The following is a 230,686-nucleotide window of genomic DNA, read 5'->3' on the forward strand; positions in this document are numbered from 1 at the left end:
AGGAGGGCAAATTGCCGTCGGTTTTGTTGTCTTTCTCATTCTCGTGGTCGTACAGTTCATTGTTATCACCAAGGGATCTGAGCGGGTTGCTGAGGTAGGCGCACGGTTTACGTTGGATGCGATGCCGGGTAAACAAATGAGTATTGATGCTGATCTGAATGCAGGTTTGATCAATGAGCAGCAAGCCCGTGAACGACGCAGTAAAATCGAACGGGAAGCAGATTTTTACGGAGCGATGGATGGTGCGAGTAAATTCGTTAAAGGTGATGCCATTGCTAGTATTATCATTTTGATCATTAACTTGGTCGGTGGCTTTATTATCGGTATGGCCGTTCAGGGAAAAGGATTTCAAGAGGCGCTGTCGACTTATTCTGTCCTCACCATCGGTGACGGACTGGTCAGCCAGATTCCCGCACTGCTCATATCCACGGCGTCAGGCTTGATTGTTACGCGGGCTACGTCGGATGGCAACTTGGCGGAGGATTTAACTGGACAGCTCTTTTCTTATCCAAAACTGATCTACATTGTGGCAGCCACAATTGCATTATTGGGACTTTTCACACCTATTCATATCATTACAACTCTTCCACTGGCGATACTGCTGTTTTTCGCGGCTCGAAGAATGCAGGGCAATATGGAGCGCAAGCAGATAGCCGATGAACAGCTGGAAGAGGAGCAACAAATTGAAGAAGTCCGTAGTCCGGAAAGTGTCATTAATCTGCTTCAAGTAGATCCAATTGAATTTGAATTTGGATACGGGTTAATTCCGCTGGCGGATACACAGCAGGGCGGGGATTTATTGGATCGGATTATTATGATCCGTCGTCAATGTGCTTTGGAGCTGGGTTTGGTTGTGCCGGTCATTCGTATTCGGGACAACATTCAGCTCAAGCCTAACGAGTATGTAATTAAAATTAAAGGTAATACCGTGGGCGGCGGAGAGCTTCTGTTAAATCATTACCTGGCTATGAGTCCAGGATACGACGATGATTCTATTACAGGAATCGAAACGACGGAACCAGCCTTCGGATTGCCTGCGCTCTGGATTGATGAGAACACCAAGGATGTTGCGGAACTATCGGGTTATACCGTAGTTGATCCACCTTCAGTTGTAGCTACTCATCTTACGGAGACAATCAAGAAACATGCTCATGAGTTGCTTGGCAGACAGGAAACACGGTCGCTGGTCGACAATCTCAAAGAGAATTATCCAGTGCTGGTGGACGACCTTATTCCTTCTGTGCTTGCGATTGGGGATGTACAAAAAGTGCTGGCCAAGCTGTTGAAAGAAAAAATCTCCATTCGCGATATGGTGACTATTTTCGAAACATTAGCTGACTACGGCACTTATACAAAAGATCCCGACGTGCTGACTGAATATGTCCGTCAGGCGTTGTCCCGCCAGATTACGCAGCAATTTGCCCAACAAGGGGAGACGTTACGCGTTATTACAGTGGGACCAGGATTGGAGAAGAAAATTGCTGAAAGCGTGCAACAGTCGGAGCAAGGTAGCTACTTGGCTCTTGATCCAGTGTCTACGCAAACGGTGTATCAAAGAATGATGGAGCAAATCAACCGCCTTATTCAATCTGGACAGCAGCCTATTGTGTTAACGTCACCGACAATTCGTATGTATTTGCGGCAAGTGATGGAGCGGACGATGCAGGATGTCCCGGTGCTGTCGTACAGTGAGCTGGAGCCGAACGTTGAAATTCAAAGTGTCGGGGTGGTGAACTTATGAGAGTGAAACGATATGTAGTGGATACCATGCCAGAAGCTATGCTGCAAATCAGGGGTGACTTAGGAACAGACGCCGTCATTTTAAGTACAAAGGAAATGAAGGTCGGCGGTTTCATGGGAATGTTCAGTAAAAAGAAAATCGAAGTGGTTGCTGCGGTAGAGGAGAAGCAACCTCAAAAGCCACGACGGTTTGGAACCTCTTCACAAGAACTTGCCCAGGCAGCTTCACCTCTAATGAACGCTCCTGAACAGCCAGAAAAATCATTTATGCCTGTGGTTCCCAGACAAGCTGCTCCAGAAGCTTATCGTCGGGTAACGCAGATGACGGGTGGTTCCAAAGAAGAACAAGCTGAATTAACGATTAATGAAGAACAAGCTGCTTCAGCAACTGAGCATTTGTCATCTAGGTCTGCAAATAATCTGGAGACTATATCTCAAGCACTTGATCATGAAGCATTGCTTTCGAACATGAAATCATCCAGTGAACTGTTTAAACAGCCCATTGAAGTAAGTGCTCCAGATAAGAGCGGAGTAGAGGAAAATCAGGCTCTGCTTAATGAATTGCGGGAAATGAAAGCCATGATGACTCGGTTTTCCCGAAATTCTTCATTGGAAAGTACTTGGCCGGAGCCGTTGCAAGAGATTTGTGAGCGTGTACTGGAGCAGGAAGTGGAACGTGATTTACTGGAGTATTGGCTCGAACAGGTATATGTGCGTCGGAGTGAGCACCCTTTTGCGCCTGAAACTTTTGATTGGGAACAAGCCTTTCGTGAGGAAGTGGCCAGTTTTATTCAGACAAGACTGGACAAAGGGATCTCTAAAGATACCAAAATTGTGTATGTGGCAGGTCCTACCGGAGTAGGGAAAACGACAACCATTGCCAAGTTAGCAGCAGAGCAGTTGTTTAAGCATCATCGCAAAGTTGGATTTATTACTTCTGACACGTACCGGATTTCAGCCGTCGAGCAACTGCGTACATATGCTACGATTTTGAATGTACCGCTTGAAGTTGTGCAATCTCCTGGTGACGTCCATAGAGCCATTCAACGTCTGGAACATTGTGACCTGATCCTCATGGATACCGCAGGACGAAATTATCGTAATGAATTACTTGTTTCGGAACTGCAAAGTCTGCTTTCGCCTATTAATGAAAGTGAGACGTATCTGGTACTCAGTCTGACATCCAAAAGTAAAGATATGCTCAATATAACTGGACATTTCAGTAAGTTTGGTCTTGGTAAGGTTGTATTTACTAAGATGGACGAGACAGGTAGCTGTGGTGGGATGTTTAACCTTTTACATCATTTTCCGATGCAGCTGGCCTATATTACCAATGGACAAAATGTTCCTGACGACCTGCTTCATCCCGATGCAGAAATGGTGACAAGCATGCTGCTTGGACCCAAAGCATCAACAGGAGTTAACGGAGATTCCATATGAGTGACCAAGCCCAATCACTTAGACAAATGGCTTCTTCCTTGGATAAATATCGATTGCCCCCACGTAATCGTCAAGCGAAAATTATAACGATCACCAGTGGTAAAGGCGGGGTGGGCAAATCCAATTTTACGCTGAACTTTGCTCTGGCTCTGCAAACCTTTGGTCGAAAGGTACTTGTGTTTGATGCTGATATAGGTATGGCCAATATTGATGTATTAATGGGAGCCAATTCACAATACAATCTTCTTCACCTGCTAAAACGAGAGAAATCAATTGATGAAATTATTCAAACGGGTGTAGGTGGTTTGCCTTATATTGCTGGAGGATCGGGCTTGAGCGAATTGTTTACGTTATCGGATAACGATCTGAATTATTTTGCCGAAGAAGTAGAGAAAATGGCGGCAGATATGGATTACATTCTATTTGATACAGGTGCAGGTTTATCCAAAGAAAACCTTAAATTCATCACTTCAGCTGACGAATGCCTGGTCGTAACCACACCGGAACCGACGTCCTTAACAGATGCGTATGCGCTAATTAAAGTCGTCAGCGGGTTACAAAAGGATACGGTATTCAAAATTATAGTCAATCGTGCCGATAACGATAATGAGGCCCGTCAAGTTGCCGATAAGATCGCACTGGTTGCGAAACGCTTTTTGGAGATCGAAATCCCGTTGCTTGGACATATCAGTGATGATACTCATGTCATGCAAGCAGTCAAAAGGCAAGTACCTTTTATGGTTGCTTTTCCGGGATGTGCGGCTTCAAGAGATGTATTGAATCTGGCACACCGTTTTGCAGCAATGCCACAGATTCCGCAATCAGGTGCATTGAGTGGAATTAAAGGGTTTATGCAAAAATGGTTGCGGCGTTCTGTACATTGATTTTGATGAGAGGAAACAGAGGTGTTTAACATGTGTGCTTACCAGGTGCTGGTTGTAGATGATTCGGCCTTTATGCGCAAAATTATTACAGATTTAATTGTAAGGGATGAGTCGTTCAACATCGTAGGTACAGCCGCCAATGGCAAAGAGGCTGTAGAGAAAGTGAAGGAATTGCAGCCCGATTTGGTCACCATGGATGTCGAGATGCCTGAAATGAATGGTCTTGAAGCATTGCCATTGATTATGGCAGCCCATCCGCTACCTGTTATTATGCTGTCAGGCATTAATGAACAAGGTATGAAGGAGACCATCATGGCTCTGGAGGCAGGAGCTTTCGATTTTATAAGAAAGCCTTCCATTGCTCATGCGCAAGATATTGAGCAAGTGAGCAAGGCGCTGCTGGAACAGATGCACACTGCTATGCAAGCAGTGCGGAGCCGCCTGGAACGCAAGGAAGCTAATGAGCGCAAAGCTGCATTGGAACAAGCGGAGAAAACGCCACAGGAAAAGCCTCCAGGACAGGCTGTGACTGAGAAACGAACAGGCAGTCAAGCTTCGACAGACAAGCCTCCTGTTGTTCCGCTTGCTCCTTCACCTGCTGTATCAGCTCAGCCGAAGCGTGATGCGGGCAAGTCCGTCCCGGCAACAGCCAAGCAGGAAACTAAACGACAACAGTCTGGAACATCTGTTACAGCGGGGCGCATAGAACAGCCAGGTGCTCAGCCAAGCAAGTCAGTCCAAGCACCTACTGTTCAGAAGAAGGAAGACTTGTCCAAGGGGATGGGACGAACACCAGGGCAACTAAACAGTTCTAATACGGCCGCTGGCAAATCGCTGCATGGTAAGGATAAAGCAGGGCTGGTTAAGCCGGAGCCCCGTAAGACGGTGATTTCATCAGCTACGCCTACTCCTGCGGCTGCTACGCCTCCAGTAACGGCACCTACAGTTCCTGCCACATCTAAGGGATTTTCTCTTAAAAAAGGTGTGCACACGTCCAGCTTTCGCAAACTGGTGGCGGTGGGATGTTCTACGGGCGGCCCGCGGGCGCTTAAGACGCTGTTGGAACGCATTCCTGGTGATTTTCCTGCTCCAATCGTTATCGTTCAGCATATGCCGCCAAACTTCACTCGTTCGCTGGCACAACGCTTAAACACGTTAAGTCCACTCCGAGTTGTGGAGGCTGAGCAGGGAATGACGCTGGAGACTGGAACGGCCTACATTGCCCCAGGGGGATATCAACTAAGAATTGTGCCAGGAGCCGGTGGTAAATACACTGTGTCACTGAAGATGGAGGAAGCTCGCAATGGTCACCGTCCTTCCGTAGATACGATGTTTGAATCGTTGCTCTCGTTAACCTCGTTGGAGCGGCATCTAGTATTGCTCACTGGAATGGGGAGCGACGGGGCCAAAATGATGAAAAAGCTTTATGATGCTGGGGTACAATCCACATTTGCTGAAAATGAGGAAACTTGTGTAGTGTACGGAATGCCCCGCTCAGCAGTAGAGTTAAAATGTGTGCGTCACCTTCTGCCAATGCAGGAGATCGCCCCCAAGCTTGTACAAGTTGTGAAATAATCGGAGTGTAACTCATGGAGGAGGTGTCTCACAATGGACATGAACCAATATTTAAACATGTTTATTGATGAGTCGAATGATCATCTGCAATCTCTTAACGAAAAAATGCTTCAACTGGAAAGCAATCCAACCGATCTAGGCATCGTTCAGGTGATTTTCCGTTCTGCCCATACCCTCAAGGGAATGGCTGCTACGATGGGGTTTGAAGACCTAGCATCGCTCACTCACCAAATGGAAAACGTTCTTGATCTGGTACGTAACAACAAGCTGGCGATGCATGAATTTATATTCGATACCTTATTTAAAGGATTGGATGCTTTGGAGTCCATGGTGCAGCACATTACAGAGGGAGGCGACGGAAAAGCGGATGTCTCCTCTATTGTATCTTCACTACAATCCATCGTGAGCGGGGATTTCCAAAAGTCTGGCGCAAATGCTGCCACTGAGGAGTCTCCATCTAAAAAAGTGGACAAAAACGATAGTGCTGGGCTTGTCTTGGATCAGTTCCAGTATTCTGTACTGGAGCAATCTATTTCTGAAGGACATCGTGTTCACTATATACAGGTAACAATCAGCTCAGAGAGCCAGTTGAAGGCGGCACGTGCTTTTATGGTGTTCAATACGCTGGAAAACTCTGGTGAAATCGTCAAGGCCTATCCGTCGGTACAGGATATTGAGCAGGAGAAATTCGAGCAAAGCTTCTCGTTATATTACATAACGCAGAAAGAAGTTGGGGAGCTGGAAAAGGAAATCGCGGGTATCTCTGAAATTGAGACTGTCTCAGTGGTACAACTAGATCAGGAATCGCTTAAACAAATGAGCGAAGTTACTGCTGGACTGGCTGAGACTGCTGCAGTACAGGAAGCTCCTGTTGCCGTGCAACCACCTGCTCCTTCCCAGCCGCAGTCTCCAGCTGCGGCCTCTGTGGCTAAGCCAGCTGCAGGTAAGGCGCCAGCAGCTAAGGCAGCTGCGCCTACGCATAACCGTACGATTCGTGTAGATATTGAACGTCTGGATGTACTTATGAACTTATTTAGCGAGTTGCTTATTGACCGTGTGCGGTTAGAGCAGTTGGCAAGTGAAGCTTCCAATCCAGCACTGACAGAAACCGTAGAGCACATGAGTCGTGTGAGCAGCGATTTGCAAAACGTCGTTCTTAAATTGCGGATGGTACCAGTAGATACTGTTTTCAATCGTTTTCCGCGTATGGTGCGCGATCTGGCCAAATCGCTGGATAAAAAACTTGATTTGGTTATTACTGGAGCAGAGACTGAAATGGACCGCACTGTTATCGACGAAATTGGCGATCCTCTGGTGCATTTGCTTCGTAACTCCGTGGATCATGGCATTGAGTCGGTAGCCGATCGGATAGCAGCTGGTAAACCTGAGACAGGAACGGTTAACTTGCGTGCTTTCCATAGCGGAAATAACGTATTCATCGAGATTGAAGATGACGGAAATGGTATTAATCGCGATAAGGTACTAAACAGTGCTATTTCTAAAGGGATTTTGACGGCAGAGCAGGCAGCGGTCATGACCGACGAGGAAGCCTATCAGGTATTGTTTGCTCCGGGCTTTAGCACAGCTGCAGTCATTTCAGACGTATCAGGACGCGGTGTCGGTTTGGACGTTGTTAAATCCAAAATCACCGCTTTGGGTGGCAATGTTACGGTTCACTCTACACTGGGCCAAGGCACTAATTTCTCTGTGCAATTGCCGCTGACCCTATCCATTATTGCAGCCATGATGATACAGATCGGTTCTGAAAAATATGCGATTCCATTGTCCTCCATTGTGGAAACTGCGATCGTCAAACGGACACAAATTCGTTCTGTACATGGCAATAAAATGATTGCTTTCCGCGATTCTCATATCCCGCTCATCTCCTTGAGTCAGCTGTTTGAGGTACCGGACTTCAATGAAGATGAAGAAGAAGAGACAGAGGTCGTGGTCATCCGCAAGGGAGACCGTCTGGCAGCTCTTTCCGTACAGGACTTTTTGGGGCAAAGTGAAATTGTCCTTAAAAATCTGGGCAAATACCTTCCAAACATCCAAGGAATTTCAGGCGCCACGATTCTGGGTGACGGTCAGGTTGCTTTGATCATTGACCCGAATGTTTTCATTAAATAATGTCTTCATCAGAAATGAAAGAAATGTGAAGTTGCTGACATCAATAAGGAGGGTTTTTAGACATGGGAGAAGAAATTAAAGTTATCGTATTTAAGCTTGGTGAAGAGGAATACGGTGTTGAAGTAGAAAAAGTCCAATCTATTGAACGCATGGTGCCGATTACACGGGTTCCAAGAACCTACGATTTTGTTAAAGGCGTATTCAACATGAGAGGCGTAGTCATTCCGGTTATTGATCTTCGTGGCCGATTTGGATTGCCTGAAGCTGAATATACCGATCAAACTCGCATCATTATCGTTGCAGTGGGTGAAATGCAAGTCGGCTTTATCGTTGACTCAGCGAATGACGTTATTGACCTGAATACTGACAATATCGAGACACCACCGGAAGTGATTGGCGGAGTTAAGGCTAAATACCTTCGCGGAGTTGCTAAAATTGGTGAAGAGCGCTTGTTGATTATGCTGAACTTGTCCGAAGTCCTGAATCGTAGCGAGATGAACCAACTGGAAGGCTTAGAGGATTAACATATGGAAAATCTCGGAAATCTTGAAGACTTCAAGTTGGATGTGTTGAAAGAAGTCGGCAACATTGGCTCGGGGAACGCTGCTACAGCGCTCTCCCGGCTTCTCAATAAACCGGTCGATATGGGTGTCCCCAAAGTACAAATGCTGCCCTTTGAGGAAATTGCCGAGAAAGTCGGCGGCTATGAGCAACTTGTTGTTGCAATATTTTTTAGGGTAGAAGGGGAAGCCCCCGGGAATCTATTCTTCATATTGCAGCCTCAGGCGGCAAAAAGCTTACTTTCCCGTTTGGCGAATATTCCTTCAGATGACGAGGACAGTTTTAACGAAATGGAGCACTCAGCCCTGTCGGAGATCGGAAACATTTTAGCGGGCTCATACCTGTCTTCGCTGGCAGACTTTACGCGTTTATCTATGTATCCAACAGTCCCTGCGCTGGCGTTGGACATGGCAGGAGCAATTCTCAGCTATGGACTGCTGCAGTTTGGGCAGATGGGGGATGCTGCATTATTGATTGACACATCGTTTCTGGAAGGGCAGAATCAGATAGAGGGTCAATTTTTCCTGATTCCTGATCCAGAATCGTTCGGGAAAATCTTTAGGTCGTTAGGAGTCCCGATGAACGATGATTGAGGATAAAAGCATCATTAAAGTCGGTATGGCTGACTTAAATGTTACCAGTAACCCGAACTCGATTCGCACGACAGGACTTGGCTCCTGCGTCGGATTGACTCTCTACGATCCTCATTTGAAATTGGCAGGTATGGCACATGTGATGCTACCATCCTCGGATATTGCACGTGAAGGGCAACTGAATATTGCTAAATACGCCGATACGGCGCTGCCCGAGTTATTTGAGCGGATGCTGAAATTGGGTGCTGAACGACGCAGGCTGATTGCCAAAATGGCAGGGGGAGCGCAGATGTTCGCCTTTGCTGGTAGTGGAGACACCATGCGGATTGGTCCACGTAATGTAGAATCATGCAAGGAAATGCTCGTAGATCTCGGCATTCCTTTGATTGCGGAGGACACAGGTGGCAATTATGGACGAACGATTGAGTTGGACTCTGAAACTGGCGTTTTGAATATTCGAAGCGTACAAAAAGGTGTAAAGGAATTATAAACATGTTATTTGGCAGCTTACGCATTAATCTTTGGTCTGGAGTAGTCGGATTTATTCTGACTTTTGTGTTGTCCGTTGGCAGCAATCTGCTGACCACGAGCTTAATTCGTGGCTTGATCGCCTTCGTTTTTTGGTTCCTACTTGCATTTGTGCTGCGCTGGACACTAGGTGTTGTGGCGCGGCCAGATCTGGGGAATGCCCAAAGCCGGGCAAGCTCTCAGGTAGATGGCGTAGGGGGGAACCTGGACCTGACGACACCAGACGAAAATGAAGACCTGAATGAATTGCTGAAACCGAAACCAGAGCAGACGGACGAGGGGAATAATGGTTTCGCACCTTTAAACCCACCTAAGCTGGTTTCCAACAAGGACCCTGAAGAATTGGCCAAGGCCGTTCGTCACCTGACAGACAAATAAGGAGGGTGAAGCCGATGAACGAGCGAAAAGCCGCTCATTTAAACCATTCCGAACTATGGGAACAATGGAAAGAACACGGTGACAAGGAAGCAAAAAAACAGTTAATTGAAAAGTATCTCCATATTGTGGAATATGTGTCAGGCCGTCTTGCAGTAGGCTTGCCTAAAAATGTATCCAAGGATGATCTGGCGAGTAATGGCGTTATGGGTTTGATTGACGCTTTAGAGAAATTTGACTATGAGCGTGGTTTGCAGTTTGAGACCTATGCTTCTTGGCGTGTTCGTGGAGCGATTTTGGATGGTCTTCGTCAAGGGGATTGGGTTCCTCGTTCAGTTAGGGAAAAAGCGAAAAAAATCGAGGATGCCTACCAGCATTTGGAACAAAGATATCTACGCACGGTAAGCGACGAAGAGATGAGTCATTATTTGGACGTTTCTGAGAAAGAGTTTCAAAATATGATCCAGGAGGTCGCCGTTATGTCGATTGTCTCACTGGAGGACCCGATCCGCGAAGAGGAATCGGAAACACGGCTTTCCCTTTTGGTGGACGAGAAGGCGAAAAATCCGGATCATAAGGTCAATGAATTTACACTTCGTGATGCCCTTGCACAAGGCATTGATAAATTGACTGAAAAAGAACGTATCGTTGTTTCTTTATTGTATTACGAGGATTTGTCACTCAGTGAAATCGCTGAGGTCATGTCGCTATCTCCATCGCGAATTTCACAGTTGCATTCCAAAGCAATATTACGTCTGAGAGCGACATTGGACAAACAACGGGATTTGCTAATGCGTAAAGATTAACGTACGGGAGGTTACAGTAACAGTTAGACGGAAGGAGCACCCTTGTGGAGAAGCAATATGCTTTGGACCAGTTTTTAAAAGTGGTTGTCTCACCTGACAAACAAACCGCCTACTTGGAGTTTGCCAAACGTGAAGAAGGCTTTGCCTGTTCTGTGGAAGAATTAGAGCGTTTTCTAAGCAACCAAAAAATATCCTACGGTTTAATGACCGATGCAATTCGTGTATTTGCGGCAAGTCCGGAAGATCATTTCTTCGGAAAATTACTGATTGCTCAGGGAAAGCAGCCGATCCATGGCACAGACGGAAAAATTAATCTGGCTGATATTGTGACTGGCGAAGATGCACATAAGCCGCTTGAAACCGTGGATGGACGGGTGGATTATAAAGAATTAACTCGTTTAAGAAATGTAAAACGTGGTCAACTGATTGCCGAACGGGTTGATCCTGTGCCGGGTGTACCGGGGATTGCTGTAACCGGAGAGGAAATTCCTTTTCTTCCAGGTAAAGAGGCGCGTTTTAAAGTCGGAAAAAATGTAGTGATCCATCCAGAAGGTGTTGCGATGTATGCGGCTATTGACGGACTGGTGACTACGACTGAAAAGGGCAAACTTAATGTATTCCCTGTATATGAAGTGAACGGGGACGTCGATTATAGTGTCGGTAACATTGATTTTGTTGGAACCGTCGTCATTCGTGGGAATGTCTTGACTGGTTTTCGTGTTCGGGCGGCTGGCGACATTCGTGTCATCGGTGGTGTGGAAGGCGCTGAAATTGAGGCGGAAGGTTCAGTGGAAATCAGTGGCGGTATTATCGGATACCATAAGGGGTTCGTGAAAGCTGCACAAAATGTCAAATGCTCATTCATACAAGATGGTAACGTGATTGCCGGAGGCGATATACTTGTATCCCAGAGCATCATGCATTCCCAGATTAAAGCGAGTGTAAATGTACTCTGTGAGGGGACCAAAGGGCTTATCGTAGGTGGCAGTGTACAAGCTGGTAAAAAGGTAGTGGCTCGTACCATCGGTAATACGATGTCCACAGCTACTGTTATCGAAGTTGGTGTGCTTCCCGAACTGCGCGATGAACTGACAGAACTCCGCGCACGTTTGAAGCAGCAGACAGACAGTCAGGATAAAACGAATAAGGCTCTTACCATATTGGATCAGCTTGCCGCCGCCGGACAGCTTGCACCTGAAAGAATGGCTATGCGAATCAAGCTGACATCTACTAAAAAGTCTAATGAACAGGAGCTTTTGGAAACCAAGTCCAGAATGCTTGAAATTGAACGAACATTAGAGGATACAAGCCGCGCACGGGTAGAAGTGAAAAATGTAATTTACGGTGGCTCTAAAATAGTTATCGGCAGATATACAAAATTCATTAAAGATTCAGTGGAAAGAATGGCGTTTTATTATCACGAAGGAGACATCAGCATGTCCTCCTACGTGTAATTCGGCACACTGAAAAACAACATTCAACATTGTATTCCTTGGAAGACAGAACGGATGCCCAATCGGAAAGGGTGTGGTCCAATGAGCTTGAAGGCTGTTGAATTGCAAATTGCCGTACCTCGCACCAGCGAAGCAGGAAAATACCAAAGTGAGTCCCAGCAGCGGCCGATGAATGATCAAGCATTGCTTGGACAAAAGGCCGCGTTGGAGACGGAAAACATGCGTCAGCGAAGCAGTGCCGTAGACCAGTCTGCGGAAACATTCGTCGGTGAGCGGCAAACAGGAGGGCAGAGCAGAGATTCTTCCCAGCAGAGCCGCTCTCGCTCAGATGAGTCTGAGCTACCTAAGGAGCATCCGGCAGAGCATCCGTTCAAGGGACACCATATTGATTTTTCGCTCTGATCCGACAGGTGGAGAAGCGTTATTAAAGGAGACGATGGGCAGTGGATCAACCATGGATTTATATTGTTCTGCTGGGCGCCGCAGCTGTTGTCTACGCCTGGCTTCTGCCTAAGCGTCAGCCAAGCCGGGGAACAGAAGAGGCCGTCGTCCAAAAGGTCGAGGCCACATTGGAGCAATATATGGCCGATATTGAAAACGATAATGACGAGTTGATTGAGCTCGTTTCGGGTATGAAGCAAGAGCATACAGTTAAACAGGCGGCATTACAGGAGCAATTAGCTGAGCTTCGGAGCCGTATCGTGGAGCTTGAGCGTCAGGCTATGTTTGCGACTGTCTCTATGCAAACCGAGCCTGTATCTAAGGAAATACAACATACAGCTACTTCTCATCAGGCAGCGGTTGCATACGGTCAATTTCAAAGTCCGCAACCTGGAATGTCTGTGCAGGAAGGCTACTTTGGTTCAGAAGCTCCCCTCATAACTATGGAGGAGCAGACGGTATTACAAGACCCTGAAACTGAGCAGGAAGCAGAGTCCATCCGTGATCGTTATCAAGAGTTGTTTGCGCTGCATGAGCAAGGCAAGTCGGTGGACTATATAGCCAAGCAATCAGGCATTCAACGGGGTGAAGTACAGCTCATATTGCAACTCGCGGAGCGGGAGGATGTAACGTGATCAAAAACCGTTCATTTATGCTAGGCATGGGTACTGGTCTGATAACGGGGGCATTGCTGTTGCAACTGGCAATGATCGGTCAGGGACAATCGCAGCAATCTTCAATAGACCCGAAAGACATGACGCGAGAGCAGTTAGAAAAGGCAGCAGCCGAATTAAGTCTTCAGATTAATGACAGTTCTGATCCGAAAATGACAGAAGAGGAATGGCGTAATAAGGTGATTAAGGAAGGCAACAAAAATCCGGTTGCACCCCAAAAGGCTAAACCAGCTCAAACGCCTTCAACACCAAAGGCACCTGCAAACAGCACATCCTCGGCTACGTCTAAACCTTCGACTAGCACATCGGTTCCACAAAGTCCGAATAAGCCGCAAACTCAAAGAGCTGGCACTACAACGACTCCCAATATCCCCAAGCAGCCTGCCACCCCACAAGTGCAGTATAGCATTGCATCGGGAAGCAATTTGAGAAGTGTGGCATCAGGATTGCAACGGGCAGGGGTCGTATCTGATGCTAGTGCATTTGAGGCAGCAGCTAAGGCTCAAAAAATCAATACCAAAATTCGTACTGGTACCTATCAGTTTGCTAAGGGTGAGGATTTCAGTTCTATCATTACTAAAATTACGAAAAAGCCGTCCAACTGACCAGACTGGGAAGTGGGCGGCTTTTATTCTTGCTGACAAGTTCGATGAGAGGCGTAAAACGTCACATCTTGCGTTGTTCCAACTATTGTCGAAAAGTTGGTTGCAACGATGCAAGTGTTATGGTATATTAATTGACGGTGTTAAAAACGCACGTCGGTTAATTTTATAAAGGGTGCTTTCTAATGGAAAGTCTTTATGAAAAATGATGTCGGCGGAGGACACACAAAAAACCAAACTTAGGAGGTGCGTGAAGATGGCAGTAATCTCCATGAAACAGCTTTTGGAAGCTGGGGTTCACTTTGGTCACCAAACACGTCGCTGGAACCCGAAAATGGATCGTTATATCTTCACTGAAAGAAACGGTATTTACATCATTGACTTGCAAAAGACAGTGAAAAAGGTTGAGGAAGCTTACAACTTCGTAAAAAGCATTGCAGCTGAGAATGGTACAATTCTGTTCGTAGGCACGAAGAAACAAGCACAAGATTCCGTTAAAGAAGAAGCAGCACGCGCTGGTCAATTCTACATTAACCAACGTTGGTTGGGTGGTACGCTGACTAACTTCCAAACGATTCAAAAACGTATTGACCGTTTGAAACAACTGGAAGCTTGGGAAGAAGATGGTACATTCGCAGTTCTTCCTAAAAAAGAAGTTATCATTCTTCGCAAAGAAAAAGATCGTCTTGAAAAATTCTTGGGCGGTATCAAAAACATGAAGGGCCTTCCAAGTGCTCTGTTCATCATTGATCCACGTAAAGAACGTATCGCGGTTGCTGAAGCTCGCAAATTGGGTATCCCAATCGTAGGTATCGTTGATACAAACTGCGATCCAGACGAAATCGACTATGTTATCCCAGGTAATGACGACGCAATCCGCGCTGTTAAATTGCTGACAGGTAAAATGGCTGATGCAGTTATGGAAGCAAACCAAGGCGAAGAAACTACAGCATAATATTTCCATTAGGAAATACCTATATGAATTAAATGAAAAGGGTGGTTGGCAGGTGTATAACCTCTCACTACCCTTTTTTTAAGGAATAAAGCACGGTATACCACTGAAAATCAAATTTGGAGGGAAATAATATGGCAGTTAATGCTAGCGCAGTAAAAGAGCTTCGTGAAAAAACAGGCGCAGGAATGCTAGATTGTAAAAAAGCGCTTGAAGAAGCAAACGGTGATTTGACAAAAGCGGTTGAAGTTCTGCGCGAAAAAGGACTTGCAGCTGCAGCCAACAAAGCAGGTCGTATTGCTACTGAAGGTGTTGTTGAATCCTACATTCATGCTGGCGGCCGTATCGGCGTACTGGTAGAAGTAAACTGCGAAACAGACTTCGTAGCTAAAACAGACCAGTTCAGAGATTTTGTACGCGACATTGCAATGCATATCGCTGCATCGAACCCTCGTTATGTCCGTCGTGAAGAAGTGCCACAGGAAGAAATCGAAAAAGAAAAAGAAATCCTGAAAGCACAAGCTCTGAACGAAGGTAAACCAGAGAAAATCGTTGAGAAAATGGTTGAAGGCCGCATTGGTAAGTTCTATGAAGAGTTCTGTTTGCTGGAGCAATCTTTCATCAAAGATCCGGACAAAACAATCTCCACGCTTATCAACGAAAAAATCAGTACAATTGGCGAAAACATCTCCCTGCGTCGCTTTGTTCGTTTTGAACTGGGTGAAGGTTTGGAGAAAAAAGAAGACAACTTCTACGAAGAAGTTATGTCTCAAGTGAAACAATAATTACCAACGAACGGTAATTGCATATGAAAAAAACGGAAATGGAACACATCAGTGTTCCTTTTCTTGCAACAGGACACCTATCCTGTTACATAAAGTATAAATGATATTGGAGGGTGATCATTTGGAAAAACCTGTGTTTAAGCGTGTTGTCCTGAAAGTTAGTGGTGAATCGCTGTCAGGCCCTAACGGTTACGGTATTGATGCGGATACGATTGCGTCCATTGCTGAACAAGTCAAAGATGTGGTGGAACTGGGAGTAGAAGTTGCTATCGTGTGTGGTGGCGGTAACATCTGGCGTGGTATTGCTGGAAGTGCCAACGGAATTGACCGGGCCACGGCAGATTACATGGGTATGCTGGCAACAGTGATGAACTCACTGGCCTTACAGGATGCTTTGGAACAGATTGAAGTACCTACGCGTGTACAAACATCCATTGCGATGCAACAGATTGCAGAACCATACATCCGCCGTAGAGCTATCCGTCATTTGGAAAAAGGTCGGGTTGTAATTTTTGCAGCAGGTACAGGTAATCCGTTCTTCTCGACTGATACTACAGCTGCACTGCGTGCCGCTGAGATTGAAGCGGAAGTGATTCTGATGGCTAAAAATAAAGTGGATGGCGTATATTCTGCTGATCCGTTTAAAGATAGCACAGCTGAGAAATATGAGCAGCTTACGTATTTGGATGTGCTCAACAAAAATCTCGGTGTCATGGATTCTACTGCTTCCTCGTTGTGCATGGATAACAATATTCCGTTGATTGTCTTTGCTATTACAGAGCAAGGTAACATTAAACGTGTCGTGCTGGGTGAAAAAATTGGTACGATCGTCAAAGGGAGTGTAAATTAATGCCACAATCTGTGAAAAAGAGTGCTGAGGAGCGCATGCAAAAAGCAATCCAAGCATTGCAACGTGATCTTGCATCTTTGCGTGCAGGACGGGCGACACCAGCTTTACTGGACCGTGTGCAGGTAGAGTATTATGGTGCAATGACTCCAGTCAACCAGCTGGCGAATGTCAATACACCTGACAGCCGGACCTTGATGATTCAGCCTTGGGACAAATCTTCCTTGGCCGATATCGAGCGCGCTATACAAAAATCCGATTTAGGTTTGACACCTTCGAATGATGGCAACACCATTCGTCTGAGCATTCCTGCTTTGACGGAGGAGCGCAGAACTGACTTGGTGAAGTTGACGAAAAAGAACGGTGAAGAAGCGAAGGTCGCTATTCGTAACATTCGTCGTGATGCAAATGATGACATCAAAAAAATGGAGAAAAGTGATATTTCCGAGGACGAATCTCGTAAATATCAGGAAGATATCCAGAAAACAACTGATAAATTTATTGCTGAAGTGGATAAAGTTTTAGCTGCAAAAGAAAAAGAAATTATGGAAGTTTAAAAGATTGGCAGCCCCTCCCTTACGGTGGGGTTTGTCTCTTTTCAAGCCTGAGGCACATTTTCAGAGAATGCTGGAGGAACTGGAATGATCAAACGGGTTCGGTCTTGGTGGAACGGGGAACAAAAACAGCAAACACCGGCCATTTCAAAAGACAATATTCCGCAGCATGTTGCTGTCATCATGGATGGGAACGGCAGATGGGCCAAACGGATTGGAATGCCGCGGATTGTAGGGCACCAAAATGGAATGAAGGCAGTGAAACGCACAGCAATTGCGGCGGATGAACTGGGTATTAAGTATTTGACTTTGTTTGCATTTTCAACTGAAAATTGGACGCGTCCAAAGGACGAAGTTGATTTTCTAATGCGCTTACCGCAGGAATTTCTGGCTATTGAGCTGGATGAGCTGATTGAAAAAAATGTGCAGGTGCGTATGATGGGAAACAAGGAACATTTACCTTCCCATACCGTTGAGGCGCTGACTGAAGCGACTCGACGAACTGAAAATAATACCGGACTTGTTCTTAATTTTGCATTGAATTATGGAAGTCGGTTGGAAATCACAGAATGCATGCAAACATTGGGCCGTCAAATTGCGGATGGGAAGCTTAAAACAGAAGATATAACATCTGAGCTGATCGGTAATACGTTGCTTTCTAGTGGTATGCCAGACCCTGATTTACTGATTCGAACAAGCGGTGAGCTTAGACTTAGTAATTTTATGCTCTGGCAGCTTGCCTACAGTGAGTTGTGGTTTACTGATATTTATTGGCCTGAGTTTAAGAAAGAACACTTATACGAAGCAGTGATCGAATATCAGCAAAGAACACGGCGGTATGGCGGACTGAAGTAAATGGAGGATGAAAGCCGTTGAGACAGAGATTAATTACCGGTATTCTGGCAGGCATATTCTTTTTGGCGATGGTCCTGTGGGGCGGCTTGGCCTACCATTTGCTTATATTGGCGATGGCCCTAATCGGATTTTATGAGTTCGCACGAATGACGCAGGTATCTCCTTTTGGAGGTACAGCAATACTTGGATACGTAAGCATATTTGCTTTTGTATTTCCATATGAACCTTTTGGTTTGCACTCACCCTTACCCATTGCCAGTATGCTTTGGCTGGTAATGATAGCTTTTATGATCATCACGGTAGGAACGAAAAATAAAATCCCGATTCAAACGGTAGCTATACTATTCCTTGGTACCGTTTATATAGGGTTTGGATTTTCGTATATAGCGGAATCACGTCATATGGAACATGGACTGTTATGGACTTTTTTATTGTTGGCTTGTATTTGGGCAAGTGATGCAGGGGCATATTTTGTAGGCAAAATGGCAGGGAAGACGAAACTATGGCCTGCGATTAGTCCAAACAAAACGGTCGAAGGATCCATTGGCGGCATTGTTTTAGCGTTGGTTATAGCTCTAGTATTCGCTGGATTGTCAGGTGGACTGCTGCCATGGGGCAAAGCCATCGGCATCGGTTTGTCATGTGCAGTTGTGGGACAACTGGGCGATTTGGTACAATCTGCATACAAACGAGTGTACGGCATTAAAGATTCCGGTAATCTGCTGCCAGGGCACGGTGGTATACTAGACCGCTGCGACAGCTGGATTGTCGTTTTTCCATTTGTACATATGCTGATGCTGCTTCCATGAGTCTGTTGATTACAGTTTATGCTCAGGCTTAATCTCTATGTTGCTCACTCTGCGTTATTAGAAGGATGGAACCAGTAGCATAGCTGCCTGAATAACAAACAATGAGCTCCTGGCTAAAAGTGATTTTCAGGATAGGAAGGTGCATCATGAAAAGAATTACGGTACTTGGTTCAACCGGATCTATTGGAACTCAAACGCTGGATGTAGTGTCCATGCACCCGGATCAGTTTACTGTTGAGGCTTTAGCAGGTGGTTCTAATATAAAGTTACTTGCTGAGCAGGCGCATCTCTATAAACCCAAAAAGGTGTCTGTAGGTACTCGGCAGTTGGCAGATGAAATTCGTCCTTTACTGCCTTCTGGAATGGAACTGTATTGGGGAAATGAAGGACTCGTTGAGCTTGCTGCGAACACAGAGGCGGATATGGTTGTGACGGCTGTAATGGGCAGTGTCGGATTGCACTCCACGCTGGCCGCGATTGAGGCTGGAAAACAGATCGGTTTGGCCAATAAGGAAACACTGGTTACTGCTGGTCATCTGGTCACAGCGCGGGCTCGGGCGAAAGGAGTGCCGTTGCTGCCGATTGACAGTGAGCATTCAGCTATTTTCCAATGCTTGAATGGTGAGCGTATGAAAGATGTGGCACATATTACCCTCACAGCATCAGGGGGTTCTTTTCGAGATTTGACAAGAGAACAGTTGCGTGAAGTTACCGTGGAAGATGCACTCAAGCATCCCAATTGGTCAATGGGGGCCAAAATTACGATTGATTCAGCAACGATGGTAAACAAGGGGCTGGAAGTCATTGAGGCGCATTGGCTATTCGGACTTGATTATGAGCAGATTCATGTGTTGCTTCATCCGGAAAGCATTATTCATTCCTATGTTGAGTTTCAGGATACAAGCATTGTTGCTCAACTTGGGAATCCGGACATGAGAGTACCCATTCAATATGCGTTGACTTACCCTGAGCGTATGAAGTCCCCGGCGAAGCCGTTGTCACTGGCTGAAGTGGGTAGACTCCATTTTAAGGAAATGGATTATAATCGTTTTCCTTGTTTAAGGCTTGCCTTCGAATGTGGTAAAATGGGTGGTACAGCACCGACCGCATTTAATGCAGCTAATGAGATTGCTGTTGCCCGTTTCCTGCGTGGAGAAATTTCTTTTCTGCATATTGAAGCTATTATTGAACGTGTGCTGGAGCGGCATGTCAATGTGGCTAATCCTGATCTTTCTGCGATTGAAGCCTGTGACGGAGAGACTCGTAGCATAGCTGCGGGGTTGTAGGCTAATGTTGGGTTAGAAATGAAATGTGATTCTCTTGTGCGGGATTGGAGAATAATGATAATCTAGGAAGACAAACTCGATCTCATTGAAAGGGGAACGGAAACGATTGGAAACGATTCAAATAGTGTTGATGACGGTGCTCATGTTTTTCGTCATAGTGACGGTGCATGAATGGGGGCATTATTATTTTGCCAAGCGCGCCGGGATTCTGGTACGTGAGTTTGCGATCGGTTTCGGTCCGAAACTGTTTTCTTATAAAAGAAACGAGACGCGATTTACGCTGCGTTTGTTGCCGTTTGGTGGCTTTGCCCGCATGGCGGGAGAGGATCCGGAGATCAATGAAATTGAGACCGGACAAACGATTGCTGTACGCGTAACGGATGACGTCGTTAAAACCATCTATCTAGATCAACTGGATAATCGCAAGAATGTGGTACGCGGCGAAGTGTTGGATATTGATCTGGAACAGTCGTTAACTTTAAAATTGGATGTAGATGGCGAAGATCAGCAATACACAGTACACCCGCAAGCGATGATGGTAACCAAAGGACAATCCATTCAGATTGCACCAAAGGATCGGCAGTATGGGAGTAAAACAGTAGGACAGCGTGCGATGGCTATTTTTGCTGGACCACTGATGAATTTTATACTTGCCTTTATTCTGTTTGGTCTTCATATTCAGATGGTCGGCATACAAGTGGACAACCCGACCTATGTCCAAATTAGTGAAATTACAGCAGGTATGCCCGCTGCTGAAGCTGATTTGCATAAGGGAGATATCATCGAATCGGTGAATGGAATAGCCATTGGTGCAAATGTTGAAAACATGATCAAACTGATTGCGGATTCTCAAGACAAGCCGATGAAGTGGACGGTTCGCCGTGATAATAAGACCTTTGATCTTACTATTACACCTCGTGCAATGGAAGGACAAAAGGGTGGCAAGGTGGGCATTGTGCCTGAACTTCCAAAACGCCAAGCAGGTGTGGGTGAAACGTTCAAATTTGCCGGACAATCCATGGTCAGAACGACCGATATTATTTTCCAAGGATTTAGCCAGCTCATTCAACGTTTTTCTATCAACGACCTGGGAGGCCCGGTACGTACTTTTGAAGTGACGGGGCAAATTGCCAAGCAGGGGATTGAGCAGTTGACGTATTGGACTGCTATAATGAGTCTTTATCTGGGGATATTTAATTTATTGCCTATTCCGGCGCTGGATGGAAGCAGACTTGTTTTCCTTGGTGTGGAGGCGGTAAGAGGACGTCCCGTTGATCCGAGCAGGGAAGGAATGGTCCATTTCGTTGGTTTTGCTATGCTATTCCTGCTTATGATTGCGGTCACGTATAACGATATTTTACGCTTAATTAATGGTTAATTAGAGACGGACTTATATAAAAACGGTCTGTATGGGAGGACATGCATTTCTATGTCGAATGATAAACAGTTTGTCGAGGAAATTACGCCGCAGAGCGAAGATTTTTCCCGATGGTATATTGATGTTATTAAAAAAGCAGAACTGATGGATTATTCCCCTGTTCGCGGATGTATTGTATTCCGACCCGATGGTTTTGAAATTTGGGAGCATATCAAGGAAGCCATGGACGTGCGTTTCAGAGAAACAGGCCACCGTAATGCCTATTTCCCAATGTTCATTCCCGAAAGCTTTTTTCAAAAGGAAAAAGAGCATGTTGAAGGGTTTAATCCTGAACTACCTTGGGTAACCGAGGCTGGTGGAGAAAAGCTGGAAGAGCGTCTTGCAATACGTCCGACTTCGGAAACCATGATAGGCCATATGTACTCCAAATGGATTCAATCCTATCGTGATCTGCCGGTGCTTATTAACCAATGGGCTAACGTAGTGCGTTGGGAAAAACGCACGCTGCCTTTCTTGCGCACAAGTGAATTTTTGTGGCAAGAAGGTCACACGGCCCATGAAACAGAAGAAGAAGCACGTGAAGAAACGATGAAAATGCTGGAAGTATACCGTGAGGTTATTGAGGAAGTTCTAGCTATTCCGGTTATTACTGGACAGAAAACACCTTCTGAAAAGTTTGCAGGTGCGAAGGATACATTTTCACTAGAAGCGATGATGAAGGATGGACGGGCGGTACAAGCTGGGACTTCCCACTACATGGGGACTAATTTTGCCGTTGCATTTGACATTAAATATTTGAGTCGTGAAAACAATCTGGAATTCGCGCATACGACTTCATGGGGAACAAGTACACGTTTGATCGGCGCACTGATTATGGTCCATGGAGATGACCGTGGTCTGGCATTGCCTCCTAAAGTTGCGCCTACGCAGGTTATTATGGTTCCAATTGGGCCACCTAAGAAGCGTGATGCCGTTATCGCTCGTGCAGATGAACTATTTGCTGAGTTGAAACAAGCGGGAGTGCGTGTTAAAATGGACGACCGCAGTGATGTAAGCCCAGGCTGGAAATTTAATGAATATGAAATGCGCGGTGTGCCGGTTCGTATGGAAATCGGGCCTCGTGATATGGAAAACGGCGTCTGTGTGCTCGTATCCCGTATCAGCGGTGAGAAAAAAATCGTGCAGCAGGATAATCTGGTTGAGGAAGTACACGCGATGCTCGCACAGGTACAGCAGGAGATGTTTGATCGTGCGAAAAATTTCATGGAAGAAAATTTCTATTCTGTCGATACGTTGGACGAAATGAAGACTCTCATGGAGGAAAAACGCGGTTTTACTTTGGCAGGTTGGTGCGGATCTGAAGAATGTGAAGACAAAGTTAAAGAAGTGACAGGTGCTACAAGCCGTAATATACCGTTTAAAACAACCGAGCAAAAGTCCACATGTTTGTGCTGTGGCAAACCTGCCAAGCATACAGTAGTGTTCGCACGGGCGTACTAATATAGAAGTAGGGCAATACCACTATACTCACTTCATTCTCTTCGCCGACAGGGTAGCTGTTACCGGACAATGTTCCGAAGGATCTATGTCGTTGTGAGGAGGATTAAAGAGGGTTACGAAAAGCTTTTGCGGTCGGAGATGTTTTTGACGCAGAAGCTTTTCATGTTTTCAGAATGGTAGATTTGAAATTGGGGGGAGAGCCATGGGCGGAGCTGAAGAAAAGAGAAAGCGGCTGGAACTGCTGATGAAGCAGGTTGTGATGCCGACGGGAGTGGTTGAACCTTATTTTTTGGACGGTTGGATTGATCAAGTGGAGATTAGCCGTACCAATAAGGATTGGAATATCACTATTGCCAAGGAGACACTGGTCCCCGCTCAGGTGTATCGTACGTTCTGTATTCAAGTACAGGAAAAAATGAGTCACATCGCAAAAATTACGTTCCGTTTTCAGTATAGTGAGCAGATTCAGCCGGGTGATATCATTAGTGAATACTGGAAACTTTTTCTAGAGTGGGTACATCGTGAGATTCCTTCTGTTAACGGTTGGTTGAATCGGGCTGTGCATGAGTGGGAAGACGGTCTATTATTGCTAACGATGAGCGACAGTATGTCATTGGAACTGGCGCGTAAAAAGCAGATAGATCAAGCTATCATCAAATTTTACAATAAATATTTCGGGCTCTCTATGCGCATTAAAGTCCAGGTGGGTGAAAGTAACCAGGAGGCACTACAGCAATTCCAAGAGAAGAAGATGCAGGAAGAACGCGAAGTTATTCAGCAGATGATGGAAAGTATGGAATCCGAAATGCCGTCTTTGGACGAAGAAGAAGGAGACGTACGGCTTCAATTTGGTTATGACATCAAAGAACCGGCTGTTCCGATGCAAGATATTCAGGACGAAGAAAAGAAAGTCACCTTACAAGGGACAATCTTCGGTTTGGATAGTAAAGAATTGCGCAATGGCAGTACGTTGTTTACGTATTATTTGACCGACTTTAGTGATTCCCTGCAAATGAAAATGTTTGCTAAAACTAAAGAAGATCTGAAGATCCTCAGTTTGTTGGCTAACGGGAAATGGGTCAAAGTGCGGGGGCGAGTTGAATATGATCGTTTTATGCAAATTCCCGAGCTGGTTATGATTCCTTCCGATCTAGTTGAAGTACAGGCTCCACCCACACGTAAGGATAAGGCAGAGGAAAAACGGGTTGAGTTCCATCTACACACAAAGATGAGTGCAATGGATGCTGTCGCCTCGATTGATCAATACGTCAAAACAGCCGCCAAATGGGGGCACAAAGCGATTGCGGTCACCGATCACGGTGGTGTGCAATGCTATCCTGACGCAGCAAAAGCAGCAAAGAAAAACGGAATTAAAATGATCTACGGTATTGAGGCTAACGTGGTTAATGATGCCGTTGAGGTTGTAATGCAGGCACAACCATTAAATTTGAAAACAGCGACTTATGTCGTTTTTGATATTGAAACCACCGGTTTATCGGTTACACAGAATAAAATTATTGAGATTGCGGCTGTAAAAATGCATGATGGCAAAGAAGTTGATCGTTATGCTACCTTTGTCAATCCGCATGAGCGTATACCCTACAATATCCAACAACTGACCAACATTAACGATGAAATGGTCAAGGATGCGCCGGATGTAGAACCTGTTATGAAGGAGTTTGTAGCTTTTGCTGGCGATGCTGTATTGGTTGCCCATAATGCGCGATTTGATGTCGGCTTTATCCAGGCCACCCTTCGAAATATGGGCTTGCCTGAAATGACCAATCCGGTACTGGATACGCTCGAACTGGCTCGTTTACTGTTTCCAACGATGAAAAACCACCGTCTGAATACGCTGACGACCAAATATAAAGTGGCGCTCGAAAGCCATCACCGGGCCATTGACGATACAGTCGCACTGACTGAAGTGCTGAATGGCTTGCTGAATGATGCGGAACAAATTAAGGGTTTAAAAATGCTCGATCGTCTGAATGATTATGTGGGTAAGGATTTATCGACCGTTCGTCCTTTTCACTGCTGTATTTATGCCCTCAACCCGATTGGTAAAAAAAATCTGTACAAGCTGGTTTCGATGTCTCATACCGAATATTTCAAGCGTGTGCCTTGTATTCCTAAATCAAAATTGTCAGAAATGAGAGACGGGTTGCTTATTATTTCTGGCTGCGAAAAAGGAGAGTTCTTCGAGGCTGTGTTGAACAAGTCCGAGGAAGAGGCCGAGGAAATTGCACAGTTTTATGATGTGTTGGAGATTCAGCCTTTGACAATGTATATGCATCTAGTGGAAAAGCAATTGGTAAGTGGGCCTGATGCTCTGAAAACGGCGATACGCAAAGTATGCGAAATTGGTCGGCGACTTGATAAGCCCGTAATTGCCACAGGTAATGTTCACTATTTGGAAACTCGCGATAAGCTGTACCGTGATATTACGATACACGGCATTACGGGATTTAGCCCGCTAAAAGATATTCGTAAGCCAGATGCGCATTTACGCACCACAGACGAAATGCTGGCAGAATTCGAGTTTTTGGGCGAGGAGAAAGCCTATGAAGTCGTTGTGAAGAATACCATTGAGCTGGCGGATCGGTTTGAGGAGCTGGAGTTGTTCCCTGACAAGCTGTTTACACCTTTGCTGGATGGGGCGGACGAGGAAATCCGCAACACTTGCTACGAGACGGCTAAATCCATCTATGGTGAGGAATTGCCCGAGGTGGTTGTAGCCCGCCTTGAAAAAGAACTGGAGCCGATTATTAAATACGGTTTCTCTGCCAATTATCTCATTTCCGAGCGTCTGGTTAAAAAGTCTAATAAGGATGGATATCTGGTAGGTTCACGGGGTTCTGTTGGATCTTCTGTGGTCGCTACCTTTCTCGGAATTTCCGAGGTTAATCCACTGCCTGCACATTATATTTGTGGTAATCCTGAATGCAGACATAGCGAATGGATTTTGGACGGTAGTGTGCCGAGTGGATTTGACTTGCCAGACAAAAACTGTCCGAACTGTGGTGGCAAATTGAAGGGTGAGGGACAGGATATTCCGTTTGAAACGTTTCTTGGGTTTAAGGGAGATAAAGTTCCCGATATTGACTTGAACTTCTCTGGCGAATATCAGCCTGTCGCACATAACTATACGAAAGTACTGTTTGGTGAGAAAAGTGTATTCCGTGCTGGAACCATAGGTACAGTTGCCGAAAAAACTGCCTTTGGCTTTGCAAAGAAATATGAAGAGGCGCATCATAAAAAATGGCGTGGGGCTGAGCTGAACAGGCTGGCTTCGGGCTGTACAGGGGTCAAACGTAGTACAGGGCAACATCCAGGCGGAATTGTCGTTGTTCCCGATTATATTGAGGTCGAGGATATTACGCCGGTACAGTATCCCGCCGATGATACAAGCTCGGAATGGAAAACAACGCATTTTGATTATCACGCTTTTGATGCGAATTTACTCAAACTCGATATTCTGGGTCATGATGATCCGACTATGATGAGAATGCTTCAGGATTTGACCGGTGTCGATCCTACGACCATTCCAATGAATGATCCTAAAGTGATGAGCATGTTCAACTCCACGGAGGCGCTCGGTGTAACCCCCCAGCAAATCCGCACGCCTGTAGCAACCTATGGTGTACCAGAGATGGGGACGAAGTTTGTACGCCAAATGCTAGTAGAGTCGCAGCCAAGTTCTTTTGCTGATTTACTGCAAATATCCGGACTGTCTCACGGCACGGGCGTATGGCTGGGGAATGCACAGGAACTGATTAAGAATAATACCTGCAACATCAAGACTGTAATTGGTTGCCGTGACGATATTATGCTGTTTCTGATTTACAAGGCAGGGATGGACGCAGGTCTGGCCTTTAAAATTACGGAGAGCGTACGTAAAGGTAAGGGGCTTAGTGCTGAATGGATTGAGGAAATGAAAAAATGCAAAGTGCCACAGTGGTACATTGATTCTTGTCTGAAAATCCAGTACATGTTTCCGAAGGCGCATGCTGCAGCCTATGTTATTTCAGCAGTGCGCACAGCGTACTTTAAGCTGTATCATCCGATTGAATATTATGCGACTTACTTTTCAGTACGTGCAGCTGATTTTGATATTGAGCTGTGCTGTCAGGGATATGATGCAATCGCGCGGAAGATTGTCGAAATCGAGCAGCTTGGCTTTCAGGCACCGCCCAAAGAAAAAGGGATGCTTCCGATCCTAGAAATGGCTCTGGAAATGACGGCTCGCGGGTTTAGTTTTAAATCCATTGATTTGTACCGTTCCGAAGCTACACGCTTCAAGGTCGATGGAGATTCACTCATTCCGCCATTCGGAGCTCTTCAGGGAATTGGAGACAATGCAGCACGTAACATCGCAGCCTCCCGTGAACAGGGTGAATTTTTGTCTGTCGAGGATTTTCAACAAAAATCGAAGGCAAGTAAAACCATTGTCGAAATGCTATCCCAGTTGGGATGCTTTCGAGGTTTGCCAGAGAGTAATCAGCTGTCTCTGTTTTAATCCGAACTACAGTAGTCAAGCTCTGGCACTTGTCACATAACTATGGTTATGTTATAATTTTTTTGGTAATCATGGAGATAAAACCGTTGCTAAAAGAGTGGGGAAACCCACTCTTTACTGTTTGATATACAGTTACAACGTGAAAAGGTTATTTTTGGGCACGAAACCGGTACGCCGGTTTATTTGCAGTGAGCCCGAAATGAACATTACATCAAATGAAAATGAAAATGCCGGTGATGGAGAAGCATTGTCCATGGTAATAGGGCGTCTTTTTTTCACCACAGGAAAGTTCACTTTTGGAGGTTATAATCTTTGAGCACACCAAAGATCAAATCAGTAGTAGAAGAAATGGCCCAACCTTACCTCGATGAGCATGGTTTTGAACTGGTCGATGTCGAGTATGTCAAAGAGGGCAGCAATTGGTTTCTTCGCGTTTTTGTGGACAAAGACGGAGGAATTGATCTGGACGACTGCAGTATGATCAGTGAATATCTGGGTCAAAAGTTGGATGAAAATGACCCTGTTTCTACAGCATATTTTCTGGAAGTGTCTTCACCAGGCGCCGAAAGACCGCTAAAAAAAGCGGAGGACGTTACTAAAGCGGTAGGCAAAAACGTATTCGTTACTACATACGAGCCGATCAACGGCCTGAAGGAATTCGAAGGTCGTTTGCTTTCTTTTGAAGATGGGGAACTCACCGTTCAAAGCGGACAAAAGAAGCATGTTATACCTTATGACAAGGTAGCTGGTGCAAGGCTCGCGATCATATTTTAATTCAGATTTGACTGTTGCTGTTTGACATGTACTACATGTTTTTTGCCTCGTGTGCCGACCAGTACGCAGGTGCATCATTTGAAAGGGGGAGCAGTAATCCATGAGTATGGATTTTATTGAAGCAATGAACGAGTTGGAAAGAGAAAAGGGGATCAGCAAGGATGTGCTGTTTGAGGCCATTGAAGCAGCCTTGATTTCCAGTTACAAACGGAATTTCAACACCGCACAAAACGTGCGTGTTGATATGAACCGCAACTCGGGAGTCATTAAGGTATATGCCCGCAAGCTGATCGTTGAGGAGGTATTGGATCCTCGCACCGAGATTTCGTTGCCTGCGGCCCGTGAGATTAACCCGCATTTTCAGTTGGAAGATATTGCTGAAATTGAAGTCACACCACGTGATTTTGGACGGATTGCTGCACAAACTGCGAAGCAGGTCGTGACCCAGCGTATCCGCGAAGCGGAACGGGGACTGATCTACAACAAGTTTGTGGACAAGGAAGAGGATATTGTAACAGGAACTGTACAGCGCCAAGACCCACGTAATATTTATATTGATCTTGGTAAGGTGGAAGCGGTTCTCCCGTTAGGTGAATTGATGCCTAATGAGAAATTTAGCCATCTGGATCGAATTAAGGCTTATATCACTAAGGTAGAAAACACAACCAAAGGACCGCAAATTATGCTGTCCCGATCACATCCGGGTCTGCTTAAGCGTTTGTTCGAACTCGAAGTGCCTGAAATTTTTGATGGTGTTGTAGAGATTCGTTCCGTAGCGCGTGAAGCAGGCTTCCGTTCTAAAATCGCGGTTCATTCCCGTAACGCCGAGGTTGATCCGGTCGGCTCTTGTGTGGGTCCTAGAGGTACACGTGTACAGACCATTGTAAATGAGCTGCGTGGCGAAAAAATTGACATTGTACGTTATTCGGATAATGTTGATGAATACGTGGCTAATGCGCTGAGTCCATCCAAGGTGCTCGAAGTGCAAGTATTTGAAGAAGAGAAAATGGCGCGTGTTATTGTGCCTGATTATCAGCTTTCTCTTGCTATTGGTATCAAAGGGCAAAATGCTCGCCTTGCTGCTAAGCTTACGGGCTGGAAAATTGATATTAAGAGTGAAACACAGGCGGAGGAAGAACTCGGCAGACCGAGAACATCCACCGATGAAATGCATCAGGATTCCGTTTCTGTAGATTAAGCGGAGTGTAGGGGGGTTAATGCATGAAACAGAGAAAGATACCTTTGCGCAAATGTGTGGCCTGTCATGAAATGATGCCAAAGAAGCAGTTGATCCGTGTCGTCAAAACCCCTGAAGACGAAGTGTTGATTGACTTGACTGGCAAAAAGTCGGGACGCGGCGCTTACTTGTGCGGCAAAGCCGCCTGCTTCAAGCTGGCTCAAAAGAGCAAGGCACTGGATCGAGCATTGAAGCACTCGGTTCATCCTGATATTTATGAGCAGCTAAGTCGTGATTTTGCTGCCGTCGAGGAAGAATTCCTGGCGGCACAAGGCAGCGTGCAGGATGAATAAGGCGCTGTCTGGATTGGGTCTTGCCATGAGAGCTGGCAAGCTGCTAACAGGTGATGAGATCGTTTTTAAAGCGATCAGGTCTTCAGAAGCCAAGCTGGTCATTCTTGCGAAAGATGCTTCAATGAATACTCAAAAGAAATTCCGCGACAAATGCGGGACGTACAAAATCCCCTTATTGATAGGATTTGACCGGGAAAGCTTGGGAAGCAGTATCGGCAAACCTGAACGGGTTGTGCTGGCTGTGACGGATCAAGGATTCGCGAAATTGATCAAGAAACATGCGGGGATAATGTCGGAGGTGGAGTATATTGAGTAAACAAGAAAGCAAAGACAAAGTGCGGGTATACGAATATGCCAAATCGTTGAACATGAGCAGCAAAGAAATTATCACCATTCTTAAACGGCTGGATATTCCCGTGAACAACCATATGAGCGTCATGGAACATGATGCCGTAGGTAAAGTGGAAAGTTTTTTTAAGAATATTAAATCCAATGCTGCGGCCAAGCAAGGCGGAGCAGGTACGGCGCAAGTAAGCTCGAATCAGGCCGGTTCAAGCCAGAATAGTAATCATTCAACTGAGCAAACCAAAAATCAACAGGAAAAGCAGGTAAGTATGAATAGGACAAACAACAACCAAAACAGTAACCGAAGTAGCGCTCCAAAAGCGCAAAGCAGTCAGCAGGGCGGTCAAAACCGCAGTCAACAAAGTACTAGCAGACCCACTGGTCAGCAAAGTACACAGAACCGCAGTAATGGTCAACAACAGGGAGGACAACAGCGTCCCGGCGGTAACACAGGTTCGCGTCCTCAAGGTAACCAAAGCACTAACTCACGCCCTCAGGGAAGTAGTCAGGGTGGTACGGCTGTAAGAACATCATCCTCCACAGGTAGCAACAATGCGAACCGTAGTGGTGGCAACCGTACAGGTAGTAACTCCAGCAACGGTGGTAACCGTTCCGGTCAAGGACGTTTTGACGATAACCGTCAAGGCGGCGGACGCGGTGGTAACGGTGGTCGTGGAGGCAATAATCGCGGCGGCAGCAATCGTGGCGGGAAATTTAACAATCGTGGTAAAGGTCAACAACAGGAGCGTCGCGAGAAAATCGACAACACGCCTAAGAAAATTATTGTGCGTGGTGAGATGACCGTAGGCGAAACAGCCAAGCTTCTTCATAAGGATGCGTCAGAAGTCATCAAAAAGCTGATTGTGCTCGGAACAATGGCGACCATCAACCAGGAACTGGATATGGATACCATCCTCTTGCTTGCCGGAGACTTTGGTGTCGAGGTAGAAGTGAAAATTCCTGTCGAAGAAGATCGTTTTGAAACCGTGGAAGAAAATGATGATCCTGCGGATCTCAAAACACGTCCACCGGTTGTAACGATTATGGGTCACGTCGATCACGGTAAAACAACTTTGCTGGATGCCATTCGCTCAACTAATGTAACCGGTGGCGAAGCTGGCGGTATTACACAGCATATTGGTGCATACCAAGTTGAAATTAACAGCAAAAAAATCACTTTCCTGGATACACCGGGTCACGAAGCCTTTACTGCTATGCGTGCACGTGGTGCCCAAGTGACAGATATGACGATTATCGTGGTTGCAGCTGACGACGGTGTTATGCCACAGACGGTCGAAGCTATTAACCATGCGAAGGCGGCAGGTCTGCCCATTATCGTAGCTGTGAACAAGATCGACAAACCGGATGCCAACCCGGATAAAGTGAAGCAAGAACTCACTGAATATGAATTGGTACCTGAAGAGTGGGGCGGCGATACAATTTTCGTCAACGTTTCCGCGAAACAAAGAATGGGTCTGGAAGACCTGCTCGAGATGATTCTGCTCGTAGCTGAAGTGAATGAGTACAAAGCGAACCCGAACAAACGGGCACGTGGTACCATCATCGAGGCAGAACTGGATAAAGGTCGCGGTTCTGTAGCCCGTATCCTCGTTCAGAACGGTACACTGAAAGTCGGCGATGCTTTCGTAGCGGGTAACTGCTTCGGACGTGTGCGTGCCATGGTCAACGATAAAGGTCGTCGTCTTAAGGAAGCAGGTCCTTCCACTCCAGTTGAAATTACTGGTTTGACAGAAGTTCCACTTGCTGGCGATCCATTCATGGTGTTTGAGGATGAGCGCAAAGCTCGTGCTATTGCTGATAGACGTGCGATCACGCAACGCCAATCTGATCTGGGCAGTAATACCCGTGTAACACTGGATGACCTGTTCCAACACATCAAGGATGGCGAAATGAAGGATCTGAACGTCATTATTAAAGGTGACGTACAAGGTTCCGTCGAAGCGTTGAAAGGTTCCTTGAACAAGATTGAAGTCGAAGGTGTGCGCGTTAAAATTCTTCACAGTGGTGCAGGAGCAATCACCGAATCCGATATTATTTTGGCAGCAGCTTCCAATGCTATTGTCATTGGTTTTAATGTTCGTCCGGATAACCAGGCGAAATCTACAGCGGAAGCTGAAAAAGTGGATATTCGTCTACACCGTGTCATTTACAATGTCATTGAAGAAATAGAGCAAGCCATGAAGGGCATGCTGGATCCTGAATATAAAGAAAATGTGATTGGGCATGCTGAAGTACGTAACGTATTCAAAGTTACTAAAGTCGGTACGATCGCTGGTTGTATGGTGACATCCGGTAAAATTACCCGTTCAGCAGAAGCACGCCTGATTCGTGATGGCATCGTCATTTTTGAAGGTAAAATCGACTCACTGAAACGCTTTAAGGACGACGCAAAAGAAGTTGCCCAAGGTTACGAATGCGGTATTACCCTTGATGGCTATAATGATGTTAAGGAACTCGACATTATTGAAGCGTTCGTCATGGAAACAGTGGAGCGCTAACGGCAGAGAGGTGAGCATCCATGGCTAAAATACGTACAGGTCGGGTTGGCGAGCAGATCAAGAAGGAGCTAAGCCAACTCATACAAACTGAATTAAAAGACCCCCGCATCGGTTTTATCACGGTAACGGGTGTCGATCTTACAAATGATTTGTCCCAAGCGAAAATATACTTGAGCGTGCTCGGGGATGAAGAACAAAAAAATTCTTCCCTGAAGGCATTGGACAAAGCGAACGGTTATCTTCGTTCTGAACTCGGCAAACGGATACGGCTGCGCCATATTCCTGAGTTGATTTTCAAAATTGACGAATCTATTGCTTACGGCAGTCGAATTGAAAAACTGCTGAGTGATATCGACAAGGATGAAAAATAAAACTTTTAGTTTGTCTGAAGAAACCATGAACTGAATGTAAAGGAGAAGGCAATGCATACCTATGAACAGGCGCTTCAACAAGCGAAGGAATTTATTCTGGAGCATGATGATTACCTGATCGTATCGCATGTACAGCCGGACGGAGACGCAGTCAGCTCCACCGTAACGGTGGGCTGGCTTCTCTCATGTCTGGGGAAGAAATTTACCATGCTAAATGAGGGACCTATTCCCAAGCGTATGGATTTTTTATGGCATGCCGATGAGATTATGGATATGAGCCAGCAACCGCCAGAACGGAAATACAACCGGATCATTTGTGTAGATTGTGCGGATTACCGTCGTGTTGGTTTGACAGAGCAGTTTTTTACGGAAGATGCCATTATCCTGAATATTGATCATCATCCAACGAATGATGCGTATGGTACAGTTAATGTGATTAAATCGGATGCTGCGGCAACAGCAGAAATTCTTTTTGACCTACTGAAAGAGTTCGCAGTGACTTGGGATGTCGAAATAGCTACGGCTTTATATACAGGGTTGCTAACGGATACAGGAGGTTTCCGTTACTCCAACACTTCACCGAAAGTGATGTCTACTGTGTCACAGCTACTTGCTTACGGTGTAGATGGTCCATCTTTATCCGAGAAATTGCTGGAGGAAATGACTTTTCCACAAATGAAGATGCTGACAAAAGCATTGCAGACGCTCACGATGTCGGAGGATGGAAAAGTTGCTTGGGTCGTAGTATCACCTGACGACATGACGGAATGTGGCGCTGTAAATGAGGACTTGGAAGGCATTGTGAATTATCCAAGAAATATTCGTGGAGTTGAGGTAGGTATTTTCTTTAAGGTTATTAATGATCAAGCGGTCAAGGCCAGCTTGAGGTCGGCAGGGAATGTTGATGTAGCTGCGCTGGCTCAATCATTTGGAGGCGGTGGACATGTACGTGCAGCTGGCTGCCGGCTAGAGGGTAAGCTGGGAGATATCATTGAGACAGTTGTAGGGCGGGTGAAGTCTGAGCTATGAACCCGATAAAGAAGGAACAGGCAACTTGGGAAGGCGTTCTACCTGTCTATAAACCTGCTGGATTTACCTCTCATGATGTGGTGGCCAAGGCTCGCCGTTTATTAGGTATGAAGCGAATCGGACACACTGGAACGCTTGATCCGCAAGTAACTGGTGTTTTGCCTTTGTGTCTGGGACGTGCCACCCGTGTGGTGGAATACATGCAAGAGCGGCCCAAAGAATATCGGGCTACACTGCGATTAGGAATTGCCACGGATACCGAAGACCTAACTGGGAAAATCACGGAAGAGAGTGAACGTCCAGTAGAGGTGACGGAAGTGGAAGTCAAAGCGGTTTTGAAACGTTTTGTTGGTACGATTTCCCAAGTGCCTCCAATGTTCTCCGCGCTAAAAGTGGATGGCAAACGTCTATATGAACTGGCTCGAGAAGGCAAAACCGTGGAACGCAAAAGTCGTGAAGTGAGCATTTACGAGTTGGAAATGACGGGATTCGCGGAGACGGGGGCGTATGTGGATATTTCTTTTCGTGCCTTATGCTCCAAAGGTACTTATATCCGTACACTATGTGTTGATATTGGCCGTGAATTAGGATATCCTTCAACGATGGTTAAGCTGGAGCGAACCATGTCTGCGGGAATTCCTGCGGAACGTTGTCTGACTTTCGAAGAGATAGAGCGTTTCGTAGCGGATGGTAGTCTTGGAGAGCGACTTATTACAACGGATCAGGCGATTGACTATATGCCTGAGCATATAGTGGCTGAAGCCAAGGTAACTGCGGCTCTGCAAGGCCAACGTCTGTCGCTGAATATGATTTCACCACCTGTGACGGACAACCAGCCCTTCCGTTTGTATAAAGAGGATAAAACGTTTTTAGGCATATATGGTCGGGATGAATCAGACGCGATCGCTCCCATTAAAGTTTTTTTACCTTGAATTGTGCTATAATTTTGACGAAGTTAGTCAAATGATGTGAAATGCAGGTGAATTAATAATGATTACCGTATCGTTATCTTATCCATTGAGTGATGAGCTTTTGCAGCAATGGGGACGTCCACAGGTCACGGCGATCGGTCAGTTTGATGGTCTTCATCTGGGACACGCAAGCGTGATACGTAAGGCCGTTGCGCTGGCTCGTGAACAGCAAGTGCCGGTATCTGTCATGACATTTCATCCTCACCCAAAGGAAGTCATGAAAAAAGGCGATTATGAAGGTTATTTAACACCGCTTGCGGACAAGCAGACTATTCTGGCTGATATGGGTGTGGACGTACTTTATATTTTGAGTTTTAACGAAGAATTTTCTAAGGTCAGCCCTGAGGCGTTTATAAGCGATGTGCTGCTTCCGTTGCAAATTCGAACAGCGGTAGTAGGCTTTGATTTTCGGTTTGGCCACCGGGGAGCCGGGCATGAGGATACCCTCCGTAAGCTGGGAGGAGAGCTAATGTCTGTACACACCGTATCACCGTTCGAACTGGATGGGGACAAGGTGAGCAGTTCTGGCATTCGCCGTGCTTTACAGAACGGGGATATAGCACATGCCTCTCGCTGGTTGGGACGTCCTTATCGTATCCAAGGTACTGTAATGGATGGAGAGAAGCGCGGACGTACGATCGGTTTTCCGACTGCTAATCTCAAACTGGATGATACCTACGTGATTCCGATCAAGGGTGTATACGCTGTACGGGCGCTTGTAGGCGATCGTTGGATAAATGGTGTAATGAATGTAGGGGTTAAGCCTACTTTTCATGAAGGTGTGCTGAATCCGTCGTTTGAGGTACACCTATTTGATTTTAATCAGCAAATTTATGGGAATTCTGTGCTTGTGGAGCTTCACCATTACATCCGCCCTGAACGCAAATTCTCTTCGGTAGATGAGCTGATCAGCCAAATTGGCAATGACGCACAAACGGCTAAAAAGCTGTTAGGCTAATTTATTTACATAAGACAGGCGCTGTGTTATACTGACTTATGTTGTGTAAACAACGATGAACCTTAGCTTGGTTGTCCGCTTTCACCGGCGGCTACGAGGCTAATGGCGATTATAATGAAGGAGGTGAACAGGATGGCATTGACTCAAGAGCGTAAACAGCAATTGATCGAGGAGTACAAAACTCATGAATCCGATACAGGATCACCAGAGGTACAAATCGCTATCCTTACTGAAAACATCGTCAACTTGCAAAGTCACTTTCGTTCGCACAAGAAAGACCATCACTCCCGCCGCGGGTTGTTGAAAATGGTCGGTCAGCGTCGTAAACTTTTGGCTTACCTGAAGAAGACTGATGTTAAACGTTACAGTGCGTTGATCGAGCGTCTCGGACTGCGTCGTTAATTTTCAGACATGTAATGAGAAAAGAAGCCTGGTTGTTCACCGCTTGTCCCTGCTAAGGCGACGGCGGACAGCAGCCGGGTTCTTTTTTGAAATGAGGAATCTTTTTTTGAATTACATATCCTGATTTGTCTGCTAGCTTCTTATGAATAAGCCCTGCGCAGGAAATACTGGATATGTATAGAACTTTTACAATGAAATGAAATGGAGGGATACCATGGAGCAACGCGTAGAAATGCAGCTCGGCGGAAGAAAGCTGGTGCTGGAAACAGGACGTCTTGCGAAACAAGCCAATGCGGCAGTTAAAGTGAGCTACGGAGAAACAGTTGTGCTTTGTACCGTGACCGCTTCCCGTGAACCGAAAGATTTGGACTTTTTTCCCCTGACCGTAAACTATGAGGAAAGATTGTATGCTGTAGGGAAAATTCCTGGCGGATTTATTAAACGTGAAGGACGTCCGAGTCAAAAAGCAATTTTGTCCAGCCGTTTGACAGACCGTCCAATTCGCCCATTGTTCCCGGAAGGTTTCCGGAATGATGTACAGGTGTTGAACCTGGTTATGAGTGTCGATCAGGATTGCGAACCTGAAATTGCAGCAATGATCGGAACCTCGGCAGCACTTAGCATTTCGGATGTACCTTTTAATGGGCCAATCGGTGGAGTCGCTGTAGGACGTGTAGACGGGCAATTTGTGATTAACCCGGATATTTCACAGCAGAATGCAAGCGATCTGTACCTGGTTGTAGCCGGAACGAAAGATGCCATCATGATGGTAGAAGCCGAGGGCAATGAGATTCCAGAGGAAGTTATGCTGGAAGCTATTATGTTCGGTCATGATGAGATTAAGAACATTGTGGCAGTCATTGAACAATTGGTGCAAGTAGCAGGTAAAGAAAAAATGCAGGTTAAACTGCATGCTGTTGATGAAAAAGTGAACAGTGAAGTACGTGCTTATGCAGCTGAACGTTTAATGGAAGCTGTTAAAATTGCAGAAAAACACGCCCGTCAAGAGGCGATTGATGCAGTCAACGAAGAGACAGTTGCCCATTTTGAATCACAATACATAGAGACACCTGAGCTTTTGAGCGACGTGAGCGAAGTTCTCTATGATATCGTCAAGGAAGAAGTACGTCGTCTGATCACGCATGATAAAGTGCGTCCTGATGGTCGTAAGCTTGACGAAATTCGTCCGATTGAAAGCGACACTAGCATTTTGCCGCGTACTCATGGTTCGGGCTTATTTACACGCGGTCAAACGCAAGCACTTAGCATTTGTACACTTGGTGCATTGGGTGATGTACAAATTTTGGACGGTATTGATCTGGAAGAAACAAAACGCTTCATGCATCATTACAATTTCCCGCCATTCAGCGTAGGTGAGGCTCGTCCTTTGCGTGCGCCAGGCCGTCGTGAAATCGGACATGGTGCTCTTGGTGAACGTGCACTTTCCAAAGTAATTCCTTCCGAAACTGAATTTCCATACACCATCCGTTTGGTTTCCGAGGTACTGGAATCAAATGGTTCGACTTCACAAGCTAGTATTTGTGCAAGTACACTGGCTATGATGGATGCAGGTGTACCGATTAAAGCTCCGGTTGCAGGTGTAGCGATGGGATTGATCAAGGATGGAGACCATGTTTCCGTATTGACTGATATCCAAGGGATGGAAGACCACCTGGGCGATATGGACTTTAAAGTTGCTGGTACCGCGGAAGGCGTAACTGCCATTCAAATGGATATTAAAATTAACGGTATTGACCGCCAGATTTTACAGGATGCGCTCAAGCAAGCTAAAGAAGGACGCTTGTTCATTCTTAGCAAAATGATGGAAGCGATCCAGAAGCCACGTGAGCAGTTGTCTCAGTATGCTCCAAAAATTATGACGATGCACATTAACCCGGACAAAATCCGTGATGTTATTGGAGCTGGTGGTAAAATCATCAACAAAATCATCGAAGAAACCGGCGTGAAAATCGATATTGAACAAGATGGTCGTGTGTTCATCGCTTCCACAAATCAAGAGATGAATGAAAAAGCACGTTCCATTATTGAGGGTATCGTAAAGGAAGTCGTGGTCGGTGAGATTTACATCGGTACAGTAAAACGGATTGAGAAATTCGGTGCATTTGTTGAAATTTTACCGGGCAAAGATGGTCTGGTTCATATTTCTCAACTGTCTACTGAACGTGTAGCCAAGGTTGAAGATGTAATTGCTATTGGGGATACAATTACGGTGAAAGTAACCGAAATTGATCAACAAGGTCGTGTCAATCTGTCCCGTAAGGCTGTTCTGACTGCAGAAGCACCTGCAAAATCCTAGGTACCTGCATGTTGCAGACTAGAAAGGCAGGAGTAGCTTTTCGTATTAACAGTACAAGGGATTTGAATAGCATTGTTTAAGCTTTTGGAAAGAGGCAGAGCTACGTTTCTGGCTCTTTTTTCATACATATGCACAAGCTGCGCCAAAGTAGGCTTCTAGAGGCTACTGCGTCATAGTTCTTGTCCTCCCCGCATACAATGTGGACAAACGGGCGGGAGGATGAAGGAATCATGAGTAGGGCAAAAAGAGCAGTGTGGGTGGTAGCCAGTTTAGCCATCACACTGGTAATCGGACAGTTTAGCGGGGTTCGTGACTTCGCTAATCAATTACGCAATGGAGACGCTACAGGAGTTGGGGAGCCTAAAGCTGAAACAACGATGGCGATGGCGGCTTTACCCGATAATGCGCTTATGCAGCGACTAAGAACAGAAGCAGCCCGTCAGCGGCGGGAACCAGTTGATGCCAAGATCGACAGGGTATGGAAGGGTATTCCAGGCTATAACGGACTGGAGGTGGATTTGGATGCTACCTATCGCAAAGCGATTGCATCTCCGGATCGACCCATTCAATATGTATATCGGCAATTGGCACCTAAAATACATTTAAATCAGCTTGGTAATGTTCCAATTTACAGGGGGAATCCCGAAAAGCCGATGGTATCCTTCATGATCAATGTAGCATGGGGGAATGAATTTATCCTGCCGATACTGAACACGCTGGATCAGGAAAAGGTCAAGGCTACATTTTTTCTTGATGGAAGTTGGCTGAAAAAAAATCCAGAACTCGCCAAGGAGATTCAAAAAAGAGGGCATGAGCTTTCGAATCATGCTTACTCTCATCCGAATATGAGCCGTCTGAGTCGGGCCAGAGCCACACTAGAAATTGAAAAGACACAAGAGCTTCTTCAAGAAACTTTGGGCGTCAAAAATAACTGGTTTGCCCCTCCATCGGGCGATTTTAATCAGCAAACGGTGGATATAGCAGCAGAACGTGGGCTCAAAACAGTGTTGTGGACATTGGACACTGTAGATTGGAAACATCCGTCACCAGAATCGGTGATTAACAAAATCAGTAGTAAAGTTGAATCAGGCACACTGATATTGATGCACCCAACAGACTCCTCAGCGGCTGCTCTCAAAGGCATGATCCATGCCATTCGTAGTAAGGGACTTGTGCTCGGAACTGTCAGTCAGACACTTTCCCCTGATCGACAGCTACCTGCTCCGGTTGAGTGAACGTCTTTTTTCTGTTAGGATTGAACATTATGGCTAAGTATGCAATTCAGTTTAGGAGGGCCAATCGTGGAAAGAATTCAACTCAAAAACGGCCTAAGAGTGGTCATTGAAAAAATTCCAACCGTGCGTTCTGTTTCTTTCGGTATCTGGGTTAAAACCGGCTCCCGAAATGAAACGCCGGACAATAGCGGTATTTCTCATTTTATCGAACACATGCTTTTCAAAGGAACAGAGCGTTTTAACGCTAAGGAAATCGCTGAGCAATTCGATGCCATCGGAGGAAATGTTAATGCTTTCACTTCGAAGGAATATACATGCTATTATGCCAAGGTGTTGGATGAGCATCTACCGATCGCAGTTGACGTGCTGTCTGATATGTTTTTTAATTCCAAACTAGATCAGGAAGAATTGGCAAAAGAGAAGAATGTGATTTTGGAGGAAATCTCCATGTACGAGGATACACCGGATGATATGGTTCATGATCTTGTATCTCGCGCGGCCTATGGTGAACATCCACTGGCTTATCCGATTCTCGGAACCGAAGATCACCTGCTTGCTATGGATAGCTCACATCTCAGCCATTATATGAGGGAGCATTATACAATCGACAATACAGTTATCAGTGTGGCTGGTAATGTTGATGATCGCTTGGTAGAATTGTTGGAGCGACATTTTGGACATTTTGATAATCATGGAACCGTTTCGCCGCTGACAGTACCTGCGTTTAACGGTGAGCTGTTGTATCATGAGAAAGCAACGGAGCAAAATCATATTTGTTTATCCCTGCCTGGATTTGCAACGGGTGACGAACTCCAGTATGCTATGGTTTTGCTGAATAACGCGATCGGCGGCGGCATGAGTTCACGTTTGTTTCAAGAAATTCGGGAAAAGCGTGGACTGGCTTATTCGGTCTATTCCTATCATAGCTCCCATGCGGACAGTGGTATGTTCACGATCTATGCAGGTACGGCTCCTAAGCAAACAAAGGACGTGCTGGATTTGACGCTGGAGCTTTTACGAGATGTGGCTGTCAACGGTTTGGACGCTAATGAGCTTCGTAAAGGTAAGGAGCAATTAAAAGGAAGTTTGATTTTAAGCCTTGAAAGTACAGGTAGCCGGATGAATCGGCTTGGAAAAAATGAATTGATGCTTGGTCAGCATTATACGCTGGATCAAATGATCGAGCATATCGAGCAAGTGACGGCAAATGATGTGAATAAAGTGCTGGATCGGATGTTCTCGGAGCCGTTTGCCCTGTCGATGGTGGGAGCGAGTGATTCAGCGGTAAAGGATATGAGGAGGGACTATTTTGTTAACTTACGTGGAAATTAACAGACTCGCGGGCAATGAAGATATTGAGCTGCCCCGCAAAATGTCAGAGCTTGCATCAGGGTTTGACTTGTATGCAGCAGTACAGGAAAATCTGGTACTGGAACCCGGCAAACGTTGCCTCGTTCCAACTGGATTTGCAATAGCTATGCCAGCGGGATTGGAGGCACAGATCCGTCCGCGAAGTGGACTGGCTCTTAAGCATGGTATTACATGTCTCAATACACCGGGAACGATTGATGCGGATTATCGTGGGGAGATTAAGGTACTTCTTATTAATTTGGGCGAGGAATCGTTCACGATTACGCGCAATGAGCGAATTGCACAAATGGTATTTCAGGTTGTACCTGAGGTAGAGCTGAAACAAGTAGACCATTTATCTGAAACAGTGCGTGGTGCTGGAGGCTTTGGCCATACAGGACGCTGAGGTTATGGTTGGTTTGCGATATACGAATGTCTATTTTGTAAAATCTTCAAATTTCTTGCTTAAGAGTAAGCATGCAAATAAAGGTCGCCTCATAAAGGGGCGGCTTTTTTTTGTGTTTTTTCACCCCTCTCCGGGCACTCGCATAGACTAAAAGCATATCGTGTCTCGGAAAGGAGTGATCCGGATGCTAACAGGAATACGCGTCGTTGTTTTGGGTGGCGATGCGAGGCAGCTTGAGGTAATCCGCAAATGTGTGGACATGGATGCTACCGTCAGTGTGGTCGGTTTTGACAAGCTTGAAGTACCACTCAAAGGAGTGACACTAGAACCAATGTCTGTCAAGCTGCTGGAATCGTCAGACGCACTGATTTTGCCGGTGGTGGGATGCGATGAGGAAGGCAACGTAAATGCACTTTTTGGAGCACAGAAGCTCCAGTTTCTGAATGAGCATGCTGCTGCTCTTCCACCGCATTGTGTTGTATATACAGGGATGGCGCGGACGTACTTAAAAGAAATTTGTACCAGACATGAGTTAAAGCTGGTAGAGCTGCTGGAGAGAGATGATGTGGCCATATACAACTCTATACCTACGGCCGAAGGCGCACTGATGATGGCCATTCAGCATACCGATTTTACGATTCACGGTGCAGATTGTATGGTTCTAGGCATGGGACGGACTGGATTTACCATGGCAAGGGCACTACAGGGGTTGGGAGCCAGAGTGAAGGTTGGAGTACGGCGGGCAGAGGATGCAGCGAGAGCCGTGGAAATGGGTTGGAAGCCTTTTATGACAAGGGATTTAGCGCAAGAGACAAAGGGAGTTGACTTGATTTTTAATACGATACCCTCTATGATTATCACAGCGCAAATCCTGTCTAAATTGCCATTGAGCACCGTGATTATAGATCTTGCTTCCGCCCCGGGCGGATGTGATTTCCGTTATGCGGAAAAGCGTGGAATCAAGGCTATGCTTGCCCCTGGTCTTCCCGGTATTGTTGCTCCCAAAACTGCTGGTGCCATTATAGCGAATACGCTGGTGCAGTTGTTAATGGAAGATAATCCTGATCGGGGGGATGCACAATGAGTTGGCAAGGGAAAACAGTAGGTTATGCAATTACAGGCTCACATTGCACATTTGAAGAGGTAATGCCTGTTATACAGCGCTTTGTTGATGAGGGTGCGAAGGTCATTCCTATTATATCCAATACAGTACTAACAACGGATACTCGCTTTGGTACTTCGCAAAGTTGGCAAAAACAGTTGAAAGATATAACAGGGAATGATATCATTTCTACAATTGTGGAGGCTGAGCCACTGGGTCCCTCCCAAATACTCGATGTGCTGGTGATTGCACCTTTGACGGGGAATTCAATGAGTAAGTTAGCGAATGCGATGACAGACAGTCCGGTTTTGATGGCTGCCAAGGCGCAATTGCGCAACGGTCGTCCACTTCTTTTAGCCATATCTACTAATGATGGACTGGGTCTAAATGCTGCCAATATCGCCAAATTACTCGTAGCCAAAAATATCTTTTTTGTGCCGTTCGGACAGGACAATCCAGTTAAAAAGCCGAACTCGCTTGTAGCTAACATGGAGTTGATCCCCGAGGCTGCTTATGAAGCATTGCAAGGTAAACAGCTTCAGCCGATGATTGTGGAACGCAAGACCCCATGAAGTACTATAGTTAACTGCTGAGCATCCCTCGCCTAGAAGATGATTCGATATTGTATCGAGTCTAATTTCTTGTTGGCGGTGGATGCTTTCAGAATAAAAAATGGTTTTTTAGTCGAGAAGGGGAGATACACCAGATGAGCAATAGAAAGTTTAATGTAGCTGTCGTTGGAGCAACAGGCGCTGTAGGAGAACAGATCGTAAATCTGCTGGAAAAACGGGATTTTCCTGTGGACAAAATCAAATTTCTTTCTTCGCCTCGTTCTGCCGGCACGTTAATTAGCTTTAAAGGTCAGCAAATTCCAGTAGAGATTGCTACCCCCGACAGCTTTGAAGGAATCGACATTGCTTTGTTTAGTGCAGGTGGAGACGTAAGTAAGGAATTGGCGCCGCATGCTGTTCGTCATGGGGCGGTTTGCATTGACAACACCAATGCATTCCGAATGGATCCGACAGCTCCTCTTGTAGTGCCTGAGGTGAATAGCGACAAAATTGCCGAGCATCAAGGAATTATTGCGAACCCGAACTGCTCCACCATTCAGATGGTAGCTGCTTTGAAACCATTATATGATCAGTATGGCATTTCTCGTATCATAGTATCCACATACCAGGCCGTTTCCGGGGCTGGAAGCCGAGCTATTGATGAATTGAATCGTCAAAGCGCAGCGATTCTTAACGGTGATGAAGTTCAGCCTGATCTGTTGCCAGTAGGCTCGTTGCCAGTAAAGCATCAGATTGCTTTCAATGCTATCCCGCAAATCGATAAATTCCAGGACAATGGTTATACACTGGAAGAAATGAAAATGGTACGTGAAACGAAAAAAATACTGGGTGACGAATCTGTGGACGTAACAGCAACGTGTGTACGTATTCCTGTTGTATACGGTCACTCGGAATCTGTATATGTAGAACTTAAAAAAGATTATGATTTAGAAGAAATCCGCAATCTGCTGGCTTCGGCACCGGGAGTAACGCTAGTGGACGATCCTGCTGCTCAGCTTTATCCACTGGCATCCGAAGCTGCTGGAAAACCTGACGTATTTGTGGGGCGTGTACGCCGTGATTTGGGCAATAGCCGTGGATTGAATTTGTGGGTTGTATCCGATAATCTGCTCAAAGGAGCGGCATGGAACGCGGTGCAAATCGCGGAAATTATTGCTGCAAACGCGGAGTAACGTTCCGATATGGGGGAAGAATAATGGGTATTTTGGTGCAAAAATTTGGGGGAACCTCGCTGTCCACACCTGAAGCACGTCAACTTGTGCTGGCACATGTGAAGCGGGAGCTGGAGCAAAATCTTCAATTGGTTGTTGTTGTGTCGGCCATGGGGAGAAAAGGAGAGCCTTATGCCACCGACACGCTGCTGGATTGGGCGGCGTCTAACGGCGACAGTCTTCCGAAGCGCGAGCGGGATTTACTGCTGTGCTGTGGTGAAATCATTTCTGCTGCTACATTATGCAGCCTGATGGAGAAGGAAGGTATTCCTGCTACGGTGCTAACTGGGGCACAGGCGGGCTTTATTACGGATGATCAATACGGCAATGCTCGTATTTTGGATATAAAGCCAGACCGTGTTGTTGAAGAGTTGAACCAAGGCAGAGTTGTCATTGTGACAGGTTTTCAGGGACAAACAGCAGACGGTGATATGACCACCTTGGGTCGGGGCGGCAGCGATACGTCAGCTACTGCTCTGGGTGCTGCTCTACATGCGGATATGGTCGATATTTATACGGATGTGAATGGTATATTAACCGCCGATCCGCGCATTGTGGAAAATGCAAAGCCACTTACACATGTTAGCTATACGGAGATTTGCAATATGGCTCATCAGGGAGCAAAGGTTATCCATCCTCGTGCTGTTGAAATCGCCATGCAGGCTAATATCCCGGTCCGTGTTCGCTCTACCTTCTCTGAAGGAGAAGGTACGTTAGTTACCCACCCGGAAGGCTTTAAAGACGTGCAGGCAGACATCGTAGACCGTTTCGTGACCGGTATTGCGTATGTCGGCAATGTCACTCAGATTAATGTTGAATTAAAGCCGGGTTTGGAGCACTTGCAATTACAAGTATTCAAATCTATGGCTGAACATGGAATCAGCGTTGACTTTATTAACGTAACTCCATCGGGGGCAGTTTATACTGTGTTCGATCATGATGGAAGCAAAGCGGTTGAAGTATTGAACGGTTTGGGTCTAGAACCTAAGATACTGGCCGGGTGTGCTAAAGTTTCTGTCATAGGCGGTGGTATCAACGGGGTACCGGGCATTATGGCGACGATTGTGGAGGCATTGGCAGAATCAGACGTACAGATCCTTCAATCCGCAGATTCCAACACGACGATCTGGGTACTTGTTAAAAAAGAAGATATGGTGCAGGCTGTACGCGCATTGCATAATAAATTTGAACTCCATCAATAGGTGCATTGTCCGTGCTCGGACTTGCAAAAAGGAGGCAGCATGGTGAACTTCGGCAGATTGATTACCGCAATGGTGACACCTTTTGATCAGCAAGGAGAGATTGACTGGACTGCATTGTCCTCGTTGATTGATTACTTAATAGAAGAACAGCACTCAGAGTCACTTGTTGTATCTGGAACAACAGGGGAGTCTCCTACCCTGAGCGATGATGAAAAAATCAAGTTGTTTGCATTTGTTGTAGAAAAAGCAGCTGGACGATGTAAAATTATTGCCGGGACTGGAAGCAACAATACGCGTCACTCTATTCATCTAACCCGTGCCGCGGAGCAGGCAGGAGCAGATGGTGTTCTACTGGTAGTACCATATTATAATAAACCGAATCAGGAAGGGATGTATCAGCATTTCGAAAGTATTGCAAACTCCACATCCCTTCCAGCTATACTGTATAATGTTCCAAGCCGTACTGGAGCGAGTCTAACAGCTGAAACAACGCTGCGTCTTGCACAAATTCCGAACATTGTGGGAACCAAAGAATGTGCATCACTTGCGCAGGTCACACAGATTGCAGCGGCAGCGCCAGAAGGTTTTCTGGTTTATTCCGGGGATGATGCTTCTGGGTTGCCTGCTATGGCTGTAGGTGCTTATGGTATTATCAGCGTAGCGAGTCATGTGGTAGGTGCTGAAATGAAGCAGATGATCGATTCACTTGTAGGAGGACACTCGCAGGAGGCAGCCAAGTTGCATCAGCAGTTGTTCCCGATTTTCAAGGGTTTGTTTGGCTGTCCTCATCCTCTGCCTAATCCGGTGGCAGTAAAATATGCATTGGAATTACGGGGGATTAAGGTAGGTTCGGTTCGGTTGCCACTCATTCCTCCAACTGAGGATGAAGCGGAATTTATTAAGAAATTATTTACCCGCTAAAGAGAAATAGGAATGTAAGCTGTTAATTAATACTAAGGAGTATCCTTGTTAAGGGCAGTCGGTAGGTACAAAACCGATAGGGTTTATTGTCTGACAAGGTTCTCCAGCGTGAAGGGCGTTCTTATAGGACGTCCTTTTTGCTGTGCTTTTAACTATGCATGTAGATAAAATGACAGATACTAATGGTTTCAGACGGCAATGGGAAACCTAGCGTAACGAACAGGATGACTTGTTTTTTCTTATTTTAATCATGTATAATGGGGTCAAGTGACTGGGTGCGGTATTTTTTTGAAAATTAAATAAACAAATCAAGGTACGACGTCCAACTACCATAGGAGGTTTAGATTCATTTGTCTAAAAAAACAAACAACGATAAATTGATGATTTTCGCTTTGGGCGGCGTCGGTGAAATCGGGAAAAATATGTATGTCGTTCAATACGGCAATGACATTGTCGTGGTGGATTCCGGTCTGAAATTCCCGGAAGAGGACATGCTGGGCATTGATATCGTTATTCCTGATATTTCCTACCTTACAGAGAACCGCGACAAAGTAAGAGGCATTGTGCTGACTCATGGTCACGAGGACCATATCGGCGGTTTGCCTTACGTGTTGAAACATTTGAATGTACCAGTATATGGTACCAAATTGACGCTGGGATTGGTGGAAAACAAGCTGAAGGAAGCGAATCTGCTTGGTGAAACCAAACGTATTTTGATCAATGCTGATTCCGAAATCAAGCTGGGTTCCACACTAAAAGCAACTTTCTTCAGAACCAACCATAGTATTCCGGATTCTGTAGGTGTATGTATTGATACTCCTGAAGGCGCTGTTGTTCATACAGGTGACTTCAAATTTGACCATACTCCGGTGAACGGACAATATGCAGATTTGCAGCGTATGGCTGAAATTGGCACACGTGGTGTACTGGCTCTTTTGTCAGACAGTACAAATGCCGAGAAACCGGGCTTTACACCTTCGGAAAAGAGCGTTGGTATTGTCCTGGAAGACATTTTCCGCAAGTCGAGACAGCGTGTGGTCGTAGCCACTTTTGCTTCTAACGTACATCGTATTCAGCAGGTAATTAATGCTGCTGAAGCAACGGGACGTAAAGTAACAGTTATTGGTCGAAGCATGGTTAATGTCGTAGGTATTGCTTCGGACTTGGGCTATTTGGAAATTCCAGATGGAATGCTGATTGAGCCTGAAGAAGTTGGCAAAATGTCAGCGGATCGTGTAGTTATTCTCTGCACAGGCAGTCAGGGTGAACCGATGTCCGCTTTGACAAGAATGGCTCGTTCCACACATCGAAAGGTTGACATTCTTCCAGGGGATTCAGTCATCATCGCAGCTACTCCGGTACCGGGTAATGAAAAATACGTTGGACGTACAATAGATGAACTGTTCCGTCTAGGTGCCAATGTATATTACAGCGCAGCTAATCCAGGTATCCACGTTTCTGGACACGGAAGCCAGGAAGAACTCAAGCTGATGCTGAATCTGATGAAACCAAAGTTCTTCTTGCCAATTCATGGTGAGTTCAGAATGCAACGTCGTCACGCTCTTCTTGCTGAAGGCGTAGGTATAGAGCCTGAAAATATCTTCATCACGGATATCGGTGAAGTCATTGAAATTCAGAATGGCGGAGCACGCAGAGCTGGTAAAGTTACAGCAGGCAACGTACTGATCGATGGACTAGGCGTAGGGGATGTAGGAAATATCGTATTGCGCGACCGCAAATTGCTGTCACAGGACGGTATTTTGGTGGTGGTTGTCACGCTGAGCAAGCAAGACGGAACGATTAAATCAGGCCCAGATATCATTTCCCGCGGTTTCGTATATGTCCGTGAATCGGAAGGTCTACTGGATGAAGCAAATCGTATTGTCTCAAGTACACTGCATAAGCTCATGAGTGAAAATGTAAATGAATGGGCTTCCCTCAAGACAAATGTCAAGGATGCACTAGGTCGCTTCTTGTATGAGCAAACTCGTCGCAGACCGATGATCCTGCCAATTATAATGGAAGTGTGATTCAATTGAAATTTGTTCAAAAACCTGAATTAAAAACTTAAGTCACAGGCACACAGTCGCCTCTCTTCCCGCAGGAAATATTGGACGGTTTCCGCGGGAGGAGAGGCTTTTTTGATTTTGCGGGACAAGGAAAAGCATGGGGTCGGGTATAAATTATTCCATTTCCATCCCATACTATAGGGTGAATACGGGTCATATAGATGCGTAAAGCGAAAGGAAGATCACCCATATGGAACAATACAGCAATCTAACATCTGGCAACGAGGAAACGGAAGCTCCAGATCAACCAGAAATTGGGCAAAGACCCGCTTTACCTGCTATGGAGGCTTTGCAGCAACTGGGTCAAACCTCCATGCCTGGAGGCGAGTCCAATATTTTTTGCATGACGATTATCGGTCAGATTGAAGGGCATCTCATTTTACCGCCTCAAAACAAAACGACAAAATATGAGCACATTATTCCCCAGTTGGTAGCGGCAGAACAAAATCCTCGTATCGAAGGATTAATGATTTTGCTGAATACAGTTGGTGGTGATGTAGAGGCAGGACTGGCTATTGCTGAAATGATCGCATCGATGAGTAAACCAACGGTGACTATTGTCATAGGTGGGGGGCATAGCATCGGTGTGCCCATTGCTGTGTCTTCCACTTATTCCTACATTGCGGAGAGTGCGACGATGACCATTCATCCCATTCGTATGAACGGTCTGGTCATTGGAGTACCACAAACTTTTGAATACATGGAAAAAATGCAGGAACGTGTTGTACGCTTCGTCGTTTCTCATTCTCGTATTACAGAAGAGCAGTTTAAGGAACTGATGTTTAAAACCGGTGAGTTAAACCGCGATATTGGTACAGCGGTTGGGGGAGCGGATGCAGTGAAGTATGGATTGATGGACGCGGTTGGAGGCATCGGAGAGGCTTTAAAACAGCTGAACACCATTATTGAAACGCGGCGTCAGCAAAACGGGATCGCTGGGATTCAACAGCAGGCTCCGTATGCTCCTTTTTCTCCCAGTCCCACAGGAACTCCTACAGAGACACTGTCAGGGGAGCAAAGCAGGGAGCTACCTCAATGACACTATATACTGTGATGCCAATGGAAATGGTATGGCAAGGGATGTGGAAAGAGGCTGAGGAGCTTGCAGAGGTTCGGGTAGACGGTCTACTTATGCAGGTACAGCCGCTTGAAAGTCGTCGGGGGATCATTGTACGGTTGTTGGACTGTCCGCTGGAAGCCTACCTGAATCCGCGTTATGGACCAGGTCAAGTTATCGAGTGGTCGTAGAAGGTGTCGAATAGTATAGAAATAGGTCATTTACTGCTGAAAAAGAACATATGTGCGGATACCGGGTGACGTGGTATAATATTCTTCTGGGGGGTGACCTTGTATGTCCAGAAGAAGAAAAAGAAAAAAGAAAGCCGCATTTGGCGGAGTTCTAAAATTTGAAATTTACGGCATTGTGCTGATTACATTAGCGGTCATTGCGTTGTCGGGTGAAGCGGCAGTTGGTCGGTCGCTATCCAAGATGTTTGGGCTCGTACTGGGGAAATTCTATTTTGTTATCCCTCTCATTGGCATTTATTATGGTCTGATGGTGATGATTCACCGCAAGTGGCCGAACCAGTGGAACTCGCGTAAAACGGGTTTGCTCCTGTTGGTATTTGCCTTTACACTTATGAGTTCTATTTCATCTATGGAGCAGCGTTTGGGGCCGATCAACGCGCTTCAGCCGGGCGGAGTGATGACCCAGATACATATAGATATGCGTGAGCAGTTGCTGTCGCCTGACCAGCAGGGCCATACCTCAATGCTGAACAAGGATATCAGCGGGGGGTACGTAGGCGCATTGCAGCTTACTGTTCTGTTGTGGCTGTTTGGTCTCACAGGAGCTAAACTGATCATGATTGTTATGTTCGTCATTTGTTTCATGCTGATGACCCAACTGTCCTATGTGGATTTGGTACGGATTGTAAAGACCAAGCTGCTGACAGTCGGGGGAAGCGTGCGTAAAAAATGGACTGGTAAAGCTACTCCGCTTTCGGCATCTAGCAAAGGTAGTGGAAATAGAAAAATCAAGTCTGAGCCGATTCCTGCCTATGAGGAAGACATGGATGATGACTTTGACGAAATGCAGCCTCCTGCACGCAAACAACCGATTTTCTTTCAGTTGTTTGGTCTCAAAAATTCAGATAAAGCGGACAAGGAGAAGCATTCCGTCGATACGGATGAGGATGATCATGGTCTTCCATATGAAGCTGAGGACGCGCAGGCCCAGTGGATAAACGATAACCAGAGTGAAGAGCTGTCTGACGTAGTCGAACACGCTGAGGGGGAAGCTGCAACTCCGGTAAAAAGGTCGCCCATTATTAGGGATTTCTTTGAACAAGTAAAGCATGAGGAAAGAAGACCGGAAGCTGAATTTGGAGAGTCCCTGACAGGGGCAGAGCAGACAACTTCCATTATTGATGAATCCCTGGATGATGACTTTGTGGATGCCCATGCGAATACGGATATGGATGATTCGACAACGATCCAGGGGACATTAGAAGGTGCTCAGGGACAAGCTCAGACGATTGCAACTGGGGTTGCAGGCGAAGAGGCTGAAGGTACCCATACAGCTATTCCGGCTCCGCCGCCGCCTAAACCGTACAAGCTCCCATCGTTTCGTTTGCTTGCTAAACCACAAAACGTAGGCAAAGGTATGGGACAAAAGGATTACATGCAAACGGCACGCAAGCTGGAAGCAACGCTGGAAAGCTTCGGTGTGCGGGCGAAGGTGCTGGAGGTTGTACGTGGCCCTGCCGTAACGCGTTATGAAATTCAGCCGGACATTGGAGTAAAGGTCAGCCGCATTGTGAGTCTGACGGATGACATTGCGCTTGCGCTTGCTGCCAAAGATATCCGTATGGAGGCTCCGATTCCTGGCAAATCTGCTATCGGAATTGAGGTTCCGAATAATGAAGTTTCCATTGTCACGATGCGTGAGGTAATGGAGACAACCGTTTTCCAGGAGTCAACTTCCAATTTATCCATTGCATTCGGACGTGATATTGCAGGACAGACGATTGTTGGTAATTTGGCCAAGATGCCCCATCTGCTTGTAGCTGGGGCAACAGGTTCGGGTAAATCAGTGTGTATCAATGGGATCATCACGAGTATTTTGTACAAAGCAAAGCCGGATGAGGTCAAATTTTTGATGGTCGATCCTAAAATGGTGGAGTTGAACGTGTACAACGGAATCCCGCATTTGTTGGCTCCGGTCGTGACTGATCCAAAGCGTGCCTCACTTGCATTGAAGAAAATTGTAGTTGAAATGGAAAAAAGATATGAGTTATTTTCCAAATCAGGAACCCGTAATATTGAGGGCTATAATAATCTGATGAAAGATAACCCGGATGCATTTCTGCCTTACATCGTCGTTATTGTGGACGAGTTGGCAGATTTAATGATGGTAGCTGCGGGAGATGTGGAGGATGCGATTGCACGACTTGCCCAAATGGCACGTGCAGCAGGCATCCACCTTATCATTGCAACCCAGAGACCTTCGGTTGACGTAATTACCGGGGTGATTAAAGCCAATATTCCTTCACGTATTGCCTTCGGCGTTTCCTCGCAGGTAGACTCCCGTACCATATTGGACATGGGCGGAGCCGAGAAGCTACTCGGACGTGGTGATATGCTGTTCATGCCAATGGGGGCTTCTAAACCTGTCCGCGTTCAGGGAGCGTTCATGAGCGATCAAGAAGTCGAAAATATTGTTAACTATGTACGTGAACAGGGTGAAGCGCAGTATGATGAAACGCTTGTGCCGGAGGTGGAAGAGGTATCGGCTGATGCAGATGAAATGCTGGATGAGCTGTACGATCAGGCTGTCAACATCATTTTAGAGGCTAAACAAGCTTCCGTTTCGCTTCTTCAGCGCCGTATGCGGATCGGTTATACACGTGCTGCTCGATTGATTGACTCCATGGAAGCTCGCGGAGTCATCGGCCCTTACGAGGGCAGCAAGCCCCGTGAGGTCCTTATCTCAATGGAGCAATATCAGCAAAATAAAGTTAGTTCCTAAGCATTATCTCTATTCAGCACTACATTAAAACGCTGTTTGTTCGCATGGTGGTTGTTCTAATATGACAACTCCAAGTGAACAAACAGCGTTTTTTGTGATGTTTTTTTGAGGTGTGGCGACTACCTGCTGAAAGAAGATTAAAAGGGTGAATAGCTTTAAGCGGAGCTTGTCATAATAAACGTAGCCATCCTGTTAATCCCACAAAAGAAAGGTAGAGCGCAGCATATGAAAAAGACAATGGTCTGGATTTGCACGGGTATCCTCGCAGCCTCGGCTATTACGTACACAGGACTTTTTAAAAATGACTCTGCACAGCAGCAAGCAGAGCCGCTGAGCACACAGCAGAAAGTACAAGCAGCGCAACCTTCCCAGCCGACATTCAGCTCGGGAGCGGTTGATTTTGGATCTTACGGTCAGGATGTATATGAGTTGCAATCACGTTTGAAGTTGCTGGGCTTTTTTGGCGGGAAAGTGGACAGCCATTTTGGCAGCAGTACACTAAAAGCTGTCAAGGGTTTTCAAAAGGAATTTGGCATCCGTCCCGATGGAGTGGTCGGAGCAAAGACGAAATTAAAGCTGGTGAATGCTACTCCTAACTGGAAGCCAACGGAAACTCCTATGCATCGTAACAATCAAGGTTCCGCTCAGGGACAGACAGCGGACAATAACGATAAAGCGGATCAAAATGATGAAACGATGGGATCGGCCAACACCATGGGACTATCTGAAAATGATCTCAAAATTATGGCCAACGCGGTCTACGGTGAATCCCGCGGCGAGCCATTTGAAGGACAAGTTGCCGTCGCGGCTGTTATTTTGAACAGGGTTAAGTCACCGAGCTTTCCCAACTCACCATCTGGAGTGATCTTTCAGCCAGGAGCTTTCACAGCTGTAGCAGACGGCCAAATCTGGCTCACACCGAATGAGACTGCACAAAAGGCGGTACGCCAAGCACTGAACGGCTGGGACCCAAGTGGAGGATGTCTTTATTATTTTAACCCAAAAACAGCCACCTCCAAATGGATTTGGTCCCGTCCGCAGGTGAAAACCATTGGGGAGCATATTTTCTGCATGTAAAACGCCGAAGCAGCCGGGAGCTTGTCTCCGGTTGCTTCTTGGCTTTTGCATGGTTAGAATAAAGATTGGTACACTTTACCTCTTTACAGGAGGATGATTTACAGCAGCTAATGCTAATCAAAGGCTAGACGCAAATTGACGTCACAAAGGAGTTTTGGACTTGAACAAAACAGGTTTCGAGCGTGGCACACGCAGACAACTGAGGATTCATGTACTGCCGACCAAGCGCTTTAAGACGTTTGCCATATCGTTGTATGTAGGTACTCCGCTACGTGAGGAAACCGTTACCCGAGTGGGGCTGGTACCTTTCGTTCTGCGACGGGGTACAGAATCGTATCCGCAGACTACACAATTCAGAGAACAGTTAGAACAATTGTATGGCGCGGGTTTCGGATTCGATGTATACAAACGTGGAGATTATCAGATCGTGCAATTTCGCATGGATACGATTAATGACAGCTTTGTAAACAGTCCGGATAGTTTGCTGGATCGTTCGTTTGCTTTTCTCGGAGAAGTGCTGACGAAGCCTGCATTGGAAAATGGTGCATTTCAAACGGGATACGTCCAGCAGGAACGAGAAAATGTGCGTAAAAAGCTGGAATCTATAGTTAACGATAAAATACGTTATGCTGGTGAGCGCTGTATGGAGGAAATGTGCAAAGATGAGCCTTATCGTCTGCACCCTCTTGGTCAACGATCCGATCTGGACAGCATAGATGCACAGAGTTTGTATCAGGCTTATGGAGAATGGCTGAATCATGCCAGCATGGATTTATACGTTGTGGGAGATACGACGCTGGAAGAAGTTGAGAAGTTTGTTGATCGCTATTTTCAATTGAACCGTTCAGCGGAAGCAGGGTATGTTCCAGAACAGCCCAAATCGGTAGAGCGTGAGGTTCAAACCGTTGTAGAGCGTCTTGATGTGAACCAGGGCAAGCTCAACATGGGGTTGCGCACCCCTATTACGTATGGAGACGATCGCTATGCTTCCGCTCTGATGTACAATGGCATTTTGGGTGGGTATCCGCATTCAAAGCTGTTCGTTAATGTAAGGGAAAAGGAAAGTTTGGCGTATTACGCTTCATCGCGGTATGACGGGCATAAAGGGATTGGTACGATTCAATCTGGTATCGAAATTCCTAATTATGAAAAAGCGGTTACTATTATCCGCAAGCAACTGGAAGATACGCAAAATGGAGCGATTACCGAGCTGGAAATGACCCAAACGCAGGCGATGATTCGCAACTTGCTAAAGGAGATGCAGGATTCCGCTTTTGAAATGATCGCCTATGATTTTAACAGACAGCTTTCTGGTAAAGAGCGGACGGTAGATGAGCTGCTGAGTCAGGTGGAGGCAGTCAAGGTGCAGGATGTTCAGGATGCCGCCCGGACGTTCCGACTGGACACTATTTATTTCTTGAGAGACCAGAAGGGGGAATAGCGGTGGAGCATATACCATATGAGCATTTGCAGGAAACGTTGTACTATGAAGTAATGGATAACGGTTTACACGTTTATGTGTTGCCCAAACCGGGTTTTCAGAAAACGTACGCTACATTTGCGACTAAATACGGCTCGGTTGATAATCATTTCCGCGTAGAAGGTCAACAGCCCGTAAAGGTGCCGGATGGCATAGCCCATTTTTTGGAGCATAAAATGTTTGAAGAGCCTGAAGGCGATATTTTTGCTACCTTTTCCTCTAATGGGGCATCGGCGAACGCATTTACGAGCTTTGATCAAACAGTATATCTGTTTTCGGCAACCGAGCGTATTCAAGAAAATTTGACCACGCTGGTCAATTTTGTGCAGCATCCTTACTTTACAGATGAAAATGTAGAGAAGGAAAAAGGCATTATCGGCCAGGAAATCAATATGTATGAAGATAATCCCGATTGGCGGAGTTACTTTGGTCTGATCGAGGCGTTGTACAAGGTCCATCCGGTGCATATTGATATCGCAGGTACTGTTCAATCCATCAGTACGATTACAAAGGAAACGCTGTACAGTTGCTATGAAGCTTTCTACCATCCAAGCAATATGATTCTTTTTGTAGTGGGCGGAGTGGATCCAGCTGAAGTAATAGAACTGGTACGTAACAATCAGGCTAAAAAGGACTATAAGCCGCAGGGAGAGATCGAGCGGATTTTCGACGATGAACCCACTACAGTTGCAGAACCACGTCGTGAGGTAAAGCTGGCCGTTTCTCTGCCAAAGCTACTGTTTGGATTTAAGGAGGCTGAAGTAGGCCTAACGGGTGAAGAATTGCTCCGTCATGATCTGGAAACCAAGCTGATGCTAGATCTCCTGTTTGGCTCCAGTACACAATTGTATCAAAAGCTCTACGATGAGGATCTGATTTCGGACAGTTTTGGTCATGAGTACAATAGCACGCAGCAATATGCATTCTCTGCAATCGGTGGGGATACCAAAGACCCGGATCGGCTGTTGGCGAGAATACGTGAAGAGGTGGAGTCCATCCAGAAGCAGGGCTTTGCAGCAGAACATTTTGAACGGGCACGCAAAAAGAAAATCGGTGGTTATCTGCGTACACTCAATTCACCAGAAAATATTGCGCATGAATTTACAAGACATCGCTTCCGGGGCAGCGATTTTTTCCAACTGCTTCCGATTTATGAAAGTATCACGCTTGAGGATGTAAATCGCCGTCTGAAAGACCATATCCAGTGGGATCAACTCGCAATATCACTAGTGGTGAGTCCGTAATGTCCAGGGAGAGGGAAACGATGACCACCGAGGGCGGAGAACTAAAAGCGATTGGCGATACAACCGTGCTGATTACAGGGGCAAGTGGCGGAATTGGTGCGGCTATTGCTGAGCGTTTTGCAGCTGTAGGGATGAATGTGGTCATTCACTACATGAAGTCCCATGAAAAAGCAAATGAAGTTGCCCGTCGTTGCATGGCTTATTCAGGCAAGGTAATGACCGTGTCAGCGGATCTGCGGAGCAAGGAGCAGATCGAACGCATGCGTGAAAAGCTGGATAATCACGGGATGAAGCCGGATATTCTTGTGAACAATGCCGGACTATCTCATTATGGGCTGTTAACAGATGTTTCGGAAGAGGAATGGGACGAAGTGATGGCTGTCAATGTTAAGGGAACCTTTTTGTGCACGCAGGTTTTTATGCCACATATGATTTCCCAACGCTATGGCCGCATTGTGAATGTTTCATCCGTGTGGGGGATATGTGGTGCTTCGTGCGAGGTGTTGTATTCCACCACCAAGGGAGGCATTAACGCTTTCACTAAAGCGCTGGCTCAAGAGGTAGCACCTTCCGGGGTGACAGTGAATGCTGTAGCTCCAGGTGCAGTGGATACGTCGATGCTGGATCATTTGGATGAAGGCGAAATTACCAGTTTGGAAGAAGAAATTCCTGCTGGACGATTGGCTCGACCTGATGAAATATCGTCCCTAGTTTATTTTCTTGCGCTTCCTGAGTCAGGTTATATTAATGGCCAGGTCATAAGTCCTAACGGAGGATGGGTGACTTAAGGGAAATAGCGCTTGGAGGAATCCACCAGTATAGTAAGCGTCTGAGAAGAGCATATTACAACTGTTGATTTTAAATCTGAATCATCTAAGGAGGATTTAAGTATGTCAACAGTTGTTCAGAATTTTGATGTTTGGAAAAAGTTCCTCGGTCAGCGTGTAGAGCAAGCGGAGAAGCTGGGAATCAGCCAAGATACCATTTCTGAGCTTGCTTATGAAATTGGTGATTTTCTGGATGAGAAGGTCGATCCAGCCAACCACTCCAACCGCGCACTGAAAGAACTGTGGGGAGTTGCCGATGAGGACGAGCGTCACACCATCGCCCGGCTAATGGTTAAATTGGCCAAGAGCAACGCATAAGTAGGAACCAACATGAAAAGCTCCCTTTTGGGGGCTTTTCTGTAATGGTTACAGAGCTGTTCTTGTAATTCCATTGTAATTTATATATCATAAACGTGATTGAGGCTTACAACACAATGCAGCCTATCAAATTTCAATAATTGGTTTTGTCGAAAGATGTTATTTTATGATACAATAATGCTTTGATTTGGAGTTGTTGACGGTTTGAATGTGAATGAGGTGCTAACGTGACGGAAGAAACGAAACAGTGGTACATGGAGTACAAGATACATAAAAATCGACCCGGACTGCTGGGAGACATTGCTTCCATGCTTGGTATTCTGGGGGTTAATATACTGACGATCAACGGTGTTGAAGGCGAAAGACGGGGGATGTTGCTTGAAACGGACGATGACGAGAAGATACGCATTCTCGGAGACACGTTAAAAAAAGCGAGCAACATTACAGTCACGGCCTTACGTGCTCCGAGACTGGTTGATATATTGGCAGTAAGACACGGCCGTTACATCGATCGGGATTCGGATGATCGTAAAACATTTCGCTTTACACGCGATGAGCTTGGGTTGCTGGTCGATTTTTTGGGTGAAGTATTAAAGAGGGACGGCAATCAGGTGATCGGTCTTCGCGGGATGCCGCGTGTGGGCAAAACGGAATCCATTATTGCCAGTAGTGTATGCGCAATGAAGCGTTGGACTTTTGTGTCTTCAACGTTACTACGACAGACGGTGCGCAGTCAGCTCTCTGAAGAAGAAATGAACCCGAACAATGTGTTTATTATTGATGGTATTGTGAGTACAATTCGGTCAAATGAAAGACATTATCATCTGCTTCAGGAAATCATGAGTATGCCAAGTACTAAAGTGATTGAGCATCCTGATGTATTTGTACGTGAATCAGGATACAGCTTTGACGATTTCAATATCATTATTGAGCTTCGCAATAATCCGGCTGAGGAAATTATTTATGATACCTTTACAGCCAGTTATACAGAAGATCTTTAAATAAGCGTAATTACACAAGGAGATGATGACATGTCAGAACTGGGTCAGCAATTAAAGGAGGCCCGGCTGCAAAAAGGATTGAGCCTTGACGATGTTCAGGAAATGACGAAGATACGCAAACGTTATCTGGAAGCCATTGAGACGGGCGATTACAAAGTGCTGCCGGGAAGCTTTTATGTCAGAGCTTTTATTAAAACATACGCTGAAACGGTCGGGTTGAACCCCGATGAGATTCTGGAAGGGCATCAAAGCAATGTGCCTGAACCTGAGCCGGAAGCAGTCATGGAGCCTGTTACACAGAAACGCTCCAGCCGTCCCGCCACGATTGGTAATCTTAAATGGTTGCCTACAGCGTTAATGTGGCTTTTTCTAGTTCTCATTGTTGGGGTTATTTATGCTTATTGGGTGAGCAACAACCATTCAACTCCAAAAACAGCAGAAAACACAACGCCGATTACAACACCAAGTACAACACCAAGCACCACACCAAGCACGTCTACTCCTGATACCACTACGACACAGCCGAACAATGGTCAAACGACGGCTCCAAATGGTGCTGGTGGGCAGACTCCTGATGCGGGGCAAACCGGCCAAACTCAGCCAGGTGGTACGGGGAGTACGGGTGCTACTACTCCAGATACTGGACAGCAGCCGGATACGACTACGCCACAACAAGGTGTAACTGTGGCACAGGACGGCAAGCAAGGCAAGACGACGATTTTTAAAGTTTCCAGTTCAACGGGAGCCGCGGTCAAGGTTGATATTAAAGCGACGGGCGAAAGCTGGCTTGAAGTGTACAAGGGAGAAAATTCCCGTGGAGAAAAGCTGAGTTATGGTATGACTAAAAGTGGAGATGCCATGTCATTCGATATTGGTCCAGAAGGTTTATATATCAAATCAGGACGGTCTTCTGCCACAGATATTTCCGTAGCAGGTCAACCGATAACAGATAATAAATCGACTACTCGTGTACTGATCCAGCAAGGAGAAGCTTCTTCGACCGGAACGAGTGCAGGGGTGACGGGTTCACCTGCAGATTCTACGACAGGTAGCAGTACGGATTCAGCACAAAGTAGTACAGATTCTACAACTACTGATGGTGAATAAACGCCTTGGTGCGAGGAAATACTAATGACTGTAATTCCTGGAAAGGCAGTCATTTCATTTTCCGCAAAGTGAGGTGTATACGTTATGACCGTCAGCTGGATTGTGACTGGGCTCGGTATAATTGTCAGTTTACTGGGCTATTATCTGACACCGAATGCATGGGGCTATGGCATACTGGGCTTTGGTCTTGCTCACATTGTGCTTGGACTTTTGGATATGTTCCGAACTCCAACACGAAGCCATAATTAGATATTTTGACCGTAAATGAAATAAAGGCGTTTTTGTCAGGAAAACTGGCAAGAACGCCTTTTTAGTCAACGGATTATTGGATTTTTGTAAATGACTAGCCTATAATTAGATATTGAACTTTGTTGTGGAAAGGAAAGTGAAACGATGGCTTCAGAAAATTCATTTGATATCGTCTCCAAAATGGATATGCAGGAGTTAACAAATGCGGTTCATCAGACGGAGCGTGAAATTGAAACTCGATTTGATTTCAAGGATAGCAAAAGTAGCCTTAAGCTTGAGAAAGAAGCTCTTACGATTGCATCGGAAGACGAATACAAGCTGAATGCGGTGATTGATATTTTGCAATCTAAAATGGCCAAACGAGGTCTGTCCCTTAAAAATGTGGAGTATGGCAAATTGGAACCCGCCTCTTTAGGTTCAGTGCGTCAGCGTCTTTCGCTTAAGCAGGGAATTGATCAGGATAATGCCAAGAAAATTAACATTCTTATTCGGGACTCCAAGCTAAAAGTTAAAAGTCAGATTCAAGGTGATCAAATCCGAGTGACCGGAAAAAACAGGGATGATTTACAGGCGATCATTCAATTGCTGCGTAAAGCTGATTTGCCATTGGAGCTTCAATTTACAAACATGAAATAAAGCCGTTTTCCCTCATACATTTTGTAGGAAAAAACGTTGCTTGATGTGCGGCAGGTTATTTTGACATGCGTTTTGTGCCATATTATACTTGTAACGAAAATGCAGACAATTCAGGTGTATAGCGCTCGTCGATAGCGATTTACATAGGATTGAATTTAATCCGAAAACTGCCATTTGTAATCAAGTACGATAATCAGGGGAGAGTGTGTTGTGAATTTACCCAACAGAATTACAATAACGCGGATTTGCCTTATTCCGGTGATGATGCTGGCTTTGCTGGTGGACTTTGATTTTTATCCGCCGCCGATTGAGATCGGAGCTTTCAAGCTGCCGTATAATCAGCTGATTGCGGCTATCATTTTCCTTGTAGCAGCCAGCACGGATGGTCTTGACGGATATTTGGCACGTAAAAATAATATGGTCACCAATTTGGGCAAGCTGTTGGACCCCCTTGCTGATAAGCTTTTGGTAACCGCCATTTTGGTTTCCTTGGTAGAAATGGGAAAAATCGATTCGTGGATTGTCGTTGTGATTGTTAGCCGTGAGTTTGCGGTTACGGGTCTGCGTCAGATTGCCTTACTGGATGGTTCTGTGGTTGCTGCAAGTAATTGGGGCAAATTGAAGACGATCATCCAGATCGTTGCTATTGTAGCGTTGCTCATTAATAATTTCCCGTTTGTTTTTCTTGGTATCCCGTTTGATTTAATAGCGATATGGGCAGCGGTGTTGATCACCATTTATTCGGGTATTGATTATTTTGTGAAAAATATCCACTTGCTGAGCTCCTCCAAAGTTTAACAGGATAAATTTTATGGAAACAGCAATAGGGACTAAACTTATTGCTGTTTCTTTACATAATTCCCATAATATTCGCAGTACAGGAGGAAGAATTGATGAAAGCTGAAATAATTGCAGTAGGTACAGAGTTATTGCTCGGACAAATAGTGAATACAAATGCTCAATATTTGTCACAAGAGTTGGCTACAATCGGAATCGATGTATATTTTCAGACTGTAGTTGGCGATAACATAGATCGGCTTCAGGAAGCGATAAGAATTGCTCAGAAGCGTGCGGATATTATTTTGTTTTCCGGTGGTCTGGGACCGACTCAGGATGATTTGACGAAAGATGCGATAGCGTCTGTATTGGGGCGAAAATTGCACATAGATCGTCTTGCAATGGACAAGCTAGATCAGTTTTTCCGTAACCGTGGGGTAGAAATGACCGAGAATAACCGCCGGCAGGCGCTTTCTATTGAAGGCGCTACTCCGCTTGAAAATGAGACAGGGCTAGCTGTGGGCGACGCAATTGCACAGGACGGTAAATTTTATGTAGTTTTGCCTGGACCGCCTAAGGAACTCAAACCCATGTTTGCAAACCAAGCGAAACCTTGGTTGCTTCAGCAGGCATTGAGCGGTGAGGAAATGCCAATTTATTCAAAAATGCTAAAATTTGCAGGGATCGGTGAGTCAGCTCTTGAAACCCATTTGTTAGATCTGATCCAATCCCAGACAGACCCCACGATTGCTCCTTATGCCAAGGAAGGGGAAGTCACGATCCGTATATCCACCAAGGCGGCCAGCGAAAGTGAAGCACTAATTAAGCTGACGGCTACGGAAGTAGAAATTCAGCAGCGTCTTTCGGAATATATGTATGCAAGTGAAGATGTTACGCTGGAGAAGGTTATCGTAGATCTAATGGCCAAACGCGGGCTCACTGTGAGTGCGGCAGAAAGCTGTACAGGTGGAATGCTGATGGAACACATCACTTCTATACCTGGCAGTGCTGTTATGTTTCAAGGTGGCATCGTGTGCTATTCCAATGAAATGAAGATGAAATTACTCAACGTGCCTTATGATTATTTGGAAGGGGATCAAGCGCCAGGTGCAGTGAGTAAGGAAGTAGCCCTTGTGCTTGCAGAGCAGGCGAGAATGATCATGGACAGCGATTTTGGACTTTCAGTTACTGGTGTTGCCGGGCCTGGGTATTCCGAACGGAAGCCAGTCGGTTTGGTGTATATTGGCATTGCTGAACGCGACAAGGAAACGGAAGTACATGAACTGAGACTGAGTGGTAACCGTGAAACAATCCGACTGCGATCAGTCAAAGCAATCCTGTACAGATTGTGGCGCAGGCTGGTAGAGAACGAGAAACTCTCTTAAACATCTATGTACAGTGTGGGTCGTAGAGTTGTTTTAGATAGATATTCATGATATAATCATCTTATCGGAAGAACCGTTGCAAAGCCTTTTGCCAGCGGTTCTTTTTTTGTTTTAAGAGACAGGTGTAATTGTAGAAGAGAGCTGTGTGAACAAAAAAACGAATGTATGTTCGAAAAAATGCTTGGCAAGCGTGTCAAAACAAGGTATTATTAAAGTACAAACAATGAAGGATGTGAGTTTATTGTCAGATCGTCGTGCTGCGCTGGATATGGCGCTCCGTCAAATAGAAAAGCAATTTGGTAAAGGTTCCATTATGAAGTTGGGTGAGTCTACCCACATGCAAGTGGAAACGATCCCCAGTGGTTCGATTGCTTTGGATATTGCGTTAGGAACGGGCGGCTTTCCAAGAGGCCGGGTTATTGAAATATACGGACCGGAATCATCCGGTAAAACGACAGTAGCTCTTCACGCTATCGCAGAGGTGCAAAAAACAGGCGGACAAGCCGCCTTTATCGACGCCGAGCATGCGCTTGATCCGTCGTATGCAAGCAAGCTGGGTGTCAATATTGATGAGTTGTTACTATCGCAACCAGATACAGGAGAGCAGGCGCTTGAGATTGCCGAAGCTCTTGTACGTAGTGGAGCAGTAGACATTGTAGTTGTTGACTCCGTAGCGGCACTTGTGCCCAAGGCAGAGATTGAAGGCGAAATGGGAGATTCCCACGTTGGTCTTCAAGCACGTTTGATGTCTCAGGCATTGCGTAAGCTTTCTGGAGCCATTAATAAGTCGAAAACCATTGCTATTTTTATTAACCAGCTACGTGAAAAAGTAGGTGTTATGTTCGGTAACCCTGAAACAACACCAGGTGGACGTGCCTTGAAGTTTTACTCTACGGTACGTTTGGATGTTCGTCGTATTGAAAGTTTGAAAATGGGTAACGACATTGTGGGTAACCGCACACGTATTAAAGTCGTGAAGAACAAAGTTGCCCCTCCTTTCCGTCAGGCTGAGGTAGATATTATGTACGGTGAGGGCATTTCCAAAGAAGGTAGCCTGATCGATATCGGTACGGAGCATGACATTGTCGACAAGAGCGGAGCCTGGTATTCCTACGAAGGTGAGCGCCTTGGTCAGGGACGTGAGAATGCTAAGCAATTTTTGAAGGAAAATCCGAATATTGCTAGTACGATCGAACAAAAAATTCGGGTGGCCAGCAATCTGATTACGACGGTTGCTCCGCCTACAGAAGAAGAGTTGGCACAGCAAGCGAAGGAAGAACAGGAATTGTTGGAGCTTGAATAAAGCTCGGTGAATCCTGGTTTGTGAACTGGGGCCAGGGTTATGGCACCGTCCGTTTGAATAGCATGATTCTGATGCCCTGCACAGTTGTGCAGGGCATTTTTGCATCAACTAGAGTCTGCTTTGTCAGTGGAATCTAACTTTTGCGTAGCAGGTGTTCAAAGGCTGCTTTCGTGAATTTCAAAGTGAGGGAAATATATTGCAGTTGGACGATGAAGATGAATACACTTCGGAAGCAAATAAGCAACAAGGGATTTCTCTTTTTCCGGATCATGAGGAATTGATGATTACTAGGGTAGAGCAGGGACAGGGACGCAAACATGGAAGGTATATCATACATTTTGGTCCTTATTCACTGTCTGTATTAGAAGATGTAATGATCAAGTACAATATGTTCAAAGGAACGTCATTTGATAAAAAAGAACTGGAAGATATCGTTCTGGCAGATGAAAAGCAACAGGCTTATGTACTTGCGCTTCGCTATTTGGGGCGAAAGCCTCGCACACGTCAGGAAATTGCCCAGCGTTTAGCGCAAAAAGAACTGGATCAGTCTGTTATTGACGAAGTAATGGTCCGACTCCATAGGGAACAACTCGTAGATGATGATTTATACGCCCGTCAATGGGCAAGGCAGCGCATAACAAGCCAACGTAAGGGGAAGATGTGGGTTAGGCAAGAACTTCGTCAGAAGGGCATCTCTAAAGCCTCTATTGGCGAAGCGTTAGGTGAGATCACCGATAATGAGGAGTGGGAGAGCGCTTTGACGGTCGGACGTAAGAAATGGAATCAGGTACGTGGTGATATAATGGAGAAAAAAAGGAAAACATACCCTTTTCTCATGAGACGCGGATATTCGGGGGATATGACACGCCGTGTAGTCAATCATCTCACTGCGACCGAGCATGACGCTGCTTCAGATGACGAGGAATTGTTGCAGTGGGAGGAATAGTTGCCAAACGGCTGCTGAACCTTTGGCTAGTATGAACGGATAGGATGAGCTAGTTATTACATGGAAAGCTGCATGGTAGTCTACTAATGTTTGCATTCCCTTGACAATGCCATTTGTCAAATAATAAAATATATATGAAACGATACTTGTGGAACGCCCTTTTTCCTTCCAAAAAAGCGGAATCCACGGTGAGTTCTCATCGCCAAATAACAAGTGATGCCGCTATGCCAGGCGGAATTGTACATGTGAAAGCATGTGCATATGAAATGAAACGACCTTGTGTCGTTGTCTTAGTTTGACGATCAAAGTAAATGTGACAATTGCAAAAAGTCCCAAGGAATGCCTTGGAGGAACCAACGGGGAGGTGAACAGTATGATGACTGCGATCTGGTTCGTTCTCGTTGCTGTAGCCGCGTTATTCTTTGGGTTCGGGATTGGTTATTTTATTCGCAAATCTATTGCAGAAGCTAAGATCTCCAGTGCGGAAGAAGCTGCCGCGCAAATCGTGGAGAACGCGAAAAAAGAGGCAGAAGCGCTGAAGAAGGAAACGGTATTGGAAGCGAAAGATGAAATCCACCGCATCCGTGCCGAAGCTGAAAAAGAAACTCGTGAACGTCGCAATGAAATTCAACGACAGGAACGAAGATTGCTGCAAAAAGAAGAATCGCTGGATAAAAAATTGGAATCGCTGGAACGCAAAGAAGAACAAGTGGCCAACAAAGAGAAACGAATCGATGAAACCCAGCAGCAAATTGATTTGATTTACAAGAGTCAGGTAACTGAGTTGGAACGTATTTCCAATCTGACGATGGAGGATGCAAGAAGTATTATTCTGACCAACGTAGAGCAGGAAGTTCGTCATGAAACAGCTCAGATGATTAAAGAAATTGAACAGCAGGCCAAAGAAGAAGCGGACAAAAAGTCTCGTGAAATCATCACACTGGCCATCCAACGCTGTGCGGCAGATCATGTAGCAGAAACGACGGTTTCTGTTGTCACATTGCCGAACGAAGAAATGAAAGGCCGGATCATCGGGCGCGAAGGCCGTAATATCCGTGCACTTGAAACCCTTACAGGAATTGACCTCATTATTGATGATACGCCGGAAGCTGTTATTTTGTCTGGATTTGATCCGATTCGTAGAGAGATTGCGCGTACTGCGCTTGAAAAGCTCGTAGCGGACGGACGGATACATCCGGCTCGTATTGAAGAGATGGTGGAAAAATCCCGTAAAGAGGTGGACGAACGAATCCGTGAGTATGGTGAACAGGCCACCTTTGAGGTGGGCGTGCATAGCTTGCATCCAGATTTGATCAAGATCTTGGGACGTCTCAAGTTCCGTACAAGTTACGGACAGAACGTATTGAAGCACTCGATGGAAGTTGCATACTTGACAGGTCTGATGGCCGGGGAACTGGGCGAAGACGTTGTACTGGCAAGACGGGCAGGATTGCTGCATGACATCGGGAAGGCGCTGGATCATGAAGTGGAAGGTTCGCACGTTGAAATTGGCGTGGAGCTGGCGAAGAAGTACAAGGAACACCCGGTCGTCATCAACAGCATTGCCTCACATCACGGCGACTGCGAAGCGACTTCAGTGATCGCCATGCTGGTTGGGGCGGCAGATGCCCTGTCAGCAGCAAGACCGGGAGCGCGGCGTGAAACGCTAGAGACGTACATCCGTCGTCTTGAGAAGCTGGAACGCATCTCCGAATCTTTTGAAGGCGTTGAAAAATCATACGCGATTCAAGCCGGACGCGAAGTTCGTGTCATGGTACAGCCAGAGAAAATTGATGATGCGGAAGCATTCCGACTGGCCCGCGATATTACGAAAACGATTGAGAATGAACTGGACTATCCGGGACATATCAAGGTTACCGTCATACGCGAGACCCGTGCGGTAGAATACGCAAAATAAAAGCATTTCAATGAAAAGTGGCCGCTGCTTGTAGGGCCACTTTTCATTATGTAAGGCAGACTAGGGAGGGCTTTCTATCAACGTATTATTTATTGGAGACATCGTCGGCAGTGTAGGCAGAAAGGCACTGAGGGAGAATCTCCCTTCGCTAAAATCAAAATACAACCCGCATGTTATTATTGTGAACGGAGAAAATGCGGCTTCGGGAAGAGGAATTACCCCAGCCATCGCCAGAGAGTTTTTTGATTGGGGCGTTCATGGGATTACGATGGGAAATCATACTTGGGACAATAAGGAAATATTTGATTTTATAGATGATGAGCCGCGGATCATCCGCCCGGCTAACTTTCCACCAGGAACACCAGGCCGGGGTCATACCGTTGTAAAAGGTGGAGGTAAGGAGCTGGCTATTGTTAATCTGCAAGGTAGAACTTTTTTGCCAGCTATTGACGATCCATTCCGTGCAGCAGATGAAATTGTCGATGAGCTGCGCAAAAAACATAAACATATCCTAGTTGATTTCCACGCCGAAGCAACCTCGGAAAAAATCGCTATGGGTTGGCATTTGGATGGACGTGCTTCAATCGTGGTAGGTACGCACACACATGTACAGAGCAATGACGATACGATTTTGCCACAAGGAACTGCGTATCAGACAGATGCGGGAATGGTAGGTCCTTATGAGGGAGTGCTTGGGATGCAGAAAGAGGCTGTGTTACAGAAATTCCAGACCCAGCTTCCAGTACGTTTTCAAGTGGACATGGGCAAATGGCATTTTCATGCCATCAGCGTAGAGCTGAATGATAACGATGGAAAAGCCCGCAAAATTCAGAAAATCAGACTCAAAGAAGATGAATGGCGGATGGATTAACCTTTTTGTGAGCTACTTAAGGAAAGAATAAGGAAAACTGTCACCAAAAAGCAGGAATTTTTTGCTGACCCTCGAATAACATCTAATAGTGGAATCAAACCATCATCATTCCCAGGGGAGGTACTTACTATGGATGTATTAAAAGTATCAGCAAAATCCAATCCCAATTCAGTTGCAGGCGCACTCGCAGGAGTACTGCGTGAACGCGGAAATGCAGAATTACAGGCGATTGGAGCGGGTGCACTAAACCAAGCCATTAAAGCGGTAGCCATTGCCCGGGGATTTGTCGCACCAAGCGGAGTGGATTTGATTTGTATTCCTGCTTTTACAGACATTGTTATTGATGGAGAAGATCGGACTGCGATCAAATTGATTGTAGAGCCAAGATAATAAATGTAAGTTGCCTGAGCCTGTTTACGATTTGTAAACGGGCTTTTTTGCTTTGTGAGTCTGTTACTATGATTTTTAAAATAAATTTGTGATGCTTCAATCTCTAAATGGAGGTAAGATGCATGAATGATAAGCTAAAAGTGAATTGGCCAGTTGTTGACTTTCATTGTGATGTGTTATGTAAAATGCAGCTCGATGCGCAGATCGATTTCAGTCATCCATCGCTTGATGTCACAAAAGAACGTTTGCTAGAAGGTAACGTGCGGTTGCAAACATTTGCTATATATATTTCTCAGGTATTGGGCACGCCAAGATTTGAGCATGTGATTCGTCAAATTGAGCTGTTCAGGCAGCATGTTACCTCTATCTCAGGTGGGTTGAGACCATTGCTGTGGAAGGAAGACTTGGTAATGTGTAAAAATACGTCCGCAGTGCATCAGGAGGAGCAAGTAAAGCAGGCAGGAAAAGAGAAGCGCATGGAAAAGATAACGTATGTGGATGGTAATGGGACGGATCATACATGGGCACCTTGGGCTTTGCTCTCACTGGAGGGGGTAGATGCGCTGGAAGGGAACCCGTTTTATGCAGAATTGTGCTATGCCATGGGAATACGATTGATTGGACTGACATGGAATTATGCGAACTGGGCAGCTGACGGCATTATGGAACATAGAGGTGGCGGGCTGAGTAGCAAGGGGCGCGATTTGGTCAATCGCTGTAATGACCTGGGACTGCTGCTAGATGTATCGCATTTGTCCGTACAGGGCTTCTGGGAGGTGCTAGAGGAGGCCACTCTACCGCCCATTGCTTCGCATTCGAATGCCTTTGCGAAGTGTGCTCACCCCCGTAATCTACGGGATGAACAGATTCGTGCACTGATCGCTCGTAACGGACGGATTGGTTTGACCTTCGTCACAATGTTTCTCAAAGAGCAGGGCATGGTAACTGCTGAGGATCTGCTACCACACATTGAGCATATTTGTTCATTAGGCGGCGAAAGGCATTTGATGTTTGGCTCTGATTTTGACGGTATCGAGCACCATGTGCAAGGGCTGGAGCACTCGGGGAAATATCCGATTTTTGCAGAACTGCTGCTGAAGCATTACCCTGAGGAGCTGGTCAAGGGATGGCTGGGAGGACATGCGCTGGAATACTTGCAAACGAATCTGCCTTCCAAAATTTCTTCTTAAATAGCTATTTATAGAGGGAATTTTTAGCTGCGAACACTCTTGACAAAGCGAGAAGGATTACGAAATAATTGGAGCATCTTAGAATTGCATGGTGCTAAAATAACATTTGCAGAAATACGGCAGACGTTGGAGCGAGACTGACGGGTCACCATGCTGCACCGCCATATCAGAGGGGGCTCCATTACATAATGTTGATAAAAAAGGTTACCTGGCTTGAGCTCTTTTATGACTTGTTGTTCGTAGCTGCTGTCTCCAAGGCCACTCATGTTTTGCTACATGTTGAGCATGGTAGTATCTCATGGGAACATATGGAAAAGTTTATTATGATTTTTATCCCAATATGGTGGGCTTGGGTGGGGCAAACGGTCTACAACAATCGTTTTGGGCAAGACAGTATAACACATCGAATTTTTATGATCCTGCAATTGTTTTTCGTGTTGATCATGACCGCCAGCCTGAATATAGATTTTGATGCGTATTATGTATCTTTTTTTGTTGGCTATATTGGGTTAAGAGGTTTGACTGTCGTTCAATATTTACTTTCGGCACCCAAAGAAACGGCTCATAAACAGGAAACAGCTCGTTTTTTCGGAATTTATTTTTGGATTGGAATAGTTATCTCTAGTTTCTCCCTCTTCTTTGATTCTTGGGTTCGATATTTGATTTTATATACAGGTATAGCTATTGATATCCTCGTTCCTTTGATTGGCCGTAAAAAGTTGGTGATCACACCTATCCATACGGAGCATCTTTTAGAACGCTTTGCACAGTTCACCTTAATTTTGCTTGGCGAATCTGTGATAAGTATGCTTTCTGTTTTACAATCCGATCATTTTACGGTTTCTTCTATTGTATTTGCTGCTTTGGCTTTTGTATTAGTCATTGCAATCTGGTGGCAATATTTTGAGAATATGGAGAAGCGCGTAGATAAATCAAAACAATCAGCAGGACAGACTATTATTTATGGTCATTTGTTTATTTATCTTTCCCTTAGCATGCTAGCTGCTTCGATTCAGCTCTTGTTTTTGGGACAAGTAGACTATATCTTTGTGCTTTGCTTTACCTTTGCTTCTGTTTTTATTTACTTTTTGTCGGTTTTGCTGGTATTTCATCAGTACAGATTAAGTCATCTGAAACCTCGTCTCAGAGTCATTTTTTTCTTAACTGGAATACTCTGTGTCCTGTTTATTCTTAATATATTTGTTGTCGTTCCCCCTCATCTCATCGTAGCTGAAATCATGCTTTTCTTTCTCTTGTTCGCTAAAACGACGGTTTGATCCGATTTCTATGGACGATATTTAACGCCGATTAGGGCGAAAAAGGGAACTTTATACGCTCTCCTTTTCTTTCTTGGTAAAATAGGAGTATAATAGCATAGATGTGTAAAGTATTGTATAGAGAAAAAGGAGTGACCACACGATGAGTAAAATCGTACCTGTCGGCGTTTCAGCCCGTCATATTCACCTGACTCAAGAGCATATTGAAATTTTGTTCGGAGCAGGCTATCAATTAACTGAATTTAAACCTTTGTCCCAAACAGGACAATTTGCCGCAAATGAAACGGTAGCTGTAATTGGTTCTAAGGGTCAATTTGATAAGGTTCGCATTTTGGGACCTGCTCGTCCCGCATCCCAATTGGAAATCTCTCGCACTGATTCCTTTGCTATTGGTGTAAAAGCACCTGTACGCGAATCTGGTAGCATTGATGGTACACCAGGAATCACGGTAAAAGGACCCGCTGGTGAAGTGGAACTGCAAGAAGGCGTGATTGTAGCAGCCCGCCATATTCATTTCCATACATCTGATGCAGCTAAATGGGACATTAAGGACAAGCAGTTGCTGAAAGTACGTGTCGGCGGCGAACGTGGCCTTGTATTTGAAAATGTTCTTGCACGTGTGTCCGATTCTTTTGCTTTGGATATGCACATTGATACAGATGAAGCGAACGGAGCCGGTGTGAAAAACGGTGACAACGCTGAAATCGTAGACTAATATACACGTATTTAAATGCCGGAAGGCTTAAAGAGTCCGATTCTTGCAAAAGAATCGGGCTTTTTACATACTATATAATTCACAAATACTTCACTAATGTACAAAAAGAACATGAGTTCACATTGCACTCAATGGTATCTGCGGCTGATCTATGGCGATGGCCTATAAATCATGCTATAATTTAGTGTAATGCCTTTTTTAAAGGTTTTTTAGAACTAAAATAAATTTACCAAGCCTAAAGATACAGTAAAATCACAAATTAGCTCGTGAAATAGATGGTGTAAGGAGTGACTAAGGAATGGAAAAGAAAACAAAAGATTACTCCAAATATTTTGATTTCTCGGATGCGAAGATTATTTCTGAAGATGAGCATAGCAAAAAGATCCGTATTCGCGGACGTGAAATCAACATTATGGCGGAGCCGAACCATAGAAAAGAAAAGCAACGCGGTAAAGAGGATGTACAGGTATTATATGATAACGCAGTCCCGGATGAGCTAAAGCATATCGGTGAGGGAAAGCATTATATCGTATACACATTCGGTTGCCAAATGAACGAGCATGATTCCGAAACCATAAAAGGCTTGCTGGAGCAAATGGGCTACCAGGCAACCGAGGATCGGAAGGAAGCAGACATCATTTTACTGAACACTTGTGCTATCCGTGAAAATGCGGAGGATAAAGTGTTTGGCGAGCTGGGTCACCTCAAGCATCTCAAAACAGAAAAGCCAGGACTGCTGCTCGGCGTGTGTGGCTGCATGTCACAAGAAGAGAATGTCGTTAACCGGATTATGCAAAAACACGGTTTTGTCGATATGATTTTTGGTACCCACAATATTCATCGTCTGCCTCAGCTCGTCAAGGAAGCACTCTTTAGCAAAGAAATGGTGGTCGAAGTGTGGTCTAAGGAAGGCGACATTATCGAAAACCTGCCGAAGAAGCGCGAGGGTATGCGGGCTTGGGTGAACATTATGTACGGTTGTGATAAATTTTGCACCTATTGCATTGTTCCCTTTACACGTGGTAAGGAAAGAAGCCGCCGTCCAGAGGATGTTATCGCTGAAGTACGGGATTTGGCACGTCAAGGCTTTAAAGAAATCACCTTACTGGGGCAAAATGTTAACGCTTATGGCAAGGATTTGAAAGATTTGAATTACAGATTCGGGGATCTGATGGATGATATGCGCAAAATTAATATCCCGCGTGTACGTTTTACGACATCACATCCACGTGATTTTGATGACCATTTGGTTGAAGTGCTTGGTAAGGGTGGCAATTTGGTGGAGCATATCCATCTGCCTGTTCAATCCGGTAATACGGATATATTGAAGAAAATGAACCGAAAATATACCCGTGAGCGTGTTCTGGAACTGGCTGCGAAGATTAAAACAGCTGTTCCGCATGTTTCTCTGACAACAGATATCATCGTAGGTTTCCCGGGCGAAACAGACGAGCAGTTTGAAGATACTCTATCTTTGGTGCGCGAGGTCGGCTATGACTTTGCCTACACATTTATTTATTCACCACGTGAAGGTACGCCAGCTGCTTCGATGGAAGATAATGTGCCTATGTCGGTTAAAAAAGAGCGTCTCCGGCGTCTGAACATTGCTGTGAACCAAAACAGCCTTCGCTTTAATAGTCGATTGCGTGGCGAAGTGGTTGAAGTGCTGGTGGAAGGCGAGAGCAAAAATGACAGCAAAGTGCTTGCCGGTCGGACCCGTTCCAATAAGCTTGTACATTTTGAGGGTTCTAAGGACCTGATTGGTTCCTTTGTTCAAGTGAAAATTACGGAACCTATGACCTTTTACATCAAAGGTGATCTGGTTGAAACGGCTGTAGCAGTTAACGGATAAAAGAATATTCTAGCGGGTTGCATGCGGTCTGAGTAAAGGGCTGTGTGCAAGCCGTCTAAGTGAGAAAAGGAGCGATGGACAATGACAGAGGAGCGGTTGCAACAAACAGAACTTCAATCGGCGGCGCGCCAGCATGATCATTTGGTCAATCGCGAAATGATATTGGCAAAAGCCAAAGAATTGGCAGGTATTTTGGGTAGCAGTGAGGAAGTACAGGTATTCCGAAAAGCAGAAGAAAAGATTCAGGATCATGGGCGCATCCAGCAACTGATTGCAACGATGAAAAAGAAGCAAAAGGAAATTGTAGCATTTGAATCCTTGAAGAATCAAAAAATGATTGCCAAAATAGAGGCCGAACTTCAGGAGCTACAGGAAGAGCTTGACGGTATTCCAATTGTAACGGAGTTTCAGCAGAGTCAGGTGGAAATTAATGAGCTACTGCAAATGGTGATTATGGCGATCCGTGATACCGTTGCTGAGAAGGTAAACGTAGAAGAGGGAAAAAGCACTTCCTCGTCGAATTGCAGTGATTAGAATGAAATCTATGGTGTGGAGGCGTAGCTTCCACGCCTTTTTTTCGAAAGCATTTTGCCAACGTATATGGTTATAGGACTTCAAGAGAAATGGGACAACATAGAAGGGATGGAAGCAAGGGAATGGATAAGTTGGGTAAGATGCTAGAGGGAGAGAATAATACTTTTTGGGAGTATTTAGGGTGTGAACTGATTGCAGCTGATGCAAACGAGGTACAGATCGCTTTGGAGGCCAAACAAGAGCATACCAATGTGATGGGTATTGTCCATGGGGGTGTACTTACTTCATTGATGGATCAGGCGATGGGGATGGTCAGTATGGCTTCACGAAATATGGATCCATGTGTAACGACGAACCTGAATGTTCATTTCTTGTCACCCATGAGGCAAGGACGACTGGAGGTTAGGGCGCGAATTCTTCATCAAGGAGGTCGCACGATAACCACTGAGGCGGAAGTAAGAGATAGTGAAGGCACACTCGGTTCTACATCTACAGCAACCTTCCGAGTATTACGTACACAAGCAAGTGATTCAGGCAAGGCCTGACACTTGACAAAAAAATTTAGTATGTCATAATGAATTTATCAAAACGATATAATATGGTGATGCCAATGGATAGCAATCGTATAAACGAAGAGGCGCAAAAGGCGTCGTACAACATTAAGAAATACCGTACCCCGGATGGAGCTCCGGCGGATATCGTTATGTTTACCTTAACGAAGCGGGAGCGTAAGACGGTAACAAAGACATTGCCGATTCGTGAGCTGAAAGTGATGCTCATCAAGCGCCGCAGTTGGCCTTTTGCAGGACGCTGGGCGTTGCCTGGAGGGTTTTGTCAGGAAGATGAATCCATGTATGGAGCTGCCAAGCGGGAGCTGTTAGAGGAAACGGGTGTGGACGGCGGGCATCTGGAGTATTTGGGTGTATATAGTGGACCGGGACGTGATCCGCGCGGGTGGATCATATCGCATGCGTTTTTTGCGCTGGTAGAAGAATGGATGTTGGAACAGCGTCAGGCGGCCGATGATGCTTCCGAGGTCGGGCTATTCACCATCCGCGAAGCGTTGGAGGAATTGGAGCTGGCATTCGATCACCGGGATATCATTGTAGATGCTTATCGCAAAATTCAGTTGCAGATGCTTCAGACGACGATAGCCAAGCAGTTTTTACCGCTACATTTTACACTGGGTGAATTATATCAGGTGATTCAGAGTGTCGTACCGGATTTCGAAGAGCCAAACTTTATTCGCAAAATAACATCGACTCGTAGCAGGCAGGGAATACTGGAAGAGGTGCGTGATGAGAATGGCAAACCGCTCAGTTCCAACCAGTATTCACAAAGACCGGCACAGTTGTACCGTTTTAGTGACAGAGTACCGCGTTTATCTATCTACACGTAACGCCTAATGTAATAGGTTACGCATAGAACGTACAATATCACTTTGAGGATAAGGAGCTGACCGTACGATGCAGGCACTAATTGTTATTGATTACACGAAAGATTTTGTGGACGGTAGTTTGCCTGTAGGACAACCTGCGATTGAGTTGGATGAACGGATCGCAGCAATTACGCAGGCATATGTGGATCAAGGGGACTTTGTTGTCATGGCTGTGGATTTGCATGAGGAGAACGACCTTTATCATCCGGAGAGCAAGCTGTTTCCTCCACATAATATACGTGGAACCAACGGACGACATTTGTATGGCAAGCTACGTAGCCTATATGAGCAACAAAGTGATCTTATCTACTGGTTGGATAAAACACGGTACAGTGCTTTTGCGGGCACAGATCTGGAGCTCAGGCTGCGTGAACGTGGTGTTCTGGAAGTTCATCTAATTGGTGTGTGTACAGATATATGTGTGCTGCATACGGCTGTAGATGCTTATAACAAAGGTTTTGCTATTACTGTATACAAGGACGCTGTGGCGAGCTTTAATCAAGCTGGACAGGATTGGGCTTTGGGTCATTTTGAGGGAAGTCTTGGAGCTTCGGTACGGTCGGCTGAGGATACGGTTTTACGTCAGAAGAAGTAAAATAACTTAACGATTGTGCACCAATGTCCGATAACAAAATGGAGCCGGATATTGCTGAATCTGGGCAGATGAGGCGGTACGCTGCCACAAACCTGGGGACAGTCAGAGAGGATGATTACGATGCAGTCAACGAGCCTCGCATTACATACAGATAAATATCAGATTAATATGATGTACGCCCATTGGGTGAACGGAAGTCATCAGCGTAAAGCTGTGTTCGAGGCGTATTTCCGTAAACTCCCTTTTGGTAATGGATACGCCGTGTTCGCTGGTCTGGAACGCATTGTGAATTATATTGCAAATTTGCGGTTTACAGAAGAGGACATTCGCTACCTGTCTGAACAGGAGGAGAATTACGATCCCATGTTCATGGAGGCGCTGCGCCAGTTTAAGTTTGGTGGAACAGTCCATTCGATGAAAGAAGGGGCACTTGTTTTTCCAAACGAGCCTCTGGTACGTGTCGAAGGAACGATTATGGAAACGCAGCTTGTCGAGACGGCATTACTGAATTTTATGAACTATCAGACACTCATTGCGACAAAGGCATCGCGCATCAAGCAGGTGGCAAGTGACGATACACTGCTCGAATTTGGAACACGGCGTGCGCAGGAAGCAGATGCGGCGATTTGGGGAGCACGAGCAGCTTATGTGGCAGGTTTTGACGCGACTTCTAATATGCTGGCAGGCGAGCACTTTGGAATCCCGACGAAGGGAACACATGCCCATTCATGGGTGCAGACCTTTATGACGGAGCAGGAGGCGTTTGACGTGTATGCGAAGGTTTTACCAGACCAGGTTACACTGTTGGTAGACACCTTTGACACGCTGGAAAGTGGTGTTCCTCATGCGATTCGGACAGCAAAAATGCTGGAGAGTCAGGGCAAGCGTATGAATGCAATCCGTCTGGATAGCGGTGACTTGGCTTATCTATCCATTCAGGCGCGGGAAATGCTCGATGCTGAAGGCTTAGATTACGTACAAATCGTAGCTTCCAATGATTTGGACGAAAATACGATTTTTAACCTGAAAGCCCAAGGGGCACGTATTGATGTATGGGGTGTAGGAACACAGCTTATTACGGCTTCAGATCAACCTTCGCTTGGCGGGGTGTACAAGCTGGTTGAGCGTGAAGTTGATGGCGAAATGTTGCCGACGATTAAGATCTCGGGTAACCCAGAAAAAGTATCCACACCAGGCAAGAAGGATGTATATCGCATTGTGGATAAGAAAAAAGGGAGAGCTGTGGCCGATTATATTTCTTTCCCGGATGAAGAGCGTCCGCGTAATGGTAAGCGCCTGAAGCTGTTTAATCCTTTGCATCCGTATATGAAGAAGTATGTAGAAAATTATGAAGCCGTACCAATGCTTGAGCCTATTTTTATAAATGGACAGAAGGTATATGAGCTTCCTGAGCTGGATGAAATTCGTGCCTACCATACTTCACAGTTGAAACTGTTTTGGCCAGAATATTTGCGGAAGCTGAACCCTGAAATTTATCGTGTAAATCTGAGCGAGAAGGTATGGGAGCTGAAGCAAAAGCTGATCGATAGCTATATGCAGCCCGAAGTTGAAGAAAAAGAATAGTTGGAAGAGGCACCTCATGAATATATGGGGTGCCTTTTTGTGTCGCGGCATGTAGGAAATAGGAGCTTATTTATAAATTTCTCTCATCACATGTCGTAGCTCAGGGACAATAATGCGTTCCATTGCCAAACGAACGGCTCCGCGTGAGCCAGGCATAGAAAATACAGCTGTCTGGCCCACAGTGCCAGCTACAGCCCGGCTTAAGATAGCTGCTGAACCAATGTCCTCAGCAAAGCTTAAATAACGGAAGATTTCTCCAAAGCCAGGTAGTTCCTTATCCAGTAGAGAGGAGACGGCTTCATATGTAGTATCACGTGGAGAAATACCGGTACCGCCTGTCAAAAGTACAGCCTCGATTTCATCATGTGCCGCTGCTTCGGATACTAACTGCTGAATACCTTCGTAGTCATCTTTGACGATGACATATCGAACAACCTTATATCCATTGGTTTCTAGTAGATCCATGAGCAGTCGTCCCCCAGTATCTGTTTCCACGGTGCGGGTGTCCGAGACAGTCACGACCATGCAATTAACCTGTTGCGGGGATTCCTGTCGATGCTCCTCTACAGAAGACATATTCATTGAAATGCTCACTCCTTGATCGGTGGTTAGACATACACTTTTTACAATAGAGCAATGACTGAGTGTATGCAAGTCAGAAACAGGGGCTAAAAATCCATGTGATTAATATCCTTGCACTTGCACACTGGAATATAGTACACTTCCTTACATAAGTCGGGATTACTTTGTTTTTATTTTATTGAAAGCGCGCACATCAAATGATTAATCTCAAGGGTCAGCGGGTAATAGTACAGCAGGGTCAACAACTGGGAGGTAATGTAATATGAATCATTCATACCAACAATGCGTGGATGCTTGCCTGGAATGTATGAACGCTTGCAATGTATGTTACGTAGCGAGTTTGAAGGAATATGATTTAGCTATGCTGCGTGAATGTATTCGAGTGAGTAGGGAATGTGCAGAAATATGCGGATTTGCTGCTCAAATGCTGCAGCGTGGAACGGATTTTGCCGAGCAAATCTGTGAGCTGTGCGCCAAGGCCTGTGAGGTATGTGCTGCTGAATGCAGCAAGCATTCCCATGATCATTGCAAACATTGTGCAGAAGCCTGCCGTCGTTGCGTTCAGGCGTGCCGCCAATTGGTGGCAGTGTAATTACATATATGGAACTAGTGCCTGAAGAGGAAATAATAGGTTGCTTTCTACTGAATAGGTTTGTATAATGATTGGAATTAACGTCATGGAACGGGAGAGTAGCAGCGGAGCCGTATCATTACAGCGAGCCGGAAGAGGTGTAAGCCGGTATGAGGTCCGATGTGAAGCGCACCCGGGAGACGGTTGATCCAACGAGCAGAACTTCTAGTAGATCAGCCCGGCAGACACCGTTATTAGTCATTGGAGTGAAATCGCGATTTGTGTAAGTTAGCTGTAACTACACAACCGATTTACGAAGAGTGGTACCGCGGGGATATTAAAGTTCTCGTCTCTTGAATTATTTCAAGAGGCGGGGGCTTTTTTTGTTAGATTCTATAAAAAGAGGAGAGAGATCATGTTGATGAGGATTTCTGCTCAAGCGATATTGGCCCATACGGGCTTGGAGGAGAAAGAAATTGTATCTTTATTTGAGGTGCCTCCGCAGCCCGAATGGGGAGATGTGGCGTTTCCCTGTTTTGTGCTGGCCAAAAAGTTTCGAAAGTCTCCACAGCACATTGCACTGGAATTGGCGGAGCTAGTGAATCATGAAGAAGGTTTAACTGCTTCAGCATCGGGTGCCTATGTAAATATAACATTGGATCGATCTGTTCATATTCCACTTATGCTTGCTGAATTGAGCAAGGCCGATTTCCTCAGGCCCAATATCGGGCACGGACAGCGGGTAGTTATTGATATGTCCTCGCCCAATATTGCCAAACCGTTTGGTATCGGTCATCTTCGCTCTACTGTTATCGGTGCTGCCTTGTATCGTATTCTTGGTGAAACCGGATATGTTCCAGTTAGTGTGAATCATCTTGGGGATTGGGGAACACAGTTTGGCAAGCAAATTGCGGCCTATAAAAGATGGGGAAATGAGGAGCAGCTACAACATGATCCGATTGGTGAATCGCTGAAGCTATATGTTCGTTTTCATCAGGAGGCCGAGCATGATCCGACTTTGGAGGATGAAGGCCGCGAGTGGTTCCGACGTTTGGAGCATGGGGATGCTGAGGCTCAACAACTATGGGAGTTTTTTGTTGAAGTTAGTCTGGGTGAATTTGATCGTATGTACCAGCGTCTGAACATTACATTTGACCATGTGCTGGGAGAAAGTTTTTACAATGATAAGATGCAGGCAGTTGTTGCTCAATTAAGAGCAAAAGGATTGCTGGAGGAAAGTGATGGCGCGCTCGTGGTTCGTCTGGAAGATGAAGAACTGCCTCCGTGTCTTATTCTAAAAAAGGATGGGACTACCATTTATCCGACACGTGATCTGGCAACAGCGATTTATCGTCATGAAGTGATGAAGGCTGATCGGTTGCTGTACGTCGTTGGTGGAGAACAGAAGTTGCATTTCCAGCAGGTGTTTGCGGTGCTGAAGCATGCAGGGGAGGCTTGGGCGGAGCAATGTGAGCATGTGCCGTTTGGATTAATGCGGTTTGCGGGTAAGAAAATGTCCACAAGACGCGGAAAAGTTGTCAAACTGGAGGAGGTGCTGGATGAAGCTATAGCGCGTGCTCAAGCCATCATTACTCAGAAGAACCCCGATTTGCAGGAACAACAGGCAGTAGCTGAGGACGTTGGTATCGGGGCGATTATTTTTGGTGATTTAAAAAACAACCGGCTGAATGAAGTGGATTTTTCGTTGGAGGAGGCGCTGACCTTTGAAGGCGAGACCGGGCCTTATGTGCAGTATACTCATGCGCGCATACGCAGCCTTCTGGAGAAAGCTCACGCTCGCGCCGATGTTGATAATACCAATTCTAGCGACAACGCCCTTGTCCAAGATAACCATTCTCGTGATTTGAATGACGTATCGGATGGAATGTTGGGTGACACAGGTTGGGCGCTGCTTAAGCAGTTGGATCGCTATCACGGACAACTGATACGTGCGGTTCGCCAACTGGAGCCTTCGGTAATTGCGAGATTTGCATTGGATACGGCCCAGGCGTTTAACCGTTTTTACGCCAAGGAAAGGATTGTCGATGGTGGACAGTGGCGTATTCAGTTGGCAGAACAAACTGCCGATATTCTGGCATGCGCGCTGCAACTTCTTGGTCTGAAAGCACCGAATCGGATGTAAGCAAAGCGAACAAAGGGGAACGAGTTTTTGCTGGCGGGATGACTGCTACCCAGACCTGGCTCTTCCAAAGGAATACTGTAAAAGATTAATCGGTTACAGGCACTTTTGGGTATGTATAAAGATTGTGAGCAGAAAAGAGTTAGACGGGTACACTAAACGCAGGTATTCCACTGTTTTGCAACCAATTTGTGCATATTTGAAACATTTGATGCTTTTATTGCGTCGGTAAGTGTAGAAGCAAAGTAAACATGGAGGTGTATCTCATGAAAAAGAACAAAAGCGTGACAGCTACCCTGCTTGTCATCTGCTCATTGGCAGTAGCTACGTCGGCTTCTGCTTTTCGTGATATAAAGGGAGCTGAACAGGAGAAGATCGTAAACTCACTTCAGGACAAAGGAATTATTCAAGGAATAACCAAGGATAAATTTGCACCGGATCAAACGCTCACGTATGCACAAGGAGTACACTTGGTTGTTCGTGCGATGGATCTTCAGGTAATGCCTGATTTCACAACGGGTTCCTTTGCAAACATTCCGGCTTCCGCATGGTATGCCCAGTCCTATCGGATTGCAGCCCAACACCAAATCCCTTTGTCACCAGATATTGATCCAAGCACCCGTATGACAAGAGAACAATTTGCGAATATTCTGTATAAAGCAGTGAGTGCAACGGGTGAATATCCAACTGTCCGTATGTTAATTAATGTAGCGGATGGCAAAAAACTAGACCAGGAATCAAACGCAGCCGTTCAATTCCTGCTATTGACCAAAATTGCAAAATTGGACGAACAGAGCAACTTTAACCCGGATCGTAAAGTAACGCGGATGGAGGCAGCAGAAATGGTCTATAACGCATCCGAATTTGTACAAAGTCATAAAACGGTTGAAGCTACTCCTGAAAATCCGGCTGAGCCTGTAGATCCGGTTCAACAAAATAACATTAGTATGAGTATAGAGAAGGCAAATGACCAGCAAAAAAAAGTGACAATCACCCGTCTGCAGGCACCTAATCCAGGTTACGGCATTGAAGTGGATCACATCGACTACGTAGATGATACGAATGCAGTAATTTACTACAAGCTGACTAGTCCAAAGCCAGGGGAAATGAATATTCAGGTCATTACGGATACCCACACAAGCACATTGGTAGACAGCAAGTATAAGGTTACGCTTAAAGCAGTAGATGGAACAGTGCTTCCGCCCACAGGAACAGGCACGTCTGTAGCTAAATAAAATTACGAGCCCTATGTTATAGATATAAATAAAACCAGCGAGCCTCCAATTTGTAGGGGAGACTTGCTGGTTTTTTTCATACCAAATGTTAATCGTTAGCCCTAAGCAATAGGACCTTCAAGCTTTAAATGCTGACTTTGCCTGCAAGCAGGTCATCTTGCGCAGAAGGCGTAGCAGAGGATGAAGCCGAATCTGTTGCAACTGTTCCCGACTGGAGCTGATACATTTGGAAGTAACGACCACCTTGGGCCATAAGTTCGTCATGGCTACCCCGTTCAACAATTTCACCCCGATGCAGCACCAAAATTTGGTCCGCACTGCGAATGGTGGACAAACGGTGAGCAATGATGAAGGTCGTACGTCCCTTCTTGAGTACCTCAAGAGCGGATTGGATGAGCGCTTCCGTTTCGGTGTCAATATTGGCAGTAGCTTCATCCAGAATTAAAATTGCGGGATCAAAGGCTAGTGCACGAGCGAAGGAAATAAGCTGGCGTTGCCCGGCTGATAAGGTGCTACCTTTTTCAATAACGGGCTCATCGAATCCTTGCGGCAAATGGGCCAGCAATTTGTCGGCTCCAACGTCATGCAGCGCTTTATTCACCTGTTCTCTCGTGATTCGGCTGTCTTCGAGACTGACATTAGAGGCTACCGTACCTGTAAACAAATATGGATCTTGAAGAACAATACCCATATGATGGCGAAGCCATTGCTTAGGGATGTCTTTGACAGATGTTCCGTCAATGGTGATCGTTCCTTTTTGCGGATCATAGAACCGGAATAGCAGGTTAATAATCGAACTTTTGCCTGATCCGGTATGTCCGACAAGGGCAACTGTTTGCCCGGGCTGTGCAGTAAAGGATATATGTTTAAGTACATCATCCTTTTTGTAGGCAAAGGAAACGTCGTTAAACTCTACCTGGCCTTTGTAGCGCGGCATCGTGCCGTCCGTCACCGGCTCTCCAGTTTCGTCCATCAACTCAAATACGCGTCCTGAGGATACGATGGAAGTATCCAGTACGGCGAGTTGGTTGACCATACCCGTCATAGGTTGGAACAGTCGACCCAGCACATCGACGAAGGCATACAATACGCCTAGTGAAACAGCACTACCTGTAGTTCCGAGCGCCTCAGATCCGAAATACCACAACACGACGGCAAAGGCGAGATTTCTTAACACGTTGACTAAATTGTGCGAAGTGAAGGCGTTCAAATTCAGCATTTTATTCTGATGCTTCATATAGTCATCATTCAGTTCTTCAAACTCTTGCTGCGTTTGTTTCTGGTGCCGGAACACGCGAATAATGGACATCCCTTGAATCGATTCATTGATAATCGCATTAATTTCACTGAGTCTGGACCGAATGATTGTATTATAGCGGGTGGCGACCTTGCGATACAATATAATCCACAAGATCAATAACGGTACAATAAACAGAGAGATAAGACCCAGTCTGAAGTCTAGCAAAAAGAGTGCAACATATACTCCTGCCATCGTTACAATCCCTGAAGTGAAATTTGAGAGCACAGCCACAAACAAATCTTTGACTGCCTCAGTGTCATTCGTAACACGGGATACGACTTTGCCTGCGGGCAAGTTATCAAAAAAGTAAACTGGCAACCGCTGGATGTGAGCGTAGAGATCAAGCCGAAGCTTTTGAATGACCTTGTTCGCCGAGGATTGCAGCCAGTATGTTTTACCGAATTCAGCAAAAATGGAAATAACCAGGAAGAAGCAATACCAGCCAATCAGCTGAAAGATACCGGGCATTTCCGGTTTGTAAAAGCTATACAGTTCATCAGCTGTCAGAGCCTTAGCTTCATAGCGAAAGGTGTCGGAGCCGCGTGTCACAGTCAGCGTTCCGTTCGTAAAGGAGCGGTTACCGTCAGCCACTTGAACCGAGCCATCGATAAATACGAAAGATTTCCCAACTTGTAAAATCCTCGCTTCGCGACCTTTAGTCTCCCCGGACTCAAAGCGATCTTCACGCTTAAAGTGGGTTCCAGCATAGCTTACAGTGCCGTCCACACTAGTTGTTTCATAAAATGGTTTTTCAATAGCGAGCATATGGTCGTCAATCATCGTTTTGGCGATGAAGGGACCAGCGAGCTCGGCGGCTACTCCGATAGCCAAAGCGATGAGAGCGGCAATAAAGCCTGCTTTGCTCGTCAGCGCGTACTGGAATAGCCTTTTGCCGATATTAGGTTTCATTAGGATACCTCCCCTGAGGTCAGATCAGATTCCACTTGTTGCCGTTCATACTGTTGTCGGTACCATCCGTCAGCCTGAAGCAGCTCGCTGTGGGTCCCTTCCTCAATAATGCGTCCTTGCTCCAGCACGACGATCCGGTCTGCATGTTCTACAGCAGAGAGGCGGTGGGTGGAGATCAAGGTTGTTTTACCCGAGCGCTTACGTCGGATATTGTCAATAATCCTTGCTTCCGTCCGGGCATCTACTGCAGATAGTGCATCGTCGAGCAATAGAATATCCGGATCACCGATAAAGGCGCGTGCCAGCGAAACACGCTGCTTCTGGCCGCCGGACAGGGCGATACCTTTTTCTCCGACCAGTGTATCCAGCCCATCAGACAAGGTACCTAAATCCTGGTCGAAGGCAGCTGTACGGATAGCTTCCATAATGTCGTCATCATCTGCACGAGGTTTCCCGAACTGAATGTTCTCGCGCACCGATTTAGAAAACAAAATTTGCTCTTGCGGCACGTAGCCGATCCAGCTGTGTAGTTGTTCTACTGCAATGTCCTCCAAACATATGCCGGAGATTAAAATATCACCGCTACCCGTCGGATATTCATGCAGTAGCTGTTTGAGCAGAGTGGATTTCCCGCTGCCGGTTCTACCAACGACGCCTAGCGTTTCTCCGCGTTTGAGCTCCAGACTCACATGTGACAGATTGTCAATAGTAGAAGTAGGGTAACGGAAGGTAACGTCTTTCATCCTGATGGATTCGAGGCGGTCCACTGGAACAGGTTGAGCTGCATCCTGAACGTCTGGCTGGACATCGAGAGTTTCATTGACCCGGTCCAGGGAAGCGCTACCGCGCTGCATAATGTTAATCAGCTCTCCAATGGCAAACATCGGCCAAATCATCATTCCTAGATACATATTAAAGGAGACCAATTCGCCTAGCGTGATATCGTTATGAAATACCAGATAAATACCATAACCGAGTCCAATGACATAGCTAAGTCCTACACATAAACGAATCGTTGGTTCAAAGAGAGCATCCATCCGAGCGACAGCCAGATTTTTACGAAATACATCGTCGGTAATATCAGCGAAACGCTTTTCGTCCATTCGCTCTTGCACATAGGCGCGAATGACTCGGATGCCTGCTACGGATTCCAACACCTGATCGTTCATATCACCAAATGCATCTTGTGCCAGTGTGTAACGCTCGTGAACGGCTTTACCGTAAATGCTCATAGCCAGTGCAATAAAAGGTAGGGGCAGGATAGCTGCCAGTGTCAACTTCCAACTGATTAGGGTACCCATGGCAACTAATACAACGCTCAGATAGACCGTAGAGTCTGTCAGTGTCAGCATGCCGAAGCCCGCTGTACTTGCTACGGAGCGAAGGTCGTTCGTAGCACGAGCCATCAGATCACCAGTACGATTACGTTCAAAAAATGGAGGGGTCATCCGCAGTAGATGATTCATAAAGCGTGTGCGCAGTAAGCGCTCCACCAGATTGGCACCACCAAACAGCTTGTGCATCCATATGTACGTAATGTAGTAGATGACGGCTAGAATGCCTATGATGTACAAAATATAACGCCAAAGTGAGGACCAGGAAATCGAACCGCGCACAATCTCATCAATGGCACTACCTAGTAGCCGAGGTGGAGCAAGCTCCAGCACACCAACGGCTATCAGCAAAAACAATCCAATGGAGTATCGGCTTCGTTCTCTTTTAAAAAACCAGCTTAAATTTTTAAGTACCGAAAACAAGAGGAATCCCATCCTTTCATGACAAGTTCTTTCGAGAGTTGTGTACCATTTTGAAGAAACAACAGCGACTTGCTACCACAAATATGATCCGGCAACAGGCGCAAAAAAGGCATACCGTCCGCAGACGATATGCCCTAAATCTCAATATCATATGGCGCGCAGGTATTTTCAGCACACTCACCACTGAAAAACTGCTCAAACGCAGGCAGCCACTCGTATTAAACCATACAACGTGAATGGCCCAATTCTGAAGGATGCGACAGGGGAGATGCTCCGGTATGAAGTTGTTGTGTTTGTAGATGTGGGTAAAATGCAATAGGAAATTTTAGCACCGGTAACACTCCTTTCTTCCTCAAAATGGGTTCATTCTAACATGAGTAATCGTTCAAATTGGTAATAAATTTCAAAATGGATCTCGTATGGTTGAATCTTAACACCCTTTTTTGCGAATTGTCAAACCTTTTTCAAAAAAATGTATATGACTTGTCCAAGAATCTCGCTAGGTTGGGACGGTTGGTGGTCATTCTAAAAGATGCTATGATATAGTTGGCAGACGTCATTGTACAAGGAGATGAGCATAACGTATGAGCATACAGGTAACTGAACCTGCGGCACAGTGGTACATTAAGGAGCTTAGTTTGAATCGTGGAGATTCGATCCGTTTTTTTGTTCGCTATAGCTCTGGCGGCGGGTTGCATCCAGGCTTTTCTCTGGGAATTGCCGTAGAGCCTCCGCAGCACCCCGTATTACAGCATGAAGCGGCTGGCATTACGTTTTATATGGAGGACCAGGATTACTGGTATCTGAAGGGCCATCATCTGGAAGTTAAGTATTTGGAGGAACATGATGACATTATTTACACCTATGTTGAGGATGGACAAGCTTAGCGCTCTACTGTCAATCATAGCGTGCAAATAGTTGTTCTTGGACAAGAAAAGCGGTGGAGTATCGTGTTACAGGAGATGAACCTGTACATGATGCTCCGCCGCTTTTTTGTGGTTAAGGCGGGTATGTCGTATGTTAAGGGTTGTTAAGTATCGGGCCATCGAGTGCAAAATCAAAATCATCAATGTCGTACACATGTACAGGTACGGAAGCTTCGATAATGCGGTGGATCCAGTCCAATTGATCCGTCAGAATAGGTAATGATTCACGTTGAGCTGTCAACACTAGTTCAGTCTCAATTGGATCAAAATATTCTCCGTAATGCGCAGTATCAACAGCATTAATGATAATGAGTGATGTATTGGCATCGAATAGAATAGGCAAGCTCTTGGCCCAAGGCATCTGAAGGGCACGCCGAATTTTTTTCTGATTCAACGGTTCCTCAAAATAACTGATCAACTCGCTTACCTTCCGCTTCACATGTTGATCGTCCATAGGATTATCCATGAGCGGCTCTGTGCTATCCTGGAATTCGTATAGCTCTAGCAGTGATGTGTAAGGCACTATATATTCCACAGGGGCGGGAGATGTAAGTAGTTGGCCGTATATAGCCACCATTACAGCTTCCGTTACAAATTGTCGAGACATCGGTCAAGCCTCCTGCATTTACCAAATTATGCGATATGAGTATACCACAAAGCGGGACTGAATTCAGCCCGACATGCAGATTGCTATCATTTATTCCTATATTTGTTGTACGAATTTAGCTGCGGCCGATTAACAAGGAAAGCAATCCGGCAGCAATCAGAGGTCCAACAGGAACTCCTTTAAAGAAGGCAACGCCAATGACGGTCCCGATCAGTAAACCTGTCACAATAATGGGCTGTCCAGACATCAAAGTTACTCCGCGGCCGCCAAGATAGGCTACCAGAATTCCGATACCAATCGCGAGCAGTGATTTCCAGTGCAGGAAAGACTCCATCACCTGATTGATACTGATTTTACCGCTGGCTAGCGGGGTCATGACCCCAATCGTCAAAATAATAATTCCGATCGTAAGGCCATACCTTTCAAGCCAGGGGAAAGCAGAATGAAAGCTGGTTACCCGCAGCAGCAGTAATACAACCATGGCAATAGTCACGGTAGAGTTGCCACTAACAATCCCAAGACCAGCCAATACCAGTAAGATAAGTGAGCTGTAATCCATACAGATGTTCTCCTTCGTTTATTTAGCTTTGGATATGTTCGGCGATTTGTCGCCCGTGCCAGCGGCCTGTTTCAATAAACACCTCATTGGCATTGCTGCCTGAAGCGATGACCCCGGCGACATATATACCTGGGATGTTCGTTTCCATCGTGGCAGGATTAAATTCTGGTTTGTCCAGATCCTCAGCCATGTGGACGCCAACAGACTCCAGTAGTTTTCGTTCCGGGTGAAATCCAGTCAGTGCCAGTACAAAATCATTTTCGAGCCGGAATGCTTCAGTGTCCAGCGGAGTGACTACGACATGGTCTGGATGAATTTCGGTAATACGTGCGCCTAAGTGCAGCGTGATCTTCCCTTTTTGTACCATACTCTCAAACAGTGGACGAACCCACGGCTTGATGTATTGGGACAACTCGCTTCGACGATATACCATATCAATCGTAGCTCCGACCCGCACCAATTCCATTGCAGCATCTACCGCAGAGTTACTGCCACCGATGACTGCGACCCGGGTTCCTGTATAGGGATGGGCTTCGCTGAAATAGTGCGTGACTTTATCCAATTGTTCCCCGGGAATGCCCAAATAGTTCGGATGATCAAAATATCCTGTAGCCACAACGACATAGCGTGACGAATACGTGTTGGTTATTTCCCCTTTGCTCAGGGTATGTACGGTAAATGTACCGTCATCCTGGCGATGAATGGACTGGGCCTCCTCATAATGCTGAATGTTCAAGTTATAATGAGTGGCTACCTTACGATAGTACGCCAGTGCTTCATGACGAAAAGGTTTATCATTAGGGGTGCTGAATGGAACATCACCGATTTCCAGTAGTTCGGCGGTGCTAAAAAACTGCATGTTGGTCGGATACAGAAAAATGGAGTGAACGATGTTTCTTTTTTCAATAATGACAGTTTGCAAACCTCTGCGGCTGCATTCGATTGCAGCGGATAGTCCGCAGGGTCCGCCACCGATAATGATTACGTCGTACATTTGGATGAACCTCCAGTTGTATTGGTTTATTACGCCAGTTTTGTAGGGTTAACATTATTTTGACGATTAAAAACGGATCTGAGTATTGAAGCAAATAGCTCAGTATGTGAGAAGTTTTCAAATAATAATCCTACCGCAATGCGAACACAATATCCAGCCGTTTTCAGAAAGTGATGATGGAAGGTGAAGATTGACAGCTACTTTTAGTAAACATATAATTAGATATATATCTATTTTATGTGATTGAATTCGCTTGCATAGCAAGTATGTACTAGTGAAAAGAGGTGCAATAACGATGCAACTGGATAAAATGGTCAATTATCATAAAGCACTCGCTGATCCAACGCGTATGCGAATATTACTTCTTTTGTCCCGTGGGGAGATGCATGGTCAAGCTTTGGCGAAAAAGCTGAATTTGTCCCAGCCGACTGTTACACATCATGCTTCCAAACTCCGTGAGGCTGGGCTGATTAAGGAACGACGTGATAAAAACATGGTGTATTTTACACTGAATCCAGAGCTGATCCGGCAGCATGCCGAGGCGACGGTGCGATTTATTTTCGAAAAAGGAGAGGGGGAGGAAGAGATGTCAGAGTTGAATGAAACGCTGGAGGCGTCGGTCTTACGCAATTTTTTTTCCAAGGACGGCAAGTTGCGCCAAATCCCTGCGCAGTATAAGAAAAAATTAATCGTACTTCAGATGCTGGCAGAAAAGCTGGAGCCAGGCCGCATGTATCCTGAACGTGAATTAAACGAGTGGATCAAGCAATACCATGAGGATTTTGCAACGATTCGGCGTGAGCTGATTATGCATCAGTTTATGTACAGGGAACGGGAAATGTACGAATTGAACCCGCGTGAGATGTGGACGCGCTGGGATCAAGTACACTAAACGAAACTTGACAAAGATTTCAAAAAAGTTTCGTGGGCAGCCTTGACAGACAATTGATGGACTTGTATGATAAAGGAAATTTTAGGAGGAGGCGATGTTATATGCGTACGAACATGAATGGATGGCTTCAGCAGCAGAATGACTTGTCTCCCGCACGGACGATGCACGGTTAAAGACTGTATAGATCTATAGTCTTGGCTTAGCAGTTGGTTGGCAGTAGAACCAACGAAATCCGCAGGGAGTGATTCCCTGCGGATTTTTTATGGTTAGGCATCTTGTTATCCAGTTGCTGGTTCTGGGGAGTGGTCTGTGAAGACTGCTTGCTTAAGTGAACGAACGGATCACATCGGCCTGAATCGTATACCCTCCGCAGGGAAACCCCTGCGGATTTTTTGCGTTGTTTGCATGCGGGGAGAAAAATGTATACCGATCGATCGAATAACACTACGATCAAAAAAATAATAATGATTTCAGGAGGAAAACAATGAGTATACATGAATACGGTTGGTCTGATTACTGGAACGGTTTTTGGGACCAATGGAAGCAAAGTTTTGAGGAACGCGTAGGAAATACACAGATACGTCCTGCCCGCTTGATTGCCGATTATGGACAAAAGGTGAAGCTTATCACAATGGATGGAGAACGCTGGGGAGCGGCTTCAGGTAAGCTACGACATGCTATTGTCGATCCGGCGGAAATGCCTGCCGTAGGGGACTGGCTAGCAATCACTACGCCAGATGAAGTGTCGGATGCAGTCATCCATGCCGTCTTGCCACGGAAAAGTCGAATATCTAGACAGGCCGCGGGCTTTGAGACGAAGGAGCAGCTGATCGCTACCAATGTGGATACGTTGTTCCTTGTTAATGCGTTGAATCATGATTTTAATATGCGCAGACTGGAACGGTATTTAATTATGGCTTGGAACAGCGGGGTAAACCCAGTTGTCGTTTTGAGTAAGAGTGATCTTTGTGAAGATGTCGAACAACGGGTTGCTGAAGCGGAGGGAGTTGCCCCTGGTGTACCTGTTATCGTTATTTCTGCTTTGCAGAACGAAGGCAGAGAGCAACTGGAGGCGTTTCTTCAACCTGGCTGTACAGTTGCTTTGACAGGCTCTTCCGGTAGTGGAAAATCCACGATAGTAAACTGGCTCTCTGGGTCTGAAGTTCAACTGACACAGGATGTGAGGGAGGAAGACAGCCGGGGCAGGCACACAACCACTCACCGACAGCTTTTTCCCATCGCAAAGCAAGCCGTTTTGCTGGATACACCTGGTATGCGCGAGTTAAATCTGTGGGATGATTCCATGGGGTTCGCTCATACCTTTTCGGATATTATGGAAACGGCGCAGCAATGCCGTTTTGCAGATTGCAAGCATAAGGGCGAAGCTGGATGTGCAGTGGAGGAAGCTATAGAGAGAGGGGAATTGTCGGAATCCAGAGTGAACAATTATCGCAAAATGCAGCGGGAACTGGAATATCAGGCGCGTAAGGAGGCAGACCGGCGCAGGAAAGATAGCCGTTCAAGCACAACCCCGGGTCGTAGGGATCAGCGAAGCGGCTGGCGACGTGATGTGGAGTGGTAAGCCGAACTGCAGTGAAGCATCAAATGTAAAAATATAAGAAAATCTATGTTGTAGTCGGCATATGGTATAAAGGGGTGAATATATGCCGAACTACAGCATTGTGGTGGATTTATCGGATCGTCGTTTATATTTGAAAGATGGAGATCAGATTGTTCTTAGTTATCCAGTCGGTATTGGCAAGCTGGCTACACAGACACCGCATGGGCAATTTACGATTATTAACAAACAGCCCAATCCCGGCGGCCCTTTCGGAGCGTTCTGGATGGGGCTGTCCAAGCCGCATTATGGCATTCACGGCACCAATGAGCCATGGTCCATTGGCAAGATGGTGTCACATGGCTGCATTCGAATGCAGAATAAGGATGTGCTTGAGCTTCAGGAAAAGGTAAGTATAGGCACGCCAGTCACGATACAGCCGTAGCGGCTAGACGATACTAGATTCTGTATCTACTCAGACGTGGATACCGCGTCATAGGCTGTATCTGTGAAGTATATTTCATGGCGAACGGCCGTAACTTTAAGTTAGATGCTGCGTTTAGTTACGATTTGGGTTGGATAGGGATACGGGCTTCAATCTGTTTGGAGCCCTCTTTGTCGTCTGCGGATTTGACTAACGGTCCCGAAAGACGTTCTCCTTGTGTACCGTATGCCTGTTTGGCGTTGGTCCACATATCTTCGTTTGGTTCGAAACTTATGACTATGGTGTAGCGGTTGGCAAGGCTCGGCTTTTTGACCCTCATGCTGAAGGAGCCGTCAGGCATAACTTTGGTTTGATCATCGTAGCCAAACTGCCATCGTCCCGGAAAATCAATCGTGAGTTTGACGTCCGACCCTTCCAGCAAATTGCTGCGCGCATATACATGATAATAGTTACCTTCTTGCTTCACATCAGGCTTAATCCACACTTGAGGACTACCGTAGTCCTTAGGTTTGTTCCAGACGGGCTTAACTAAAGGGGTATTGCGTTCTTGTTCAGGATCAAATTCAGCCCCAATCCGAACTTCATGCAGAAGCTGTTTGTTTTCTTCGTATTGATATACATAAGGACCTTCCAACTTGTTGCCACCGCTGCCATACAGATTTCGTATTTCATTGTCTTGGTCATCCGGACGGAACAGAACAGTCAGATCCATACTGCCCTGTATTCCAGGGCGTTGCACTCGGAGTACAAAACTTCCGTCCTTTTGAATAGTGGTCTCATCCGTGTACCCAGTTAACAGGGAGTTTTTGACCGCAAGATTCCCTTTGATCCGTGCTCCGGCTGGGAGGTTGGAATGTCCTGTAACTTTCACGGTATTTTTATCAATGCTAACGCCACCTGATATTTCGACATAGCTGCTGCCTTGCTGATGAACAGGTGTATGATTGGCAGCTCTTTCATCAAGGGATGATGCGCCTTGGTTGGGATTACCCGTTACGGTGTAGGCACGTGCTTCAGCTTCATGTTGGGCCATACTCCGGGTTGAAGCTTTTTCCCTGCTGCATGCAGCCAGCATCGTTAGGATTAAGAATGCACATAAAAGGTTCCAGCCTATTTTGGTAATCATGTGTTTACTCATGGTTTCTGCTCGCTCCTTGTCCATAGCTTCCAGGCTTAACGTGATAAAATTTTCGAAACTTTATGTATTTACCCTAATTAAAGGGTATGTAATCCCGCCTGCTTTATCCTATAAGGAACGTACCTGTTTAAACAACGTACAGAATGGTTAAAAATGGATAGCCTGATCATCCCCTTGAAAAGCAGGGGCAGCTTGCTGTAAAGGAGCCTGAGTCATATGTCCATTGACCGTTTTATCTTAAAAAAGCTGGACAACTGCCGGGAAGAGCATACACGCGCTAATTTACTAGAACTGTTTAGAATACGGATTGAGAAGGCGCAGAATAAGGAACGAGGCGGTAAAAAAGGTTATCGCAGAATACTTTAAATAGAGTCTGATCAAATGCATAAGCTGCGGTAAGTCACATGTATCATGTTTCAAAGCTGCTGATATGGAGAGGGTGCTGAAATGCCCCTCTCTTTTTTGTGTCTAATATGGACAAAAAAAAGTCCCTCTTAATAGAGGGACAATGCCAATGAATCATTTTCACTAACGCTATGCAGGATGGCTTCACAACCGACAATCTCTATACTGATCAAAGAGTTAAGACATTTTTGAAGGGCACGCTTGCCGCTGGAGATTTTATTCTCCAAAGTGTTACTTAGAAGTTTTAAAGTTTTTTGTACCGGTTGCTTATTTTCTTGATTGAAGTATACGGGAATACGTTTGTTTTGAAATGTAATTAATGTTCTCACAAAAATCACCTCGCCTGAGTTATTTCATGGCTTTATTGTAGTGCCCGTTTCTTAAAATTACCTTAAAAACACCTTATAAAAACATAAAGGTCTGAAAAATTTACAAAGTGTTCACAACAATCTAGGGAACAATCGAATTTAGTTCTAACTAATCGACAAAATGACGTATATAGCCGTATTAGAAATGATTAAATACATATTATTGATACCAATGACTCTACTAATGTGAGAGAATATGACTAAAGTCGCTGTTTTATTTTTAGAGTGGGTATTTTGTAACAAATTGACAGTCTAATAGTCGGATGCTACAGTTACGATAGCCATATTTCCGTTGAAATAGGCTTTTTGCGTGAACTTTGCTATATATTAAGGATCGGGAGGGATGACAGATGATCCTGACCGTGCTTTCAGGACGACAGGAAACAGAGTGGTTTGACATCGAGGTAGCTGATGAATACTCGGTGGAACATTTAAAGCTGATGCTGGGTGTGCGCATTTTCGGCGAGCCTCCGGCGGAAGGCATGCAATATATTATGGAAGCAAAGTTCCCAGAAGGGCTTTGGTTCAGGGTGGGGGATAACCAGCTACTCACAGGATCAGGCTTACGGGAAGGCTGTACTGTGCGTATTCAGCGCGCTTTTTCGACAACTCAGGACGAAGCGCCTGTGTATGGAAGGCGTTCTCTGTTTCAAAGTGAAAAAAATGGGTAAATACACACATGAAATTATATGAAACCTTGGTAAAATGAAATAGTAAGCGAAAAGGGGGACTTTTGTCTTGAATGCATTATACCAGCGATCCCCGAGATTAAGGCCGGCGCTCCGAGAGGAGAAGCTGGAGATTTTACGGCCTCCGGCTGAGCCGAGCAAGCCGTCTTTTTCTATTATATCTATACTTATTCCGTTAATGATGACGTTGGTGACTATAGGCTTTTACGTATATATGAGCAAAACAGGCAAGATGGGTAACAGTAACTATTTGATGTTCCAGATGGTCACCGTGGTCATGATGCTTACATCTTATACGATTCCTTTTTTCGTCTATTTAAATAATAAGAAGGAATACAAGCGTAAGCTGGAGGAACGGGACCGGATGTACCGAGAACAACTCCAAAAGCATCGTGAAGAACTTGAAATGAAACGCGAGGAGCAAATTCGCACACTATATGAAATTCACGGTGACCCGCAAATATGCACTCAAATCGTCAAAAACCGCAACAGTTCACTTTGGGAACGATCACCGGAGGATGAGGACTTTTTGCAGGTGCGTATTGGGACTGGACAAGTTCCCTTTCATATTAAATTGCAAATTCCACGCCCAGACGGTTATGACCGAGATCCTTTGTTGGGAGCTGCGGATGAACTGGAAGAGGAATTTCGTCTGGTAGACGCTGCTTCCATTGCATTACCGCTGTTTCAATCCAAAGTGGTTGGATTGGTCGGCGACCGGGAGCATACCCTTGCTGCGTTAAGAGTCATTTTGGCACAGGTGACGGTTCGTCACTCGCCAGATGAAGTGAAAATTGCTTCCTTCTATGACGAGCGAGAGGAAAGTGAATGGACTTGGATGCGCTGGCTCCCACATGTGTGGGATGATGACCGCATCCAGAGAATGATGTCAGACCGCAGTAGCAGTGCACATCAATTAGCTGATTTTCTGTTTGCCAGACTGAACCGTCGTAAAAATAATCGCAATGATCGCCAGGGCAAAGGAATGGAAGTCCCGTGTTATATCGTTGTTTTATCTGACACCCAGCTGATTGAGGAAGAACCGTTGCTGCCGTTGTTACTGGAGGACGGTCGAGCCATTGATGCGTGTACGATTGTGCTGGCTTCTCGTAAAGAGGCTTTGCCGATGCAGTGTCAGCTGATTGTGGAGGCTTCCAAAGAGCAGGGCGTATATGCCCGCAAATCAGAATCGGCGGAGGTTGAACAGCAAAGTTTTAAACCGGATCGTTTGTCAAAAGAGGAAGCCGATGCATTGGCGAGGTACATGGCTCCTATTCGCTTGAAGCGTTCCTCTGCTTCTGACATTCCCGCTGTGCTACCTCTGTTTGATATGATGAGCGTAGCGAGTGTGGAAGAACTGGACGTGGCAGATCGGTGGCGACGTAACCGCCATCCCGATACCTTACCTGTGCCGATGGGCGTGCGAGCAGGCGGTAAGAGGATTATGATTAACCTGCATGATAAGATAGAGCGTCAAGGACATGGTCCCCATGGCTTGATCGCCGGTACAACGGGTTCAGGGAAGAGTGAGGTTATCCAGTCCATCGTAGCCTCGCTTGCTGCCGAGTTTCATCCACATGATCTTGCTTTTATGCTGATCGATTACAAGGGTGGAGGCATGTCCAACACGTTCGTTAACTTGCCGCATGTTGTGGGTACGATCACGAACTTGGACAATAATTTGATTGAACGTGCCAAAATATCTCTTAAAGCAGAACTGGTTCGTCGACAGAAGATATTGAACGATGCAGGCAATTTACAGCATATTGATGAATATTACAGACTACTCCGGCAGCGGCAGGAACAACCGCTGCCTCATCTGGTTATTATTATTGATGAATTTGCACAATTAAAGCGAGATCAGCCAGAGTTTATGGACGAGTTAATCAGTATTGCCGCGATTGGGCGGACACTAGGTGTCCATTTGATTTTGGCGACGCAAAAGCCCGCAGGTGTCGTAGATGATAAGATCTGGAGTAACTCCAGGTTCCGCATCTGCTTACGGGTGCAAAGCGAAGGTGATAGCCGTGACATGTTGAAAATACCGAATGCCGCGTGGATTACGAAGCCGGGACGAGGATATTTCCAGGTCGGTAGCGACGAGGTGTTTGAAGAGATGCAGTTTGCTTGGAGCGGTGCGCCGTATATAGGCAACAGCGATATTTCTTCTGCACTACCTGTACATGAAGTGAGACTGAACGGGAAACGTGAAGCGCTACTGACGGGCGGCGAACGGGCAAGCTCAGGCTTAAAAGGAGAAGAAGCCCCTAAACAGCTTCAAGTATTTATTGATTATATTGCGAATGAGGCTGCTAAGGCAGGGATCGAACGACTTCAGGGACCGTGGCTTCCACCGCTGCCTGAATTGCTGGATTTAACAAATCTGCCGGTATGCACCGAAATAGATAGTACATCATCACCTTTGGAGCTGAAGGCTCTTATTGGTCTGGTGGATGATTTGCCGAATCAGCGGCAGGAGCCAATTTATGCATCGCTGGATCATGGTCATTGGGCTGTGTATGGCATGCCGGGTATGGGAAAAACGACCTTTTTGCATACATTGCTGATGTCCACGGCTCAGCGTTTTGCAGCGAATCATTGGAACGGGTATATCATTGATATGGGTCGAACGATGCGCGACTTTGGGGAACTTCCCCAAATCGGGGCTGTTATGATGGCTGAGGAGGATGACCGGATCAAGCGATTGTTCCGTTATCTGTTCAAGATGGTAGCCGTACGCAAGGAAATGCTTTCCGAGGCTGGTGTCAAAACAATAAGCTCTTATCGACGTTCTGCTGTTGAGGATATTCCGCAAATTGTCGTAGTTATTGATGGATATCTTAATTTCCGTAATGCTTATCCAGATGAAAATGAACTGCTGGAATCTCTTTTGCGAGAAGGAGGCAGTCTAGGTATTACGTTTATCATTACAGCGAACCGGATTACCGATGTGTTTGAGAAATTCCGCAGTAACATACCGAATGCTGTTTCTTTTGAAATGTCCGACCCGAGTGACTATTACTATGCGGTAGGACGACCAGCCAAAACGCCAGGACCGTTAATTCCAGGCCGCGCTCTGGTTAAAGGGCATGTTCCTCCGCTGGAGTTCCAGACGGCATTGCCTTCACCAGGAGAAGATGAGGCGGAGCGATCAGCACGGTTACGCCGCAATATTGCTGGCATTGTGCAGGAATGGAAAGGCAAGCACGCACCAGCCATCCTCCCATTACCTGAGCGGATTCCATTGTCGGAACTGCTTCAGCAGTGGGATCAGACGAGTGGACCTTCGGGTGCACTTCCTTATGAAGTACCTGTAGGTCTACAGAGTGACGATCTTGAGCCTTTTCTCCTGAATCTGAAAGAAGGGCCCAATTTTATAGTGGGTAGTCCAATGGAGGGTGGAAAAACCTCTTTTCTAATGAGCTGGATTATATCGCTTGCTTATTACACATCACCCGATCAATTGGAAGTCTATACGATCGATACACGCTATGGAGGCGGAGGACTATCTAGATTACGGCATCTTCCTCATGTTAAGGCTGCTGCCGAAAGCGAGGAAGAAATGGGACCTCTGGTACAGAAAGTGTATGATATCGTTCAACAGCGGAACAAGGAGGGGAATGATCCCGAATTGCTCCTGGTCATTGATGATGCGGATATGTTAAGTAAGCAACTGAACGATTTTATGATAAAGGATCAGCTCTCCGCCATTGTACGGTTGGGACGTGATCGCAATGTGCATGTCGTGCTATCGGGTGTGCCATCTGATTTCCCTACCTTTGGTGTGGACTGGTTTAATGATGTCAAGGCAAGCCAAAGCGGTATGCTATTTGGAACACTAGATTCGAATGATCTATCGTTCTTTCGTATCCCTTATTCGGAGGCGAACGCCGCTGCTGGTGGCCTAAAAGTCCTGCCACCTGGGCAGGGATACTACGTACGGCGCAAATTTACCAGGATAAAAGCGGCAATTCCCTTCTCAGAGCAAGTGAGCTGTGAGGATTGGATAACGAAAATTCGTGACCGATGGCATGTTGTAGTTTGAAGGGAGGTGGCTCATAATGTTAACGTTTCAAGCTTCCAAGCAGAAGTTAATAACCCTCAAGGCGAAGGAACTGTTTTTTCTGGCAGGCGTATTGGGTTCTGACAGACTGCTTGGGGTGGAAGATCCGTTTAAGGGCTATCTAGCAGAGGAGTTGGCGGAAGAGTGGGAGCAGGTAAAAGCTACTCTTTTGGAAAAGGGGTATCTAAAGCGGGTAGATAAGGGCAAAGAGCTAGCAATGCCTCCTACCGTTTTTTCAAGAGTCGCTATCGCGGGATTATCCAACAGGGCTTGCCGTATACGCTATGCGCGGGGAGGTAAGCGGTTTGAAGGCTATCTCCATTGCACGAACGAGCGTGTAGTGGAACTCGTGAAATCCGCTGATGAACCCGATGAGTATCGACTGTACGATCTGGGTAATGTGGAAAAGGCTTGCGAGACATTGATTGATAAAATGGGTTGGGTAGATCGACTTGTGCCTGAATCCCCCGCACTTATGTTCTCCAAGCAGGCATTTAATAAAATTTATGAGCAATCGGCAGGAGAAAGTGTGTCTCTGATCAGCAGTAAACTGACCGAGGCTAGCGGAGATGCAGAGGGGGCTGCAAGACTGGCTCAGTCTTTGAGTTCTCGTGTAGCCGAAGGAGAACTGCAATTGCTGGTATGGAATGGCAGGGAGTGGGAATCACAACGGGCAGCCTTTGTCCTGTGTCCTGCAATGAACTGGATATTTCGGATGAGCTCAAGTGGTAACGGAGACTGGCTGATTGCAGCTATGGCTTCAAGGGATCAGTTTGTGGATTTATTATTAAATTGGTTGAAACAGTCGGCAGTGAATGAAGAAGTGACAGAAGAAGGGTGATGGATATGCGCATTCGAGTTGAACCGGATGTGCTTCGGGGGCTTAGCGGGCAGCTACAGCATGCGGCGGAGCAAATTCAACAGTTAACAGCAGGTTTGGAGCAGGCGTTACAATCGCTGGATTGGGATGTATCTGCACGCGAGGCGATCTTGAATCATTGGATGCAGGCCAAGCGGATGTCAGAACAGATTCATGCTTACCTCCATACATCAGGTACACAACTGAACCGAAAGGCAGAGCAGTTTCAGTCTGTTGACCACAACTATCAAACGATTCTGTCATTTGCCAGCCAACCATTGGGACGACCCGTCACAATGCTCGATTGGTCGAATCAGCAATCACCGTCTATTCTGCCTGGGCAAGCTTCGGAAACAGGCAGTCTGATTTCAAACCCGCAGTCTGTCGTACATGCCATTGCTGGTGTACAGTCTTCGGATGTAGAAACGTTGCATCAGGATATTCTGATGCAGGCGTCTTCTAGCAGTCCGCAGGATTGGTATTTTACTGATCCGTCTACAACAAGAGATCAGCCTGTCGCTTAGTTGGGATCGCGTTCCGGGACAATCTGGATCGACTGCAAAATTTACTTGATTCGTTTCGCAATTCCCGACTTTATGGGACTTATTAGGTGGTTGTTTTGTTAATATTATACTGTTAGGTGCTGTTTTATAGTTAAAAAGTGGGATTGTTACAATTAGGTCCTTTGCCTTTTGTAGGGAATTAAATAGCCATAGTACAATTTGAACTAGATAAAACAAAAACATTTTTATCATCAAGGAGGACGCAAAAAATGGCAGGACGCATTTTAATTACCCCAGAACAGGTTGATCAGGTGGCTAACCAATTTAAACAAAGTGGTGAGCAAAGCCAACAGATCGTTTCCAGTTTGACACAGTCCATCTCAGGTATGGAAGGTCAATGGGAAGGTATGACTAAACAACGCTTCTTCCAAGAGTTTCAGGAAGCTAGCAAACAAATGCAAGCTTTTGTAACGACTTTGAACAGCATCAGCCAAGAATTGACAGCTATCGCTAACAAATTCCGTACGGTTGACCAAACGAAATAAGTTGCCTTGCCTGATAGGCATTAACTTGTCATATACCACTCTATAAGAAGCAATATGTGAGCCATTCCTCACGGTTTGGCACAGGATGTTCAGGAAAAACCGGGCGATCTTCGGATACCCGGTTTTCTTGCCATCCATAGATGTATATAATAAGGTGAGGAAAACTAGCATACTGAATGATGTAAGGAGAGGGATGTTTCATGTCTTTTCAACCGAATCCGGGAGACGAATTGATCATAAACGGCACAGCTTATGTGGTTGGACGACATCCCGCTGCACCCGGTTTAGCCTATGCTCAAGCAGGGCGGCAGGGAATTGTATACCAACTGAATGCCAAAAACGGAGCACCGCATGAGGCAAAAGCCCTTAAAGTGTTTTTTCCGAAGTTCCGCATCCCGGCTATGGTTTATCAATCTGAGCATATGGAAGCATACGGGGATATTCCCGGTTTGCAGGTATGCAAGCGTGATGTGCTCACTCCAGAAAGAAACGGAAGTCTGATCGCCGAGCAGCCTGATTTGCTGTATGCGGTGCTGATGCCATGGGTTCACGGTATGACATGGTTCGATTGTCTCACAGATCAGCGTCAGCTTGAGGCTTCCGATAGTCTGGCTTTAGCCAGAGCATTGGCAGGGATCGGTTCAGCTATGGAGCAAAAAGGATTGGCGCACTGTGATTTATCGGCGCCGAATGTGATGCTTCCGTTTTTTTCTGAAGTGGAACTGCCTCAAGGCACGTCAGCTGTGGAATTGGTGGACGTGGAACAAATGTATAGTACTAAAATGGATCGTCCAGACGCTCTATTGGCAGGTTCGCCAGGGTATGCCGCACATCGTACCGTCCACAGCGGTTTATGGAGTGCGTATGCAGACCGTTTTGCAGGGGCAATTATTATAGGAGAAATGCTAGGCTGGTCTGACCGTGTTGTAGTCGACAAAGCGTGGGGCGAAAGTTATTTTGATCAGCATGAAATGCAGACGCCTTGCGAACGTTATTTTATTTTACGAAAATCACTTGAATCCCGCTGGGGCAGCAAGGTGGTAGAATTGTTCAGCCGCGCCTGGGATAGTCAGGATTTAAGCAGTTGCCCTACTTTTGGCGAATGGTTGGTTGTACTTAATGCAGTTACTGAGCAGGAAATTCCAGTTGAGGCTATAGAACCGGAGCCTGCTGCGACAGAAACAATAGAATCGGCAGCGGTGAGTGGCCTTTCCAGTGAAGCTGCATCTTCTTTGTCAGCACCTGCACCGCTCAAGGCTGAACAGGCTGCCCTGCTAAATCAGGCTGCCCTGGAGCAGGGAGAGCGTGGGGTAACGGACAAGCTGTTCCGACAGGCACGTGATTTGGAGCAGCAGAACAAACCTGCTGCAGCGCTGGAAGTATACCGGTCGTTGTATCATTTTGTAGAAGACGGCAGTCCTCTGCATGTGGAGGTGTCGGCTGCGATCACAGGGCTAGAGGAGCAGTTGAATCCCAAGACGCCGGAGCAACCTGAAAAATCAAAAGCCTGGTATCGCTCCAAAGCGTTTATCGTGACAACTGCGGCCGCAGTCGTTCTGTTGGCAGCTGGAATCCCAGCCGTGAATATTCTTGCAGATCAGTCCAGTCAGCGACAAATCGAGGCAGCCAAGCAGGAAGAGGCAGCGAAGGCTGCAAAGGCGGCCGAGGAAAAGCTGGCAGCCGAGCAGGAAGCCGCTCAAAAATTGCTGACGGAGAAACAACGCCAGGAAGCGGAACAGCAGGCCAAACAGCAGGTACTTGCCGCTCAAAAGCAACAGGAAGAGCAGAAGAGACAGCAAGCCCTTATCGATCAACAGGTTAAATATGAAGCTTATCTCGCCCAAAAGGAACAAAATAAGCAGGCGGCTGCCAAGTTGGCGAAGCAAAAAGCGTATGATCAACAGGCAAAGTATGAAAAATACTTGGCTTTGAAAAAGGAGCAGGAAACCCGTGCCGCCCAGGAAGAGGCAGCTCGTAAGGCAGCAGCCGAGGCGGAACAAAAGCAAAAAGAGTCTATGCATGCACGAAACAAGGAGAACGTTCTTCAGCTTATTTCCCTGTACAACAAGGCATATGCCTCTCAGGAAGGTGGAAGCGCTGCGAAGGCAAAGAGCTTTGCGAAGCGTTTTAGAACACTATATGATAGTAATCCTTCTTATTATCGTTCGGTAGGCGAAGTGGGATATCGGGCTTCCTCGATCTATAATTTTTTAGGCGATACGAATTTTAGACTGCCTAAAATTTAATATTTCATATGTTTATATATGGGCGGAATGATAGCTACAAAACAGATGAAGATAGAAGGTAACTGAGGGGAGCATGTACAAACCATGAATTATACAATACAGGCTTCACAACGCACTCCCGCCCTGATCATTTACCTGATTGACATCAGCGCGTCGATGAACATGCTGATGGAGGGGCGGCGGCGTATTGACGTTGTATATGAAGCTATATCGTTGGCGATCCGGCAGATGGTTTTCCGTTCAACCAAAGGAAATCGGCTGACAGCACGCTATCGGATTGCGATTTTAGCTTATAGTGACGACGTGTATGACCTGCTGAATGGTGTCAAGGGAATTGATGAAATCGCGGCCATTGGTTCGTTGCCCGATTTGACACCCAAACGATTTTCAGATTCAGCAAAAGCCTTCCTGCAAGCTGAGCGTATTTTGCAGGCAGAATTACCAGGGATGCAGGACTGTCCTGCACCTTTGGTCTGTCATATGACAGATGGGGTTTCCACAGGCGATGATCCGGAACCGATTGCGAAGCGTATTATGAGCATGAGTGTACCGGACGGTAATGTACTGGTGGAAAATATATTTTTATCCGACAGGTTGCTGGAAACGCCTATTCAGGACCCCCGTCGCTGGAAAGGTCTGACGCATAATACGCCTTTGCAGGATGAACATGCTGTGAAATTGCGTGATATGTCTTCTGTACTGCCTGAAAGCTATCGAGAAATGCTGTTTGAGGCAGATTATCAGTTAGGTGAAGGAGCCATTATGATGCTGCCCGGAACCTGTGCGGAACTGGTGTCCATTGGGTTCCAAATGTCGGCTGCAACGCCTGTACGGTAAGGAGGTAAAAGCATGAATCCACTGCTGTCCCTGCTCCCCGCGAGCAAAAAAAAGGGAATGAATGCAAGGCTGACTCAGCAATTTGCTTACATAAGCTCTCAGACAGGCGATCAGCCTTTATCATCTCATCACAGTCGTTTTATGTGTCGTTATGGCTATGGAAGATCTGCCGAATCTGCCAGTATGGGGGAAAGCGGACAGGATTTCGCCGCAGTACGTATTCATAAATCCGTCTGTTGTTTTGTCTTGTGTGATGGTGTCGGGCTCAGTTACCGAGGAGATTTTGCAGCCCGCTATCTGGGTTCCTCTTTACTGGATTGGATGGAACGGGGACAAGATCTGTCTGTTGATCAATTAAGAGTGTACCTTGAACGTTTGGCAGGTACAGCGGCAGAGGAACTGGATCGGCAGCCTTTGGATCATGAATCAGGCTTAATGCGCTCGGTATTGGAAGATAAACGTCGTCAGGGAAGCCAGTCCATGTATATTTGCGGTAAAATCGAACTGCCGAAGCGTGGTAGCCGTGGCCGTCTCCGACTTGCCTGGCAAGGGGATTCACGTTTGCGACTATGGAACGGTGCCGAGGAAATTAGCGAGCTGTTCGATCATACTTTTTCTACAGCGGAGCGCTGGTCAACAAGTCGTGGGCCGATTGGTGGGAAGCCTCATTGGTACGAAAGAAGTATACCCGCAGATATGCCGATGAGATTACAGGTGTATACGGACGGTTTATCCGATTTGGACCCCATTCGCGAGCCTGTCCCTGATGAGCAGATACAGGTATTGCTGGACGCATCCCATACCGGGGGACTTGATGATGATGCTGCATTTATTGAGCTTCAGTGGTAAATGAATAAGCAAAAGGACGTATGCATCCATATCCATGGTTGTATAACGTCCTTTTTTTGATGAATACATAGAAAAATACGATTCGTTAAGATATTTATAGAATGTAACGAGGAGGAGAAGGAAATACGCGCTAATGCGCGTAATATTCGTCCTTTTCTCAAATATCGCAAAGGAATAGCAAAAAATGCGCAAAAATGGTGATTATAAAGTATATCCTTTTGGGTAATCTTGTGATTATACAGATTACTGAAAGGGAGCGATACATATGAGCTACACATATGCAGGAGGCGCACGCTTTGAAGGCAAAACGGCTCTGATCACGGGGGCTGGTTCTGGCATTGGCAAGGCAACGGCCATTCAAATGGCTAGAGAAGGAGCGAATGTCGCTCTTTTTGACGTAAGTAATGAGCGTATTTTGGAGACAGAAAGAGAAATTAATGCTATACGTGAAGGGTCGGCGCGGGCATTTGACGTGGACATTGCCGATCCGGTGCGTGTGGAAAAAGCAGTTCTGGAAGCGGTTGAATTATTTGGCGGTCTGCATATCATTTTTGCTAATGCCGGGATTAACGGGGTCGTCGGACCGATCGAGGATCTGAGCATTGAGGATTGGCGGCAAACATTGTCCACGAATCTGGATGGTACCTTCCTGACGGTGAAGTATACAATACCACATTTGAAAAAGAACGGTGGCGGCAGCATTATTATTACCAGCTCCATTAATGGAAATCAGCGCTTTACCAGCTTTGGAATGTCAGCCTACAGCACATCGAAGGCGGGTCAAACCGGTTTTGCTAAAATGGCTGCGCTGGAGCTGGCTAAGTTCCGTATTCGTGTCAATGTCATCTATCCTGGGGCCATTTCGACCAATATTGATGAAACCACGGAGAAATCGGAAGGGTTAAAGCAAATTACCATCCCCGTCAAGTTTCCCGAAGGAGGGCAACCGTTGGCAGATGGACCGGGTCAACCCGAGCAGGTAGCTGATTTGGTAACATTTTTGGCCTCAGATCATTCGCGTCACATTACTGGTGCACAAATTGTAATTGATGGGGCAGAGTCGTTATTGTTTTAGAAAATAGAGCATGCTCTGGGACGGAGAAATGTTTTGTGGTATCCTGAGTGTATTGTCTTGGTTACGGTGCGAATGTGAAGCTCACATAAAAAACCCGGGTCCTTCGCACCTCGAAATTTGTCGAAATGGATTCGGATTAGCTTTCTTCGTTAGAAGTCAATAGTCGATTCAAGCTTTTTTAGCATCGTTTTTTTCGAAAATGCATGGAATTGATATCATTAGGGTATGAATTCCTTCATTTTCGCTGTCGCACTCCATATGAGTGCGTGGATTGAAATCGACCATTCAGCGGTAGTCGCTCATGTATCCGGTCGGGTCGCGCTCTATATGAGTGCGTGGATTGAAATATGATGAATGGAGGACGTCCTCAAGAAAGAAATAGGCGCACTCCATGTGACAATTGACGATGCGGCAGGATTCACGGTCAGTCGTTACGGCATATGGTTTTGTTTGACTGGTATGCTTTGCATAGTTCTCAGGGCTTCAGCCGCAGAAGGAAGAAAATAAAATCGAAGTGAAACGATCTTTGTGATATGTACAATGCTCGCAATGGGCGCGATGAGAGGCAATGATGCGGGGGAATGAGGCAAGAATATGAGGGCGTACAGGGGATAAAATGCGGAAGAACCACCGAAGGATGAAAAATCCAGTGCGGTGGTTCTTTTTTTTCACTCGTCTTGTATGCCATCATTATAGGGGGAGGCGATGAAGAATGTTCCAGGATTTCAAGCTCGTAAGTGACCGCCCGGTCTCGATACAAGTAAAAGAATACGTCAATCGTTTAATTATAAAAGGGGCGCTTCAGGCGGATCAGAAGCTGCCTTCCACACGAGAAATGAGCGTTCTGCTTAAGGTGAGCCGCAATACAGTCATTGCAGCCTATGAAGGCTTGGAGGATGACGGATTTACGTATGCGATTCCCGGAAAGGGGAGTTATGTGGCCGCCATGGTGGGCCAGTCGGCCGTAGATAACGGAGGATCTGACGGTTCTGCCACCTGGGAGGTCGACTGGAAGGCAAGAATGAACGAGTATGCTGTATCGGCTGTTGATCTGGATATGATGAAGCAGGGCATTCGTGCCCAAAAGGGAACTATCTCGTTCACAAGCATCGCTCCGGATGAGCAGCTGTTTGATCTGGGGGATGTAAGGCGAGCTTTTATGGATCGGATGGCAATCGAAGGGCAGGTGCTGCTCAACTACGGCTATGCCAAGGGCTACAAGCCGCTGATTGATTACCTGATGCATTATATGGAGAACAAAGGCGTCGATATAATTGGCAAGGATATGCTGATTACAGGCGGGTTTACAGAAGGCTTTGACATTGTGCTGTCGGCTTTACGCCCTTCTGCACGCCGTGGAGCGGCAATTTGTGAAAATCCGACCCATCACACAGCGATCAAAAATTTGAAGTTGCAAGGATTTGAGATTACCGGCATTCCGATGAAGTGTGACGGTATTGATGTAGAGCGGCTAGAGGAGGTATTACAGACCAATAGCTTCGATTTGGCCTATTTGACTCCTTCCTATCATAATCCGACAGGCATCGTCATGTCGCCAGCAAAGCGTAGCGCTGTTATGAAATTAATGATGCGCTATCAGATTCCGGTGATCGAGGATGGATTCAATGAGGAGCTACGCTACTCGGGAGCGCATGTTGCGCCCTTAATAGCGACAGCAGGCCAAGGGAACGGAGTAATCTATATTGGCAGCTTTTCCAAGGTGCTGTTCCCTGGCTTGCGTGTAGGCTGGGTGCTTGGAGACCGAGCACTGATTGACACTCTGGAAAGCATTAAGCGTGCGCGCACCATTCATACCTCAACAATCGATCAATCGATTTTATACCAATATATGCTTAACGGAAATTTCGATAAACATGTAAAAAAAGCACGTACAGAGTATAAGCGCAAATATGAGCTGACAAAGGCATGCTGTGAAGCACATCTTCCTGAGGCGCATGTGTCAGGTGACGGGGGCTTGCATTTGTTCCTTACCTTCCCGACAGGCGTAAATACACGCCAGCTGCTAGAAGCTTGCACAGAACAGGGCGTCATTTTCACACCGGGAGACAAGTTTTTTATTCAAGAAGGCGAAGGGACGAATACATTGCGGCTTGGGTTTTCACGAGTAACAGATGAAAATATCGAACGGGGTATTCAAATAATCGGTCAACAGACGCGTAACTTTCTTAAGGCATAAGGATTAAGAAAAGAGCTATAGAGACGGAATATTGTTCTGAAGAAGCACTAGCGATCGGATGAACATCCGTAGCCACATAAAGATTTTGAAGAAAAATGAGGTGTCATGATGAAAATTGGCGTTATTATGGGCGGTATTTCCTCTGAGCGTGAGATTTCTCTGCAGACAGGTCAAGAGATGATCAATCATTTGGATCGCAGCCGTTATGAAGTGGTTCCAATGGTGATCGAGCAGCGAGCGGATTTAATCGCGCAGGTCCAGCAGACAGGCATTGATATCGCGCTGTTGGCACTGCATGGTCAGTATGGCGAGGACGGCACGGTGCAGGGAGCGCTGGAGACGCTGGGCATTCCCTACACAGGCAGCGGTGTCCTGGCAAGCAGCTTATGCATGAATAAGCAGTTGTCCAAGATGCTGTTGAAGGCAGCGGGTGTGCATACGCCTTCAGGCCTTTACTGGCAGGGGATGGACGATTATGATCCGCAGGTGGTGGAGCGTTTGGGCTACCCGGTTATTGTGAAGCCGAATACGGGGGGATCCAGCATCGGCATCCAGCTTGTACAAAATGAGAAGGAACTGCTGTCGGCTGTTCAGGGGGCTTGCAGCTTGGATCAAGCGATCTTGATTGAGTCCTATTATGAAGGGACGGAGATTACCTGCTCCATCGTAGATGGCGAGGTATTACCAATTATTAGCATTAGCTCCGCTCGTTCGAAGTGGTTCGACTACAAAGCAAAATATGAGGTCGGCGGTGCTGAGGAGAAGGTGGTCGAGCTTCCCACCGTTATTGAACAGCGTGTGCGCGAGGCGGCACTGGCCAGCTACCGGCTGCTGCAATGTAAGGTCTATGCAAGGGTCGATATGATTTTGTGTCAGGATAGACCTTACGTGCTGGAAGTGAACACATTACCGGGAATGACCGCCAACAGCCTGCTTCCGAAGAGTGCGGCAGCTGCGGGTATAACCTTTACACAGCTACTGGACCATATTATTGCCAGCTCGCTCCATGAGCGGAAACAGGAATGGGGGATGGCGTAATATGTTTAGTGAAAAGGGGACAGGGCGGTTTGTATCCTCGCGTGTACGGGATATTCGGCCATCGGGAATTCGCGCTTTTTTTGATCTGAATGCAGCAGGCGGAGGTACAATCGCCCTTGGGGTCGGAGAGCCTGATTTCGTTACACCGGAAAAGGTACGTGAAGCTTGCATTCAGGCATTGCGTGAAGGACAGACGAAATATACTTCGAATGCCGGCTTGATGGAGCTGCGGGAGGAGATCTCGGCTTATTTTTCCAGCAGCTTCGCGCTTTCCTATGACCCTGAGCAGGAAATGATTGTGACGGTGGGGAGCAGTGAAGCCGTCGACCTGGCGCTGCGAGCAGTGATCGATCCGGGTGACGAGGTGCTGATTCCAGCACCAAGCTATATTGCCTATGAACCCATTACCCATCTGCATGGCGGTAAAATTGTAGAGGTGGCGGCTACGGCAGAGGAGCAATTCAAGCTGACCCCGCAAGCGCTGCAAGCGGCAATTACACCTCATTCAAAGGTTTTAATGATCAATTATCCCTGTAATCCGACTGGAACAGTTATGACGGAGCAGGATTGGCTGCCGATGACAGAGCTCATTATCAAACATAATCTGGTCGTCATTTCGGATGAAGTGTATGCCGAACTGACTTACGGGAGAAAGCATGTCAGTATCGCCTCTTTGCCGGGCATGAAGGAGCGTACGATTGTCATCAGTGGTTTTTCCAAAGCATTTGCGATGACAGGCTGGCGGGTAGGCTATGCGTGCGGTCCGCATGAGCTGATTGCCGGCATGCTGAAAATCCACCAGTACACAGCCATGTGTGCGCCCACCATTGCACAGATTGCCGCGCTGGAATCATTGCGCCATGGCTTGGCTGCCAAGGATGAGATGATGGCGAGCTACAATGAACGTCGCAAGCTGTTTGTGGCCGGCTTGAATGCAATCGGGCTTGCTTGTCATGAGCCTGAGGGGGCTTTCTATGCCTTCCCTTCAATTACTTCTACTGGCATGTCATCTGAGCAGTTTGCACTTCGTATGCTGAAGGAAGCGAAGGTGGCGGTCGTACCGGGACATGTATTCGGATCAGGCGGAGAGGGCTTTATTCGCTGCTCATATGCAGCCTCGCTCGTCGATTTGGAGAAGGCGCTGGAACGGATGGGAAGGATTATGCAGGTAATGCAGCCGGTATGATGAACAGGGTTAATAACTCAACTTTTGCCGAACGTTTTCATAAAATATTTTACAAATACCTTTATGATTTTTGAAAACATAAAGGTATTTTTCTGATCAATGTAGTGGATATTTCCGGATGTATTTACCCAAAGCCAGAACGTTCAGCTTTGGTGTTAACTGGTGGGACCCTGCTTTTAAATGAGCTATCGATGAATTAAATATATTCGAATGTGCGCTTACTCCTTCACAGGTGGCAGAACTGGCAGAGGTGAAATAAGTCCAGGCAGGTATTTGTTGCTAAGCCAAAAAGCGAGTCTGTCCAGGTGCGAATGTGAAGCTCACATGAATTCTCCGAGAGATTCGCACCTCAGATTTTGTCGAATTATATCGAATGTGAACAAGTTTTAAACGATAGCAAGAGGATGAGGTAATATTAGATGCGTTTTTGCCAAAATAACGCTAGAATGTTACTTAAATAGGGGGCATTTAACCCATTTTCGCTGTCGCACTCTATATGAGTGCGTGGATTGAAATTGACTGGTGTTCCAGTAGAAGCTTAATACTTAGGGGTCGCACTCTATATGAGTGCGTGGATTGCGAATTTGTTGGCTGCTAAAAGGTTTGGTTTAGAACAGTCGTGGTTCAGTACAGTCAGCATTTTCATTTTACAAACGAAGATTTGCACGAGGAGGATTATATGAATAAAAATGATGATCGTCATGATAACACCCCAGAATAAAGAAGGCAGTCGAAAATATAGACGTACTCTTGATAAACTTTCTAATACATAAATAATCAGTCAAGTAAAAACACCGTTGGGAACGGAGAAAGCAATCACTATTTATCAAGTTTGTCCCTAATTGACAATGGAGTAGGTTGGGTTATTTTTATGAACGTAAGGAATTTGAAATTCACAAATCTAATATTTAATAGTAAAGCTGATCCTTTCTAGAATCAGCTTTACTGTTTACCCATTCCACTCTACAAGTAAAAGTACTTTTTTACTTGTGAGTCTTTAGCGTTCTGCCCTTAAAGAGAATATACGACAGTTCATGTTTGATAATTTTATTATTCTCTATTGTTTTCACATAATCTATGTCATCTTCGCGAGTTACAATTTCATCCTTATCTATACTGGGTCTTTTACGATTTCTATTTTCCCCGGCCGTGCTATTGTCAGAAAAAATAAAAGTGGTATTTAAATCTTCAATGCCCTCACTAATCTTTTTCCCTGTCATATTCTTAGCTGTAATGGCCAGATGAATTTTTTCTCCCATGGTCAATTTGTACGATAACAACTGGAATGCATTTTCATTATCCACTTGTTCTCTAAAATGATCCAAATCTTCTACATTCTCCATCATAGGTGTCTTCATTAATTCTTTCTCAGAGAGGGAATACAGTTTATTTTGCTTATCCCATTCCTGGTGTATATCTAAGTACTTAGTAAGTATCCCTAAAGGCACAAACATCGCATTTTTATAAAGTACAGGCACGGTATCCATCACGGACGTGTTCGAGTCGGTAACAATCTCAGTGGAGTTCATTTTAAACTCAACCTTGTGTGTTCCAAACTTAATTGTAGCCGTATTAGAAGTCGGGTTAAACGTAGTCTGTCCTCCCAACAAATCATTAATGGATCTCAAAGGCACCATATAGCGATTGTTCTGATCAATATAAGGTGCTTTGGGGGCTGTGAACAAGACATAGTAATTGTTAATCTTCAAAAATGGAGTGTTTGGAGCTATACTCTGAGCTGACATTTTTCCTGTATTGGGTTGAGAAAAGCAAAAAAACAATGCACCTATAAGCATAATTCTGAACAACATCTTTCCCACAAAATTTCCTCCTTAAAAGAGAGGGGTGAAGCAGCCCCTCTCTTAAAAATTCAGTCTAAAAATATACTGTCTGTTTCCTCTCCTCCATGTACGTAATCCACTTCAACTTTACTCCGTGGCATAGAACAATAATCATAGGTTTGACTGTTACGCCAAGGGATATTATCTTCTGAATTTGAACCGATATAGGATGTGGCCCAACGAACTCTTCTAATGTAAGATCCGTCATTATAGTCTTGTCGATCTTGTATCTGCCCTATACTTGTCGTTCTTTTGATAAGGTTACCGTTGCCAGTAGCAGTCCAATCTGGGGCCGGCTCGACATAGCTCCTACTTATCTTTTCACCGTCTGCATAACCTGTTACAGTCAAGGCAATGTTACCGTCAGAAGGAACATAAAATTTCATTTGTACTTCCTGATCGGGTTCAAAACGTGGCTTAAAAGTATACGGGTTCTTCACACCTTCAATAAGCATAAAAGGAGCCCAGTCATTATATTTTGTACTATGCTGCAATCCAACATCAACCGCCATATTGGTGTTACTCCAACCACCCATATAGATAAATCCTGTGCTTCCACTATAACCACTATTATTATCACGTATCTCTCTAGCACTTGGTAAATGAACTCGTGTACTAGCCCATGCAAACCCTATATGTGACCATACCGAACGATACGGCCCGTTTCTCAGGTCTCGACATTCAGGGAAGCTCGCGGAGTTAGTGCTAAAATCCATTGGTGTTAATGAGTGATTTCCCATACACGCTGGTTTAGGCTGTAACACGGGTAAAGTATATAGCTGCCCCGTTGAATCTTTATACCTATTATTTTTATACGTAGTATCAGTTACGGATGTGAGGGATGAATTCGAATTCTTATACGTAACCTGACTCACTGGTTCCAGTGAGATAACTTCCTGCCTTAAACTTTCCTTGTTTACCAGCACTTTGCCCGTTTCATCTATGTATGTAACGTTTTCTCTGTCTTCGGGGTCCAGCTAGTTGATGATATCGCTCAAAAAAGCATTGTCTGATTTAGTCATCGATGGATTGGTTAACTGTTCATTTTGGAGTGATTCTGCACCTACTGAACAAGTTAGCGATAACGAAAGCATGCCTACAACCACACACGTACACAAACTCTTAACCTTCAAAATCCATTCATCTCCCTCAAATTTTTGTTGTTACAATTACATAAAAAATCACTATCCTCCTTTTTTTGGTATTTTTAGCACGAATCTATTATGTACAAAACGATACATTAAATCAAGATCATATAATTTACCATATTTCCAATAAACATGGTTAAATATTTAAAATGGAAACCAATCAAAAGCAAGCATGAGGTAGATTCTGACCGTTGCTGACTTATAACTCTCAAAACTCTATTTCTTAACTTTAACCTCTAAGTAAGTAGAAGTAATGGACCTAGACGCGGACGTATGATGTACATTCAATTTCGTATGATGATGATATAAACAGGGAGTATTGAGGTATTTATATGAAAACTGGATTATATTATCATCCAGGCAGAATTAAATCTGACCAATGTCCTGTCATCATGAACGCATCGCATCACAGAGAAGTGAGGAGCTGGAGATTTTACGCTGTTTTGAGGGGAGGGAGGCGGATCAGTACAATTCCGTTTGGGATGAACTGATTTTGCAGCAAAAAAATGATTTTTACTTCCATGGACGCCATAAGTGCCCGCCGTTAGATCATGTGAATGCTTTGTTATCTTTTGCCTATACACTGCCGCCCAACGATATGAAATCAGCACTGGAAGTCGTCGGCTTGGATGCTAATGTAGGTTTTCTGCATAGAGATCATCCGGGATGAACCTCCTTGACACTGGATATGATGAAAGAGTTTCGAGGCGTATGCCGACTGTTTTGTCCTGTTTTTGATTAACAAGAAAATGACTAGATAAAGGATTTTACAAAAAAAAAAAAAGAAAATGGGCTGTCATGATGAAACGATAATACAAGGAAAATCGTAATGAAGGCATGGTACAATGAAACAGGATAGGATTATGTATCATATTTGAATGTATTTTGATTTGACCCAATTTCGACGTTTAAAGTATGAACTAGAAGAATTAATAGATAAAAGAGAAGATAGCCTGCATTTCTACAATTTGGGTGATAGCTATAAAAAGAAGAAGAGCATATAGGGGCTAAAGAAGCTTCCGATATGGAAAGCTCACTGATTTTGTACGGTGCGAATGTGAAGCTCACATAAAAACCCCTGGTCCTTCGCACCTCGAAATTTGTCGAAAAGCATTAAGGATGCTATCTATGAGAAAAAGTCAATAGTCGATACAAGCCTTTTTGGCATCATTTTTTGCGACAATGTGTGGAATTGATATCATTAGGGTATGAATTACTACATTTTCGCTGTCGCACTCTGTATGGAGTGCGTGGATTGAAATACCAAATAATATGTTTTGTACATATGCCAGCCAAGTCGCACTCTGTATGGAGTGCGTGGATTGAAATTCTCGTTGTTGGGGTAGGCCACATCTTTACCTGAGTCGCACTCTGTATGGAGTGCGTGGATTGAAATAAGTGGGAACCTGGTCATGATCGAAGGTGATGAAGTCGCACGTCGCACTCTGTATGGAGTGCGCGGATTGAAATTGCTGCGCCTTTTTAAGAGCACTTGTAGCAATCGTAGTCGCACTCTGTATAGAGTGCGTGGATTGAAATAGAAATCATCGAATCTAACCCAGTTCCACCTTTTGGTCGCACTCTGTATGGAGTGTGTGGATTGAAATTAAAACGCTATGCAGCGATTTTGTTGAGCTACGCAATAGGTATAGGGTTATTTTACGCTTTGGGATATCAGATGAGCGCTATGGGAATCTATGCAATTTTGACAGGAATTGTGATTGGAGAAATAATCAACTTCGCATTATCAAAGCGAGAGAAATGATCTATGTATCCCTTGATTGCATCAACATCAGGGGATTTTTCATGTAATTAAAAGGTCCAACAGAGTTTTTGCATGGGACCTCTATATCATTTACTGGTGAGAATGCACATGGGGAAATGAATCCGTCATGTCAACATTGTGAAACCTTTTACTTGGGACCATTCAATGATTTCAGGATGTCGCTTGTCCAATATGTCTCAATATGTGTGAGTTATGCTGAATTTTCGTTATAAACATTAGTTGCATAATATATTGACAGATGGTTAATTATGGAGAAGAATAGAGGGTGATTTTTAAAATAATGGAATTTTTATGTGAAGGGTGGTTATGACTTGAAGCATACACCTACGATTTCAGCGGAGTTTGAGGATTATCTAAAACAAAATGATATGACGTTGAGTCAATTTGCCGAATATTCAGGGGTTCATCAAAGAACGCTTAGTAATTGGATTACTCAGCATCGTCCTGTTTCCGTACAGCAGCTAGACCGAATCACTGTGGCTATGGATTTGCCAGAAGGCTATTTTTACGATCTATACATAGAAAATTACATCATTGACCTTTCCCCGAATTTTAGGCGAATCGAGCCATTATTGTATCGTTGTGCGGAGCTGGACAAGCTGGATGCAATCCGTCGAATGGTTGGACATATCATGGATAATCCGCTGTATGCGACTAGGCTATTTGATGTTGCAGAAGCATTATTTGAACAGGGACGACATGCTGCTGCGCTGCCTCTCTATGAGAATGTCGCAGAAGTGGAGAAATATCAGTATTCTGAACGCTTGGCCACCTGCCAATATCGTATATTCTCGATTCAAGTTGGAGACGACCAAAGCCGTAATCTCAAGGCAGCAACGCTATTTGAATCCTTCGTGGAACGTCTAGATGAAATAGACCAACTTGATGCGCTAAAAGATTTGGCGAATGTGTTTCGTTCTTTGCGCTTATGGGACAGGCTTGATGTGACCGCTCGAAAAATGAGAGTTAGAGCGGAAATTCAATATACATTAGAGCATCAGCAGAAAAAACGAAAGCCTGCGGAACTTGAAAAGAGGCTGAGCCGTCCATTGTTTGTGTACATCACCTATTCTGATTTACTGTGTGCCAGTGTATATGAGGCCAAAGGCGATTATGAGCAGGCATTACAATATACATACGCCTACACTAATTTAGATTGGGTCAAAGAGACTGACGAGGATACTCTGCATTGGATTAAACAGTTTCAAGATTGGGCAGAAGGTAATATCTACACCTATAAGCTATTATCTGGAGATATAAGTGTACTAAACAATTATGTTGAATATATTGCTGCTTCGCCAGATGCTTCTGAAAAAGAAATGGTTACAAAGCTGTTGAATATTATGATGGCGGCTAACCGATTTCAAGTTGATGTGGATGAAATACTTAAGCAGTTCGAAACGGAGATAGATTCGATCACCCAACAGCAACCATCTGCTGATATGTACACTCATCAAGTGGTTCCAGAACAATCAATCCGTTTTAAATATGAACTGGCTAAATACTACTTAAATAAAGGTAATTACTCATATGGATTTAAATACTTACTAGACGTTTTATCTAAATCATTAGTCATTAACAAAGAAGCCTTCTTCATTAGCTGTATAAGATTATTTGAGCAGTTCAAACAATTTGCAGACTTTAGGATGTGTACGAAGTATGAAAGTTTAGTTAGAGAAGGGCGAAAAGAAAGATTATTTTATTATTAATAGTTATTAATCATTTCTCAGTGTTGATTCCAAGTTGAATAAAATAAAATATATATGGAAAACGAAGAAGGTAGAATGTTGCTGTGCAAGTAAAGCGGTCGCTTTTGCCACGAATTTTAACCCTCCTCTGACTTTTTTAAGGAAATACGGGGGCGGTGACGATGGGAAGCAACATCCGACTGCGTAGTGAAACAATAGTTGAATTTTAAGTTCAGCTTGTAGGAGTCTGTTGCATTTTTTTAAATAAACATAAAACTCCAAAAAGTGCCTCTGGAATGCTGCAGAAGCACTTTTTTTGTCGAGCAAATTTTCAAAAAATCCAAAAGTTTACGTTTTGTATTAGGATACGACACAGAAGGGGGAATCATGCTGATGAATCCAGGTGTGACTTTACTTCGTGTCGAACGGGCCAGAAAAAGACTGTACCAAGTCCAGAAGAAATACGGATTTTTAACGCATCCCAAAGTGATTGAACAATCCATGAAACTGGATGAACTATTGAATCAATACCAAATATACAAAATGAAATCTTAACAAATGAGTTCATGACATGTTGCTAAAGGAAGAGCGTGAAATCCAATCTCCAAACCCCAATCATAATCCTAAATCCTAAATCCCATACTATGAAGAGGTGGTAACGTTGTTGAAAAAACGCAATGCAGTAACCCCTTTTGGCTGGAAAATCAAAGAAAAGCTAGTCGAGAGGCAAATGGATCAGAGAACATTTTGTGATACCTATCATATTCCTGCTAGCCGCTTGTCTAATCTCATTCATGGAACACGTAAGGCCAAAAAATATAGAGTACAAGTATGTCAACTGCTTGGGATCGAAGAATAACCCCCTCTCTCCTTTATGGAAACAGGGCATCCTAATGATATGTAAGCTACAGTGGCAAAGGACTCCAGGTTTCTTTAATATAGATTGTACATAGGAAGCTTAAAACAAGGAGTGATGGGGATGTTCTCCAGAATGGCAGAGCAGAAGATTGCTGAGGCGATGGCCAAAGGTGAGTTTGATCATTTACCGGGAGAGGGCAAGCCACTGGTGATCGAGGATTTGTCACATGTTCCAGAGGAGCTGCGGATGTCGTACAAGCTGTTGAAGAATGCAGGCATTTTACCGGAAGAGCTTCAGTTACAAAAGGAATGTGTCCAGCTACGTGATTTGCTTCACGCTTGTCATGAGGCAGGAGAGCAACAACGGATCAGTCGCAGGCTGACTGAAAAATCACTACGTCTCCGTATGCTGCTGGAGGAAAGAGGGCTAAATACGTCGTCTGTATTTTATGAATATGAGTCCGCTATGCGTAAGCGACTGAAGGAATAGAAGCGAGCGGAGCAAAGGGCGGAATGCCCTTGCCCGTACACTTTGATTTCCGCGCTTTACCTCATTACCGTTGCAGTGCAGATAATCTCATGAGGCATTGTTTCGTCAGGATGACGGGTTCTTTGGGCAGTTTGTCCAAATGAAAGTCATCGATTAAATCCATAGCCTTCACAGGCTCAGGTGAATCCAGCAGCCCGGAAAAATAGGCGAGCCAGCCAATGACTGCTTCCGGTGTGATACCTTGTCGGCGCATAGCTCGGAGTGCTACGCCACCATGTCGTTTGGCCAGCCTTCGCCCATCAGGGCCCAGGACAAGGGGAACGTGTGCGAAACGTGGCGACTGCAACCCCAAAGCTTGGTACAGCAATAGCTGACGGGGAGTCGAATCGAGAAGATCATACCCACGTAGTACGTCGGTCATATACATATCTGCATCATCGACAACGACAGCCAGCTGATAGGAAAACATGCCGTCCGCCCGTTTGACGATAAAATCGCCGCCCTCTGCCGCACCGAAGGTCACATGGCCTGCTACCTGATCATGAAACGAAATAACGGCATCTGGATTTTGCGGTACTTTAAAGCGAAGTGAAGGGAGTTTATGTTGTGCTTTGGCTACGACATCTTGAGAGCTAAGGTTACGACATGCACCTGAATATGCGGGTCCTTCACCAGACAGTCCATGTGGAGCATGGGCGGCAGCCACAATGTCGGCCCGACTACAAAAACAAGGATACAGCAAATCTTGCTCCTGTAGTATCTCCAATGCAGATTGGAAGCGTTCCAGCCGCTGGCTTTGAGTGTAGGGACCGTAGGGACCGCCTACGTCGGGTCCTTCGTCCCATTCCAGCCCGATCCAGCGCAAATCTTCCATAATCCCTTGCGCCAACTGGCTGCGAGCTCGCGTCATATCGATATCTTCCATGCGCAAAATATAGGTTCCACCCAGGGAACGAACGTGCAGCCAGGATAATAAGGCGGTACGAGCGTTTCCTAAGTGTATCCATCCCGATGGTGTTGGGGCAAATCGCCCTCTGATGGGTTGGGCCTGTAATTCCATACGAAAGTGACCTCGATTCTATATTCCGTCCTTCAGCAATCCATATCAACCATATTATAAAACGAACTTGCCGCGAGTGCATCTCGACAGGGTATAGGAGCTAACACAGAAAACTTACATAGCTGCGATGGCCAGACGGGAAATTTAAATATCTGTATAATAGATTTAGAAGAATTATGCACGACAGATCAAAGAGAAGTCCCAGAGTGCAGCTTAACATTTTTTATTCAATATTCAATAATTACAGGTAATGAAAAATTCACAATAATAAAGGAATTAAAACTTAGATTCTACGCATCAAGCGTATCATTGGAGAGATTTCATTGACAGATAAACAACTGCCTATTATGCAAGTGATCCCCGAGCTTAAACATACACTGCAATCCCATTCGGCGGCGGTACTGATTGCACAGCCGGGAGCGGGGAAAACGACGGTAACACCGCTGGAGCTGCTGCATGAGCCGTGGCTGGCAGGGCAAAAGATGATTATGCTGGAGCCGAGGCGTTTGGCAGCACGTGCAGCAGCAGCGCAAATGGCGAAAGCGCTGGGAGAGCCCACCGGGAAGACCGTGGGTTATCGAGTTCGTATGGATACAAAAGTAGGACCAAACACGCGGATTGAAGTGGTTACGGAGGGCGTACTGACCCGGATGCTGCAACATGATCAGGCATTGGAGGGAGTCGGGCTGATTATGTTTGATGAGTTTCATGAACGCAGCCTGCATGCAGACTTGGGATTGGCACTTGCCCTGCAAAGCCAGGCGCTGTTGCGACCGGATTTGAAGATATTGATCATGTCTGCCACCCTGGAGGCAGAGCCTGTATGCAGACTATTAGGGGATGCGCCATTGCTGGAATGTCCAGGCACCGTATTTCCAGTAGAAACCTTTCATATGTCCAAACCTTCATCAATCTCATTAGAGTCTTTTACGGCTGAGACGGTAGATAAGGCGCTTGATGTTCATGAAGGCGATCTGTTGGTGTTTTTACCAGGGGCTAGAGAAATTCATAGAACGGAACGAGAATTGGCTTCAAAGCATTTACCAGCACACGTCAAGGTAATTCCGCTGTACGGCAGCATGAAGCTGGAGCAGCAGGATGAGGCAATACGTTCATCGGCTTTGGGCAGTCGAAAAGTGGTATTGGCCACATCGATTGCCGAGTCCAGTTTGACCATCGCCGGGATTACGGTGGTGATCGATAGCGGACTGTCGCGGGAATCGGTGTTTTCCGCGCGAACCGGTATGAGCCGTTTGACCACCGTCAAGGTGTCCAAGGCCTCCGCCGACCAGCGGCGCGGACGGGCGGGCCGTCTCCAGCCGGGCGTATGCTACCGGCTGTGGAGCGCACAGGAGCATGCCGCGCTCCCCGATGCCAGTCGCCCGGAAATCGCCGCGGCGGATCTGGCCCCGCTCGCGCTGGAGCTGGCGGCCTGGGGCGTGCGCGAGCCCGCCGAGCTGGCCTGGCTGGATGCCCCGCCTGAGGCCGCGTACCGCCAGGCCACAGGTCTGCTGCACCAGCTCGGCTGCCTGGATGAAGCAGCCGACGGCACTACAGGCGGCATCACCGTGCATGGGCGCGAGGTGTCCGCCCTAGGCACGCACCCGCGCCTTGGGCACATGCTGTTGCGCGCAGCCGCCCTTGGCCTGGCCCCGACTGCCAGCCGTCTGGCTGCGCTGCTGCAAGAGCGGGACCCGTTCCGCGCACATGGCGGAACGGATTTGCGCCCGCGGCTGGATGCCCTGCGCGAGGCGGCCCATGCCCGCAGTACGCACAGCCTGCTGCGGGCAGCAGACGATACGGTGATTCGCCGTATCGTGCAGGAGAGCCGGCAGCTGCTAGCCACGCTGCCGACAGCAGCCGCAGCGCAGGACGAGCCTGATGGCTCCGCGGCTTGCGGGCTGCTGTTGGCCTTTGCGTATCCGGATCGGATCGCGCAGGGCCGGGGGGATGGCCGCTTTTTGCTTAGCGGCGGTCGGGGGGCGCGACTCCGACAAGTGGAGTGGATGTCGCGTTCGTCCTATCTCGTCGCCGCCGAAGTGGACGACGAGGGAGCAGATGGCGCCATTCAGTTGGCGGCACCGGTTGAACTGCAAGAGCTGATTCAGCATTGCAGCGAATTGCTGCTAGAACAAGCCAACGTATACTGGGATAGCTCCGCCTCAGCAGCGAGAGCCCGCAAGGTACTGCGGCTGGGCTCACTCGTCTTAAAGGAAACGTCCTATGAGCGACCTCCGGCAGAGGAAGTAGCTGCCGCCTTGATGCAGGGTGTCCGTGAACGAGGTCTGAAGCTACTGTCATGGAATCGGCAAACCCTCCAGTTGCAGGCTCGTTTGATTTTTATGCACTTCTCGGCGCCTGAGGACTGGCCGGACTGCACGGAATCGGCATTGCTGGATTCATTGGAATCGTGGCTGTTGCCTTTTGCTCTAGGAGCCAAAAATGTATCCGATTTGCAACGGCTGGACAGTGCTGCATTGCTGCTTGGCAGGCTGGATTGGGAACAGCGGCAGCAGCTTGATCAGGAAGCGCCGACGCATATCCGCGTACCCAGCGGTTCCCGCATTCCTGTCGATTATTCGAATCCTGAGGCACCAGCGCTGGCCGTACGACTACAAGAGTTGTTCGGTATGAGGGATACGCCTCTTATTGGACGCGGACGCGTACCCATTGTATTGCATTTACTGTCACCTGCCCAGCGACCTGTCCAAGTGACTTCCGACTTGTCCAGCTTCTGGAGCGAGGCTTACTTTGAAGTCAAAAAGGACCTGAAGGGCAGATATCCCAAGCATTATTGGCCGGATGATCCACTGGAAGCTGTGGCGACCAACAGAGCAAAGCCAAAGCGTTAAATAGAAGCTGTTTTATGCTAATCGATTTTTTGAATTTTCGTAAAATCGTTTAAACGTCATAATGGCGGGGTAATGAAAGACGAACCACTCAACACCAAAATATTGGGAGGTAACTATTATGGCTAATAACTTAAACGATTATAATGAAAAGAAAATTGTTGGTGTTTTTGATACAGAGCAGGAAGCATCTCGTGCGATAGGACAATTGCAGAGCAAAGGAATCCCAAGCAGTGAAATTTCTGTGATCACCCGTGACCGTGACGAGCTAAGGACGATTAGTGAAGAGACAGGCACCAAAGCACCGGAGGGTGTAGCGACAGGGGCGGCTACCGGCGGTATTGTAGGCGGCGTTGCTGGCTTGCTGGCAGGCATCGGGGCCTTGGCTATTCCGGGTATCGGACCGATCCTTGCTGCTGGACCTATCGCGGCTACTCTTACCGGAGCAGCTGTCGGAGCGGGAGCAGGTGGCTTGGTCGGTGGACTGGTCGGGCTAGGCATTCCAGAAGATGATGCACGTCAATACGAGACATACGTCGATCAGGGCAAGATTTTAGTGCTGGTGGATTCTGCTGACCATCACAGGGATGTTTATGATATTTTCCGCACCAACCGTTCGCTGAATGCGGATCGTTACAGAACGTATGATGATACGGTGGCGGATACGCGGACAGATGCGTACACAGATACTAGAAGGAACCTGTAAACAACTAACGGCTAGTTGAGAACGTGATTTAACAGGCTTTCCTATCTCCTTTGTATATAGGTTGTTTCTACAGCAGCAGTCTCCCCGAGAGGGAAGACTGCTGCTTTTACATGTTAGTGAAACATAGAATAAACCTGAGATAAATGATGCTTTGCTTGTTGTTGGCTCGTTTATCCTTCTATATATTTTTACAGAATTGTCGTTATAATAGATTTGAGGATTTTGAAAAATCATGGATTTATAAATTGCTAGATGTAACAGGAGAGTGACATGAGTCAAAAAGAGAGAATTTCCGAAGTCGCTTTGCTAAGAGGGTTGGCTTTTGCCGCCGTTGTTCTTCAGCATTCCGTCGCACATTATGCGGTTGCGCAGGGGGCGCGCATCCAGGACGGGGTTTTGATGACACTTTTACTGCTGTGTTCCAAATTTGCAGTTCCGGTGTTTGTGTTTATCACGGGCATGGTGCTATTTTACAATTATGATGGGGTCTTAAAGTACGGAACGTTTTTACGTAAAAGATTCATGGACATCATTGTTCCGTATATCATATGGTCTCTTTTATACGAATTGGGAAATCAGCTTGCCCAAAGTGGTGGATATATTCACCCGCTGGATTTTTTCCAGAAGCTATTGAACGGGAAAAGCAGCTATCATCTATGGTACATCGTTATGATTATCCAATGTTATGTGTTATTTCCCGTGTTTCGTTATGCGGTCCGTCATTTGTCTGCGCTACTGCCGTCAAAATGGCGACCAGCTGCATTGGCTGGATTCGGCGTGCTATATATTTTGCTCATGTTCGCCGTTGGACCCGTATACCAAGCGATGGATAAGCTCCAGCTTCCGGTCATTACCTCTTGGTTTACCCTGTACGCTGACCGGAATGTGATCTACTTTTTCTTTTATTTTGTGTTAGGAGCGGCAGCCGGGATGAACGTCAAGCGTTGGAATGCTTGGGTAACCAAAGCACAGATGATATACTGGCCGTTGTTTATCGTGATTACAGGCTACTTACTGTACGAGATGATCGGTCAGTTCCAGACGCCGCGAGGTACAGTTCTTTCCTTTAACTATTTGTCTTTGCTGCGTCCGGTCATGGCTGTATATTGCGTCGCGTCTATTTTTGTAGCTTATCGGGTAGCGACGTGGATTGCTCATAAGGGGGGACGTGCGGCGAGTATGCTGACGGCCATCGGAACGTTGTCCTATGGAGCGTATCTCATGCATGCCTTTATGCTGCGTGTGACCTATTATTTTGACGAGACGTTTTTTGCAGACTGGAGCCACGTTCTTCGTACGCTGGCTTCGTTCGTTCTCTGTATGATCTTTTCCGTTGCCGGAACATGGCTACTTGCACGCTTGCCTCTGGGCAAATGGATCGTGGGGCTTCGGGTTCGTCCTCGCCCGACTGGAGGTCCGCCAGCCTTACAAAAGCAAGCCTGATTTGATAACCCAATCATATATGTTCACAAGAGTATCCCAAAGCCAAGAAATAAGGCAATGGGATACTTTTCTATCTACATTTGTTTAATAGTATGCATACTGATAGACTGGATGTTCCTTTACCAGTAAGGTGAAGGAACATCCATATGGGAGGGTCGCAAAATGAGTGGTCCAGATACAAGAAGCGTTTTTCCGATGAAAAATATTAGAAGTCTGTGTTTTTTGAACAATGTAGTGGTTAATCCATATATCGAAATCGGGGATTATACCTACTATGACGATGATGATAACCCTTTGGATTTTGAGAAAAATGTCCTTTATCATTTTGATTTTATAGGGGACAAATTAAAGATTGGTAAGTTTTGTGCGATTGCAGCCAAAGCCAAATTTATTATGAATGGTGCTAATCATAATACAAATGCATTTACGACTTTTCCTTTTGGAGCGTTTGGCGGAGATTGGGAAGTTGGTTTACCCAATTTAAGTGGGGGCTACAAAGGGGACACTGTGGTTGGAAATGATGTTTGGATTGGTTACAACGCTACCATTATGCCCGGAGTTCAAATTGGTGATGGTGCGATCATTGCGTCAAACGCCGTGGTGACTAAAGATGTTCGGCCATATTCCATTGTAGGAGGAAATCCCGCGAAGTTAATTCGTTATCGGTTTGATGAGGAAACTATAGCTATGCTACAAACCCTGAAATGGTGGGACTGGGACATCCAAAAAATAACAGAATATATTCCTGTTTTGACAAGTAACGATACGGAGGCCTTAAAACAATTAATCCAGTCTTCGTAATCTGTAACTCTATTTTTTTAGCTTTAGTTATATTATTTCAACATATGAAAAATTCATAATAGCAAAAACAATAAAATCATTTCTCAGCGCTTCGCACACTACTCTATATCGCCTCATTCTATATCTCTCGCCATCTTAAAACAGGTCACAAGAGATGAAGGGTTCTCATACGCTCTCATATCATCAAAGGAAATAGTGTATGGACGCAGAGTGGTTTATAATGGAAGATAAGGTGCACGAATAAGGTGTGGAGGAGGCTGTGAAATGGCGTTTATGATATCCCAGCGGGCTTTTATCAAAATTTATCTGATCACAATGGTGGAGAGGCATCGCGGTTATGGATATCAGATGCTCGAATCGATGAAAGATGAGTTTAGTGGCTTTGGGTATGTTCCGCCTCAGAGCGAGGTTTACCGGGCGCTGCATGAGCTGGTACAGGAAGGTGTTTTTTACCGTACCAAGCGATTGAAAGGAACAGACCCGCGCGTGGATTTTCAGGAGATTGTACTCTATCACTTTACAGATGATGGGGAGGAGAAAGCCCGATTGTACAAGAAGCAGGTCAAAGCCGATTTGGACCGTTGCTTAGGTATGCTGCATAAAGCGGAACAAGACAACTATTCCTAACCACGAAAGGATGAGAACGATGGGTAGAAAGCTGAAATGGGGAATTTTAGGCACTGCGGAGATCGCCCAAATCGCTGTAATTCCGGCAATTCAGCAATCCGAACGCGGAGAAGTGCTTGGGATTGCTAGTCGTAATGCGGATAAAGCCGCTGAGGCCGCCCGGGAGTTCGATATTCCGAAAAGTTATGGAAGCTATGATGACCTGTTGGCTGATCCCGAAATCGGAGCGGTGTACATTCCGTTGCCGAACCATCTGCATGAAGAGTGGACCATTCGGGCAGCGGAGGCTGGGAAGCACGTTTTGTGTGAAAAACCATCTTCTCTTAGCTCGGCCGGGACAAGCCGCATGATTGAAGCATGTCAACGTGCAGGAGTGATCTTTGCAGAGGCTTTTATGTATCGCTATCATCCCAAACATCGAAGAATTAAGGAAATTATCAATAGTGGGGAAATTGGTGACATTCGCGGCATCCATTGCACGTTTACGTTTAACAATACCGATCAGGCAGATAATGTGCGCTTTAATAAAAACATGGGCGGCGGCTCGCTATATGATGTAGGCGTCTATCCGATATCAGCCGCTCGTATGTATTTGGATCGGGAACCGGAGGCAGTGACGGTACATGCCTTATTTTCCCCGGAGCATGACAACGTCGATATGATGGCTTCCGGTTTGCTGGAATTTCCGGGTGGAGTCAACCTTACTTTCGATTGTGGCATGTGGGCAGCTAATCGTTCCAACATGGAAATTCTCGGTAGCAAGGGTACGATTGCGATGCCCAAAATGTTCGGTTGGGAAAGAACGTCTGTTGTACCGCAAATTTTCGTCCACGTCGGTTCGGTCACGCGTGAGGAACGTCTGAAAGGTTTTAATTCCTTTGAACTGCAAGCGGATGCTTTTGCTAAAGCGGTGCTTGACGGTGTCCCGTTGCCGTATGAGCCAGAAGATGCGGTGAGCAATATGAAGGTAATCGATGCTTGTATTGAGTCAGCTCGCAGTCGGAAACGGATAGAAATTGGATAACGGGATCACTGTATTCCCGTAAAGACATAAAAAGCAGCCTGTCCAAAGGACAAGCTGCTTTTTTAGATGAACGAATACATAAGCATATAGCATTACATATTTTCATCATAATCAGTGACATCACGCTTGGCGGCAGTTGCAGGCGAGTTCGATGTACCGTATTTCTCCACGGCGTCCCATGCGCCCGCATCGTCAAATCGTCCTGCATTCCGTTGGCGAACCTCACCTGCACCCTTGGGCGGCGGAGTCATGACCTGTTCCTCTACAGGACGGTCATTCGATAATTCTCGAGTTGGCGTGTGCTCGACTGTATAGGCTGTATATGGAATGGCTTGCAACCGTTCAAAAGGAATTTCTTCCCCGCTCGCCACACATATTCCGTACGTCCCATCCTTCATCCGTTGAAGTGCTGCATTGACTTGCTCCAGCTCGTCTTGCAGCGAATCATTAATCGCCAGATCACGGGACCGTTCAAAGGTTTCTGTCCCTATATCAGCGGGGTGGTTATCATAGGACGAGAGCTCACCTGTGGAATCTGTCAGTGTTTCTCCCAATTGAGCGTTTTCCTGACCGTTTTGTTCAAAATGCTTTTCTAAATCCTTTTTCTGCTCCAGCAACATATGTTTCAGCTCTGCAAGCTGCGAATCGTTCAAATGGTTCATGATCATCTCTCCCCTTCGTGGTCTGTATAAGTGACACGTATGCTCTTTTATACCCGTTCATAGGGCCGGGCAATCAGCAGAGACTTTTATTCCCAGCCTAGAATGTGATATAAAAAGAATAGTGTGTTAAGGAGGGAATAACCGATGGATGAACATATGAAGCGTCGTCTGGATAAACAAAAGCAGTTGTTTAAACAACTGGGCATTCAGCTGGACGCGCTCTCCATTCATGAGAAACAGTTTAAGAATAAAATGCGCGGCTATGATCCGGACGAGGTGGATGCCTTTCTGGATGAAGTGATCAAGGATTATGAACGCTTTTATGCGAATATAGCCGACCTGATGGACAAGTGGCAGGAGCAGCAGGCAACCATACGTGATTTGAAAAATGCACCCAAGCCTGCGGCCGACCTTAATGGACTGGACCGTCGTCAACTGGAGGATATCGTTAAGCAGTTGGAATATAGTGTACGCCAATTAAAAGTGCGAGTACGTCCTGAAAATGACTATTTTCCGGAGTAAGGTGCAGTAAGCACTGTGTTGGTGCCTCTATTGTGGTATGATGGAAACAAGCATTTTTCCAAACATTTAATGAGGCACACACATAAAGGTGGTTAACATGAGTACCCATTTTTCCGTTAGTATCCATTGTCTGCTTCTTCTGGCTGAAGGGGCACCGGAGCGAATGACATCGTCACTTATTGCTTCCAGCATCAATACAAACCCGGTAGTTGTGAGAAGGATTATGAGCCGACTCAAACAAGCGGGTTTGGTGGATTCGTCGCCTGGAGCACGCGGCTTTCGTCTAAGCATGTCCAGTTCAAACATCAATCTGAAAATGATCTATGAGGCGACCAAGGATGAAGGTCCGTTGTTCGCCATCCATACCGACAGCAATCATAATTGTGAGGTAGGCAGGAACATAGACGCATTATTGGATGGTTTATATACCGTGGCAGAGCAGAAAATACAGGCGTTTTTCGAGACCGTTACGCTGCGAGATCTGGAGCAGGCACTTCAGCAGCGCGTGGGGCAACAAAGTTCATCCGTGTAAAGACGCTGGTAAGGAGAATTTATATGAAAATCATCGTACTTTCAGACACTCATATGCCGCATAGAAGCAAAACGTTGCCTAGTCGGCTTGTACAGGAGTTAAAAGGAAGTGACCTCATTCTCCATGCCGGAGACTGGACGGATTGGTTCGTATATGAATGTCTAGCTGAATTTGCGCCTGTGCAAGGCATTGCCGGAAACAATGATGGAATGGACATCGTGGAGCGTTTAGGCTATCAGCGAATCGTTGAAGTTGAAGGCAAGCGGATCGGTATGGTTCACGGTCACGGCTGGCGAGGAACGACAGAAAATATCGCATTGAATACGTTTAAGGGAGAAACGCTGGATTGCCTGATTTATGGACATTCGCATATTCCGGTGGTCAAAACGATTGACGGTCAGCTTGTCCTTAATCCGGGGTCTCCGACGGACAAACGCGGCGAAGACGAATATTCATTTATCGTGCTGACGATTGAAGCTGGTCAGATGGAAGCACAGCTTGTTCTTTATCCAGATAAACATTGATTTAAAACCAACAACTGTTGATTAAAGGGGAAGCTATGGCCATTTTTGAATTAGAACCAATGAAGCATCATGTGTTGATCTGCAATGGAGGCACATGTATGCGACATGAGGGTGAAGAAGTTACACAGGCAATTCGGGATGAAATTCGTAAACAAAATGCAGAAGCATATATTCACACGACCAGAACTCGCTGTAATGGGCGTTGTCATGATGCTGCGGTTGTGATCGTATATCCTCAAGGGGACTGGTATGGTCAAATGACCCCCGACTCGGGGACTCAACTGGTGCAGAAGCTCGTAACGGGAGAGAAGCTGGAACCTCATCTTTTTCATGAGTGTACAGGTAAATCCAGCTCGGAATAATCCAATCAACCATTTATAAGAACATGAGTAGAGAAAATCTTTGCGGAGATTTTCTCTTTTTTGCGTTTAATCCTCGATGTGAAAGGTAAAAGTATACTGTGAACACCAATCCGATAGGGAGGGAAGTAAAATGGCCCCATTTGAAGATAACCTGCACGATCAGAATGAGCAGAAAGGACAGACGGGGAAAGGAACAACGGAGTCTAAACATCAGGAACAGTCGATCAATCGAGATCATGCAGAGCAGTATCCGACAGAGCAGGAAAGCTTGTTTGACCGTTTTGAGATTGAGTAGACGGTAGACGCCATTCCCGTAGAGGATTTGAAGATGGAAAGGCAGGAGGAGAGAGACAAGGATGCAACCAAGCACACCTCTTCCAGTGAGAAAAAATATAATGGTGGCGTATAATCATCAACTAACTGGTAATATTTAAAAAGAAATCTCTTGACTTTAAGATATATGTAATGTATATTAAGTTACGAAAAGTAATTAATTTTTCTCAGGAGGTAACAAAATGGCTAAAGACTTCTTCACAGCTCTGAAAGACAGACGCTCCTATTATGGTATTAGCAAAGAACAGGTCATTTCTGACCAACGGATTCAAGAGATTGTAGAGGAAGCTGTTAAGTATACACCTACCTCTTTCAACTCCCAAACTTCACGTGCTGTAGTGTTGCTCGGAGAGCATCATGATAAACTGTGGAATATTACAGAAGATATTTTGCGTGAGGTTGTAGGCAATGAGGAGCAATTCAAGTCTACTGCCGAGAAAATGAACGGTTTCCGCAGCGGATACGGAACAGTCTTGTTCTTTGAAGACAATAACGTGGTAGCTGGTCTGCAGCAACAATTTGAAGCCTATGCGGACAATTTCCCAATCTGGTCCAACCAATCTAATGGTATGTTGCAATTGGTAGTATGGACGGCTCTGGAGCAAGAAGGACTGGGGGCATCCCTTCAGCATTACAACCCATTGATTGATGAAAAAGTGAAAAACGAATGGAACATTCCTGAGCATTGGAAACTGATTGCTGAAATGCCATTTGGTAAACCGACATTCCAACCAGGTGAAAAAGAATTCCAGCCTGTTGAAGAACGAGTAAAAACATTTAAATAATTATAATTTTCACGATAAAATGACGATTCAGGCTCGACTTGGTAAAGCACTGTGGGTATCCACAGTGCTTTTTGTCATTCCATTTTTAAGGCATATAAGCTTTGATATGTACGGACACAGGGGTTAATTCATCCGTTAGTGGGTGATATTATGTTTAAAATTGGATGAGAAGTTTACATTGGTGTTATTGCGGTTTTATGCAGATGTCTAGGATAACGCGCATTCAAAGGAGGAAAAGTGATGAACTATGATTGCATTATTGTTGGTGGGGGAATTGCCGGATTGCAAGCAGCGATTCAATTGGGGAGATACAGCAGTCATCGAGTTCTAGTGATAGATTCGGGCTATGGTCGATCTACGCTGTGCCACCAGTATCATAATATTTTGGGCTTTCCTGACGGAATTTCTGGTGAAGAGCTGCGACGGCTTGGACGTAGTGAAGCCACGAAACTAGGTACTGAATTTGTTGAAGGGAAGGCGGCAAAAGCCGCCAAAAGAGATGAGCTTTTTGACATTCAAGTGGATGCAGGATCCGTCTATTCGTCAAAAACGCTGCTGTTGGCGACAGGGCTAACGGACCGTTTTCCAAAGCTGGATGGGTTACAAGCCTGCTTGGGCAACAGTGTATATGTGTGCCCGGATTGTGACGGTTATGAGGTTCAGGATCGCAGCACGGTCGTTATGGGGGCAGGCAAAGCAGGAGCTTCCATGGCTCTGACTTTATCAGCGCGCACCGATCAACTTGTTTATGTCAATCATGAGCGTTCAGAGGTGCCGGACGAGCTGATCGTAAAGCTGCGGGAAAAAGGGATTGGCTATAAGGAAGCAGCCATTTCAGAGATTATAACCGGAGAATGGGGCTGTTTTGAAGGAGTGCGGCTGGCTGATGGACATGTGGTTCGAGCAGAGCGGGGCTTTTTAGCCTTTGGCAGCAATCACGTTCATTCAGAGCTGGCGGAGCAACTGGGTGTACATCTGCTGCATAATAAGCATATTGAGACTCATCCTCGCAGCAAAATGACAAATGTGGAAAATGTATGGGTAGCCGGGGACTTAGGAGCTCATGCCGAGCAAGCGACTGTGGCGATGGGAGAAGGAGCTATGTCAGCGATTTGGATACACAAGGTATTAACTGGTATGAAAACAAAAGAACCGCAGCTCTGAGAGCTGCGGTTTAGAACGATGGGTGTGTACTCGTTGGGAGTTGAAGTTCGAAGCGTTTTAATTGATCGCTCATGCCGTACTTACGTAAAATTTCCGTCTGTTTGTTGCCGATAAGATCAAAATGCGGATAGGGCTGACGCTGATGAATATATTGGGGGTTCAATCCGTTATGGTTGCACCATAAGCGCAGCTTGTCCAAATCAGAACATCCCACCTTGGTGACGGTTGTAATGCCTGGAAAGCGATCATCCAGCCAGTAATGTGTCAGGAAAGCAATTTCACCACGACTGACCTCTCTTTTCCAGGCCATAAGCTCCTGCCGGGTAATGCCAAATGCCATCGTTCTCATCCTTCCTTGGCTCATTCTGAAATCATGAGCTGTTGCGCGGTTGTTCCATTATTTTCGTACTATAGTTTGTATTATGATCCACATGGGGTAACACAATAACAGGAGACCCTGTGTGACGACCTCCTGTTAGCGGTTAAAGCCATCTCTCGGCCCAGCTCTCCACACCATTTAATGCATCACCTAGCTCTTTACCCTTGCGTGTCAGCGAATACTCGGTACGCACAGGCCGCTCTGTGATGACATTGCGAAGGATCAGGCCGGAAAGCTCTAGTTCCTTGATGCGTTCGTTCAGCATGCGTTTACTAAGATCAGGTATGGAGACGTGAATTTCACTAAATCGTTTGGGATGTTCCATCAAAGTATGAATGATGAGAGCGGTCCATTTTTTGCTGATGATCTGAAAGGACTGTTCCACCTTACCGCACAAAAGCTTAGGCTGCCTGTCGTCGCTCATCTGAATCCCCTCAATTTCATTGTTGTTTTAAACAGTATACTAAAAGTAACTCTGTATACCAATAGTAACTATAACGCTTTGTATCAACTGTGACATATTTAACAGTTTTTTCTCTTTCCTTTCGTCAATCATACCACAGAAAACGTTATCATTACAGGATATATCGAATGTTCACGATTTCGCTAAAATTTGATTGACTTGCCCCTTATTTTGGGTGTATTATGGGTTACGTTAATTCCTCAGGTAACTTTTAATAACCTCATCTTTATAATGGGAAGAAGGAATATTTCATGGATTCAATGACATTTGTCTTATTTGGAGCGACAGGGGATTTGGCGAAACGCAAAATTTACCCTGCCTTGTATAATTTGTTTGTAGAAGGTAAAATTCCGGCTTCCTTTTCTGTAATTGGGATGGGGCGTCGTGAAGTGGCGGACGAGCAATTTCAAAGTAATGTAGAGCAATCCATTAAGGATTTTTCCAGACACGTGAATGAAGACCGTGCACAGATGGATCAGTTCTTAAGTGCTTTCCGTTACAGCGCATTGAACGTCAACCACCCGGAAGATTATAAAAAGCTGCTGCAGCTTGCTGAGCAACGTGAAAATGACTTGGGAATTCCGGGGAACCGCATGTTTTACTTATCGGTGGCACCGGAATTTTTTGATGTGATTGCCCTCAATATTCGGGAGAGTGGTTTAGCTGAAACAAAGGGTTGGAAACGGCTCATTATCGAAAAACCATTTGGACATGATCTGGAATCAGCACGTGAGCTGAATGATCGCCTGAGCAGAACATTTGCTGAGGATGAGATTTATCGTATTGACCATTACTTAGGTAAGCCCATGGTACAAAACCTGGAAGCCTTAAAATTTGCTAATCCATTGCTTCAAGGGATATGGAACAATCAATACATCGCCAATGTGCAAATTACCGCATCCGAGACTGTAGGGGTGGAGGAGCGAGCAGGATACTATGATCATTCTGGCGCTATTCGTGATATGGTACAAAATCACATGCTACAGGTGTTGATGATGACGGCTATGAACAAGCCGGGACATGTCACGGCTGACCAGGTGCGTGATGAAAAAAGCAAGGTGATGGACGCGCTTCGTGCACTTGATCCTTCCGATATTGCTTCCAACGTGGTTAGAGGCCAATATACCAACGGTGAGATCAACGGAAAAGCAGTTCCTTCCTATAATGAAGAGCCGGACATCGGTCCTGATTCACAAAATGATACTTTCATTTCAGCTCGCCTATGGATTGACAACGAACAATGGTCGGGTGTACCTTTCTATATTCGTACTGGCAAACGCATGAAAGAAAAATCTACTCGTATCGTTGTGGAATTCAAAAAGGACAGCACAGATCCTTATGCCGCTCAAGGGCAACCCACTGACCCGAACTTGCTGATCATCCATGTTAACCCGGATGAAAAGGTAACGCTGCGTCTGAATAGCAGAGACCCGTTAAACGCTGGTCAACTGGAAACGGTTCTGATGAATTATCATTCCGAGGCCAAGGATGTACCAGAAGCCTATGAGCGCCTCATCTTTGATGCGTTGCGCGGCGATTCCACCTTTTTTGCTCATTGGAACGAAGTTGAGCTTTCATGGGTGTGGGTTCAACCTGTACTGGAAGCTTTTGCTCGTGGTGAGGTTCCACTTCATACGTATGCAGCAGGCTCTTACGGTCCAGAAGCTTCAGATCAATTGTTGGAAGAGCAAGGCTTTACATGGTGGCTGGACGAAAAGTCCGAAAGCACTGAAAAAGCAGTCGTTCGTTCTTAACATCAATAAGAAAGTATATACAAAATATGTTTGCTACGGCAGGAGGCCTTTACAATGCAAGTAGGATTAATTGGTTTGGGAAAAATGGGCTTAAATCTCGGGAAAAATTTGATCGATCATAAGCATGAACTTGTGGCTTACGACGTCAATGCAGCCGCCATCCAAGAAATGAAGGATTATGGAGCTACAGGTGCTTCCACATTGGAAGAGCTTGTACAGGCAACTCAATCCCCTAGAGTATTGTGGATTATGGTTCCTCACCAAATTGTGGATTCTGTGCTGGATCAGCTTCAACCGATGTTGTCCAAAGGAGACATCATTATTGAAGGTGGTAATTCTCATTACAAAGAGTCTATTGCTCGCCATGCCCGTCTTCAAGAATATGGTATCAGCTTCATGGATGCTGGAACCTCAGGCGGGATGGAAGGCGCACGCAATGGCGCTTGTTACATGATCGGTGGCGATCCGGAAGCTTGGGCGGTTGTTGAGCCTATTTTCCGCGACACAGCAGTGGAAAACGGATATCTGTATGCAGGTAAATCCGGAAGCGGACATTTTCTGAAAATGGTTCATAACGGTGTGGAATACGGCATGATGGCTTCCATTGGTGAAGGATTTGAAGTGCTGGAAAAAAGCAGCTTTGACTTTGATTATGAACAAGTAGCGCGTGTGTGGAACAACGGTTCTGTTATTCGCTCTTGGTTGATGGGCTTGACTGAACGGGCATTCTCCAAAGATGCAAACCTGGACGAAATCCGTGGGGTTATGCACTCTTCTGGTGAAGGAAAATGGACGGTTGAGGAAGCGCTGGACATTCAGGCTGCAACTCCAGTCATTGCTTTGTCCCTGCTGATGCGCTACCGTTCTCTTGATGCGGACACGTTCAACGGGAAAGTGGTTGCTGCGCTGCGCAATGAATTTGGCGGTCACGCGGTAGAAAAGAAGTAATAACGATATAAGCTAGTATCTATCCCCGTAGCTTCACAACTGCGGGGATATTGCTATATGTTTTGTCGTTTATTGGATGTTTGCAAAACCTGCATATGCATATTTTTCCTTGTATATCCGCACAATAGGTGAAAAAGGCGGAAGGATGAATAGCATATGTGCAAAAGGTTTTCGTTATCGGCTGATTTGGATGAGGTAAGGGATCATTTTGGTATACAACGGGTGATGTATTATTACAAAACGCGTTATAACATGAGTCCCACCCAGCATGTTCCAATTGTGCTGCATCAGGATGGAGAACGGGTACTTGATGAATTTCGCTGGGGATTTATTCCCTACTGGGGCAAGGATTGTGTCAATGCAGACTTGAATACGGTTCGGGTAAATCCGAGTTATCGCAAGATGGCGGAAACCCGACGTTGTATTATTCCATGCAATGGATTTTATTATTGGCGCAAATTGGGTAAACGCATGTGTGCTGTACGGGTGGTACTGCCGGAACAGAAGATGTTTGCGGTCGCGGGACTATATGAAGTATGGCAGGATAGTCGTAAGGAGTCTTTACGCACCTGTACGATGATGACAGTTCATGCCAATACGGATATACGTGAATTCGATACCCGTATGCCAGCTATTTTGGAAGCTGATCATATAGATTCATGGCTGGACCCGTCTGTCCAGAACATAGATGAGCTGTTGCCTCTACTGCGCACGTATGAGCAAGGCGACATGAGCATCTATCCAGTGACCCCACTGGTGGCCAATGATGAACATGATAACCGTGAATGTATTCAGGAAATGGATTTGCAGTGGTCCTGGATTAAACCTTAAACGTATGGAGATTTTCATCCATTATTGATCATAAGCTTCCCGCCACCTGCATAGGTATGTATTGGGGAACAAGCGTCATGATCCGGGGAGAGGGGAAACGGCCGAAGGAGTATCTCATGTGGGATGGAGGCGATTGGAATGAGTAACGATACACTCATCCAGCTGCTAGTGCTCATGGTGACGATCATCGGTCTGGTCCAAAACCGGTAAGTGGCAGGTTCCAGAAGGCGGGAGAATTGCCGTAGGCAATCTTCCGTTTTTTTCTGTGTTAAAAAGCTCGCAGATTAAGGAAGCTTACGGTACAATAGATGCTAGGCTACAGGTGACAAGACACCTGAATATACGTCTGCATACGATATATTTTTAAGGGAGAGCGAATCATGAGTGAATTAACTTCATTACCACCAGCCAAAAAAAGAAAATTGCTGTTTAGCGCAGGGCTCAGCTGGTTGTTTGATGCTATGGATGTGGGGCTGCTTTCATTTATAGTCGCAGCGTTGGCAAAGGAGTGGCATCTGGGATCTGAGCAAATTGGACTGCTGACTGCAATGAATTCGATAGGAATGGTGTTCGGAGCCGCTTTGGCGGGGATTTTGGCGGATCGTTACGGCAGACGCGCCATATTAGTGTGGACATTGTTGATCTTTTCTATTGCCAGCGGCTTATCAGCTTTGGCGACAGGACTCGGAATGCTGCTGGTGCTGCGTTTTATTGCTGGTGCAGGCTTGGGCGGGGAATTGCCTGTTGCTTCGACGCTGGTGTCAGAATCAGTGCCTGTAAAAGAACGAGGAAGAGCGGTTGTCCTGCTGGAAAGCTTCTGGGCGGCAGGCTGGATCCTTTCGGCTCTTATTGCTTATTTTGTTATTCCGAAGTATGGTTGGCAAATGGCATTTATTCTCGGCGCAGTACCTGCGCTGTACGCTCTTTATCTGCGCAGAGCTATTGAGGATTCACCGCGTTACAAGCAGCAAAGCGTTAAACTTCCGCTGCGTGCACGATTGGCTTCGATTTGGTCGGGACCCAATCGCAAGTCTACGCTGATGCTGTGGATTTTATGGTTCACAGTTGTATTTTCATACTACGGCATGTTCCTGTGGCTACCGAGCATTATGTTTATGAAAGGTTTCGAACTGGTTAAAAGCTTTGAATATGTACTGATCATGACGCTTGCGCAACTACCAGGTTACTTTACCGCCGCCTATCTAATTGAAAAGCTGGGGCGCAAATTCGTACTGATCATCTACTTGCTGCTCACAGCAGTGTCCGCCCTTTGGTTCGGCACCTCGGAAACGGCGGGAATGCTGCTAGCTGCTGGTATCTGCTTGTCCTTTTTTAATCTCGGTGCTTGGGGAGCCATGTACGCTTATACTCCGGAATTGTACCCGACAGCGGTCCGTTCTACCGGTGTGGGTATGGCGGCTGCGTTTGGCCGTATTGGAGGCGTTATCGGGCCTTTTGCGGTCGGTATACTCGTAGGACAAGGCGTAGCGTTACCATCTATCTTTGTGATTTTCTTCGTAGCTATCTTGATCGGAGCAGCGGCTGTATGGTTGCTGGGTACGGAAACCAAAAACCAGGAGATTGACTAACCTTTACATTCACCTGTGTAAAGATTCATAATATAAGAGAGAGGAGTGACCTGAAATGGAGCATACCTTTCTGCTCAAGGCAGACTGGAACGGGGGGCGCAACAGCGACGGCCGTATTGAGGCTGGACAGTTGCGGACTGCAATTTCGATCCCAGCTGAGATGGGGGGCCCTGGTGTGGGCACCAATCCAGATGAAATGCTGCTCGGTGCCGCCGCTACCTGCTATTTGATTACGTTGGCGGCGATGATGGAGCGCGCGAGTCTCCCGGTGGCATCACTGGCGCTGGAATCCGAAGGGATTGTCGATGTAACGAACAATATTTTTACATATCGCCGAATTGTGCATCGTCCGCAGGTTCAATTGGCCGCCGATGCGACAGAATCGCAGATCGAACAAGCATTGCGACTGGCAGAGCAGGCAGAAACCTCATGCATGATCTCGCGTGCCGTAGCGGGAAATGTGACGTTGTCCACAGAGCCCGTGGTGGAGCGCGCCTCTTAAAGCGATATTTGTAACAGGAGCAATCATTCCAATTGCCCATCATTTTTTTAATCCAAGGAGGACACAACCATGACAGCACAACAAAAATTGCTCGTATTCGCAGGCTCTTACGCCGAATTGGAAGGTAACGGAGTTTATTCGTACACTTTTAATGAACAGACAGGAGCACTTACACTACAGGATGAGTTCTCCGGCTTGAAAAATCCTACATTCCTGAATGTGGACGTCAAAAATCGGAAGCTGTATTCCATTGGAGAGACGACTTCTGCTGCAGGAGCGAAAGTAGGCGAAGCCTCTGCTTTCGAAATTGACCCAGTTAAAGGAACATTTACATTGCTGAATCGTGCGGAAAACGTGGGTGCAACAACTTGCCACATTCAGCGTGATCCATCTGATCGTTACCTTATTGTAGTCAGCTACCACGGAGGTATGGTGGGACTGGTATCTCTGACCGAGGACGGACGTATCGGTGAGTTGCTGGATGTTAAACAGCATGAGGGCAAAGGGGCACATCCTGAACGTCAGGATCGTCCACATCCACATTCCAGTTTCTTTAGTCCGGATGGCCGCTTCCTGTTCGTACAAGATCTCGGTCTGGATCTGATCCGCGTTTACACCATTGATGACAGCAAAGGACAACTGGTGCTTCATGGTGAAACGAAAACCCATGCAGGTGCAGGTCCACGTCATTTGACGTTCCACCCGAATGGTAAATTTGCTTTTGTCATTAACGAAGTGGATTCTTCCATTACTTCTTTTGCATACGATGCAGAGGCTGGCAAGCTCACTGAGCTTGAGAGCGTACCGACATTGCCGTCTGACTTTACAGGTGAAAACACAACTGCTGAAATTGCGATTTCGGGGGATGGAGCTTATCTGTACGGTTCCAACCGCGGGCATGACAGCATTGTGGTATACGCTGTAGACGGAGCAAATGGCAAGTTGAGCTTGGTCGAGCATGTATCTGCCGAAGGGGAGCATCCACGCCATTTTGCTTTGACTCCAAATGGTGACCATATGCTCGTGGCCAACCGCGACACCAACAACATTGTTACGTTCAAAGTGGACAAGGCAAGTGGACGCTTGACCTACACTGGGCAACAAGTAACCGTGTCCAAGCCAGTATGCGTACAGCCTTTTTACTTTTCTGTGTAAAAGGAGCGCTACATTTATATCATGCGGAGTGGTTAAGTGATAGTGATGCGGATAATGGTCGCTACGAGAACGGATCATTCTTCCGGTCGCTGTTGCCCCCGGATTTCTCGATTGTATGTTCAAGGGTAGAAATCCGGGGACAAAGGCGAACGCTCCGCTTCTTCAGAACAATTCCGTCCTCTCCGCTGCTTTAGTGCTTTTGGCGACCATTTTTTTATGCAGAAACAATAAATGAATACGTATATGTTGATGGTACTGATAGATTAACCAAGCATAGAAAATTTTTTAGTGAAAACGGCTCGTAGGATAACCTACAGCCGTTTTTATTTTAGGGCTTAGTCATTTCAAAAGAAGTCACTACCTACAAAAATAATATAAAATTTTATGGTTACAAATAAGATACGAATAATCTCGGCAGGAAAAGGGTACATATGTTATAAGCGGGACAAGAATCTCTCAATCCGATAATGCAAATCTAGGACAAGCATTGTGAGTTCCATATAAGGGTTAGAGGCTTAAAATAAAAGTATTATATTTGGCCTAAGTATTAGTTTAGGTCGTTGGCTTTTTTAGAGGCAAACTCATGAAAAATGACCAATGGCAAGGATAAACTGAGTAACGAAGCGGGCAGATGGATTTCGGAGAAGCGATAGCGTTCGCCTTTGGAACTTGATTTTAACCATTAAAATATATTCAAAAAATCAAGCTCCAACAGCGATCGGAGAAACCATCTGATCGCGAAGTGGGCCTCACAGACCGATAAGAGTATATAAAGGAGGAAACGAAATGAAAATTATCATTACGCAAAAGGAAGCCGTCGACAAAGGAATATGGACAGAGATCATGGGGATGTTTGCTGTGACCAAAGAGGACGAAGTATGGCAAAATGAAGAGTTTATTCTCACCGAAGAACAGGCACGTCAGGTCGGATTATTAAGATAGCAAAGACAAATAGGACATGTTATCAAGTTTTAAGACCAAGTCTTAAAAAATCGTAACTTCTTTTTTATGTATCTGATACACTTTTTAACCGTGCAACGTTTATGATAAGTACACAAGGGTAATGAAGCTTACAGACACCGTGTACATACCCAAACGGCAAGGAGAGATCAGACATGATGAAACTAGCTTCGAAATGGACCGTATTGGCTTTAATGATGATGCTGATTACGACGGCAGGGGCAACAGCGCAAGGCTACACGCCTGTAGCAGCTGCTGAAAATCAGGAGACCGTATATATAAACCAAATGGAGATTCGTGAAGGACAAATTTATTTGTCGGCAGACCCGATTGAATGGTATGAAGGCGCGGCAGCTGACAAAGCATTTGTGGAGCATGAAGGAAATACAGGATTGGATGGAGCTCCGGATGGCTACTACATCGTAAACAATTCCGTGCAAAATGACGTGTATCAGGTTGCACCAGATGCTTCAGTAGAGGTGCAGATTTATGATCACACGGGTAACATAGAAGATACAGACGTGCAATGGAACGAATCGATTCCTCTGGCACAGTTTGAGAAAGATTTTGCTAAAAAGGACGTTCTGGACCTCAGTCAATTTCCATACCATATTACGCTTCGTGAGGGTAAAGTTATAAAAATCGTGCAGCAATTCATTCCTTAAAATAGAAGTAATCTCATTTCACAAACACGTGCTTTCACTTGATTATAGATCAGGGGAGCACGTGTTTTTTTATACTTTATAACAAAAAAAGAGGATATCCAGCCCATATAGGGCGCGGATATCCTCTTCTCTTCATAATATATGATTAGAACGATTTTGCTGTGTCTACTGCACGTTGTACAGCAGAAGCAACGATTTCTTGTGCTTGATCTGGAGATTGATTATGTCCTTCCAGAACAACTTTCACGATGTCTTTCACTCCGAAGAAGGATAAGATGTTGTTCATGAAGTTCAAAGACATTTCAGCTGCAGCAGCTGGTCCTTCGGAATAAACGCCGCCTCTTGCATTCAGCAGGGCTACTTTAGTTTCAGTTACGAGACCAACAGGACCTTCAGCAGTGTATTTGAATGTTTTACCAGCTTGGTTCAGGTAGTCAATGTACGTATGCAGTACAGCTGGAATCGTCATGTTCCAGAGCGGGAAAGCAAATACGACTTTGTCTGCTGCCAGGAATTGATCCAGGTAGCCATTAGCAATGTTTGCCAGGCGAGCTTCTTCTGCGTTCAGCTCCATGCCTCTAGCGGATTTGAACGTGCCGTTGATCATGTTAGCGTTCAAATAAGGAAGCTCGACGGAGAACAGGTCCAGCTCAGTGATTTCATCAGTTGGGTGGGAAGACTTGTAGCTTTCTACGAAGGCGTTATACAATTTAACTGTTGCAGATTCTTCAGCTGTACGATCATTAGCTTTGACAAATAATACTTTAGACATGATTTATTTCCCCCTAAGTAAGTTGAATAAGTAAGTTAAGTTAGTAAGTTACCAAGTAATATTACAATATAAAGATAATATCTGTCAACACTTTTATATTAAATTTACTTTGAAAAGCTACTTTATTTTTTACACTGAAAATTTTACGTGTTTCTTTTGCAAAATATCAGTTTTGCGGTAAAATTTAAATGTAAAGTTTAATGAAGAGAATGGTTTGAGTAGGCGAAGAAGAAAATGAACATGGTGCCAGCAAGATATAGCACAATAGTTGAACGAAAAAAGGTGAGTAGCTTGAAGATAGGTTTTTTTGATTCAGGATTGGGTGGAATTACAGTATTGTCCGAGGCACTAAGACGTTTGCCAAACGAAAATTTTGTATACATGGCGGATACCCTCCATGTGCCTTACGGGACGAAAACTCCCCAAGAGGTGCTTGGTTATGTCAAGGCTTCAGTACAAACGATTCTAAAAGAAGATGTTAAGGCATTGGTAATTGCCTGCAATACGGCTACAAGTATCGCGGTTGCGGAGCTAAGGAAAGAATATCCTATTCCGATTATTGGTATGGAGCCAGCAGTGAAGCCAGCGGTCGAGATGAACCGATCCAATGGTAAAAGAGTTCTGGTGTTAGCCACACCATTGACCTTGAAACAATCCTGTTATGCAGCGCTGGTATCCAGAGTTGACGATCATGGGAGCGTGGACTCACTACCTCTGCCGGAGCTAGTACAGTATTGCGAACAGTTGAATTTTGACCGGGCAGAAATGTCCGAATATTTTAACCGGGAGCTGTCTTCGTTCAATCTCGACATATATGGTACGGTGGTATTGGGGTGTACTCATTATCCTTTTTATAAGGAGATTCTAAGGGAACTACTGCCTTCTCATATTCAGTTAATTGACGGGAGCCAGGGAACAGTTAGACGGTTGAAACAGGTGTTGTCTGAGCGTAATTTGCTGGAGCCTTCGCCAAAATCCGGTCCATCGCAGGAGGGACACATTACATTTCTATGTTCTAGTCAGGATGAGACCTATGTGCATAAGATGGAGCGGGCGCTTGAAATCTATGCGGAGCATGAAAAGATTTATTTTTAAAAGAAGAGCGGCTGGCGAACGTGTTGGATCTTAATGAAATATCCAAATCGCCAGCCGCATTGTCGATCAGACGCATGGAGGGAGGGCGTAAGATGGATGTTCAACTGATCCTGAATGAGCTTCACGAAACGGGCGTGCTTGAAAGCCATATGCGAAATCTCAAACCGCTGACCGGCGGAACTTCGAGCAAAGTGGTTGTTGTCATGGACGGAACTAAGCCGCGATACGTGATTAAGCAAAATGATCCCGCTGTCGTAGAAGCCGAGGCAGAATTCTTACATACCTATGTACAGATTGAGAAACTATCGCGTTTGGTTTATGTAGATCCGTTGCACCGTTATTTGGTGTACACGTTTAGGTCAGGGCTCACACAGTATCATGGACGAAACAAAAGCGATTTGTTACTTCGTCTGGCGACGGAGGTGATCTCGCACTATAAGCCTTTTGGTGAGGAACGTCATTATGGTTATCCGGACCACCCGTTTGTGGAATGGAGAGATTTTCTGCTGCACAGAACGAAGGAATCTGAAAAGATCATACAAGACGTTTTACCCCCAGAGGATCATCGGTTCGTCCATACCCTTGTGGCCGGATCGCCGCAACGGAATATTAAATATTTGCTTCATGGTGACTGTGGAGTACATAATTTTGTGTTTGCCGAAAATGGTACGTTGACAGGCATTATTGATCCTGACCCAGTCGTGGGAGAGCCTCTGTATGATTTGATATACGCCTTTTGTTCTTCACCCGATAGGCTGATCGTCGATACTATTTTGCCTGCCTTAGAGAAGCTTGGGCCGGAGATGACAGGGGAATACGAGCTGAACAGGGAGGTACTACAAGGATTATACTTTCGTATTGCTACCTGCATTCGGCATCATCCGGGAGATCTAGATCAATATACAGAAGCGTGGACCTATTGGCTAGACAGGATTTGCTGAAAGGAATAGGGAACATGAGCATACAAGGGTGGAATCATATTTGCTTTTCGGTGTCTGATTTGGAGAAGTCTATACATTTCTATCAGAATATACTAGATGGAAAACTGCTCGTTAAAGGACGTAAGTTGGCTTACCTGGACTGCTTGGGAATGTGGCTGGCCCTCAATGTGGAGGAGGATATCCCAAGAAATGAAATTCATCAATCCTATACGCATATTGCATTTTCGGTAGCGGAAGCGGATTTTGAGAGCATGCTTAACAAGCTGAGAACTTTTAATGTCACCATTTTGCCCGGAAGAGAGCGGAATGAACAGGACAAAAGGTCGGTCTATTTTACAGATCCAGACGGACATAAGTTTGAATTCCACACAGGACAATTGCAGGACCGCTTGAACTATTATAGAAACGATAAAAAGCATATGACTTTTTATGATTGAGTAAGTGTTATCGATATTGACGTGTAGGTATTAAGTAATAATTGGGTCGCATTTAGGAGGAATACGGAAGGATGTCACTGTCTCAGGAAAACGGTTCCAAGCAAGCACAAGCCGTTAAAACGATGACGGTTTTTGCCATCACTTGGCCGATCTTTATAGAGATGTTGTTTCACATTTTGATGGGTAGCGTGGATACGTTCATGCTAAGCCATGTTTCTGATGAGGTTGTATCGGCTGTAGGTGTATCAAGACAGTTGATTGAATTTACGATTATACTTTTCAATCTGCTTGGTCTTGGTGTAGGTGTGATCATTGCTCAGCTATTGGGGGCGCAAAAGCATGTGGATGCAAGCCGTGTTACGGCTTCGGCACTAACCTTTAATCTGGTGTTTGGTCTGGCGCTGAGTTTGATGTTTATTGTGAGCCGGGATTTTTTACTATCCTTTTATCATATTACCCCGACGATTAAGGAAAATGCAGAAATCTATATGATGCTGGCAGGGGGTTCGCTGTTTCTGGAAGCGCTCATGCTAACCGCAGGTCCGGTTATTCGCTCGCATGGTTTTACTAAAGATACGATGATCGTGGGCATTGGTATGAATATATTGCATATCGTGGGGAATGCGTTGCTCATTTATGGCTGGTTTGGTCTGCCGCAGATGGGAGTGGCGGGAGCAGCGATTTCAACAGTTATTAGCCGTGCTGTAGCATGTGTCTGGATTTTTCTACTGTTGTACAAGCGTGTAAGTGCGCCGATTCGCATCCGGTATTATGTACAGCTTCAATGGAGTAAGCTGGTAGCCATCCTGAAGATTGGTATTCCTGCCGGGCTGGAATGGTTGTCTTATCAGCTTAGCCAAATGATGGTGACCCGGTTTGTCAGCTTTATGGGTACAACGGCGATCGCAACCCATTTTTATACGAATACAATTGTGTACTTTTTTATGGTATTTGGAATGGCTGTAGGTGAGGGGACAGAAATTATTGTTGCCCGCCTGATTGGAGCAGGAGACAAGGAAAAGGCCTATCATCAACTTTTACGGAGCCTGAAATGGTCTTTGGTCATTACGATTGCTGTGATCGTGGTAGTATCCTTTTTCCGATATGAAGTGATGGCGATCTTTTCAGATGAGCCGGCGATCATTCAATTAGGGGCAGCAATTTTGCTCTTCTGTATATTGCTGGAGCCGGGCCGAGTGTTTAATCATGTTGTCATTAACTCCTTGCGAGCGGCGGGAGATGTTCAGTTCCCGTTGATGATGGCCATTATTTCAATGTGGGGGATTAAAATCCCGCTAGCATATGTGCTGGGCATTCATATGGGATATGGTGTGCTGGGAGTGTGGATTGCACATGCCTGCGATGAGTGGGTACGAGGCATTTTCCACTATTTACGCTGGAAGGGGCGGAAATGGCAGCACAAATCGCTGTTATCTAAGGCTGAACTTCAGGCGGAATCAGCCTAAGGCTGAAAGAGATTCTACAACAGACATTCTCCAAGCGAATTGGAGGATGTCTGTTTTTTTACAAAAATAAGCAAAATGGGGATGTTCAAACTTTTCAAAAATTGCTAGAATATAGTAACCTCGAATGTAATAGAGGTTTTCAAAGTTTCAAAGTTTCAAAGACGGATGGTTTCCGATTGTATCCATGAAGGAGGGAATAAGATGGAACGTAAAGTGCATATCATTCCTTACCAAGTGATCAAGCAGGAGCAACAAGTGAATGAAATACCGCGAGGTGTAGAGCTGATTCAGGCTCCTGCGGTATGGAACCAGACTCGAGGCCGAGGCGTGAAGGTGGCGGTGCTGGACACGGGCTGTGATTCGGACCATCCTGATTTGAAGGCGCGCATTATTGGCGGCCGGAATTTCACGGATGATGATCAAGGTGATCCGGAAATTTTCAAGGATTACAACGGTCATGGTACGCATGTGGCAGGAACCATTGCGGCAGCAGAAAATGCGGATGGTGTCGTGGGTGTTGCTCCAGAGGCAGACCTACTCATCATCAAAGCGCTAAACAAGCAGGGCTCCGGTCAATATGACTGGATTATTCAAGGCATCTATTATGCGATTGAGCAAAAGGCAGATATCATATCGATGTCACTTGGCGGTCCTGAGGATGTGCCAGAGCTTCATGAAGCAGTAAAAAAGGCTGTAGCTAGCCAAATCTTAGTCATCTGTGCAGCTGGAAATGAGGGAGATGGTGACGACAGAACGGACGAGCTTGGCTACCCCGGCTGTTATAATGAAGTGATTAGCGTAGGTGCTATCAATTTTGACAGGCACACCTCAGAATTTAGTAATTCTAATAATGAGGTGGATTTGGTTGCACCGGGAGAAGATATTTTGTCCACCGTTCCGGGCGGCAAATATGCGACCTTTAGCGGAACTTCGATGGCTACTCCGCACGTAGCAGGTGCATTGGCGTTGATTAAGCAGCTGGCGAATGCGAGCTTTGAGCGTGATCTCACCGAACCGGAATTATACGCACAACTCATCAAACGCACGATTCCACTGGGCAATTCTCCTAAGCTGGAGGGCAACGGTCTACTGTACTTGACGGCAGTGGAGGAGCTTTCTCGTATTTTCGACGCGCAGCGTGTAGCGGGAATACTAACTGTAGGATCATTGAAGGTTAAATAAACCGTAACTTCAATTCGGAAATATAGCGGCTCTCCTAAAGGGAGGGTCGTTTTTTTGGATTTCAAATCTTAGGAAAAACTCCATTTACATTGCATTCAAATGTCGGGTAACATATATCTCAAAGATAGGCATGAGTCAGAAGTGGAGGAGAATATGAACGATATCATGGCGCAAGCTGACGAGCTTAGACGAACAGGGCAAGCAGAGAAAGCACGTAAGCTTCTTTTAAAGGCATTAGAACAGCAGCAAAATGATGCAGAATTGTGGTATCAGACAGCTTGGACGCATGATTCATTGGGCTTAGAGAGGGAAGCGGTTGCCTATTATGAAAAAAGCCTAGGTATGGCGTTATCCGCAGAATCAAGAAAAGGAGCCATCCTGGGACTAAGCAGTACATATCGTGTATTGGGAGATTACGCCAAGGCGAAAGCGTGGTTGGAAACAGGAATGAACGAATTTCCGGATTACAGACCGTTTCGGGTATTTTACGCGATGGTGTTATATAATCTGGGGGAATACGGGAAAGCCATGCAGGAGCTGCTAATGGAGGTGGCTGAGACGACCTCGGATTTATCTACACAGGAGTACTCACGTGCCATTCAATATTATGCAGATAAACTGGATCAGATCGAGGCATAGGTGAACCGGAGTGAGAGCATAAGCAGTAACGTGTATATACGCTCGTACATAAAAAGATCACAGACAGAGAGCAGTAATTCTCTGACTGTGATCTTTTGCTGTTTATTGTTTAGCTATAAGGTCCGTTACTTGATGAGTTATATAACTGTGATTACTGCGCACCTTCAGTAACGGCGATTTCCTTCTCCAGGTTTTCTCTGGACAGGTTGGCCTTCAAATAATCCGGGGTATCGGGCAGGACCAGGTGCAGATTGGATTTTTGACAAATGCGGATGGTGCACTTTTCGACGATAAAATCAAAGACATGCCCGCCTCCAGTGCGTTCATCGTTAATAAAATGCAGATGAAATCCGGCTACCCCAATACCTTGAGCATAGGCAGGTGTCCAAAAACCTGTAATCACGCCGGAAGCCTCATTAAAAGTGAAGGTAGGCTGTGACTTGGTCGCTTCGATAAACGGTTTGTATGGTTTAACTTGGTGAGGTACGGTCCGTGTCTTTACTTCACGAAAAGTACCATCCATACGGAAGGCATAGAACAGATTACGGCTTGGAAACAACGTTAACAGCAGAGCTTCCAGCTCTTCACGATGCATAGGGCGGTCAATAGTATATGTGAAATCTTCCTGGAAAAAGGTGACAGTGGAAAAAGGTGTAGTTTCTTCCGGTTTTACGCGATGGGCCGTACCGTCTGGAAGCAAGTGATAAAATTCACCATCGAACGCGATCATCTCGCCATTCAGTTGATCAAAGGTACCAATTCCGAAATCCCCGTGCTTTTGCAACTCCTCAAAGGCAACAACTCCGTCATAAAGACCATCTAATAGAGCAAGCATGGTGGACGTTTGGTAAATATCATGATCAGTTTCTTGCTTGGTTTCCAATTGTGCAACGGTCATGGCAATACACTTCCTTTTGTAATTGTATGCATTTATTTTCTTTCTTTTTCAATAATAAACGTAAAATTTCAGTAAATAACATGAATAACTCAAAAAAATCATAAAAAAAACGTTATACTCCATAATTGTCATAAAGCCGTCACGAGTGAGGCATGGTTAAGGTTAGTTTAATTGGTTAGGCAGCAGTTTACGTCCCAATTGGATGTTATCCTGATAATCAATCGGAATATCGACAACCACAGGACCATCGGTATGAAGTGCCTGCTGCAATACACTTTCTAGTTCTTCAGGAGAGTGCACGCGTAATCCAGTGGCCCCGAAGCTTTCAGCATATTTCACTACATCAACATCTCCAAATTTTACACCAGACGTTCTTCCGTATTTAATCTGTTGTTGAAAAGCGACCATGTCATAGGAACCATCTCTCCATACGATATGCACCAACGGTGAGTTAAGACGTACGGCGGTTTCGAGCTCCATGGATGAAAAAAGAAATCCTCCGTCTCCAGAAATAGAAACGACTTTGTGACCGGGATTGACGAGCGTGGCAGCAATCCCCCAAGGCAGCGCTACGCCTAGCGTCTGCATTCCGTTGCTGAATAGAAGGCGCCGCGGTTCATACGAACGGAAATATCGTGCCATCCAAATATAGTGTGAACCGACATCACAGGTGACTGTGACGTTATCATCAATCAGGCTGCGCAGTGTACGAATAAATTGCAATGGATGAATCAGAAAATCATGCTTGTGTGCGGGAACAGCCGCTTGCTCGTTTAGATCATGGCGCAGACGATTCAATTGGTCGCAGGAGGATTTAGGTAGCTTTAAGGTAGGTAATTCTTCTGCAAGGCTACCCACAATCAGGGCTATATTTCCGATTAGCTCGTAGTCCGGTTGATAATCATGATCAATATCGGCTTGATGGTCATCCAGATGAATGAGTGTTCGGTTTGCCGGAATGTTCCAGTTTTTTGGATCGTATTCGATAGGATCATAGCCAATCGTCAGTACCAAATCTGCGGCTCCAAGAAGCATATCACCCGGTTGATTGTGGAACAGACCCACTCTTCCAAAATAGTGGTCTTCTAGTTCACGGGAGATGGCTCCAGCGGCCTGGAAGGTTTCGACAACAGGCAGATCTGTATCTCGGATGAGAGCACGGATAGCTGCGGTGGCTTCAGGCGTGCTGGCTTTCATGCCGAGAAGAAGTACGGGCAACTTGGCTTTTTTGATTTGCTCTGCGACTTGTTTGATGAGTCCGGCGGGTGCGGTTCCGAGTTGGGGAAGAGAAACCTTCTCAATGACTGTTACTTCAGATGACGAAGTCAACACGTCCTGCGGCAGGCTGACGAATGTGGCTCCAGGCTGGGCTGAGGTCGCAATTCGAAATGCATTAGCAATTGCTTCCGGTACATTATCAGGATGTTCTACTTCTACACTGTATTTGGTGATGGGTTCGAATAGTCCGGCGTTATCCATAGATTGGTGCGTGCGTTTCAAGCGTTCGGATCTTGGGACTGCACCCGCAATGGCGACGACAGGATCACTTTCTGCATTAGCGGTGACAAGTCCTGTCGCCAAGTTAGATGCGCCTGGACCTGAGGTAACAATGCATACGCCCGGTTTACCGGTTAATCGACCGACTGCCGCTGCCATAAAGGCGGCATTTTGTTCATGACGACATACGATCAATTCGGGCCCCCGATCTTGAAGAACATCAAAAACAGAATCGATCTTGGCACCTGGAATGCCAAAAATATGGGTAACCCCTTGCTTGATCAAGCAATCGACAACAAGGTCGGCTCCTTTTGTATCGGATATAGTTTTAGTTTGAACAGCTTGCACTTTTGTACTCAATGCTACCACCTCTTCTTCTTCTCTGTGAAATAACTAATGAAATACTTTTAATGTAAATCAATGGATGTATATTGCAATTATAATACAATAACTGGTATTTTCAAGAAAGAAATTTTCAGAAAAAAAGAGAAAAATATATAAAACGTTTTCAAAGTTTGATCTATCACGGAAAATTAAAATTGTGGAATTTTCTTGTGGTGTCGGTCATCGAGAAGGTATAGAACAGATCTGTCCCAAATGGAGGCAGATCATTTTTATCCGCTCACATGATAAAAATCACTTTCCTCTACAAAGGATAGCGGTTACAATGTAATTGTTGTTAACGTAAACATTAAATTTAAGGTGAAGTAATCCAGCTTGAAATGATGTACAGATATCGTATTACAGCTTTATTATCTTGTGTAATCACGAAATCTGCTATGTGATGGAGAATGTTATTGTTGAAAAACAAGTAGAGTTCGAACATTTTTGTTAACGTTAACAATTTATTGGGAAACACGATTATAGAAGGGATGAGAGAGTAATGACTAAAGCGTTTTTAGACGAAAACTTTTTGTTGAGCAATCCAACGGCTGAAATCTTGTACCATCAGTTCGCCAAGGATATGCCGATTATCGACTATCATTGTCATTTAAGTCCACAAGAAATTTATGAAAATAAAGCGTTCAAGAATATTACGGAAGCCTGGTTGTACGGAGATCATTACAAGTGGAGACTTATGCGGGCCAATGGGGTTGAGGAACGCCTGATTACGGGGGATGGTGAAGATTATGACAAATTTTTGGCTTGGGCCAAAACCGTAACTACACTGATCGGCAATCCACTGTACCATTGGACGCATTTGGAGCTTCAACGCTTTTTTGGTGTCTATGAGCTGCTGAATGAACAGAACGCACCAGTGATTTGGGAAAAGGTAAACCAAAAGCTGCAGGGAAAGGGCTTTGGCGCACGTGATCTGATTGTGAACTCGAAGGTAACTGTGGTGTGCACCACGGATGATCCGACAGACCATCTCGAATACCACAAACAAATCAGCAAGCTGACCGATTTCCCAGTGGCAGTGCTGCCAAGCTTCCGCCCCGATAAAGCTTTGGAAATTAATCGTGAAACTTTCCAGCCTTGGGTGGCTCGGTTGGGTGAAGTCAGCGGACTGGATGTTTCTGGCCTGGAAGGATTTTTGAATGCGCTGGCGAGCCGGGTGCGCCATTTCCATGCTGCTGGAGGCCGGGTATCTGATCATGCGCTGGATACTGTAGTCTATGAAGAAACGACACTGGAGGAAGCGGCAGCCATATTCAGCAAGGCGCTGGAGGAAGGCCATGTGACTCCTTTAGAGGAGGCGAAATATAAATCATACGTTCTGGTTTTCCTTGGCAAACAGTATGCAGAACATGGCTGGGCTATGCAATACCACATTCACGCGCTGCGTAACAACAACACGGCTATGTTCCGTCATTTAGGACCGGATACAGGCTACGATGCCGTAAATGATGGCTCTATCGCTCGTCCATTGGCGGCATTGCTGGACGCACAGGAGCTGGCAGGTGGATTACCGAGAACCATTTTGTATTCGCTTAATTCGGTTGATTATCCAGTACTGGCAAGTCTCGCGGGCTGCTTCCAATCCGGTGGAACTGTAGGGAAAATCCAGTTTGGCACGGCATGGTGGTATAACGACCATATCGAAGGCATGCAGGAGCAGATGAAGTTGCTGGCTAACTATGGGGTGCTGTCCCGCTTTATTGGTATGCTGACGGATTCCCGCAGCTTCCTTTCCTACACACGCCATGAATATTTCCGCCGTATACTCTGTGACTTAATTGGGACGTGGGTTCAGGAGGGTAAGGCGCCTGAGGATCTGGAACTGCTCGGAGCAATGGTACAAAACATTTGCTACAATAACGCTGAGCAGTATTTTAATTTCCCAACAGTTGTTCATAGTAAGTGAAGCTACCGCCTAAGGTGAGAACTCACTAACTTTATAAAAAATTGCTCTTGCCAGGAGCTTGTTTCAAACTCCCGGTAAGAGCAATTGAAAACAAAATAGTTATCAACTGAGGATTTTGCAAAAATCCCATAAGCGACTTCCAATGAACAAGATATAGATCGAAATGGTTTAGTTCGTCTGTATCTTGCACTTCGGAGCGACTGGAATCGAATTTTGCAAAATCCTGAACTAGATATGTGAAAATAATTACAAACATAGAGGAGTGTGTAGGTATGGGAGTGCCTATCGTGCAGGAGAGCGTCCAAACTGACAACAAGACAGGCGAGCATATTAGCCTGAAAGAAAAGATTTCGTATGGTATGGGTGACTTTGGAAACGGATTCATGTTTGATTTGGGGCAGTTGTATTTGCTGAAATTTTTTACAGATGTAGCAGGGGTTTCAGCAGGAGCCGCCGCAGGCATTTTCTTGGTCAGCAAGCTGTTTGCCGCCATCTGTGATCCCATTGTCGGGTCCTTTGTTGATTATCGCAAACATATCGGTGCACGTGGAAAATTTAGGCCTTTTCTTATCGTTGGAAGCGTTATCCTTGCAATTCTTACGGTTCTAACCTTTATTTCGCCGAATATTTCCCCCACAGGAAAACTCATTTACGCCTATGCGTCCTATATGATCTGGGGGATCGGCTACTCTATTGTAAACATTCCATACGGCTCGCTGGGTGCCGCCATTACGCAGGATACTCATCAGCGTGCTTCATTGTCATCTTTCCGTCAGGCAGGATCTCTGGGCGCATTATTTGTCACCAGTGTCGTTGTCATGCCGCTTATTTTACTGTTTCCTAACCATCATGTTGGCTATCCGGTTGTGATGGGGATTATGTCACTCATTGGTGTGATCGCTTTCATCATATGTTACCGAGGAACGAAAGAACGTATTATTAGCCAGTCCGGGCCAAAAGAGAAGCTATCTATAGGCGTTATCGTGCATACCTTTACGAATAACAAGCCTTTGCTGGTACTCGTTTTGATGACGATTTTCACCATATCCGCGTACAATATTAAGTCCGCACTGCTGATCTATTTTGCCGAATATAACTTGGGGCATGTAGAATTAATGGCTTATATGAATTTTATTATTATCGGTTCGTCGCTACTGGGTGTGTTGTTCCTGCCCAAGCTGGTACGGCGCTTCGGTAAACGAAAAACAGCTATACTGGGGATGCTGGTTAGTGTCATTGCCGACTCTATTAACTTTTTCATGCCTTCAAATGTATATATTTTCACAATCCTGGCCAGTATTTCGTTCATTGGTATTAGTATTCCTAACGGGGTTACCTGGGCATTCGTGTCCGATATCATTGATTATGGCGAATGGTCATCCGGGGAGCGTAAGGAAGGGATTACTTACTCGTTATTTAACTTTTCACGTAAGTTGGCTCAATCCTTGTCTGGCTTTCTATCGGGTATTGGACTAGCGCTCATCGGGTATGTTCCGAATGTGGTTCAGTCCTCTGGAACGCTGCTTGGGATCAAGGCATTACTTTGTCTCTATCCGGCTGTTGCCCTGGCTTTGGCCATGCTGGTCATCGGTAAAATGTACAAGCTGACTGACAGTAGACATGCAGAAATGGTTCAAGAGTTGCAGCGTCGACATGCGGACAACCGCGTATAATTTGTGAAAGTCTTCTTTTCCGGGCGGCTCCTGTGGTATGGTGGGTATATAATTTTTTTAGAGCCTCACTAAGGAAAGGATACGTATATGGCAGCTACCATTAAAGACATTGCCAAATTGGCTAATGTTTCCCATACAACCGTCTCCCGGGCGCTCAATAATAGCCCGCTGATTAAAGAAGATACGAAACGCAAAATTATGGAGTTGGCAGAGCAACTCAATTACATTCCAAATTTTAATGCCAAAAGCCTGGTTCTCCAGCGCTCGCATACGATAGGCCTGTTTTTCACCAGTATTTCAGAAGGCACCAGCTCCAGCTTTTTTGCGGATACCATCCGCGGAGTTAATCATGTCATCGGGGTGGATTACAATTTGTTTGTGCGAGGAATTGACGATTACGCCGATTTTTCGGCCATTCACCACAAGCGTTTTGATGGTATCATTCTGATGAGCCAGAGCGAGGCGGACAACCCTTTTATTTATCATGTGCTCGGTCAAGGTATTCCGCTTGTTGTACTGAATCGGCAGGTGTCCGGTGCGGGGATTGTAAATGTGATCTCTAATGATAAGGAAGGGTCCTATGAAGCGGTCTCCTTTCTCGTTGAAAGCGGGCATGAACGCATTGCGATCATCGAAGGGGTAGAAGGCTTCAAGTCTACCCAGCAACGCCGTGAGGGTTTTATGAATGCGTTGATTGATAGTGGTAAGCCGATTCGACATGAATATATCGTGCAAGGTCATTATGATACTGAAAGTGGAAGCCAGGCAATGAAGCAACTGCTTTCCTTGCAGGAGCCGCCGACAGCGGTATTTTGCTCTAACGATGATATGGCTATTGGGGCCATGAATGCGGTATTCGAAAACGGCTTGAAGGTACCAGAGGATATCTCAGTCATTGGTTTTGACGATATCGGGTTCTCAATGTATACGACTCCACCGTTAACAACGGTCAAAAGACCGATTGAGCAGATAAGTGAGCGCGGAGCCGCCTGCATTCTGGAACGAATTCAGTCACCGTCCAATGAGGGTGAGCTTATATTTATGGAGACTGCGCTTATGAAACGGAAATCAACGGCAAGCAGACCACGCTGAGTTTCGTTTTATTAACAGCAGGCCAAAGGGGCAGAAACCATGCTAAATGTATGGTTTCTGCCCCTTTTAGGTTGAAATGCGCTCTGCTTCGTCTGGATTTAACGAAAGAGATTGGTTTTAGCCAGTTCTACAATCTCGTCACCGCGTCCGTTCAACATCGCTTTCATCATCCACAGTGTAAATCCTTCTGCTTGTTTAAGATTAATTTTGGGTGGCATAGATAGTTCCTGACGGTTCACCACCACGTCTACCACAACAGGGCCATCATGAGCCAATGCTTGCTGAATGGCATCCTCCAGCATTGCTGGATCTTCAACCCGGATGCCCTTGAGCCCCATGGCTTGCGCTACAGCACCAAAATCAGGATTCACCAGTTCAGTGCCGTTTTCCAGGAATCCGGCTGCTTTCATTTCCAGCTCGACAAAACCGAGAGCGCCATTATTGAAAACAATGACTTTAATAGGCAGCTGATGCTGCTTCAGAGTGAGCAGGTCGCCCATCAGCATCGTGAGCCCGCCATCGCCTGAGAGGGCAATCACTTGTCGGTCAGGCTCAGTAGCCTGCGCTCCGATTGCCTGCGGCAGCGCATTTGCCATCGTGCCATGGTTGAACGAGCCGAGAAGCCGACGCTGACCATTCATCTGCAAATAACGCGCAGCCCATACAGTGGGAGTACCGACATCACAGGTGAAAATAGCATTTTTCTGCGCGGCGTCACTGATGACCTTGGCGAGATATTGGGGATGGATCGGCGTATGACCTGGTTTACCGACGGCAAGGCCATCCAACTCCTGGCGTACCTTGGTGTAGTGGGAGACGTTTTTCTCTAGATGCTTGGAATCATGCTCTGACGTTAAATGCGGTAGCAGCATTTCCAATGTGGCTTTTACATCCCCGCATAAACCATACGTCAACGGAGTACGTCTGCCGAGATGGGCTGGCTCTATGTCTACCTGTAGGACAATCGCATCTTCAGGGTAAAATTGTCTGTAAGGGAAGTCTGTTCCGAGCATAAGCAGGACGTCACAATCCATCATCGCATGGTACCCGGAAGAATACCCGATCAGTCCCGTCAATCCAGCATAGTAAGGGTTGTCATACTCCAGATATTCCTTGCCTCGCAGAGCAGATACCATAGGGGATTTTAACTTGTCGCATAGCTGCATGAGCAATTCATGAGATTGTGCACAGCCGGCGCCGCATAGTAACGTAATTCGTTTGCCTTTATTCAAATATTCGGCCAGTTTGGAAATTTCGGAAGCTGACGGATGCACTACAGGTGCAGTGGGATGGTAGACATGTTCAGGGACGGGTACCTTTTCCGCCTCCAAGGCTGCTACATCACCGGGAAGAACAATGACGGAGACACCTGAACGTGAAATTGCCTGTTGAATGGCCATGGTCACCGTTCTGGGAATTTGACGCGGTGTCGTAATAACCTCACAGAAGTGACTGCATTCTCCGAAAAGATGCTCAGGATGCGTAGCTTGAAAATATTCACTTCCGATTTCGTCGCTTGGAATATGAGCTGCAATAGCCAGTACAGGCACCCGATTGCGGTGGCAATCATATAAACCATTAATCAGATGCAAATTTCCGGGACCACTACTTCCAGCACATACAGCAATGCTGCCACTAAGGTCAGCATCCGCTCCGGCTGCAAAGGCAGCCACTTCTTCGTGCCTTACATGAATCCATTCGATTTGACCATTGCTGCGAATGGAATCAACCATATTATTTAGAGAGTCTCCAACAATGCCATAAATCCGCTTGACCCCTGCATTGACCAAAACTTGTACAATAGTATCTGCGATTGTCTTCATAGATGTTCCTCCTGCCTAGTAAGTAGTGTTATCCTGCCCGTGCTTTCTTGCGTCTATTCTCCTGAAATGTATATAAGAACAAGGTCTCGGGATAGGGTGATAGTTAGCCTTAACCGTCTTGGATCAGGTGCGAAACAACAGAAAAAGGACGATATACTTGCAAATTTTTATATAAACGTATATGTTAACGTGTTCATATTATTGTCATTATTATTTTTTTAAACTAAAAATATTGATAAAACTATTTTGTTAACGTGTGCATTGTGATAAAATAACGATGAAATCATTATGGTAATTGTGGGAGGTTACTCCGGATGAAACAAGTAGATGAATTAGACCAATTAAACAGAAAAAGCTTTATCGTAACAGACCCGCATCCTGAGAGGGTGCTGCAATTCGGGGAAGGGAACTTCCTGCGTGCTTTTGTAGACTGGCAATTTGACAAAATGAATAAGCTGGCAGAATGGAATACGGGAGTTGTGATTGTACAACCGCAGCCAGGAGGCCTCGTGGAGAAGCTTAACGAGCAGGATGGCCTGTATACGGTTATTCTTGAAGGGATTAAGGATGGGAAGGCCATGAAGGAGCATACCGTTGTGGAGTGCGTCACTCGTGGGATTAATCCATACGGCTCTGATTTTTCCGAGTATGAAGCATTATCCCAAAAGCCGGAGCTGCGTTTTGTCGTGTCGAACACGACGGAAGCGGGGATCGCTTATGCACCAGAGGATCAATTGGAAGATCGTCCGCAAAAGAGCTTCCCAGGCAAACTGACTGCCTTTCTGTACAAGCGCTTTCAATTTTTCGGGGGCGATCAGAGTAAGGGACTGGTGATCATTCCGTGCGAGCTCATCGACCGTAATGGAGACGCTCTCAAGGAAATCGTATTGAAATATGCGGACCAATGGAAGCTTGGGGCTGAGTTTATTGCATGGTTGGAGGAATCGAATACGTTCTGCAACAGTTTGGTCGATCGGATTGTACCTGGTTATCCCAAAGACCGGATTCATGAGATTCAAGCAGAATTGGGTTACAAGGACGATTTGGTTGTTGTGGGCGAACAGTATCATTTATGGGTTATTGAAGGGCCACAGTGGCTTAAAGAAGAATTACCTGCTCATTTGGCCGGATTGAATGTACTGATTGTCGACGATATGGCGCCATACCGTACACGAAAAGTACGCATTTTGAATGGAGCCCATACGGCGCTTACACCTGTAGCTTATTTATATGGCCTGGACACGGTGGGGCAGGCGGTCGAGCATGATATTATGGGAAACTTTATCCAGTCGCTGATTCGAGAAGAAATTATTCCGACGCTGGACTCGCCAGAAGCGGAATTGAATGTATATGCCGATGATGTTATTGAACGATTCCGTAATCCCTATGTAAGTCATTATGTTATGAGTATCGCACTAAATTCGGTGTCCAAGTTCAAGACACGGAACTTGCCATCTTTGCTCCAGTATGTGGAGCAACGTAAGGCGCTGCCTGTCAAAATCGTGTTTTCACTGGCGTCCTTGCTCGTATTTTACCGGGGTGACAGAAATGGCGAGTCGATTGCGTTGGCTGACGAAGCTGAAGTGTTGAGTACGTTTGGTGAACTGTGGAGTCAATATGACGGTACTCTTGCCGGGGCGAAGCAATTGACTGCGCTGGCACTTGGTCGGCAGTCATGGTGGGGTCAAGACCTGAATCAGATCGAAGGACTGGCTGAACAAACGGCACAGCACGTGTATGAAATTACAAGCAGAGGAATGAAGGAGACGCTCGATTCTCTAACCGGGAACAGCGTGCCCAGAGCATAAGCAAGGAGGAGACCGGAATGCTGGAATTCATTCAAATTCATGATCAAGATAACGTGGCTGTCGCCTTGCGTGATTACAAGCAGGGAGAGACACTGGCGTGGGGAGCACAAGAAGAACAACGGGTGGAGCTAGCCGAGGATGTAGCACGTGGGCATAAAATCGCCTTGCAGGATATACCTGAAGGTGGGTATGTTCTGAAATATGGATATCCCATCGGTCATGCCATTCAGCCCATTCAGGCAGGTCAGCATGTGCATACGCATAATACGAAGACGAACCTGACAGGCGTGGAGGAGTACACTTATAAGCCTAAGCCAGCTCCTCATTTATATGAACAGGAGAGTCGTACGTTTCAAGGTTTTCGGCGAAAGGACGGTCGTGTGGGGATTCGCAATGAGTTGTGGATTGTGCCGACGGTCGGCTGTGTGAACGGGATCGCTGAACTTATTTTAAACCGTTTCAAGCAGGAAGCGGGAGATATTTCACCTTTTGAAAATGCACTGGTGCTCAAGCATAACTATGGTTGTTCTCAGTTGGGTGACGATCATGCACATACGCGCACGATTTTGATCGATGCTGTGAAACATGCGAACGCAGGTGGTGTACTTGTACTGGGTTTGGGCTGTGAGAACAATGAGATGAAAGAATTTAAGGAAGCCATCGGGGAATATGATTCGGAGCGGGTAAAGTTTTTGCTTTCCCAGGATGTGTCGGATGAAGTAGAGGAAGGGGTAAGGCTGCTTCATGAAATTTTTGCGGCCGTGCAAGAAGATCGACGGGAACCTGTACCTTTGTCTGAGCTCAACATCGGCTTGAAATGCGGTGGATCTGATGGCTTATCGGGTATTACTGCCAATCCATTACTCGGACGATTGTCGGATTATATGGCCGCGCAAGGTGGAACAACGGTATTGACAGAAGTACCTGAAATGTTCGGGGCGGAGACGATTTTAATGGAGCGCGCTGCCGATGAGCAAGTATTTAATAAGATCGTACATCTGATTAACGATTTCAAACAATATTTTCTGGATTACAAGCAGCCAGTATACGAAAATCCGTCACCGGGCAATAAAGCAGGGGGCATCACGACACTGGAGGATAAATCACTGGGCTGCACGCAAAAATCCGGGTCTTCCACGGTCACTGATGTCATTCAGTACGGGGAGCGTCTTAAGACCAAGGGACTCAACCTGCTCAGCGCGCCGGGAAACGATCTGGTGGCATCTTCAGCTCTCGCCGCAGCGGGCTGCCAGCTCGTCATTTTCACAACCGGACGCGGTACGCCGTTTGGCTCCTTTGTTCCGACGATGAAGGTCTCAACCAACTCGCCGTTGTATAAGGCTAAACCTCATTGGATCGACTATAACGCCGGTTCATTGGTGGAGGATGTCAGTATGGAAGATGCGCTCCGCAACTTTGTCGATTACATCGTCGATGTAGCCAGCGGAACCTGGGTGAACAATGAGAAAAACAATTTCAGAGAGCTCGCTATTTTTAAAAACGGTGTTACGTTGTAAAAGGCTGAAGTGTAAGGGAGGCGGAATTATTCCGCTTCCCTTTTTGAGTTTGTATGCTTCTAAATAAGCATGTTAGAAAAATTGGAATATATTATCATAATGTGCTTGTCACATGCTTGAATTTATGGTATAACTTAATTACGTAATAAATACGTAATTAAGTTATTTTTAGATAGGATTTAGATCTTACTTTTGTTTGGTGAATATAAAAGTCGGATAAGGAGGCGGGAACGGTGGATGATCTTGTTCACTCCGACATCACAGATCTAGACACACTTGTTAACATGATTAAGCTGTCTTTTTCATTTGCGGATGGTGCCAATATGATTGCTTTATGCGACCGGCTGTATAGCCATGTCAACCAAAAGTATCAGGAATTGCAGCTCTACAAAGCGCGCAAGAAACCTATACAACCCATACATACCAAACGGCCGCTAGTCTACTACTACGGCTACAGTCATCTTATGAAAGGCATGGCCTTCCAAAAACAGGGCAAGTATGAGGCCGCTCGCGATTGCATCGAAAAATATGCAGAATTGGGCTGGTTTAATGGTCTCGATCAATATGGGGAGGCAGAGGTAGAATATTACCGCTATGCTGCCAGAGCTAATTTGTATGCCCTTGATATTTTGTCAGGTCATGCCGAAGTGTTGCAGGAATACATCGAATTTCTTCGTAACAATCCGGAAGAACTGTTACCGGGGCTTCTTTCCATCGTTGAGGGAGCGTCGAGATACGACTATCCTTTAGAGGCTGTGCTAGAATCATTTGCCGAACAAATTGAAGGTTTTACATATTTTGAAGAGCCTGTGAATGTATCTTATTATTTTCGCTTCTGCTATCAACTGGCTCTTTATTATATCAAGCAACAACAGTTTACGGTTGCGTTGGGCTATATCCTGCAATCTCTCATGCTGTCCGATACCCTGGGTATGGAACATGAGCATGAGTTTAGGAAATGTACTGCTATATTTGAAATTTTCAGATCCCAAGCTACAGCAACACAGCAAGACCAATATATAACTATTTTAAAAGGAGTGTTAAAGGATGAAAAAATTGATTTCACGCCCTCTGTCGCTCAGTCTGTTTAGTTTGCTAGTGTTTGTTACAAGTCATGACCTCATCACGGTGTTCTATGCAATACAAAATGGTATTCATATGAAATGAAATAAGCGCTCTTTTATGAGCGCTATAAATACAGTATCAATTATAAAGTACCTCACCAATATAAGCGTCGAAAAATTTGTTTTTTACGCCTTTAACTTTTGTTTCATCCGTATTCAATACTATTTTAGAACACAATGTAAAAATCATATCTTTCTTTTCTTCATCATTCATTTCAGGCCACAATTGATGGAGCTCTTTTAAATCATCCGATTTTGGAACAGCAGACATCATATTTTTATTTTCGACCAGATGTTTTTTTATTTCTTCCTCAGCGGCATCTTCTTCCATAATTCTTTTTCGGATTTGATCTTTAGTTATAAGACCTTCGACGAACATGTATTGCCACTTCTCGCGTCGCTCTGCTATTTTTTTCAACTCTTTCTTTGCGGACGCAACTTCATCTACTATTTTAATCTCATCATTTTCCATAGTAGCTGCAACCTGTTTTACGGTTTCATCATCTGTGGTTACTTGCTTAATATACTCCATAAATAGATGCTCTACATGTACCTGTCTAAATGTGGGCATGTCACAGCTTTTATTAGAGTGCTTGTTATAACAGATATAATATGGTCTACGTACAACTTCACCACTGGACTTAAGACGTTTAGTTGTCATTCTGCCGAACATGGCTGCTCCACAGCGCCCGCAACGCAGCACGCCAGAAAACCAGTAAGTCTGGATACGACTGAATCCTCCATGGGTTCTACGCTTCATATACTCTTTTGTTTCTTCATATTCCAGACGGGTAAATATAACAGGATGATCACCATCACCATACAGGCATTTTACTTTGTCGTCACGTCCGCTATTAACATATCCTCCTCCTGGAAGTTTTGAACCAAGTCGAAGAATGCCGGCATAAAAAGGATTCTCTATCGTGTAGGCAACCGTTGCAGCCGTCCATAGTTGTCCTCTTCGCAGTTTACCTTCTCGATTCAATCTCATAGCTACAGATTTGAATCCCAAACCGCTCATATATAGTTTACGGGCGTAACGAATTAATTCTGCTTCTTCTTCTATAAGTTCACTGTCTTGTGTGTATCCATAAGGTAGAACTCCACCAGGACGCTTGCCTTCCAATATCATTTGCTCAATACCAAACCGCACGCGCTCAGAGATGGTGCCACGTTCCCATTCTGCCATCGCAGCAACGATTGTGATAAAGAGACGTCCCATAGCAGTCGTAGTGTCGAATATTTCAGTGGCTGACTTGAACTTTACGCTATGATTATCAAAACGCTTTAGAAGGTCGTGCAGATCGCTTACAGAGCGCGTGAGACGGTCAAGTTTATAAACGAGTACCACGTCAAATTTATGTTCTTCCATGTCCGAAAGCATGCGTTCCATTTCAGGACGCTTAAGGTCTTTAGCTGACTGTCCTTCATCTATGTAAAAGTCGTGGATTTCCCAGTCTTGAGACGCTGCATAGCTTGTGAGCCTTGTACGCTGCCCTTCAATAGAGAAGCCATCTTCAACCTGCATATCTGTACTTACCCGGATGTATATTGCTACTCTCATATTGTGCCTCCTAACTGTCTTATCTTTGATTGTAAGGTTAATATGGCAAAATAAAAAGCCCTCTTAACTGAGGACTAATGTGGTATAATCTGGATTGTACAACACACCTTGAGTGGACGCACCCTCCGAAAGGAGGTGATGCGATGCACATTTCGTTTGGTGAAGTGCTTACTTTCGGGATCTTCCTGATTGCTTTGCTCACTTACATCGATAAACGTAAATGACCCACTCACAGGTTAGCGCCAGTGTGGGTCATTCTTTCTGACTAAGCATTACTCAGGAGGGTTTCCCCACTCAAGTTGTTTGTACTAGGGACGGTTGGTGCACCGTCCTTATTTCTATTCTTATGTTATCACAATAAGTTTATTCATGGCAATTCAATTCCATATTTTTTGCAGTAAAAAAGACCGTTCCCGAAAAGATAAACAGTCTTTTTTACTCTTATAGCGGCATGTTGTACAGATTTATGTTACCACACCATGTTTATTCATGGCAATGAAGCTGCTAATTGTTTCTCTTAAGTCTCTCAATCATATCAGAAACTATTTTCTGGCTTTCTTCATCTAATGATTCGAAGTCTTGAAGCAATTTCAATTTATGCTGATCTTCAATTTGTAATTTTAAATTTTCATCAATTATGTCTGCTTTTTCTAATAATTTCTCATATGGATATCTGTAAGCTTTAGATAAAAGTCTCAATGTATCGGGTGTAGCTTTTATAGGCTTTTTACTGCGTAAATCATATCCCTTTTCTAAAATACTTAAATATGTGTGACTTATGCCGATTCTATTTGCTGCATCTCTTAGCGATTCTTTTCCTCTGAGTTCTTTTAATAAATCCCCAAGTTCTGACATTTCAATCCACCTTTTTAATAAAAATTATCGAAAACAGTGCATTTGTGTAACACTAACTTTACATTATCTTTGACAGGAACTAAAGAAAGTACTGATTTTTTTCTGTAAAACATACTTGACTATTATGTTTAACATGTGTTACATTGTCATCAAGGAGGTGTTACACATGTTAAACAACAAGCTTCGTGAATTCCGTAAAAGGAGAGGGATGTCTGTTGCTGAGTTAGCGAGGAGAGCTAAAACAACTCGTCAGACAATCACTAGTATAGAACTTCACGGACAAGAACCATCGGGTTCGTTACTGATTTTAATCAGTGAAGTGCTAGAAAAAGACCCAAGGGAAATTTTTTTTAATCGACTTGTAACACATGTTGAACAGGACGAGAAAAGTGCATGAAAGAAGTGATTATATGACGCAACTTTCACTTTCATCAGACTTAATCGAAGTAACTGCTGAAATTAACAGTTTCAAACAAGTTGCTGGACAGGCTGTCTTTGAGATTGGAAAACGATTGAAGCATGTGAAAGACAATGATCTTGTACATGGACAGTGGGAACCTTGGTTGCAATCAATAGATATTGCACCGAGAACAGCAAGAGCATTAATCCAAGCTTATGAACAGTTTGGAAATCGGCAGACGTCTGCCGATTTACCAACCGGGAAAATTTTCGAAATGCTCTCACTTCCAGAATCGATTGACCGTGAAGAATTCACTAAGCAAGCACACGAAATACCCTCAACTGGCGAACAAAAAACAGTTGACGAAATGACCGTTCGTGAGCTTAGAGAAGTGAAGAAAGCACTTCAACAAGCGCAAAAGCAAGCTGAAACAGCCAAAAACTCAGCGATTCATTATGAACACCTGTGGCAAGAAGCGAAGAATCAACCTCCTCAAGTCATAGAACGTCCGATTGAAGTGGTTCCAGATTCTTTGAAAAAGAAAATTGAAAACTTAGAGTTCGAAAACAATGATTTAAGGCACGGTTACAAGAATGCCAAAGAAAAGCTACTGGAGTATGAAGTAAAAGACACTACTGATTTTGATGAAGAGAAGTCTAGAAAACAACTTCACAGACTTCAACTTGATGCAAATTATAACTCCTTGGAAGTTAGAGTTCATATTAATAAGTTTCTCGAAAAAGTGGCTATTTCGAGTTACATGCTGGGTGCTATTGCTTCATCGGATGCCCAAACAAAGAAAAGTCTTCAACAAGGAATACAGATGTTAGAAGAATTCACTAAACAAATAAAAGGTGCCATAAATGGCCGAATCATAGGAGGAAATTCAAATGAGTAAATCCCCACAAGAATCCAACCAAGTTTACAGCTTTCTTCAAAAGTCACTTGCCAATCAACGCGAACAAGGCAATGCAATGGAAGTAATGCTAGATCGGATGATGGTGATCGAGCAAAGTGTAAATCAAACCGCTGCTGAAATTCAGGTGTTTGCAAAAGAATTCAGAGACATAAATAGACTGCTCCCTGCTGAGATTGACGAACTTTATATGGCGGTGGTAGAGAAGTCCACTGAGTTAGCAAAGATACGTCACAAAGAAGCGGAAGAAAATTTCCCAAAAATCGTTGGTAAGTACCGTAAAAATATCTGGAGCAAAATGAAAAAGAAATTTGGAACTAGCAAATACATTCATATAAAACGAATTGATTTTGAACCAGCTCTTTCATTTGTAGAAAATTTTGACCCCGAGAATTATCTATAAAATATTCCCTTAGGAGGATTGCTGAAAATGGACAAACATGAACTAACTCGCAAACAACTAAGAAAGCATTACGAACAATGTCACAAGTCAGCTATGAGCTTTATTGAAATTGTAACGAACGCCGCTGGTGATCAAATGAAAATTGAAGGAATAGAATTTGACCCTAACAATATTTCTGTTGAACAAATCTGCGAACTGGCTGCAAAAAATTTAAACGCTGATGTAATAGATTTGATGCCTGATTATGTTGAGCTTATGGAGTTTGAAAAAATGGTTGTGAGTGTTGATAGACCCTAGTTTCAATCTAGGGTGTCGGCATTAGTGGCACCCTCTATCAACATCTTGACGCATATGTAAGAACAACCACAACCCATTGTACATCTAGGAGGCTGCGGAATGAAAGGAAATTTTACCAATGGTGAATTAAAGAAAAACACGCCAGAACTGAGTGAACGTACACGACTAGAGTTCACTCGCAAAATTATATTGCTTAACCAAAAATACGGACATCGAGTAACCAACCTGGAGGGAGAGAAGAAAAGTGGCTAAACATCCAAAGGAGATTGAAAATCGCGTACTGACACCAATTTTCCCATTCAAACGTCCTGAACCAGCCAAAGAATCAACCAACGCAGTGATCTGCAAATGCGGCTGTGGCTGTGAGATTAACACAAGCATGGACAGTTATGTAATTATCGACGGTGATTTATTTCTGGATGATGGATGCGTGACAAATTGGCTCATTAAAGAAGCAGGAGGGCGGCGAGTATATGGCGGGGCTTGCTAACATGACCAGAGTTGAGTACATCGCATATTTACGAGACCAATCATTCTGGCTCAACCAGTTGGCTGATGAAATGGAGTTGGGAAAGTCGGATAGTCAATGGGCAATAGATTTTGACTTGAAACGGCCTGATGTGATTTATGAGAAACGCGCCAAAGTATTGGACGAGCTATTTCACCCAGAAGACAGCAGGGAGGACAAACGCACAGCATGAAGCTTGAGACAGTAGACGACATATTAGAGCATTACGGCAAGGGAGGCGATAACCAGGAGGTGAAAAAGGATGAATCTGACGGATCGCAGGGTGTTCCTGGAGCTGGCAAAGATAGCGAAGGAAAAGGGCGTACTGACACCCACACTGCTGAGGGTATACCTCAAGAACATGGTAATAGCCTATAAAAGAGAAAAAGCCGCCGAGGCAACGGCAGCTCTACTTATAAAAACAATTACGGAAATTATAGCATTAGAATGGAGGGTTAGCAATGGTAACTATATACCGTTATGTACCGAAACACAAAGATGGACATTTCATCAACATATACTCGGAACCAGTAGCAGAATTCATGAAAGCCGCAAAGTTTCATGATGAAGAAGAATTGGCATTTTTCCTAACAGGTCGATTCGGTCCTGATGATCCACAGAACTTTCGTGCTTTTCCCATACAAATAACCTATGAACCGGGGGTGGGACCAGATGGACCAGAAGGAGATAACGAAGGCCCTACAAGCTCCATTTCCACCAGACGAGGTTGAATGGCGTGTGGATCGTGGACAGAAAACCTCAAATGGGAACTTTGTATTTGTCCTTGTATACGTAACGAACAGAGCCATTATGAATCGACTTGATGAAATATTTGGTCCTGCAGGCTGGAAAAATGAATTTAAAGAATGGAAGCAAGGAAGCCAGCTTTGTGGCATATCAGTGAAAATTGGCGATGAATGGATAACCAAATGGGACGGGTCAGACGACAGCAATATGGACGCTGTTAAAGGTGGATTGTCAGGTGCTATGAAGCGCGCAGCTGTACAGTGGGGCATAGGCCGCTACTTGTACAAGCTTGATCAAAATAGAATACCTCTAAAAGAACGTGGTGAGCATTATGCCAACGTTAAAGTGAAGTCATCTGGAAGAGATGAATATATCAAAGGCTATTGGGATACTCCAACACTTCCGGAATGGGCATTACCTGAGGGGTTTGCTGCTTCTGGGAAACCTCAAAATCCTATAGTTCAATCTGTAGTTCAGGATGAAACAGAGCCGCCAACAACTAATAATTCATCACCTAACAACGAAAGTAAAACACCAACTAGCATGCTTATTAGTGAAGCTCAAGTTAAATACAGTCACCGTATTAAAAATGAAAAAAAGATATCAGAGGAAGATTTCAGGCTGATGATCAAACAGGTTAGTTCGGGAAAGGAGAGCATTAAGGATCTAACCAAAAAAGAAGCCAGCACCTTAATTAATCAGCTTAATGACTATCCAACAGGAGCGTGATGATATGAACAAATATGACCGCGATAAAGACCCGTTTTATGACAACGGCGGCCCCTTACCCGAGCCCATTGACGGACCATTTTAGGAGGTAGCTATGGCACTAGCGAAACGCAAGAAACCTATACAAGAGTGGCGCCGGAGTATTCTGGCCCATCACCAGTCACGTCCATCCCGGGCAGATCGAGCTGAGTTTCCACCAGAAGTTGTTAAGAAACTGATTGAGGAAACAGATGGGTTATGCCAGTGCAACTGCGGACGAAATGCAACACAAACTCACCACGTAATGCCAAGAGGTCGGAGCGGACGTGGTGTTAAAACCAATGCCATGCGTGTCTGCGATGCTTGTCATGACCGTATCCAGACAAACGAGGAAGAGCTCCAAGGGTGGATATCAACATACTCTTTGATTTACGGGCCTAGATTCTGGTTCGATGAGCAAGATTGGGAAGAGTACAACCGCAAGCAGGCAGCACAGGAGCGTTTAGAAGCCCAAAAGCAGGAGCGGTTTGAATCTATAAAGCCGATCATGGAATTGCTCGTTACAGCAGCAGGACGCTCATTAAAAACCAAAGAAATTCGATTGCTAGAATCTATGGATACTAAGCAAATGAGCGTACTTACCGTCATGATATCCGATGCTCTGAACAATTACAGTAGACCATCACCATCTTATGGTTACGGAGAGCGTTTTGAGGATTAAATATATAGCCCCCAAGGGCAGAGAGGACATAACAATGGATAAAGTGAAATTGACGAAGGCACAGGCGTGGCATTTGGAAAACTTGAGAGAAAATTATAGTAAACGCGATATTGTGGCGATCGCTATAAACGATCCGGGAAGTACAGCACACGTAAAAGGAGGTATCAATTCAATAGATCACGATACCTTGATTCGTGCTTTATATATCGGCTATGAAATTGAACTGACAGTAGAAGAAAAATTGCTACAACAGTACGAAATGCACATTTCCTCTGGCGACAGAAAGTATCGCGGCATAGCAATAGGCATAAGAATGGCAGCTGAAATCGCGGGCATAAAAGTTCCTGGCATGTACGCATAGCCCCATAGGGGATAAGAAGGAGGGAACAGCCCTCCATAAGGGGGATACACCCCCTACTACCTAATCAAGGGAGAGATAACACACTTGAAAACACCCAAGCATTTAAATTATAGGGTTTGTTATGACAAAACAGGCGAAAAAAGATATGGATTATACAAATACTGCGATTGTGCAGATTGCAAAAACAGAATGTTGAAAAGGGAACCCGTCAACTGGGTGTCGGCCACCACAAAAGAGATTTCAAAAGTGGATGATGTGGCTGAGTTTTTAAAAAAGTGGACGTGCGACACCGGGTGGAGATACGTAGGAGTAGTTTTTTTAAAGTTTTAATATATCCGGCTGTGCTATTGGCTGTACTGAACTTATAAATTCGGGATGAGGCATAACAGCCTCTTACCCTAATCTCAACACAAATATCAAAGGAGCGATATAGAAATGGAAAACGTGAAATTGTCTGAACTGCCAAATGAAACAATGTTGAGCTATGAGGATTCTAAGTGCACACTTACGCCAAATCAACTACGTGAACAAGCAAAAGAGGACGGAGACCTGCTGCTGCACACATGGTATGTCGCTAAGGAACATCGCTGGCATCCGGACGCAAAGGCTATGCTCCGTCAGTACATCGAAACACAGTATGACGAAATGTACGAAGATTGGGATGACAGGGCGTTTGATTTCTTAAAGCAAGAACATTATGACCGGATTCAGGCTGTGCTTAACGAGGCATTCAGCAGCGACCACGCAACAAAATACTGGATGTTAGACGGTCCAGAAGTAATTATCGACACACTGGATCAACCGAGCGCTTAAACAGGGGCCTTCTGGCCTCTTACCCTATACCCCTATATATAAGGAGACGATGAAATGAGCGGTCAAAACATTGAAATAAGTAAAGAACATGCACGGAAATTGGGATTTGTCATGGAGAAAATTGCAGATGCTGGCATAGATATCACAAGAAATGAAGCTGCTGAACACTGCATTGATTGGGCGCATGAGTTGGTCACTAGAAAAGGTTTCAAGGTAAGAGCAAAATAAATCCCCCTATATAAGGAGCGATAAGCATGAGAGATATTAAATTCCGTGGTAAAAAGATCAATTACGGCGAATGGATTTATGGTGTGCCTGTATTTGATGGTGATAAAGCTTGGATCGTAAAACGAATCGGTGACAATTTTAGCGCAGATGAAGTGCATCCCGAATCAGTAGGGCAATACACCGGACGCACGGACAAGAACGGCGAGGAGATTTATGGCGGTCACTTGGTGGCTCGGGTACGCAGCGTACGGACTGGTACCACACGACGGAGAGTGGGCAGAACCTACAACGAATACGCCGATTATTCTGAAATATTGGTAGTCGGTGAAGTTCGATTTGGGACACCTGAAAAGTATCCGATGGACGGGGCTGTATCATGGTACGTCCACACTGATCAAAGCACTTCATATCCTTCATATTTTTGGGGAGCTGGCAAGGCAAGTGATAAACCATATCACGCCACCAACAACCTATCTGAGTTTTTAGATCCTAAATGCAGTTATGAAATTGTTGGGAGTATCCACGATAACCCGGAGCTGCTACAGCCCCAAGGAGGCGGTAAAGGTGAGTGAACGGATAATTAATTTACCGGATGGTCTGCAACCTATGTCAGAAGAAGATTTGAAAACTATTTGGAACAAAGCCGACTATGCTCGGGGTGAAGAAGCTCATATGAGTAATGATGTGTTTGATTTGGTCAACGCTCTTGATGCCGCCTATGCACAAATAGACTCACTCCAGCAGCAGGTAAATAGCTTGAATGAGGAAAGCCTATCAAACTTCCGAACGGCCGCCGAGAGGGGCAAGCAGCTTGCAGAGAGGGACCGCAAAATAGCCTGGCTTACTAACGAGTTAGGGGAGTAACCACCAATACAATACGCTACAGGCGTGGAAGGATGATAGATATGTTGGAGATGACAGACCAAGAGCTTAACCGAGCGATTGGTGAGTTGATGGGGTATAGCATAAAAAAAACGAACACAACAAAGGTTTACTACAGGCTGGTTGACCCAACTGGACAGTTAATAGGAAAGTCATGTGCATATGAGCCTGGTGTATGGAGTCTGTACGGGCCAAAGTATTGCAACGATCCTGCCGCCTCTTTGGAGGCACAGGCGGCGGCAATAGACAAAGATGCTGAACTGTACATTACTCACATGAATCATGTCCTGTGGGGAGAATGCATTAATTTGCAATATAAACATGCTGCACGAATAACGAACGCTACACCAAGACAGAGGGCAGAAGCAGCTTATATGACATTATCCAGTCAGGATTAAAACAATACAAGATAGGATGATAGATATGGGCGATATTTTAGACAATCTTGCTTTTCAGCCAGGTGACAAAGTAAAGCTTACCGACTGGCATGAATTTTCGTGGTATTGGGATGGGATGGATATGGACGAACATCATACAGTGACATTGGCGCCTGAAACGATACTTGAAATTTATTCATCTGGACAAACCGGACTCATTCCACCGTTTTACACTTTTGAAATGTCACATCCACAGCATGGAGACATATCCATTGATTTTGATGCAAAAGAGGCTATAGAGATTTTTGAGTTGCACGAAAAAACCGAGGATTAAACCAATACAGGGGATTGACAAAAGCTTCTTGCAACTATCTCACTAAAATAATGTGTATTTTGCAACCGGGTTGTATACAGGGTGTCGGTCACACGGCACCCGATCATATCGTTTATTTGCACGTAATGATAGAAAGGAGCAGGGATATGAAACCTGAAACAGTAGGAGACAGAATAAGCACTAAGCGCATGCATTTTTTTCGCTTGGAAGAATTGGAAGAAAGGTATATACCACAGATTATGTGTAACGGAAAGCTAACCTATGTCGCGGACAAAACATCGAAAAGCGGCCTGAAAGAGTGTGTTACAAGGGCGGAAGCACAAAAAATAGCAAGAGAAACAAGGGATCGAGCAAAGAAAAAACTTGCCGCTAGGGAGGAACAACAATGACAGATAAACCACGTAACTGGCAAGAGGATATTAAACTGTGTCAGAAGGCTACAAGAGGCCCATGGATGGAATTTGTAGATAGTGATGGTCATTGCATAGGAACGGTAGATATTCACCCACAACTCAAAGCTCATGCGCCTGTGGTGACGTTGGCAACGTCTGCGCGTGGCAAGTCAATCTATATATCACAGAACGATTCTGATTTTATCATAGCAGCCCGTGAAGCCCTTCCTTACTGGCTCCAACAAGCTCAAAAGGAGAAAAAACGCGCTGACTCGGCAGAGGCTGATTTCCAAACCGCGAGCGCCAATTATGATGAGTTGAAGAAGGAAAGAGACTTTTGGGAGAACAAGAGGACAGAACATAAGAACCGCGCAGATCGGGCTGAATCCCTTATACAACAAAAGGATACAGAGATCGCTGTATTAAAACGTCTGGCTGAATTTTGGGAATCGCAATGTAGCGACGCTATTACGCATGCGACCGAAACGGAAGAACGCTTGAACGTAAAAATAGCCAACCTCACAGCTCTCCTGCAAGATAAAGGAGACAAGCTATGACCATAGCTGATTGGATGATGGCTCACCCTTGGATGGCATTTTGGATGTGGATTTTCTTCTGTGTATGTACAACCTATTGGGGGAAAAGTCGATGATAAGAGCCTATACCTCTATATTAATAGCATTACTGTTATATGTGGGTGTAGTCAGTATAGATAGGTATATGTTGATTGAGCATATCGAGCCGAACACTTTGAGCATAGGGAGAGTTGACCATGAGTGACGCTATACGCCCAGCTCATTACTCTTTCGGTGGCATTGAACCAATTGACTTCATGCATGCGAAAATGTCTCCTGTGGCTTATAGAGGCTTTCTAGCAGGCAACGTAATTAAATATATTTCTCGCTATGAGCATAAGAATGGATTGGAAGATTTGAAGAAGGCGAGATATTACCTTGATCGTCTCATAAAAGACTCGGAGGAAAGTAAAGATGGCAGTAAACAACGATTACACACTACTGAAAATTGACCTCGCCTATGCTGTAGAGAAGCGAGACGAGGCCGATAGATATGGTAATTATGCGGATGTAATGCACTACGAATGGCAGATAGACCGCATTAAGCAAAAGATGGATCGGTTAGAGCAATTTCAATCCACGCACTCCATACAGAGTGCGACAAGAGGGGCTTAGTCCTCGTCTGGTACATGTTCCAGTATGTCACCAGGCTGGCATCCAAAGAAGGTACATAGGGCGTCAAGCGTAGCATAGTCGATGCCCTTACCTTCATCGTTATAAAGCTTTGCCAACGTTTTACGTGTGATGCCAGTTTCTTTCTCTAACAAAACAAAGTTCTTCACCTTATGTTCACCCATTAAAACGGACAATTTATTACGGATCACGTGATCACCTACACACTTATTATTTAATTCTATCATATGCAGTTCATGTGATAAGTAAACAGTATAGACCAAAATGGGTAATATAGTACCCATAATGAGTAGAATAGAGTATACTAGAATCAACAAGAACAAATGAGAGGGATGATGAAATGGTTCGCTATTACTATCACGAATGGACAAACGAGGAAGAAAGAATTCTTACCGATATCATGACTACTGGCAGGCAGCAACGAATGAAAGTGGACGAGCTATTTGTCCAAGCTGCTGCTGAACTTGAGAGAACCAAGGCGTCTGTAAGAAACCACTGGTACAAAATGAACAGCGATCAAAGTCAAGCGGTTTAGGTGGTGATTTTATGGCCTTCATCGGTATTGACCGGGACATAAGAAATCATTGGATTTATAAAGATCCGGAATACTTCAAAGTTTGGTTTGAAATGCTGTGTTGCGCCAGGTATGCGAGAGAGCCAAAGACAGATTTTCAGGATGGTGAAGTATACACGCTGAACTACGGGGAATTTATGTTTGGTCGGATTAAGTGGAGCGGTCGGTTAAACGTGGGAGAACAGAGAATTAGAACTCTTATAAAAAAGCTAATTAAAGAAGAAATGATCGAGTTAGTTTCAAAACATAGATACTTCTCGATCTACAAAGTTATAAATTACGAAAAATTTAACCACCAGAATAACCAGCAGGAAAACCATACAGGGCAAGGGATTCAAGGTGATGCTAACCAGCAGACTAACCATCTGCTAACCACCTGCCAACCATCTGCTAACCATCTGCTAACCACAAAAGAACAAAGTAATAACAAAGATAACAATGTAAACAAAGATATAAAAGATATAAAAGATATATATGAATTTTGGAATTCTCTTGAGATTATCAAACATCGGGAACTAACTCAGAAAATTAAATCTAGTATAAACGCCCGACTAGAGAATATGACCGTTGATGAAATAAGAGAGGCTATTGGCAATTACAACACTATTATTACAAGCGAACTTTATTGGTATACGTACAAATTCACTTTGGACAAGTTTATGAATCCCAAAAACATAGATCAGTTTCTATCTGAGAATAAACCATTTGAAACATTCAGAAAGCAAAAAGGAGGCGGTAATGGTGGAGGCTATAAAGAAAAGTCTCAAGGCATTCGATCTGGAGGAGATAAAAAGGAGAGCCCTTATGCTTTCCTCAATGTCAACAGTCCAAGAACAGGAGCAGCCCCACTTATCGACGACCCTAGCATCTTCTGAGTACCAATGCTCAATATGCAAGGATCAAGAAGGTGATTTCTACTTTGACGATGATGGAAATTCATTTTGGCGAGATTGTGAATGCGTAAAAAGAAGGAGGGCTGAGCGCTTAATGTCTGCCAGCCAGATAACAGAGGAATTTAGAAGTAAGACCTTTAGAGCATTTGAAAAGGAAGGTAATTCAGAAGTAGATGCAGCATATGACTATGCATTTGAGTACACGAAGAACTTTAAGGACATTCGAAAAAAACGCCAAAACAGCATTGCTTTGCTGGGACAGCCTGGATGTGGAAAAACTCACCTTCTTATGGCAGTGTCAAACAATTTGATATCTAAAGGAGTAGAGGTGATTTACTTTCCTTGGGTGGAAGGTTGGACAGAGATTAGCGAGGATTTCAAACTTATGCCGGAACGTGTACGGCGTTTACAACGTGCAGAGGTACTTTTCATTGATGATGTATATAAAGGACGAGATGAGCCTACCAAAACGCAGAGAGAACAATTTTTCGCCATCATTAATTATAGATACATGGAAAATCTGCCTATACTCATCAGTTCAGAAAAAGATATTGCTGAAATGTGTGAGTATGACGAAGGCGTGGGCAGCAGGATCAATGAAATGTGTAAGGACTATAAAGCCATCATAAAAAAAGACATGAATCTTAATAAGAGACTCCAATAAGAAGGGAAGAAGATAGGATGGAAAGGCTGATTACGACCATCGTATGCACCTTTCGGCTTTTCAAGCAGCCTCGAAAAATCGGTGAAACTTTCAAGCCGAATGATACGGGTGATCCTGTGCTTGTGATCGGTATTGAAAAATATGAATTGCGAGGGGAACGATTAGTAGTTTGGTACACATGCCAGCGACTCAATCACGAGGCGCCAAAGCATTCTAATTACAAACGACCTGCCTATAATGCTGTCGAAGGCGAGGTTAAGGCGAAGTATGATGAGCCTGATCTGGAAAAGTATCAGCCGGGAAAAACCGTGTGGATTCGTGAACAACTATACAAAATCCAAGAGTATACGGAGATTGCCCTTAAAGGAACTGATTTGGTTATATCGTTCATGGCTAGGCCTATTTATCCAGTGAGTCAAAAAGAAGTGAAGGAAAAACTGTTCGGAGAGCGCCGTAAAAAGCTGAAAGTATTATAGCTACCCAAGGAGAGGGGATAGAGGAATGAAAGTAAAAGAGTTAATTGAAAAGCTACAGACAATGAACCCTGAAGCAGAGATTTCGGTTATAACGCTTGGTAACCGCAATGAGCCTGAATACACATCCGAACCTAAAGTGACGTCGAACAAAAATATGTTTGGTGAAACGGTCTGGATTCAATAATATAGCCCCTAAAGGGCAAGGAGAGGAATAAGGGATATGAAACTATCTGTATTAATCGAAAAGTTGATAGATGCTGCTGGTACTAATGGTGATGTAGAAGTATGGCTCTACACAGGAGACGATGGCACAACCAATACTTTTGAGGTGGTTTCTGACGAGAGCGGAGAACTCGTGCTAGAAGCTACGCAATTAAACTACTAATCGGAGGTCTAAACCATGGATAAGAAGATACAAGAGATACGAGAAGCACATGCCAAGGAAGAAAATTTTTTATTGAAATATCCAACCAGCAGCACGCGGAAGGCTCATGAATATATTGGCTACCTCCTACAACAGATAGAGATTAAGGATAAGGCACTAGAGTTTTATGCGGACGGTGATAACTACAATAAAACCCCGTACTCTACACTTCTTAAAGAGGGTGGAGAACATGCCCGTGCAGCTTTGAAAGGAGATGATACAAATGAGTAGACCCATCAAATTTAGAGCGTGGAATAAGCAGAAAAACATTATGTGTTACGACAACGAGGATGATTCGGCTGACTATTGGGACGGATTGTTTGCGAGCGATGTCGGATTGATAAACGCTCGTCTTGGAATGGACAACAAGTATGAATACATGCAATATACCGGACTAAAAGACCGTAACGGTCAGGAAATTTATGAGGGCGACATATGTACTGCAGAAGAAATGTTAATCCCTCTATCAGGCACACGGACAGGCGTTGTGAAATTTATAGACGGTTCATACGTGCTTGAAGACTTGGATGGAAAGGACGGAGATTATCTGTTCAGCGAATCGGCTGAGGTCACGGTAATTGGAAACATCTATGAAACCCCATTGGAGGATACCCCATGAATCCAACAGACGAATACAACTATTTAGACGAGGACTTAGAGGGATCACTCCGGATTGCTTTGGAAGAATTGCAATGGGAAGCAGAAAGGGAGAGAGAAGCATGATGAAAAAGCATTATCGTACAGGTGGATCTATACGGGAGCAGGCACAGCCGATCAAGACAAGCAAGTTACCCAAGGCATCAGACGACCTCATAGAAAGCCTGTACAAGCCATTACACCCGAGGGATACCCAATATATTCTGTTTCAGGATGAACAGGGCGTAGCGCGCTCCAAGATTGCTAAGAAGCTGGGTATATCGAAAGCCAGAGTAATCCATGAAATTATACTCCTTCAAGAAATGTCTACAAGAGAAAGGAATAAGTACCGCAAGTATGAAGAGGATGAATCAGCATGAGGGCTAATAAGTATGGAGCCCAGCAGACAGTATTAAACGGGATAACCTTTGACAGCAAGATGGAATCACAGTATTACACGCAGCTCAATCTCATGGAGCGAGCTGGCTTGATATCTGATTTAGAGTTGCAGCCAGAGTTTGAATTGATACCAGCATTCAAGAAGATGGGCAGGACGATCAGGGCAACGAAGTACCGAGCAGACTTTAAGTACAAGGAGCACGGTAAAACCGTAGTGGTAGACGTGAAAGGGGTGAAGACCAAGGACTTTAACATAAAGCGAAAACTATTTGACTCCAAGTACCCGGACATTGAGCTCAAGTTGATCACTTACAAAAATGGAGGGTGGGAAGAGATATGACACGTCCACAACTAAAAGCAAAGGCACGTAGACGGGAGAAGCGTGAATTCTTGAAAAAGGTATACGGGGATTTCTGGCAAGAGTTCTATTATGCAAATACACGTTTTGATGATAATGGAAAGTTGCTAGGAGATGGAACTTTGCTAGGGGGTAAGGTTCGATGATAGCATGTTGGATCAACCACAAAGACGGATATACCCTTATGGACGATCTAGGTACTCGTGTAGGCGTGATAAAGGTAATGGATAACCGAATACTAGGTCGCAAGTTAAAAGGTCTCTACGAGCCTGCTACGTGGTTTAAAATGGATGGTCATAGATTCATAGGCAAACCACCGGATAAGGTTGGAGCCTAAACATGGACTTATTAGCAGCGTTATTGATATATGCAATTGTGATGGTCGCCATTCGCAAGTATTTGAGATAGTCAAACCTTACATGCATACGAAATGTTGTGTAATAGTGCGAAAAATGTACTATAACGGCACTATATATGGTATAATCATAGTATAGAGATGAAAATAATCGGATTGAGGTGTATGTAGTGGAAAATCAGGAAAATGTGCAAGTACAAACGCAAGAAACGGACGTAATTACAACTGAACCACGTTATTTTTTGGATGGCATTTCATTCGACAACGGCGACGTGAATATCAGAACTCTTTTCGACAGTGATGCAGCTTATCAAGTAGCTAAGTTTGCTATTGAAACAAAGGTAACTACGCTGACCACCAATTACGCTACAAGAATTGATGAACTCCAAAAAGAGTATGAAGAGCAGATTGCTAAGCTCATCTCTGAAAACAACGAAATATCTGATAAATTGGCGCAGTCCAAAACGGAATTGAGCAATGCCAAGCTAGAGATTGAGGACATTTCAGCTAAACGTGATGCAGCCGCTGCGGAATTGGCTTCTGCCAAAGCAGAGATTGAGCGGTTGAACGATCATGTGACGGAAATTGCGATTGGGGCCAAAGCAGCAACAAAGGTGGTCGATACCAACCTTAATACTAATTTGGCAGAAGCTATGGAAAAGCTGAAAAGTACACGTCCAGCTATTTATGATGTTCAACCTCTGGATAACCGCGGAGCGAACTATAAAGCGAAACTAGCTGAAACCGATGAAGAAATCACCTTTAACTATCTGGAAAAAGGCAAATTCCGGGAGGTGACCGCTGAAGAAGCGGATCAGTTTCGAAGAGCAGCCGAGGAATCAAAACGTGCTAATGAGGATCTGGCACAACCTGGGGAGAGTGTGGACACGGCAGGAACAGTAGTAGAATTGCCGTCACAGTTTCAAACCGAAGAAGACACAGCCGACGGAGTGGTTAAAGGGAACGTTAGTGAGTCGGTGGCAGGACAGACAGTTACGCGGGAAGAGTTTGAAGAACTCAAAAGACGCGTAGTTATTGTGGAGAAAATGGTGAAAAGACCAGAGGAGGTAGCCTAACGGCTGCCTTTTCCTAAAAGAAGGGTAACCATGCTTAAACGTGATAAAAGCGTGATACAGCATTATCGGCTTAATCATCCGGGAATAGATCAGCCATACTCGGTGATGATTGATTTAAAAGACGAAGAGGCAATAGGTTCATTGCTGGTCTACTTCGATTTCGATAGAAAAGGTTGGAGTATAGGACGTTGGACAAGGCCATCGTTCCATCTATACGAGGAGTACAAACTGCATGAAGGGTACAGAGAAGTAGCTTTTGTGCCATTAGTAGAGTTGAAGGAGGGATATTGATGGACAAGGACAGGGTAACTGAGTTGTTGAAAGACTTTAGATCTTATGAGTATGCAGAAAGAATGTGTGGATTATCTTCTAGCCATGGCGAGTTGGTGCCAAATACAGCAAATTTATCGACTAATCGTTTGATTAGGCATGGATCTCTTGACGGTCTGAGGTATGCACGTATTGTAAGTATGGTTAAAGGAGCAGTCAGCGAGGTTCTAAGCGACGACCAGCAAATGGTCATAAATGAAAAGTATCTGAACAGAAACACATTAACATTGCATGAGATTGCTACAAAGATGCATAAAGACCCCAGTACTATTTCACGCCTGCATACCGAGTCTATACGTAAATTATCTATCGCCCTCGAACCATTGAGCGAGGATGAAATGGAGATTACAAACTTTGATCACATGTTTGATCCAACGTGGATATTCAGGGAGCCTGCATGATTTACGCATTTTTTTGCACGCAAAACCATGTGAGAACCTGCTAAGATAGTAGTATAGGAAATATGCGATGGGCAACGGTAGCTATTTGCGCAGTCGCTGTCCACGCTGTTTCTTCACAATAGCCGGTAGGTCCAAAACGGGCGCGGATGGTAACGGGGACACAAGAATGGTTGACTTGCGCCAATCAAAAGGCAAGCTATAGCATCCGCAAAATGATATCTGTACAGAGAGGGTAACGGGTAACCGTTGCTCTTTTTGTTTTTGCCGAAGGCCATCGAGTCGAACGAAATACTTAGCGAAGCGGAGGCCGTATAGAGGGTTTTCCTATAAGGAGGGATATACAACGAATGAATATTAGTCTGGATGAATTTTGTAAAGAAAGAATCATAAAAAAAGAAACCTATGTTAATGAGATGAAAATGTTTGCTGATTCTTTAAAAGCATTTGGCAGAAACAACTTTCCGTATGCCCCATCTCGGTATCATGATGAGGAAGAGAAGAAGCAGTTAAATAAGCATCCCGTAATCTAAACCCGAAACACCGAGGGGTGACGGTAAAGTAAGGTACACGGGAGAAAGTAGGCAACATGATTCTATTACTATGTATAGGCATCTGTTACATCGCAGTAAGCTATATGTTTGATCTAAGGGAATTCCCATGGTACATGAGGATAGCCATTAGGATAGGTTGGTTACCGGGATGTATAGCGTTGATGATGGCGCTACAGTGTTACAGTTGGTTCGGAGAGAGGAGGTAGACACATGGCAGAGCTGAGACCGCAAATTATGCTATTTGTGACGGAGTACATCAAGAATGGTGGCAACGGTACAGCCGCCGCAATAGCAGCTGGTTACTCTGAAAAGTCGGCATATAGCCAAGCAAGTAGACTGCTGAAAAGTGTTGAAGTTCAACAGTATCTTAACAATACTCAACAAAGTATTAACAAGGACTTGCGTTTAATGTTTGCAGACGATGCTGTTAAGGCTTACGAAGTGATGTTGGAGATCATGAATGACAAGACTGCACAACACAGAGATAGGCTGTCAGCGGCTAAAGATTTGTTAGACCGCGCAGGATACAAAGCAACTGATAAGATAGTTGCAGATGTTAACAGTGAAGGCACCGTTACGGTGGTATTTGATGCAGGTATGTCGCCATGACAACGCTCAGGATACCTTATAAGCCTCAACCAAGACAGCAGAAGTATCACCAAGCCACAGGGGTAGATGAACTGTTATATGGTGGTGCAGCAGGTGGAGGTAAGTCAGAAGCTACGATATGGGACGCGCTTAAGTATGCTTTGGAGTATCCGGGTAGCAGACAGATTATCTTTAGACGTACATTCCCTGACTTGCAGCGGTCGATTATCATGCGTACATTGCAGGTGTATCCGAAAGAGCTATGTAAGTACAATCAGTCAAAGCATGAATGGATATTCCTTAATGGCTCAATTGTCGAGCTAGCTCACTGGGACAATGACAGCGACTTTATGAAATACCAAGGTGCTGAGTACGATCAGATACGTTGGGAAGAGTTAACGCAGTTTGAGGAACGATGGTACACATATATGCTTTCACGTCTACGGGGTAGTAAGCCTTATCCTAGAAGCGTAAAAAGCACAACCAACCCAGGGGGCATAGGTCACTCGTGGGTTAAACGTCGTTTCATTGATATTGGTGTACCTGAGGTAATACATGAAATGCCGGAGCTTGACGACAACGGTAATCCACTACATTGGCCGGAGGGAATGGCGAACGCTGGGGAGCCTATAATTCGTAAGCGAATATTCATTCCGGCGAATGTATTTGATAACAAAGCGTTAGTTGATAATGACCCCGGATATGTAGCGCGGCTGATGTCGTTGCCTGACAATGAGCGGAAACAGTTGCTTGAAGGTGACTGGGACACATTCGCAGGGCAATACTTTGGTGAGTTTAGCCGGGCTATACACGTTGTAGAACCGTTTGATATACCGACGTCTTGGAAGAAGTTCAGGGCGATGGATGAAGGCTACAATGACCCTTTTGTATGTCTATGGATAGCACTAGACCCCAAGGGTACGGCATATCTTTACCGCGAGTTTGTGAAAAGCAAGCTACTGACAAGCGAACAGGTTGAAATGGTGAGACTGAACAGCCCTATTACAGAGCATTATGAATACTCGGTAGCTGATACATCCTTTTGGAATAAATCCAAAATGGAGGATGTTACGCCAGCCGAGATATTTGCGCGTTTCCAAGTACCTTTAATTCAAGCTAAGAAAGAACGTGTTAACGGATGGAAACGGGTGAGGGAATGGCTACATGTAAAGGATGTACTGGATCATGTGACAGGCAAGATGTACAAAGACGCCGACCTAAAGATATTCAACACTTGTCTCCATGCGATTGAGTCTATCCCGGCGATGGTTCACGATGCTAGACATGTGGAAGATGCAGCAGCCCATCCACTTGACCACGTGCCTGATGCATTGCGTTACTGGTGCATGAGCAGACCACAGAATGATGTACAGGAAAAGCCGTGGTCAGCAATGCCAGACGGAAGCTATAAGGTGAGATTTGATGAAGATGATGACGACGAACATAACCCATTTGGGGGAAACGAAACATTCTGGTGAGGTGAGACAATGACAGACATACAGTTTATAGCTGGTGTATTTACAGTAGGCATGTGTGCTGCTGGTGTGCTTATATACCGCATTACAAGGGTGCAACAAGACACGATAAAGGACTTGACCAACAAGCTGATGGCTAAGGACTATGGCGAGTATAAGCTGTATCAGCAGCCTGTAAACGAGGAAACAGCGAAGCCCAAACGCAAACGTATGAGCTATTGGGATGATGGGGGCGAAACAGAAGAGGAAGTTCAATAAGTCGCGATGGCGGCTTTTTATTTTGCTTGAAAGGGGTGATTGAATGGCATCGGTGTTAGAGAAAGCCAAAGGCAAATTTGCTGGTATATTTGGCACAGACGAAAGCAAAAAGCAATCTAATGAGCCGATTAACACGCCACAACAACAGAAGTTAGTCACTATGGTGCAACGTGACTTTGAAGAGTTTAAATCCACTAGGCAAAGCATTGAGAAGCATTGGCAGCAGGAACAACGGTTTTACATGGGTGACCACTGGAAAGGATTGCGTCCAGAGCACCTTGTAAGACCGAATAGCATTGATAACATTATAGGCTCACAAATAGAGTCCATTGTAGGCAAGCTAACAGGCTGGTCGCCGTACCCTGATTTTGAAGCTCAAGAAGAAGGCGATGAACAGAAAGCGGCTGACCTAAATGATTATATGCCTTATGAGCTACGACAGATTAAATTCCAACAGAAGTACATCCGTGCTGTACGGCGTATGGTTATTCATGGTCCGCTGATATTCAAGACGGTATACGACCCAACTGTTGAGGGTGGGCGCGGAATGAATCGGTGGACAGGGCAAAACGATATCATTCCTGTTGACCTTGGCACATTCTTTCCAGATCCACGGATTAAGGACTTTATTAACCTACAGGACATGGGTGCTATCATCGTTAAGTCTCGTAAGACGCTTGAGTATTTCAAAGAGCGTTGGCAAGGACAAGGTAACAAGGTTACTTCTGACGATGACACAGACGACATTGAAATCTTCAACCATGAATCAACGAACAGTGAGGGATTTAACCGTGGTTATGGCGCATCATATGGTACTGGCATAGAGAAGTCTAGCACTGCTGGATTGATTGAGTATTGGTATCGTGGACTGCCTAAGATGGTCAGTAGTGACGATAAGGAGATATTTAACGAGCAAGCTGAATCGAAACTGATGGAAGGTAAAGACCCGTCGGAATCATTGGCTAAGGCGAATGGTGATATGGAGGGCATACACTGCATTTATATAAGCGCAGATGGCGTGTTCTTGGAGCATAAGGCGTATGTGTATGATCATGGCAAATATCCTTTCACAGCTCGCACACTGTACCCAGATGAACGTAATGTGTGGGGCAAAGGCTTTGTTAGGGATATGATCAGTCCTCAAATCATGCTGAACAAATTTGCTGAGATAGCTGTAGAGACTATGGCTAAACAAGGGAATGGCGGCATGATGTATGAAGAAGGCGCTATTACCTCAAAACAGGTCAACACGTGGAAAGAGATGCGTTCACAGCCCGGTGCAATGCTTCCTGTAGCAACTGGCGGTATTGCTAGGGTCAAGGAATTGGAAGGCATCAATGTACCACCTACAGTATTTAACATGCTGGAATACTACAAGGAGATGCTGCAAAAGTTACCAGGACAGTTTGACAGCGCGAATGGTCAGGCCAGCAGCAACGTGACTAGCGGCGAGCAAGCCAAGTCACTCATGGCTGCGGCAAGCACGCGCTTAAATACTGTAACTGACACGATTGAGGAAGCTTTACAAGACGTGTTTGAGCAGTACATTGAGTTGATGGCACAGTTTTACACCACCGAGCGTGTAGCGCGTGTTACAGGGCGTTCAGTCAGCGTTAGTAGAGAATCTCTTGTATCTCAGGCACCTTCACAGTACGACACAGGTAATACCGCTATTGATCCAACGACAGGTGAGGAAGTACCTGACATTCAAGATGTAGCCGAGGAATATGTACCTGCATTCGACATACTGGTTAATATCAGTGCTGACAAACCACAGGATAGAGAATATTACATCCAAATGGCGTTTAATATGCTGCAAATGGTAGACCCAGTCACACAACTTCCGATGATTGATGGTGAGGCTGTTCGTTACACCATTGATAATGGTCGCATGGAGTCAATGGACGTAATCAATCGGCGGGTACAAGAGGAATCAGGTATGCAACAACAGATACAACAAATGCAACAGCAATTCCAACAGCTTCAGCAGCAGAACCAGCAAATGCAGCAACAGCTTGGTGAGTTGACCAGCCAGAAGCAGATGCAGGAGCAGCAAGATCGGGAGTTCAATCAGCAGGTGCAGCAACAGAAACTGGACATTGAAGCCAGCAAAGTAGCAGGAGGCTTGATGAATCAGATGGGCGGTGGTGTAGCGTGAATGCCCCTACAATGACTAAACAAATCATTATTGAGTTTGATGTACTTACAGGTGATGTGGACTATAAGAATCCAGATCAACTAACTTATATAGAAGCTTTGGGCATGATCGAATTCGCCAAGATGATGATTATGGGTCGTTATATTGAAGAAACAAACGAATAATGCAGGCCGTTCCCAGTCGTGGGGCGGCCTTTTATATTGCTTATCTCTGCTGCCAGCCATAGCAGCTTATCCGATAGGAGGAAGTACCGATGGAAGATGAACCAATCGAACAACCCACCAGCCATAGTGAGGACGTTCAACCTAATGAAACACCAGATACACCGGACGTCGATATCAACGCAGCTTTGAGGGAATTCGGCATCATCAAGGATGAACCAATGGGCGAAGAATCAGACGAACCGGAGCAAGACGAAGAACTTGAGCCAGAGGACGAGCCGCAAGCCATAGCGGATGAACCCAAGAAGCTCAGAGTCAAAGTTAACAAAGAAGAGATTGAAGTTGATGATGACCAAATCCCCGAGCTAGTGCAGAAGGGTTTCGGTCTGGACAAGGAGCGCCAACGTAGAACCGAAGCTGAACAAGCCTTGCAGCGAGCAGCCAAACTCGCCGGGTTTGAAACAGCAGACGAATACCTCGCTAACTTGGACAAAATCGAGCAACAGGCAATACAAAAAAAGCAGGATGATTTTGATTATCTCAAGCAACAGCTTCGCGAAGAAGTCGAAAACGCTGGGCTTGATCCTGACTATGTTGAAAGATACTTGGACGCACATCCTTTGCTACAGCAGGCTAAGGAAGTGATGGCGCGTGAATCCAAGTCGCAGGAGACGCAAAAGCAGGAAGCGCAGCAACAACAGCTACTGAAAGGCTGGGAAGAGTTGTTTAACCAGCACCCTGAGTTGGTCGAGAATGCACCAGCCGAAGGAGAAAAGCCGGATTGGCTGACAGCGGAAATGGACGCACTCATTGAGCAGGGATACAAGCCTATTCATGCGTTTGAACTTACCAACCGGGATAAGATCATTGCTGATGAACGCAAGCGCACTGAGCAGGCTGTAATCAAGCAACAACGCCTGAATAAGCGTGCTCAGGTGGAAAAACAAGCAGCATTAGAAACAGAACCAGAAGTGCCGCAAGAATTGGCGAGCGCTTTTTCTATTTTCGGATTAGATCCAAAAGCAGCGAAAAAATACGCGAAAAAGTGAGGTAAAAACATATGGCTTTCAGTTGGGTATACAACGATTTTGGAGCGCCACAACGGCGTGTGAGTCACATTCTCGCAACGAATAATGAAGCATTTGTGAAGGGTGAAGCTGTAAAAATTGCTAGTGGTCGATGGACTAAGGCTGGTAATGGGGATGCTGTTGCCGGTTTTGCAACTCAGAAACTAGATGCTGGCACAGATAAGGTTCTTGAAGTAGCCTTGGCGCGTGAGGGAGACTGGTACGATGCTCCTTACACTGGCACGCCAGACGCTGGTTTTGTTGTTGGAGTAGGAACGGCTGATGTTTCTACAGATGGGTTATCCATCCTTTCCAGTGACATTACAGGCGGTGCTTTTGCTGTCGAAGAGATCAATACAAATACAAAAACTTGCCGCGTAAAAGTTAAAAATCGGCAGCTTTAATATAAGGGGGATATAAAATTATGGTACAAAGTGCATTGAGTTGGGATCAAAAAGTTCTAGAACCTGTGTTTAGGGAGTTGTACTCACAAGAGGTAAAGGGAATGAAAGACTATATTCCTGAAATGTTCGATGTTCAAAACTCAGACAAGGCAGTAGAGAGTATCGAAATGATTGGCGGAGAGGGATTAATGGAGGAGTGGGGTCATTCTAACAAACAAGTCTACTACTCTGATATCAATGAACTCTGGCAGAAGTATTTCCGCCATGATAAATTTTCAGACGGTCGTCAAATTGACCGTGATTTCATCGACGATTTGAAATTGACTGCTATTAAAGACCGTATTAAATCACTAGCACAGTCGGTTTACTATACGCGTCAAACCATGGCGGCACAATGGTTTGTTAACGGCGACAAGACGACAGGAGCAGTTGATTACCGTGGTCGGACATATGATGCTTCTTTGCCTGATGGAAAGGCTTTGTTTGCCACCGACCATCCTTTGGCACCTGGCGACACAGGACCAGGGCAATCTAACAAAGGCACTGATGCTCTGACGATTGATTCATTCGACGACACTGTAGTAGCTATGCAAGAATGGACGAACGACAGAGGGAACCTAATCCCTGTTATGGCAGACACCATAATTGTTGCACCTTATAACAAACGTGCAGCCTTCCAAATTGCAGGAATCAGTGGAAAGGGAGAAGGATATGAGCCTGGATCTGCTGATCACAACATTAATATCTATGAAGGCGACATCAAGGTAATTGTTAATCCGTTCTTTAGTAAAGGTAATAAAAAGGCTTGGATTGTTGCCGACAGTCGTCGTATGAAACGCTCTATGAAATGGTTTGATCGTCGTAAGCCAGAAGAAAATAGCATGGTTGATTTTGATACAGAGATTGCAAAGTATAGCGTGATTATGCGTAAGTCTTCTGGTTGCATCGACTGGACATGGGGCTTCGGTCACTTCCCAGTATAAGGAGGGATAAAATTGTCTAAAACACATTTTGACGCGATTGAGACTAATAACTTGACAGTAGCAGGACAACCAGTGGGTGGAAGCAACGTCATAGCCGCTACGGTGACGTTTGATCCTCCTTCCTTGGCCACGATGACTGGCGCAGTATCATCCGCTATTACCGTAACTGGTGCTGTCCTTGGTAGACGTGTAGAGGTATTCCCTCCATATGATCTGCAAGGGGTACAGGTACAGGCTTATGTATCTGCTGCTAATGCCATTAAATTTTCCTTGTTCAACCCAACTGGAGCGACAGTAGACCTTGCTTCCGGTAGTTGGAAAGTAAAGGTGGTGGCACCGTGAGCCGTAAAGGGGATGTTGAATGGACAGTAACCAATCCTAAAGCTGGTGGCGCAAAGCATGAATACGTTGCGAAGCTTAAGGTTTCGGAGGACTTTAACGACTCCCAAAAGGACATGGTTACCAACTTTAACAGCATGCGTGATTTTCTGTTTAACAATGGATTGATGGAGAAGAAGGGGAGCTAAATGCTCCCTTTTTTTATGTATAGGAGGTACTTGTGATGTCGTACAGGATGGAGATTGATGCTTTAAACGCGCTTGTTAAGGAGCAGCAACGGACAAATGAGCTGCTTGAAATCATAGTAAAGCAAACGAGAGGTGAAGATAGTGAGCACGAGAATGTCAAGCCGATTAGATCCACTACCCGTAAAACAGGCAAGTGATTATGTGACTGTCACACCAAGCGATACAGCCGATTTGCCTGATGGTAAATGTGTTGGTGTGTACTGTGGTGTAGGTGGCGATGTGGCTGTTGTAAGCCCGTCAGGTAATGCTGTAACGATTAAGGCTGTACCAGCAGGCGTACCGTTATTTTTACCTGCTAAACGAATCAAGGCGACTGGGACGACAGCAACCAATATTTTAGCGCTGTACTAAGAGAGGTGTCACTATGCGCGTACAGGATGTAGTAGAGGAAATAGTCGAGAAGCTACCGGAGAACAAAACCCCAGTCGTGTCCATACTGCGGAAGCTGACTAATGTAAGAGATATGCTGTTGCGTACGCCAACCGCAGCACAGCAGCAATCAGAGGTAATCGAAGAAGCCATTGACACCGTTGTGGGCGAAGGGTTGTATGATCTGCCATGCCCGCCGGGAAACGTCACAGACGTCGATATACGACGTGCAATCTATGACAATAGCGAAGGTCATGACGATAGCCGAGATTGGCACAGGATACCGCTCAGGCAGTTTAATGAGCGTATGAAACATACCTATTACTACTTCGTTGCTGGTCAAATTGGTATATTCCCGCCGCCTAAGTATGCGAAGGCTTATGGCATCAAGATTTTTTACACGCCAGTATACCCTGAAATCACGGTGAATGATATGCAATCAACAACAGGTTTTGACCCGGATTGGGATATGTTGTTGGTTTACGGTGTGCTCAGGGACATCATGCCAGAAAACAATAACTTTGATGTGCGTTATCAGCAGCTATTGGCTGACTATCGTACGGCTACGAGTGGTTATGAGCGGTATGTAATAGAGGAGAGGTGGTAACGTGGCTAATCCTTATCCATGGAAACACGGTAACACGAGTGAAAATACAGCGGCAGAACTGGACCCGAGGTATGAAACACCGCTTGGCGCCCAGGAAAAAGCAGACAAAGCCGAGCAGAACGCTAAGACGTACACCGATGCCCTAGACGACCGTTTTAAGGCTCATGCCGCTGATCAGACGGTCCATGTCACTCAAACTGACCATAACAAGCTAGACGGCATTGAGTGGGGAGCAGAGGTCAACCAAAACGCCTATACGGTCATTAATGGTATCCCAGCCAATGCGCCGATGACTGAGCTCAAAATATTGCAGGGCATCGGCATACGGGTAACACAAGATCCGGACGACAGGGCAATCACCGTTACGGCAACTGGGCCAGTAGATATTGACCCTATCCCATTAAGCAAGGTATATGATGCTGGTAACTCTGCTTACTTGGACGCTGGTACCGCAGCAGGCAATGTCCCGGTATTGGACGAAAACGGCAAGCTTGACGCTGTTGTTGTGCCAACTATAGCGGTCACTGATACATTTGTGGTAGCTACTCAAGCCGATATGTTGGCACTGGTAGCCGAAACGGGTGATGTGGCTATACGTACGGACCTTAGCAAGTCGTTCATATTGAAGGGTACTGACCCAACAGTATTAGCCAACTGGCAGGAGTTGCTTACACCTATGTCACCTGTGCAGAGTGTAGCCGGGAAAACTGGCGTCGTGACGCTAACTAAGGCTGATGTAGGACTAAGTAATGTAACCAACGAGAGTAAGGCGACCATGTTTACCAGCCCTGCGCTTACGGGCACGCCAACGGCTCCTACAGCGGCGGCAGCAACCAACAATACTCAGGTAGCAACAACGGGTTATGTAAAGCAACAAGGCTATCTAACGTGGGCTGATTTCCCGTTTACCTATGTGCGCAGCGGGCTATTAACTTTGCCAGCGAGTCCTACCGTACTGGATGTTCCAATAACCTCAGTGGTAGAGGATAGTTACAGCATGCGTAGCGGCAGCACCGTAGTGATACCGTTAGATGGCTGGTACAGCATCAACCTACTTGCTACCGTGCAGGACCTACCAGCAACTAACCGATTGGATTTGACAATTAATCAAAATGGCACAATGTTGACGAGCCGTCAGGTTGTTGGATTTGGAGCCGGCGCAGTCACGTTTTTAGGCTTTGAAGAGCAGCGTTACCTTGCTGCAACTGATGTAATTACGTTTAAGGCATCGCAGTCAGGTACAGGCACATACAGCTTGTACAACGTGCATATAAGACTTACACGGCTAGGACGTAGGCCGTAAAGGGGTGAATGATATTGGTGCTACCATGGCGTCCTAACACAACACAAGATATTGGTTCACAGCTTCCGCCGCGCTACGAAACCCCTTTGGGTGCGCAAGAAAAGGCTGATAAGGCTGAGGAAAACGCAAAGAAATATGCTGACGACAATTTTGCTAAGAATGCATTTAAAACAATCGAGGTGCCCGGCAAACTCCCGGTAGTGGCTGATGATAAGGAAGATACGCTAACCCTTGAAGCTCGCACAGGCATAGCCATTACAACGAATCCAGAGGAAGACAAAATAATCTTCACAGCCACTGGAGAAGCAATTCCCGGCTTGCATGGATCGTCTCATTTGAGCGATGGAGCCGACCCAATCCCCAATTCAACACTTACTGTGAGCGGTCTGATGAGTCCGCAACAGGTGGCAGATTTGAATGATTGGGTCACAAACAAAAATACCTTTGTCAAAAAAGGAACATACTCGCTTAACGTTAAGGACTATGGAGCCAAGGGTGATGGAGTCACTAACGACACCGCGGCGATTCAGGCAGCTATTGATGCGTTAAAACTGGTAGGCGGTTATATATTTTTCCCGGCTGGAAAGTATTACGCTGGTGAGCTAACTTTATACAACGGTATCTCTCTCATGGGTGTTAACCAGACTTGGGACTACGAATATGACCTGGGACCATCACGAATCATTTCTAAGATTGGCGACGAGTTTTTATTTAGGGCTAACGGTGCCAGCCACATCGGGATACACAATCTTACTCTTGTAGGTCAAAGCCGGGTGACTAATGGTATCGACGGATCGGTAAGACTGCTCCAGGTAACCAATTGCCAATGGGCAGGATTTAACACGGCAATAGGGTTTGACCTTGGCGGTACACAGGGGCAGCAGTGGCAGATCAATAGCAACGCTATCTTTAACGCCAATGTTGGAATTAACCTGCTCTATGACTCCAAAGTGTTTGATAATTTTATCTACACTTGCAAGATAGGCATGGTATATAACGGGTCAGCGTGCAACATCGTTAACAATAAAATTGAGTATAACGACATGCATATATCACTGACTGGTACACAGCGTTCTACGTTTGTGGGCAATGTTTTTGACCGAGGCGAGAACGAAGGCATCTACATGAATAACACAAGGGATTTATCCTTTGTTGGAAATGTAATGATGGCGTCCGGTTACTCTAACGTTAATGACTGGCAACAAACACACTTACGGATGATAAATTGTGAAGATATCGTATTCAGCGGCAACGTGTTTACGATGGATTATTGGGAAGGGAATGCAAAGCCCACACACCTTGTAACTGGTTCAGGCAGTAAAAATATTAACTTTACCGGGTGTAACCTGGATAAGGCTTCCTTTGGATCGTTATTGACTGGTGCATCAGATATTTCAGTAGTTAATAACCTGGGAACGTACAAGCGGCAAAAGGATACACTCACATACGGCGTTGAAAAAACGTTCGATTTCTGGACGGACTCATTGATTGATAACAGTAAGAAAACTCATACCTTTACCATCACCATGAAAGACACATCAACGGATATCATTTCCGTCAGCCGCGTATTTTTAGTGGTGATTCGTGACTTTGCTGATGCTCATTTTCAGCAGGGCAATATTACCGATGTGATAGGTACGTCCAACATCGGACCAGCAGCCAAACTCAACATATCCCGCTGGGGTGTGAGTAGCGAAGGCGCTAAGATATCCCTTACTTTAATCAACGTGGTCAGCAGTAACAACGCATTTGAAGTCACAGTAGAAGTCACAAAGTCGTAGGTGATGATATGAACATTAACGACATCATAAAAGAAGCTGATTTACTTGTACCTAATGCAGTCGACACAGCAGATAAGTTGATCTGGCTTAACGCAATTAACCAGGACTTTTTCAATGTGGTGAAAATTCCTGCATTCGATTCGTTCGTTTCGGTCCTGGATCAAAGCCAGTACACCTTGTCAGCTAATGTGCGCTTTAAAAATATAGATTACGTAATGTGTGGTGTGGTCAAGTACCACGAGTTATCAGCAGACGCACCTAATCCACTCCAGAATACGTTTAGATTCGACGATGGAACGAAAGTATTAACTCTATCGCCGCCGCCGTATACAGTAGGTTTAGGAGGTCTGGTGAGGTACAGCAAAATTGGTACCACAACCTATACAAGCAGCAACTTAACCATAGAGCCGGATTCGCCAGCAGAGTATCACTGGACGTATATCCCGGCTCTTGCTGCATACATCGCTAATTCAATGGACGATTCGGTTAAGGCTGCGAATTACGAAAATCAGTATAAGAATGCTTGGAATGTCGCGGCTCAGAACTATCAAAGGGCGGTGGTATCGTGAATGTGATTCGGTACCCACAAGCCAACTACCAGCCGTTACCCGGCATACAACAAGCTATTACGGTCCGTGAATGGAAAGGGTTGAGTAGCTTCGACCCTCTCTCTATTGCGGATAACCTTTTTACCAGCATCAGCAACTTTGTATTGGACGAATACCCGGTTATAGCAACAAGGCGCGGTTACAGTGTACTTGGCAGTGCAATAAGTACGTCAGTGCTCGGGCTGGGAGTGTGGAAAAACCAGCAGCTACATGCGGTATTTGGAGACGGTACGTGGCGAGTGTTTAACAATAATACTTGGCAGACACTAGCATCAGGGTTGGATACTTCGGCTCGTTGGTCGTTTACGAATTTTCAAGGCAATTGGTCAGATATCCATTTAGTAGGGGCTAACGGTGTAGATGCTATCAAGCATTATGATGGTACCGCAGTAGCTAATTTAACCGGAGCACCAGCCAAAGGGAACTATATTACCACTTATCAAAACAGGCTGTGGTGTGCTGTTGGTAAAGAAATAAAGTCATGTGCCTTAGATCAACCGGAGCAATGGGAACTGTACAATGGAGACGATGAAGATAGCTACGGTAAAGAGATGGAGTCCATGGCAGGGGAAACCGTGAATATGCTGTCCGGTAGCTTAACCAAGCTTACGATAGGCATGCCTAACAGCCTCCATGAGATGTATGGCGGTGTCCCATCGGACTTTACCACTAAGATGGTGGCTGACCGTATCGGAGTGCGTAACAACCAGAGCGTAATCACCCAGGACGGTGTTATTTACTTCGCTAATCTTAACGGAGTCTATCAATATACTGGTGGTATCTTACCTGATAAATCGTTTAGCGAGGTCGTCAAGGGCTTTATAAACGGCGTATCATCGACAAGCTGCGCCGGGACAGACGGTAAGACATTATTCTTTTCCACTCACCAAAACGACATATTAAATTATGACCCACGCATCCAAGCTTGGACGATGTTTAATGATATTGATCCACTGTGCTTTGCAGAGATGGGCGGCAACCTTTATGTTGGTGATAGCAAGGGCAGAGTGCTACAGCTATTTGGATCCGCTAAGGATGGCACACAGGACGTTAAATGGTCACTTGTAACCAAGCCGTTTAACAATAGCTCAATCGCTCAAAAGCTACGTATGTACAAGCTATGGGCTGTGGTAGATTTACTCTCTACTAGCAACCTTAAGATATATTTGTCACCATCTATCAACGGTAACGATTGGGTACAGGTTGGTGAGATTACACCAGCTTCCGACCTTATTAAGCATCGGGTTATCATACCTACAGCCAAGATGGCGAATGAAAATTATATTCGGATTAAATTCGAGGGCACAGGTTACTTCAAACTGCATGAGCTCACACGACAACAACGTGAGATGCCACTATATTAGGAGGTTTTACACATGGCAATGTTCCAAGCTCCATTACTAACCGCACAAACGAGTCATGAACAATTGTTGGACGAGTTCGCAAAAGTAGTTAAGGAATTAGAGTTTATCGTTAACGGGGCAATCGACTCTAGGAATGTTCGGGAGATTGGTGGTTACAACGTAAACAAAACGGAGCTACAATCCAGAGACGGTGCCGTAGGCATGAGTAGCGCGCGTACAGATGAGGATGATTTGCGCATTTGGGCAGGCGATCCAGATCGTGCTAAGGCAGCGTTTAAGGTGTTTGAAAGTGGCTTGGTTACACTAACTAAGTTTTTGCTGAGCAGTACAGATGGGGCTTATCCTAAGATTGAGATGGGGTCAGAGGGGAATTTGCTCGCTGCTTATTTTGACGAGAAAAACTATATTTCTATTGAGCCTAATTACTTCGGTTCACCTTCAATTAATTTGGTCAGAAATGGAGAAATACAAGGCAGAATTAATACTATTTTGGGATTTGATATTGTATCTGTAGGTACTATGAATATTCAAGCCGCTGGAGGAAGCATAACTCTTAATCCTTCCGAAACAGTTAACATCCAAAGATGGAGTAAGCTTAAAAATGTCGATGAAAACAAGACGCTTCAAGACGAACTGAACGAAATTTATAATCGTCTTGAGTCTTTAGAGAATCCTTAAAAAAGAATTTATATACTATTCATGATGTGTTATATTGGTGAAAAATGGAACGAAGGAGACACATCATGAAGAAAATTGTAGCTGGTTTTTTAGTAGGAGCGCTATTTACAATTGGGGCGACGTCTTTCGCTGATGAAATTCAAAGTTTGGTTGGAAAGAAAATTCAAGGAGAGACCGCGGTTTCAGTCAACGGTAAATCTATCGATAAAGCTGTTGTAGTTGAAGGTAAAAGCTACGCTCCTGTACGATCTGTTGCCGAAGCGGCTGGAATGAAGGTCCAATATGGAAGTGAGGGAATTTCATTGAGTAACGAGTCTAGTAATCCAATAAATGAGACCACAACACCAACACCGTTGGATGGAAAAGAGAAAGAAAAAGTGAAATCTTATGAGCCTACACTCGAAAAAATTGAGGCAGCTATTAAAGAAAATAATTCACTGATACAGGAAAACCAAGATGCCATTGATAAGATGAAAGAAAATATGAAAAAAGGAACTTACTCTGATGTTCTAATGAGATCTGCTGAAACAGACCTTAAATTGTACGAAGGTAATATCGAGAATTATAAGAAAGCGAATGAAAATCTAGAAAAGCAAAAAGCTGAACTAGAAAAATAGTAGTTTAGAAAACGAGAAAATAGTAAATAATAAAAGGACTCCTAAATAAATAGGCAGTCCTTTTATTATTCTATCTAACTAATTAATTAAGTAGTTAAAGTAAATAGTTAATCTAATTCTTGATACTCATCTACTATTTTTTCTGGATCATAAAGAATATTACCTTCATTATCTACTACTCCTGATCCATGAAACTTAGAGAAAGGGATTTTAACTACAAGTAAGGCAAACTTAGTTGATAATTCTTTGTACCTTGTCTTATAAAGAGATATGTTTTTCTTATAAGAATCCATGAGATTCTCTTTTACCTCTTTATCAATATCATTCATATCTTTGAATAGGGGTTCTAAATTTTCAGCTAATGTCTTCATCTCTTTTCCCATTTCAAGAGATTTATCACGTAATTCCTTAGCTTCTTTTGTTAAATCTTCAATTCCAAGTAGAAAATCTACACTTTCATTGAAGATTTCTGAAATCTTTACGAGAGATTCTAAATTAGGCTCACCTTTATTTTGTTCGAATCTCCCATAATATTGTTGGGAAATATCTAAAAGATCAGCCATTTCTTTTTGTGTTAGTTGTTTCTGTAGCCTGAGCCACCTTAAACGAGCCGAAAAAACTTCCAAATAAAACACCTCACATATGTACGAATACACCAATAAGGTGTATCATGTAATCAAATAGTAGTGAAAGGGGGGATGAAATGCCTCTTCCGAAAAATAGTATTGCTTATCATCGAATGAAAAGCTTAATGTCTCAAGACGATGTAGCAAAAGTTCTAGGTTTATCTCAGCAATATTATGGTCGCCTAGAAAAGAATCCAGATAAGATAAGTTTAGGAGTAGCTAAGATTCTAAAAAATATCTTTCAGGTAGAATCAATTGATCAACTTCTTGATACAAAATATCAGCAAGTTGATAAAAAAAATGCAAGTTAAAAGTCACCTCCTCCCGCCAAGAAGATAGGTGACTTTAGTAGAATTTAGGGGCTAATACCCTCTAACTTAGTCACAATTGTAACACACATATAAACAAATATAAACGTATTCAACATACTTTATAGGTAAGATTTCGGGTCTTATTGCCTAGGTGTAAAGGCTTATTTGTGACGATGTTAGAAAGTATTATGCCCCTAATCTTAGGAGGCTAAACTTTAATGGAAGAAAAAATTCTAGACTTTATTTTTAATTCTTCTCCAGATCAGTATCTTGCGTTAAGAAATAAAATTTCTGAATTAAATGATGTTTCTTTCAATGATTTTATTACTACGCTCGACAGTCTCATTGAACTAGGAGGAGAAGAATTATGAGTAAATTAATTCTCAATACTGATTGCAACTTGTATGCGTTGAATGGAAAGGCATTGTACAGTAGTCGGCAGGTGGCTGAGGAGTTTGATAAAAGGCATGATAGGGTGTTACGTTCTTATGACGAATTGACTGACCCCAAAAATGGGGTGAGTGAAAAACTTGAAGTTTTATTAGCCGGACAGACTATCGAGCAATTTTGCAAAGAAAACTTCTTTGAGGATTATTATAAAGATTCTTCTGGGAAGAAAAATAGACAAGTATTAATGACGAGTAAAGGTTCAATGCTTATTGTAATGGGATTCACCGGAAGAAAAGCAACGGCAATAAAAATCGGTCTTCTCAATCGTTTTGAAGCTATGGAATTATTCATTCGATCATTAAATACTGCTCGGCTTGATCATCCTGCTTTCACACAGGCAATTATGGATTCTCATGAAATACCAAAGAGTTACCACTTTTCAAACGAAAGTGACATGATTAATCGAATTGTTCTAGGGGTTTCAGCTAAACAAGTTCGAGAGGAAAAAGGAATAAAGCAAGGAGAATCTATTAGACCTTATCTCACAACAGAACAAATAAAGGGCATTGAAACACTTCAAAGAGTTGATATAGGTTTGCTTATCTCTACACCAGATTTTAAGAGTAGAAAGCAAATTCTTTCTGATTACTATAACAGATTATTGTTAAGTAAAAAGTTGATAGCTTAGTAGTTATAATCATTAAGTCCAAAATCAGATTAAAAAAAGCATTCTACTTAATTGTAGGTGCTTTTTTTATTGAAAAGGAGTGGTCCTATGTGGTCTAGAGATGGACCTAAATCAATTTGATGTCGGTCCTTTATTTAATAAATAGAACGGAGGTATGCAATGGCAACCACCAATAATTACGGTGTGCGACAGGCGCTAAACAACAAGGGTGTTAAAAACAATCAAATAGGCTACAAAGATGGTTTCGTAACGGTTAACGGTAAAAACTTTCTTAAGCCCGGTTCAGTGGCTAATGGTTCCGCAATGTCCACGCAACAAAACTTTAACAACGCCTGGCAGGGTATGACACCTACTAAGCCTGTATCTGTGCCAACTGTAGCTAAGGCGTCACCTATGGTGCAGGCTGCAAATAATGTGCGTAATAACACAACTACACCAACATTTACACCGCCTACGCCGCGCCTAGAGCAGACACTTAACTCTTTGTCAGGGTTAGCCAATACGCAGGCTTCTAAGCTGCCAGAGTTCAAGTATGACCCTGATTCTGACCCAGCTTATCAGGCTGCTTTGAGAGAGGCACAGGCGAATCTAGGGACGGCACAGCGCAATACCAACGCTGGCTTGAGAGCTACGGGGCAGGGTAGATCATCTTATTCCGAAACGGTAGCCAATCAACTGGCCAACCGAAGCATGGAAAGCATTGCGAATACAACTTTGCCGCAAATGATGCAGCAGGCATATGGTCGGTTTATCGACAAGGCTAACTACGATCAAAGCGCGGCGCAACAACAAGCGCAGCAGCTTGCTAACCTATATGGACTCCAGTATCAACAGGATGTTACTAAGCCTTTGGCTGAGGCACAACAAACAGGAAACTATTTGTCTACTGATGCTCAGAAACTCATTAGTCAACTCATACCTTTAAAGAGACAAGCGGAGGCTAAAGGAGTAACTGCCGAAGAAAGAAGCGGTTACAACAGCCAAGCGAATGATATTAGAGATACCTTATTGTCTATGGGTATTGACCCAACTAAATACGGAGCTAATGTAAACGCAAATCAGGCTTCTCAAAATGCGAATGTCGGAATGAGGACGTTGCAGGGACAGCAAGTAGATCAGCAGCGGAAAGAATCCAATCTTAATGCAGCCAATACTATTAGCCAAATGACCGGACGCGCTGTAACACCACAGGAGGACTGGCAAGGTCTTATCCGACAAGCTAATAATCCTAATGCACCTCTTACTTTGGAAGCTCAACAACAGCAGTTTAATCAGTATCAGAAGGCAGTTGAGAATCAATTTGATCGGGAGAAATTTGATGAGGACGTCCGGCAGTTTGGTATGAATTATGCTATTGATCAACAACGACTAGCTATTCAGCAAGATGACAATGCGCGGCAATGGGCTGATTTGGATTATAAACAGTCAACTTCGTCTGGTGCAGATGGAGGTCTGACAGCTAATCAAGTTATTTCTAACATGAAAAGTTTATACTCGGAACCTGTATACGGAACAAATGCCGATGGTGATAGCGTAAAAGAAGGCACGCGGATTACGTCAGATCCAAAAAAACGGCTGGAGATGTTCAAAAACGTGGTTGACCAAAATCGTCCTGATGATGAAACTCGTCAAATCCTATACTCCTTAGGAATGACTAAGAATGAAATCGCGGACTACAATAAGCTATACCAGGGAAACTGACTAGCCCCACGGCTACGGCTAGTGGGGCAGCATTAAATAAAACCCTGAGTGGTGCTCTTAAAGGGTCTGGCGATGTATTTGTACAAGCTGGGAAAAAATACGGTATCGATCCGGCTCTGTTGGCAGCCATAGCAGTGCATGAAACAGGCAATGGCAGTAGTAAAGCCGTGAAAAATCGAAATAATGTTGGCGGTATGATGGGTAAGAATGGTCTTATGAACTTTAATAGTTTACAGGATGGCATTGATAAAATGGCGTCTAATTTGAAACGTAATTATATTGACAAGGGTCTTACTACAATTCCGCAAATTCAACGCAAATACGCCCCTGTCGGAGCCGGAAATGATCCTACTAACCTTAATAGCAATTGGGTAGGCGGCGTATCAAAATATTACAGTATGTTCAAGGGGTGATTATATGGCAAGCGAATTTGACGCAGTGCGAAATCGAAAAAAACAAGGAGCAGATGCTAAAGCTAGGGTATTGGCTCGTGCTAGTAATCCCAATATTGGTGGTAGTAATCCTGAAAGTGAATTCGCGGCTGTGCGAAATCGTACTGCCGATATTTCACCTCCTACTTTATTAGACAATGTAAAAAGCACTCTGACTAGCCCAGGCGTCAAAGACTTTGTAAATAAAGGTTTAAACTACGCGGGGCAAGAGATGCAACGACAGGCAGCTAACCGGGAAAAAAACCGTCTTAAGTTGCCGCCATCATTAATAGTGGGACCGGGCTTTATCGAAAACTCTACTTTTGCTCAAGCAACACAAGGTAATAGGGATGCCATAGGTACCTATAAAGCTGCAACAGGTAAAACAATCAAGCCATTGAGTGCATATGAACAATGGATGGAAGGCATAGATAAAGATGTAGAAAGATTCCCTGCGATCGCACCAGTGAAACCACTAGCACAGGGTATTGCTGGTCTTGTCTTGGACAATAAGCCAGGACAATTTACTACCCGTTTTTCTGGACAAGCGGGTAGTTTTGTAACAGGTGATAAGCCTTACTATGACGTTACAACAGGTAATGCTACAGCCGATAAGGTAGCAGATTTTACTGGCTCTCTTGCTGGGCTTGCTGCTTCAGGAATTAATCCTGGTGCCCCAGGTATCCAAGGTCAAAATCTAGTGACTGCACCATTAGAGGCTGCTGAAAATGTACTTGCTACACATGCCGGCAATGCTCTTACAAATACAATTAGAAAGCAAGCTACTAGGATTCCGGGAGTAAGTGCCGGGACTGCGGATAAGTTAACTCGTGGAGCGTTGAGCAGTGCTGCTGCTGGTGCTATTGGCAATACAGCTATTGGAATCAATCGTGATGAGACTACAGGAAAAGAAATATTGCATAATGCTGCTTTAGGGGCTGGACTCGGAGCAGGTGGAGATTTACTGATCAGAGGTATAGGGGCTGGTATTACCAGAGGAAAAGGCAGAGGTACAAATACGGCAGAGGATACACTTGCTCTGCCTCTTGGTCGTGGTGATCAACGTATGGCGCAAGCCGGGCAGCGCTCAAGCTTGGCGCGTGGAGATGATGCTATTGTAAACCCTACTGACTGGGCACCTGAACCATTGGGGCTTCCAGCAGGTCGGAATTCTACCTTTATTGGTGAGTCGTCATTACCTGCACAACGTGTGGGTGCTCGTCCTGGATCAAGTCGTGAACCTGTTCAAAGGGTAAATGAATCTTCTGTTAATCGTCAGCAAACATTCGATATAAATGATCCTGCTGTACCTAAGTTCATGCGTGTACGACAGGAAAGGATAGATGCAGCTAATGCCCGAGCAGCAGCAAATGAACCACCTGTAAATGCGCCGCGTGTAGCGGAAGAAGTACCAGTAAGTCCGATTGTTAATGAGACGCAGTTACCGACAAGTCAAACAGGACAGGTTGAACGTGGATTTGCTAGAACACTCAGGGAGTCAGAGAATACACCTAATCCAGTCAGAGAGGGCTTAAATTCACGCTATACACCAATCACTAATGCAGAAACAGTATCCAAAGCTAATGCTCGTATAGCTAAAAATATTGATGAAGCTGAAGCTTTTGTTTTGGATGGAAAAAGCAAAGCAAGTGCTGAACAAATTACCACAGGTATGCGATTGATTCAGGAGCTTTCAAACAGTGGACAAACCGAACGAGCAGTTACAATAGCCGAAAATCTTGCTGAGAAGTTGACTAAGGCTGGTCAAACTGTGCAGGCAGCGTCTATTTGGCATCGATTAACACCAGAAGGAGCATTTGTTGCTGCACAACGAAAAGTAGCTAATATAAACAAGAACCTTTCTAAATTTGAAAAAAAAGTTGAATTGACCGAGAAGAATGCCCAGGATATAAGGGATGCTGCTGCGGCAATACAACGAAGTGGTGCCAGCCAAGAACGAGCAGCACAAGTCATGGATATTGCAAACCGAATGAAAGCTGGGGGAAGCATATCATCTAACGAGCAACAGATTATTTCTGATTTTGTGAATGATCTACGGTCTTACGTTAAGCCAGCACGACAACCACGTAACACCAGGGCGCCAAAGGAAATGAGTGACAAGCGTGTACGTGATCGTGTTATATCGTTCTTAGATGAGCAAGAGCAAGCTGCAAGAGCGCGGTCACAAGCACGCCGCGGAAATTTGAACTCTCTTCCGCTGGATGAATGGGCTGATCAGACAATTATTGGTGCCTCTAAACTTGCGAAAATGTCTGTAAATGGAGCTGCTAAATTTGCTGATTGGTCTGAGCAGATGATTAAGGAGTTTGGGGAAAGCATTCGTCCGCATTTAGCAAAAATTTATGATGAATCACAAAAAATACTCAAGCAGAACTCCAAGAATATCAACGAGCAGGTTGTAAGCCGTGCTGAGCGAATTGCAGAAAGCTATGTGAATAGGAACAAAGCTCGGATAACTCCAGAAGATGCTGAATTTATTCGTAGTTTGGCTCGTTCTGTATCTGGACTATCTGGTGAGGTAAAGATGCAGGCTAGTATGGATTTGCAGGCAGCTTTGAACAAATTGGAAAAGTCCACAATAGGAGAGAAAATATCATCAGTACAGTACATTGCTATGCTGTTGAATCCTGTTACACAAATTAGAAATATTGTCGGTAACGATATTATCTATCGACTTGAGCGCTTATCGCGTTGGGTAGCCACTCCGATTGATTATGGATATTCCAAAGTAACAGGTAAGCCAAGAACAATTACAGCAAGATCCGGTCCCATGACATGGGAAAACTTCTTTGCACCTACAAGAGACTATATTAAAGGATTAGGTATAGGTTCACGTGCAGGATGGAGAGGATTAAACCCTGATGGTCTGACGACTGCTTATGATATTAGAAGTCAAACATTCACCTCTAAACTTAACCCGTTTACGTATCTTGAGAAAAGTTTGGGTGCAGTAATGAAAGGACCTGACTATGCATCGTATAATCGGGCCGTACAGCAAAGATTGCGTGAAATGGCATATCTGGACGCTCTGAATGCTGGGGTTAAAGGAAAACAAGCAATTCAGAATCATATGGACACTTATTTAGTTAATCTGGACGATAATATTGCTGCAATCGCTACGGAATATGGTAAATATCTCACTTTTCAAGATGATACGGTGGTATCAAAGGCAGCATTAGAATTAAGAAGGCTTGGTAACCTATACAAAAGTTTTGGTATGGGCTCTTTAGTTCTTCCATTTGCTAAAACACCAGCAAACCTGTTAATGAGAGCTATTGACTTTAGCCCAGCTGGGTTCGCCAAAGCTATCACACAAGCTGCTGAGATTGTCATGAAGCCGAATACTGATCTAACCCGAGCAGATGTTATAGCTTCCGTAACTCGTGCGTTATTTGGCACAGGTTTAACAGGGGCAGGATTATGGTTGGCCGACAAAGGTGTTCTTAGAGGGCAAAGTTCAGGAGATGTTGATGTTCGTAGCCTCGAATCTAACGCCGGACTAGGACAGTATCAATTAAATGGTTCAGCATTAACACGTATGCTTAGAGCGATGGTTACAGGTAATTTAAAGGATGTTGACGAGGCGGCAAAAATTCAATTAGGAGATACACTATGGCAGTATGAATGGGCGCAACCTACTTCAATTCCACTAGCTGTAGGAGCAAATATAGCACAAAGCAATCGTCAAGCTCGACTTGATGCATTGGCAGGAAAAAAAGAATCTATGAGTGGTTTTGAAATTTACAAAAATGCCGTTTTTGGTGGCTTAAATACCATGATGAACACTTCATTTTTATCTGGATTACAGAAGTCCTTTGATTTTATGCCGGGAGAAGATAACAAGGTGCTTGCTTTTGCTGAGAATCTGGCAAAACAGTTCCCGTCTATGTTCACGCCTTCGATGTTGAATCGATTAGCAATGTATCAAGATAGCGCACAACGGCAAACTTATGCTACAGATTTAGGTGGCAAGTTGTACAATACTGCGATATCCCGTGTTCCCGGTATGACGGATCAATTACCTCAAAAAATAGGTACCCTAGGACAGCCACTCGAACGCTCAAATAATTTCTTTGATGTATTCATTAGCCCGGCGCAAAGGTCGCAATACATGCCATCTGAGGCTGCTCAGTTTGTTGTAAATCTGCTTAATGAAACAGGCGAGGAATCAATTGTGCCGCGTACAGTTCCGAAGTATATTACGGGTAAAGACCCCGTAACAAAACAGACTACACGAATTGATTTGAATGGCGAGCAGCTTTCTCGCTATCAAAAGATTGTGGGTGAGGAAGTTGTTCGGCGTCTTGATCGTATTAATCCTAATCTCACTACAGAGCAAAAGATTAAAAGGACCTTAAAGGCATTAGATAAAGCTGGCGAAAAAGGACGCGAAGAAATGAGGAAAGAACTTGGATTAAAATAACACACCTTGAGGAGCTCTTATGGGCTCCTTTTCTTTATGGGGGAAACGATATGGAATATATAGAGCTGGATGATGATAGCCGAGAGTGTGCGGTATCTCCAGAGTTTTTGAATATGGTTTTATGGTTACTAGGCCCAGCAGCACGAGACAAGTTTTTATACCCGGCGGTGGACAGCAGTGTACGACTTTATAATTTCAGCAGCAGAACAGATCATCAAGAACGGGCTTTCGCTGTCAACGGCGGCCGGAATAATATTTTTGATTCTGAAACAGAAGAAAGTGAAAAGACTGCTTCGAAAGTGGCTTCCTTGGCTGCTGACCGAGGAACAAGATATACGAATGATGCGAATGGAATCCAAGATAGATTTAATCATGCAGGAGGCCGGGATTGAATGGGATGCGAACACGCCAAACGAAGATTTGCCAAACTTTCTGAAGGGGCCAAAACGGCCCTTTTTATTATCCTGGGTGACGTTTACCTATGCCCAAGATGCCGACAAATCCAACAACTGGAGGGAACAAATCATGGCGAAAAAGACGATCGTAATTAACGCAGGACATGGAGCCAAGGACCCGGGCGCACTTGGGCCAACTGGCAAGAAGGAAAAGGATTTTAACCTTACGATGGCTATTAAAGTGGAGGCATTTCTAAAAGATAACCCAGAACTAAAGGTGATCCTCACACGCCGTACAGATGTATTTATGGAGCTTAAAGAGATCGTATCCATTGCTAACAAATCTGGTGCGGATGCCTTTGTATCCATCCATGCAAATAGCAGCAGTAATCCAGATGCAACAGGCACAGAGACGTACTATATGCGGCCGACAAGTAAAAACCTTGCCAACACCGTACACAAGCATATGGTAGCAGCTACAGGGCTAAGAGACCGCGGCGTAGCTTATGGTAACTTTCAGGTAATACGCTCTACCACAATGGATGCAGTCTTAGTAGAGGTTGGATTTATCAGCAACGCAGTGGAAGAAGCAACGCTCTTTGACAACGACTTTCAGAACCGTGTAGCTCTGGCCATTGTAAAAGGCTTGTGTGCTCACGTAGGCGTACCGTTTACGGGACCTGATACAAAGCCTACACCAGTGCCAGTTGAACCTAAACCAGCTGAGACAGCGCCGTACCCGACAATGGAGGTCATTGTAAGTGGTCAGGATTTTGTGGGTTACAGCATTAAGAATGTAACTTTTGTACCATCCCGGCCTATCGGTGAAATGCTTGGCGGTAAGATCGGATATACAGGCGGCAAGGTTACTATCAATGGCGGCGCGGTAGAGACGGTAAACATCAACGGTATCGGTCATGTACCAGCTCGTGCGTTAACCACAGCACTTGGAGCGCGGATCTTTTGGGACAAGAGTAATCCTAAGCGTGTAGACATTTTCCCTAAACTATAAAATAGGAGTGTGACTATATAATGAAGGAACAATTAATAGAAGCAGCTCAACCGTATGTATTAACCATCGTAACAGCGCTGATCGGTCTATTGGCTACGATTGCTACAAGTGCTCTTAAAAAGGCACAGAAGAAGGCTGAACAATACTATATGGCTAACACGTCAGTAAAGGACCGGGAATTATTGCATAAGGTTGGTGTTGAGGCTGTTGCCTATGCTGAATCTGTATTCAAGGGATATGAGGGAGATAAGAAGCTACAGGAAGCCATCGACTATGTCATTGGTAGACTGAGGGTGATGGGTATCAATGTAACTGAACAGGAGATACTGGCCGTGATCGAAAAGGCTGTGCAAGATTACAATGCAAAGAAATCTGCTTGAGCCCTTCGGGGCTCTTTTTTGTTTATCCACAGAAAAATGAATACCATTTTGTATTAGATGGAGTTTTATCATGGAGCCAATCATTAAGAAGGCAGAAGTAAAGTAGAAGTACACCCAATAGCAAGTAAGCTCATTAAGATCAGGGCTTACTTGCTATTTGGCGTATTATGAAGACCGATCATAACGTATATATAACGTGGCACATGTCCCAAAAATATTTAAGCTGTTGTAGGTTTATGCAGCAAACCTTGTTCTGATGGGTGCAATGAAATTCTTGTCTGTTGGTAGCTCGGGAATGGTTCTTCCGTGCTGTATGATCTGCTTTTTAACGCTGCATCTAGTGCCCGTAGCAAGGAGCCTATGAATTGCTCTGGAGAAAAGAAAATGCTTTTCCCGACCATATGAATGTGAAGCTCGTTATGGTCACGGTTACTTACAGACAGCAATATACCTTGACCCTGAAAACCCGTACCGATTGCGCGTATTTTGTTTATACCCGAGAGCAGCATTTCCGTTTTAACCGCACGCCCCTGTTCCTCCACAAATACAGAAATCAGGCGTTTGTCTGTAACGATAACAATTTGGTTACCCCGAAACGTATGGCTCAGGTGTAGAAAATCTTTATATACCCCAATAGTCTGCTCATGCGGAGAAACAATCCCCATTCGTACAAACTCATCCAGCTCAGTGATATCGGGCTCCTGGTGATTTTTAATTCGTTTTTTGATACTGAACTGAATGGTTAGGATACCCAGAATAGCTATGAGAAAAGCGCTAAGTCGGACGTTAAATATAAAGAACATCAGGACAATAAGGCCGCCTACTAACCACTGTCCCCAAGTTAGATAGCGCAGCTTTTGTTGTACCGTACGACGATAATAACCGTAGCCCTTTCCCGGTTGATACTCCTTAGTAAACTTTGTCATACCACGCATCATGGTTAATCCATAGACGGATAAAATTGTCATCGCGAGCGCCAAGAGCGTCATAAGCCATTCCTGAGCTGCAATGCCAACTAAAGTACACAGGCCAAACATGATAAGCCCCGCCCAGCAGGCAACCTTTTTAATTCGAACCTGTTTCTGAATCGAACGAACCAATTCTTCCATTCTTAATCCTCCTGATCTAGGTATATAGGTAATGATTGGAATCACATATAGTCTTATCGTACCATCTGATAGTCTTCTTCGTAAATTAATAGATGTAAAAATCCAAAGGCTGGAAGAAAACTTGTGCGTATAGTCAGATCTCCACCTGAACTTTAGATACCAAAATCGAAAAATCCAGTACTACTCATTCGAAGCAGAAGCCTCTAAAATAATAAATGTAAGTGCTTACATTACAAAGAAGGGAGGTTTTCGTATGAGTACAGGATGGAAGAATCCGCAGACACAGCCGCCAGTTCGATCGGGGAGAGGGGCATCACTAGCGCGCAAATGGGTTCAACAAAGACATTTGCAGACTATGGCGCTGCTTGGGGTGGTTTGGATGATTATTTTTCATTACATTCCGATGTACGGCATTTTGATTGCTTTCAAACATTTTGACATTATTGGTACCCTATCAAGCGCACCTTGGGCGGGATTAGAGCATTTTCGGGCCTTTTTGGAGGATGATAACTTTTGGTACATTGTCAAAAACACACTGGGCATTAGCCTGCTTAAGCTGGCGATCGGGTTCCCGTTGCCCATTGTATTTGCTCTGTTCCTGAATGAAATACGATCTACTCGGTTCAAAAAATCTATTCAGACCATTTCGTACCTTCCTCACTTTTTATCTTGGGTCATTCTTGGCGGGATCTTAACGACGTGGCTGGCAGATACCGGGATGATCAATCAACTGTTGCTAGCCAGGGGTTGGATTGACCAGCCGATCAGTTATTTGGCAGAGCCGAGCTATTTTTGGGCTATCGTCGTTAGCTCGGATATCTGGAAGGAGCTTGGATGGTCAGCTATTATCTATTTGGCAGCAATGGCGGGGGTATCTACGGACATGTACGAAGCGGCCACCATTGACGGGGCCGGACGCTTTCAGAAAATGTGGTACGTCACACTTCCCGCTATCAAGGGGACAATATCCATTTTGTTTATTTTGGCGGTCAGCGGCATATTGAACTCCAACTTCGATCAAATTCTCGTCCTGCGTAACTCGCTGAATGAAAGTGCAAGTAATGTAGTTGATATTTATGTATATCAGGTGGGCATTCAGCAGGGCCGTTTCTCGTATTCTACCGCAGTGGGTTTGCTAAAATCGGTTCTTGCTCTCATTTTGCTGCTAATTGCCAATTCGGTGACCAAGCGGGTGAATAATACATCCCTATTTTGAAGGAGGACGGGTGCATGCAGCTATTGCAACGCAGAACAGCAGGCGAAGCGATATTCGATTTCGTGAACAACGTCTTCATGCTGATCATTTGTTTTGTCACGTTGTATCCCGTGTGGTATGTGCTGGTGAACTCCTTTAACGAAGGAGCAGACGCTATGCGGGGCGGCATTTACTGGTGGCCAAGAGTATTCAGTCTGGGCAGCTATCAGGCCGTATTTGCTAACAACGGTATTATGACTGCGATGGGAGTGACTATTGCCAAGACGCTTATCGGCACGATTGTTCATGTGTTTTTTACCGCTATGATTGCATATGCATATTCCCGTAAGGAGCTGATCGGGCGCAAGCTATATATGCTGATTGGCACCATTACTCTGTTTTTTGGTGGGGGATTGATTCCAACGTATTTGCTGATTCGTGATCTCGGACTGCTGGACAGCTTTTGGGTGTACATCATTCCTACAATGTTCAGCTTTTTTGACCTCATTATTTTTATGGCCTTTTTCCGAGAACTGCCGGATGCATTGGAAGAGGCGGCGAAAATAGACGGTGCGAACGATTTCGGTATCTTTTGCCGGATCGTGCTTCCTGTATCCATGCCGGTAGTAGCGACGATTGCGTTGTTTCATGGGGTATACCAGTGGAACGATTATTTTACTGGAATGATCTATATTAATAATACGGATCTTCAGCCGATTCAAACGTATTTGTACCGGGTTGTTGCTCAATCCAGCTCTAATCAGATGATGGCTGCTGCACCGGGGGTCGTTGCCCAGTCCGTCACTTCGCAATCGATCAAGCTGGCGACGATGGTTGTGACGACGCTGCCCATTGTACTGGTATATCCTTTTCTGCAAAAATATTTCGTCAAGGGTCTGATGATCGGCTCGATTAAGGGATAGCACATCATCCAAGGGGGAGATTTATGATGAACATTCGCAAATGGCAGAAGGGGCTGTTGGCTTCTGTTCTGCTGGTGGGTTTGCTCGCGGCATGTACGTCCGGTGGAGGCGGTACTGTCACGGAATTACAGGACGAGAAGACCAAGGCTACGGCAGATGCACCGGGATGGAAGGCGGATATGGAGCCGATTACGTTTGACTGGTATTTGAACTTTTCCTGGTTCCCGAACAAGTGGGGGACGGATATGACCTCGAAGTATGTTACGCAAAAGACTGGGGTCAGTGTCAATTTTATCGTACCCGCAGGAAATGAAAATGAAAAGCTCAACACCATGCTGGCCTCCGGCAAGCTGCCTGATTTTGTCACGCTTGGTTGGGGAGAGGACGCGGTCAAAAAAATGATTGAGGGCAAGATGGTACTTCCGCTCAACAAGCTGGCCGAGAAATACGATCCGTATCTGATTAAAATAGCTGATCCGGCGAAAATGTCCTGGTATCGCCAAACGGACGGGAATGTTTACGGGTATCCTAACGCTTCTTCTTCGCCACAGGATTATCAAAAATACGGCCAAAATTTTGTTTCCAACCAGACGTTTATGGTTCGGAAGGATATGTACGAGGCGATCGGCAAGCCGGATATGAGAACACCGGAAGGATTTTTGAAAGCGCTTCAAAAAGTGAAAGAGAAATTTCCAGAGGTGAACGGTCAGCCTCTTATCCCGATGGGATTCCACGAATTTACGGATAACGGAAATTATTCTTTTGAAGACTATTTACTTAACTTCCTAGCCATTCCTCATGAAAAAGACGGCAAGCTATACGATCGTCGTTCGGACGAAGAGTATATTCGCTGGCTCAAAACATTCCGTCAAGCAAATGAGCAGGGCCTGATCGCCAAGGACGTATTTATCGACAAACGTCCGCAAATGGAGGAAAAGGTGGCACAGGGCCGATATTTTGCCATGTTATATCAGCGCTCTGACTTTGCCACACAACAGGTAATGTTATATGCGAAGGACCCGAACTCCGTCTATATCGCGGTGGATGGACCTTCGAACAGTAAGCTGGACCCGCCGACGCTGGCTGGGCCGGGTATTTCCGGCTGGACGGTGACGCTTATTTCGAAGGATGTCAAAGACAAGGAGCGGGCTATTGAATTTCTGACTTATCTGATTAGCGAGGAAGGAAACCGCGATCTGTATCTGGGGGAGCAGGGCAAGCTGTGGGACATGGTTAACGGTAAGCCAGCCTTCAAGCCAGAGGTGCAGGAGCTGCTGAACAAGGATCGTTCTGCTTTTGATAAAAAATATGGAGCCTCCTTCACCTTCTGGATGCTGATGGATACGAATATGAATTTGCAGTGGGCGCCGCCCAGCGTCGAGCCGTATAAGCAGCCAGAGGATTGGACGAAAGGCAAGACGAAAGGCTTCTCCCAATATGACAATATCAAACCGACCGGAACTTCGGCGGAGGGCATTGCGTCAGGCCAGATAGATAAAATTTGGGGCAAGACATTGCCGAAGCTGCTGCTGGCTTCCTCAGATGAGGAATTCGACCAGCTGTTTGCTCGCTTTTTGGAAGATCGCAGAAAAGCAGGATATGACAAAGTTATGGCCTATCAGCAAAAAGCCTATGAGGAAAACCTTAAGAAAATTGAACAGTTCACCAAATGATTTAATTCGATGACTTAATCTATTGAACCCCTAAGGATGTGATTTCATGCCAGGCCGTGCACGTTCACAGATGAAGAGCCTGCTGCGCAGCACTATATGGCAGTGGATGAAGGGGACGGCCGATCGGCTTGGCGGTTGCTCTCTTCAAGTTAAGCTCATTGTCGCGTATATCGGAGTCATTTTAATTCCGGTGGTATTGTTCTCGCTATATACCTTTCACCAACTGTACGAGAATACCATGCAAGACATTACCGTACAAAATCATTATGTGTTGGATACAGAGCTGGCCCATATTCACAGCAATATGGAAATTATGGAGCGAACCGCACAGCTTGCGATCTCAGATCGCAACGTACTTCGTTATCTGACCGAGGAACGTGAAATAAGCAGCGATGAGCTGGTCCAATTCAACTTGAATGTGTTTCCAAATTTACAGCACTTGCTGTACAGTAATCCCAATGTAGAGAACATTCGACTGTATACGAGTAATCCTCAGGCACATGAAATATGGCCGATGATTTTTAATGAATCACGACTGCCTAAAGCTTCCTGGCTGAAAACGGCCCAACTCCGACAAGGGAAAATATGGTGGGAAATGTACAAGGGGCCGAAAAGCTTACTTCTGGGGCAATCCCGGCAGGAAAGTGAGACAGTGCAGTATATGGCACTGCTGCGTGAAATTCAGTCTACCGGAGGAAGACACGCAGGGTTGGTAGAAACAAACATGAGGCTGGAGCTATTTTCACCTAGAGTATTTGGAATCCCACAACGTGACCGCGCATGGCAAATGTTCATTCTAGACGGCGACGATTCCAGCTCAAGGAACGCTGATAAACCAATGTCTTCTACCGATATAGCTACAGCTTCCTCTCAATCAGATTCAATTTCGATCCCTCTGTCCCATGTGCACCATCTGTTTCAGTCCCAGGTTCAGGGACCGGGTGGTGCTTTTGATTTTTCCTATGAGAATAAGCCTTATCTCGGCATGTACCGTTATATAGAAGGGTTGGACGCCTATTTGCTAAATGTGGTGGCGCTGGACGGTCCGCTGGGTGATCTCCGTCAGAAACGCAATGCCATGCTGCTCATTATTAGTATGCTGATTTTGTTTATGTCCGTCATTTCTTATACCCTGCATGCCTTCATTCTCAAGCAGCTACATACACTGCGTGAATCCATGAAAAAAGTAGAGCAGGAGGGTGACTTTCAGCTTAGAATTCCAGTATATGGGCGGGGAGAAGTGGCTGAGCTGGCTCTATATTTTCGCAGTCTACTGAGTCGGATTAACGGACTCATTGCCGAGGCAGTACACAAGCAGGCCGCTGCTCAGGAGGCTGAGCTGCTAGCGCTCAAGCATCAGATTGATTCCCATTTTCTCTATAATACATTGGAAAATTTAAAAATGATGGCGGAGATAGAACGACAGTATCCGCTGTCGGATGCCCTTACCTCCCTTGGCTCGATGATGCGTTATAATCTCCAATGGTCGGGATCGTGTGTTGCTTTGCGGGATGAAATCCGCCATATTCAGCATTATGTGGCCATCATGAACATTCGCCACGATAACCAAATTGGATTGGAAATTCATCTATCGTCGGCGTTTATGGAACTGGAGATGCTGAAAATGTCGCTGCAGCCTGTAGTCGAAAATGCTATCAAGCACGGTTGGAGTGCATTGCAAAGCCCATTCAGCATCACGATTGAAGCCTGCCCTAAGCAGGATATTATAGAATTGCGCATACAGGATAACGGAGTGGGGATATCTGAAGAAAGAAGAAACGCCATCATGGCTGGTCTAGCGCGAACGGAAATGGATTCCCACGAGCCCGGGATGAATGGGGGAATCGGTTTGTATAATGTGCATCGCCGTTTGAGTATGCAGTATGGCGAAGAGTATGGCATAAGACTAGACAGCATCCCCGGACAATCGACGACAGTGACCCTGATTTTGCCTAAACGTTACATGATGAGGGGGGCAGACCATGACGACCAAGCTGTTGATTGCGGATGACGAGAAAAATATTCGAATGGGACTTCAAGCTATGATCGAACGGGAATTTTCCGGTCTCTATGAATGTGTACTGGTCAAGGACGGAATGGAAGCCTGGCAGCATGTGAAGCAGTTTTTGCCCGAGTTGGTGATAACGGATATCCGTATGCCTGTTATGGATGGCATTATGCTGATGCAGCATATTCACGAGCTGGAGCCGGGTCGCAGACCTTTGGTAATCATTCTCAGTGGATATGACGAGTTCCAGTATGCGCGCGAAGCGATTCGCTGTGGGGCACGGGAGTATTTGCTCAAGCCGATCGTAAGGGAGGAACTGTTCGGTGCGCTGGCAGTTTTGAATGAGGAATTGAAGCAGAGGAACCACCTCATATACGATGGTGTTGTCAGCGTAGATAAAGATAGACTAGCTGGCGCGAGTGCCATCGTCGATAGAAGCGGTAGTATGACACGTGCTATCCAATACATCCATGCTCATTACAGCGAGGATTTGAATATGGCAGTAGTATCCAATTCAGTATCCTTGAATTATACGTATTTTAGTCAGGCGTTCAAAGCCTATACAGGCCTTAGCTTTGTTCAATATGTAAAAAGGCTGCGCATTACAGAAGCCAAAAAGCTGCTGGAGTGTCAAGGGGGCAAGATTTATGAAATTGCGGCTAACGTGGGCTTTGACAATGCAAAGCACTTTAACAAAGTGTTTCGTGAGCTGGAGGGGATGACCCCGCAACAGTTTCGAGTGCAGAATCAAAGGGGTAATTAGATATAAAGAGGCGGAAAACTTCACTGCCTTTTTAACCTTATCCTGATATAATAAACGTAAGCATAACCATCGCCTTCAATCAGAGAGTTTGTACACAATCACACGAATCGCCGAACGGAAGGGGAGAGCATATGGTTATTTATGAAACGGACCAAGCTTATATCATGACGACGCAGCATGACCATGCCCATATTTCAGGTGAGTTGGCTTCACAATGGGAAGAGAGTGCCTTCAAGAATAGACGTCATAAGCAGGATTTTGTATATGCAGCAAGGGAGCATGATCGGGGCTGGATACAGTTAGACGCTGCTCCTTTCTGGAATGATCATGTGTCTGCACCTTATACGTTTATTGATTTTCCGCTCAATCCTCGTTTTGTTTTCTATCGTCTTGGGATTGATGAAGTCGAACAAGGTAATACGTATGCGGCGTTGCTGTGTAGCTTGATGTACAAGGAGCTAGTCGGACGGACCGAGCATCAAAACGCTCAGGACAAGCAGATTACGCATGCTTATCAGGAAGCGGAGGCACAGCGTCGTCAGAGGCTCAAACAGGAGCTGGCATGTGGCGTAACCTTCGACCATCAAGTGCGGACGGATGTACGGAGAATGTTGTTTTGTGACGAATTGAGTCTGTTTTTGTGCAGCCGAGAGCCGGGCACGCCTACAGCAGATTATGAATGGTTTGCTGAAGGTTTAAGCTTCCCGGCTGTTCGACATGAAAGCGGGCGAGTTTGGGCCGAGTGGCTATCGGATCAGACTGTAGGTCTTTCCTTTTTTCCTTTCAGGGGCAAGGTAGGGATTACTCATACCTTTAAGAAGGTGGACAAGGAGAAAATTCGTACCTTTGGTCTCCTAGAGGCTTACCGTTCTTCCGAATGGACGCATCGAACCTTTACCGTTGAACATATCATGGAAGTAGAAGAACATAAGGAGAACGCCTGACCGTCTACGGATACAGCCTCGAACAATATTTTGTTCGTAGACGCAGAGAAAAGTCAGAGCAAAGCCTCCCTGAACCATGCTTCAGAGAGGCTCGCTTTTTTCTAGCTTTAACATTTTACGATTTTGCAGATGTTTTCGCACGATTGGCAATAGTCTGTACCTTATTCAATACCTTATCGCGTGCCCCTTTATTTTTCATCAGATACGTAACACCCATTCCCAATGCGGCTACCACCCATTTTTTATTCTTCATGAATAACGCCTCCTTATGATCATGTTGTCATACACGCTTGCTTTAAAAGCATCCAAAATGTGAAAAGATGAACGGGATTTTACGATTTAGTGATTCCTTGCACTCGTTCCGCATAACTATGATTTTACCCTTCTCCATCAAATCTTACCCGTTCCTTCGCCAATGAAACGATTACGACTGTCTTTTCATGTTTAATGGATATTATTAAATATCCCGCCACAATTGCTTCAGACGCACATGACAGGGAGGTCTTTGTTATGAGAAAGAAGGAAGTGGTTGCCATGCTGCTCGCCGGCGGACAAGGCAAAAGACTCAAAGGACTTACCCGTACACTAGCCAAACCGGCAGTATTTTTTGGAGGAACTTACCGCATTATTGATTTCCCTCTCAGCAATTGCACTCATTCTGGTATAGACACCGTAGGCGTACTGACCCAATACGAGCCGTTGGTGCTTCATTCCTATATCGGCGTTGGGAGCGACTGGGATTTGGATCGCCTGGATGGAGGAGTTTTTGTTTTACCACCGCACGAGAAAGAAAATGGAAACAACTGGTACAGGGGCACGGCGGATGCAATTTATCGAAACCTGCATTTCTTGGATCAGTATGACCCAGAGCATGTACTCATTCTGTCAGGGGATCACATTTATAAAATGGACTACAGTCGAATGCTCCACTATCACAAGGAGAAGGAAGCAGACTGCACCATTTCTGTCATCAATGTCACGATTCAGGAAGCCAAACGATTTGGGATATTGAACGCCGATGATGATCTGAAAATATATGACTTTGAGGAGAAGCCTGATCAGCCGAAAAGCACATTGGCCTCCATGGGCATTTATTTGTTCAAATGGGAGGTGTTACGTCGCTATTTACTGGAAAGTGCAAGCGATTCTGAATCCTCACATGATTTTGGCAAGGATATCATTCCATTGCTGCTTCAGCATGGTCGGTCGTTGTATGCGTACCCGTTTGCCGGGTACTGGAAGGATGTAGGTACCATTCAGAGCTTGTGGGAGTCCAACATGGATCTTCTGGTTCAGGATCCGCCTTTGGATCTGAACGATCCTTTCTGGCGCATCTATACCCGCAGTCCTAATCAACCGGCCCAGTATATAACCCAACGGGCAATCCTCAAAAACAGCATTGTAAATGAAGGCTGCATGGTGGATGGAGAAGTAAGGCATTCTGTACTATTTTATGGGGTCGAAGTAGGTGAAGGGAGCGTTATTACCGATTCTGTCATCATGCCAAACGTAAAAATTGGGCGCAATGTACGTATCCACCGGGCTATCGTGAATGAGAACATCGTTATTGAAGACAACGCGTTTATCGGACCTGAAGATAGTTCTGATGAGATTATTTTGTTCGATCAGGAAAGCCAGCTTCATGCACGAATTTAACCCGGATAAGGACGGTGTCTGCTATGAGCCGACTCATTGGAGTTATCAACCTGGATCACGAACTGGATCAGTTGAAGGAGTTGACCTATTTCCGGTGCGGGGCCGCAGTCCCCTTTGCCAGTCGATATCGGCTCATTGATTTTACCTTATCCAACATGATGCATGCAGGGGTGCATGATATTGCACTGTTTATCCGCCGCAAATACCGTTCGCTGCTGGATCATCTGGGTGAAGGCCGGCCTTGGGATTTAGACCGCAGACGGGGCGGGTTGTTTATTTTGCCACCGGACTGGAATGATCCGACGGATGCATCACGTGGGGATTTGCAGCATGTGCACAACAATCTGGACTTTTTCCATCGCTCATCGGGGCAAACCATTGTTCACGCAGGAACTCAGCATGTCAATAAGGTTGATATCGAGGATGTATACCGTTATCATCGGGAGAAAAATGCAGATGTTACCCTCGTATATAAACCCATAGACCAGCTCGAATCTGAGCATGCTCCTTGTGCACGACTGGAGATTGATGAGAACGGACGAGTGACTGGTATTCATCAGGAGCAGGATCATCATAATATTTATCTGGAAATGTTCGTGATGGACAAAGGCTTGTATCTGGATCAGGTGAAGCATTGCATTGCCCATCAGGATAATCATTTCTTTCGCGATGCCATCCAGAAAAACCCAAGTGGACTGCGCATTTATGCGTATCGTTATGAAGGTTATCATGCGGTCATTAATTCTATCGAGAGCTACTATAAAAATAGCATGAAGCTGCTGGATCAGGAGCAGTATCATGCACTGTTTCAGAATCAGCCGGTGCATACCAAAATCAAGTATGAAGCCCCGACCCGTTATACGCACAGCGCCGAGGTGGATCATTCACTTGTTGCCAATGGCTGCACCATTGGGGGCAAGGTCGAGAACAGTATTCTTTTCCGTGGAGTACGGGTGGAGGAGGGTGCGCGGGTAAGCAACTCGATTATTATGCAAAAATGCGTCATCCGTAAAGGGGCAGTTGTGGAGAATGTGGTTTTAGATAAAGATGTACAGCTTTCACCAGATCGAACTCTGATTGGAGACATTAGAGTTCCCTATGTCATTGCCAAGAATAGCGTAATTTAAAGGATATACTTAGCCATTAAAACGGAAATAACAGGAGGTACAACTTTGTTCAGCAATAAAGAAGCATTTAAGCAGGCTTTTCGAGAGCAACTGGTCGGAAGGCTGGGCAAACCGATGCAGGAGGCTCAGTCGGAAGATGTATATAAGGTTTTGGGTGGCATGATTCGTGAACAAGTTGGAAAGAATTGGGCAGAAACGAACCAAGCCTACAAAGAAGGACAAGAGAAGCAGATTTATTATTTTTCACTGGAGTTTTTGATAGGTCGTCTATTGGGCAGTAATCTGTTGAATTTGGGCGTACTGGATATGGTTCGGCAGGCATTGGGTGAACTGGGCTGGGATCTGGAGGAAATTGAAGAACAGGAGGCGGACGCGGGGCTAGGCAATGGTGGCCTCGGCCGTCTGGCGGCTTGCTTCATGGACTCGCTGGCATCCCTTGGCTATGCAGGACATGGTTGCGGTATCCGATATAAATATGGTCTGTTTGAACAGCGTATTGTGGACGGCAATCAGGTTGAACTGCCGGATTACTGGCTACAGAAAGGGAATGTCTGGGAGGAACGCCGTCCTGACAAAAAGGTCGAGGTTCATTTTTGGGGAAGAGTGGAAACCCGTGAACAGGAGGGACGTCTTGTATTCGAGACACAGGATGCCGAAACGGTCTGGGCTGTCCCTTACGATATTCCGCTGGTGGGCTATGGTCATGCGCAGGTGAATACGCTGCGGATTTGGAGTGCGGAATCAGCGCTTGATCCCGTTCGAGGACCGATTCGAGGCGAGGGCGGTTATTACCGCTTTCTCGACTACAATCGATCGGTGGAATCCATCTCGGCATTTCTATATCCGGATGACTCCAATTATGAGGGGAAGCTGCTTCGCTTGAAGCAGCAGTATTTCCTGTGCTCGGCCGGCCTGCAAAGTATTTTGCGTACGTTCGAGAAGCTTCGTTTACCTTACGCCCAGTTGCCCGATAAAATAGCACTGCACATTAACGATACACATCCGACGCTGGTTATACCGGAACTGATGCGTATTCTGATGGACGTGAAGGGCTTGGGCTGGGACGAAGCATGGGATATTACGACACGAACCGTTTCATATACGAATCATACGATATTAAGTGAGGCGCTGGAACAATGGCCTGTCAATATGGTACGGGAGCTACTACCTCGTATTTCCTTGATCATTGAAGAAATTAACAAACGTTATTGCGCTATGCTACTGGAGCGTTACCCAGGCCAGGACATCAAAATTGGTGAAATGGCGATTATTCACGGTGAACAAATCCGTATGGCTCACTTGGCAATCGTCGGCAGCTACAGCGTTAATGGGGTGGCTGCGCTGCATACGCAAATATTAAAGGAACGAGAGATGAAGTCGTTTCACGAGCTGTACCCTGACCGTTTTAATAATAAAACAAACGGGATTGCCCATCGCCGCTGGCTGATGCACGCTAACCCGGAGCTGGCAAGCTTGTACGATGAGACCATCGGCACACGTTGGAGGACCCGTCCAAGGGAGCTCATCGACCTGCTTCGTTACAGTGGGGACGAGTCGTTCAAAGAACGGATACAGGCGATTAAGCGAAATAATAAAGTCAGGCTCGCTGAGCATGTTTTTGCAAAACAGGGAGTACGACTGGATACGTCCTCCATTTTTGATGTACAGGTCAAACGGTTACATGGTTATAAGCGACAGCTGCTCAACATTTTGCATGTGATGCATTTATACAGTCAGCTTAAAAGTAATCCTGGCCTGGATGTGACGCCACGCACGTTTGTTTTTGGAGCCAAAGCCGCCCCCGGTTATTTTCTCGCCAAACAGACGATCAAGCTTATTAACAACGTGGCGGACACGATCAATCGGGATGTAGATGTCAAGGACAAGCTGAAAGTCGTTTTCCTTGAAAATTATTCGGTCTCGCTAGCGGAGCTGATTATTCCTGCGGCGGATGTCAGTGAGCAGATTTCCACGGCAGGCAAGGAAGCCTCAGGCACAGGGAACATGAAATTTATGATGAACGGTGCGCTCACAATAGGTACATTGGACGGAGCCAATGTTGAAATGCATGAAATGGTAGGGGATGCCAACATGTTCATTTTTGGATTGAAGGTGGATCAGATCGAGGCATATTACCGGGACGGCCAGTATTCGGCGCGCAAAACAGCCAATAGTGACGAAAGACTGCGTGAAGTGTTGGATCAACTCGTGAACGATGCTCCTTTTACGCGGCATGAACGGGAATTTGAGGCCATTTATCAATCCCTGATTGATCATAATGATGAATACTTTGTGCTCAAAGACTTTGCATCCTATGTGGATACACAGGTTCACATTGAACAAGTGTATCGGAATCCCTCGGAGTGGACTCGGCGTGCTATTGTGAATATGGCCCATTCTGGGAAATTTTCTAGTGATTGTACGATTCAGCAGTACGCGGCTGAGATTTGGGACATTGTACCTCTCCAAAACGATGTCAACAAGCGAATTCTGTCCTAAAACGGCGAAACAGGCGGAATAACATTGCTTTTCGAACGCTGAGGGTTATAATGACAGTATAGACATAAGTAAGGATGGGAGCTGTATTAACTCATTCCTGAACTTGAATAGTACTGTTGAAGGAGTCCTCCTATTGATAAAGCTCAATCCGAAAAGGCTCAAACCTCATAAATCGAAGAAGAAATATAATATGTTTCAAAATATATGGCGTGCGATTCGGCTGAATTTCATCAAGCTATTGCGCGCCCCTGGTGGAGTTAAAAAGATCTCTTTGGGCTTCGCCATTGGCTTTGCGCTGGAGATGATTGTGATTTCCACGGCTTCTCTGGTATACCTTGTTTTTTATCCGATTGTTCGTCTGTCCGGCGGCTCGTTGCCTGCGGCCATTGTGGGTAACGTTGTAGGTAAGCTAACCTTTTTGCCAATTGTACTGATGCCATTCGCCAAGCAAGTGGGGGCTTGGATTTATCCATCCCATTACCCGGTACATGTCAGGGGCGGACGACTTCACGAGCATTCTTTTATGGAGCTGTTTCACGGCAACTGGTCTGTATTCAGAGACTTGCTGCACGGAGGCTTGCACATCCTGATCGGCATGTCGATTTTCGGTGTGGTGCTGGGCATTATCTCGTATTTTGTCATTCAGGTTCTGTATAATCGTTCGCTGCACAAACGGTTGGAAAAGCGGAAGTTGCGTCATGGTGCAGCATTTTCGGCGGCCAGACTGCTGAAGAATGGATAACGATGCATAGGAAAGAAGCTCTTCGAGCCTATTTATTAGGTCCGAAGGGCTTCTTTGAGTTGGGGCAAGCAACTTTTATTTTTGTATTACGTCTAAGGAATATATGTATCCATTCTTTTAAGTCTCTTTTGAGGCATCAGGAGGAATTGCCCCATGAAAAAATGGAATTCTATCACTGCAACAGTTGCGGCAATATCCACGCTTTTGGGAACGGTTCCAGTTGCATGGGCACAGCAGCCCGCCGCTGCCATAGCTCAAAACGCACAAACTTCTGTTAACTTGGACCCAACCGCCACTAAGCGTTTAACAGATGTGCTGAACACATTAGCGGGGAAACAAACAATAAAGTTTACAAGCGCTGATACTGCTTTTGACTCATGGACGGTAAACGGTACTTTGAGCGGGACAGCTAATGCTGATTTCATCCAAAATTACGATTCCAAAAAGGGAATCGTGCAATCCACCAGCATTATTTATGATGCGGCTGATCTCAACAAAGTTATGGACAATAATCTACGCAGCAAGGTTGCATCGTTCCTGAAAACATTTGATTCTGATGGAGTGTTTAAAACGGATGCTGTCTGGCGTGTATATTCACCGGATGACGAAGGAGAACTCAAAAATTATTGGGTGCTATGGGGGCATGACCAGAGTCTCTACATTGACCTTGATCAAGGAAATAAAATAACGGCTAGCATAATGTATTCGCTTAAAGACGTTAAAGCTTCACTGTCCAACAAAGCGAATCGTTCGCTTAAAACAGTTGGTATTGCTTCGAGCAATCCGTTTGAATATGTGTTTCGTCAGCATGAAAACAATGATACCGTTTGGAATTTCCGGGACGATAATGAGTTAAACAACGTGTTGATTGGGGTGAAAACTGGTAAAGTGTGGGCCGTAAAAAACGAGCTTGGCATGGATTGGACGGGGGAAAAGGATTTTGTCAAAGCATTCGCTAAGCCAAAGCTCAGCCAAACTCAGGCTCTTTCAGCCGCGAAGTCGAAAGTGCAATCTCTTTTCGGAATTAACCTAAAAGGATATACCGTAAAAATTAAGGATAACGAGTATACGTTCTCCCAAAAAGGCGCAGTTACTGTGGTGGGAAAAATCAATAAAAAAGGAGCATTTTATTCCCTAGAGGCTATGCCCGCGAATGGAGTTCGAAATTAAGCAGAATGATTTTATTGAAAAGCGTATGATCTCTATAAGAGGCATACGCTTTTGACATATTTTGTAACAGGATTGGCTTCATTCGCTCGAATCGTTTACAATACGTGTGCATACAACAATGGACGACAGGTTAATGTACATACAAGGAGTGATGAAGTTGCGGAAGATATGGCAAATCTACTTAACAGACTGGAGAAATGTATTCAAAGTATCAACCGGGACTTTATTAGTCATTGGCATTATTCTTTTGCCTTCTGTCTATGCATGGGTGAATTTGAAAGCGATGTGGGATCCGTATGCGAATACATCTGGGATTAAAATTGCAGTAACCAGCCAAGATCAGGGTGCAGAAGTGAATGGTAAAAAGATTAATATCGGCGATGAGGTTTTGCATAACCTTCAAAATAACAAGAAGCTGGGTTGGACTTTTGTCAATGAAGCGGAAGCACGAAAAGGTGTGTTGAATGGTGATTATTATGCCAGCCTGCTGATCCCGAAAGATTTTTCAGAGAAAATTACGAGTGTGCTGACGGAAAATCCGCAAAAGCCGGAAATTGATTACGCCGTAAATGAAAAAATTAATGCAGTAGCTCCGAAAATTACATCTTCGGGGGCAACCTCTCTAACGAACCAGATTAGCCAAAACTTTATTGAAACTGCCAGCCAGGCGGTATTGACGAAGTTGAAGGAAGCCGGAGTCAAGCTGGAGGAGGAGCTCCCGACGATTCGTAACATTGAGAACCGGGTGTTGGAACTTAATAATCGATTACCAGATATCGATAGGTTGGGCAAACAGGCATTGGAGCTGGAGCAAAATCTGCCCAAAATTAAGGCACAGGGACAAAAGATCATTGCATTGAAGGAGAAAATTCCTGAAATTAACCGTGCCGGTGACCTGGTGCTCAAAATTGACAAAAACATGCCTGAGCTGGACAAGGTAGCCGCTGTTATTTTGGATATCCAAAAAAGACTACCTGATATTCAAAAGGCCGGTGATCGAATTGTTGAACTAGATCAAAATTTCAGCAAGGTAGAAAGCGCACTGGCCACCGCCCTAGAGGACACGCAAACGGCTCTTAAAGTCATTAATGCTGCCCAGAAAGCACTGCCGGAAGTACAGAAAATAGCGGACACAGGCAAGGATTTTACAACCGGTTTACTCGAATTTCTGGACAAAAACGAGGGTGCGCTTGATTCGATTGGTACAGTAGTTAAAGAAGACTTACAACTGGTACAACAAATCGCGAATGAAGTTTCTCAGATTACAGACATTGTTCGTGGTGTGGATTTTGATCCTAAAGCAGCACAAGCTGCGGTGAATCGTGTCAGCGGTAGGCTGACAACTGCCGTGGGAGTGTTGGATCATATTTCTCAATTGTTGAACCGTGTGAACGGATACTTGCCAAGTCAACCTCTGGATTCACTTATTTCCCGTGTGAGCGGGGTAGAGGATCGTTTCCGTCGTCTGAATAGCACAGTAACTAGCATCGGGGATGCCATTCAGCGCGGCGAAAAGCCTGCGCAAAATCTGCTGGATGACACTGATCGCCTTGCAGGAGAAATCAGTAGCGGAATTGACAGCATTTTGGGCAATTATGATACGGAGTATGCACCCGCCATTCAAAAGGCGCTGGATCAGATCAAATCCGTTGCCCGCAATTCTGCCAATGTGCTGACTACAGCTCAAGAGCAGCTACCGAATATTGAAAAGCTATTAAATGACGCACAGGCTGCAGCAGAATTCGGTCAGCAAGAGCTAACACGTCTCCAGCAGGATCTGCCACAATACCGTCAAAAACTGCATGAAGCGGCGACGACGATTCAGGGGCGCATGGGCGAGTTTACGAATGCTGTGAACAAAGCGGCAGACTTTGTAAATAACGATTTGCCAGCGGTTAAAAATAAAATTCATCAGGCAGCAGATTTTGTGCGTAATGATTTGCCTAAAGCGGAACAACAGTTTGTCAAAATGGCTGATTTAATTGAAAATAAATTTCCTGAAGCTGAAAAAGCGGTACACCAAGTAGCCAATTTTGTAAGGACCGATCTTCCAGCTGCCGAGGATTCCATACGTCAGGCTGCAGACACAATTCGCAAGCTTAAGGGCGAAAATGCACTCGGACGCGCTATTGCATTGTTAAAGGGGGATGTGAAAAAGGAAAGTGATTTTCTCGGCAGTCCGGTATCGTTGAAGCAGGAGCGGATATACCCAATTCCCAACTATGGTTCTGCGATGTCACCTTTTTACACTACATTGTCGATTTGGGTAGGTGCGATGCTACTGGTCTCCATGTTCAGGGTAGATGTGGATGACCCGGAAGGACAATTTAAAAGCTACCAAGTGTATTTCGGACGGCTTATGACATTCTCCACGATTGGCATTTTTCAAGCGCTGAGCGTATCTCTCGGTGACTTGTTCCTGCTCGGGGCGTATGTGGATGCCAAAGTAGCTTTTGTACTATCGTCTATGCTGATCAGTCTGGTGTTTACGGCGATGACCTATACACTAGTTTCTGTGTTCGGCAATATCGGCAAGGGACTGGCAGTCATCCTGCTGGTGCTTCAATTCTCCAGTTCAGGAGGGACATTCCCGATTGCGACGAGTACACCGTTTTTTCAGGCGCTGAATCCGTTCGTACCATTCACCTATGCGGTTAGTCTGTTACGAGAGACAGTAGGAGGGATGTTGCCTTCAACGGTGATACGAGATGTGGTGATGCTGTTTGTATTTATCGGTGTTTGCTTCCTGTTTGGATTGGTGTTTAAGAAGCCGCTCAGCAAGCATACGAAAAAAATGGCCGAGCGAGCAAAAGAAACGAAATTGATTCCTTGATTGTAAAAAAAGAATGAGTTACGGTGGCTGAAGTGAGCCGCTCCGCGAAGGATTTGATCTTACGATCGCTGTTGCCACGGGATTCTTTGGATTAGGACATGACAAGGTAAAAATCCCATGGCAAAGGCGAACGCTTCGCTTCTCCAGATTCAAATTCTCCGCTCCGCTGCAACCGCCGTAAAGTCACTATTTTTTCATATGGAGTAGGTAGTATGGTAGGAGATGCCTCGCGCTTGCTGCTTCGGCGGTGCGTGGGGCTTTTTTGCATGCGCTATCCAACCTTAAATTGCATTTGGGGTTGTTTCAATGTGGTTTTTTCTGGTGAATAAACGGAGTATGGTCTTTTTTGGCATGTAATTTTGCGGAATTTTAAAATCCTTAGGCAAAGGCGGGAAGCAGTATGGAGTATTCATACTTAGGAAAGTCAGGCTTGAAGGTTAGTCGGTTATGTCTGGGGACGATGAATTTCGGACCGGAAACCGAAGAAAAGGATGCGTTTAAAATTATGGATGCCGCACTGGATGCGGGCATTAACTTTTTTGATACGGCTAATGTATATGGCCATGATCGTAAAGGTTGGACAGAGGAAATTATCGGACGTTGGTTCCAGCAGGGCGGCGGAAGACGCGAGAAGGTCGTGTTGGCAACGAAGGTATACGGAGACATGAAAAATGAACATGACGGACCCAATGCAGGATCAGGCTTGTCTGCTTACAAAATTCGCCGTCATTTGGATGCGTCGCTGAAACGTCTTCAAACCGACCATGTAGAGCTATATCAAATGCATCACATTGACCGAAATGTGTCATGGGATGAACTGTGGGGCGTATTTGAGTCCGTGGTGGATCGGGGACAAGTTGATTATATCGGTTCCAGTAATTTTGCAGGCTGGCATATTGCGGTGGCGCAGGCAGAAGCGAAGGCACGGCGTTTTCTGGGGCTTGTATCCGAGCAGCATTTGTACAACCTGAACGAACGTTCCGCCGAGCTTGAAGTATTACCAGCAGCTCAAGAGCTGGGTCTGGGTGTGATCCCATGGAGCCCGCTGGCGGGCGGACTGTTGGGACGGAATGCGTTAGCAGGTACTGGTTCTCGCAGCGCACGCGCCAAAGAAAAGGTGGAGCAGAATCGTGCGAAGCTGGAGCAATTTGCAGCATTGTCCCGCGAGCTGGGTGAAAAGGAAGACGTGATTGCACTGGCTTGGGTACTGTCCCATCCGGCCGTAACGGCTCCAATTATCGGACCACGGACCTTAGAACAGTTAGAGGATGCTCTACGGGTACCTGAGGTCAAATTGGGCGAAGATGTGCTTGCCAAGCTGAATGAGATTTTCCCCGGTCCGGGAAAACCTGCGCCAGAAGCCTACGCTTGGTAATAATACTTCGTACTCGTAATAAAACATCATTCTTTGTGAGAAATAATCGGCAAAAAGCAGCAGATCAGGAGCTTCCTCTTTGATCTGCTGCTTTTTTTCTGGTGCCTGATCCACACTTGAACGACCGTGACAAGAATAAATATGCGCTAAATGGGATCTATCTTTTTAGATATGATTTGCTGATTGGTTTTCTTATGATGTGTTGCATAACTGTGCAGAATCATGCCGAGGATGACGATGAACATACCCATCCATGATAAAAGAGACGGCATGGGGATAGACAAAAAGATTAATTCTCCCATAAATGCAAAAAGAACTTCCAGAGATTGTGTTGCTTCTACGGTCGCCAGCTTTTGCATATTTCCACGAACCTGATCTGTAGCTTTAAAAAATAAAACCGTAGCGATCACCCCTGAAAACACAGCCACCAAAGCAGACTGTATCGTCTGATCCTTACTTGGCATTCCCGCGCTGAAAACTCCATATAACGAAAGCAATAACCAGAAGGGTAAGCTGGCTAATGTCATCCCGAGCACACGCTGATAGGCATCCAATCGTCCTGCACAGACTTCCATCATTTTACGATTACCTAATGGATAGGCGATTGAGGCGAGTATGACAGGTAGAATACCGAATAAAAAATCTTGGGTAGAAATGGATTGCGACTGTTCGACTTGCATAACAATAATGCCGATTAAAATAACGAGAGACATCAACAGTCCCTGGAGGGGGATTTTTCCTCGTATTTTGACAGGGCCGTTCTCCGTCTGGACAACCTCAGCAAATAAAGGGACAAGCAAAGAACCAGAAATGATGGTAATTTGCCAGGTTCCCGCGATCAACCACCCTGGTGAATAAGCCGATGCGAAGCATAACGGAGCATAAAATAAGCCAAATCCGATGAAGCTCCACCACAACCACGTTCCTGGTTGTTCCTTCATGACTTTCCAAAGAGGCTTAAGCTTTTGTTGGGTCATCACAATGACGACTAGAATAGGAACCATAAACAGATATCGCAATGAAGCACTCCAGATCCAGCTCCCGCCGGACAGCTCCATAGACCGGTTCAGAACAAATGTAAAAGCAAAAAAGAAAGCCGCCAACACACCTAACCAGATTGAGCGCATAGCATTCACCTAATTCTTTAAGTATCGTTATTTCTCATATTAATAACTTTAGATCATTCAATTCAAGAGTTTCTTACAGTTGACAAGGTAAGAGGGATGCTGTATATTACTGAAAGTTAATGTTAATAGTAATTATTACGATTTAAAAAAGAATGAAAATGAAAAGCCAATATTCAAGGGAGCGTAACAGCGATGAATAAGAAAGCAATATCGGTAACAGTGTTGAGCGGATATTTGGGTGCAGGAAAAACAACGATTTTGAATCATGTATTAAACAATCGGGACGGAATGAAAGTGGCAGTCATCGTCAATGACATGAGTGAAGTGAATATAGATGCTGAGCTGGTTAAAAAAGAGGGCGGCTTGTCCAGAACAGAAGAAAAACTGGTCGAGTTGTCAAATGGTTGTATTTGCTGCACATTGCGTGAAGATTTATTGCTGGAGGTCAAGAAGCTGACGGAACAAGGCGATTTTGATTATATTTTAATCGAATCTACAGGCAGCAGTGAACCCGTGCCAATCGCTCAAACTTTTACATACGTTGATGAAGGAACGGGCATTGATTTGGCTTCGCTGGCAAAACTGGATTGCATGGTGACCGTAGTTGATGCGAATCGTTTCTGGCATGATTTTGAATCGGGAGAAACGCTACTGGATCGCAGTCAGGCTACTGGTGAAGACGACACGCGCGATATCTCGGACTTGCTGATTGACCAGATTGAAACCTGTGATGTATTGATTCTGAATAAGTGCGATCTGGTTCAGCCTGCGGAGCTGGACAAGCTGGAGGGTGTGCTGCGGAGATTACAGCCTGAAGCCCGAATCATTCGTACTTCCAAGGGAAAGGTCGCTCCTTCGGACATTTTGAATACAGGGCTATTCAATTTTGACAAGGCTAGTCAATCCGCTGGATGGATTCGTGAGCTGGAGCTTGAAAGCCATACACCAGAAACGGACGAATATGGGATCAATTCCTTTGTATATCGCCGTAGAAGACCATTTCATCCTGCGAGATTGGCTGAATTTATGAACTACTGGCCGGAGGAGGTCGTTCGCGCCAAAGGTTTGGCCTGGATTGCAACCCCGCAGGATTGGGCAGCGAGTATTAGCCAAGCTGGACCATCTATTCAATTTGGCCCTGCGGGAAGCTGGCTTGCTGCGTTATCTGAAGAAGAACGGCAGGAGATCGTCGCAGCCGACCCTGAGGCTCTGGACCATTGGGATGAACAATGGGGCGACCGTATGAACGAAATCGTCATGATAGGTATCGAAATGAATCGATCGGACTTGGAAGAAGAGCTAGATGAATGTCTACTGAACGATAACGAAATGGATATGGACTGGTCCAGTTTTGAGAATCCGCTTCCTTGGCCGACATGCTGAAGCTAGTTGATCCATTCAGTAATAAAGTCCATACATTTTTTAGCTGCTGGAGAAACATTTTTTAAGGAAGCGGTAGCGATACCGATAGTACGGGAATGCCTTTCGTCCAAAGGTCGAATAGAGATGTCGTAAGGAATGTGAGACAGGATCATTTCAGGAAGAATACTCACGCCTAGGCCATTCTGCACCATAGCCATAATCGCATGGTCATCTTCTAATTCATATTTGATTTTAGGTGACATATTATGCTGTGAAAAAATATTTCTTACATCGGTGTCACAGCCTGCAACAGGCATAATGAAAGGCTCATCTCTGAGCTGTTCTACTCGAATTGAGGCTTGCTTTCCAAGAATATGATCGGAAGGAAGTAGACAAAGCATGCTTTCTTCTTTTAATGGCAACGCCTCTAATGTGTCTAACGTGGGTAGGTTCACAAAGCCGAAATCAGCTTCCCCACTGACTATCCAGCTCTCAATTTCATGGTAGTTCCCATCGAGCAGTTTTACTTCAATAAGAGGAAACTGCTCATTGAATTTTTTTAGAATACGCGGCAGCCAATGAATAGAGACGCTTGAAAATGTACCGATCTTTACGGTTCCGATTTCCAATCCTTTAATTAAAGCTACCTCTTGGTAAAGCTTTTCGTCCATTTGTACAATCTCTCTAAATCGCTTCATTAATCTTTCCCCGTTATTGGTTAATCTGATGCCTGAACGACCTCGGATCAGAAGAGTCAGCCCTAGTTCATGTTCCAACCCAGAGATCGCATGGCTGATTGCTGATTGTGTAAGTTTTAAAACTTCCCCGGCCTTTGTGAAACTTCCCATTTCAACTACGCAAAGAAAAATCTTATATTTAAACAAATTCGTGTTCACTCCTATTTTTTTATGAAATATATTCATGCATCATATCAGATATATTCATTTTTTTATTTAATATTTATGATTATAATCAAATTAAAGAAAGGTTATTTAATTTTATTTTAGGAGGAACATATGAACTCAATTGCTAAAACTCCTCGGCCGCCCTATTATGCAGCTATCTTTACTTCTGAACGTACGGAAGGAGATGGCGGTTATGGAGTGATGGGAGACAAAATGGTGGAACTGGCTGCCCAACAGCCTGGTTTTCTAGGTGTGGAAAGTGTTCGTGACCACAATGGAGTAGGCATTACAGTTTCCTATTGGGAGTCTCTGGACGCTATAAAAAATTGGAAACATAACGAGCTGCACAAGGTAGCGCAGGAAAAAGGGAAATCCGAGTGGTATAAAACATTTGGGTTAAGAGTGAGCAAGGTAGAACGAGATTATTTTTTTACAGTGTAAATAGGTTCAATATCAAAGTTAGTGCTTAGCATGAGGCCAAATCTGGAAATAAAGGTTTAATTCCATTATTCCATTAAAAGGATATCCATGAGTTGAAGCCAAAGAGGTCCCATATGGGACTTCTTTGGCTTCTCTGTCAGAAAGGCATCGTCGACCATTTTGGGAAACGTAAACGGTTCTATTCATATTCAGTTCATAAACGTGGGTTATCCTCTCTATAGAAACCGTACAGGGAGGATATGAATGTGGATTATACAGACAGAAAAGAGACCTTGGCCATTGAAGCAAGGGGACTCGTAAAAGCTTTTGGTGACAAGCAGGCGGTTGACGGTGTCGACCTGAACGTGCGTGCTGGCACGATCTACGGAGTGCTTGGTCCTAATGGAGCAGGCAAAACGACTACCATCCGAATGCTGTCAACGTTATTGCGGCCCGATGGGGGATCAGCCCGTATCTTCGGGCACGATGCAGTAAAGGAGCCGCAGGTTGTGCGTCAGTTAATCGGAGTGACAGGTCAGTACGCATCGGTCGATGAGTCGCTTAGCGCTACCGAGAACCTGATCATCTTCTCCAGACTGCTTGGACTGGGACGTGCCGAGGCGCGTCATAAGGCAGCGGAGCTGCTGGAGGAATTTGGCTTGGCCGAAGCGGCCAAACGACCGCTAAAGCATTTCTCCGGAGGTATGCGCCGTCGGCTGGATTTGGCCGCAAGTCTCATTGCCAAGCCGCCGCTGATTTTCCTGGATGAGCCGACTACCGGACTAGACCCGCGCACGCGTGTCCAGATGTGGGACACGATCCGGAGTTTGGTCAAGACCGGTTCCACCGTACTGCTTACAACCCAGTACCTCGACGAGGCGGATCAACTTGCTGATCGAATCGCGGTGATCGATCATGGCCGGGTAGTCGCTGAGGGTACGGTGGATGAACTGAAAGCGGCAGTGGGGGCGTCGACTCTGCAACTCAAAGTGCAAAATCAACAGGACATCGAGAGAGCTGTTCAGATCGTTGAACAGGTGCTTTCAGTTAAGTCCAGCGTGTCAGTGGAAGCTGGAAAGATTATCTCTCCGATGGCCAACGCAGATCGGGTAACGGACCTGCTGATCGCCCTCCGTACCGGAGAGATTCGTCTAGCAGAGATGAGTGTGCAGAAGCCGACGCTCGACGAGGTGTTTTTGTCCATCACTGGTCATGGGGCACAAGTAAACAGACAGCAGACGTCCCAAGGAGCGCATGCTGTGGAGGGGGCGAGAGCATGAAGAGTACTACTGTTATGACAGGTTCTGATCGCACATTGAAGAAGTCTGTGAGTTTCAGGCAGGCGTTTTTCAATTCCATGACGATGGCCTACCGGGGCATTCTGAAGGTCCGGCATACTCCCGAGCAATTGTTTGATGTCACGCTCCAGCCAATCATTTTCACCCTTATGTTTACCTATATCTTTGGTGGCGCCATCTCAGGAGACGTGCAGCATTATTTGCCGGTTATTATTCCAGGCATCCTCGTGCAGACGGTGATCTCGACCTCCGTCGTTACCGGCGTCCAACTACGTGAGGATATGGACAAAGGAGTGTTCGACAGGTTCAAGTCACTCCCAATCGCACGCATTGCGCCTTTGGCTGGAGCTCTGCTGGCTGACAGTATCCGGTATACTATTGCGACTGTACTTACCTTCGCCATGGGGTATATTTTGGGGTATAGGCCAGAGGGAGGACTGCTGAGTGTCGCTATCGCTGCGCTTTTGGTCATCGTGTGTTCCTGGGCAGTCAGCTGGATTTTCGCCTTCTTTGGCGTGATTGCCCGCACTGCTTCCAGTGTACAAGGCATCTCCATGATTGTTCTGTTTCCGCTCACTTTTGTTTCCAATGCATTTGTGCCTGTGGACACAATGCCTGGTTGGCTACAGTGGTTTGTAAACGTCAACCCGATTTCACATCTTGTGAACGCAGTCAGGGAGCTTGCGAATACGGGAACGATTGGCGAGGAACTGGCGATCTCACTGCTTGGCGCTACAGTCATTGTGGCGATCTTCGCGCCGCTTACGGTGCGTGCTTATATGCGTAAAGCATAAGATGGCGGTCTTCT

239 protein-coding genes, 1 pseudogene, 1 CRISPR repeat array and 1 other annotated feature (1 of these 242 cut by a window edge) are annotated in these 230,686 nt (G+C 45.3%); of the genes and pseudogenes, 214 read left to right on the forward strand and 26 right to left on the reverse strand.

The genetic code is table 11. The features are described 5' to 3' along the window. The 72 genes from flhA to ACUUJN_RS10435 form a co-directional block, all read left to right on the forward strand. Nucleotides 1-1,741: the 3' portion of a flagellar biosynthesis protein FlhA gene (flhA, locus tag ACUUJN_RS10080; protein ID WP_016820963.1), read on the forward strand. Its footprint begins 293 nt before the window's first position; only the last 1,741 of its 2,034 coding nucleotides appear in the window; its start codon lies off the left edge, out of view; its stop codon occupies nucleotides 1,739-1,741. Then, a complete protein-coding gene (flhF, locus tag ACUUJN_RS10085) occupies nucleotides 1,738-3,180 on the forward strand; it encodes a flagellar biosynthesis GTPase FlhF (protein ID WP_484669551.1) in 1,443 nt (480 codons plus the stop codon). The genes flhA and flhF overlap by 4 nt, the downstream gene beginning before the upstream one ends. Beyond that, on the forward strand, nucleotides 3,177-4,064 hold the full coding sequence (locus tag ACUUJN_RS10090) for a MinD/ParA family protein (protein WP_069080944.1): 888 nt from the start codon (nucleotides 3,177-3,179) through the stop codon (nucleotides 4,062-4,064). The genes flhF and ACUUJN_RS10090 overlap by 4 nt, the downstream gene beginning before the upstream one ends. A 30-nt stretch (nucleotides 4,065-4,094) precedes the next feature. Next, nucleotides 4,095-5,639 carry a chemotaxis protein CheB gene (locus ACUUJN_RS10095; protein ID WP_484669743.1) on the forward strand — a complete coding sequence of 515 codons (1,545 nt, stop codon included), beginning with the start codon at nucleotides 4,095-4,097 and terminating at the stop codon, nucleotides 5,637-5,639. A 33-nt stretch (nucleotides 5,640-5,672) separates the two neighbouring features. Then, the gene (locus tag ACUUJN_RS10100; protein WP_023988203.1) at nucleotides 5,673-7,769 is read left to right on the forward strand and encodes a chemotaxis protein CheA; all 2,097 of its coding nucleotides are present in this window, start codon (nucleotides 5,673-5,675) and stop codon (nucleotides 7,767-7,769) included. 62 nt (nucleotides 7,770-7,831) lie between these two features. Then, complete coding sequence (locus ACUUJN_RS10105) at nucleotides 7,832-8,293, forward strand: chemotaxis protein CheW (protein WP_007430046.1); 462 nt, start codon at nucleotides 7,832-7,834, stop codon at nucleotides 8,291-8,293. Nucleotides 8,294-8,296: 3 nt separating this feature from the next. Further along, entirely contained in the window at nucleotides 8,297-8,923 is a 627-nt protein-coding gene (locus tag ACUUJN_RS10110; protein WP_023988204.1) for a chemotaxis protein CheC, read from the forward strand. Further along, nucleotides 8,916-9,413 carry a chemotaxis protein CheD gene (locus ACUUJN_RS10115; protein ID WP_010346358.1) on the forward strand — a complete coding sequence of 166 codons (498 nt, stop codon included), beginning with the start codon at nucleotides 8,916-8,918 and terminating at the stop codon, nucleotides 9,411-9,413. The genes ACUUJN_RS10110 and ACUUJN_RS10115 overlap by 8 nt, the downstream gene beginning before the upstream one ends. Before the next feature lie 2 nt (nucleotides 9,414-9,415). Continuing rightward, on the forward strand, nucleotides 9,416-9,829 hold the full coding sequence (locus tag ACUUJN_RS10120; protein WP_013309910.1) for a hypothetical protein: 414 nt from the start codon (nucleotides 9,416-9,418) through the stop codon (nucleotides 9,827-9,829). 14 nt (nucleotides 9,830-9,843) lie between these two features. After that, a complete protein-coding gene (locus ACUUJN_RS10125; RefSeq protein ID WP_013309911.1) occupies nucleotides 9,844-10,632 on the forward strand; it encodes a FliA/WhiG family RNA polymerase sigma factor in 789 nt (262 codons plus the stop codon). Between the two features lie 44 nt (nucleotides 10,633-10,676). Then, on the forward strand, nucleotides 10,677-12,086 hold the full coding sequence (locus tag ACUUJN_RS10130; RefSeq protein WP_023988205.1) for a flagellar assembly protein A: 1,410 nt from the start codon (nucleotides 10,677-10,679) through the stop codon (nucleotides 12,084-12,086). 81 nt (nucleotides 12,087-12,167) lie between these two features. After that, nucleotides 12,168-12,488 (forward strand): hypothetical protein, encoded by a 321-nt coding sequence (locus ACUUJN_RS10135; RefSeq protein WP_023988206.1) that lies wholly within the window; start codon nucleotides 12,168-12,170, stop codon nucleotides 12,486-12,488. Nucleotides 12,489-12,529: 41 nt separating this feature from the next. Next, the gene (locus tag ACUUJN_RS10140; protein WP_279830921.1) at nucleotides 12,530-13,162 is read left to right on the forward strand and encodes a hypothetical protein; all 633 of its coding nucleotides are present in this window, start codon (nucleotides 12,530-12,532) and stop codon (nucleotides 13,160-13,162) included. Beyond that, nucleotides 13,159-13,806, forward strand: a complete 648-nt coding sequence (locus ACUUJN_RS10145; protein ID WP_484669552.1) for an endolytic transglycosylase MltG — start codon at nucleotides 13,159-13,161, stop codon at nucleotides 13,804-13,806. The genes ACUUJN_RS10140 and ACUUJN_RS10145 overlap by 4 nt, the downstream gene beginning before the upstream one ends. Nucleotides 13,807-14,059: 253 nt before the next feature. After that, entirely contained in the window at nucleotides 14,060-14,758 is a 699-nt protein-coding gene (rpsB, locus tag ACUUJN_RS10150; RefSeq protein ID WP_013309916.1) for a 30S ribosomal protein S2, read from the forward strand. 131 nt (nucleotides 14,759-14,889) lie between these two features. Next, nucleotides 14,890-15,540 (forward strand): translation elongation factor Ts, encoded by a 651-nt coding sequence (tsf, locus tag ACUUJN_RS10155; protein ID WP_013309917.1) that lies wholly within the window; start codon nucleotides 14,890-14,892, stop codon nucleotides 15,538-15,540. Nucleotides 15,541-15,661: 121 nt separating this feature from the next. Then, entirely contained in the window at nucleotides 15,662-16,390 is a 729-nt protein-coding gene (gene pyrH, locus ACUUJN_RS10160; protein ID WP_013309918.1) for a UMP kinase, read from the forward strand. Beyond that, on the forward strand, nucleotides 16,390-16,944 hold the full coding sequence (gene frr / locus ACUUJN_RS10165) for a ribosome recycling factor (protein ID WP_023988209.1): 555 nt from the start codon (nucleotides 16,390-16,392) through the stop codon (nucleotides 16,942-16,944). Before pyrH ends, frr begins: the two co-directional genes overlap by 1 nt. A gap of 84 nt (nucleotides 16,945-17,028) precedes the next feature. Then, nucleotides 17,029-17,796, forward strand: a complete 768-nt coding sequence (gene uppS / locus ACUUJN_RS10170; RefSeq protein WP_023988210.1) for an undecaprenyl pyrophosphate synthase — start codon at nucleotides 17,029-17,031, stop codon at nucleotides 17,794-17,796. 17 nt (nucleotides 17,797-17,813) lie between these two features. Next, nucleotides 17,814-18,605 carry a phosphatidate cytidylyltransferase gene (locus tag ACUUJN_RS10175; RefSeq protein ID WP_053325265.1) on the forward strand — a complete coding sequence of 264 codons (792 nt, stop codon included), beginning with the start codon at nucleotides 17,814-17,816 and terminating at the stop codon, nucleotides 18,603-18,605. A 146-nt stretch (nucleotides 18,606-18,751) separates the two neighbouring features. Then, entirely contained in the window at nucleotides 18,752-19,891 is a 1,140-nt protein-coding gene (locus ACUUJN_RS10180) for a 1-deoxy-D-xylulose-5-phosphate reductoisomerase (protein ID WP_053325266.1), read from the forward strand. Nucleotides 19,892-19,997: 106 nt separating this feature from the next. Beyond that, on the forward strand, nucleotides 19,998-21,269 hold the full coding sequence (rseP, locus tag ACUUJN_RS10185) for an RIP metalloprotease RseP (RefSeq protein WP_023988213.1): 1,272 nt from the start codon (nucleotides 19,998-20,000) through the stop codon (nucleotides 21,267-21,269). A gap of 51 nt (nucleotides 21,270-21,320) precedes the next feature. Continuing rightward, nucleotides 21,321-22,769, forward strand: a complete 1,449-nt coding sequence (gene proS / locus ACUUJN_RS10190) for a proline--tRNA ligase (RefSeq protein WP_013309924.1) — start codon at nucleotides 21,321-21,323, stop codon at nucleotides 22,767-22,769. A gap of 202 nt (nucleotides 22,770-22,971) precedes the next feature. Further along, entirely contained in the window at nucleotides 22,972-27,288 is a 4,317-nt protein-coding gene (locus tag ACUUJN_RS10195; protein WP_338533488.1) for a PolC-type DNA polymerase III, read from the forward strand. 312 nt (nucleotides 27,289-27,600) lie between these two features. Continuing rightward, entirely contained in the window at nucleotides 27,601-28,062 is a 462-nt protein-coding gene (gene rimP / locus ACUUJN_RS10200) for a ribosome maturation factor RimP (RefSeq protein ID WP_013309926.1), read from the forward strand. Between the two features lie 100 nt (nucleotides 28,063-28,162). Beyond that, entirely contained in the window at nucleotides 28,163-29,260 is a 1,098-nt protein-coding gene (nusA, locus tag ACUUJN_RS10205) for a transcription termination factor NusA (RefSeq protein WP_013309927.1), read from the forward strand. Nucleotides 29,261-29,283: 23 nt separating this feature from the next. After that, a complete protein-coding gene (gene rnpM / locus ACUUJN_RS10210) occupies nucleotides 29,284-29,592 on the forward strand; it encodes an RNase P modulator RnpM (protein ID WP_007430067.1) in 309 nt (102 codons plus the stop codon). Next, entirely contained in the window at nucleotides 29,585-29,908 is a 324-nt protein-coding gene (locus ACUUJN_RS10215) for a L7Ae/L30e/S12e/Gadd45 family ribosomal protein (RefSeq protein WP_025720915.1), read from the forward strand. The genes rnpM and ACUUJN_RS10215 overlap by 8 nt, the downstream gene beginning before the upstream one ends. Further along, nucleotides 29,901-32,456 carry a translation initiation factor IF-2 gene (gene infB / locus ACUUJN_RS10220; protein ID WP_028542714.1) on the forward strand — a complete coding sequence of 852 codons (2,556 nt, stop codon included), beginning with the start codon at nucleotides 29,901-29,903 and terminating at the stop codon, nucleotides 32,454-32,456. The genes ACUUJN_RS10215 and infB overlap by 8 nt, the downstream gene beginning before the upstream one ends. Nucleotides 32,457-32,476: 20 nt before the next feature. Continuing rightward, on the forward strand, nucleotides 32,477-32,827 hold the full coding sequence (rbfA, locus tag ACUUJN_RS10225) for a 30S ribosome-binding factor RbfA (protein WP_010346342.1): 351 nt from the start codon (nucleotides 32,477-32,479) through the stop codon (nucleotides 32,825-32,827). A gap of 51 nt (nucleotides 32,828-32,878) precedes the next feature. After that, nucleotides 32,879-33,856: a DHH family phosphoesterase gene (locus ACUUJN_RS10230; protein WP_484669553.1), complete on the forward strand. Its 978-nt coding sequence runs from the start codon at nucleotides 32,879-32,881 to the stop codon at nucleotides 33,854-33,856. Next, the gene (truB, locus tag ACUUJN_RS10235; protein WP_053325268.1) at nucleotides 33,853-34,788 is read left to right on the forward strand and encodes a tRNA pseudouridine(55) synthase TruB; all 936 of its coding nucleotides are present in this window, start codon (nucleotides 33,853-33,855) and stop codon (nucleotides 34,786-34,788) included. The genes ACUUJN_RS10230 and truB overlap by 4 nt, the downstream gene beginning before the upstream one ends. 58 nt (nucleotides 34,789-34,846) lie before the next feature. Next, nucleotides 34,847-35,785: a bifunctional riboflavin kinase/FAD synthetase gene (locus ACUUJN_RS10240; RefSeq protein WP_023988220.1), complete on the forward strand. Its 939-nt coding sequence runs from the start codon at nucleotides 34,847-34,849 to the stop codon at nucleotides 35,783-35,785. Nucleotides 35,786-35,917: 132 nt separating this feature from the next. Then, nucleotides 35,918-36,187 (forward strand): 30S ribosomal protein S15, encoded by a 270-nt coding sequence (gene rpsO / locus ACUUJN_RS10245; protein WP_007430074.1) that lies wholly within the window; start codon nucleotides 35,918-35,920, stop codon nucleotides 36,185-36,187. A 214-nt stretch (nucleotides 36,188-36,401) separates the two neighbouring features. Continuing rightward, a complete protein-coding gene (pnp, locus tag ACUUJN_RS10250; RefSeq protein ID WP_484669554.1) occupies nucleotides 36,402-38,504 on the forward strand; it encodes a polyribonucleotide nucleotidyltransferase in 2,103 nt (700 codons plus the stop codon). 230 nt (nucleotides 38,505-38,734) lie between these two features. Then, complete coding sequence (locus ACUUJN_RS10255) at nucleotides 38,735-39,739, forward strand: polysaccharide deacetylase family protein (RefSeq protein WP_484669555.1); 1,005 nt, start codon at nucleotides 38,735-38,737, stop codon at nucleotides 39,737-39,739. A 66-nt stretch (nucleotides 39,740-39,805) separates the two neighbouring features. Next, nucleotides 39,806-41,071, forward strand: a complete 1,266-nt coding sequence (locus tag ACUUJN_RS10260) for a M16 family metallopeptidase (protein ID WP_023988223.1) — start codon at nucleotides 39,806-39,808, stop codon at nucleotides 41,069-41,071. Further along, complete coding sequence (dut, locus tag ACUUJN_RS10265; protein WP_023988224.1) at nucleotides 41,049-41,495, forward strand: dUTP diphosphatase; 447 nt, start codon at nucleotides 41,049-41,051, stop codon at nucleotides 41,493-41,495. The genes ACUUJN_RS10260 and dut overlap by 23 nt, the downstream gene beginning before the upstream one ends. 184 nt (nucleotides 41,496-41,679) lie before the next feature. Then, a complete protein-coding gene (gene dpsA / locus ACUUJN_RS10270) occupies nucleotides 41,680-42,579 on the forward strand; it encodes a dipicolinate synthase subunit DpsA (RefSeq protein WP_028542709.1) in 900 nt (299 codons plus the stop codon). Beyond that, nucleotides 42,576-43,169, forward strand: a complete 594-nt coding sequence (locus ACUUJN_RS10275; protein ID WP_023988226.1) for a dipicolinate synthase subunit B — start codon at nucleotides 42,576-42,578, stop codon at nucleotides 43,167-43,169. The genes dpsA and ACUUJN_RS10275 overlap by 4 nt, the downstream gene beginning before the upstream one ends. Nucleotides 43,170-43,303: 134 nt before the next feature. Next, complete coding sequence (locus ACUUJN_RS10280) at nucleotides 43,304-44,341, forward strand: aspartate-semialdehyde dehydrogenase (RefSeq protein ID WP_013309939.1); 1,038 nt, start codon at nucleotides 43,304-43,306, stop codon at nucleotides 44,339-44,341. Between the two features lie 23 nt (nucleotides 44,342-44,364). Next, complete coding sequence (gene dapG, locus ACUUJN_RS10285; RefSeq protein WP_013309940.1) at nucleotides 44,365-45,582, forward strand: aspartate kinase; 1,218 nt, start codon at nucleotides 44,365-44,367, stop codon at nucleotides 45,580-45,582. A 39-nt stretch (nucleotides 45,583-45,621) separates the two neighbouring features. Next, complete coding sequence (gene dapA / locus ACUUJN_RS10290; RefSeq protein ID WP_069080939.1) at nucleotides 45,622-46,503, forward strand: 4-hydroxy-tetrahydrodipicolinate synthase; 882 nt, start codon at nucleotides 45,622-45,624, stop codon at nucleotides 46,501-46,503. 350 nt (nucleotides 46,504-46,853) lie between these two features. Continuing rightward, on the forward strand, nucleotides 46,854-48,533 hold the full coding sequence (locus ACUUJN_RS10295) for a ribonuclease J (protein ID WP_013309942.1): 1,680 nt from the start codon (nucleotides 46,854-46,856) through the stop codon (nucleotides 48,531-48,533). A 229-nt stretch (nucleotides 48,534-48,762) separates the two neighbouring features. Beyond that, a complete protein-coding gene (locus tag ACUUJN_RS10300; RefSeq protein WP_023988228.1) occupies nucleotides 48,763-49,611 on the forward strand; it encodes a ClpP family protease in 849 nt (282 codons plus the stop codon). Then, nucleotides 49,608-49,820: a YlzJ-like family protein gene (locus tag ACUUJN_RS10305; protein WP_023988229.1), complete on the forward strand. Its 213-nt coding sequence runs from the start codon at nucleotides 49,608-49,610 to the stop codon at nucleotides 49,818-49,820. The genes ACUUJN_RS10300 and ACUUJN_RS10305 overlap by 4 nt, the downstream gene beginning before the upstream one ends. Nucleotides 49,821-49,923: 103 nt before the next feature. Beyond that, a complete protein-coding gene (locus ACUUJN_RS10310; protein WP_484669556.1) occupies nucleotides 49,924-52,602 on the forward strand; it encodes an FtsK/SpoIIIE family DNA translocase in 2,679 nt (892 codons plus the stop codon). Nucleotides 52,603-52,827: 225 nt separating this feature from the next. Beyond that, the gene (gene sleB / locus ACUUJN_RS10315; protein WP_023988231.1) at nucleotides 52,828-53,679 is read left to right on the forward strand and encodes a spore cortex-lytic enzyme; all 852 of its coding nucleotides are present in this window, start codon (nucleotides 52,828-52,830) and stop codon (nucleotides 53,677-53,679) included. A 160-nt stretch (nucleotides 53,680-53,839) separates the two neighbouring features. After that, entirely contained in the window at nucleotides 53,840-55,120 is a 1,281-nt protein-coding gene (yfmF, locus tag ACUUJN_RS10320; RefSeq protein ID WP_023988232.1) for an EF-P 5-aminopentanol modification-associated protein YfmF, read from the forward strand. 2 nt (nucleotides 55,121-55,122) lie between these two features. Further along, complete coding sequence (gene yfmH / locus ACUUJN_RS10325; protein ID WP_023988233.1) at nucleotides 55,123-56,403, forward strand: EF-P 5-aminopentanol modification-associated protein YfmH; 1,281 nt, start codon at nucleotides 55,123-55,125, stop codon at nucleotides 56,401-56,403. 20 nt (nucleotides 56,404-56,423) lie between these two features. Then, entirely contained in the window at nucleotides 56,424-57,191 is a 768-nt protein-coding gene (gene ymfI, locus ACUUJN_RS10330; protein WP_023988234.1) for an elongation factor P 5-aminopentanone reductase, read from the forward strand. A gap of 102 nt (nucleotides 57,192-57,293) precedes the next feature. Then, entirely contained in the window at nucleotides 57,294-57,548 is a 255-nt protein-coding gene (locus ACUUJN_RS10335) for a DUF3243 domain-containing protein (RefSeq protein ID WP_013309950.1), read from the forward strand. A gap of 227 nt (nucleotides 57,549-57,775) precedes the next feature. Then, nucleotides 57,776-58,549 carry a DUF3388 domain-containing protein gene (locus tag ACUUJN_RS10340; RefSeq protein WP_013370747.1) on the forward strand — a complete coding sequence of 258 codons (774 nt, stop codon included), beginning with the start codon at nucleotides 57,776-57,778 and terminating at the stop codon, nucleotides 58,547-58,549. A 30-nt stretch (nucleotides 58,550-58,579) separates the two neighbouring features. Then, nucleotides 58,580-59,656 (forward strand): helix-turn-helix domain-containing protein, encoded by a 1,077-nt coding sequence (locus tag ACUUJN_RS10345; protein WP_028542704.1) that lies wholly within the window; start codon nucleotides 58,580-58,582, stop codon nucleotides 59,654-59,656. Between the two features lie 84 nt (nucleotides 59,657-59,740). Next, nucleotides 59,741-59,905: a hypothetical protein gene (locus ACUUJN_RS10350; protein WP_023988236.1), complete on the forward strand. Its 165-nt coding sequence runs from the start codon at nucleotides 59,741-59,743 to the stop codon at nucleotides 59,903-59,905. Between the two features lie 144 nt (nucleotides 59,906-60,049). Further along, the gene (locus ACUUJN_RS10355; protein WP_013309953.1) at nucleotides 60,050-60,541 is read left to right on the forward strand and encodes a YajQ family cyclic di-GMP-binding protein; all 492 of its coding nucleotides are present in this window, start codon (nucleotides 60,050-60,052) and stop codon (nucleotides 60,539-60,541) included. Nucleotides 60,542-60,751: 210 nt separating this feature from the next. Next, entirely contained in the window at nucleotides 60,752-61,339 is a 588-nt protein-coding gene (gene pgsA, locus ACUUJN_RS10360) for a CDP-diacylglycerol--glycerol-3-phosphate 3-phosphatidyltransferase (RefSeq protein WP_013309954.1), read from the forward strand. Nucleotides 61,340-61,434: 95 nt separating this feature from the next. After that, a complete protein-coding gene (locus ACUUJN_RS10365; RefSeq protein WP_028542703.1) occupies nucleotides 61,435-62,703 on the forward strand; it encodes a competence/damage-inducible protein A in 1,269 nt (422 codons plus the stop codon). A gap of 241 nt (nucleotides 62,704-62,944) precedes the next feature. Then, nucleotides 62,945-64,006, forward strand: coding sequence for a recombinase RecA (gene recA / locus ACUUJN_RS10370; RefSeq protein ID WP_023988239.1), 1,062 nt, complete (start codon nucleotides 62,945-62,947; stop codon nucleotides 64,004-64,006). 196 nt (nucleotides 64,007-64,202) lie between these two features. Further along, on the forward strand, nucleotides 64,203-64,952 hold the full coding sequence (locus ACUUJN_RS10375; RefSeq protein WP_028542702.1) for a regulatory protein RecX: 750 nt from the start codon (nucleotides 64,203-64,205) through the stop codon (nucleotides 64,950-64,952). A 373-nt stretch (nucleotides 64,953-65,325) separates the two neighbouring features. Further along, nucleotides 65,326-66,870, forward strand: a complete 1,545-nt coding sequence (gene rny / locus ACUUJN_RS10380; protein WP_013309958.1) for a ribonuclease Y — start codon at nucleotides 65,326-65,328, stop codon at nucleotides 66,868-66,870. A 76-nt stretch (nucleotides 66,871-66,946) separates the two neighbouring features. Continuing rightward, the gene (locus tag ACUUJN_RS10385; RefSeq protein WP_418028025.1) at nucleotides 66,947-67,741 is read left to right on the forward strand and encodes a TIGR00282 family metallophosphoesterase; all 795 of its coding nucleotides are present in this window, start codon (nucleotides 66,947-66,949) and stop codon (nucleotides 67,739-67,741) included. Nucleotides 67,742-67,870: 129 nt separating this feature from the next. Continuing rightward, a complete protein-coding gene (locus tag ACUUJN_RS10390; RefSeq protein WP_007430104.1) occupies nucleotides 67,871-68,131 on the forward strand; it encodes a stage V sporulation protein S in 261 nt (86 codons plus the stop codon). Between the two features lie 122 nt (nucleotides 68,132-68,253). Next, the gene (locus ACUUJN_RS10395; protein ID WP_053325273.1) at nucleotides 68,254-69,321 is read left to right on the forward strand and encodes a dipeptidase; all 1,068 of its coding nucleotides are present in this window, start codon (nucleotides 68,254-68,256) and stop codon (nucleotides 69,319-69,321) included. Between the two features lie 188 nt (nucleotides 69,322-69,509). Beyond that, nucleotides 69,510-70,598 (forward strand): low temperature requirement protein A, encoded by a 1,089-nt coding sequence (locus ACUUJN_RS10400; RefSeq protein ID WP_028542700.1) that lies wholly within the window; start codon nucleotides 69,510-69,512, stop codon nucleotides 70,596-70,598. Nucleotides 70,599-70,740: 142 nt separating this feature from the next. Then, the gene (pduL, locus tag ACUUJN_RS10405) at nucleotides 70,741-71,313 is read left to right on the forward strand and encodes a phosphate propanoyltransferase (protein WP_023988243.1); all 573 of its coding nucleotides are present in this window, start codon (nucleotides 70,741-70,743) and stop codon (nucleotides 71,311-71,313) included. Between the two features lie 298 nt (nucleotides 71,314-71,611). Then, nucleotides 71,612-73,165 carry a tRNA (N6-isopentenyl adenosine(37)-C2)-methylthiotransferase MiaB gene (miaB, locus tag ACUUJN_RS10410; protein WP_023988244.1) on the forward strand — a complete coding sequence of 518 codons (1,554 nt, stop codon included), beginning with the start codon at nucleotides 71,612-71,614 and terminating at the stop codon, nucleotides 73,163-73,165. A gap of 81 nt (nucleotides 73,166-73,246) precedes the next feature. Beyond that, nucleotides 73,247-73,699, forward strand: coding sequence for a YlbF/YmcA family competence regulator (locus tag ACUUJN_RS10415; RefSeq protein WP_023988245.1), 453 nt, complete (start codon nucleotides 73,247-73,249; stop codon nucleotides 73,697-73,699). Nucleotides 73,700-73,821: 122 nt separating this feature from the next. Continuing rightward, on the forward strand, nucleotides 73,822-74,244 hold the full coding sequence (locus ACUUJN_RS10420) for a PaaI family thioesterase (RefSeq protein WP_023988246.1): 423 nt from the start codon (nucleotides 73,822-73,824) through the stop codon (nucleotides 74,242-74,244). Between the two features lie 65 nt (nucleotides 74,245-74,309). Further along, nucleotides 74,310-75,098, forward strand: a complete 789-nt coding sequence (locus ACUUJN_RS10425; RefSeq protein ID WP_023988247.1) for an NUDIX domain-containing protein — start codon at nucleotides 74,310-74,312, stop codon at nucleotides 75,096-75,098. A 67-nt stretch (nucleotides 75,099-75,165) separates the two neighbouring features. After that, entirely contained in the window at nucleotides 75,166-75,732 is a 567-nt protein-coding gene (locus tag ACUUJN_RS10430; RefSeq protein WP_484669557.1) for a cysteine hydrolase family protein, read from the forward strand. A 120-nt stretch (nucleotides 75,733-75,852) separates the two neighbouring features. Further along, nucleotides 75,853-77,316 (forward strand): nicotinate phosphoribosyltransferase, encoded by a 1,464-nt coding sequence (locus ACUUJN_RS10435; protein WP_028542698.1) that lies wholly within the window; start codon nucleotides 75,853-75,855, stop codon nucleotides 77,314-77,316. A gap of 66 nt (nucleotides 77,317-77,382) precedes the next feature. On the opposite strand, the gene ACUUJN_RS10440 is transcribed toward ACUUJN_RS10435, so the two are convergent. Then, entirely contained in the window at nucleotides 77,383-77,898 is a 516-nt protein-coding gene (locus ACUUJN_RS10440) for a MogA/MoaB family molybdenum cofactor biosynthesis protein (RefSeq protein ID WP_484669558.1), read from the reverse strand. A 262-nt stretch (nucleotides 77,899-78,160) separates the two neighbouring features. Between ACUUJN_RS10440 and ACUUJN_RS10445 the strand changes: the two genes are divergently transcribed. The 3 genes from ACUUJN_RS10445 (at nucleotide 78,161) to ACUUJN_RS10455 (ending at nucleotide 81,844) form a co-directional block, all read left to right on the forward strand. Beyond that, nucleotides 78,161-78,490, forward strand: coding sequence for a four-helix bundle copper-binding protein (locus tag ACUUJN_RS10445; RefSeq protein ID WP_023988251.1), 330 nt, complete (start codon nucleotides 78,161-78,163; stop codon nucleotides 78,488-78,490). Nucleotides 78,491-78,567: 77 nt separating this feature from the next. Then, nucleotides 78,568-78,826: a binding site (T-box leader), on the forward strand. A 58-nt stretch (nucleotides 78,827-78,884) separates the two neighbouring features. Further along, nucleotides 78,885-80,612, forward strand: coding sequence for an arginine--tRNA ligase (gene argS / locus ACUUJN_RS10450; protein WP_484669559.1), 1,728 nt, complete (start codon nucleotides 78,885-78,887; stop codon nucleotides 80,610-80,612). A 263-nt stretch (nucleotides 80,613-80,875) separates the two neighbouring features. Beyond that, nucleotides 80,876-81,844: an S-layer homology domain-containing protein gene (locus ACUUJN_RS10455; RefSeq protein ID WP_484669560.1), complete on the forward strand. Its 969-nt coding sequence runs from the start codon at nucleotides 80,876-80,878 to the stop codon at nucleotides 81,842-81,844. Nucleotides 81,845-81,968: 124 nt separating this feature from the next. Here the strand turns inward: ACUUJN_RS10455 and ACUUJN_RS10460 are convergent, their stop codons facing one another. Together ACUUJN_RS10460 and ACUUJN_RS10465 are read right to left on the reverse strand one after the other, a co-directional pair. Further along, complete coding sequence (locus tag ACUUJN_RS10460; protein WP_484669561.1) at nucleotides 81,969-84,053, reverse strand: ABC transporter ATP-binding protein; 2,085 nt, start codon at nucleotides 84,051-84,053, stop codon at nucleotides 81,969-81,971. After that, entirely contained in the window at nucleotides 84,053-85,810 is a 1,758-nt protein-coding gene (locus tag ACUUJN_RS10465; protein ID WP_484669562.1) for an ABC transporter ATP-binding protein, read from the reverse strand. The genes ACUUJN_RS10460 and ACUUJN_RS10465 overlap by 1 nt, the downstream gene beginning before the upstream one ends. A 50-nt stretch (nucleotides 85,811-85,860) precedes the next feature. On the opposite strand from ACUUJN_RS10465, the gene ACUUJN_RS10470 reads away from it, so the two are divergent. Both ACUUJN_RS10470 and ACUUJN_RS10475 read left to right on the forward strand, forming a co-directional pair. Further along, the gene (locus ACUUJN_RS10470; RefSeq protein ID WP_226887697.1) at nucleotides 85,861-86,046 is read left to right on the forward strand and encodes a hypothetical protein; all 186 of its coding nucleotides are present in this window, start codon (nucleotides 85,861-85,863) and stop codon (nucleotides 86,044-86,046) included. Between the two features lie 348 nt (nucleotides 86,047-86,394). Continuing rightward, nucleotides 86,395-86,697, forward strand: a complete 303-nt coding sequence (locus ACUUJN_RS10475; protein ID WP_013309976.1) for a HesB/YadR/YfhF family protein — start codon at nucleotides 86,395-86,397, stop codon at nucleotides 86,695-86,697. A gap of 133 nt (nucleotides 86,698-86,830) precedes the next feature. On the opposite strand, the gene ACUUJN_RS10480 is transcribed toward ACUUJN_RS10475, so the two are convergent. From ACUUJN_RS10480 to ACUUJN_RS10490, 3 genes are all read right to left on the reverse strand, one after another. Continuing rightward, the gene (locus ACUUJN_RS10480) at nucleotides 86,831-87,343 is read right to left on the reverse strand and encodes a hypothetical protein (RefSeq protein ID WP_023988256.1); all 513 of its coding nucleotides are present in this window, start codon (nucleotides 87,341-87,343) and stop codon (nucleotides 86,831-86,833) included. Between the two features lie 115 nt (nucleotides 87,344-87,458). Continuing rightward, nucleotides 87,459-87,902: a DUF441 domain-containing protein gene (locus tag ACUUJN_RS10485; RefSeq protein WP_013309978.1), complete on the reverse strand. Its 444-nt coding sequence runs from the start codon at nucleotides 87,900-87,902 to the stop codon at nucleotides 87,459-87,461. 22 nt (nucleotides 87,903-87,924) lie between these two features. After that, the gene (locus ACUUJN_RS10490) at nucleotides 87,925-88,896 is read right to left on the reverse strand and encodes a YpdA family putative bacillithiol disulfide reductase (RefSeq protein ID WP_484669563.1); all 972 of its coding nucleotides are present in this window, start codon (nucleotides 88,894-88,896) and stop codon (nucleotides 87,925-87,927) included. Between the two features lie 295 nt (nucleotides 88,897-89,191). Here ACUUJN_RS10490 and ACUUJN_RS10495 point away from each other — a divergent pair, with 295 nt between their 5' ends. The 3 genes from ACUUJN_RS10495 (at nucleotide 89,192) to ACUUJN_RS10505 (ending at nucleotide 91,791) form a co-directional block, all read left to right on the forward strand. After that, nucleotides 89,192-89,788 (forward strand): DUF2087 domain-containing protein, encoded by a 597-nt coding sequence (locus ACUUJN_RS10495; protein WP_023988258.1) that lies wholly within the window; start codon nucleotides 89,192-89,194, stop codon nucleotides 89,786-89,788. 484 nt (nucleotides 89,789-90,272) lie between these two features. Continuing rightward, complete coding sequence (rsgA, locus tag ACUUJN_RS10500; protein WP_484669564.1) at nucleotides 90,273-91,370, forward strand: ribosome small subunit-dependent GTPase A; 1,098 nt, start codon at nucleotides 90,273-90,275, stop codon at nucleotides 91,368-91,370. An 82-nt stretch (nucleotides 91,371-91,452) separates the two neighbouring features. Then, nucleotides 91,453-91,791: a L,D-transpeptidase gene (locus ACUUJN_RS10505; RefSeq protein ID WP_023988260.1), complete on the forward strand. Its 339-nt coding sequence runs from the start codon at nucleotides 91,453-91,455 to the stop codon at nucleotides 91,789-91,791. 118 nt (nucleotides 91,792-91,909) lie between these two features. On the opposite strand, the gene ACUUJN_RS10510 is transcribed toward ACUUJN_RS10505, so the two are convergent. Further along, on the reverse strand, nucleotides 91,910-92,929 hold the full coding sequence (locus ACUUJN_RS10510; protein ID WP_023988261.1) for a hypothetical protein: 1,020 nt from the start codon (nucleotides 92,927-92,929) through the stop codon (nucleotides 91,910-91,912). Nucleotides 92,930-93,145: 216 nt separating this feature from the next. On the opposite strand from ACUUJN_RS10510, the gene ACUUJN_RS10515 reads away from it, so the two are divergent. After that, nucleotides 93,146-93,295, forward strand: a complete 150-nt coding sequence (locus ACUUJN_RS10515; RefSeq protein ID WP_023988262.1) for a hypothetical protein — start codon at nucleotides 93,146-93,148, stop codon at nucleotides 93,293-93,295. Between the two features lie 128 nt (nucleotides 93,296-93,423). On the opposite strand, the gene ACUUJN_RS10520 is transcribed toward ACUUJN_RS10515, so the two are convergent. Beyond that, nucleotides 93,424-93,663 carry a hypothetical protein gene (locus tag ACUUJN_RS10520; protein WP_013370782.1) on the reverse strand — a complete coding sequence of 80 codons (240 nt, stop codon included), beginning with the start codon at nucleotides 93,661-93,663 and terminating at the stop codon, nucleotides 93,424-93,426. 389 nt (nucleotides 93,664-94,052) lie between these two features. Between ACUUJN_RS10520 and ACUUJN_RS10525 the strand changes: the two genes are divergently transcribed. From ACUUJN_RS10525 to ACUUJN_RS10580, 12 genes are all read left to right on the forward strand, one after another. Next, the gene (locus ACUUJN_RS10525) at nucleotides 94,053-94,373 is read left to right on the forward strand and encodes a hypothetical protein (protein WP_023988263.1); all 321 of its coding nucleotides are present in this window, start codon (nucleotides 94,053-94,055) and stop codon (nucleotides 94,371-94,373) included. A 67-nt stretch (nucleotides 94,374-94,440) separates the two neighbouring features. Beyond that, a complete protein-coding gene (gene essC, locus ACUUJN_RS10530) occupies nucleotides 94,441-98,436 on the forward strand; it encodes a type VII secretion protein EssC (protein ID WP_023988264.1) in 3,996 nt (1,331 codons plus the stop codon). Between the two features lie 16 nt (nucleotides 98,437-98,452). Beyond that, nucleotides 98,453-99,295 carry a hypothetical protein gene (locus tag ACUUJN_RS10535; RefSeq protein WP_023988265.1) on the forward strand — a complete coding sequence of 281 codons (843 nt, stop codon included), beginning with the start codon at nucleotides 98,453-98,455 and terminating at the stop codon, nucleotides 99,293-99,295. A gap of 5 nt (nucleotides 99,296-99,300) precedes the next feature. Next, nucleotides 99,301-99,837: a WXG100 family type VII secretion target gene (locus ACUUJN_RS10540; protein ID WP_023988266.1), complete on the forward strand. Its 537-nt coding sequence runs from the start codon at nucleotides 99,301-99,303 to the stop codon at nucleotides 99,835-99,837. 248 nt (nucleotides 99,838-100,085) lie between these two features. Next, complete coding sequence (locus tag ACUUJN_RS10545) at nucleotides 100,086-100,361, forward strand: WXG100 family type VII secretion target (protein WP_013309990.1); 276 nt, start codon at nucleotides 100,086-100,088, stop codon at nucleotides 100,359-100,361. A gap of 200 nt (nucleotides 100,362-100,561) precedes the next feature. Then, nucleotides 100,562-102,607 (forward strand): serine/threonine-protein kinase, encoded by a 2,046-nt coding sequence (locus ACUUJN_RS10550; RefSeq protein ID WP_264453872.1) that lies wholly within the window; start codon nucleotides 100,562-100,564, stop codon nucleotides 102,605-102,607. 84 nt (nucleotides 102,608-102,691) lie between these two features. Continuing rightward, on the forward strand, nucleotides 102,692-103,444 hold the full coding sequence (locus ACUUJN_RS10555; protein WP_013309992.1) for a vWA domain-containing protein: 753 nt from the start codon (nucleotides 102,692-102,694) through the stop codon (nucleotides 103,442-103,444). 12 nt (nucleotides 103,445-103,456) lie between these two features. Next, nucleotides 103,457-104,293, forward strand: coding sequence for a hypothetical protein (locus ACUUJN_RS10560; protein ID WP_264453871.1), 837 nt, complete (start codon nucleotides 103,457-103,459; stop codon nucleotides 104,291-104,293). A gap of 265 nt (nucleotides 104,294-104,558) precedes the next feature. Then, nucleotides 104,559-105,368 carry an SDR family oxidoreductase gene (locus tag ACUUJN_RS10565; protein ID WP_023988269.1) on the forward strand — a complete coding sequence of 270 codons (810 nt, stop codon included), beginning with the start codon at nucleotides 104,559-104,561 and terminating at the stop codon, nucleotides 105,366-105,368. A gap of 712 nt (nucleotides 105,369-106,080) precedes the next feature. Continuing rightward, nucleotides 106,081-107,565 carry an aminotransferase-like domain-containing protein gene (locus ACUUJN_RS10570; protein ID WP_254348142.1) on the forward strand — a complete coding sequence of 495 codons (1,485 nt, stop codon included), beginning with the start codon at nucleotides 106,081-106,083 and terminating at the stop codon, nucleotides 107,563-107,565. Between the two features lie 108 nt (nucleotides 107,566-107,673). Continuing rightward, nucleotides 107,674-108,603 (forward strand): D-alanine--D-alanine ligase, encoded by a 930-nt coding sequence (locus ACUUJN_RS10575; protein ID WP_254348143.1) that lies wholly within the window; start codon nucleotides 107,674-107,676, stop codon nucleotides 108,601-108,603. Nucleotide 108,604: 1 nt separating this feature from the next. Next, complete coding sequence (locus tag ACUUJN_RS10580; protein WP_076294868.1) at nucleotides 108,605-109,789, forward strand: aminotransferase class I/II-fold pyridoxal phosphate-dependent enzyme; 1,185 nt, start codon at nucleotides 108,605-108,607, stop codon at nucleotides 109,787-109,789. Nucleotides 109,790-110,772: 983 nt separating this feature from the next. Here ACUUJN_RS10580 and ACUUJN_RS10585 read toward each other — a convergent pair. After that, nucleotides 110,773-111,600, reverse strand: a complete 828-nt coding sequence (locus ACUUJN_RS10585; protein ID WP_254348217.1) for a copper amine oxidase N-terminal domain-containing protein — start codon at nucleotides 111,598-111,600, stop codon at nucleotides 110,773-110,775. A 59-nt stretch (nucleotides 111,601-111,659) separates the two neighbouring features. Then, nucleotides 111,660-112,370 (reverse strand): YrpD family protein, encoded by a 711-nt coding sequence (locus ACUUJN_RS10590; protein ID WP_367995882.1) that lies wholly within the window; start codon nucleotides 112,368-112,370, stop codon nucleotides 111,660-111,662. Nucleotides 112,371-113,157: 787 nt separating this feature from the next. On the opposite strand from ACUUJN_RS10590, the gene ACUUJN_RS10595 reads away from it, so the two are divergent. From ACUUJN_RS10595 to ACUUJN_RS10620, 6 genes are all read left to right on the forward strand, one after another. Continuing rightward, entirely contained in the window at nucleotides 113,158-113,448 is a 291-nt protein-coding gene (locus ACUUJN_RS10595; protein WP_484669565.1) for a CRISPR-associated endonuclease Cas1, read from the forward strand. A gap of 208 nt (nucleotides 113,449-113,656) precedes the next feature. Beyond that, nucleotides 113,657-113,782, forward strand: a complete 126-nt coding sequence (locus tag ACUUJN_RS10600; RefSeq protein ID WP_367995879.1) for a CRISPR-associated endonuclease Cas2 — start codon at nucleotides 113,657-113,659, stop codon at nucleotides 113,780-113,782. A 225-nt stretch (nucleotides 113,783-114,007) separates the two neighbouring features. Beyond that, nucleotides 114,008-114,385: direct repeats of the CRISPR family, unit length 33 nt; unit sequence GTCGCACTCTGTATGGAGTGCGTGGATTGAAAT. A 490-nt stretch (nucleotides 114,386-114,875) separates the two neighbouring features. Continuing rightward, complete coding sequence (locus tag ACUUJN_RS10605) at nucleotides 114,876-116,273, forward strand: helix-turn-helix domain-containing protein (RefSeq protein WP_075154088.1); 1,398 nt, start codon at nucleotides 114,876-114,878, stop codon at nucleotides 116,271-116,273. 366 nt (nucleotides 116,274-116,639) lie between these two features. After that, nucleotides 116,640-116,807: an aspartyl-phosphate phosphatase Spo0E family protein gene (locus ACUUJN_RS10610; RefSeq protein WP_071558834.1), complete on the forward strand. Its 168-nt coding sequence runs from the start codon at nucleotides 116,640-116,642 to the stop codon at nucleotides 116,805-116,807. Nucleotides 116,808-116,916: 109 nt separating this feature from the next. Then, the gene (locus tag ACUUJN_RS10615; RefSeq protein WP_075155049.1) at nucleotides 116,917-117,111 is read left to right on the forward strand and encodes a Rha family transcriptional regulator; all 195 of its coding nucleotides are present in this window, start codon (nucleotides 116,917-116,919) and stop codon (nucleotides 117,109-117,111) included. 114 nt (nucleotides 117,112-117,225) lie between these two features. Then, the gene (locus ACUUJN_RS10620) at nucleotides 117,226-117,600 is read left to right on the forward strand and encodes a DnaJ family domain-containing protein (protein WP_075154089.1); all 375 of its coding nucleotides are present in this window, start codon (nucleotides 117,226-117,228) and stop codon (nucleotides 117,598-117,600) included. A gap of 64 nt (nucleotides 117,601-117,664) precedes the next feature. Here ACUUJN_RS10620 and gluQRS read toward each other — a convergent pair whose 3' ends face one another. Continuing rightward, on the reverse strand, nucleotides 117,665-118,660 hold the full coding sequence (gene gluQRS / locus ACUUJN_RS10625; protein WP_075154090.1) for a tRNA glutamyl-Q(34) synthetase GluQRS: 996 nt from the start codon (nucleotides 118,658-118,660) through the stop codon (nucleotides 117,665-117,667). Nucleotides 118,661-118,983: 323 nt separating this feature from the next. Here gluQRS and hrpB point away from each other — a divergent pair, with 323 nt between their 5' ends. From hrpB to ACUUJN_RS10655, 6 genes are all read left to right on the forward strand, one after another. Further along, nucleotides 118,984-121,512 carry an ATP-dependent helicase HrpB gene (gene hrpB / locus ACUUJN_RS10630; RefSeq protein WP_484669566.1) on the forward strand — a complete coding sequence of 843 codons (2,529 nt, stop codon included), beginning with the start codon at nucleotides 118,984-118,986 and terminating at the stop codon, nucleotides 121,510-121,512. A gap of 118 nt (nucleotides 121,513-121,630) precedes the next feature. Then, on the forward strand, nucleotides 121,631-122,215 hold the full coding sequence (locus ACUUJN_RS10635; protein WP_028542417.1) for a general stress protein: 585 nt from the start codon (nucleotides 121,631-121,633) through the stop codon (nucleotides 122,213-122,215). A gap of 270 nt (nucleotides 122,216-122,485) precedes the next feature. After that, nucleotides 122,486-123,658, forward strand: a complete 1,173-nt coding sequence (locus tag ACUUJN_RS10640; RefSeq protein WP_023988293.1) for an acyltransferase — start codon at nucleotides 122,486-122,488, stop codon at nucleotides 123,656-123,658. 162 nt (nucleotides 123,659-123,820) lie between these two features. Then, complete coding sequence (locus ACUUJN_RS10645) at nucleotides 123,821-124,459, forward strand: CatB-related O-acetyltransferase (protein WP_023988294.1); 639 nt, start codon at nucleotides 123,821-123,823, stop codon at nucleotides 124,457-124,459. A 264-nt stretch (nucleotides 124,460-124,723) separates the two neighbouring features. Continuing rightward, nucleotides 124,724-125,086: a replication termination protein gene (locus tag ACUUJN_RS10650; protein WP_013310011.1), complete on the forward strand. Its 363-nt coding sequence runs from the start codon at nucleotides 124,724-124,726 to the stop codon at nucleotides 125,084-125,086. Between the two features lie 19 nt (nucleotides 125,087-125,105). Beyond that, entirely contained in the window at nucleotides 125,106-126,110 is a 1,005-nt protein-coding gene (locus ACUUJN_RS10655; RefSeq protein WP_023988295.1) for a Gfo/Idh/MocA family protein, read from the forward strand. 92 nt (nucleotides 126,111-126,202) lie between these two features. Here ACUUJN_RS10655 and ACUUJN_RS10660 read toward each other — a convergent pair whose 3' ends face one another. After that, entirely contained in the window at nucleotides 126,203-126,772 is a 570-nt protein-coding gene (locus tag ACUUJN_RS10660) for a TraR/DksA C4-type zinc finger protein (protein ID WP_053325293.1), read from the reverse strand. 144 nt (nucleotides 126,773-126,916) lie between these two features. Here ACUUJN_RS10660 and ACUUJN_RS10665 point away from each other — a divergent pair, with 144 nt between their 5' ends. The 7 genes and pseudogenes from ACUUJN_RS10665 to ACUUJN_RS10695 all read left to right on the forward strand — a co-directional run bounded on the left by ACUUJN_RS10665 (nucleotide 126,917) and on the right by ACUUJN_RS10695 (nucleotide 130,994). Beyond that, nucleotides 126,917-127,294, forward strand: a complete 378-nt coding sequence (locus tag ACUUJN_RS10665) for a DivIVA domain-containing protein (protein WP_023988297.1) — start codon at nucleotides 126,917-126,919, stop codon at nucleotides 127,292-127,294. A gap of 97 nt (nucleotides 127,295-127,391) precedes the next feature. Next, a complete protein-coding gene (locus tag ACUUJN_RS10670) occupies nucleotides 127,392-127,826 on the forward strand; it encodes an Rrf2 family transcriptional regulator (RefSeq protein WP_013310015.1) in 435 nt (144 codons plus the stop codon). 23 nt (nucleotides 127,827-127,849) lie between these two features. After that, nucleotides 127,850-128,350 carry a metallophosphoesterase family protein gene (locus ACUUJN_RS10675; RefSeq protein WP_484669567.1) on the forward strand — a complete coding sequence of 167 codons (501 nt, stop codon included), beginning with the start codon at nucleotides 127,850-127,852 and terminating at the stop codon, nucleotides 128,348-128,350. A gap of 35 nt (nucleotides 128,351-128,385) precedes the next feature. Continuing rightward, the gene (locus ACUUJN_RS10680; RefSeq protein ID WP_023988299.1) at nucleotides 128,386-128,712 is read left to right on the forward strand and encodes a (2Fe-2S) ferredoxin domain-containing protein; all 327 of its coding nucleotides are present in this window, start codon (nucleotides 128,386-128,388) and stop codon (nucleotides 128,710-128,712) included. A 130-nt stretch (nucleotides 128,713-128,842) separates the two neighbouring features. Then, nucleotides 128,843-129,121: pseudogene (locus ACUUJN_RS10685) on the forward strand (hypothetical protein). Between the two features lie 106 nt (nucleotides 129,122-129,227). Beyond that, complete coding sequence (locus ACUUJN_RS10690; protein ID WP_025722870.1) at nucleotides 129,228-129,830, forward strand: nitroreductase family protein; 603 nt, start codon at nucleotides 129,228-129,230, stop codon at nucleotides 129,828-129,830. A gap of 240 nt (nucleotides 129,831-130,070) precedes the next feature. After that, nucleotides 130,071-130,994 (forward strand): NAD(P)/FAD-dependent oxidoreductase, encoded by a 924-nt coding sequence (locus tag ACUUJN_RS10695; protein ID WP_071558832.1) that lies wholly within the window; start codon nucleotides 130,071-130,073, stop codon nucleotides 130,992-130,994. 10 nt (nucleotides 130,995-131,004) lie between these two features. Here ACUUJN_RS10695 and ACUUJN_RS10700 read toward each other — a convergent pair whose 3' ends face one another. Further along, a complete protein-coding gene (locus ACUUJN_RS10700; protein ID WP_023988302.1) occupies nucleotides 131,005-131,334 on the reverse strand; it encodes a hypothetical protein in 330 nt (109 codons plus the stop codon). Between the two features lie 142 nt (nucleotides 131,335-131,476). Further along, a complete protein-coding gene (locus tag ACUUJN_RS10705) occupies nucleotides 131,477-131,797 on the reverse strand; it encodes a winged helix-turn-helix transcriptional regulator (protein ID WP_007430161.1) in 321 nt (106 codons plus the stop codon). A gap of 290 nt (nucleotides 131,798-132,087) precedes the next feature. Here ACUUJN_RS10705 and zwf point away from each other — a divergent pair, with 290 nt between their 5' ends. The 8 genes from zwf (at nucleotide 132,088) to ACUUJN_RS10745 (ending at nucleotide 140,240) form a co-directional block, all read left to right on the forward strand. Next, nucleotides 132,088-133,590 carry a glucose-6-phosphate dehydrogenase gene (gene zwf, locus ACUUJN_RS10710; RefSeq protein WP_023988303.1) on the forward strand — a complete coding sequence of 501 codons (1,503 nt, stop codon included), beginning with the start codon at nucleotides 132,088-132,090 and terminating at the stop codon, nucleotides 133,588-133,590. A 54-nt stretch (nucleotides 133,591-133,644) separates the two neighbouring features. After that, a complete protein-coding gene (gene gnd / locus ACUUJN_RS10715; RefSeq protein WP_053325295.1) occupies nucleotides 133,645-134,538 on the forward strand; it encodes a phosphogluconate dehydrogenase (NAD(+)-dependent, decarboxylating) in 894 nt (297 codons plus the stop codon). A 156-nt stretch (nucleotides 134,539-134,694) separates the two neighbouring features. Continuing rightward, nucleotides 134,695-135,369, forward strand: a complete 675-nt coding sequence (locus tag ACUUJN_RS10720) for an SOS response-associated peptidase (protein WP_484669568.1) — start codon at nucleotides 134,695-134,697, stop codon at nucleotides 135,367-135,369. A 380-nt stretch (nucleotides 135,370-135,749) separates the two neighbouring features. Then, a complete protein-coding gene (locus tag ACUUJN_RS10725) occupies nucleotides 135,750-136,958 on the forward strand; it encodes an MFS transporter (RefSeq protein WP_076264214.1) in 1,209 nt (402 codons plus the stop codon). A gap of 55 nt (nucleotides 136,959-137,013) precedes the next feature. Then, the gene (locus tag ACUUJN_RS10730) at nucleotides 137,014-137,460 is read left to right on the forward strand and encodes an OsmC family protein (RefSeq protein ID WP_028542408.1); all 447 of its coding nucleotides are present in this window, start codon (nucleotides 137,014-137,016) and stop codon (nucleotides 137,458-137,460) included. A 69-nt stretch (nucleotides 137,461-137,529) separates the two neighbouring features. Next, the gene (locus ACUUJN_RS10735; protein WP_068940728.1) at nucleotides 137,530-138,615 is read left to right on the forward strand and encodes a lactonase family protein; all 1,086 of its coding nucleotides are present in this window, start codon (nucleotides 137,530-137,532) and stop codon (nucleotides 138,613-138,615) included. 786 nt (nucleotides 138,616-139,401) lie between these two features. Beyond that, the gene (locus ACUUJN_RS10740; protein WP_023988309.1) at nucleotides 139,402-139,557 is read left to right on the forward strand and encodes a hypothetical protein; all 156 of its coding nucleotides are present in this window, start codon (nucleotides 139,402-139,404) and stop codon (nucleotides 139,555-139,557) included. Between the two features lie 173 nt (nucleotides 139,558-139,730). Beyond that, the gene (locus ACUUJN_RS10745; RefSeq protein WP_071558829.1) at nucleotides 139,731-140,240 is read left to right on the forward strand and encodes a hypothetical protein; all 510 of its coding nucleotides are present in this window, start codon (nucleotides 139,731-139,733) and stop codon (nucleotides 140,238-140,240) included. A gap of 145 nt (nucleotides 140,241-140,385) precedes the next feature. Here the strand turns inward: ACUUJN_RS10745 and ACUUJN_RS10750 are convergent, their stop codons facing one another. Continuing rightward, nucleotides 140,386-141,012, reverse strand: coding sequence for an FMN-dependent NADH-azoreductase (locus tag ACUUJN_RS10750; RefSeq protein WP_025723667.1), 627 nt, complete (start codon nucleotides 141,010-141,012; stop codon nucleotides 140,386-140,388). A 240-nt stretch (nucleotides 141,013-141,252) separates the two neighbouring features. Here ACUUJN_RS10750 and murI point away from each other — a divergent pair, with 240 nt between their 5' ends. The 6 genes from murI (at nucleotide 141,253) to ACUUJN_RS10780 (ending at nucleotide 146,772) form a co-directional block, all read left to right on the forward strand. After that, nucleotides 141,253-142,107, forward strand: a complete 855-nt coding sequence (murI, locus tag ACUUJN_RS10755; RefSeq protein ID WP_053325296.1) for a glutamate racemase — start codon at nucleotides 141,253-141,255, stop codon at nucleotides 142,105-142,107. A gap of 92 nt (nucleotides 142,108-142,199) precedes the next feature. Next, nucleotides 142,200-143,048 carry a phosphotransferase gene (locus tag ACUUJN_RS10760; protein WP_484669569.1) on the forward strand — a complete coding sequence of 283 codons (849 nt, stop codon included), beginning with the start codon at nucleotides 142,200-142,202 and terminating at the stop codon, nucleotides 143,046-143,048. Nucleotides 143,049-143,062: 14 nt separating this feature from the next. Next, nucleotides 143,063-143,485, forward strand: a complete 423-nt coding sequence (gene fosB / locus ACUUJN_RS10765; RefSeq protein WP_028542404.1) for a metallothiol transferase FosB — start codon at nucleotides 143,063-143,065, stop codon at nucleotides 143,483-143,485. 71 nt (nucleotides 143,486-143,556) lie between these two features. Next, complete coding sequence (locus ACUUJN_RS10770) at nucleotides 143,557-144,951, forward strand: MATE family efflux transporter (RefSeq protein WP_028542403.1); 1,395 nt, start codon at nucleotides 143,557-143,559, stop codon at nucleotides 144,949-144,951. Nucleotides 144,952-145,152: 201 nt separating this feature from the next. Beyond that, entirely contained in the window at nucleotides 145,153-146,133 is a 981-nt protein-coding gene (locus ACUUJN_RS10775; protein WP_484669570.1) for a S8 family peptidase, read from the forward strand. Between the two features lie 153 nt (nucleotides 146,134-146,286). Next, nucleotides 146,287-146,772 carry a tetratricopeptide repeat protein gene (locus ACUUJN_RS10780; protein WP_075154104.1) on the forward strand — a complete coding sequence of 162 codons (486 nt, stop codon included), beginning with the start codon at nucleotides 146,287-146,289 and terminating at the stop codon, nucleotides 146,770-146,772. Between the two features lie 151 nt (nucleotides 146,773-146,923). Here the strand turns inward: ACUUJN_RS10780 and budA are convergent, their stop codons facing one another. After that, nucleotides 146,924-147,670 carry an acetolactate decarboxylase gene (gene budA / locus ACUUJN_RS10785; RefSeq protein ID WP_484669571.1) on the reverse strand — a complete coding sequence of 249 codons (747 nt, stop codon included), beginning with the start codon at nucleotides 147,668-147,670 and terminating at the stop codon, nucleotides 146,924-146,926. Nucleotides 147,671-147,832: 162 nt separating this feature from the next. Continuing rightward, nucleotides 147,833-149,536: an acetolactate synthase AlsS gene (alsS, locus tag ACUUJN_RS10790; protein ID WP_172828313.1), complete on the reverse strand. Its 1,704-nt coding sequence runs from the start codon at nucleotides 149,534-149,536 to the stop codon at nucleotides 147,833-147,835. A 514-nt stretch (nucleotides 149,537-150,050) separates the two neighbouring features. Between alsS and uxaC the strand changes: the two genes are divergently transcribed. From uxaC to ACUUJN_RS10805, 3 genes are all read left to right on the forward strand, one after another. After that, nucleotides 150,051-151,475 (forward strand): glucuronate isomerase, encoded by a 1,425-nt coding sequence (uxaC, locus tag ACUUJN_RS10795; RefSeq protein ID WP_484669572.1) that lies wholly within the window; start codon nucleotides 150,051-150,053, stop codon nucleotides 151,473-151,475. A gap of 272 nt (nucleotides 151,476-151,747) precedes the next feature. Further along, a complete protein-coding gene (locus tag ACUUJN_RS10800; protein ID WP_023988322.1) occupies nucleotides 151,748-153,148 on the forward strand; it encodes an MFS transporter in 1,401 nt (466 codons plus the stop codon). Nucleotides 153,149-153,235: 87 nt separating this feature from the next. Further along, nucleotides 153,236-154,240: a LacI family DNA-binding transcriptional regulator gene (locus tag ACUUJN_RS10805; protein WP_484669573.1), complete on the forward strand. Its 1,005-nt coding sequence runs from the start codon at nucleotides 153,236-153,238 to the stop codon at nucleotides 154,238-154,240. A gap of 98 nt (nucleotides 154,241-154,338) precedes the next feature. Here the strand turns inward: ACUUJN_RS10805 and poxB are convergent, their stop codons facing one another. Then, nucleotides 154,339-156,063: a ubiquinone-dependent pyruvate dehydrogenase gene (gene poxB / locus ACUUJN_RS10810; protein ID WP_484669574.1), complete on the reverse strand. Its 1,725-nt coding sequence runs from the start codon at nucleotides 156,061-156,063 to the stop codon at nucleotides 154,339-154,341. Nucleotides 156,064-156,377: 314 nt separating this feature from the next. Here poxB and ACUUJN_RS10815 point away from each other — a divergent pair, with 314 nt between their 5' ends. The 3 genes from ACUUJN_RS10815 (at nucleotide 156,378) to ACUUJN_RS10825 (ending at nucleotide 160,479) form a co-directional block, all read left to right on the forward strand. Continuing rightward, a complete protein-coding gene (locus ACUUJN_RS10815) occupies nucleotides 156,378-157,871 on the forward strand; it encodes a tagaturonate reductase (protein WP_484669575.1) in 1,494 nt (497 codons plus the stop codon). Between the two features lie 17 nt (nucleotides 157,872-157,888). Next, the gene (locus ACUUJN_RS10820) at nucleotides 157,889-159,388 is read left to right on the forward strand and encodes a UxaA family hydrolase (RefSeq protein WP_025722966.1); all 1,500 of its coding nucleotides are present in this window, start codon (nucleotides 157,889-157,891) and stop codon (nucleotides 159,386-159,388) included. Between the two features lie 233 nt (nucleotides 159,389-159,621). Further along, complete coding sequence (locus tag ACUUJN_RS10825; protein WP_023988326.1) at nucleotides 159,622-160,479, forward strand: hypothetical protein; 858 nt, start codon at nucleotides 159,622-159,624, stop codon at nucleotides 160,477-160,479. A gap of 112 nt (nucleotides 160,480-160,591) precedes the next feature. Here ACUUJN_RS10825 and ACUUJN_RS10830 read toward each other — a convergent pair whose 3' ends face one another. After that, nucleotides 160,592-162,076: a recombinase family protein gene (locus tag ACUUJN_RS10830; protein WP_484669576.1), complete on the reverse strand. Its 1,485-nt coding sequence runs from the start codon at nucleotides 162,074-162,076 to the stop codon at nucleotides 160,592-160,594. Between the two features lie 504 nt (nucleotides 162,077-162,580). Further along, nucleotides 162,581-162,931, reverse strand: coding sequence for a helix-turn-helix domain-containing protein (locus tag ACUUJN_RS10835; protein WP_484669577.1), 351 nt, complete (start codon nucleotides 162,929-162,931; stop codon nucleotides 162,581-162,583). 166 nt (nucleotides 162,932-163,097) lie between these two features. Between ACUUJN_RS10835 and ACUUJN_RS10840 the strand changes: the two genes are divergently transcribed. The 21 genes from ACUUJN_RS10840 (at nucleotide 163,098) to ACUUJN_RS10940 (ending at nucleotide 172,208) form a co-directional block, all read left to right on the forward strand. Then, nucleotides 163,098-163,328, forward strand: coding sequence for a helix-turn-helix transcriptional regulator (locus ACUUJN_RS10840; RefSeq protein WP_484669578.1), 231 nt, complete (start codon nucleotides 163,098-163,100; stop codon nucleotides 163,326-163,328). Between the two features lie 13 nt (nucleotides 163,329-163,341). After that, the gene (locus ACUUJN_RS10845) at nucleotides 163,342-164,229 is read left to right on the forward strand and encodes a DUF3102 domain-containing protein (RefSeq protein ID WP_484669579.1); all 888 of its coding nucleotides are present in this window, start codon (nucleotides 163,342-163,344) and stop codon (nucleotides 164,227-164,229) included. Beyond that, nucleotides 164,222-164,650 carry an ORF6C domain-containing protein gene (locus ACUUJN_RS10850; RefSeq protein ID WP_254351569.1) on the forward strand — a complete coding sequence of 143 codons (429 nt, stop codon included), beginning with the start codon at nucleotides 164,222-164,224 and terminating at the stop codon, nucleotides 164,648-164,650. The genes ACUUJN_RS10845 and ACUUJN_RS10850 overlap by 8 nt, the downstream gene beginning before the upstream one ends. A 27-nt stretch (nucleotides 164,651-164,677) precedes the next feature. Continuing rightward, on the forward strand, nucleotides 164,678-164,947 hold the full coding sequence (locus ACUUJN_RS10855; protein WP_254351570.1) for a hypothetical protein: 270 nt from the start codon (nucleotides 164,678-164,680) through the stop codon (nucleotides 164,945-164,947). Nucleotides 164,948-165,046: 99 nt separating this feature from the next. Continuing rightward, nucleotides 165,047-165,199 carry a hypothetical protein gene (locus ACUUJN_RS10860; protein ID WP_484669580.1) on the forward strand — a complete coding sequence of 51 codons (153 nt, stop codon included), beginning with the start codon at nucleotides 165,047-165,049 and terminating at the stop codon, nucleotides 165,197-165,199. Next, a complete protein-coding gene (locus tag ACUUJN_RS10865; RefSeq protein WP_484669581.1) occupies nucleotides 165,192-165,437 on the forward strand; it encodes a hypothetical protein in 246 nt (81 codons plus the stop codon). The genes ACUUJN_RS10860 and ACUUJN_RS10865 overlap by 8 nt, the downstream gene beginning before the upstream one ends. Then, nucleotides 165,421-165,648, forward strand: coding sequence for a hypothetical protein (locus ACUUJN_RS10870; RefSeq protein ID WP_484669582.1), 228 nt, complete (start codon nucleotides 165,421-165,423; stop codon nucleotides 165,646-165,648). Before ACUUJN_RS10865 ends, ACUUJN_RS10870 begins: the two co-directional genes overlap by 17 nt. A 69-nt stretch (nucleotides 165,649-165,717) precedes the next feature. Continuing rightward, nucleotides 165,718-166,020, forward strand: coding sequence for a hypothetical protein (locus ACUUJN_RS10875; protein WP_484669583.1), 303 nt, complete (start codon nucleotides 165,718-165,720; stop codon nucleotides 166,018-166,020). A 107-nt stretch (nucleotides 166,021-166,127) separates the two neighbouring features. Continuing rightward, entirely contained in the window at nucleotides 166,128-166,931 is an 804-nt protein-coding gene (locus tag ACUUJN_RS10880) for a Rad52/Rad22 family DNA repair protein (RefSeq protein WP_484669584.1), read from the forward strand. Between the two features lie 94 nt (nucleotides 166,932-167,025). Further along, nucleotides 167,026-167,631 (forward strand): HNH endonuclease, encoded by a 606-nt coding sequence (locus ACUUJN_RS10885; protein WP_484669585.1) that lies wholly within the window; start codon nucleotides 167,026-167,028, stop codon nucleotides 167,629-167,631. A gap of 34 nt (nucleotides 167,632-167,665) precedes the next feature. Further along, on the forward strand, nucleotides 167,666-167,992 hold the full coding sequence (locus ACUUJN_RS10890) for a hypothetical protein (RefSeq protein WP_484669586.1): 327 nt from the start codon (nucleotides 167,666-167,668) through the stop codon (nucleotides 167,990-167,992). A 435-nt stretch (nucleotides 167,993-168,427) separates the two neighbouring features. Continuing rightward, complete coding sequence (locus tag ACUUJN_RS10895; protein WP_484669587.1) at nucleotides 168,428-168,805, forward strand: hypothetical protein; 378 nt, start codon at nucleotides 168,428-168,430, stop codon at nucleotides 168,803-168,805. Nucleotides 168,806-168,859: 54 nt separating this feature from the next. After that, nucleotides 168,860-169,033, forward strand: a complete 174-nt coding sequence (locus tag ACUUJN_RS10900) for a hypothetical protein (RefSeq protein ID WP_484669588.1) — start codon at nucleotides 168,860-168,862, stop codon at nucleotides 169,031-169,033. Between the two features lie 26 nt (nucleotides 169,034-169,059). Further along, complete coding sequence (locus ACUUJN_RS10905; protein WP_484669589.1) at nucleotides 169,060-169,605, forward strand: YopX family protein; 546 nt, start codon at nucleotides 169,060-169,062, stop codon at nucleotides 169,603-169,605. Next, entirely contained in the window at nucleotides 169,598-169,897 is a 300-nt protein-coding gene (locus ACUUJN_RS10910; RefSeq protein WP_484669590.1) for a hypothetical protein, read from the forward strand. Before ACUUJN_RS10905 ends, ACUUJN_RS10910 begins: the two co-directional genes overlap by 8 nt. A 41-nt stretch (nucleotides 169,898-169,938) precedes the next feature. After that, the gene (locus tag ACUUJN_RS10915; RefSeq protein ID WP_484669591.1) at nucleotides 169,939-170,313 is read left to right on the forward strand and encodes a hypothetical protein; all 375 of its coding nucleotides are present in this window, start codon (nucleotides 169,939-169,941) and stop codon (nucleotides 170,311-170,313) included. Nucleotides 170,314-170,338: 25 nt separating this feature from the next. After that, a complete protein-coding gene (locus tag ACUUJN_RS10920) occupies nucleotides 170,339-170,626 on the forward strand; it encodes a hypothetical protein (RefSeq protein WP_484669592.1) in 288 nt (95 codons plus the stop codon). A gap of 146 nt (nucleotides 170,627-170,772) precedes the next feature. Beyond that, nucleotides 170,773-171,015 (forward strand): hypothetical protein, encoded by a 243-nt coding sequence (locus ACUUJN_RS10925; protein WP_484669593.1) that lies wholly within the window; start codon nucleotides 170,773-170,775, stop codon nucleotides 171,013-171,015. Further along, on the forward strand, nucleotides 171,012-171,575 hold the full coding sequence (locus ACUUJN_RS10930) for a hypothetical protein (RefSeq protein ID WP_484669594.1): 564 nt from the start codon (nucleotides 171,012-171,014) through the stop codon (nucleotides 171,573-171,575). Before ACUUJN_RS10925 ends, ACUUJN_RS10930 begins: the two co-directional genes overlap by 4 nt. Nucleotides 171,576-171,790: 215 nt before the next feature. Beyond that, on the forward strand, nucleotides 171,791-172,045 hold the full coding sequence (locus tag ACUUJN_RS10935) for a DUF3310 domain-containing protein (protein ID WP_318626908.1): 255 nt from the start codon (nucleotides 171,791-171,793) through the stop codon (nucleotides 172,043-172,045). Next, nucleotides 172,008-172,208 carry a hypothetical protein gene (locus tag ACUUJN_RS10940; RefSeq protein WP_484669595.1) on the forward strand — a complete coding sequence of 67 codons (201 nt, stop codon included), beginning with the start codon at nucleotides 172,008-172,010 and terminating at the stop codon, nucleotides 172,206-172,208. The genes ACUUJN_RS10935 and ACUUJN_RS10940 overlap by 38 nt, the downstream gene beginning before the upstream one ends. On the opposite strand, the gene ACUUJN_RS10945 is transcribed toward ACUUJN_RS10940, so the two are convergent. Further along, on the reverse strand, nucleotides 172,205-172,417 hold the full coding sequence (locus tag ACUUJN_RS10945) for a helix-turn-helix domain-containing protein (RefSeq protein ID WP_174820743.1): 213 nt from the start codon (nucleotides 172,415-172,417) through the stop codon (nucleotides 172,205-172,207). The genes ACUUJN_RS10940 and ACUUJN_RS10945 overlap by 4 nt on opposite strands. A 149-nt stretch (nucleotides 172,418-172,566) precedes the next feature. Between ACUUJN_RS10945 and ACUUJN_RS10950 the strand changes: the two genes are divergently transcribed. The 35 genes from ACUUJN_RS10950 to ACUUJN_RS11120 all read left to right on the forward strand — a co-directional run bounded on the left by ACUUJN_RS10950 (nucleotide 172,567) and on the right by ACUUJN_RS11120 (nucleotide 194,371). Then, the gene (locus tag ACUUJN_RS10950; RefSeq protein WP_165178480.1) at nucleotides 172,567-172,761 is read left to right on the forward strand and encodes a hypothetical protein; all 195 of its coding nucleotides are present in this window, start codon (nucleotides 172,567-172,569) and stop codon (nucleotides 172,759-172,761) included. 11 nt (nucleotides 172,762-172,772) lie between these two features. Continuing rightward, nucleotides 172,773-173,675 carry a hypothetical protein gene (locus ACUUJN_RS10955; protein ID WP_484669596.1) on the forward strand — a complete coding sequence of 301 codons (903 nt, stop codon included), beginning with the start codon at nucleotides 172,773-172,775 and terminating at the stop codon, nucleotides 173,673-173,675. Next, the gene (locus tag ACUUJN_RS10960) at nucleotides 173,617-174,357 is read left to right on the forward strand and encodes a DnaA ATPase domain-containing protein (protein WP_484669744.1); all 741 of its coding nucleotides are present in this window, start codon (nucleotides 173,617-173,619) and stop codon (nucleotides 174,355-174,357) included. The genes ACUUJN_RS10955 and ACUUJN_RS10960 overlap by 59 nt, the downstream gene beginning before the upstream one ends. A gap of 17 nt (nucleotides 174,358-174,374) precedes the next feature. Beyond that, nucleotides 174,375-174,833: a hypothetical protein gene (locus tag ACUUJN_RS10965; RefSeq protein ID WP_484669597.1), complete on the forward strand. Its 459-nt coding sequence runs from the start codon at nucleotides 174,375-174,377 to the stop codon at nucleotides 174,831-174,833. Nucleotides 174,834-174,858: 25 nt separating this feature from the next. Then, nucleotides 174,859-175,017: a hypothetical protein gene (locus ACUUJN_RS10970; protein WP_484669598.1), complete on the forward strand. Its 159-nt coding sequence runs from the start codon at nucleotides 174,859-174,861 to the stop codon at nucleotides 175,015-175,017. 36 nt (nucleotides 175,018-175,053) lie between these two features. Further along, a complete protein-coding gene (locus ACUUJN_RS10975; RefSeq protein WP_484669599.1) occupies nucleotides 175,054-175,218 on the forward strand; it encodes a hypothetical protein in 165 nt (54 codons plus the stop codon). Between the two features lie 15 nt (nucleotides 175,219-175,233). After that, nucleotides 175,234-175,488, forward strand: coding sequence for a hypothetical protein (locus ACUUJN_RS10980; protein WP_484669600.1), 255 nt, complete (start codon nucleotides 175,234-175,236; stop codon nucleotides 175,486-175,488). Next, nucleotides 175,481-175,876, forward strand: a complete 396-nt coding sequence (locus tag ACUUJN_RS10985; protein WP_484669601.1) for a YopX family protein — start codon at nucleotides 175,481-175,483, stop codon at nucleotides 175,874-175,876. The genes ACUUJN_RS10980 and ACUUJN_RS10985 overlap by 8 nt, the downstream gene beginning before the upstream one ends. A gap of 100 nt (nucleotides 175,877-175,976) precedes the next feature. Next, nucleotides 175,977-176,273 carry a hypothetical protein gene (locus ACUUJN_RS10990; RefSeq protein ID WP_484669602.1) on the forward strand — a complete coding sequence of 99 codons (297 nt, stop codon included), beginning with the start codon at nucleotides 175,977-175,979 and terminating at the stop codon, nucleotides 176,271-176,273. Then, on the forward strand, nucleotides 176,270-176,632 hold the full coding sequence (locus ACUUJN_RS10995) for a DUF1064 domain-containing protein (RefSeq protein ID WP_484669603.1): 363 nt from the start codon (nucleotides 176,270-176,272) through the stop codon (nucleotides 176,630-176,632). Before ACUUJN_RS10990 ends, ACUUJN_RS10995 begins: the two co-directional genes overlap by 4 nt. Further along, nucleotides 176,629-176,796, forward strand: coding sequence for a hypothetical protein (locus tag ACUUJN_RS11000; RefSeq protein WP_484669604.1), 168 nt, complete (start codon nucleotides 176,629-176,631; stop codon nucleotides 176,794-176,796). Before ACUUJN_RS10995 ends, ACUUJN_RS11000 begins: the two co-directional genes overlap by 4 nt. Beyond that, nucleotides 176,793-176,987, forward strand: coding sequence for a hypothetical protein (locus ACUUJN_RS11005; RefSeq protein WP_484669605.1), 195 nt, complete (start codon nucleotides 176,793-176,795; stop codon nucleotides 176,985-176,987). Before ACUUJN_RS11000 ends, ACUUJN_RS11005 begins: the two co-directional genes overlap by 4 nt. A gap of 188 nt (nucleotides 176,988-177,175) precedes the next feature. Beyond that, complete coding sequence (locus ACUUJN_RS11010; RefSeq protein WP_484669606.1) at nucleotides 177,176-178,081, forward strand: hypothetical protein; 906 nt, start codon at nucleotides 177,176-177,178, stop codon at nucleotides 178,079-178,081. A gap of 30 nt (nucleotides 178,082-178,111) precedes the next feature. After that, complete coding sequence (locus ACUUJN_RS11015) at nucleotides 178,112-178,372, forward strand: hypothetical protein (protein ID WP_484669607.1); 261 nt, start codon at nucleotides 178,112-178,114, stop codon at nucleotides 178,370-178,372. Further along, the gene (locus tag ACUUJN_RS11020) at nucleotides 178,372-178,812 is read left to right on the forward strand and encodes a hypothetical protein (protein ID WP_484669608.1); all 441 of its coding nucleotides are present in this window, start codon (nucleotides 178,372-178,374) and stop codon (nucleotides 178,810-178,812) included. Before ACUUJN_RS11015 ends, ACUUJN_RS11020 begins: the two co-directional genes overlap by 1 nt. Nucleotides 178,813-179,159: 347 nt before the next feature. Next, nucleotides 179,160-179,342 (forward strand): hypothetical protein, encoded by a 183-nt coding sequence (locus tag ACUUJN_RS11025; RefSeq protein WP_484669609.1) that lies wholly within the window; start codon nucleotides 179,160-179,162, stop codon nucleotides 179,340-179,342. 231 nt (nucleotides 179,343-179,573) lie between these two features. Beyond that, the gene (locus ACUUJN_RS11030; protein ID WP_484669610.1) at nucleotides 179,574-179,972 is read left to right on the forward strand and encodes a terminase small subunit; all 399 of its coding nucleotides are present in this window, start codon (nucleotides 179,574-179,576) and stop codon (nucleotides 179,970-179,972) included. Further along, nucleotides 179,969-181,429 carry a phage terminase large subunit gene (locus ACUUJN_RS11035; protein ID WP_484669611.1) on the forward strand — a complete coding sequence of 487 codons (1,461 nt, stop codon included), beginning with the start codon at nucleotides 179,969-179,971 and terminating at the stop codon, nucleotides 181,427-181,429. Before ACUUJN_RS11030 ends, ACUUJN_RS11035 begins: the two co-directional genes overlap by 4 nt. 9 nt (nucleotides 181,430-181,438) lie before the next feature. Continuing rightward, the gene (locus ACUUJN_RS11040; RefSeq protein WP_484669612.1) at nucleotides 181,439-181,684 is read left to right on the forward strand and encodes a hypothetical protein; all 246 of its coding nucleotides are present in this window, start codon (nucleotides 181,439-181,441) and stop codon (nucleotides 181,682-181,684) included. A 43-nt stretch (nucleotides 181,685-181,727) separates the two neighbouring features. Next, nucleotides 181,728-183,842, forward strand: a complete 2,115-nt coding sequence (locus ACUUJN_RS11045) for a portal protein (protein ID WP_484669613.1) — start codon at nucleotides 181,728-181,730, stop codon at nucleotides 183,840-183,842. An 11-nt stretch (nucleotides 183,843-183,853) separates the two neighbouring features. After that, nucleotides 183,854-184,006: a hypothetical protein gene (locus tag ACUUJN_RS11050; RefSeq protein ID WP_422759416.1), complete on the forward strand. Its 153-nt coding sequence runs from the start codon at nucleotides 183,854-183,856 to the stop codon at nucleotides 184,004-184,006. A gap of 89 nt (nucleotides 184,007-184,095) precedes the next feature. Then, nucleotides 184,096-185,052, forward strand: coding sequence for a hypothetical protein (locus ACUUJN_RS11055; protein WP_484669614.1), 957 nt, complete (start codon nucleotides 184,096-184,098; stop codon nucleotides 185,050-185,052). Nucleotides 185,053-185,063: 11 nt separating this feature from the next. After that, a complete protein-coding gene (locus ACUUJN_RS11060) occupies nucleotides 185,064-185,474 on the forward strand; it encodes a hypothetical protein (protein ID WP_484669615.1) in 411 nt (136 codons plus the stop codon). A 20-nt stretch (nucleotides 185,475-185,494) separates the two neighbouring features. Further along, nucleotides 185,495-186,457: a Mu-like prophage major head subunit gpT family protein gene (locus ACUUJN_RS11065; RefSeq protein ID WP_484669616.1), complete on the forward strand. Its 963-nt coding sequence runs from the start codon at nucleotides 185,495-185,497 to the stop codon at nucleotides 186,455-186,457. A 12-nt stretch (nucleotides 186,458-186,469) separates the two neighbouring features. After that, on the forward strand, nucleotides 186,470-186,799 hold the full coding sequence (locus ACUUJN_RS11070) for a hypothetical protein (RefSeq protein WP_484669617.1): 330 nt from the start codon (nucleotides 186,470-186,472) through the stop codon (nucleotides 186,797-186,799). Beyond that, complete coding sequence (locus tag ACUUJN_RS11075; protein ID WP_007428664.1) at nucleotides 186,796-186,984, forward strand: hypothetical protein; 189 nt, start codon at nucleotides 186,796-186,798, stop codon at nucleotides 186,982-186,984. The genes ACUUJN_RS11070 and ACUUJN_RS11075 overlap by 4 nt, the downstream gene beginning before the upstream one ends. A gap of 35 nt (nucleotides 186,985-187,019) precedes the next feature. Next, nucleotides 187,020-187,181: a hypothetical protein gene (locus ACUUJN_RS11080; RefSeq protein WP_484669618.1), complete on the forward strand. Its 162-nt coding sequence runs from the start codon at nucleotides 187,020-187,022 to the stop codon at nucleotides 187,179-187,181. Beyond that, nucleotides 187,138-187,395 (forward strand): spike base protein, RCAP_Rcc01079 family, encoded by a 258-nt coding sequence (locus ACUUJN_RS11085; protein ID WP_484669619.1) that lies wholly within the window; start codon nucleotides 187,138-187,140, stop codon nucleotides 187,393-187,395. The genes ACUUJN_RS11080 and ACUUJN_RS11085 overlap by 44 nt, the downstream gene beginning before the upstream one ends. Before the next feature lie 13 nt (nucleotides 187,396-187,408). Continuing rightward, nucleotides 187,409-188,020, forward strand: coding sequence for a phage adaptor protein (locus ACUUJN_RS11090; RefSeq protein ID WP_142613826.1), 612 nt, complete (start codon nucleotides 187,409-187,411; stop codon nucleotides 188,018-188,020). Between the two features lies 1 nt (nucleotide 188,021). Beyond that, on the forward strand, nucleotides 188,022-189,323 hold the full coding sequence (locus ACUUJN_RS11095; RefSeq protein WP_484669620.1) for a hypothetical protein: 1,302 nt from the start codon (nucleotides 188,022-188,024) through the stop codon (nucleotides 189,321-189,323). Between the two features lie 17 nt (nucleotides 189,324-189,340). Further along, nucleotides 189,341-191,104, forward strand: coding sequence for a glycosyl hydrolase family 28-related protein (locus tag ACUUJN_RS11100; RefSeq protein WP_484669745.1), 1,764 nt, complete (start codon nucleotides 189,341-189,343; stop codon nucleotides 191,102-191,104). Between the two features lie 8 nt (nucleotides 191,105-191,112). Further along, entirely contained in the window at nucleotides 191,113-191,673 is a 561-nt protein-coding gene (locus ACUUJN_RS11105; protein WP_484669621.1) for a phage adaptor protein, read from the forward strand. Next, entirely contained in the window at nucleotides 191,670-193,076 is a 1,407-nt protein-coding gene (locus tag ACUUJN_RS11110; RefSeq protein WP_484669622.1) for a hypothetical protein, read from the forward strand. The genes ACUUJN_RS11105 and ACUUJN_RS11110 overlap by 4 nt, the downstream gene beginning before the upstream one ends. Before the next feature lie 12 nt (nucleotides 193,077-193,088). Continuing rightward, nucleotides 193,089-193,754, forward strand: a complete 666-nt coding sequence (locus tag ACUUJN_RS11115; protein WP_484669623.1) for a hypothetical protein — start codon at nucleotides 193,089-193,091, stop codon at nucleotides 193,752-193,754. A 65-nt stretch (nucleotides 193,755-193,819) separates the two neighbouring features. Next, entirely contained in the window at nucleotides 193,820-194,371 is a 552-nt protein-coding gene (locus ACUUJN_RS11120) for a stalk domain-containing protein (protein ID WP_484669624.1), read from the forward strand. Between the two features lie 107 nt (nucleotides 194,372-194,478). On the opposite strand, the gene ACUUJN_RS11125 is transcribed toward ACUUJN_RS11120, so the two are convergent. After that, complete coding sequence (locus ACUUJN_RS11125) at nucleotides 194,479-194,997, reverse strand: helix-turn-helix domain-containing protein (RefSeq protein WP_484669625.1); 519 nt, start codon at nucleotides 194,995-194,997, stop codon at nucleotides 194,479-194,481. 77 nt (nucleotides 194,998-195,074) lie between these two features. On the opposite strand from ACUUJN_RS11125, the gene ACUUJN_RS11130 reads away from it, so the two are divergent. The 9 genes from ACUUJN_RS11130 to ACUUJN_RS11170 all read left to right on the forward strand — a co-directional run bounded on the left by ACUUJN_RS11130 (nucleotide 195,075) and on the right by ACUUJN_RS11170 (nucleotide 204,749). After that, complete coding sequence (locus tag ACUUJN_RS11130) at nucleotides 195,075-195,308, forward strand: helix-turn-helix transcriptional regulator (RefSeq protein WP_484669626.1); 234 nt, start codon at nucleotides 195,075-195,077, stop codon at nucleotides 195,306-195,308. 218 nt (nucleotides 195,309-195,526) lie between these two features. Next, nucleotides 195,527-195,679 carry a hypothetical protein gene (locus ACUUJN_RS11135; RefSeq protein ID WP_484669627.1) on the forward strand — a complete coding sequence of 51 codons (153 nt, stop codon included), beginning with the start codon at nucleotides 195,527-195,529 and terminating at the stop codon, nucleotides 195,677-195,679. Beyond that, complete coding sequence (locus ACUUJN_RS11140; protein ID WP_484669628.1) at nucleotides 195,676-196,386, forward strand: Rha family transcriptional regulator; 711 nt, start codon at nucleotides 195,676-195,678, stop codon at nucleotides 196,384-196,386. The genes ACUUJN_RS11135 and ACUUJN_RS11140 overlap by 4 nt, the downstream gene beginning before the upstream one ends. A gap of 159 nt (nucleotides 196,387-196,545) precedes the next feature. Then, nucleotides 196,546-198,087: a hypothetical protein gene (locus tag ACUUJN_RS11145; RefSeq protein ID WP_484669629.1), complete on the forward strand. Its 1,542-nt coding sequence runs from the start codon at nucleotides 196,546-196,548 to the stop codon at nucleotides 198,085-198,087. Between the two features lie 44 nt (nucleotides 198,088-198,131). Next, a complete protein-coding gene (locus tag ACUUJN_RS11150) occupies nucleotides 198,132-198,500 on the forward strand; it encodes a glucosaminidase domain-containing protein (protein WP_484669746.1) in 369 nt (122 codons plus the stop codon). Nucleotides 198,501-198,504: 4 nt separating this feature from the next. After that, on the forward strand, nucleotides 198,505-202,962 hold the full coding sequence (locus ACUUJN_RS11155) for a hypothetical protein (RefSeq protein ID WP_484669630.1): 4,458 nt from the start codon (nucleotides 198,505-198,507) through the stop codon (nucleotides 202,960-202,962). 50 nt (nucleotides 202,963-203,012) lie between these two features. Next, nucleotides 203,013-203,354: a hypothetical protein gene (locus tag ACUUJN_RS11160; RefSeq protein WP_484669631.1), complete on the forward strand. Its 342-nt coding sequence runs from the start codon at nucleotides 203,013-203,015 to the stop codon at nucleotides 203,352-203,354. After that, the gene (locus ACUUJN_RS11165; protein WP_484669632.1) at nucleotides 203,302-204,369 is read left to right on the forward strand and encodes an N-acetylmuramoyl-L-alanine amidase; all 1,068 of its coding nucleotides are present in this window, start codon (nucleotides 203,302-203,304) and stop codon (nucleotides 204,367-204,369) included. Before ACUUJN_RS11160 ends, ACUUJN_RS11165 begins: the two co-directional genes overlap by 53 nt. A gap of 20 nt (nucleotides 204,370-204,389) precedes the next feature. After that, a complete protein-coding gene (locus ACUUJN_RS11170; RefSeq protein ID WP_484669633.1) occupies nucleotides 204,390-204,749 on the forward strand; it encodes a phage holin, LLH family in 360 nt (119 codons plus the stop codon). Between the two features lie 218 nt (nucleotides 204,750-204,967). Here ACUUJN_RS11170 and ACUUJN_RS11175 read toward each other — a convergent pair whose 3' ends face one another. Beyond that, complete coding sequence (locus ACUUJN_RS11175; RefSeq protein WP_209941881.1) at nucleotides 204,968-205,858, reverse strand: hypothetical protein; 891 nt, start codon at nucleotides 205,856-205,858, stop codon at nucleotides 204,968-204,970. Between the two features lie 253 nt (nucleotides 205,859-206,111). On the opposite strand from ACUUJN_RS11175, the gene ACUUJN_RS11180 reads away from it, so the two are divergent. From ACUUJN_RS11180 to ACUUJN_RS11205, 6 genes are all read left to right on the forward strand, one after another. Beyond that, nucleotides 206,112-207,074, forward strand: a complete 963-nt coding sequence (locus tag ACUUJN_RS11180; protein ID WP_484669634.1) for an ABC transporter permease — start codon at nucleotides 206,112-206,114, stop codon at nucleotides 207,072-207,074. Between the two features lie 14 nt (nucleotides 207,075-207,088). Then, entirely contained in the window at nucleotides 207,089-207,976 is an 888-nt protein-coding gene (locus ACUUJN_RS11185) for a carbohydrate ABC transporter permease (RefSeq protein WP_484669635.1), read from the forward strand. A 26-nt stretch (nucleotides 207,977-208,002) separates the two neighbouring features. Beyond that, nucleotides 208,003-209,649 (forward strand): type 2 periplasmic-binding domain-containing protein, encoded by a 1,647-nt coding sequence (locus ACUUJN_RS11190; RefSeq protein WP_484669747.1) that lies wholly within the window; start codon nucleotides 208,003-208,005, stop codon nucleotides 209,647-209,649. Nucleotides 209,650-209,695: 46 nt separating this feature from the next. Then, on the forward strand, nucleotides 209,696-211,660 hold the full coding sequence (locus ACUUJN_RS11195; RefSeq protein ID WP_484669636.1) for a sensor histidine kinase: 1,965 nt from the start codon (nucleotides 209,696-209,698) through the stop codon (nucleotides 211,658-211,660). Further along, nucleotides 211,632-212,420: a response regulator transcription factor gene (locus tag ACUUJN_RS11200; RefSeq protein ID WP_028542389.1), complete on the forward strand. Its 789-nt coding sequence runs from the start codon at nucleotides 211,632-211,634 to the stop codon at nucleotides 212,418-212,420. Before ACUUJN_RS11195 ends, ACUUJN_RS11200 begins: the two co-directional genes overlap by 29 nt. Before the next feature lie 131 nt (nucleotides 212,421-212,551). After that, a complete protein-coding gene (locus tag ACUUJN_RS11205; protein ID WP_023988333.1) occupies nucleotides 212,552-213,364 on the forward strand; it encodes a DUF3891 family protein in 813 nt (270 codons plus the stop codon). Nucleotides 213,365-213,479: 115 nt separating this feature from the next. Here the strand turns inward: ACUUJN_RS11205 and ACUUJN_RS11210 are convergent, their stop codons facing one another. Continuing rightward, nucleotides 213,480-213,617 (reverse strand): hypothetical protein, encoded by a 138-nt coding sequence (locus ACUUJN_RS11210; RefSeq protein ID WP_341058350.1) that lies wholly within the window; start codon nucleotides 213,615-213,617, stop codon nucleotides 213,480-213,482. Between the two features lie 257 nt (nucleotides 213,618-213,874). Between ACUUJN_RS11210 and ACUUJN_RS11215 the strand changes: the two genes are divergently transcribed. The 7 genes from ACUUJN_RS11215 to ACUUJN_RS11245 all read left to right on the forward strand — a co-directional run bounded on the left by ACUUJN_RS11215 (nucleotide 213,875) and on the right by ACUUJN_RS11245 (nucleotide 224,766). After that, nucleotides 213,875-215,020 carry a glucose-1-phosphate adenylyltransferase gene (locus tag ACUUJN_RS11215; RefSeq protein ID WP_023988335.1) on the forward strand — a complete coding sequence of 382 codons (1,146 nt, stop codon included), beginning with the start codon at nucleotides 213,875-213,877 and terminating at the stop codon, nucleotides 215,018-215,020. A gap of 23 nt (nucleotides 215,021-215,043) precedes the next feature. After that, nucleotides 215,044-216,147, forward strand: coding sequence for a glucose-1-phosphate adenylyltransferase subunit GlgD (gene glgD / locus ACUUJN_RS11220; protein ID WP_023988336.1), 1,104 nt, complete (start codon nucleotides 215,044-215,046; stop codon nucleotides 216,145-216,147). A gap of 45 nt (nucleotides 216,148-216,192) precedes the next feature. Continuing rightward, nucleotides 216,193-218,646 (forward strand): glycogen/starch/alpha-glucan phosphorylase, encoded by a 2,454-nt coding sequence (locus ACUUJN_RS11225; protein WP_484669637.1) that lies wholly within the window; start codon nucleotides 216,193-216,195, stop codon nucleotides 218,644-218,646. 190 nt (nucleotides 218,647-218,836) lie between these two features. Beyond that, on the forward strand, nucleotides 218,837-219,388 hold the full coding sequence (locus ACUUJN_RS11230; protein WP_028542387.1) for a DUF2062 domain-containing protein: 552 nt from the start codon (nucleotides 218,837-218,839) through the stop codon (nucleotides 219,386-219,388). 153 nt (nucleotides 219,389-219,541) lie between these two features. Then, on the forward strand, nucleotides 219,542-220,558 hold the full coding sequence (locus tag ACUUJN_RS11235) for a hypothetical protein (RefSeq protein WP_484669638.1): 1,017 nt from the start codon (nucleotides 219,542-219,544) through the stop codon (nucleotides 220,556-220,558). A 157-nt stretch (nucleotides 220,559-220,715) separates the two neighbouring features. Then, nucleotides 220,716-223,391: a YhgE/Pip domain-containing protein gene (locus tag ACUUJN_RS11240; RefSeq protein WP_484669639.1), complete on the forward strand. Its 2,676-nt coding sequence runs from the start codon at nucleotides 220,716-220,718 to the stop codon at nucleotides 223,389-223,391. 400 nt (nucleotides 223,392-223,791) lie between these two features. Continuing rightward, a complete protein-coding gene (locus tag ACUUJN_RS11245) occupies nucleotides 223,792-224,766 on the forward strand; it encodes an aldo/keto reductase (protein WP_341062826.1) in 975 nt (324 codons plus the stop codon). A gap of 146 nt (nucleotides 224,767-224,912) precedes the next feature. Here the strand turns inward: ACUUJN_RS11245 and ACUUJN_RS11250 are convergent, their stop codons facing one another. Then, the gene (locus ACUUJN_RS11250; RefSeq protein WP_341062825.1) at nucleotides 224,913-225,893 is read right to left on the reverse strand and encodes a DMT family transporter; all 981 of its coding nucleotides are present in this window, start codon (nucleotides 225,891-225,893) and stop codon (nucleotides 224,913-224,915) included. 192 nt (nucleotides 225,894-226,085) lie between these two features. Here ACUUJN_RS11250 and ACUUJN_RS11255 point away from each other — a divergent pair, with 192 nt between their 5' ends. Beyond that, nucleotides 226,086-227,276, forward strand: a complete 1,191-nt coding sequence (locus ACUUJN_RS11255) for a GTP-binding protein (RefSeq protein WP_484669640.1) — start codon at nucleotides 226,086-226,088, stop codon at nucleotides 227,274-227,276. A gap of 2 nt (nucleotides 227,277-227,278) precedes the next feature. Here ACUUJN_RS11255 and ACUUJN_RS11260 read toward each other — a convergent pair whose 3' ends face one another. Then, nucleotides 227,279-228,178 carry a LysR family transcriptional regulator gene (locus ACUUJN_RS11260; RefSeq protein ID WP_341058358.1) on the reverse strand — a complete coding sequence of 300 codons (900 nt, stop codon included), beginning with the start codon at nucleotides 228,176-228,178 and terminating at the stop codon, nucleotides 227,279-227,281. A 93-nt stretch (nucleotides 228,179-228,271) separates the two neighbouring features. On the opposite strand from ACUUJN_RS11260, the gene ACUUJN_RS11265 reads away from it, so the two are divergent. From ACUUJN_RS11265 to ACUUJN_RS11275, 3 genes are all read left to right on the forward strand, one after another. Next, on the forward strand, nucleotides 228,272-228,601 hold the full coding sequence (locus ACUUJN_RS11265; protein ID WP_025722950.1) for an antibiotic biosynthesis monooxygenase family protein: 330 nt from the start codon (nucleotides 228,272-228,274) through the stop codon (nucleotides 228,599-228,601). Nucleotides 228,602-228,840: 239 nt separating this feature from the next. Then, nucleotides 228,841-229,860, forward strand: coding sequence for a daunorubicin/doxorubicin resistance ABC transporter ATP-binding protein DrrA (locus ACUUJN_RS11270; protein ID WP_023988346.1), 1,020 nt, complete (start codon nucleotides 228,841-228,843; stop codon nucleotides 229,858-229,860). Beyond that, nucleotides 229,857-230,672, forward strand: coding sequence for an ABC transporter permease (locus tag ACUUJN_RS11275; protein ID WP_279830675.1), 816 nt, complete (start codon nucleotides 229,857-229,859; stop codon nucleotides 230,670-230,672). Before ACUUJN_RS11270 ends, ACUUJN_RS11275 begins: the two co-directional genes overlap by 4 nt. Nucleotides 230,673-230,686 lie beyond the last annotated feature (14 nt).

Source organism: Paenibacillus sp. LRG-1 (assembly GCF_057220305.1).

Bases quoted from the DNA above. Each gene is read 5' to 3' on its own strand.
- ACUUJN_RS10870 (WP_484669582.1), top strand. From the start codon at position 165,421: ATGGCGGGGCTTGCTAACATGACCAGAGTTGAGTACATCGCATATTTA.
- ACUUJN_RS11275 (WP_279830675.1), top strand. From the start codon at position 229,857: ATGAAGAGTACTACTGTTATGACAGGTTCTGATCGCACATTGAAGAAG.
- ACUUJN_RS10985 (WP_484669601.1), top strand. From the start codon at position 175,481: ATGAGTAGACCCATCAAATTTAGAGCGTGGAATAAGCAGAAAAACATT.
- ACUUJN_RS10540 (WP_023988266.1), top strand. From the start codon at position 99,301: ATGCGCATTCGAGTTGAACCGGATGTGCTTCGGGGGCTTAGCGGGCAG.
- ACUUJN_RS10525 (WP_023988263.1), top strand. From the start codon at position 94,053: ATGATCCTGACCGTGCTTTCAGGACGACAGGAAACAGAGTGGTTTGAC.
- ACUUJN_RS11130 (WP_484669626.1), top strand. From the start codon at position 195,075: ATGCCTCTTCCGAAAAATAGTATTGCTTATCATCGAATGAAAAGCTTA.
- ACUUJN_RS10725 (WP_076264214.1), top strand. From the start codon at position 135,750: ATGAGTGAATTAACTTCATTACCACCAGCCAAAAAAAGAAAATTGCTG.
- ACUUJN_RS10570 (WP_254348142.1), top strand. From the start codon at position 106,081: ATGTTCCAGGATTTCAAGCTCGTAAGTGACCGCCCGGTCTCGATACAA.
- ACUUJN_RS10585 (WP_254348217.1), bottom strand. From the start codon at position 111,600: ATGTTGTTCAGAATTATGCTTATAGGTGCATTGTTTTTTTGCTTTTCT.
- ACUUJN_RS11040 (WP_484669612.1), top strand. From the start codon at position 181,439: ATGACAGACATACAGTTTATAGCTGGTGTATTTACAGTAGGCATGTGT.
- ACUUJN_RS10800 (WP_023988322.1), top strand. From the start codon at position 151,748: ATGGGAGTGCCTATCGTGCAGGAGAGCGTCCAAACTGACAACAAGACA.
- ACUUJN_RS10280 (WP_013309939.1), top strand. From the start codon at position 43,304: ATGAGCAATAGAAAGTTTAATGTAGCTGTCGTTGGAGCAACAGGCGCT.
- ACUUJN_RS11255 (WP_484669640.1), top strand. From the start codon at position 226,086: ATGAATAAGAAAGCAATATCGGTAACAGTGTTGAGCGGATATTTGGGT.
- ACUUJN_RS10880 (WP_484669584.1), top strand. From the start codon at position 166,128: ATGGACCAGAAGGAGATAACGAAGGCCCTACAAGCTCCATTTCCACCA.
- rnpM (WP_007430067.1), top strand. From the start codon at position 29,284: ATGAAACAGAGAAAGATACCTTTGCGCAAATGTGTGGCCTGTCATGAA.
- ACUUJN_RS11105 (WP_484669621.1), top strand. From the start codon at position 191,113: ATGAACATTAACGACATCATAAAAGAAGCTGATTTACTTGTACCTAAT.
- ACUUJN_RS10820 (WP_025722966.1), top strand. From the start codon at position 157,889: ATGCTGGAATTCATTCAAATTCATGATCAAGATAACGTGGCTGTCGCC.
- ACUUJN_RS11235 (WP_484669638.1), top strand. From the start codon at position 219,542: ATGAAAAAATGGAATTCTATCACTGCAACAGTTGCGGCAATATCCACG.
- ACUUJN_RS11065 (WP_484669616.1), top strand. From the start codon at position 185,495: ATGGTACAAAGTGCATTGAGTTGGGATCAAAAAGTTCTAGAACCTGTG.
- ACUUJN_RS10970 (WP_484669598.1), top strand. From the start codon at position 174,859: ATGAAAGTAAAAGAGTTAATTGAAAAGCTACAGACAATGAACCCTGAA.
- ACUUJN_RS10580 (WP_076294868.1), top strand. From the start codon at position 108,605: ATGTTTAGTGAAAAGGGGACAGGGCGGTTTGTATCCTCGCGTGTACGG.
- ACUUJN_RS10700 (WP_023988302.1), bottom strand. From the start codon at position 131,334: ATGGCATTTGGCATTACCCGGCAGGAGCTTATGGCCTGGAAAAGAGAG.
- ACUUJN_RS10775 (WP_484669570.1), top strand. From the start codon at position 145,153: ATGGAACGTAAAGTGCATATCATTCCTTACCAAGTGATCAAGCAGGAG.
- ACUUJN_RS10975 (WP_484669599.1), top strand. From the start codon at position 175,054: ATGAAACTATCTGTATTAATCGAAAAGTTGATAGATGCTGCTGGTACT.
- argS (WP_484669559.1), top strand. From the start codon at position 78,885: ATGTTGATGAGGATTTCTGCTCAAGCGATATTGGCCCATACGGGCTTG.
- ACUUJN_RS11175 (WP_209941881.1), bottom strand. From the start codon at position 205,858: ATGGAAGAATTGGTTCGTTCGATTCAGAAACAGGTTCGAATTAAAAAG.
- ACUUJN_RS11250 (WP_341062825.1), bottom strand. From the start codon at position 225,893: ATGCGCTCAATCTGGTTAGGTGTGTTGGCGGCTTTCTTTTTTGCTTTT.
- ACUUJN_RS10415 (WP_023988245.1), top strand. From the start codon at position 73,247: ATGACAGAGGAGCGGTTGCAACAAACAGAACTTCAATCGGCGGCGCGC.
- ACUUJN_RS10460 (WP_484669561.1), bottom strand. From the start codon at position 84,053: ATGAAACCTAATATCGGCAAAAGGCTATTCCAGTACGCGCTGACGAGC.
- ACUUJN_RS10780 (WP_075154104.1), top strand. From the start codon at position 146,287: ATGAACGATATCATGGCGCAAGCTGACGAGCTTAGACGAACAGGGCAA.
- ACUUJN_RS10355 (WP_013309953.1), top strand. From the start codon at position 60,050: ATGGCTTCAGAAAATTCATTTGATATCGTCTCCAAAATGGATATGCAG.
- ACUUJN_RS10475 (WP_013309976.1), top strand. From the start codon at position 86,395: ATGAGCATACAGGTAACTGAACCTGCGGCACAGTGGTACATTAAGGAG.
- ACUUJN_RS10310 (WP_484669556.1), top strand. From the start codon at position 49,924: ATGTCCAGAAGAAGAAAAAGAAAAAAGAAAGCCGCATTTGGCGGAGTT.
- ACUUJN_RS11265 (WP_025722950.1), top strand. From the start codon at position 228,272: ATGAACTCAATTGCTAAAACTCCTCGGCCGCCCTATTATGCAGCTATC.
- ACUUJN_RS10960 (WP_484669744.1), top strand. From the start codon at position 173,617: ATGTCAACAGTCCAAGAACAGGAGCAGCCCCACTTATCGACGACCCTA.
- ACUUJN_RS11115 (WP_484669623.1), top strand. From the start codon at position 193,089: ATGGCAATGTTCCAAGCTCCATTACTAACCGCACAAACGAGTCATGAA.
- ACUUJN_RS10095 (WP_484669743.1), top strand. From the start codon at position 4,095: ATGTGTGCTTACCAGGTGCTGGTTGTAGATGATTCGGCCTTTATGCGC.
- proS (WP_013309924.1), top strand. From the start codon at position 21,321: ATGTCGAATGATAAACAGTTTGTCGAGGAAATTACGCCGCAGAGCGAA.
- ACUUJN_RS11090 (WP_142613826.1), top strand. From the start codon at position 187,409: ATGCGCGTACAGGATGTAGTAGAGGAAATAGTCGAGAAGCTACCGGAG.
- ACUUJN_RS10425 (WP_023988247.1), top strand. From the start codon at position 74,310: ATGGATAGCAATCGTATAAACGAAGAGGCGCAAAAGGCGTCGTACAAC.
- ACUUJN_RS10395 (WP_053325273.1), top strand. From the start codon at position 68,254: ATGAATGATAAGCTAAAAGTGAATTGGCCAGTTGTTGACTTTCATTGT.
- dapG (WP_013309940.1), top strand. From the start codon at position 44,365: ATGGGTATTTTGGTGCAAAAATTTGGGGGAACCTCGCTGTCCACACCT.
- ACUUJN_RS10740 (WP_023988309.1), top strand. From the start codon at position 139,402: ATGAAAATTATCATTACGCAAAAGGAAGCCGTCGACAAAGGAATATGG.
- ACUUJN_RS10705 (WP_007430161.1), bottom strand. From the start codon at position 131,797: ATGAGCGACGACAGGCAGCCTAAGCTTTTGTGCGGTAAGGTGGAACAG.
- ACUUJN_RS10440 (WP_484669558.1), bottom strand. From the start codon at position 77,898: ATGAATATGTCTTCTGTAGAGGAGCATCGACAGGAATCCCCGCAACAG.
- flhF (WP_484669551.1), top strand. From the start codon at position 1,738: ATGAGAGTGAAACGATATGTAGTGGATACCATGCCAGAAGCTATGCTG.
- ACUUJN_RS10950 (WP_165178480.1), top strand. From the start codon at position 172,567: ATGGTTCGCTATTACTATCACGAATGGACAAACGAGGAAGAAAGAATT.
- gnd (WP_053325295.1), top strand. From the start codon at position 133,645: ATGCAAGTAGGATTAATTGGTTTGGGAAAAATGGGCTTAAATCTCGGG.
- ACUUJN_RS10635 (WP_028542417.1), top strand. From the start codon at position 121,631: ATGGCTAATAACTTAAACGATTATAATGAAAAGAAAATTGTTGGTGTT.
- ACUUJN_RS11080 (WP_484669618.1), top strand. From the start codon at position 187,020: ATGTCGTACAGGATGGAGATTGATGCTTTAAACGCGCTTGTTAAGGAG.
- ACUUJN_RS10620 (WP_075154089.1), top strand. From the start codon at position 117,226: ATGGGGATGTTCTCCAGAATGGCAGAGCAGAAGATTGCTGAGGCGATG.
- ACUUJN_RS10455 (WP_484669560.1), top strand. From the start codon at position 80,876: ATGAAAAAGAACAAAAGCGTGACAGCTACCCTGCTTGTCATCTGCTCA.
- ACUUJN_RS10905 (WP_484669589.1), top strand. From the start codon at position 169,060: ATGAGAGATATTAAATTCCGTGGTAAAAAGATCAATTACGGCGAATGG.
- ACUUJN_RS10745 (WP_071558829.1), top strand. From the start codon at position 139,731: ATGATGAAACTAGCTTCGAAATGGACCGTATTGGCTTTAATGATGATG.
- ACUUJN_RS10535 (WP_023988265.1), top strand. From the start codon at position 98,453: ATGTTAACGTTTCAAGCTTCCAAGCAGAAGTTAATAACCCTCAAGGCG.
- ACUUJN_RS10900 (WP_484669588.1), top strand. From the start codon at position 168,860: ATGAGCGGTCAAAACATTGAAATAAGTAAAGAACATGCACGGAAATTG.
- ACUUJN_RS10100 (WP_023988203.1), top strand. From the start codon at position 5,673: ATGGACATGAACCAATATTTAAACATGTTTATTGATGAGTCGAATGAT.
- ACUUJN_RS10690 (WP_025722870.1), top strand. From the start codon at position 129,228: ATGGCTAAAGACTTCTTCACAGCTCTGAAAGACAGACGCTCCTATTAT.
- ACUUJN_RS10305 (WP_023988229.1), top strand. From the start codon at position 49,608: ATGACACTATATACTGTGATGCCAATGGAAATGGTATGGCAAGGGATG.
- ACUUJN_RS10650 (WP_013310011.1), top strand. From the start codon at position 124,724: ATGGCGTTTATGATATCCCAGCGGGCTTTTATCAAAATTTATCTGATC.
- ACUUJN_RS10180 (WP_053325266.1), top strand. From the start codon at position 18,752: ATGAAAAGAATTACGGTACTTGGTTCAACCGGATCTATTGGAACTCAA.
- ACUUJN_RS11165 (WP_484669632.1), top strand. From the start codon at position 203,302: ATGATGCGAATGGAATCCAAGATAGATTTAATCATGCAGGAGGCCGGG.
- ACUUJN_RS10855 (WP_254351570.1), top strand. From the start codon at position 164,678: ATGGACAAACATGAACTAACTCGCAAACAACTAAGAAAGCATTACGAA.
- nusA (WP_013309927.1), top strand. From the start codon at position 28,163: ATGAGTATGGATTTTATTGAAGCAATGAACGAGTTGGAAAGAGAAAAG.
- ACUUJN_RS11035 (WP_484669611.1), top strand. From the start codon at position 179,969: ATGACAACGCTCAGGATACCTTATAAGCCTCAACCAAGACAGCAGAAG.
- ACUUJN_RS10255 (WP_484669555.1), top strand. From the start codon at position 38,735: ATGAGTAGGGCAAAAAGAGCAGTGTGGGTGGTAGCCAGTTTAGCCATC.
- ACUUJN_RS10815 (WP_484669575.1), top strand. From the start codon at position 156,378: ATGAAACAAGTAGATGAATTAGACCAATTAAACAGAAAAAGCTTTATC.
- ACUUJN_RS10495 (WP_023988258.1), top strand. From the start codon at position 89,192: ATGCAACTGGATAAAATGGTCAATTATCATAAAGCACTCGCTGATCCA.
- ACUUJN_RS10760 (WP_484669569.1), top strand. From the start codon at position 142,200: ATGGATGTTCAACTGATCCTGAATGAGCTTCACGAAACGGGCGTGCTT.
- gluQRS (WP_075154090.1), bottom strand. From the start codon at position 118,660: ATGGAATTACAGGCCCAACCCATCAGAGGGCGATTTGCCCCAACACCA.
- ACUUJN_RS10240 (WP_023988220.1), top strand. From the start codon at position 34,847: ATGATTACCGTATCGTTATCTTATCCATTGAGTGATGAGCTTTTGCAG.
- ACUUJN_RS10555 (WP_013309992.1), top strand. From the start codon at position 102,692: ATGAATTATACAATACAGGCTTCACAACGCACTCCCGCCCTGATCATT.
- ACUUJN_RS11030 (WP_484669610.1), top strand. From the start codon at position 179,574: ATGGCAGAGCTGAGACCGCAAATTATGCTATTTGTGACGGAGTACATC.
- ACUUJN_RS10445 (WP_023988251.1), top strand. From the start codon at position 78,161: ATGAATCATTCATACCAACAATGCGTGGATGCTTGCCTGGAATGTATG.
- murI (WP_053325296.1), top strand. From the start codon at position 141,253: ATGGTGCCAGCAAGATATAGCACAATAGTTGAACGAAAAAAGGTGAGT.
- ACUUJN_RS10430 (WP_484669557.1), top strand. From the start codon at position 75,166: ATGCAGGCACTAATTGTTATTGATTACACGAAAGATTTTGTGGACGGT.
- ACUUJN_RS10335 (WP_013309950.1), top strand. From the start codon at position 57,294: ATGTCAACAGTTGTTCAGAATTTTGATGTTTGGAAAAAGTTCCTCGGT.
- ACUUJN_RS10890 (WP_484669586.1), top strand. From the start codon at position 167,666: ATGGATAAAGTGAAATTGACGAAGGCACAGGCGTGGCATTTGGAAAAC.
- ACUUJN_RS10730 (WP_028542408.1), top strand. From the start codon at position 137,014: ATGGAGCATACCTTTCTGCTCAAGGCAGACTGGAACGGGGGGCGCAAC.
- ACUUJN_RS10770 (WP_028542403.1), top strand. From the start codon at position 143,557: ATGTCACTGTCTCAGGAAAACGGTTCCAAGCAAGCACAAGCCGTTAAA.
- ACUUJN_RS11045 (WP_484669613.1), top strand. From the start codon at position 181,728: ATGGCATCGGTGTTAGAGAAAGCCAAAGGCAAATTTGCTGGTATATTT.
- glgD (WP_023988336.1), top strand. From the start codon at position 215,044: ATGAGCCGACTCATTGGAGTTATCAACCTGGATCACGAACTGGATCAG.
- ACUUJN_RS10595 (WP_484669565.1), top strand. From the start codon at position 113,158: ATGTCCTGTCATCATGAACGCATCGCATCACAGAGAAGTGAGGAGCTG.
- sleB (WP_023988231.1), top strand. From the start codon at position 52,828: ATGAAAAAGACAATGGTCTGGATTTGCACGGGTATCCTCGCAGCCTCG.
- ACUUJN_RS10600 (WP_367995879.1), top strand. From the start codon at position 113,657: ATGTATTTTGATTTGACCCAATTTCGACGTTTAAAGTATGAACTAGAA.
- ACUUJN_RS10655 (WP_023988295.1), top strand. From the start codon at position 125,106: ATGGGTAGAAAGCTGAAATGGGGAATTTTAGGCACTGCGGAGATCGCC.
- pnp (WP_484669554.1), top strand. From the start codon at position 36,402: ATGGAGCAACGCGTAGAAATGCAGCTCGGCGGAAGAAAGCTGGTGCTG.
- ACUUJN_RS10435 (WP_028542698.1), top strand. From the start codon at position 75,853: ATGCAGTCAACGAGCCTCGCATTACATACAGATAAATATCAGATTAAT.
- ACUUJN_RS10675 (WP_484669567.1), top strand. From the start codon at position 127,850: ATGAAAATCATCGTACTTTCAGACACTCATATGCCGCATAGAAGCAAA.
- ACUUJN_RS10670 (WP_013310015.1), top strand. From the start codon at position 127,392: ATGAGTACCCATTTTTCCGTTAGTATCCATTGTCTGCTTCTTCTGGCT.
- ACUUJN_RS11160 (WP_484669631.1), top strand. From the start codon at position 203,013: ATGGAATATATAGAGCTGGATGATGATAGCCGAGAGTGTGCGGTATCT.
- ACUUJN_RS10990 (WP_484669602.1), top strand. From the start codon at position 175,977: ATGATGAAAAAGCATTATCGTACAGGTGGATCTATACGGGAGCAGGCA.
- ACUUJN_RS10110 (WP_023988204.1), top strand. From the start codon at position 8,297: ATGGAAAATCTCGGAAATCTTGAAGACTTCAAGTTGGATGTGTTGAAA.
- ACUUJN_RS11135 (WP_484669627.1), top strand. From the start codon at position 195,527: ATGGAAGAAAAAATTCTAGACTTTATTTTTAATTCTTCTCCAGATCAG.
- ACUUJN_RS10215 (WP_025720915.1), top strand. From the start codon at position 29,585: ATGAATAAGGCGCTGTCTGGATTGGGTCTTGCCATGAGAGCTGGCAAG.
- ACUUJN_RS10965 (WP_484669597.1), top strand. From the start codon at position 174,375: ATGGAAAGGCTGATTACGACCATCGTATGCACCTTTCGGCTTTTCAAG.
- ACUUJN_RS10345 (WP_028542704.1), top strand. From the start codon at position 58,580: ATGTCAGAACTGGGTCAGCAATTAAAGGAGGCCCGGCTGCAAAAAGGA.
- ACUUJN_RS11215 (WP_023988335.1), top strand. From the start codon at position 213,875: ATGAGAAAGAAGGAAGTGGTTGCCATGCTGCTCGCCGGCGGACAAGGC.
- ACUUJN_RS11060 (WP_484669615.1), top strand. From the start codon at position 185,064: ATGGCTTTCAGTTGGGTATACAACGATTTTGGAGCGCCACAACGGCGT.
- ACUUJN_RS10230 (WP_484669553.1), top strand. From the start codon at position 32,879: ATGCATACCTATGAACAGGCGCTTCAACAAGCGAAGGAATTTATTCTG.
- frr (WP_023988209.1), top strand. From the start codon at position 16,390: ATGCCACAATCTGTGAAAAAGAGTGCTGAGGAGCGCATGCAAAAAGCA.
- ACUUJN_RS10720 (WP_484669568.1), top strand. From the start codon at position 134,695: ATGTGCAAAAGGTTTTCGTTATCGGCTGATTTGGATGAGGTAAGGGAT.
- ACUUJN_RS10565 (WP_023988269.1), top strand. From the start codon at position 104,559: ATGAGCTACACATATGCAGGAGGCGCACGCTTTGAAGGCAAAACGGCT.
- ACUUJN_RS10590 (WP_367995882.1), bottom strand. From the start codon at position 112,370: ATGGGAAATCACTCATTAACACCAATGGATTTTAGCACTAACTCCGCG.
- ymfI (WP_023988234.1), top strand. From the start codon at position 56,424: ATGACCACCGAGGGCGGAGAACTAAAAGCGATTGGCGATACAACCGTG.
- rpsB (WP_013309916.1), top strand. From the start codon at position 14,060: ATGGCAGTAATCTCCATGAAACAGCTTTTGGAAGCTGGGGTTCACTTT.
- ACUUJN_RS10510 (WP_023988261.1), bottom strand. From the start codon at position 92,929: ATGAGTAAACACATGATTACCAAAATAGGCTGGAACCTTTTATGTGCA.
- ACUUJN_RS10875 (WP_484669583.1), top strand. From the start codon at position 165,718: ATGAATCTGACGGATCGCAGGGTGTTCCTGGAGCTGGCAAAGATAGCG.
- ACUUJN_RS10860 (WP_484669580.1), top strand. From the start codon at position 165,047: ATGAAAGGAAATTTTACCAATGGTGAATTAAAGAAAAACACGCCAGAA.
- poxB (WP_484669574.1), bottom strand. From the start codon at position 156,063: ATGAAGACAATCGCAGATACTATTGTACAAGTTTTGGTCAATGCAGGG.
- tsf (WP_013309917.1), top strand. From the start codon at position 14,890: ATGGCAGTTAATGCTAGCGCAGTAAAAGAGCTTCGTGAAAAAACAGGC.
- ACUUJN_RS10840 (WP_484669578.1), top strand. From the start codon at position 163,098: ATGTTAAACAACAAGCTTCGTGAATTCCGTAAAAGGAGAGGGATGTCT.
- ACUUJN_RS10660 (WP_053325293.1), bottom strand. From the start codon at position 126,772: ATGAACCATTTGAACGATTCGCAGCTTGCAGAGCTGAAACATATGTTG.
- rbfA (WP_010346342.1), top strand. From the start codon at position 32,477: ATGGCTAAAATACGTACAGGTCGGGTTGGCGAGCAGATCAAGAAGGAG.
- fosB (WP_028542404.1), top strand. From the start codon at position 143,063: ATGAGCATACAAGGGTGGAATCATATTTGCTTTTCGGTGTCTGATTTG.
- ACUUJN_RS11270 (WP_023988346.1), top strand. From the start codon at position 228,841: ATGAATGTGGATTATACAGACAGAAAAGAGACCTTGGCCATTGAAGCA.
- ACUUJN_RS11140 (WP_484669628.1), top strand. From the start codon at position 195,676: ATGAGTAAATTAATTCTCAATACTGATTGCAACTTGTATGCGTTGAAT.
- ACUUJN_RS10090 (WP_069080944.1), top strand. From the start codon at position 3,177: ATGAGTGACCAAGCCCAATCACTTAGACAAATGGCTTCTTCCTTGGAT.
- ACUUJN_RS10105 (WP_007430046.1), top strand. From the start codon at position 7,832: ATGGGAGAAGAAATTAAAGTTATCGTATTTAAGCTTGGTGAAGAGGAA.
- ACUUJN_RS11120 (WP_484669624.1), top strand. From the start codon at position 193,820: ATGAAGAAAATTGTAGCTGGTTTTTTAGTAGGAGCGCTATTTACAATT.
- ACUUJN_RS11155 (WP_484669630.1), top strand. From the start codon at position 198,505: ATGGCAAGCGAATTTGACGCAGTGCGAAATCGAAAAAAACAAGGAGCA.
- rny (WP_013309958.1), top strand. From the start codon at position 65,326: ATGATGACTGCGATCTGGTTCGTTCTCGTTGCTGTAGCCGCGTTATTC.
- ACUUJN_RS10920 (WP_484669592.1), top strand. From the start codon at position 170,339: ATGGGCGATATTTTAGACAATCTTGCTTTTCAGCCAGGTGACAAAGTA.
- ACUUJN_RS10995 (WP_484669603.1), top strand. From the start codon at position 176,270: ATGAGGGCTAATAAGTATGGAGCCCAGCAGACAGTATTAAACGGGATA.
- ACUUJN_RS10515 (WP_023988262.1), top strand. From the start codon at position 93,146: ATGTCCATTGACCGTTTTATCTTAAAAAAGCTGGACAACTGCCGGGAA.
- pduL (WP_023988243.1), top strand. From the start codon at position 70,741: ATGAGTAAAATCGTACCTGTCGGCGTTTCAGCCCGTCATATTCACCTG.
- dapA (WP_069080939.1), top strand. From the start codon at position 45,622: ATGGTGAACTTCGGCAGATTGATTACCGCAATGGTGACACCTTTTGAT.
- budA (WP_484669571.1), bottom strand. From the start codon at position 147,670: ATGACCGTTGCACAATTGGAAACCAAGCAAGAAACTGATCATGATATT.
- ACUUJN_RS10490 (WP_484669563.1), bottom strand. From the start codon at position 88,896: ATGTACGACGTAATCATTATCGGTGGCGGACCCTGCGGACTATCCGCT.
- ACUUJN_RS10735 (WP_068940728.1), top strand. From the start codon at position 137,530: ATGACAGCACAACAAAAATTGCTCGTATTCGCAGGCTCTTACGCCGAA.
- ACUUJN_RS10505 (WP_023988260.1), top strand. From the start codon at position 91,453: ATGCCGAACTACAGCATTGTGGTGGATTTATCGGATCGTCGTTTATAT.
- ACUUJN_RS10390 (WP_007430104.1), top strand. From the start codon at position 67,871: ATGGATGTATTAAAAGTATCAGCAAAATCCAATCCCAATTCAGTTGCA.
- ACUUJN_RS10850 (WP_254351569.1), top strand. From the start codon at position 164,222: ATGAGTAAATCCCCACAAGAATCCAACCAAGTTTACAGCTTTCTTCAA.
- ACUUJN_RS11085 (WP_484669619.1), top strand. From the start codon at position 187,138: ATGTCAAGCCGATTAGATCCACTACCCGTAAAACAGGCAAGTGATTAT.
- ACUUJN_RS11015 (WP_484669607.1), top strand. From the start codon at position 178,112: ATGCTTAAACGTGATAAAAGCGTGATACAGCATTATCGGCTTAATCAT.
- rpsO (WP_007430074.1), top strand. From the start codon at position 35,918: ATGGCATTGACTCAAGAGCGTAAACAGCAATTGATCGAGGAGTACAAA.
- ACUUJN_RS10125 (WP_013309911.1), top strand. From the start codon at position 9,844: ATGAACGAGCGAAAAGCCGCTCATTTAAACCATTCCGAACTATGGGAA.
- ACUUJN_RS10485 (WP_013309978.1), bottom strand. From the start codon at position 87,902: ATGGATTACAGCTCACTTATCTTACTGGTATTGGCTGGTCTTGGGATT.
- ACUUJN_RS10400 (WP_028542700.1), top strand. From the start codon at position 69,510: ATGTTGATAAAAAAGGTTACCTGGCTTGAGCTCTTTTATGACTTGTTG.
- ACUUJN_RS10935 (WP_318626908.1), top strand. From the start codon at position 171,791: ATGAGTGACGCTATACGCCCAGCTCATTACTCTTTCGGTGGCATTGAA.
- ACUUJN_RS11145 (WP_484669629.1), top strand. From the start codon at position 196,546: ATGGCAACCACCAATAATTACGGTGTGCGACAGGCGCTAAACAACAAG.
- ACUUJN_RS10940 (WP_484669595.1), top strand. From the start codon at position 172,008: ATGGCAGTAAACAACGATTACACACTACTGAAAATTGACCTCGCCTAT.
- ACUUJN_RS10120 (WP_013309910.1), top strand. From the start codon at position 9,416: ATGTTATTTGGCAGCTTACGCATTAATCTTTGGTCTGGAGTAGTCGGA.
- ACUUJN_RS10300 (WP_023988228.1), top strand. From the start codon at position 48,763: ATGGAACAATACAGCAATCTAACATCTGGCAACGAGGAAACGGAAGCT.
- ACUUJN_RS10420 (WP_023988246.1), top strand. From the start codon at position 73,822: ATGGATAAGTTGGGTAAGATGCTAGAGGGAGAGAATAATACTTTTTGG.
- ACUUJN_RS10575 (WP_254348143.1), top strand. From the start codon at position 107,674: ATGAAAATTGGCGTTATTATGGGCGGTATTTCCTCTGAGCGTGAGATT.
- ACUUJN_RS10365 (WP_028542703.1), top strand. From the start codon at position 61,435: ATGAAAGCTGAAATAATTGCAGTAGGTACAGAGTTATTGCTCGGACAA.
- ACUUJN_RS10895 (WP_484669587.1), top strand. From the start codon at position 168,428: ATGGAAAACGTGAAATTGTCTGAACTGCCAAATGAAACAATGTTGAGC.
- ACUUJN_RS10930 (WP_484669594.1), top strand. From the start codon at position 171,012: ATGACAGATAAACCACGTAACTGGCAAGAGGATATTAAACTGTGTCAG.
- ACUUJN_RS10835 (WP_484669577.1), bottom strand. From the start codon at position 162,931: ATGTCAGAACTTGGGGATTTATTAAAAGAACTCAGAGGAAAAGAATCG.
- ACUUJN_RS10955 (WP_484669596.1), top strand. From the start codon at position 172,773: ATGGCCTTCATCGGTATTGACCGGGACATAAGAAATCATTGGATTTAT.
- ACUUJN_RS10980 (WP_484669600.1), top strand. From the start codon at position 175,234: ATGGATAAGAAGATACAAGAGATACGAGAAGCACATGCCAAGGAAGAA.
- rsgA (WP_484669564.1), top strand. From the start codon at position 90,273: ATGAGTATACATGAATACGGTTGGTCTGATTACTGGAACGGTTTTTGG.
- ACUUJN_RS10925 (WP_484669593.1), top strand. From the start codon at position 170,773: ATGAAACCTGAAACAGTAGGAGACAGAATAAGCACTAAGCGCATGCAT.
- ACUUJN_RS10480 (WP_023988256.1), bottom strand. From the start codon at position 87,343: ATGTCTCGACAATTTGTAACGGAAGCTGTAATGGTGGCTATATACGGC.
- miaB (WP_023988244.1), top strand. From the start codon at position 71,612: ATGGAAAAGAAAACAAAAGATTACTCCAAATATTTTGATTTCTCGGAT.
- ACUUJN_RS11260 (WP_341058358.1), bottom strand. From the start codon at position 228,178: ATGAATATATTTCATAAAAAAATAGGAGTGAACACGAATTTGTTTAAA.
- ACUUJN_RS11195 (WP_484669636.1), top strand. From the start codon at position 209,696: ATGCCAGGCCGTGCACGTTCACAGATGAAGAGCCTGCTGCGCAGCACT.
- ACUUJN_RS10805 (WP_484669573.1), top strand. From the start codon at position 153,236: ATGGCAGCTACCATTAAAGACATTGCCAAATTGGCTAATGTTTCCCAT.
- ACUUJN_RS10845 (WP_484669579.1), top strand. From the start codon at position 163,342: ATGACGCAACTTTCACTTTCATCAGACTTAATCGAAGTAACTGCTGAA.
- ACUUJN_RS10545 (WP_013309990.1), top strand. From the start codon at position 100,086: ATGGCAGGACGCATTTTAATTACCCCAGAACAGGTTGATCAGGTGGCT.
- ACUUJN_RS11025 (WP_484669609.1), top strand. From the start codon at position 179,160: ATGAATATTAGTCTGGATGAATTTTGTAAAGAAAGAATCATAAAAAAA.
- ACUUJN_RS10695 (WP_071558832.1), top strand. From the start codon at position 130,071: ATGAACTATGATTGCATTATTGTTGGTGGGGGAATTGCCGGATTGCAA.
- ACUUJN_RS11020 (WP_484669608.1), top strand. From the start codon at position 178,372: ATGGACAAGGACAGGGTAACTGAGTTGTTGAAAGACTTTAGATCTTAT.
- ACUUJN_RS10135 (WP_023988206.1), top strand. From the start codon at position 12,168: ATGAGCTTGAAGGCTGTTGAATTGCAAATTGCCGTACCTCGCACCAGC.
- ACUUJN_RS10885 (WP_484669585.1), top strand. From the start codon at position 167,026: ATGGCACTAGCGAAACGCAAGAAACCTATACAAGAGTGGCGCCGGAGT.
- ACUUJN_RS10830 (WP_484669576.1), bottom strand. From the start codon at position 162,076: ATGAGAGTAGCAATATACATCCGGGTAAGTACAGATATGCAGGTTGAA.
- ACUUJN_RS10275 (WP_023988226.1), top strand. From the start codon at position 42,576: ATGAGTTGGCAAGGGAAAACAGTAGGTTATGCAATTACAGGCTCACAT.
- ACUUJN_RS10115 (WP_010346358.1), top strand. From the start codon at position 8,916: ATGATTGAGGATAAAAGCATCATTAAAGTCGGTATGGCTGACTTAAAT.
- dpsA (WP_028542709.1), top strand. From the start codon at position 41,680: ATGCTAACAGGAATACGCGTCGTTGTTTTGGGTGGCGATGCGAGGCAG.
- ACUUJN_RS11205 (WP_023988333.1), top strand. From the start codon at position 212,552: ATGGTTATTTATGAAACGGACCAAGCTTATATCATGACGACGCAGCAT.
- ACUUJN_RS11000 (WP_484669604.1), top strand. From the start codon at position 176,629: ATGACACGTCCACAACTAAAAGCAAAGGCACGTAGACGGGAGAAGCGT.
- zwf (WP_023988303.1), top strand. From the start codon at position 132,088: ATGGATTCAATGACATTTGTCTTATTTGGAGCGACAGGGGATTTGGCG.
- ACUUJN_RS11185 (WP_484669635.1), top strand. From the start codon at position 207,089: ATGCAGCTATTGCAACGCAGAACAGCAGGCGAAGCGATATTCGATTTC.
- ACUUJN_RS10645 (WP_023988294.1), top strand. From the start codon at position 123,821: ATGAGTGGTCCAGATACAAGAAGCGTTTTTCCGATGAAAAATATTAGA.
- ACUUJN_RS10195 (WP_338533488.1), top strand. From the start codon at position 22,972: ATGGGCGGAGCTGAAGAAAAGAGAAAGCGGCTGGAACTGCTGATGAAG.
- ACUUJN_RS10680 (WP_023988299.1), top strand. From the start codon at position 128,386: ATGGCCATTTTTGAATTAGAACCAATGAAGCATCATGTGTTGATCTGC.
- ACUUJN_RS11245 (WP_341062826.1), top strand. From the start codon at position 223,792: ATGGAGTATTCATACTTAGGAAAGTCAGGCTTGAAGGTTAGTCGGTTA.
- ACUUJN_RS10640 (WP_023988293.1), top strand. From the start codon at position 122,486: ATGAGTCAAAAAGAGAGAATTTCCGAAGTCGCTTTGCTAAGAGGGTTG.
- ACUUJN_RS11200 (WP_028542389.1), top strand. From the start codon at position 211,632: ATGACGACCAAGCTGTTGATTGCGGATGACGAGAAAAATATTCGAATG.
- uppS (WP_023988210.1), top strand. From the start codon at position 17,029: ATGATCAAACGGGTTCGGTCTTGGTGGAACGGGGAACAAAAACAGCAA.
- ACUUJN_RS11170 (WP_484669633.1), top strand. From the start codon at position 204,390: ATGAAGGAACAATTAATAGAAGCAGCTCAACCGTATGTATTAACCATC.
- ACUUJN_RS10665 (WP_023988297.1), top strand. From the start codon at position 126,917: ATGGATGAACATATGAAGCGTCGTCTGGATAAACAAAAGCAGTTGTTT.
- ACUUJN_RS10350 (WP_023988236.1), top strand. From the start codon at position 59,741: ATGACCGTCAGCTGGATTGTGACTGGGCTCGGTATAATTGTCAGTTTA.
- ACUUJN_RS11050 (WP_422759416.1), top strand. From the start codon at position 183,854: ATGACTAAACAAATCATTATTGAGTTTGATGTACTTACAGGTGATGTG.
- uxaC (WP_484669572.1), top strand. From the start codon at position 150,051: ATGACTAAAGCGTTTTTAGACGAAAACTTTTTGTTGAGCAATCCAACG.
- ACUUJN_RS11005 (WP_484669605.1), top strand. From the start codon at position 176,793: ATGATAGCATGTTGGATCAACCACAAAGACGGATATACCCTTATGGAC.
- ACUUJN_RS11230 (WP_028542387.1), top strand. From the start codon at position 218,837: ATGTTTCAAAATATATGGCGTGCGATTCGGCTGAATTTCATCAAGCTA.
- ACUUJN_RS10610 (WP_071558834.1), top strand. From the start codon at position 116,640: ATGCTGATGAATCCAGGTGTGACTTTACTTCGTGTCGAACGGGCCAGA.
- ACUUJN_RS11190 (WP_484669747.1), top strand. From the start codon at position 208,003: ATGAACATTCGCAAATGGCAGAAGGGGCTGTTGGCTTCTGTTCTGCTG.
- ACUUJN_RS11210 (WP_341058350.1), bottom strand. From the start codon at position 213,617: ATGAAGAATAAAAAATGGGTGGTAGCCGCATTGGGAATGGGTGTTACG.
- ACUUJN_RS10750 (WP_025723667.1), bottom strand. From the start codon at position 141,012: ATGTCTAAAGTATTATTTGTCAAAGCTAATGATCGTACAGCTGAAGAA.
- ACUUJN_RS11055 (WP_484669614.1), top strand. From the start codon at position 184,096: ATGGAAGATGAACCAATCGAACAACCCACCAGCCATAGTGAGGACGTT.
- ACUUJN_RS10560 (WP_264453871.1), top strand. From the start codon at position 103,457: ATGAATCCACTGCTGTCCCTGCTCCCCGCGAGCAAAAAAAAGGGAATG.
- ACUUJN_RS10915 (WP_484669591.1), top strand. From the start codon at position 169,939: ATGTTGGAGATGACAGACCAAGAGCTTAACCGAGCGATTGGTGAGTTG.
- ACUUJN_RS11180 (WP_484669634.1), top strand. From the start codon at position 206,112: ATGAGTACAGGATGGAAGAATCCGCAGACACAGCCGCCAGTTCGATCG.
- truB (WP_053325268.1), top strand. From the start codon at position 33,853: ATGAACCCGATAAAGAAGGAACAGGCAACTTGGGAAGGCGTTCTACCT.
- ACUUJN_RS10550 (WP_264453872.1), top strand. From the start codon at position 100,562: ATGTCTTTTCAACCGAATCCGGGAGACGAATTGATCATAAACGGCACA.